This window comes from Pseudomonas sp. KH_050 (assembly GCF_057838875.1).
Window position 1 is genome coordinate 4,906,397 of sequence record NZ_CM174478.1, and the last position, 222,865, is coordinate 5,129,261.

Annotated in this window: 229 protein-coding genes, 7 tRNA genes, 3 rRNA genes and 6 pseudogenes (2 of these 245 cut by a window edge); 72 read left to right on the forward strand and 173 right to left on the reverse strand. The window is 59.1% G+C overall.

The window, feature by feature from the left end; genetic code table 11:
• Nucleotides 1-355, reverse strand: partial view of an MFS transporter gene (locus AC3IUA_RS22260; protein WP_489357052.1) — the 5' portion only. 818 nt of this gene lie to the left of the window's left edge; only the first 355 of its 1,173 coding nucleotides appear in the window; its start codon is at nt 353-355; its stop codon lies off the left edge, out of view.
• 272 nt (nt 356-627) lie between these two features.
• Between AC3IUA_RS22260 and AC3IUA_RS22265 the strand changes: the two genes are divergently transcribed.
• Nucleotides 628-780: a hypothetical protein gene (locus AC3IUA_RS22265; RefSeq protein ID WP_489357053.1), complete on the forward strand. Its 153-nt coding sequence runs from the start codon at nt 628-630 to the stop codon at nt 778-780.
• 67 nt (nt 781-847) lie between these two features.
• On the opposite strand, the gene AC3IUA_RS22270 is transcribed toward AC3IUA_RS22265, so the two are convergent.
• The 4 genes from AC3IUA_RS22270 to AC3IUA_RS22285 form a co-directional block, all read right to left on the reverse strand.
• On the reverse strand, nt 848-1,273 hold the full coding sequence (locus tag AC3IUA_RS22270; protein ID WP_489357054.1) for a hypothetical protein: 426 nt from the start codon (nt 1,271-1,273) through the stop codon (nt 848-850).
• A gap of 288 nt (nt 1,274-1,561) precedes the next feature.
• Nucleotides 1,562-1,798: a hypothetical protein gene (locus AC3IUA_RS22275; protein WP_489357055.1), complete on the reverse strand. Its 237-nt coding sequence runs from the start codon at nt 1,796-1,798 to the stop codon at nt 1,562-1,564.
• 72 nt (nt 1,799-1,870) lie between these two features.
• Complete coding sequence (locus AC3IUA_RS22280) at nt 1,871-2,173, reverse strand: hypothetical protein (RefSeq protein WP_150805412.1); 303 nt, start codon at nt 2,171-2,173, stop codon at nt 1,871-1,873.
• 107 nt (nt 2,174-2,280) lie between these two features.
• Nucleotides 2,281-2,652, reverse strand: coding sequence for a cupin domain-containing protein (locus AC3IUA_RS22285; RefSeq protein ID WP_489357056.1), 372 nt, complete (start codon nt 2,650-2,652; stop codon nt 2,281-2,283).
• 273 nt (nt 2,653-2,925) lie between these two features.
• Here AC3IUA_RS22285 and AC3IUA_RS22290 point away from each other — a divergent pair, with 273 nt between their 5' ends.
• Nucleotides 2,926-3,285, forward strand: coding sequence for a hypothetical protein (locus AC3IUA_RS22290; protein ID WP_489357057.1), 360 nt, complete (start codon nt 2,926-2,928; stop codon nt 3,283-3,285).
• Between the two features lie 577 nt (nt 3,286-3,862).
• Here AC3IUA_RS22290 and AC3IUA_RS22295 read toward each other — a convergent pair.
• Nucleotides 3,863-3,952, reverse strand: a tRNA-Ser gene (locus AC3IUA_RS22295).
• Nucleotides 3,953-4,270: 318 nt separating this feature from the next.
• Here AC3IUA_RS22295 and AC3IUA_RS22300 point away from each other — a divergent pair.
• From AC3IUA_RS22300 to AC3IUA_RS22310, 3 genes are all read left to right on the forward strand, one after another.
• On the forward strand, nt 4,271-4,960 hold the full coding sequence (locus tag AC3IUA_RS22300) for a crotonase/enoyl-CoA hydratase family protein (RefSeq protein WP_489357058.1): 690 nt from the start codon (nt 4,271-4,273) through the stop codon (nt 4,958-4,960).
• Nucleotides 4,961-5,165: 205 nt separating this feature from the next.
• Entirely contained in the window at nt 5,166-5,888 is a 723-nt protein-coding gene (locus tag AC3IUA_RS22305) for a lysophospholipid acyltransferase family protein (protein WP_489357059.1), read from the forward strand.
• Nucleotides 5,889-6,021: 133 nt separating this feature from the next.
• The gene (locus AC3IUA_RS22310) at nt 6,022-6,993 is read left to right on the forward strand and encodes a magnesium and cobalt transport protein CorA (RefSeq protein WP_489357060.1); all 972 of its coding nucleotides are present in this window, start codon (nt 6,022-6,024) and stop codon (nt 6,991-6,993) included.
• Nucleotides 6,994-7,219: 226 nt separating this feature from the next.
• On the opposite strand, the gene AC3IUA_RS22315 is transcribed toward AC3IUA_RS22310, so the two are convergent.
• From AC3IUA_RS22315 to AC3IUA_RS22325, 3 genes are all read right to left on the reverse strand, one after another.
• On the reverse strand, nt 7,220-7,954 hold the full coding sequence (locus tag AC3IUA_RS22315; protein WP_489357061.1) for an amidotransferase: 735 nt from the start codon (nt 7,952-7,954) through the stop codon (nt 7,220-7,222).
• Nucleotides 7,955-8,047: 93 nt separating this feature from the next.
• Complete coding sequence (locus tag AC3IUA_RS22320) at nt 8,048-10,192, reverse strand: 3-hydroxyacyl-CoA dehydrogenase NAD-binding domain-containing protein (RefSeq protein ID WP_489357062.1); 2,145 nt, start codon at nt 10,190-10,192, stop codon at nt 8,048-8,050.
• A gap of 25 nt (nt 10,193-10,217) precedes the next feature.
• On the reverse strand, nt 10,218-11,423 hold the full coding sequence (locus tag AC3IUA_RS22325) for an acetyl-CoA C-acetyltransferase (protein ID WP_489357063.1): 1,206 nt from the start codon (nt 11,421-11,423) through the stop codon (nt 10,218-10,220).
• Between the two features lie 663 nt (nt 11,424-12,086).
• On the opposite strand from AC3IUA_RS22325, the gene AC3IUA_RS22330 reads away from it, so the two are divergent.
• Nucleotides 12,087-12,893: a c-type cytochrome gene (locus AC3IUA_RS22330; RefSeq protein ID WP_489357064.1), complete on the forward strand. Its 807-nt coding sequence runs from the start codon at nt 12,087-12,089 to the stop codon at nt 12,891-12,893.
• A gap of 51 nt (nt 12,894-12,944) precedes the next feature.
• On the opposite strand, the gene AC3IUA_RS22335 is transcribed toward AC3IUA_RS22330, so the two are convergent.
• The 5 genes from AC3IUA_RS22335 to AC3IUA_RS22355 form a co-directional block, all read right to left on the reverse strand.
• On the reverse strand, nt 12,945-13,748 hold the full coding sequence (locus AC3IUA_RS22335; RefSeq protein ID WP_489357065.1) for a transglutaminase family protein: 804 nt from the start codon (nt 13,746-13,748) through the stop codon (nt 12,945-12,947).
• Nucleotides 13,745-14,695: an alpha-E domain-containing protein gene (locus AC3IUA_RS22340; protein ID WP_489357066.1), complete on the reverse strand. Its 951-nt coding sequence runs from the start codon at nt 14,693-14,695 to the stop codon at nt 13,745-13,747. The genes AC3IUA_RS22335 and AC3IUA_RS22340 overlap by 4 nt, the downstream gene beginning before the upstream one ends.
• A gap of 12 nt (nt 14,696-14,707) precedes the next feature.
• Nucleotides 14,708-16,117, reverse strand: a complete 1,410-nt coding sequence (locus tag AC3IUA_RS22345; RefSeq protein WP_489357067.1) for a circularly permuted type 2 ATP-grasp protein — start codon at nt 16,115-16,117, stop codon at nt 14,708-14,710.
• A gap of 346 nt (nt 16,118-16,463) precedes the next feature.
• Nucleotides 16,464-16,805 (reverse strand): ribonuclease E inhibitor RraB, encoded by a 342-nt coding sequence (locus AC3IUA_RS22350; protein WP_019689386.1) that lies wholly within the window; start codon nt 16,803-16,805, stop codon nt 16,464-16,466.
• Nucleotides 16,806-17,022: 217 nt separating this feature from the next.
• Nucleotides 17,023-17,259, reverse strand: a complete 237-nt coding sequence (locus AC3IUA_RS22355; RefSeq protein WP_489357068.1) for a hypothetical protein — start codon at nt 17,257-17,259, stop codon at nt 17,023-17,025.
• A gap of 794 nt (nt 17,260-18,053) precedes the next feature.
• On the opposite strand from AC3IUA_RS22355, the gene AC3IUA_RS22360 reads away from it, so the two are divergent.
• On the forward strand, nt 18,054-18,344 hold the full coding sequence (locus AC3IUA_RS22360; protein WP_489357069.1) for a hypothetical protein: 291 nt from the start codon (nt 18,054-18,056) through the stop codon (nt 18,342-18,344).
• A 68-nt stretch (nt 18,345-18,412) separates the two neighbouring features.
• Here the strand turns inward: AC3IUA_RS22360 and AC3IUA_RS22365 are convergent, their stop codons facing one another.
• The 9 genes from AC3IUA_RS22365 to AC3IUA_RS22405 all read right to left on the reverse strand — a co-directional run bounded on the left by AC3IUA_RS22365 (nt 18,413) and on the right by AC3IUA_RS22405 (nt 25,636).
• Nucleotides 18,413-19,018, reverse strand: coding sequence for an START domain-containing protein (locus AC3IUA_RS22365; RefSeq protein ID WP_489357070.1), 606 nt, complete (start codon nt 19,016-19,018; stop codon nt 18,413-18,415).
• 41 nt (nt 19,019-19,059) lie between these two features.
• Complete coding sequence (locus AC3IUA_RS22370) at nt 19,060-19,314, reverse strand: YkgJ family cysteine cluster protein (protein ID WP_489357071.1); 255 nt, start codon at nt 19,312-19,314, stop codon at nt 19,060-19,062.
• A 166-nt stretch (nt 19,315-19,480) separates the two neighbouring features.
• Complete coding sequence (locus tag AC3IUA_RS22375; RefSeq protein WP_489357072.1) at nt 19,481-19,981, reverse strand: translation initiation factor 2; 501 nt, start codon at nt 19,979-19,981, stop codon at nt 19,481-19,483.
• 102 nt (nt 19,982-20,083) lie between these two features.
• Nucleotides 20,084-21,523, reverse strand: a complete 1,440-nt coding sequence (locus AC3IUA_RS22380) for an aminotransferase-like domain-containing protein (RefSeq protein ID WP_150645079.1) — start codon at nt 21,521-21,523, stop codon at nt 20,084-20,086.
• Nucleotides 21,524-21,858: 335 nt separating this feature from the next.
• Nucleotides 21,859-22,674: an OmpA family protein gene (locus tag AC3IUA_RS22385; RefSeq protein WP_489357073.1), complete on the reverse strand. Its 816-nt coding sequence runs from the start codon at nt 22,672-22,674 to the stop codon at nt 21,859-21,861.
• Nucleotides 22,671-23,027: a DUF4398 domain-containing protein gene (locus tag AC3IUA_RS22390; RefSeq protein ID WP_489357074.1), complete on the reverse strand. Its 357-nt coding sequence runs from the start codon at nt 23,025-23,027 to the stop codon at nt 22,671-22,673. The genes AC3IUA_RS22385 and AC3IUA_RS22390 overlap by 4 nt, the downstream gene beginning before the upstream one ends.
• Nucleotides 23,028-23,036: 9 nt before the next feature.
• Nucleotides 23,037-23,861 carry a substrate-binding periplasmic protein gene (locus AC3IUA_RS22395; protein WP_489357075.1) on the reverse strand — a complete coding sequence of 275 codons (825 nt, stop codon included), beginning with the start codon at nt 23,859-23,861 and terminating at the stop codon, nt 23,037-23,039.
• A gap of 80 nt (nt 23,862-23,941) precedes the next feature.
• Nucleotides 23,942-24,871: an electron transfer flavoprotein subunit alpha/FixB family protein gene (locus AC3IUA_RS22400; protein WP_489357076.1), complete on the reverse strand. Its 930-nt coding sequence runs from the start codon at nt 24,869-24,871 to the stop codon at nt 23,942-23,944.
• Between the two features lie 15 nt (nt 24,872-24,886).
• A complete protein-coding gene (locus tag AC3IUA_RS22405; RefSeq protein ID WP_489357077.1) occupies nt 24,887-25,636 on the reverse strand; it encodes an electron transfer flavoprotein subunit beta/FixA family protein in 750 nt (249 codons plus the stop codon).
• Between AC3IUA_RS22405 and AC3IUA_RS22410 the strand changes: the two genes are divergently transcribed.
• The gene (locus AC3IUA_RS22410) at nt 25,635-25,784 is read left to right on the forward strand and encodes a hypothetical protein (protein WP_489357078.1); all 150 of its coding nucleotides are present in this window, start codon (nt 25,635-25,637) and stop codon (nt 25,782-25,784) included. The genes AC3IUA_RS22405 and AC3IUA_RS22410 overlap by 2 nt on opposite strands.
• A 398-nt stretch (nt 25,785-26,182) precedes the next feature.
• Nucleotides 26,183-27,847, forward strand: coding sequence for an electron transfer flavoprotein-ubiquinone oxidoreductase (locus tag AC3IUA_RS22415; protein ID WP_489357079.1), 1,665 nt, complete (start codon nt 26,183-26,185; stop codon nt 27,845-27,847).
• Between the two features lie 151 nt (nt 27,848-27,998).
• Here the strand turns inward: AC3IUA_RS22415 and AC3IUA_RS22420 are convergent, their stop codons facing one another.
• Nucleotides 27,999-28,478 (reverse strand): GNAT family N-acetyltransferase, encoded by a 480-nt coding sequence (locus AC3IUA_RS22420; protein WP_489357080.1) that lies wholly within the window; start codon nt 28,476-28,478, stop codon nt 27,999-28,001.
• Nucleotides 28,479-28,699: 221 nt separating this feature from the next.
• On the opposite strand from AC3IUA_RS22420, the gene AC3IUA_RS22425 reads away from it, so the two are divergent.
• Both AC3IUA_RS22425 and AC3IUA_RS22430 read left to right on the forward strand, forming a co-directional pair.
• Nucleotides 28,700-28,957: a hypothetical protein gene (locus AC3IUA_RS22425; RefSeq protein ID WP_489357081.1), complete on the forward strand. Its 258-nt coding sequence runs from the start codon at nt 28,700-28,702 to the stop codon at nt 28,955-28,957.
• 114 nt (nt 28,958-29,071) lie between these two features.
• Nucleotides 29,072-29,335, forward strand: a pseudogene (locus AC3IUA_RS22430) (termination factor Rho); the annotation flags it as partial.
• A 49-nt stretch (nt 29,336-29,384) separates the two neighbouring features.
• Here the strand turns inward: AC3IUA_RS22430 and AC3IUA_RS22435 are convergent.
• From AC3IUA_RS22435 to AC3IUA_RS22450, 4 genes are all read right to left on the reverse strand, one after another.
• A complete protein-coding gene (locus tag AC3IUA_RS22435; RefSeq protein ID WP_489357082.1) occupies nt 29,385-29,945 on the reverse strand; it encodes a DUF1285 domain-containing protein in 561 nt (186 codons plus the stop codon).
• Between the two features lie 21 nt (nt 29,946-29,966).
• On the reverse strand, nt 29,967-30,569 hold the full coding sequence (locus AC3IUA_RS22440) for a DUF4823 domain-containing protein (RefSeq protein ID WP_489357083.1): 603 nt from the start codon (nt 30,567-30,569) through the stop codon (nt 29,967-29,969).
• Between the two features lie 229 nt (nt 30,570-30,798).
• Nucleotides 30,799-31,767: a GTP 3',8-cyclase MoaA gene (locus AC3IUA_RS22445; protein WP_489357084.1), complete on the reverse strand. Its 969-nt coding sequence runs from the start codon at nt 31,765-31,767 to the stop codon at nt 30,799-30,801.
• Nucleotides 31,768-31,905: 138 nt separating this feature from the next.
• Nucleotides 31,906-32,544, reverse strand: a complete 639-nt coding sequence (locus tag AC3IUA_RS22450; protein WP_489357085.1) for a TetR/AcrR family transcriptional regulator — start codon at nt 32,542-32,544, stop codon at nt 31,906-31,908.
• A 78-nt stretch (nt 32,545-32,622) separates the two neighbouring features.
• Here AC3IUA_RS22450 and AC3IUA_RS22455 point away from each other — a divergent pair, with 78 nt between their 5' ends.
• Nucleotides 32,623-33,756 carry an aminotransferase class V-fold PLP-dependent enzyme gene (locus AC3IUA_RS22455; protein WP_489357086.1) on the forward strand — a complete coding sequence of 378 codons (1,134 nt, stop codon included), beginning with the start codon at nt 32,623-32,625 and terminating at the stop codon, nt 33,754-33,756.
• A 298-nt stretch (nt 33,757-34,054) separates the two neighbouring features.
• On the opposite strand, the gene AC3IUA_RS22460 is transcribed toward AC3IUA_RS22455, so the two are convergent.
• The 12 genes from AC3IUA_RS22460 to AC3IUA_RS22515 all read right to left on the reverse strand — a co-directional run bounded on the left by AC3IUA_RS22460 (nt 34,055) and on the right by AC3IUA_RS22515 (nt 43,968).
• The gene (locus AC3IUA_RS22460) at nt 34,055-34,846 is read right to left on the reverse strand and encodes a TatD family hydrolase (protein WP_489357087.1); all 792 of its coding nucleotides are present in this window, start codon (nt 34,844-34,846) and stop codon (nt 34,055-34,057) included.
• 76 nt (nt 34,847-34,922) lie between these two features.
• Entirely contained in the window at nt 34,923-35,909 is a 987-nt protein-coding gene (locus AC3IUA_RS22465) for a DNA polymerase III subunit delta' (RefSeq protein WP_489357088.1), read from the reverse strand.
• A complete protein-coding gene (gene tmk / locus AC3IUA_RS22470; RefSeq protein WP_489357089.1) occupies nt 35,902-36,534 on the reverse strand; it encodes a dTMP kinase in 633 nt (210 codons plus the stop codon). The genes AC3IUA_RS22465 and tmk overlap by 8 nt, the downstream gene beginning before the upstream one ends.
• 19 nt (nt 36,535-36,553) lie before the next feature.
• A complete protein-coding gene (mltG, locus tag AC3IUA_RS22475; protein ID WP_489357090.1) occupies nt 36,554-37,804 on the reverse strand; it encodes an endolytic transglycosylase MltG in 1,251 nt (416 codons plus the stop codon).
• A 3-nt stretch (nt 37,805-37,807) separates the two neighbouring features.
• The gene (pabC, locus tag AC3IUA_RS22480; RefSeq protein ID WP_489357091.1) at nt 37,808-38,623 is read right to left on the reverse strand and encodes an aminodeoxychorismate lyase; all 816 of its coding nucleotides are present in this window, start codon (nt 38,621-38,623) and stop codon (nt 37,808-37,810) included.
• On the reverse strand, nt 38,623-39,867 hold the full coding sequence (fabF, locus tag AC3IUA_RS22485) for a beta-ketoacyl-ACP synthase II (protein ID WP_489357092.1): 1,245 nt from the start codon (nt 39,865-39,867) through the stop codon (nt 38,623-38,625). Before fabF ends, pabC begins: the two co-directional genes overlap by 1 nt.
• A gap of 109 nt (nt 39,868-39,976) precedes the next feature.
• On the reverse strand, nt 39,977-40,213 hold the full coding sequence (gene acpP, locus AC3IUA_RS22490; RefSeq protein ID WP_004371293.1) for an acyl carrier protein: 237 nt from the start codon (nt 40,211-40,213) through the stop codon (nt 39,977-39,979).
• Between the two features lie 193 nt (nt 40,214-40,406).
• Nucleotides 40,407-41,150 carry a 3-oxoacyl-ACP reductase FabG gene (gene fabG / locus AC3IUA_RS22495; RefSeq protein WP_489357093.1) on the reverse strand — a complete coding sequence of 248 codons (744 nt, stop codon included), beginning with the start codon at nt 41,148-41,150 and terminating at the stop codon, nt 40,407-40,409.
• Between the two features lie 16 nt (nt 41,151-41,166).
• Complete coding sequence (fabD, locus tag AC3IUA_RS22500; RefSeq protein WP_489357094.1) at nt 41,167-42,105, reverse strand: ACP S-malonyltransferase; 939 nt, start codon at nt 42,103-42,105, stop codon at nt 41,167-41,169.
• A gap of 125 nt (nt 42,106-42,230) precedes the next feature.
• Entirely contained in the window at nt 42,231-43,241 is a 1,011-nt protein-coding gene (gene plsX / locus AC3IUA_RS22505) for a phosphate acyltransferase PlsX (RefSeq protein WP_489357095.1), read from the reverse strand.
• A 3-nt stretch (nt 43,242-43,244) separates the two neighbouring features.
• On the reverse strand, nt 43,245-43,427 hold the full coding sequence (rpmF, locus tag AC3IUA_RS22510) for a 50S ribosomal protein L32 (protein ID WP_150806424.1): 183 nt from the start codon (nt 43,425-43,427) through the stop codon (nt 43,245-43,247).
• A gap of 13 nt (nt 43,428-43,440) precedes the next feature.
• Nucleotides 43,441-43,968 carry a YceD family protein gene (locus tag AC3IUA_RS22515; RefSeq protein ID WP_008152342.1) on the reverse strand — a complete coding sequence of 176 codons (528 nt, stop codon included), beginning with the start codon at nt 43,966-43,968 and terminating at the stop codon, nt 43,441-43,443.
• 105 nt (nt 43,969-44,073) lie between these two features.
• Here AC3IUA_RS22515 and AC3IUA_RS22520 point away from each other — a divergent pair, with 105 nt between their 5' ends.
• The gene (locus AC3IUA_RS22520) at nt 44,074-44,652 is read left to right on the forward strand and encodes a Maf family protein (protein WP_489357096.1); all 579 of its coding nucleotides are present in this window, start codon (nt 44,074-44,076) and stop codon (nt 44,650-44,652) included.
• A gap of 138 nt (nt 44,653-44,790) precedes the next feature.
• Here the strand turns inward: AC3IUA_RS22520 and sppA are convergent, their stop codons facing one another.
• Genes sppA through rluC form a run of 3 tightly spaced genes read right to left on the reverse strand, consistent with a single transcriptional unit; the run spans nt 44,791 to nt 47,412 of the window.
• Entirely contained in the window at nt 44,791-45,780 is a 990-nt protein-coding gene (gene sppA / locus AC3IUA_RS22525) for a signal peptide peptidase SppA (RefSeq protein ID WP_489357097.1), read from the reverse strand.
• Between the two features lie 5 nt (nt 45,781-45,785).
• Nucleotides 45,786-46,466 carry an HAD-IA family hydrolase gene (locus AC3IUA_RS22530; RefSeq protein ID WP_489357098.1) on the reverse strand — a complete coding sequence of 227 codons (681 nt, stop codon included), beginning with the start codon at nt 46,464-46,466 and terminating at the stop codon, nt 45,786-45,788.
• Entirely contained in the window at nt 46,453-47,412 is a 960-nt protein-coding gene (gene rluC, locus AC3IUA_RS22535) for a 23S rRNA pseudouridine(955/2504/2580) synthase RluC (protein ID WP_489357099.1), read from the reverse strand. The genes AC3IUA_RS22530 and rluC overlap by 14 nt, the downstream gene beginning before the upstream one ends.
• A 701-nt stretch (nt 47,413-48,113) precedes the next feature.
• Here rluC and rne point away from each other — a divergent pair.
• The gene (gene rne, locus AC3IUA_RS22540; protein ID WP_489357100.1) at nt 48,114-51,308 is read left to right on the forward strand and encodes a ribonuclease E; all 3,195 of its coding nucleotides are present in this window, start codon (nt 48,114-48,116) and stop codon (nt 51,306-51,308) included.
• Between the two features lie 90 nt (nt 51,309-51,398).
• Here the strand turns inward: rne and AC3IUA_RS22545 are convergent, their stop codons facing one another.
• The 11 genes and pseudogenes from AC3IUA_RS22545 to AC3IUA_RS22595 form a co-directional block, all read right to left on the reverse strand.
• Entirely contained in the window at nt 51,399-51,857 is a 459-nt protein-coding gene (locus AC3IUA_RS22545) for a cupin domain-containing protein (protein WP_489357101.1), read from the reverse strand.
• 153 nt (nt 51,858-52,010) lie between these two features.
• Nucleotides 52,011-52,601: a nucleotidyltransferase family protein gene (locus AC3IUA_RS22550; RefSeq protein ID WP_489357102.1), complete on the reverse strand. Its 591-nt coding sequence runs from the start codon at nt 52,599-52,601 to the stop codon at nt 52,011-52,013.
• Nucleotides 52,598-53,502 (reverse strand): annotated as a pseudogene (locus AC3IUA_RS22555) (XdhC family protein); the annotation flags it as partial. The gene AC3IUA_RS22550 and the pseudogene AC3IUA_RS22555, both read right to left, overlap by 4 nt.
• Nucleotides 53,503-53,627: 125 nt before the next feature.
• Nucleotides 53,628-54,647, reverse strand: a complete 1,020-nt coding sequence (gene murB / locus AC3IUA_RS22560; protein ID WP_489357103.1) for a UDP-N-acetylmuramate dehydrogenase — start codon at nt 54,645-54,647, stop codon at nt 53,628-53,630.
• A complete protein-coding gene (locus AC3IUA_RS22565; RefSeq protein WP_489357104.1) occupies nt 54,644-55,108 on the reverse strand; it encodes a low molecular weight protein-tyrosine-phosphatase in 465 nt (154 codons plus the stop codon). The genes murB and AC3IUA_RS22565 overlap by 4 nt, the downstream gene beginning before the upstream one ends.
• Nucleotides 55,108-55,872, reverse strand: coding sequence for a 3-deoxy-manno-octulosonate cytidylyltransferase (gene kdsB / locus AC3IUA_RS22570; RefSeq protein WP_489357105.1), 765 nt, complete (start codon nt 55,870-55,872; stop codon nt 55,108-55,110). Before kdsB ends, AC3IUA_RS22565 begins: the two co-directional genes overlap by 1 nt.
• Nucleotides 55,869-56,054 (reverse strand): Trm112 family protein, encoded by a 186-nt coding sequence (locus AC3IUA_RS22575; RefSeq protein ID WP_042728811.1) that lies wholly within the window; start codon nt 56,052-56,054, stop codon nt 55,869-55,871. The genes kdsB and AC3IUA_RS22575 overlap by 4 nt, the downstream gene beginning before the upstream one ends.
• 22 nt (nt 56,055-56,076) lie before the next feature.
• Complete coding sequence (lpxK, locus tag AC3IUA_RS22580) at nt 56,077-57,087, reverse strand: tetraacyldisaccharide 4'-kinase (protein WP_489357106.1); 1,011 nt, start codon at nt 57,085-57,087, stop codon at nt 56,077-56,079.
• The gene (locus tag AC3IUA_RS22585) at nt 57,087-57,515 is read right to left on the reverse strand and encodes an ExbD/TolR family protein (RefSeq protein ID WP_489357107.1); all 429 of its coding nucleotides are present in this window, start codon (nt 57,513-57,515) and stop codon (nt 57,087-57,089) included. Before AC3IUA_RS22585 ends, lpxK begins: the two co-directional genes overlap by 1 nt.
• Nucleotides 57,512-58,150 (reverse strand): MotA/TolQ/ExbB proton channel family protein, encoded by a 639-nt coding sequence (locus tag AC3IUA_RS22590; RefSeq protein ID WP_191636266.1) that lies wholly within the window; start codon nt 58,148-58,150, stop codon nt 57,512-57,514. The genes AC3IUA_RS22585 and AC3IUA_RS22590 overlap by 4 nt, the downstream gene beginning before the upstream one ends.
• A gap of 87 nt (nt 58,151-58,237) precedes the next feature.
• Nucleotides 58,238-60,472, reverse strand: coding sequence for a DNA internalization-related competence protein ComEC/Rec2 (locus AC3IUA_RS22595; RefSeq protein ID WP_489357108.1), 2,235 nt, complete (start codon nt 60,470-60,472; stop codon nt 58,238-58,240).
• Nucleotides 60,473-60,607: 135 nt separating this feature from the next.
• Here AC3IUA_RS22595 and AC3IUA_RS22600 point away from each other — a divergent pair, with 135 nt between their 5' ends.
• Nucleotides 60,608-61,123 (forward strand): DUF2062 domain-containing protein, encoded by a 516-nt coding sequence (locus AC3IUA_RS22600; RefSeq protein WP_489357109.1) that lies wholly within the window; start codon nt 60,608-60,610, stop codon nt 61,121-61,123.
• Between the two features lie 107 nt (nt 61,124-61,230).
• Here the strand turns inward: AC3IUA_RS22600 and AC3IUA_RS22605 are convergent, their stop codons facing one another.
• The 4 genes from AC3IUA_RS22605 to AC3IUA_RS22620 form a co-directional block, all read right to left on the reverse strand.
• Nucleotides 61,231-62,010, reverse strand: a complete 780-nt coding sequence (locus tag AC3IUA_RS22605; RefSeq protein ID WP_489357110.1) for an ABC transporter permease — start codon at nt 62,008-62,010, stop codon at nt 61,231-61,233.
• Nucleotides 62,007-62,939, reverse strand: a complete 933-nt coding sequence (locus tag AC3IUA_RS22610; RefSeq protein WP_489357111.1) for an ABC transporter ATP-binding protein — start codon at nt 62,937-62,939, stop codon at nt 62,007-62,009. Before AC3IUA_RS22610 ends, AC3IUA_RS22605 begins: the two co-directional genes overlap by 4 nt.
• Before the next feature lie 134 nt (nt 62,940-63,073).
• The gene (locus tag AC3IUA_RS22615) at nt 63,074-63,697 is read right to left on the reverse strand and encodes a glutathione S-transferase family protein (RefSeq protein ID WP_489357112.1); all 624 of its coding nucleotides are present in this window, start codon (nt 63,695-63,697) and stop codon (nt 63,074-63,076) included.
• A gap of 44 nt (nt 63,698-63,741) precedes the next feature.
• Nucleotides 63,742-64,401: a transglutaminase-like domain-containing protein gene (locus AC3IUA_RS22620; RefSeq protein WP_489357113.1), complete on the reverse strand. Its 660-nt coding sequence runs from the start codon at nt 64,399-64,401 to the stop codon at nt 63,742-63,744.
• 247 nt (nt 64,402-64,648) lie between these two features.
• Between AC3IUA_RS22620 and AC3IUA_RS22625 the strand changes: the two genes are divergently transcribed.
• Nucleotides 64,649-67,096 carry an acyl-CoA dehydrogenase gene (locus AC3IUA_RS22625; protein WP_489357114.1) on the forward strand — a complete coding sequence of 816 codons (2,448 nt, stop codon included), beginning with the start codon at nt 64,649-64,651 and terminating at the stop codon, nt 67,094-67,096.
• Between the two features lie 92 nt (nt 67,097-67,188).
• Nucleotides 67,189-67,587, forward strand: coding sequence for a PA2817 family protein (locus AC3IUA_RS22630; protein WP_489357115.1), 399 nt, complete (start codon nt 67,189-67,191; stop codon nt 67,585-67,587).
• A gap of 239 nt (nt 67,588-67,826) precedes the next feature.
• Here the strand turns inward: AC3IUA_RS22630 and AC3IUA_RS22635 are convergent, their stop codons facing one another.
• A complete protein-coding gene (locus AC3IUA_RS22635; RefSeq protein WP_489357116.1) occupies nt 67,827-68,822 on the reverse strand; it encodes a LysR family transcriptional regulator in 996 nt (331 codons plus the stop codon).
• Between the two features lie 92 nt (nt 68,823-68,914).
• Here AC3IUA_RS22635 and AC3IUA_RS22640 point away from each other — a divergent pair, with 92 nt between their 5' ends.
• The 3 genes from AC3IUA_RS22640 (at nt 68,915) to AC3IUA_RS22650 (ending at nt 71,045) form a co-directional block, all read left to right on the forward strand.
• A complete protein-coding gene (locus AC3IUA_RS22640) occupies nt 68,915-69,541 on the forward strand; it encodes an alanyl-tRNA editing protein (RefSeq protein ID WP_489357117.1) in 627 nt (208 codons plus the stop codon).
• Nucleotides 69,542-69,634: 93 nt separating this feature from the next.
• Nucleotides 69,635-70,405, forward strand: coding sequence for a 2OG-Fe(II) oxygenase (locus AC3IUA_RS22645; RefSeq protein ID WP_489357118.1), 771 nt, complete (start codon nt 69,635-69,637; stop codon nt 70,403-70,405).
• Nucleotide 70,406: 1 nt separating this feature from the next.
• A complete protein-coding gene (locus AC3IUA_RS22650) occupies nt 70,407-71,045 on the forward strand; it encodes a LysE family translocator (protein ID WP_489357119.1) in 639 nt (212 codons plus the stop codon).
• Nucleotides 71,046-71,068: 23 nt separating this feature from the next.
• Here AC3IUA_RS22650 and AC3IUA_RS22655 read toward each other — a convergent pair whose 3' ends face one another.
• From AC3IUA_RS22655 to AC3IUA_RS22665, 3 genes are read right to left on the reverse strand one after another with little or no spacing between them, the layout of a single operon-like run.
• Nucleotides 71,069-71,989 (reverse strand): DMT family transporter, encoded by a 921-nt coding sequence (locus AC3IUA_RS22655; protein ID WP_489357120.1) that lies wholly within the window; start codon nt 71,987-71,989, stop codon nt 71,069-71,071.
• A 2-nt stretch (nt 71,990-71,991) separates the two neighbouring features.
• On the reverse strand, nt 71,992-72,987 hold the full coding sequence (locus AC3IUA_RS22660; protein WP_489357121.1) for a 2OG-Fe(II) oxygenase: 996 nt from the start codon (nt 72,985-72,987) through the stop codon (nt 71,992-71,994).
• Nucleotides 72,988-73,017: 30 nt separating this feature from the next.
• Nucleotides 73,018-73,995, reverse strand: a complete 978-nt coding sequence (locus AC3IUA_RS22665) for a hypothetical protein (RefSeq protein ID WP_489357122.1) — start codon at nt 73,993-73,995, stop codon at nt 73,018-73,020.
• A 114-nt stretch (nt 73,996-74,109) separates the two neighbouring features.
• On the opposite strand from AC3IUA_RS22665, the gene AC3IUA_RS22670 reads away from it, so the two are divergent.
• Nucleotides 74,110-74,958 (forward strand): LysR family transcriptional regulator, encoded by an 849-nt coding sequence (locus AC3IUA_RS22670; protein WP_489357123.1) that lies wholly within the window; start codon nt 74,110-74,112, stop codon nt 74,956-74,958.
• 143 nt (nt 74,959-75,101) lie between these two features.
• On the opposite strand, the gene AC3IUA_RS22675 is transcribed toward AC3IUA_RS22670, so the two are convergent.
• The 4 genes from AC3IUA_RS22675 to AC3IUA_RS22690 form a co-directional block, all read right to left on the reverse strand.
• Nucleotides 75,102-75,177 (reverse strand) — tRNA-Gly (locus AC3IUA_RS22675).
• A 3-nt stretch (nt 75,178-75,180) separates the two neighbouring features.
• Nucleotides 75,181-75,256, reverse strand: a tRNA-Glu gene (locus AC3IUA_RS22680).
• A gap of 104 nt (nt 75,257-75,360) precedes the next feature.
• Nucleotides 75,361-75,436: transfer RNA gene (locus tag AC3IUA_RS22685), tRNA-Gly, on the reverse strand.
• Nucleotides 75,437-75,438: 2 nt separating this feature from the next.
• A tRNA-Glu gene (locus AC3IUA_RS22690) sits at nt 75,439-75,514 on the reverse strand.
• A 363-nt stretch (nt 75,515-75,877) separates the two neighbouring features.
• Here AC3IUA_RS22690 and AC3IUA_RS22695 point away from each other — a divergent pair.
• Nucleotides 75,878-76,648, forward strand: coding sequence for a hypothetical protein (locus AC3IUA_RS22695; protein ID WP_489357124.1), 771 nt, complete (start codon nt 75,878-75,880; stop codon nt 76,646-76,648).
• A gap of 266 nt (nt 76,649-76,914) precedes the next feature.
• On the opposite strand, the gene AC3IUA_RS22700 is transcribed toward AC3IUA_RS22695, so the two are convergent.
• The 3 genes and pseudogenes from AC3IUA_RS22700 to AC3IUA_RS22710 all read right to left on the reverse strand — a co-directional run bounded on the left by AC3IUA_RS22700 (nt 76,915) and on the right by AC3IUA_RS22710 (nt 79,565).
• A complete protein-coding gene (locus tag AC3IUA_RS22700; RefSeq protein WP_489362436.1) occupies nt 76,915-77,796 on the reverse strand; it encodes a methyl-accepting chemotaxis protein in 882 nt (293 codons plus the stop codon).
• Nucleotides 77,776-78,924: pseudogene (locus tag AC3IUA_RS22705) on the reverse strand (HAMP domain-containing protein); the annotation flags it as partial. The pseudogene AC3IUA_RS22705 and the gene AC3IUA_RS22700, both read right to left, overlap by 21 nt.
• Before the next feature lie 359 nt (nt 78,925-79,283).
• Entirely contained in the window at nt 79,284-79,565 is a 282-nt protein-coding gene (locus AC3IUA_RS22710) for a GNAT family N-acetyltransferase (RefSeq protein WP_150806396.1), read from the reverse strand.
• Nucleotides 79,566-80,207: 642 nt separating this feature from the next.
• On the opposite strand from AC3IUA_RS22710, the gene oprI reads away from it, so the two are divergent.
• Complete coding sequence (oprI, locus tag AC3IUA_RS22715) at nt 80,208-80,459, forward strand: outer membrane lipoprotei OprI (protein WP_003172710.1); 252 nt, start codon at nt 80,208-80,210, stop codon at nt 80,457-80,459.
• Nucleotides 80,460-80,583: 124 nt separating this feature from the next.
• On the opposite strand, the gene AC3IUA_RS22720 is transcribed toward oprI, so the two are convergent.
• The 3 genes from AC3IUA_RS22720 to AC3IUA_RS22730 all read right to left on the reverse strand — a co-directional run bounded on the left by AC3IUA_RS22720 (nt 80,584) and on the right by AC3IUA_RS22730 (nt 82,636).
• Nucleotides 80,584-81,552 carry a L,D-transpeptidase family protein gene (locus AC3IUA_RS22720; protein WP_489357125.1) on the reverse strand — a complete coding sequence of 323 codons (969 nt, stop codon included), beginning with the start codon at nt 81,550-81,552 and terminating at the stop codon, nt 80,584-80,586.
• A 129-nt stretch (nt 81,553-81,681) separates the two neighbouring features.
• Nucleotides 81,682-81,975, reverse strand: coding sequence for a hypothetical protein (locus tag AC3IUA_RS22725; RefSeq protein ID WP_489357126.1), 294 nt, complete (start codon nt 81,973-81,975; stop codon nt 81,682-81,684).
• Between the two features lie 55 nt (nt 81,976-82,030).
• A complete protein-coding gene (locus tag AC3IUA_RS22730; RefSeq protein ID WP_489357127.1) occupies nt 82,031-82,636 on the reverse strand; it encodes an arylesterase in 606 nt (201 codons plus the stop codon).
• Between the two features lie 10 nt (nt 82,637-82,646).
• Between AC3IUA_RS22730 and AC3IUA_RS22735 the strand changes: the two genes are divergently transcribed.
• On the forward strand, nt 82,647-83,330 hold the full coding sequence (locus AC3IUA_RS22735; RefSeq protein WP_489357128.1) for an ABC transporter ATP-binding protein: 684 nt from the start codon (nt 82,647-82,649) through the stop codon (nt 83,328-83,330).
• Nucleotides 83,330-85,834 (forward strand): ABC transporter permease, encoded by a 2,505-nt coding sequence (locus AC3IUA_RS22740; protein ID WP_489357129.1) that lies wholly within the window; start codon nt 83,330-83,332, stop codon nt 85,832-85,834. The genes AC3IUA_RS22735 and AC3IUA_RS22740 overlap by 1 nt, the downstream gene beginning before the upstream one ends.
• Nucleotides 85,835-85,876: 42 nt before the next feature.
• On the opposite strand, the gene greB is transcribed toward AC3IUA_RS22740, so the two are convergent.
• The 6 genes from greB to AC3IUA_RS22770 all read right to left on the reverse strand — a co-directional run bounded on the left by greB (nt 85,877) and on the right by AC3IUA_RS22770 (nt 92,293).
• A complete protein-coding gene (gene greB / locus AC3IUA_RS22745; protein WP_150806390.1) occupies nt 85,877-86,350 on the reverse strand; it encodes a transcription elongation factor GreB in 474 nt (157 codons plus the stop codon).
• 97 nt (nt 86,351-86,447) lie between these two features.
• Complete coding sequence (locus AC3IUA_RS22750) at nt 86,448-87,158, reverse strand: NAD(P)H-dependent oxidoreductase (RefSeq protein WP_489357130.1); 711 nt, start codon at nt 87,156-87,158, stop codon at nt 86,448-86,450.
• A 9-nt stretch (nt 87,159-87,167) separates the two neighbouring features.
• Nucleotides 87,168-88,829, reverse strand: coding sequence for an ABC transporter ATP-binding protein (locus AC3IUA_RS22755; RefSeq protein WP_489357131.1), 1,662 nt, complete (start codon nt 88,827-88,829; stop codon nt 87,168-87,170).
• A gap of 2 nt (nt 88,830-88,831) precedes the next feature.
• Nucleotides 88,832-89,659, reverse strand: coding sequence for an ABC transporter permease (locus tag AC3IUA_RS22760; protein ID WP_489357132.1), 828 nt, complete (start codon nt 89,657-89,659; stop codon nt 88,832-88,834).
• Nucleotides 89,660-89,662: 3 nt separating this feature from the next.
• A complete protein-coding gene (locus AC3IUA_RS22765; RefSeq protein ID WP_489357133.1) occupies nt 89,663-90,622 on the reverse strand; it encodes an ABC transporter permease in 960 nt (319 codons plus the stop codon).
• A gap of 69 nt (nt 90,623-90,691) precedes the next feature.
• Nucleotides 90,692-92,293 (reverse strand): ABC transporter substrate-binding protein, encoded by a 1,602-nt coding sequence (locus AC3IUA_RS22770; protein ID WP_489357134.1) that lies wholly within the window; start codon nt 92,291-92,293, stop codon nt 90,692-90,694.
• A 176-nt stretch (nt 92,294-92,469) separates the two neighbouring features.
• On the opposite strand from AC3IUA_RS22770, the gene AC3IUA_RS22775 reads away from it, so the two are divergent.
• Complete coding sequence (locus AC3IUA_RS22775) at nt 92,470-92,910, forward strand: Rrf2 family transcriptional regulator (protein WP_458511861.1); 441 nt, start codon at nt 92,470-92,472, stop codon at nt 92,908-92,910.
• A gap of 572 nt (nt 92,911-93,482) precedes the next feature.
• On the opposite strand, the gene AC3IUA_RS22780 is transcribed toward AC3IUA_RS22775, so the two are convergent.
• The 13 genes from AC3IUA_RS22780 to AC3IUA_RS22840 form a co-directional block, all read right to left on the reverse strand.
• Entirely contained in the window at nt 93,483-94,643 is a 1,161-nt protein-coding gene (locus AC3IUA_RS22780) for an MFS transporter (RefSeq protein ID WP_489357135.1), read from the reverse strand.
• A 7-nt stretch (nt 94,644-94,650) separates the two neighbouring features.
• Entirely contained in the window at nt 94,651-96,066 is a 1,416-nt protein-coding gene (locus AC3IUA_RS22785; protein ID WP_489357136.1) for an aldehyde dehydrogenase family protein, read from the reverse strand.
• Nucleotides 96,059-97,249 (reverse strand): pyridoxal phosphate-dependent aminotransferase, encoded by a 1,191-nt coding sequence (locus AC3IUA_RS22790; protein WP_489357137.1) that lies wholly within the window; start codon nt 97,247-97,249, stop codon nt 96,059-96,061. Before AC3IUA_RS22790 ends, AC3IUA_RS22785 begins: the two co-directional genes overlap by 8 nt.
• A 24-nt stretch (nt 97,250-97,273) precedes the next feature.
• The gene (locus AC3IUA_RS22795) at nt 97,274-98,887 is read right to left on the reverse strand and encodes a 5-guanidino-2-oxopentanoate decarboxylase (protein WP_489357138.1); all 1,614 of its coding nucleotides are present in this window, start codon (nt 98,885-98,887) and stop codon (nt 97,274-97,276) included.
• A gap of 10 nt (nt 98,888-98,897) precedes the next feature.
• Nucleotides 98,898-100,997: an acetate--CoA ligase family protein gene (locus AC3IUA_RS22800; protein WP_489357139.1), complete on the reverse strand. Its 2,100-nt coding sequence runs from the start codon at nt 100,995-100,997 to the stop codon at nt 98,898-98,900.
• A 19-nt stretch (nt 100,998-101,016) separates the two neighbouring features.
• The gene (locus AC3IUA_RS22805; protein WP_489357140.1) at nt 101,017-102,177 is read right to left on the reverse strand and encodes an acyl-CoA dehydrogenase family protein; all 1,161 of its coding nucleotides are present in this window, start codon (nt 102,175-102,177) and stop codon (nt 101,017-101,019) included.
• 52 nt (nt 102,178-102,229) lie between these two features.
• The gene (locus AC3IUA_RS22810; RefSeq protein ID WP_489357141.1) at nt 102,230-103,021 is read right to left on the reverse strand and encodes an enoyl-CoA hydratase/isomerase family protein; all 792 of its coding nucleotides are present in this window, start codon (nt 103,019-103,021) and stop codon (nt 102,230-102,232) included.
• Between the two features lie 293 nt (nt 103,022-103,314).
• Nucleotides 103,315-104,727, reverse strand: coding sequence for an amino acid permease (locus AC3IUA_RS22815; protein ID WP_489357142.1), 1,413 nt, complete (start codon nt 104,725-104,727; stop codon nt 103,315-103,317).
• 211 nt (nt 104,728-104,938) lie between these two features.
• Complete coding sequence (locus tag AC3IUA_RS22820) at nt 104,939-107,215, reverse strand: ATP-binding protein (protein ID WP_489357143.1); 2,277 nt, start codon at nt 107,213-107,215, stop codon at nt 104,939-104,941.
• Nucleotides 107,212-107,985 (reverse strand): substrate-binding periplasmic protein, encoded by a 774-nt coding sequence (locus AC3IUA_RS22825; protein ID WP_489357144.1) that lies wholly within the window; start codon nt 107,983-107,985, stop codon nt 107,212-107,214. The genes AC3IUA_RS22820 and AC3IUA_RS22825 overlap by 4 nt, the downstream gene beginning before the upstream one ends.
• A gap of 4 nt (nt 107,986-107,989) precedes the next feature.
• Nucleotides 107,990-108,703, reverse strand: a complete 714-nt coding sequence (locus tag AC3IUA_RS22830) for a response regulator (protein WP_489357145.1) — start codon at nt 108,701-108,703, stop codon at nt 107,990-107,992.
• 92 nt (nt 108,704-108,795) lie between these two features.
• On the reverse strand, nt 108,796-109,443 hold the full coding sequence (locus AC3IUA_RS22835) for a TetR family transcriptional regulator C-terminal domain-containing protein (protein WP_489357146.1): 648 nt from the start codon (nt 109,441-109,443) through the stop codon (nt 108,796-108,798).
• 225 nt (nt 109,444-109,668) lie between these two features.
• Nucleotides 109,669-110,463: a class II aldolase/adducin family protein gene (locus tag AC3IUA_RS22840; protein WP_489357147.1), complete on the reverse strand. Its 795-nt coding sequence runs from the start codon at nt 110,461-110,463 to the stop codon at nt 109,669-109,671.
• 170 nt (nt 110,464-110,633) lie between these two features.
• On the opposite strand from AC3IUA_RS22840, the gene AC3IUA_RS22845 reads away from it, so the two are divergent.
• From AC3IUA_RS22845 to AC3IUA_RS22855, 3 genes are all read left to right on the forward strand, one after another.
• Nucleotides 110,634-112,595, forward strand: coding sequence for an oxidoreductase (locus AC3IUA_RS22845; protein WP_489357148.1), 1,962 nt, complete (start codon nt 110,634-110,636; stop codon nt 112,593-112,595).
• A 100-nt stretch (nt 112,596-112,695) separates the two neighbouring features.
• Nucleotides 112,696-113,310 (forward strand): cupin domain-containing protein, encoded by a 615-nt coding sequence (locus AC3IUA_RS22850; RefSeq protein WP_489357149.1) that lies wholly within the window; start codon nt 112,696-112,698, stop codon nt 113,308-113,310.
• Nucleotides 113,311-113,380: 70 nt separating this feature from the next.
• On the forward strand, nt 113,381-114,148 hold the full coding sequence (locus tag AC3IUA_RS22855; RefSeq protein WP_489357150.1) for an enoyl-CoA hydratase: 768 nt from the start codon (nt 113,381-113,383) through the stop codon (nt 114,146-114,148).
• Between the two features lie 14 nt (nt 114,149-114,162).
• Here AC3IUA_RS22855 and AC3IUA_RS22860 read toward each other — a convergent pair whose 3' ends face one another.
• Nucleotides 114,163-114,471, reverse strand: coding sequence for a class I SAM-dependent methyltransferase (locus tag AC3IUA_RS22860; protein ID WP_150807603.1), 309 nt, complete (start codon nt 114,469-114,471; stop codon nt 114,163-114,165).
• Nucleotides 114,472-114,779: 308 nt separating this feature from the next.
• On the opposite strand from AC3IUA_RS22860, the pseudogene AC3IUA_RS22865 reads away from it, so the two are divergent.
• A pseudogene (locus tag AC3IUA_RS22865) lies at nt 114,780-115,065 on the forward strand (alpha/beta fold hydrolase); the annotation flags it as partial.
• A gap of 6 nt (nt 115,066-115,071) precedes the next feature.
• On the opposite strand, the gene AC3IUA_RS22870 reads toward AC3IUA_RS22865, so the two are convergent.
• On the reverse strand, nt 115,072-116,067 hold the full coding sequence (locus tag AC3IUA_RS22870) for a GlxA family transcriptional regulator (RefSeq protein ID WP_489357151.1): 996 nt from the start codon (nt 116,065-116,067) through the stop codon (nt 115,072-115,074).
• A 112-nt stretch (nt 116,068-116,179) separates the two neighbouring features.
• Here AC3IUA_RS22870 and inhA point away from each other — a divergent pair, with 112 nt between their 5' ends.
• Both inhA and AC3IUA_RS22880 read left to right on the forward strand, forming a co-directional pair.
• On the forward strand, nt 116,180-116,869 hold the full coding sequence (gene inhA, locus AC3IUA_RS22875; RefSeq protein ID WP_489357152.1) for an isonitrile hydratase: 690 nt from the start codon (nt 116,180-116,182) through the stop codon (nt 116,867-116,869).
• A 440-nt stretch (nt 116,870-117,309) separates the two neighbouring features.
• Entirely contained in the window at nt 117,310-117,714 is a 405-nt protein-coding gene (locus AC3IUA_RS22880) for a GFA family protein (RefSeq protein WP_489357153.1), read from the forward strand.
• 324 nt (nt 117,715-118,038) lie between these two features.
• Here the strand turns inward: AC3IUA_RS22880 and AC3IUA_RS22885 are convergent, their stop codons facing one another.
• The 5 genes from AC3IUA_RS22885 to peaA form a co-directional block, all read right to left on the reverse strand.
• On the reverse strand, nt 118,039-118,497 hold the full coding sequence (locus AC3IUA_RS22885; protein WP_489357154.1) for an SRPBCC family protein: 459 nt from the start codon (nt 118,495-118,497) through the stop codon (nt 118,039-118,041).
• A 1,013-nt stretch (nt 118,498-119,510) separates the two neighbouring features.
• Nucleotides 119,511-120,629 carry a quinohemoprotein amine dehydrogenase subunit beta gene (peaD, locus tag AC3IUA_RS22890; RefSeq protein ID WP_489357155.1) on the reverse strand — a complete coding sequence of 373 codons (1,119 nt, stop codon included), beginning with the start codon at nt 120,627-120,629 and terminating at the stop codon, nt 119,511-119,513.
• A gap of 20 nt (nt 120,630-120,649) precedes the next feature.
• On the reverse strand, nt 120,650-120,973 hold the full coding sequence (gene qhpC / locus AC3IUA_RS22895) for a quinohemoprotein amine dehydrogenase subunit gamma (protein ID WP_489357156.1): 324 nt from the start codon (nt 120,971-120,973) through the stop codon (nt 120,650-120,652).
• Nucleotide 120,974: 1 nt separating this feature from the next.
• Complete coding sequence (gene peaB, locus AC3IUA_RS22900) at nt 120,975-122,405, reverse strand: quinohemoprotein amine dehydrogenase maturation protein (RefSeq protein ID WP_489357157.1); 1,431 nt, start codon at nt 122,403-122,405, stop codon at nt 120,975-120,977.
• 82 nt (nt 122,406-122,487) lie between these two features.
• Complete coding sequence (peaA, locus tag AC3IUA_RS22905) at nt 122,488-124,083, reverse strand: quinohemoprotein amine dehydrogenase subunit alpha (protein WP_489357158.1); 1,596 nt, start codon at nt 124,081-124,083, stop codon at nt 122,488-122,490.
• A gap of 516 nt (nt 124,084-124,599) precedes the next feature.
• Between peaA and AC3IUA_RS22910 the strand changes: the two genes are divergently transcribed.
• Nucleotides 124,600-126,090, forward strand: coding sequence for an aldehyde dehydrogenase family protein (locus AC3IUA_RS22910; protein WP_489357159.1), 1,491 nt, complete (start codon nt 124,600-124,602; stop codon nt 126,088-126,090).
• 174 nt (nt 126,091-126,264) lie between these two features.
• Here the strand turns inward: AC3IUA_RS22910 and qhpG are convergent, their stop codons facing one another.
• The 13 genes from qhpG to AC3IUA_RS22975 form a co-directional block, all read right to left on the reverse strand.
• Nucleotides 126,265-127,560 (reverse strand): flavin-dependent monooxygenase QhpG, encoded by a 1,296-nt coding sequence (qhpG, locus tag AC3IUA_RS22915; RefSeq protein ID WP_489357160.1) that lies wholly within the window; start codon nt 127,558-127,560, stop codon nt 126,265-126,267.
• Nucleotides 127,557-128,234: a subtilisin-like serine protease QhpE gene (qhpE, locus tag AC3IUA_RS22920; protein WP_489357161.1), complete on the reverse strand. Its 678-nt coding sequence runs from the start codon at nt 128,232-128,234 to the stop codon at nt 127,557-127,559. The genes qhpG and qhpE overlap by 4 nt, the downstream gene beginning before the upstream one ends.
• A complete protein-coding gene (locus AC3IUA_RS22925) occupies nt 128,224-129,942 on the reverse strand; it encodes an ABC transporter ATP-binding protein (protein ID WP_489357162.1) in 1,719 nt (572 codons plus the stop codon). The genes qhpE and AC3IUA_RS22925 overlap by 11 nt, the downstream gene beginning before the upstream one ends.
• On the reverse strand, nt 129,942-131,846 hold the full coding sequence (locus AC3IUA_RS22930; RefSeq protein ID WP_489357163.1) for a sigma-54-dependent Fis family transcriptional regulator: 1,905 nt from the start codon (nt 131,844-131,846) through the stop codon (nt 129,942-129,944). The genes AC3IUA_RS22925 and AC3IUA_RS22930 overlap by 1 nt, the downstream gene beginning before the upstream one ends.
• A gap of 326 nt (nt 131,847-132,172) precedes the next feature.
• Complete coding sequence (locus AC3IUA_RS22935) at nt 132,173-133,198, reverse strand: histone deacetylase family protein (protein ID WP_489357164.1); 1,026 nt, start codon at nt 133,196-133,198, stop codon at nt 132,173-132,175.
• 13 nt (nt 133,199-133,211) lie between these two features.
• On the reverse strand, nt 133,212-134,438 hold the full coding sequence (locus AC3IUA_RS22940) for a Zn-dependent hydrolase (protein WP_489357165.1): 1,227 nt from the start codon (nt 134,436-134,438) through the stop codon (nt 133,212-133,214).
• 58 nt (nt 134,439-134,496) lie between these two features.
• Nucleotides 134,497-135,807, reverse strand: a complete 1,311-nt coding sequence (locus tag AC3IUA_RS22945) for an OprD family porin (RefSeq protein ID WP_489357166.1) — start codon at nt 135,805-135,807, stop codon at nt 134,497-134,499.
• A 49-nt stretch (nt 135,808-135,856) separates the two neighbouring features.
• Entirely contained in the window at nt 135,857-136,474 is a 618-nt protein-coding gene (locus AC3IUA_RS22950) for an RraA family protein (protein WP_489357167.1), read from the reverse strand.
• On the reverse strand, nt 136,467-136,859 hold the full coding sequence (locus AC3IUA_RS22955; RefSeq protein ID WP_489357168.1) for a RidA family protein: 393 nt from the start codon (nt 136,857-136,859) through the stop codon (nt 136,467-136,469). Before AC3IUA_RS22955 ends, AC3IUA_RS22950 begins: the two co-directional genes overlap by 8 nt.
• Nucleotides 136,860-136,880: 21 nt before the next feature.
• Nucleotides 136,881-138,251, reverse strand: coding sequence for an MFS transporter (locus AC3IUA_RS22960; protein ID WP_489357169.1), 1,371 nt, complete (start codon nt 138,249-138,251; stop codon nt 136,881-136,883).
• A gap of 156 nt (nt 138,252-138,407) precedes the next feature.
• Nucleotides 138,408-139,337, reverse strand: coding sequence for a 2-hydroxyacid dehydrogenase (locus AC3IUA_RS22965; protein ID WP_489357170.1), 930 nt, complete (start codon nt 139,335-139,337; stop codon nt 138,408-138,410).
• Nucleotides 139,334-140,089, reverse strand: coding sequence for a class II aldolase/adducin family protein (locus AC3IUA_RS22970; RefSeq protein ID WP_489357171.1), 756 nt, complete (start codon nt 140,087-140,089; stop codon nt 139,334-139,336). Before AC3IUA_RS22970 ends, AC3IUA_RS22965 begins: the two co-directional genes overlap by 4 nt.
• Nucleotides 140,086-141,387, reverse strand: a complete 1,302-nt coding sequence (locus AC3IUA_RS22975; RefSeq protein WP_489357172.1) for an MFS transporter — start codon at nt 141,385-141,387, stop codon at nt 140,086-140,088. Before AC3IUA_RS22975 ends, AC3IUA_RS22970 begins: the two co-directional genes overlap by 4 nt.
• Before the next feature lie 155 nt (nt 141,388-141,542).
• Here AC3IUA_RS22975 and AC3IUA_RS22980 point away from each other — a divergent pair, with 155 nt between their 5' ends.
• Nucleotides 141,543-142,511, forward strand: coding sequence for a LysR family transcriptional regulator (locus AC3IUA_RS22980; protein ID WP_489357173.1), 969 nt, complete (start codon nt 141,543-141,545; stop codon nt 142,509-142,511).
• A 125-nt stretch (nt 142,512-142,636) separates the two neighbouring features.
• On the opposite strand, the pseudogene AC3IUA_RS22985 reads toward AC3IUA_RS22980, so the two are convergent.
• The 6 genes and pseudogenes from AC3IUA_RS22985 to AC3IUA_RS23010 form a co-directional block, all read right to left on the reverse strand.
• Nucleotides 142,637-142,902: pseudogene (locus AC3IUA_RS22985) on the reverse strand (penicillin-binding protein 2); the annotation flags it as partial.
• Nucleotides 142,903-143,039: 137 nt separating this feature from the next.
• Nucleotides 143,040-143,155: ribosomal RNA gene (gene rrf / locus AC3IUA_RS22990) — 5S ribosomal RNA — on the reverse strand.
• Between the two features lie 178 nt (nt 143,156-143,333).
• Nucleotides 143,334-146,225: ribosomal RNA gene (locus AC3IUA_RS22995) — 23S ribosomal RNA — on the reverse strand.
• 251 nt (nt 146,226-146,476) lie between these two features.
• Nucleotides 146,477-146,552: transfer RNA gene (locus tag AC3IUA_RS23000), tRNA-Ala, on the reverse strand.
• Nucleotides 146,553-146,582: 30 nt separating this feature from the next.
• Nucleotides 146,583-146,659: transfer RNA gene (locus tag AC3IUA_RS23005), tRNA-Ile, on the reverse strand.
• 122 nt (nt 146,660-146,781) lie between these two features.
• Nucleotides 146,782-148,320, reverse strand: a 16S ribosomal RNA gene (locus AC3IUA_RS23010).
• The 16S, 23S and 5S rRNA genes sit together here with 2 tRNA genes alongside, the layout of an rRNA operon.
• Before the next feature lie 701 nt (nt 148,321-149,021).
• Between AC3IUA_RS23010 and rhtA the strand changes: the two genes are divergently transcribed.
• On the forward strand, nt 149,022-149,909 hold the full coding sequence (gene rhtA, locus AC3IUA_RS23015; RefSeq protein ID WP_489357174.1) for a threonine/homoserine exporter RhtA: 888 nt from the start codon (nt 149,022-149,024) through the stop codon (nt 149,907-149,909).
• A 167-nt stretch (nt 149,910-150,076) separates the two neighbouring features.
• A complete protein-coding gene (locus AC3IUA_RS23020) occupies nt 150,077-150,358 on the forward strand; it encodes a hypothetical protein (protein WP_489357175.1) in 282 nt (93 codons plus the stop codon).
• A gap of 12 nt (nt 150,359-150,370) precedes the next feature.
• Here AC3IUA_RS23020 and AC3IUA_RS23025 read toward each other — a convergent pair whose 3' ends face one another.
• Nucleotides 150,371-150,940 carry a TetR/AcrR family transcriptional regulator gene (locus tag AC3IUA_RS23025; RefSeq protein WP_489357176.1) on the reverse strand — a complete coding sequence of 190 codons (570 nt, stop codon included), beginning with the start codon at nt 150,938-150,940 and terminating at the stop codon, nt 150,371-150,373.
• Nucleotides 150,941-151,032: 92 nt separating this feature from the next.
• Between AC3IUA_RS23025 and AC3IUA_RS23030 the strand changes: the two genes are divergently transcribed.
• The gene (locus tag AC3IUA_RS23030; RefSeq protein WP_489357177.1) at nt 151,033-151,773 is read left to right on the forward strand and encodes an SDR family oxidoreductase; all 741 of its coding nucleotides are present in this window, start codon (nt 151,033-151,035) and stop codon (nt 151,771-151,773) included.
• 36 nt (nt 151,774-151,809) lie between these two features.
• Nucleotides 151,810-152,400: a 2-hydroxychromene-2-carboxylate isomerase gene (locus AC3IUA_RS23035; RefSeq protein WP_489357178.1), complete on the forward strand. Its 591-nt coding sequence runs from the start codon at nt 151,810-151,812 to the stop codon at nt 152,398-152,400.
• A gap of 132 nt (nt 152,401-152,532) precedes the next feature.
• Here AC3IUA_RS23035 and AC3IUA_RS23040 read toward each other — a convergent pair whose 3' ends face one another.
• The 6 genes from AC3IUA_RS23040 to AC3IUA_RS23065 form a co-directional block, all read right to left on the reverse strand.
• A complete protein-coding gene (locus AC3IUA_RS23040; RefSeq protein WP_489357179.1) occupies nt 152,533-154,341 on the reverse strand; it encodes an aminopeptidase P family protein in 1,809 nt (602 codons plus the stop codon).
• Nucleotides 154,342-154,396: 55 nt separating this feature from the next.
• Nucleotides 154,397-155,566, reverse strand: coding sequence for a cysteine desulfurase family protein (locus AC3IUA_RS23045; protein WP_489357180.1), 1,170 nt, complete (start codon nt 155,564-155,566; stop codon nt 154,397-154,399).
• Nucleotides 155,567-155,866: 300 nt separating this feature from the next.
• Nucleotides 155,867-157,231, reverse strand: coding sequence for a DUF1552 domain-containing protein (locus tag AC3IUA_RS23050; RefSeq protein ID WP_489357181.1), 1,365 nt, complete (start codon nt 157,229-157,231; stop codon nt 155,867-155,869).
• 2 nt (nt 157,232-157,233) lie between these two features.
• Nucleotides 157,234-161,397, reverse strand: coding sequence for a DUF1592 domain-containing protein (locus tag AC3IUA_RS23055; RefSeq protein ID WP_489357182.1), 4,164 nt, complete (start codon nt 161,395-161,397; stop codon nt 157,234-157,236).
• 305 nt (nt 161,398-161,702) lie between these two features.
• The gene (locus tag AC3IUA_RS23060) at nt 161,703-162,320 is read right to left on the reverse strand and encodes a LysE family translocator (RefSeq protein WP_489357183.1); all 618 of its coding nucleotides are present in this window, start codon (nt 162,318-162,320) and stop codon (nt 161,703-161,705) included.
• A 97-nt stretch (nt 162,321-162,417) separates the two neighbouring features.
• Nucleotides 162,418-162,687, reverse strand: a complete 270-nt coding sequence (locus AC3IUA_RS23065; RefSeq protein ID WP_489357184.1) for a hypothetical protein — start codon at nt 162,685-162,687, stop codon at nt 162,418-162,420.
• 298 nt (nt 162,688-162,985) lie between these two features.
• Here AC3IUA_RS23065 and ssuD point away from each other — a divergent pair, with 298 nt between their 5' ends.
• A complete protein-coding gene (gene ssuD, locus AC3IUA_RS23070) occupies nt 162,986-164,131 on the forward strand; it encodes an FMNH2-dependent alkanesulfonate monooxygenase (protein WP_489357185.1) in 1,146 nt (381 codons plus the stop codon).
• Between the two features lie 14 nt (nt 164,132-164,145).
• A pseudogene (locus tag AC3IUA_RS23075) lies at nt 164,146-164,308 on the forward strand (sigma-54-dependent Fis family transcriptional regulator); the annotation flags it as partial.
• A 9-nt stretch (nt 164,309-164,317) separates the two neighbouring features.
• Here AC3IUA_RS23075 and AC3IUA_RS23080 read toward each other — a convergent pair.
• Nucleotides 164,318-164,683 (reverse strand): antibiotic biosynthesis monooxygenase, encoded by a 366-nt coding sequence (locus AC3IUA_RS23080; protein ID WP_489357186.1) that lies wholly within the window; start codon nt 164,681-164,683, stop codon nt 164,318-164,320.
• A gap of 93 nt (nt 164,684-164,776) precedes the next feature.
• On the opposite strand from AC3IUA_RS23080, the gene soxR reads away from it, so the two are divergent.
• Together soxR and AC3IUA_RS23090 are read left to right on the forward strand one after the other, a co-directional pair.
• Nucleotides 164,777-165,244, forward strand: coding sequence for a redox-sensitive transcriptional activator SoxR (gene soxR, locus AC3IUA_RS23085; protein ID WP_489357187.1), 468 nt, complete (start codon nt 164,777-164,779; stop codon nt 165,242-165,244).
• 160 nt (nt 165,245-165,404) lie between these two features.
• Nucleotides 165,405-165,869 carry a VOC family protein gene (locus AC3IUA_RS23090; protein ID WP_489357188.1) on the forward strand — a complete coding sequence of 155 codons (465 nt, stop codon included), beginning with the start codon at nt 165,405-165,407 and terminating at the stop codon, nt 165,867-165,869.
• Nucleotides 165,870-166,254: 385 nt separating this feature from the next.
• Here the strand turns inward: AC3IUA_RS23090 and AC3IUA_RS23095 are convergent, their stop codons facing one another.
• Nucleotides 166,255-166,551: a hypothetical protein gene (locus tag AC3IUA_RS23095; protein WP_489357189.1), complete on the reverse strand. Its 297-nt coding sequence runs from the start codon at nt 166,549-166,551 to the stop codon at nt 166,255-166,257.
• A 136-nt stretch (nt 166,552-166,687) separates the two neighbouring features.
• Between AC3IUA_RS23095 and AC3IUA_RS23100 the strand changes: the two genes are divergently transcribed.
• Nucleotides 166,688-167,368, forward strand: coding sequence for an SOS response-associated peptidase family protein (locus AC3IUA_RS23100; RefSeq protein WP_489362438.1), 681 nt, complete (start codon nt 166,688-166,690; stop codon nt 167,366-167,368).
• On the opposite strand, the gene AC3IUA_RS23105 is transcribed toward AC3IUA_RS23100, so the two are convergent.
• From AC3IUA_RS23105 to AC3IUA_RS23290, 38 genes are all read right to left on the reverse strand, one after another.
• Entirely contained in the window at nt 167,362-167,565 is a 204-nt protein-coding gene (locus AC3IUA_RS23105; protein WP_489357190.1) for a hypothetical protein, read from the reverse strand. The genes AC3IUA_RS23100 and AC3IUA_RS23105 overlap by 7 nt on opposite strands.
• A 56-nt stretch (nt 167,566-167,621) precedes the next feature.
• Complete coding sequence (locus tag AC3IUA_RS23110; RefSeq protein WP_489357191.1) at nt 167,622-168,047, reverse strand: cell wall hydrolase; 426 nt, start codon at nt 168,045-168,047, stop codon at nt 167,622-167,624.
• 107 nt (nt 168,048-168,154) lie between these two features.
• Nucleotides 168,155-170,743: a hypothetical protein gene (locus tag AC3IUA_RS23115; protein WP_489357192.1), complete on the reverse strand. Its 2,589-nt coding sequence runs from the start codon at nt 170,741-170,743 to the stop codon at nt 168,155-168,157.
• Between the two features lie 85 nt (nt 170,744-170,828).
• Nucleotides 170,829-171,284, reverse strand: a complete 456-nt coding sequence (locus tag AC3IUA_RS23120; protein WP_489357193.1) for a hypothetical protein — start codon at nt 171,282-171,284, stop codon at nt 170,829-170,831.
• A gap of 9 nt (nt 171,285-171,293) precedes the next feature.
• Complete coding sequence (locus AC3IUA_RS23125) at nt 171,294-174,296, reverse strand: host specificity factor TipJ family phage tail protein (RefSeq protein WP_489357194.1); 3,003 nt, start codon at nt 174,294-174,296, stop codon at nt 171,294-171,296.
• On the reverse strand, nt 174,293-174,673 hold the full coding sequence (locus AC3IUA_RS23130) for a nitrite transporter (RefSeq protein ID WP_489357195.1): 381 nt from the start codon (nt 174,671-174,673) through the stop codon (nt 174,293-174,295). Before AC3IUA_RS23130 ends, AC3IUA_RS23125 begins: the two co-directional genes overlap by 4 nt.
• On the reverse strand, nt 174,670-175,149 hold the full coding sequence (locus AC3IUA_RS23135; protein ID WP_489357196.1) for a DUF1833 family protein: 480 nt from the start codon (nt 175,147-175,149) through the stop codon (nt 174,670-174,672). Before AC3IUA_RS23135 ends, AC3IUA_RS23130 begins: the two co-directional genes overlap by 4 nt.
• The gene (locus AC3IUA_RS23140; RefSeq protein WP_489357197.1) at nt 175,146-177,620 is read right to left on the reverse strand and encodes a phage tail tape measure C-terminal domain-containing protein; all 2,475 of its coding nucleotides are present in this window, start codon (nt 177,618-177,620) and stop codon (nt 175,146-175,148) included. The genes AC3IUA_RS23135 and AC3IUA_RS23140 overlap by 4 nt, the downstream gene beginning before the upstream one ends.
• A 57-nt stretch (nt 177,621-177,677) precedes the next feature.
• Entirely contained in the window at nt 177,678-177,869 is a 192-nt protein-coding gene (locus AC3IUA_RS23145) for a hypothetical protein (RefSeq protein ID WP_489357198.1), read from the reverse strand.
• Nucleotides 177,870-177,903: 34 nt separating this feature from the next.
• On the reverse strand, nt 177,904-178,137 hold the full coding sequence (locus tag AC3IUA_RS23150) for a phage tail assembly protein T (protein WP_489362439.1): 234 nt from the start codon (nt 178,135-178,137) through the stop codon (nt 177,904-177,906).
• The gene (locus AC3IUA_RS23155) at nt 178,113-178,544 is read right to left on the reverse strand and encodes a phage tail assembly chaperone family protein, TAC (RefSeq protein WP_489357199.1); all 432 of its coding nucleotides are present in this window, start codon (nt 178,542-178,544) and stop codon (nt 178,113-178,115) included. Before AC3IUA_RS23155 ends, AC3IUA_RS23150 begins: the two co-directional genes overlap by 25 nt.
• Before the next feature lie 8 nt (nt 178,545-178,552).
• Nucleotides 178,553-179,053 carry a phage tail tube protein gene (locus AC3IUA_RS23160; protein WP_489357200.1) on the reverse strand — a complete coding sequence of 167 codons (501 nt, stop codon included), beginning with the start codon at nt 179,051-179,053 and terminating at the stop codon, nt 178,553-178,555.
• Between the two features lie 63 nt (nt 179,054-179,116).
• On the reverse strand, nt 179,117-179,485 hold the full coding sequence (gene gp17 / locus AC3IUA_RS23165; RefSeq protein WP_489357201.1) for a tail completion protein gp17: 369 nt from the start codon (nt 179,483-179,485) through the stop codon (nt 179,117-179,119).
• The gene (locus tag AC3IUA_RS23170; protein WP_489362441.1) at nt 179,485-180,024 is read right to left on the reverse strand and encodes an HK97-gp10 family putative phage morphogenesis protein; all 540 of its coding nucleotides are present in this window, start codon (nt 180,022-180,024) and stop codon (nt 179,485-179,487) included. The genes gp17 and AC3IUA_RS23170 overlap by 1 nt, the downstream gene beginning before the upstream one ends.
• Nucleotides 180,017-180,349, reverse strand: coding sequence for a phage head closure protein (locus AC3IUA_RS23175; protein WP_489357202.1), 333 nt, complete (start codon nt 180,347-180,349; stop codon nt 180,017-180,019). Before AC3IUA_RS23175 ends, AC3IUA_RS23170 begins: the two co-directional genes overlap by 8 nt.
• On the reverse strand, nt 180,346-180,660 hold the full coding sequence (locus tag AC3IUA_RS23180) for a head-tail connector protein (RefSeq protein WP_489357203.1): 315 nt from the start codon (nt 180,658-180,660) through the stop codon (nt 180,346-180,348). The genes AC3IUA_RS23175 and AC3IUA_RS23180 overlap by 4 nt, the downstream gene beginning before the upstream one ends.
• A 171-nt stretch (nt 180,661-180,831) precedes the next feature.
• Nucleotides 180,832-181,983: a phage major capsid protein gene (locus tag AC3IUA_RS23185; RefSeq protein WP_489357204.1), complete on the reverse strand. Its 1,152-nt coding sequence runs from the start codon at nt 181,981-181,983 to the stop codon at nt 180,832-180,834.
• 16 nt (nt 181,984-181,999) lie between these two features.
• Nucleotides 182,000-182,641: an HK97 family phage prohead protease gene (locus AC3IUA_RS23190; RefSeq protein ID WP_489357205.1), complete on the reverse strand. Its 642-nt coding sequence runs from the start codon at nt 182,639-182,641 to the stop codon at nt 182,000-182,002.
• On the reverse strand, nt 182,616-183,854 hold the full coding sequence (locus AC3IUA_RS23195) for a phage portal protein (protein WP_489357206.1): 1,239 nt from the start codon (nt 183,852-183,854) through the stop codon (nt 182,616-182,618). The genes AC3IUA_RS23190 and AC3IUA_RS23195 overlap by 26 nt, the downstream gene beginning before the upstream one ends.
• The gene (locus AC3IUA_RS23200; RefSeq protein ID WP_489357207.1) at nt 183,854-185,554 is read right to left on the reverse strand and encodes a terminase large subunit; all 1,701 of its coding nucleotides are present in this window, start codon (nt 185,552-185,554) and stop codon (nt 183,854-183,856) included. The genes AC3IUA_RS23195 and AC3IUA_RS23200 overlap by 1 nt, the downstream gene beginning before the upstream one ends.
• Nucleotides 185,554-185,907, reverse strand: coding sequence for a hypothetical protein (locus tag AC3IUA_RS23205; protein WP_489357208.1), 354 nt, complete (start codon nt 185,905-185,907; stop codon nt 185,554-185,556). The genes AC3IUA_RS23200 and AC3IUA_RS23205 overlap by 1 nt, the downstream gene beginning before the upstream one ends.
• A gap of 202 nt (nt 185,908-186,109) precedes the next feature.
• Nucleotides 186,110-186,490, reverse strand: a complete 381-nt coding sequence (locus tag AC3IUA_RS23210) for an HNH endonuclease (RefSeq protein WP_489357209.1) — start codon at nt 186,488-186,490, stop codon at nt 186,110-186,112.
• Nucleotides 186,490-186,678 (reverse strand): hypothetical protein, encoded by a 189-nt coding sequence (locus AC3IUA_RS23215; RefSeq protein WP_489357210.1) that lies wholly within the window; start codon nt 186,676-186,678, stop codon nt 186,490-186,492. The genes AC3IUA_RS23210 and AC3IUA_RS23215 overlap by 1 nt, the downstream gene beginning before the upstream one ends.
• 208 nt (nt 186,679-186,886) lie before the next feature.
• A complete protein-coding gene (locus AC3IUA_RS23220; RefSeq protein WP_489357211.1) occupies nt 186,887-187,081 on the reverse strand; it encodes a DUF7940 domain-containing protein in 195 nt (64 codons plus the stop codon).
• A gap of 2 nt (nt 187,082-187,083) precedes the next feature.
• Nucleotides 187,084-187,413: a phage holin, lambda family gene (locus AC3IUA_RS23225; protein ID WP_489357212.1), complete on the reverse strand. Its 330-nt coding sequence runs from the start codon at nt 187,411-187,413 to the stop codon at nt 187,084-187,086.
• 326 nt (nt 187,414-187,739) lie between these two features.
• Nucleotides 187,740-188,303 carry a hypothetical protein gene (locus AC3IUA_RS23230; protein ID WP_489357213.1) on the reverse strand — a complete coding sequence of 188 codons (564 nt, stop codon included), beginning with the start codon at nt 188,301-188,303 and terminating at the stop codon, nt 187,740-187,742.
• Between the two features lie 9 nt (nt 188,304-188,312).
• Nucleotides 188,313-188,636, reverse strand: coding sequence for a hypothetical protein (locus AC3IUA_RS23235; protein ID WP_489362443.1), 324 nt, complete (start codon nt 188,634-188,636; stop codon nt 188,313-188,315).
• A gap of 5 nt (nt 188,637-188,641) precedes the next feature.
• Nucleotides 188,642-189,928, reverse strand: a complete 1,287-nt coding sequence (locus AC3IUA_RS23240; RefSeq protein WP_489357214.1) for a tyrosine-type recombinase/integrase — start codon at nt 189,926-189,928, stop codon at nt 188,642-188,644.
• Complete coding sequence (locus AC3IUA_RS23245; protein ID WP_489357215.1) at nt 189,929-190,288, reverse strand: RusA family crossover junction endodeoxyribonuclease; 360 nt, start codon at nt 190,286-190,288, stop codon at nt 189,929-189,931.
• A complete protein-coding gene (locus tag AC3IUA_RS23250) occupies nt 190,285-190,587 on the reverse strand; it encodes a nuclease domain-containing protein (RefSeq protein ID WP_489357216.1) in 303 nt (100 codons plus the stop codon). Before AC3IUA_RS23250 ends, AC3IUA_RS23245 begins: the two co-directional genes overlap by 4 nt.
• Nucleotides 190,584-190,802 (reverse strand): DUF3310 domain-containing protein, encoded by a 219-nt coding sequence (locus tag AC3IUA_RS23255; protein WP_489357217.1) that lies wholly within the window; start codon nt 190,800-190,802, stop codon nt 190,584-190,586. The genes AC3IUA_RS23250 and AC3IUA_RS23255 overlap by 4 nt, the downstream gene beginning before the upstream one ends.
• Nucleotides 190,799-191,488: a replication protein P gene (locus AC3IUA_RS23260; RefSeq protein ID WP_489357218.1), complete on the reverse strand. Its 690-nt coding sequence runs from the start codon at nt 191,486-191,488 to the stop codon at nt 190,799-190,801. Before AC3IUA_RS23260 ends, AC3IUA_RS23255 begins: the two co-directional genes overlap by 4 nt.
• Entirely contained in the window at nt 191,485-192,267 is a 783-nt protein-coding gene (locus AC3IUA_RS23265; protein WP_489362444.1) for a helix-turn-helix domain-containing protein, read from the reverse strand. The genes AC3IUA_RS23260 and AC3IUA_RS23265 overlap by 4 nt, the downstream gene beginning before the upstream one ends.
• An 11-nt stretch (nt 192,268-192,278) precedes the next feature.
• Entirely contained in the window at nt 192,279-192,980 is a 702-nt protein-coding gene (locus AC3IUA_RS23270; protein WP_489357219.1) for a phage antirepressor KilAC domain-containing protein, read from the reverse strand.
• Nucleotides 192,981-193,049: 69 nt separating this feature from the next.
• Entirely contained in the window at nt 193,050-193,472 is a 423-nt protein-coding gene (locus AC3IUA_RS23275) for a phage regulatory CII family protein (protein WP_489357220.1), read from the reverse strand.
• A gap of 171 nt (nt 193,473-193,643) precedes the next feature.
• Nucleotides 193,644-193,895, reverse strand: a complete 252-nt coding sequence (locus tag AC3IUA_RS23280) for a hypothetical protein (RefSeq protein ID WP_489357221.1) — start codon at nt 193,893-193,895, stop codon at nt 193,644-193,646.
• Nucleotides 193,896-193,917: 22 nt separating this feature from the next.
• The gene (locus AC3IUA_RS23285; RefSeq protein WP_489357222.1) at nt 193,918-194,262 is read right to left on the reverse strand and encodes a hypothetical protein; all 345 of its coding nucleotides are present in this window, start codon (nt 194,260-194,262) and stop codon (nt 193,918-193,920) included.
• Nucleotides 194,263-194,297: 35 nt separating this feature from the next.
• Nucleotides 194,298-194,504, reverse strand: coding sequence for a Cro/CI family transcriptional regulator (locus tag AC3IUA_RS23290; protein ID WP_489357223.1), 207 nt, complete (start codon nt 194,502-194,504; stop codon nt 194,298-194,300).
• Nucleotides 194,505-194,611: 107 nt separating this feature from the next.
• Between AC3IUA_RS23290 and AC3IUA_RS23295 the strand changes: the two genes are divergently transcribed.
• The 26 genes from AC3IUA_RS23295 to AC3IUA_RS23420 all read left to right on the forward strand — a co-directional run bounded on the left by AC3IUA_RS23295 (nt 194,612) and on the right by AC3IUA_RS23420 (nt 212,503).
• Nucleotides 194,612-195,349, forward strand: a complete 738-nt coding sequence (locus AC3IUA_RS23295) for a LexA family transcriptional regulator (protein WP_489357224.1) — start codon at nt 194,612-194,614, stop codon at nt 195,347-195,349.
• A 64-nt stretch (nt 195,350-195,413) separates the two neighbouring features.
• A complete protein-coding gene (locus tag AC3IUA_RS23300) occupies nt 195,414-196,391 on the forward strand; it encodes a hypothetical protein (protein ID WP_489357225.1) in 978 nt (325 codons plus the stop codon).
• 695 nt (nt 196,392-197,086) lie between these two features.
• Nucleotides 197,087-197,248 carry a hypothetical protein gene (locus AC3IUA_RS23305; RefSeq protein ID WP_489357226.1) on the forward strand — a complete coding sequence of 54 codons (162 nt, stop codon included), beginning with the start codon at nt 197,087-197,089 and terminating at the stop codon, nt 197,246-197,248.
• A gap of 63 nt (nt 197,249-197,311) precedes the next feature.
• Entirely contained in the window at nt 197,312-197,749 is a 438-nt protein-coding gene (locus tag AC3IUA_RS23310) for a tellurite resistance TerB family protein (RefSeq protein WP_489357227.1), read from the forward strand.
• 2 nt (nt 197,750-197,751) lie between these two features.
• Nucleotides 197,752-197,922 (forward strand): DUF3927 family protein, encoded by a 171-nt coding sequence (locus tag AC3IUA_RS23315; RefSeq protein ID WP_489357228.1) that lies wholly within the window; start codon nt 197,752-197,754, stop codon nt 197,920-197,922.
• A gap of 118 nt (nt 197,923-198,040) precedes the next feature.
• Nucleotides 198,041-198,556 (forward strand): hypothetical protein, encoded by a 516-nt coding sequence (locus tag AC3IUA_RS23320; RefSeq protein WP_489357229.1) that lies wholly within the window; start codon nt 198,041-198,043, stop codon nt 198,554-198,556.
• 440 nt (nt 198,557-198,996) lie between these two features.
• Entirely contained in the window at nt 198,997-199,278 is a 282-nt protein-coding gene (locus tag AC3IUA_RS23325; RefSeq protein WP_489357230.1) for a hypothetical protein, read from the forward strand.
• Nucleotides 199,275-199,508 carry a hypothetical protein gene (locus AC3IUA_RS23330; RefSeq protein WP_489357231.1) on the forward strand — a complete coding sequence of 78 codons (234 nt, stop codon included), beginning with the start codon at nt 199,275-199,277 and terminating at the stop codon, nt 199,506-199,508. The genes AC3IUA_RS23325 and AC3IUA_RS23330 overlap by 4 nt, the downstream gene beginning before the upstream one ends.
• Complete coding sequence (locus AC3IUA_RS23335) at nt 199,505-199,966, forward strand: hypothetical protein (protein ID WP_489357232.1); 462 nt, start codon at nt 199,505-199,507, stop codon at nt 199,964-199,966. The genes AC3IUA_RS23330 and AC3IUA_RS23335 overlap by 4 nt, the downstream gene beginning before the upstream one ends.
• An 81-nt stretch (nt 199,967-200,047) precedes the next feature.
• The gene (locus AC3IUA_RS23340) at nt 200,048-200,296 is read left to right on the forward strand and encodes a hypothetical protein (RefSeq protein ID WP_489357233.1); all 249 of its coding nucleotides are present in this window, start codon (nt 200,048-200,050) and stop codon (nt 200,294-200,296) included.
• A gap of 90 nt (nt 200,297-200,386) precedes the next feature.
• Entirely contained in the window at nt 200,387-200,695 is a 309-nt protein-coding gene (locus AC3IUA_RS23345) for a hypothetical protein (RefSeq protein ID WP_489357234.1), read from the forward strand.
• Nucleotides 200,696-200,699: 4 nt separating this feature from the next.
• A complete protein-coding gene (locus tag AC3IUA_RS23350; protein ID WP_489357235.1) occupies nt 200,700-201,092 on the forward strand; it encodes a hypothetical protein in 393 nt (130 codons plus the stop codon).
• A gap of 75 nt (nt 201,093-201,167) precedes the next feature.
• Nucleotides 201,168-201,413, forward strand: a complete 246-nt coding sequence (locus AC3IUA_RS23355) for a hypothetical protein (RefSeq protein ID WP_489357236.1) — start codon at nt 201,168-201,170, stop codon at nt 201,411-201,413.
• On the forward strand, nt 201,410-202,156 hold the full coding sequence (locus AC3IUA_RS23360; RefSeq protein ID WP_489357237.1) for a hypothetical protein: 747 nt from the start codon (nt 201,410-201,412) through the stop codon (nt 202,154-202,156). Before AC3IUA_RS23355 ends, AC3IUA_RS23360 begins: the two co-directional genes overlap by 4 nt.
• A 44-nt stretch (nt 202,157-202,200) precedes the next feature.
• Entirely contained in the window at nt 202,201-202,788 is a 588-nt protein-coding gene (locus tag AC3IUA_RS23365) for a hypothetical protein (protein ID WP_489357238.1), read from the forward strand.
• Nucleotides 202,785-203,102: a DUF4406 domain-containing protein gene (locus AC3IUA_RS23370; protein WP_489357239.1), complete on the forward strand. Its 318-nt coding sequence runs from the start codon at nt 202,785-202,787 to the stop codon at nt 203,100-203,102. Before AC3IUA_RS23365 ends, AC3IUA_RS23370 begins: the two co-directional genes overlap by 4 nt.
• A gap of 247 nt (nt 203,103-203,349) precedes the next feature.
• The gene (locus AC3IUA_RS23375) at nt 203,350-203,775 is read left to right on the forward strand and encodes a hypothetical protein (protein WP_489357240.1); all 426 of its coding nucleotides are present in this window, start codon (nt 203,350-203,352) and stop codon (nt 203,773-203,775) included.
• A 79-nt stretch (nt 203,776-203,854) separates the two neighbouring features.
• On the forward strand, nt 203,855-204,178 hold the full coding sequence (locus AC3IUA_RS23380; RefSeq protein ID WP_489357241.1) for a hypothetical protein: 324 nt from the start codon (nt 203,855-203,857) through the stop codon (nt 204,176-204,178).
• A complete protein-coding gene (locus tag AC3IUA_RS23385; protein WP_489357242.1) occupies nt 204,175-204,906 on the forward strand; it encodes a hypothetical protein in 732 nt (243 codons plus the stop codon). Before AC3IUA_RS23380 ends, AC3IUA_RS23385 begins: the two co-directional genes overlap by 4 nt.
• Before the next feature lie 52 nt (nt 204,907-204,958).
• Nucleotides 204,959-205,177, forward strand: a complete 219-nt coding sequence (locus AC3IUA_RS23390) for a hypothetical protein (RefSeq protein ID WP_489357243.1) — start codon at nt 204,959-204,961, stop codon at nt 205,175-205,177.
• 51 nt (nt 205,178-205,228) lie between these two features.
• Nucleotides 205,229-205,705 carry a hypothetical protein gene (locus AC3IUA_RS23395; RefSeq protein ID WP_489357244.1) on the forward strand — a complete coding sequence of 159 codons (477 nt, stop codon included), beginning with the start codon at nt 205,229-205,231 and terminating at the stop codon, nt 205,703-205,705.
• A gap of 255 nt (nt 205,706-205,960) precedes the next feature.
• The gene (locus AC3IUA_RS23400) at nt 205,961-207,145 is read left to right on the forward strand and encodes a tyrosine-type recombinase/integrase (protein ID WP_489357245.1); all 1,185 of its coding nucleotides are present in this window, start codon (nt 205,961-205,963) and stop codon (nt 207,143-207,145) included.
• 35 nt (nt 207,146-207,180) lie between these two features.
• Nucleotides 207,181-208,953 carry an N-acetylglutaminylglutamine amidotransferase gene (locus AC3IUA_RS23405; RefSeq protein ID WP_489357246.1) on the forward strand — a complete coding sequence of 591 codons (1,773 nt, stop codon included), beginning with the start codon at nt 207,181-207,183 and terminating at the stop codon, nt 208,951-208,953.
• Between the two features lie 3 nt (nt 208,954-208,956).
• Entirely contained in the window at nt 208,957-210,702 is a 1,746-nt protein-coding gene (gene ngg / locus AC3IUA_RS23410; protein ID WP_489357247.1) for an N-acetylglutaminylglutamine synthetase, read from the forward strand.
• A 229-nt stretch (nt 210,703-210,931) separates the two neighbouring features.
• Entirely contained in the window at nt 210,932-212,119 is a 1,188-nt protein-coding gene (locus AC3IUA_RS23415) for an osmoprotectant NAGGN system M42 family peptidase (protein ID WP_489357248.1), read from the forward strand.
• Nucleotides 212,120-212,275: 156 nt separating this feature from the next.
• A complete protein-coding gene (locus tag AC3IUA_RS23420) occupies nt 212,276-212,503 on the forward strand; it encodes a YheU family protein (protein ID WP_150807080.1) in 228 nt (75 codons plus the stop codon).
• 4 nt (nt 212,504-212,507) lie between these two features.
• Here AC3IUA_RS23420 and csrA read toward each other — a convergent pair whose 3' ends face one another.
• The 3 genes from csrA to AC3IUA_RS23435 all read right to left on the reverse strand — a co-directional run bounded on the left by csrA (nt 212,508) and on the right by AC3IUA_RS23435 (nt 214,127).
• Nucleotides 212,508-212,693, reverse strand: coding sequence for a carbon storage regulator CsrA (gene csrA / locus AC3IUA_RS23425; RefSeq protein WP_489357249.1), 186 nt, complete (start codon nt 212,691-212,693; stop codon nt 212,508-212,510).
• Nucleotides 212,694-212,914: 221 nt separating this feature from the next.
• Nucleotides 212,915-213,247, reverse strand: a complete 333-nt coding sequence (locus tag AC3IUA_RS23430; RefSeq protein WP_489357250.1) for a YnfA family protein — start codon at nt 213,245-213,247, stop codon at nt 212,915-212,917.
• 64 nt (nt 213,248-213,311) lie between these two features.
• Nucleotides 213,312-214,127 (reverse strand): SDR family oxidoreductase, encoded by an 816-nt coding sequence (locus tag AC3IUA_RS23435; protein WP_489357251.1) that lies wholly within the window; start codon nt 214,125-214,127, stop codon nt 213,312-213,314.
• Nucleotides 214,128-214,475: 348 nt separating this feature from the next.
• Here AC3IUA_RS23435 and AC3IUA_RS23440 point away from each other — a divergent pair, with 348 nt between their 5' ends.
• Nucleotides 214,476-214,628 carry a DUF3309 family protein gene (locus AC3IUA_RS23440; RefSeq protein WP_489357252.1) on the forward strand — a complete coding sequence of 51 codons (153 nt, stop codon included), beginning with the start codon at nt 214,476-214,478 and terminating at the stop codon, nt 214,626-214,628.
• A gap of 57 nt (nt 214,629-214,685) precedes the next feature.
• On the opposite strand, the gene AC3IUA_RS23445 is transcribed toward AC3IUA_RS23440, so the two are convergent.
• Nucleotides 214,686-216,773, reverse strand: a complete 2,088-nt coding sequence (locus AC3IUA_RS23445; protein ID WP_489357253.1) for an LTA synthase family protein — start codon at nt 216,771-216,773, stop codon at nt 214,686-214,688.
• A gap of 298 nt (nt 216,774-217,071) precedes the next feature.
• Complete coding sequence (gene speE / locus AC3IUA_RS23450) at nt 217,072-217,947, reverse strand: polyamine aminopropyltransferase (RefSeq protein ID WP_489357254.1); 876 nt, start codon at nt 217,945-217,947, stop codon at nt 217,072-217,074.
• Nucleotides 217,948-218,125: 178 nt separating this feature from the next.
• Here speE and AC3IUA_RS23455 point away from each other — a divergent pair, with 178 nt between their 5' ends.
• Entirely contained in the window at nt 218,126-218,599 is a 474-nt protein-coding gene (locus AC3IUA_RS23455) for a methylated-DNA--[protein]-cysteine S-methyltransferase (RefSeq protein WP_489357255.1), read from the forward strand.
• 51 nt (nt 218,600-218,650) lie between these two features.
• Here the strand turns inward: AC3IUA_RS23455 and AC3IUA_RS23460 are convergent, their stop codons facing one another.
• The 4 genes from AC3IUA_RS23460 to AC3IUA_RS23475 all read right to left on the reverse strand — a co-directional run bounded on the left by AC3IUA_RS23460 (nt 218,651) and on the right by AC3IUA_RS23475 (nt 222,146).
• Nucleotides 218,651-218,842, reverse strand: coding sequence for a PLDc N-terminal domain-containing protein (locus tag AC3IUA_RS23460; protein ID WP_489357256.1), 192 nt, complete (start codon nt 218,840-218,842; stop codon nt 218,651-218,653).
• Between the two features lie 70 nt (nt 218,843-218,912).
• Nucleotides 218,913-219,443: a hypothetical protein gene (locus AC3IUA_RS23465; RefSeq protein WP_489357257.1), complete on the reverse strand. Its 531-nt coding sequence runs from the start codon at nt 219,441-219,443 to the stop codon at nt 218,913-218,915.
• A 252-nt stretch (nt 219,444-219,695) separates the two neighbouring features.
• Entirely contained in the window at nt 219,696-220,214 is a 519-nt protein-coding gene (locus AC3IUA_RS23470; protein ID WP_489357258.1) for an ankyrin repeat domain-containing protein, read from the reverse strand.
• Nucleotides 220,215-220,307: 93 nt separating this feature from the next.
• On the reverse strand, nt 220,308-222,146 hold the full coding sequence (locus AC3IUA_RS23475; RefSeq protein WP_489357259.1) for a long-chain-acyl-CoA synthetase: 1,839 nt from the start codon (nt 222,144-222,146) through the stop codon (nt 220,308-220,310).
• Between the two features lie 576 nt (nt 222,147-222,722).
• On the opposite strand from AC3IUA_RS23475, the gene AC3IUA_RS23480 reads away from it, so the two are divergent.
• On the forward strand, nt 222,723-222,865 hold the 5' portion of the coding sequence (locus AC3IUA_RS23480; protein ID WP_489357260.1) for a DUF3509 domain-containing protein. Its footprint extends 133 nt past the window's final position; 143 of the gene's 276 nt are visible here — the first part of the coding sequence; it begins with the start codon at nt 222,723-222,725; its stop codon lies off the right edge, out of view.

Below are 222,865 nucleotides of genomic sequence, written 5' to 3' on the forward strand. Positions count from 1 at the left end.
TCGGCATGCATCCGGCCAGCGCAGCGAAAATGAACAACGTCCAGTTCGGCGCCTGCAAGCGGGTGCAGAGCAATACCATCAACAACGCCCCACCACCGACCAGCGCCGACACGGGCAGCACCCGGCCCTGGCCGAAACGATCGACCATGCGCGACACCTGTGGCGCACACAGCGCCGTGGCCAAGGCAAAGGTTGCCGCCACCGCCCCCGCCAGCGCGTAACCGCCCTGCAATTGCGCAAGCATGGTGATCAGCCCGATGCCGGTCATGGAGATCGGCATCCGCGCGATCATCCCCGCCAGCACAAAGGCTCTGGCGCCGGGGGCGTTGAATAACTCGCGATAGGGATTTGCCATCTGGTTGCAGCCTCATCAGGGGACTGCAACTTGCCACAAACCGTGATTGCGCAGAAGCAAAGATCAAAAGATCGCAGCCTGCGGCAGCTCCTACGAGGGATTGGCGTTTACTCGCGACATTGCAGGTGGACGCAATCGGCGGTAGGAGCTGCCGCAGGCTGCGATCTTTTCGGCTTCACGCGCACCGTCAGGTCAAATCACCATCGGGTTCTGAACTCTACCCTCCACCCATCAGTCAGCTAATCAGGCCCTCTATCCGGAGTTCCAAGGCAATGGCTGCCCCTCAGGCTGCCCCTCATACGGAACGACAAAGCACCGAACGAAAGAGACCGATCGACGCCCACGGCATCATCGGCGACATGCGCAGCGCGGCGAGTTTTCTCGATCGCAAGTTGAGTCGGGAGAAAACCCTTTGGCAGCCGTAAAAGCCTGAACCAGAAACGAAAAGCCCGGCACTGGGCCGGGGCTTCAAGGACATCGACTGATCAGCAATCAGTCGTGTTTGTGGTGCTTATGCTTGTGGCCGTGCTTGTGTTTACGACCGCTGGAATGGCTATCGTTATCACTGGCCATATTGCTACCCAATGCACCACCCGCTGCGCCGCCAAGGCCGGCACCAATGGTGGATCCCGTCGATCCGCCGAGTTTGTTACCGATCACCGAACCACCCGCCGAGCCGATACCGCCGCCAATGGCGGCTTCAGTCCGGCTGCCCTTGCGAGCGCCCACGGCACTCCCCGCTGCACCGCCAACCCCGGCACCAATCACTGCCCCGGTGCTGCCACCGAGCTGCTGGCCCACCACGTTCCCTAACGCACCACCAAGACCGCCGCCAACCGCGGCTGTACCATCGCCTGCCGCCATTGCGCCCTGAGCGACCAAAAGCCCAAGAACCATTGTGGGCAATGTTAAACGCATGATGTGAACCTCAAAAAATGCTGGATATTGTAAGTGGGAGAATGCTGGATGATAGCAAGTTACGCACTTGAACCTGCCAAATCCCCGCGAGCTGCAGGGAGTTGGACATCTTTTAAGGAAAGAGTTTTCACACAGACAAAAAAAAGCCCGCTGGGGAACGGGCTTAATGGATTTGCTTTTTAACGGATGGTTTGAGCCTACGCAGCCGCTTGTGAATAATTCGTGAAAGGAATGTCGCGCAGATGAAAAAACCGCAGGCGCACAGATGGATCGGAACACATCTGACCGCTACAGCGTTCTTTGACCATTCCCTATGCTTCTGGCAATGCCTATCGCCAAATCCATGGCAGCCTCCATGTCCAGATTATGCAGCTCCGGGGCGTAGTCCTCGACGATGGCCTTTCCGTTCGGCGCATAAACATTCACCAGCAGCAGCAGGGAACCATCTTTCAATATCTGCGCTTTCACTTCGATCCTGCAACCATTGGAGAGCGTTTCCCGGTGATCCACATGGCGTTCAGTCATTACCGCAGCCCTCTGAAGTTCAAGTCTCGGCAAGGCACACCCAGTCCCTCTCGCTACTCGAGTGCACGTTCGTTAAAAGTCCGGTAGATCCTTGATGGATCTACCCGAGCCCCCATGCTCTTCAACTTCGACGGTCACGTGGCCATCCGGGAGCGCCTTGAGAACCAGCCGACCGCCATGGACCTGCTGGCCCTCGGCAATAAAGAGCGTATCGATGATGTCGCCGTCATCAATGGAAGCCACCACTACCGAAACTGGCACAACCTCTTCGCTGCCACTCTGGTGAGGTTCATCTCCGCTATAGGGAGCCCACTTGAGGTATTCGACAATCCCGGCCTCATTCCTGCGAACGCTAGTCACTACATATAGAGACATGGGCCCACCTTGAAAGCTTGCGCTTTCATCGACTGATCAATGACTCCAACCTACCCCCATTACGCACCACCAGCCATAGCGTAACGACGAGTTGCGCCCTCAGCATTTCAAGCCTTTCGGGCATAGTTACTGGCTCCAAACCAGTCGACCACCACCACTGCCTCGTCACCGACCACCCAGGCATCGTGGCCTGCCGGCAGTGAGGTGATGTCACCCGGCCCGGCGATGATTTCAGTGCCGTCATCCATCAGAATCGCCAGCCTGCCGGCGACGTGATACTGGAAGTGTGGCGCCTGACAAGTAGGTGTCTGGGCCAGCGGCTGAATGTCATTGGTCCAGCGCCACCCGGGTTTAAAGGTGAAACGCCCAACCTCTGAATGACCAATTCTCAGGATTTCAGCCTTCCCGTTAGAAAATTCACGCGTTTCGTCGGGTTCCGAGAAGGACTTATGCTCGATCACTTGCTCGTAAGTAGACATGAGACAGCCCTCGAATGAGTGGCTTAAAAGTCTGTAGCAACGCAAATGGCATCAGGCTGCCAGCAGACCATCGGCATCGCACTCCATTGATGCATCTAATAATTCTAGTCCCTTAATGGTGGAAACCCGAGGATTGGCAACTGAGCGCACAAAGAGCGCGATCCCCTAAAAAAGCACCTGGGGTGGCGTTGCATTTCATCGCCGCAATATTGACGTCCGCTCACAGTGAGCGCGCAATGATTGTTCACCGATTGCCACCAAGGGAAGATCAAAATGGCAAACATCACTGTCTTGGCGGGGGACTTTCTGCAGGGTGACGGGGAATATCAAAATGGCGTTTTCACCCTCAGGACATCTCTCAATCGATGGCCCGGCATTACCCTCCCCCTGACAGCGTTTAAAACGCTGGAAGTCGCCAATGAGGAATCCATAAACAACGTCAAGGACGCCATAGGTTTCGGCATAGCCGGTGCCATGTTGCTCGGCCCCATAGGGGCAATCGCCGGATTCATGCTGGCGGGCAAGGAAACCGAAGTGACTTTTATCGGGACACTCAAGGATGGCAGAAAGCTGCTGGCTGCCGTTGACAGCGCGACCTATGAAGAGATTTCCCGGCGAGTGCACCATAAGTAACGCTCAAGTACGCCGCACCACCCTGGTGGTGCGCCGTACATCGCGCCTGTAGTATTGAACGATCTTGCTCCTGGCAGTCCTGAATCCCTCTTTTTTGGGAGGCTCTTGTCATGTTCTCGTCACACCGGACTGGCACATTGAAGTCAGTCACAGGGAGGTGACCACTCATTACCTGAAGCCCGCCATGTGCGGGCTTTTTGTTTTCATTTTTAGGTGATCGTTCGGCGAGTGAACCCCAGCTCAACAGCCGCCGCCGATAATGAGAGATTGTTACTCAGCATCCAGCGTTTGAAATCACGGGTCGGCATAACCGCTCCAGATTGCTCCAGAGTCATGCGATGTAAAGGGCATGTTTGCCGGCAACTGGTTGCACAGCAGAAATGCGAAGCTTGCTGGTCATTAGTCAGTACCTCCGGTTTTGCTCACTCCATACACGCCAGAGATCTACTTCCGGTTTCGTTCGCTATGGAGGGAAGCCAGGGAAATTTTTTCCCTGGCACAACTGACTTTTTAAAGACGCAAAAACCACAAAACCCCTGGCTTCTTTCGAAACCAGGGGTTTTGTGTACATCGAATATGGCGGTGAAGGAGAGATTCGAACTCTCGATACAATTTCTTGTATACACACTTTCCAGGCGTGCTCCTTAAGCCACTCGGACACTTCACCGTATCTCGTCAAACATGTTCTGTCTGTCGAGGCGCGCTAATGTAGTCGAAAGCTTTTCCAATGGCAAATATTTTTTTCAGAATTTTCATGTGCTTAAGAGATTTATGTCGGTGGAGGTGGTTGGCCGCTGTGTCGGGCCATGGCAAACCCGCCAATCTCTGGCCTTGCCTGTGCGTCATATAGAGGGCAACGCGGCGCCAGCATGGCCGGCTACGCTTGTCGGGCGGGAAAAGGCTGACTCGTCAGTCAGTCACGGCGCTTTACCTGGCCTGTGGCGGTGGGTAACGTCTGCCTCACTTCATTACAAGGAATAGCGTCATGAGCGAGTTGATTTCTTACCACCTCGAAGACGGTATCGCGACCCTGACCTTGAGCAACGGCAAGGTCAATGCCATTTCCCCTGACGTGATTGCTGCTTTCAATGCTGCGCTGGATCAGGCGGTGACGGATCGCGCGGTGGTGATCATTACCGGTCAGCCGGGGATTCTGTCGGGCGGCTACGATTTGAAGGTGATGACCTCCGGCCCCAAGGAAGCGGTCAGCCTGGTGACCTCGGGATCGACCCTGGCCCGTCGCCTGTTGTCGCACCCGTTCCCGGTCGTCGTGGCTTGCCCTGGGCATGCGGTGGCAAAAGGTGCATTCCTGCTGTTGTCGGCGGATTACCGGATCGGCGTCGAAGGCCCGTTCAGTATCGGCCTGAACGAAGTGCAGATTGGCATGACCATGCACCACGCCGGTATCGAGTTGGCCCGTGATCGTCTGCGCAAGTCGGCGTTCCATCGTTCGGTGATCAACGCCGAGATGTTTGACCCGCAAGGTGCGGTGGATGCCGGATTCCTCGATAAGGTGGTTGCTCCCGAGGAGCTGCAAGGCGCTGCATTGGCTGCCGCGCGTCAGTTGAAGAAGATCAACATGACCGCCCACAAGAACACCAAGCTGAAAGTACGCAAGGCACTGCTGGAGACCCTGGACAACGCGATCATCCAGGACCAGGAGCATTTGGTTTAACAGCCCATACCGGGAAAAGCCCGACCATCGAGTCGGGCTTTTTCTTGAATGTTCTTTGAGAACCCTTACGGCCGCTCTGGATCGCATTGACACAGACCGGAAACATGCGCTCAAACATCGGCCATCTCCCGCGTTTATACAGGCAATTGCCGAAAACAATGCACATCCGTACACTGCGCCACCTTTTGTCCCGGCGGGCCTGTAAATGCTTTATCTGTTTCGCATGTTGTTGATGGGCTTGCACTTCATGGCAGCGGGTGTGCTGGGAGTAATGCTCGGACTGTGCCGACCGTTCAACCCGGACAACAGCCGTTTATGCGCTCGCCTCTACGCCTGGCCGGCGATGTGTATCTTGCGCCTGCGGGTGAAAGCCGAGGTCGGGCCGTTGATGGACAAAGCTCCAGGCTGCGTGATCATTGCCAACCACCAGTCCAACTACGATTTGTTCGTGCTGGGCAATGTGGTGCCGCGGCGCACGGTGTGCATCGGCAAGAAGAGCCTGAAATGGGTGCCGTTGTTCGGACAATTGTTCTGGCTCGCGGGCAACGTGTTGATCGACCGCGGCAACGCGCACAAGGCGCGCCAGGCGATGCTGACCACTACCCACACTTTGCGACACAAGGACACCTCGATCTGGGTCTTCCCGGAAGGCACGCGCAACCTCGGCGAAGAGTTGCTGCCGTTCAAGAAAGGCGCATTCCAGATGGCGATTGCCGCGGGTGTGCCGATTGTTCCGGTGTGCGTCAGCAGCTACATCAAGCAAATGCGCCTGAACCGTTGGCGCAGTGGCAGGATCCTGATCCGCTCGCTGCCGGCGATTCCCACCGCCGGATTGAGCCTGGACGATATGCCGATGCTGATCGCCCAGTGCCGCGAGCAGATGCGCGAGTGCATAGAATCGATGGATCGGCAGCTGCAACCGGCCTGAACCCAGCCCGCCTCGCGCGGGCATTTTTTTGTCGGTGAACTGCACCGATGTTGCTGACTCTGATCAGACAGAGCAGGCTAAGCATGCACCATGCCTGTCACTGCCATTGGCCACGAAGAAGCGAACAAGAATTATGGGTAGAGTCGTTGCTGCTGCGGTTTACAGCGCCGGTAAGAAAGTTACCAATATCACCCTCGATGAAGGCAGCGCCTGGGCGGCGAAGCCTGGGCATTTCGTCTGGATCGGTCTGGAAGAACCCAATGCCCAGGAGCTGACCAACCTGCAAAAACAGTTCAACCTGCATGAACTGGCCATCGAAGATGCCCTGGAAAAACACAGCCGCCCGAAACTGGAAACCTTCGGCGATGCGTTGTTCATCGTCACCTATTCACCGGTGCGCACGGCGGGCAGGCTGGAGTTCATCGAAACCCATATCTTTGCTGGCAATGGCTATATCATCACTGCCCGAAACGGTAAATCAAAGTCTTACGCCCATGTCCGACAGCGTTGTGAGGCGCGGCCGCTGTTGCTCGAGCACGGGGAAGATTTCGTACTCTATGCCCTGCTCGACTTCGTCATCGAAAACTATCAGCCGGTGGGCGAAGCGATCCATAACGAGATCGATGAGCTGGAGCGCAACGTGATGTGTAGCTCACTGAATGAGCGCGACATCCAGAAACTCCATAGCCTGCGTCGCGATGTGCTGCGTTTGCGTCGGTATGCGGCGCCGATGGTGGAGATCGGTGAGGAATTGCAGAAGCTGAGCTTTCCGTTCATTGACAAGAACATGCGGCCGTATTTCCGCGATGTGCAGATTCATGTCACCCGGCAGATGGAAGACCTGGCGACCCTGGCGGACATTGCCAGCCAGACCATTGAAGTCGGGGTGTTGCTGGAAGCTTCGCGGCAAAGTGTGGTGCAGCGCAAGTTCGCGGCCTGGGCGGCAATTCTGGCGTTCCCGACGGCAGTGGCGGGGATCTACGGGATGAACTTCCAGAACATGCCCGAGCTGGGCTGGCATTACGGTTACTTCGGGGTGCTGGGGTTTATTACGGTGGGGTGTGTCGGGTTGTGGGCCAGCTTCAAGCGGTCGGGGTGGTTGTAGGTTGCGGACTGTGTTTTCTGCAGATTAAACCGGTTGAGCCCATCGCGAGCAGGCTCGTTCCCACAGGGGAATTGCGGACACCCACGATATTGCAGGTGCATGCGGTCGGCGTAGGCGCTGGCGGAGCCTGCGATCTTTTCGGCGGACAGCACAATCGCCAAGATCAAAAGATCGCAGCCTGCGGCAGCTCCTACGGGGGCGGTGTTCCGACGATGCTTTTAGCGATTTAAACCGGCTCAGCGTCGGGCTTGTGCGCCACAAAGCGCATCATCCATTCCGCCACGGTGGCGCCATGGTGGTCGCGGTCGAGGCTGGCCACGCCTTTCTGGTAGATCTGTTCGCCAAGGGCCTGTTGACGAAGCTCCAGCAGCGCTCGCGAATAGTCATGGATGAACTCCGGGTGGCCCTGGAAGCACAGCACCTGGTCGTTGATGTGGTACGCGGCGAACGGGCAGAAGTCGCTGGAAGCGATCACCGTGGCATTTTCCGGCAAGGCGGTGACCTGGTCCTGGTGACTGATCAACAAGGTCAGCTCTTCGACCACCGGGCTCATCCACGGTGCTTTGGCGGCAGTGGCCATTGTGTAGTTGTGAGTCCCGACACCCCAACCTTGTGGCGCGCGCTCGCTCTTGCCGCCCAGCAGCAACGCCAGCAGTTGATGGCCAAAGCAGATGCCCAGCAGTTTGTCGCCGCGCTCGTAGCGCTCCAACAGGTAAGTCTTGAGGGTTTCAATCCACGGATCGGTGCCGAAGGAATCAGCTTTGCTACCGGTGACCAGATAGGCGTCGAAACTCAGCTCATCGCTGGGGTACTCGCCCTGCATCACGTTGTAGACGGTGAACTCGGCAGCAATCGGCTGCTGCGAGAACAGACGCTGGAACATCTGCCCGTAACCCTGATATTGATCGACCAGTTCTGGACGCAGGATATCGGTTTCCAGAATGCAGATGCGTAACGACATAAAAATTACCTGACACGATTAAGGCGATAGTGCACACCTCAGAGCCTGCCTTGAAATACCGGTTCAAGGCAAGCTCCGAACACCTTGAAAAGGTCAGAACAGCTTATCCTGGGCAGCCTTCTCCAACAGCAGCGCCGGTGGCGCAAAGCGTTCGCCATATTGCTCGGCCAGGTACTGGGCGCGGGCAATGAAGTCCTTCAAGCCATACTGGTTGATGAACTGCAGCGCGCCACCGGTCCAGGCCGCGAAGCCAATGCCGAAAATCGAGCCGATGTTGGCATCGGCCGTCGACTGCAGCACGCCCTCCTCCACACAGCGCACGGTTTCGATGGCCTGCACGAACAGCAGCCGGTCACGCACGTCCTGGGGCGAAATCTGCCCGTCGGCTGTTTCGAAGCGCTTTTTCAACTCCGGCCATAGGTGCTTTTGCCCACCGGCCGGATAGTCGTAGAACCCGCCACCGGCCGCCTTGCCAGGGCGTTTGTATTCATTGAGCAGCACATCGATCACCGCAAAGGCCGGATGCAGCGGCAGCGTTTTACCTTCGGCTTGCAGGTCCTTGGCGGTTTGCTGACGGATATGGCTCATCAGGCTCAGGGACACTTCGTCGGAAATCGCCAGCGGGCCAATAGGCATCCCGGCTTTGCGCGCTTCAGTTTCGATCATCGGTGCTGAAATGCCTTCGCCAAGCATGGCGATGCCTTCGTTGGTGAAGGTGCCGAACACCCGCGAAGTAAAAAAACCTCGGCTGTCGTTGACCACAATCGGGATTTTGCGGATTTGCAGGACGAAATCGAAACCGCGCGCCAGGGTTTCATCGCTGGTGCGAGCGCCCTTGATGATTTCCACCAGGGGCATTTTTTCCACCGGGCTGAAGAAGTGCAGACCAATGAATTTTTCCGGCTGCGGCACCGCAGTGGCCAGGCCGCTGATCGGCAGGGTCGAGGTGTTGGAGGCGATCACTGCCTCGCTGCCGACCACCTTTTGCGCGGCGCTGGTGACTCTGGCCTTGAGTTCACGATCCTCGAACACTGCTTCGATGATCAGGTCGCAACCGACCAGGTCGGCATCCTGCTCGGTGGTGCTGATTCGTGCGAGGGTGGCGTCGCGCTGCTCGGCGGTCAGTTGCCCGCGGGCGACTTTCTTGTCGAGCAAGGCTGCCGAATGCGCCTTGCCCTTTTCGGCGGCGGCGAGGTTGATGTCCTTGAGCACCACCTCGATCCCCGCCAGCGCACTGACATAGGCAATCCCGGCCCCCATCATGCCCGCGCCGAGCACCCCGACCTTACGTGTCACGCAGGGTGTAAAACCTTGCGGTCGTGAGCTGCCGGCATTGATTTCATTGAGCTGGAACCAAAAGGTGCCGATCATGTTCTTCGCCACCTGGCCGGTGGTCAGTTCCGTGAAGTAGCGGGTTTCAATCAACTGTGCGGTAGCGAAATCAACCTGGGCGCCCTCCACTGCCGCGCAGAGGATTTTCTCCGGCGCGGGCAGGCAACCATTGGTTTTTGCGCGCAGGATCGACGGTAAAATGGCCAGCACCTGCGCCACTTTCGGATGTGACGGGGCACCTCCTGGAATCTGATAGCCGCTCATGTCCCAAGGCTGTTTGACTGCCGGGTTGGCGACGATCCACGACCGAGCCTTGACCAGCAGCTCATCCGGGTCAGCCGCCAACTCATCGATCAAACCGGTTTGCAGCGCTTGCTGCGGGGTGACTTTCTTGCCTTCGAGCAGGTACGGCAGGGCTTTTTCCAACCCGAGCATGCGGACCATGCGCACCACCCCGCCGCCGCCCGGCAGCAGGCCGAGGGTGACTTCCGGCAAGCCGATCTGCAGCGATTTGTTGTCCAGCGCGATCCGGTGATGACAGGCCAGGCAAATCTCCCAACCGCCGCCCAGCGCCGCTCCGTTGATCGCGGCGACCACCGGCTTGCCCAGGGTCTCCAGCGTTCGCAGCTGGCCCTTGAGCGTCAGCACCATGTCGTAAAACGCCTTGGCCTGGGCTTTGCCGACGCTGATCAGCTCATTGAGGTCGCCGCCGGCAAAGAAGGTTTTCTTCGCCGAGGTAATGATGACCCCGGCGATCGACGCTTGCTCGGCAACCAGCCGGGCAACGCTGGCCGCCATGGCATCGCGGTAGACCGCGTTCATGGTATTGGCGCTCTGGCCGGGCATGTCGATGGTCAGGACAACGATCTGGTCCTGACCTTTTTCGTAACGGATGGCATCAGTCATGAAAGTGTTTCCTTGTAGTCAGGGCTCAAAGACGTTCGATGATGGTGGCAATACCCATGCCGCCGCCGACACAGAGGGTCGCCAGGCCGTAGCGCAGGCGTCGCGCTTCCAGCTCATCGAGCAAGGTCCCGAGGATCGCGCAGCCGGTAGCGCCCAGCGGGTGGCCCATGGCGATGGAGCCGCCATTGACGTTGACTTTGCCCGGATCGATAGCCATGTCCTTGATGAACTTCAGCACCACCGAAGCAAACGCTTCGTTGACCTCGAACAGGTCGATGTCTTCGACCCGCAGCCCGGCCTTGGCCAGGGCTTTACGGGTGGCCGGGGCAGGACCGGTGAGCATGATGGTCGGATCGGTGCTGGTGACCGCCGTGGCGACTATCCGCGCCCGCGCCTGCAGACCCAGCGCCCGGCCCTTGGCCTCGGAACCGACGAGCATCAAGGCTGCGCCGTCGACTATCCCCGAGCTGTTGCCCGGGGTGTGCACGTGGTTGATGCGCTCTACGTGGCTGTAGACCCGCAATGCCGTGGCGTCGAAGCCCATTTGCCCGATCATTTCAAAGCTCGGCTTGAGATTACCCAGGCCTTCAAGGGTGGAGCCCGCGCGAATGAATTCATCGTGATCGAGCAGCACGATGCCGTTCTGGTCCAGCACCGGCACCAACGATTTATTGAAAGAACCGTCCGCCCTCGCCCGTGCGGCCTTTTGCTGGGAGTGCAAGGCAAAACCATCGACCTCCTCGCGACTGAAGCCTTCCAGCGTGGCGATCAGGTCCGCGCTTATGCCTTGGGGGACGAAGTGGCTGTGCAAGTTGGTTTGCGGGTCGAGTGCCCACGGACCGCCGTCGCTGCCCATCGGCACCCGCGACATCGACTCGACGCCACCGACCACCACCAGGTCTTCGAACCCGGAGCGAACTTTCATGGCGCCCAGATTGACCGCTTCCAGGCCCGACGCGCAGAAGCGATTGATTTGCACACCGGCCACGCTGACGTCCCAATCGGCAACCAGCGCGGCAGTCTTGGCAATATCGGCGCCCTGGTCGCCGATCGGGGTCACGCAACCGAGCACGATGTCATCGACCTGGCTGGTATCGAGCGCCGTACGCTGTTGCAGAGCGCTCAGCAGCCCGGCCAGCAGATTGACCGGCTTGACGCTGTGCAAGGCACCATCGGGCTTGCCTTTGCCACGGGGAGTGCGTAACGCATCGAATATCAAAGCTTCAGTCATGACGTCCTCGAACCGCTGGGCAAGTGAGTAATACAGGCCTTCCACCTTAGGCTCGGCAGCAATGGATTCAATGACCGAAGCGCTCACTGGCCTTGACGGTCACGCTCAGACGAACGGTAGCGAGCTAATTGCTTGCACCGATAGAGCGACGGAACTGTCTAGCCAAAGGGCGGCCAAGAAGCTGGCAATAGGCCTCATAGCTTTTTGCACTACTTACTGGCCTTACTGATATGAAATGGATCTAAACCAACAGGGGCGCGGCCCCTAAGGTAAACCTGTACGAGGTTGTCGCCGGGTTTTGCCGGGGCCCTCGTCAGAAAGGAAGAACAGCGCTTTGCCGTCATGGAGAAATGCAGGCAAGCAATTTGACGTTCAACAAATAACAAAAAAGGCAGTCAGCCATGTTCAAACAATCGAAAGTACGTCAAGCCGGGCTCATTCTATTCGCCACCACGCTACTCCTGATTTTGCCAAACCTGACCAAAGTGATCGGCTAAAGGCGTGGCAGTTTCACAGCGCCGCATTCAAAGTGTGCCCCGGTTCACTACCGGGGCTGGCGCTTGTGTGCCAATCTTCGAGCAAGACTCGGCAGTTCGATGGCGCCCTGTCCGACTATGTCCCATAGTCTTGGGGCGATCTCACTGACGACATTACGGCGATCAATTGAAACCTTTTATTTTGTTCGGGACCTTGCTGCTCTGCTCGCCCCTGCATGCCGCGCAACTGGTCCTGGACCTGGGCGCTGGCAGCCGAACCTGGCAAACCGAGGAATTGCTCAGGCACCCTCAAGCTCAGGCGATCAGAATTACTGACGATGTGTCTTACAAGCGGGACATGAGTTATCGCGCCGTGCCGCTGTCGGCGTTGCTCACTGGCATCGCCGCCGATGACCACCTGCAAGCGGTGGCGCTCGACGGTTTTGCCGCCGAGCTGGCGGCTGGTCCGCTGCTGAATGACAGCGGCGCGCAAGCCTGGTTGGCGGTAGAAGATCCACAGCATCCCTGGCCGCCACTGGCGGCGGGCAAGCCGAGTGCCGGGCCGTTCTATCTGGTCTGGAGCGATCCCCAGGCCGGTCAGATCAGCCCGGAACAATGGCCATTCCAGGTCGCCAGTATCAAACGCCTGGCGCCGGTTACCGAGCGTTTCCCGGCCTTGCGCCCGGATCCGAAGCTGGCGGCAAATGACCCGGTGAACCAGGGTTTTGCGCTGTTCCAGAAGAACTGCCTGGCCTGCCATCGCCTGAATGGTGCGGGTGATGCGCAGATGGGGCCTGATCTGAATATCCCTTTCAGCCCTACCGAATACTTCGGTGCCGACTTCCTCAAGCGCTATATCCGCGACCCTCAGAGCCTGCGCCATTGGCCACAGGCGAAAATGCCCGGCTTCTCCGCAAGCGTGCTACCGGATGCGGAGCTGGAGTTGTTGGTAGGGTATTTGAAGCATATGGCGGGGCGAAAGCAGCAGCCTTGATGGTTTGACAATTTGTGTCTCGACCCATTCCCCGCGATGCGGTATCCCCGATTACTGCTGCTGCACCGAAAAAACCGGCGTCGGCGAGACGAAGACTTTGGCGTGCATCTGCTCGCAGCCACCGCCGCGGCGCATGCCGCGTACCGGGCAGGCATCCAGATAGTCGAGGCCGACCGCCAGTTTCAGGTGACGCTCGGGCCGGGCCAGTTGATTGGTCACATCGAAGCTGTACCAGGCGTCGTCCAGCCAGGCCTCGGCCCAGGCATGACTGGCCAGGTGTTCGCTGTTTTCGCTGAACAGATAACCCGAGACGTAACGCGCCGGAATGCCCAGGCTGCGGGCGCAGGCCAGAAATGCATGGGTATGGTCCTGGCAAACCCCGGCCCGCCCGGCGAAGGCTTCACCAGCACTGGTGTCAACTTCGGTGGCCCCCGGGGTGTAGGTCATGTGCTGGTTCAAACCGTGCATCAGATCGATCAACCCGGTGCGATCACGGCGCTTGAGGCATTGCCTGGCAGCAAAAGCACGCAAGGCTTCGTCTGCCTCGGTCAACCGGGTAAAACGCAGGAACGGCAGTGCCGACTGGCTCTCATGTTCGGCTTCGTGCTGTTCATCGATATCCACCTGCCCGCGGGCGCCGATGACAATCGCTTCATGGGGTTCATCCATGGTCAGCACGTGCAAGATATTGCCGAACGGATCCAGTTGCGCGCGCACCGGCCGCGGCAGGTCAAGCTGCCAGCTGAGTACGTGCTGACGCTCGCTGTCGTGGGGCGTCAGGCGTAAATACTGGATGCTCGCCCGCACCTGATCTTCGTAGTGATAGGTGGTTTCGTGGCTAATGGAAAGTCTCATGCAGCCTCCAGGTAGGAACTGTGAATGGCGTTGCCCAACTGGCGCACCAGCGGGATATATTCGGTCAGCCAGGCGTGCAAGCCTTCCTCGAGGATTTCGTTGATCCCGGTGTAGCGCAGACGCGCGTCTATCTCCGCGGCCAGGCGTTGCGCCGGGCGGCCGTTGGCGCCCGGCAGGCTGGCGAGGATCTGGTCGATCTCTTCAGTGCAGGCACGCAGGGAGCGCGGTACATCGGCGCGCAACAGCAACAGTTCGGCGACGTGTCGCGCTCCGGGAGCATCGCGGTAGATCTCGGTGTAGGCCTCGAACGAGGACAAAGCGCGCAGCAAGGCACTCCACTGGTAGTAGGCGTGGGCGGTGCCGTCGCTGACCGCTTCGGCCTGGTCACCGGCCATTTCGTAGCGGGCATCGAGCAGGCGCAGGGTGTTGTCGGCCCGTTCGATGAAGGTCCCTAGACGGATAAACCGAAACGCATCGTTGCGCATGATGGTGCCGTACGACGCGCCACGAAACAGGTGGGAACGCTCCTTGATCCACTCGCAGAAACGGCTCATGCCATAACGGCTGAGGCCTTGTTCGGCGATACCGCGAATCTCCAGCCAGGTGGCGTTGATGTTTTCCCACATGTCGGCGGTGATTCGCCCACGCACCGCATGGGCGCTGGCCCGGGCGGCACCGAGACAGCTGTAGATGCTCGCCGGGTTGGCCGCATCCAGGGCGAAGAAGTGCAGCAGCCGTTCGGCATGCAACGCACCGTGGCGCTCCAGATAGTCGTCCAGGGTGCCGGTGATCAACAGCGGCATCGCCAGTTCATGCAAACCGTCACCGCGGCCGTCCTGCGGCATCAATGACAGCGAATAACTGATGTCTAGCATCCGTGCGAGGTTTTCCGCCCGCTCCAGGTAACGCGACATCCAATACAAATCCGAGGCAGTTCTACTTAACATGGCAGGCTTCCTTCAATCCTCGACCACCCAGGTGTCCTTGGTTCCACCACCCTGGGACGAATTCACCACCAGGGATCCTTCTCGTAGAGCGACACGGGTCAGGCCGCCGGGTACGACCCGGGTTTCGCGACCAGACAGTACAAACGGGCGCAGGTCGATATGGCGCGGGGCAATACCGTTTTCGACAAAGGTCGGACACGTCGACAGGCACAGGGTCGGTTGGGCGATATAAGCGTGAGGCTTGGCTTTGATCCGCGCCCGGAAAGCTTCGATTTCCGCCGCCGTCGCCGCCGGCCCCACCAGCATTCCGTAACCACCGGAACCCTGGGTTTCCTTGACCACCAGATCCCCCAGGTTCGCCAGCACGTGGGACAGTTCCTCGGGCCTGCGGCACTGAAAGGTCGGCACGTTCTTGAGGATCGGCTCCTCGTCCAGATAGAAGCGGATCATGTCCGTGACGAACGGATAGACCGACTTGTCGTCCGCCACACCGGTACCGATGGCATTGGCCAACACCACATTGCCCGAACGATAGGACGACAGCAGGCCAGGCACGCCGAGCATCGAATCCGGATTGAACGCCAGCGGGTCAAGGAAGGCATCGTCGAGACGCCGATAGATCACATCGACTGCTTTCGGCCCGTCAGTGGTGCGCATGAATACCCGATCATCGCGGACAAACAGATCAGCTCCCTCGACCAGTTCGACGCCCATTTCCCGCGCCAGGAACGCGTGTTCGAAGAACGCGCTGTTGAAGCGCCCGGGCGTCAACACCACGACACTGGGATTATCCAGCGGGCTGGAGCTTTTCAGAGTATCGAGCAACAGATTGGGGTAATGATCGATCGGCGCGATGCGCTGGGCGGCGAACAATTCGGGGAACAACCGCATCATCATCTTGCGGTCTTCGAGCATGTAGCTGACGCCGCTGGGGGTACGCAGATTGTCTTCGAGCACGTAATAGGTGCCGTCGCCATCACGCACCAGATCGACGCCAGAGATGTGCGAATAGATATCGCGATGCAGATCCAGACCTTGCATGGCCAACTGGTACTGCTCGTTAGCCAGTACCTGCTCGGCCGGAATGATGCCGGCCTTGATGATGCGCTGCTCGTGATAGAGATCGGCGAGGAACATGTTCAACGCCTTGACCCGCTGGATGCAGCCGCGTTCGACGATCCGCCACTCACTGGCGGGGATGCTGCGGGGAATGGTGTCGAAGGGAATCAGGCGTTCTGTCCCCTGCTCATCACCATAGAGTGTGAAAGTAATCCCGGCGCGATGAAATAGCAGATCGGCCTCGCGTCGCCGTTGTGCCAATAGCTCGTCAGGCGTTTCGGCCAACCAACGGGCAAACTCCCGATAATGCGGGCGGACCTGGCCGCCGGCATCGTACATCTCATCAAAATAGGTGCGGATCATGCCGTACTCCTTGTCACCCGGACACCTAGGCTTCGCAAGCCCCGTGCCAGCGGCAGAAACGCTTTAAAATCAATCGGTTGGATAAACGCCCAAGAAACACCGCACCATTGCTGTGCAGCAAACGCCCCCACCCGACCGCCCCCCGCTTCATTGCGAAGCATAGCCAGAGTTGATTTCGTTGCACGGCAAAAAGATCGCAGCCTCGGCAGCCCACAATCTGGATCTGCACCCGGTCGGTGTAGGAGCTGCCGAAGGCTGCGATCTTTTGACTTTCTGTCCGCCACAAACGAAATCGGCCGACCCGAAGGTCAGCCGATATGCTGAGTGTTGATGCTGTTCATAGGTGCTATGCGAGTAACCCTCGTACCTCCTGCTTCACGCCCCAACCTTCGATAATCCCGCCCAGAGGCTCGACCACCGCCTCGAAATCCTGCTCGAAGTCACCGATGCCGCCGTAGGTGGCGTACATCACCTTGCTCAGCTCCAGATGCCAGGCGCCGTCATCACGCACGCTGACCTGAGCATTGAGTGACTCACCGCGAAAATGCCCTGCCGCCCTGCGTGCCCGTTCCTCGTCCGGGAAAATGGCGTAGAACTCGATGGGATGGAATCGTGAAAAGTCGAAACCGCCTTCTTTCATGCGGCGCAGTACGCTGCTGCTGATGTCTTCTTGATAGGCTGTGCTCATGAAAACGTCCTCCTAAAACCGAATGGATAGACTTTCCGTACTCCCCCCACGCTCGCAATCGAATGCTGAAAGCGCTACGGCACCAGGACTGCCGCGGGGAAACAAGCATGTAGCTGACAAGACCAGACCTTAGCGATTCATTCGCTGATCTCGATTGCAGAGTAGCGCGAAGCCAGTACCTGTGCCAGAGGGGCTGGACAAGGATAATGCGTGACGCTCATGGAGCCTGGGTGATGCTGAGGATTTCAATGCCGCACTGTTCCTTCAGGTTTTTGACCGTGGGGTCTTCGATGCGGCCTTCCAGATCATTGAGATCCAGCACGGCCGGGACCGGGAGAAGTTTTGCCCGAATCATTTGCGCAGCCTGCTCCATGCTGGGCTTTTGCTCGCAATCGAAATGTTCAACGGCTTGCACACCATGATCATCAACGAAGGTGACGTCCCACTTTTGCATCAGTGCCTCCTCGAAAACCCCACGAATGGGCTCACACCTATCTCGACCCCTGAGGCCGGGCAATCGTTCCCCTGAGTGCGAAGATTTACTGATAGTTCTGCAATAGGTTTACACCTGCTTCACCCTCACGCCCGATGCACCGCATTTAAGGACAGGAGGGTCACGTTGGTTTGTAGATCGCGATCTACTCTTGCTGCATGGTCTGTGCCAGATCTGTTGGTCGGTGTAGCAAGGCGTTCAGTTTTCAAGATTTCATTCATGTACTCTGCCTGTAGGAGCTGCCGCAGGCTGCGATCTTTTAGCGATCTCGATAACCCAAAATGCTGACGGATCAGTTTCCGACGTATCTCGGACAACACGAAACTTGACATCCATCAGTGCGCGCAGTTTCCGGCGGCCGCTGCAGCATTGGTGGTCGCGGATCAAGTCGAAACGAGTTGATATATAAAAAAGAGCAACAGTATTACGGAACTCAAGGTCGCTCGACAATTCTGTTTTGGCCATCAGCAGGGTCGGCAGAGATCTTGAAGAGCGGTTTTTTGTTGCAGTTACCCATTACCTTGCACAGGTACGGAAGACGCTGCGTAAATCGGTGTCGCTCTATAAAACCGATGCTCCAAGTCGTTGAAATATAAAACGCTCCAGGTGTTGAATCGGGTGATTCAGCGATGCATCCTATTACAACTTTAACACGCAGCAACCTCCTTACATAAGCTACTCTTCTACTCAGGGCAAAACGAACACAAAAAAAACAACCACTTTTTATTTACCAACAAACATCAAGGAAAGGAATAATGTTTGACACCGGAAAGGAATACGTCGCCACAGTATCAGGCGTGATAAAATATGGAGCTGTTCTAGTTACTTCTGCAGAAGGAGACAAGGGCGTATTAAGGTACGGAGAACTAAAGCGAAGCGGAGTTTTTCCAGAGCATGAAACCGAGGACACGCTTACCAAAGAACACATTCGCAACTACATAAAAGAGCTTGATATAATCAGAGTGAAAGTACTAAGAGCAAGTGCGCCTGGATGGCCAAATTTACCGTCTCCGGTGGCAGATTTAGAATTTTCAGGATGGTTCTAGTAGAAAATCAATATTCCATAACAGGGTTATTATCTATAACCCTGTTATTTTAGTAGCCCGATTACAGGCTACTTTTCAGCTCGTTCCTTGAGTGCTTTCAAGGTGTTGAACGGCGCATCGACCACAAATTTGTTGGCCAGCCACGACGGCACACTGCCACCTGGCTCGGTGTGGACCTGATAGGTCACTTCTACCTGATCAGCACCTTTTGGCACGAACTTCCAGAAACCTTGCACCTGAGCGACACGAACAAAGCCCTTCTCCTCAGGAACATAGGTCGGCACGCCTTCCAGTTTGCGGGTCAGGCTGCCATCGGCACCCTCAGTGGTCGTCACGTGCAGCACCGAATCGCGGGCAGTCACCGGCCAGGGAGTGCTGAACCGGGTGTAGGTCCAGGTTTGGTTGCCTTCGTGCTTGAGCAGCTTCTGTGACTTGCACTCATGGATCCAGGCGCAGGCACCGACAACGTCTTCCTGCAGGCCGCGTAGCTTGGCCATGGAGGTCTTCATGATCGTCACGCCGCGGTAGGCCTTGTATTCGGAGCCAGCCACTTCGCTCAAGGAGATCTTGATGCCGTCCGCCTCCTTGGCGGTTTTCCATTCCTCGGCCTCCGCCGTTGCAGCCAGCAAAACCGTCAAGCCATAGACCACAGCCATTCGATGCAGCGAACCCATTGTCTTTTTCCTTATTGTTGAAGTTCCGTTCATTGCCCCCCCTAAGCTGCCGTCATTTGCTCCCACCAGCCAATCAATTTGATGGCTTCTTCACGGCTGCTGCCGCAGACCTCGACATCCGCCTCAAACGCTCCGCAGACAGCCGGCCTTTCGGGCATCCCGAAAATTGCGCACAGGTGATCGACCGAAAGGTGCAGGCAACGTTCTCCCGCGGCTTTGCCATTGGGCATGCCAGGAATCGGAGAACTGATGGAAGGGGCAATGCAGCAGGCGCCACAGCCTTCACGGCATGTCATGACGACGGACTCCTCGCAATGGGCAAAGGGTTAATGAGGCAGGATAGAGTACCCGCTAAAACAGCTGTTTGAAATTACCGCGACCGTGGTTTTACCGCTCAAACAGCCATGACTGACCAGTCTCCGACAAATCGTCAAGGTCAGGGGTCACAGTCGGGGTTGGTATTTACCGTTTGAACTCGAACTCAAGCGCTGCACCCTCGACATCCCGGCGCTCTTCATTACGCAGCTGCAACCCCATTTCATTGTTGATCAAGCGGCCGTTCAGCTGGAACGGGCCGCTTTCCGCGGGTTTATTGCCAAACAGCTGCGGCAGCAAAGGCGCATGCTGGGTCTGTACGAGAGTGCCTGGGGGCTGCAACTGGCTGACCATTTCCGGCGGCAGGCTCAGGTCCACTCTGGTCGAGGGCAATGGGGTCTTCACCACTTCACTGGCAGGCTTTGACTTGGAGGCGATGGGCGTGCGCTTTTTGACAGGCGTTGGCTTTTTCGCAGTAACCGCCTTTTTTACGGGCGCGACTTTCTTTACTGCCGCAGGCTTCTGCGATTTCACTGCGGAAGTAGACGCAGCAGGCTTATCCGGGCTGGAAGCTGCCATCACTGCCCCACAGTTGAACGCGTTCAATAGACAGACTAAAAACCAGCCACCAACAAAAGTCGCTTTCATAGACACTACAGCCTTAACGGCAGGGGGCCGTATGCTCGCTTGTTGGACAGCTCATGACAAGCGTGCCGACCAGCCGATCATCCGACGGGGCCTGCGCCCCTTTCAAAAACCGCCCGCCGCCTCCTGACACAGTTGATTGGCGAGCATGCCCAGGGTCATCAACGTGCGCTCCGCTTCGCGATTCCAGGGGGTGCCGCAGTTCAATCGAATGCAGTGATTGAACTGCTCGGTATTACTGAAAATCAGCCCCGGCGCGATACTGATGCCCTGCTGCAAGGCACGCACATGCAGCTCCTGGGTGTTGACTCGCCCAGGCAGACTGACCCAGAGGATGAAGCCGCCCGTGGGCCGGGTCATTTGCGTTCCTTCCGGGAAATACTGCTGCACCGCCAGCTGAAAGGCGCTGAGGTTCTTGCGGTACTCCTGACGGATATAGCGCAGATGACGGTCATAACCGCCATTCTCCAGATAAGCCGCGATGCCCATCTGCGTGACGCTGCACGCCGAATGAGTGCTGAAGGTCTGCAGGCGCTGGATTTCCTGCTGGTACTTGCCGGCAATCATCCAGCCGATCCGCACACCGGGCGACAAGGTCTTGGAAAAGCTCGAACAGTAGATTACCCGGTCCAGCCGATCGTAGGCCTTCAATGCCTTGGTACGGCCCTGCTCGAACATCAGTTCGCCGTAGATATCGTCCTCGACGATCTGGATATCGAAATCCGAGGCCAGACGCAGCAACTGCTTTTGTCGCTCTTCGGGCATGGTGCCGCCCAACGGGTTGCTCAGACGCGTGGTCAATACCAGCGCCTTGATCGACCACTGGTTCGCCGCCAGCTGCAGGGCTTCGAGGCTCATGCCGGTGGCCGGGTCGCTGGGGATCTCGATGACTTTCAGGCCCAGCAGATCGGCCAGTTGCAGCAAGCCGTAATAGGTCGGTGATTCGGCCGCGATCAGATCGCCTGGACGGGTCAGCACCCGCAACGACATCTGCAGGGCATCGACACAACCGTGGGTGATCACCACTTCCGATGGATCGACCACCACACCGGCATCGCGCATGCGGATCGCCACTTGGCGGCGCAAGGGTTCAAAACCGGGGCTGAACATGTAACTGAAGGCCCGTGGGCTATGAAAGCGCGTGACCTTGGCCAATTGCTGATGCAGCGCGCGCACCGGCAGATAGTCGACGCTTGGCACGGCGGCTCCCAGCGGAAACACACCTTCGCGCCGCGACTCGACCAGTACTTGCTGAATGATGCTGCTGCGAGTGACCAGCCCGGGCCGCTCGACCCGGGCGATATCCGGGGTCGGCGCAGTCAGGGCCGGCGTCTGGTGCACGTAATAGCCGGACTGTGGCCGCGCGCGGATCAGTCCCTGATCCTCGAGATTGGCATAAGCCTGAAGCACCGTCGCATGGCTGACGTTGAGCTGCGAGCTCATCTTGCGCACCGAAGGCACGCGCTCACCCGGCTGGTACACACCACGACGGATATCCTCAGCCAACTGCTGAGCGATACGTTGATAGAGCAAGAGATTGGTCATGACGCAGCACTCGATTTCACGGGCATTTTATTTTTGTGTGGAACAATACCGGAACAGTTTAGAAGTGTACGGGGACAGTTGCCACAATAGTCGACCGTACAGTGCAGTGTCAGCAAAAACTGTACTGCTTTTATTGGCATGGCGCGAGGCAATTGGCAGGCATAAAAAAACCCGGCACCACATGAGGGCCGGGTTGCAGGAGCTACGTAGGGAGCTGTCGTAGGAGCTGCCGAGTGAAACGAGGCTGCGATCTTTCTTTCCAAGTCCACTTAAGTCGTCCCAAGCGAAAGATCAAAAGATCGCAGGCTTCGCCAGCTCCTACAGGATTTCTGGCGTCACCCGCGGGCAGCGCCGAGCTGGCCTTTTTCGTCGGAGAACACAATTTCCACCCGGCGGTTTTGTGCCCGTCCGCGTTCGGAAGCATTGACCTCGACCGGATACTCATCGCCGTAGCCTTCGACCTGGATTCGCTTGTCCTCGACCCCCAGATCCATCAGCACGTTGGCCACCGCTTGAGCGCGGTCGCGCGACAACTTGAGGTTCTCCTGCTTGCCGCCGGTGCTGTCGGTATAGCCTTCGATACGCACCACGCGCTTGGGATTGAGCTGGAGGAACTGGACGATTTTCAGCACGGTGCGGTTGGCCGAGCTTTTCAAGTCCGCCTCACCGGTATCGAACAACACATCGCCCAGGGTCATGACCAGACCGCGATCGGTCTGGGTCGTCGCCAGGCTGATGATCTGTTCTTCCAGCCATTTGCCCTGCTGCTGCACGCTGAGCAACTTGGCTTCACGCAAGGCCAATTGCAGGCGCTGACGCTCCAGCTCGAGCTTCGCAGCGCGCTCCTGATTGAGGATCTGTTCGCTGTGTTCGCGAGCGATTTCGCTGTAGCGCTGGCTCAGGTAGGCGTAATGCTTTACATCCGAGCCACTGCCCCAGTAACTGGTCAGGCGATCGGCGCGGGCCAGGGACTCACCGGCACGGATCACATCCTTGGGCGCGATGCGCAGCACGTTGGAGTCTTCCTTGACCTTCTGGAAGTCGGCGCTGGCTTGTTGCACAGCGTCCTCGCCTTGCTGACCGGCACAACCGTAAAGGCTCACGCAACCGGCCACCAGCAATCCACCGAGTACTCTGGTCTTCAGGCTCATTGGGCATCCCCCAGTTGCTTGCGCAGGCGAGTGATGCGGGTATTGAGCACGTTCAGTTGCTCCTGGCTTTTCAGGGTCAGGACCCGTGCCTCGGCCAGACGGGCATCCAGCTCGGCCTGTTCAGCCCGCATGCGTGCGTGCTTGAACGACAGGTCGGCCATGTCGCCCTGAGCCCGGGTGTATTTGCTTTCCGCGAGCTTCAACTCCGGCACGTCTTCAGCCGTTGCACCCACTGCCCTGGCTTGTTCCAGGGCTTGTTCGGTCAAACGCATTTGTTCATTCGGCGCCGGATCGGCTGCACAACCCGCCAGAGCCAGAACGGCCAGGGCAGCGAAAAGAGGTCGAATAGTCACTAGAAATCCCTACTGTTTTTGGGTGCTGACGGGTGTTTGCAACTGTGCTTTCCAACGCTCGAGATTGCGTTGCAGCACAGCTTCCGTCAGACCGGACGCGGGCAATTCTGTCATCTTTTTGGCCAACTGTCCGCGCAACCATGGGTCGTTGCAGGCGGAGTTATGGGAAACGGCAAGGAACAGCCCCGGTTTATCGATCGGTTGTGGATGGGCCAGCAGATCATTGGCCATGCCCAGGGTCTCGACCATGGTCATCCCCGCATAACGCCCCGCCAGTACGTACTCCACTTCGCCCAAGAGCAATTTCTGAAAGGCCTGCGTCAGGTTGGGCGTCGGCACGAGGCTCAATTGCTGCTCGGCAAAGGTTCTGAACGGCTGGCTCAAACGGGCTTTTTCCGACATCGCACCAGGATGGCCGTGCAGGTCCTGCGCCTGGTTATAGACCAGCGGCGAGTCCTTGCGAGTCCAGACCAGATAGTCGTTTTCCATCAGCGGCGGATGAATGTAGTCCAGCGCTTGCAGCTCACTCACCGCCAAGGGGGCATCGGCGAGGATGTCCATACGCCCGCTGCGCACTTCATCCAGGGCCTGCGAGCGCTTGCCGGCATACAGCAATTCGACCTTGAGCCCCAGCTCACCAGCGATCTGTTGCAACAGATCGGCGCTGGCACCGATCAAGTGTTTCGGGTCTTGCGGGTCGCGCCACAGATAAGGCGGTGCATCCGGGCTGCCGGTCACTACCAGGTGTTCGCACTTGCCCGCCGCGCCAGACAGCGAAGGCAACATCGACAGCCCCAGCAGCCAACACAAGCCGATCCAGCGACGCAGTTCCATGGCGAAATTCTCCCGTTCAAATCAAAAACAAAAAAAAGCCCGGCCAGAAGGCCGGGCTCTTTATAAGTCAAGCCGCTGGTTTAGACCAGCTTCTCAAACTCGGGTATGGCTTCGAACAAGTCCGCTACCAGGCCGTAATCGGCCACCTGGAAGATTGGCGCTTCTTCGTCCTTGTTGATCGCCACGATCACCTTGGAGTCTTTCATACCGGCCAGATGCTGGATCGCGCCGGAGATACCGACGGCGATGTACAGCTGTGGAGCGACGATCTTGCCGGTCTGGCCAACCTGCATGTCGTTCGGTACGAAACCTGCGTCGACTGCGGCGCGGGAAGCGCCGACCGCCGCGCCGAGCTTGTCGGCCAGGGCGTACAGGTGCTTGAAGTTGTCGCCGTTCTGCATGCCACGACCGCCGGAAACGACGATCTTGGCAGCGGTCAGTTCCGGACGATCGGACTTGGCCAGTTCTTCGCCAACGAAGCTGGAGGTACCAGCGTCATGGACGGCAGCAATGGCTTCGACAGCCGCCGAACCACCTTCAGCGGCTACCGGGTCGAAACCGGTGGCCCGCACGGTGATCACTTTCACGGCAGCCGAAGATTGCACGGTAGCGATAGCGTTACCGGCATAGATCGGACGCTTGAAGGTGTCAGCGCTTTCCACCGAGATGATCTCGGAGATCTGGTCAACGTCCAGCTGCGCTGCGACGCGCGGCAGGATGTTTTTGCCGTTGGAGGTAGCAGCAGCCAGGATGTGGCTGTAGCCAGCGCCCAACCCGGCAACCAATGGCGCCACGTTTTCCGGCAACTGGTGAGCATAGGCAGCGTTGTCGGCTACCAGCACTTTGGCCACGCCAGCGATTTTCGCAGCGGCTTCAGCCACGGCGCCAGCGCCAAGACCTGCAACCAGCACGTGAATGTCGCCACCGATCTTCGCGGCGGCAGCAACGGTGTTCAGCGTGGCCGGAGCCAGCACTTTGTTGTCGTGTTCTGCAATAACCAAGATAGTCATTTCTGGCTCCTTAACTCAAAGCACCTTCGCTTCGTTTTTCAGTTTCTCGACCAGTTCAGCCACCGACTTGACCTTGATACCCGCGCTGCGTGCAGCCGGCGCTTCGACTTTCAGGGTCTTGTTGGTGGAGGCGGTGGAAACGCCCAAAGCTTCCGGAGTCAGCACTTCGAGAGGCTTCTTCTTGGCTTTCATGATGTTTGGCAGGGACGCGTAGCGCGGCTCGTTCAAACGCAGGTCGGTGGTGACGATGGCTGGCAGTTTCAGGGAAACTGTCTGCCCGCCGCCGTCGATTTCGCGGGTCACGGCAACGCTGTCGCCGCTGACTTCGACTTTCGAGGCGAAGGTGCCCTGACCGTAGCCGGTCAGTGCAGCCAGCATCTGGCCGGTCTGGTTGTTGTCGCTGTCGATGGCTTGTTTGCCAAGGATCACCAGCGAAGGCTGTTCCTTGTCGACAACAGCTTTCAACAGTTTGGCAACGGCCAGGGAAGTCAGATCTTCGGCAGATTCGACGAGGATGGCACGATCGGCACCCAGCGCCAGGGCGGTACGCAGCTGCTCTTGAGCAGTAGACGGACCAATGGAGACGACGACGATTTCAGTCGCAACACCTTTCTCTTTCAGGCGTACGGCTTCTTCCACTGCGATTTCGCAGAACGGGTTCATCGACATCTTGACGTTAGCGAGGTCGACGCCGGAGTTGTCCGCTTTGACGCGAACCTTGACGTTATAGTCGACCACTCGTTTGACAGCTACAAGAACCTTCATGGATTCCTCGTTACTCTCCGGTGAAAAGAAAGTCGCCCGGGCGAACCTGGCGAATGATGCTCATCGGCGCAAGGGCACCTCTAAAAACGCTGGCAATTCAATAAAAATGACCCTGTTCACAAGCGAAATGACCGTTCTTCAGTGGTGACTGACGAGTCATTCTTTTTCATGGCGTGTAAACTGCGCGCCAAAGCTGCGCAAAGCGTCACCTTGTACTGCCTTCGCCCTGTCTTTAGAGGTGCTCTTGAAACCAACAGTCAGCCTACGGCGAGCGCAAAACCGACCGTATCTTGACCGGAACGCCTATTCGGGTCAATACGGCAAAATGGCCAGTTATAAGCCGCGCTTCTTTGATTTATCTGGGCTGCAGCAAATTCAAACAAACGTTTGTATTGGACGCTGAGAGTGGTGTAGATATAATGCGCCGCCTAGAGAGAAAGATGTCTCATTCTTTGATTCCCTCCCCCAATGCGGTGCAGGAACAATAGATGAAGTGCCAAACCTCCAATTAGAAAAAAACTGTGAGCCTTGAGTAGGAGATAGCCTGTGGAACGCGAATACATGGAATTCGACGTGGTCATCGTCGGTGCCGGCCCCGCTGGCCTGTCCGCCGCCTGCCGACTGAAGCAGAAGGCCGCCGAAGCCGGTAAGGAAATCAGCGTCTGCGTGGTCGAGAAAGGCTCCGAAGTCGGTGCTCACATTTTGTCCGGTGCGGTGTTCGAACCACGCGCCCTGAACGAACTGTTCCCGGACTGGAAGGAACTCGGCGCTCCGCTGAACACGCCGGTCACCCGTGATGACATCTTCGTCCTGAAAAACGCTGACAGCGCGACCAAGATTCCCGACCTCTTTGTGCCCAAGACCATGCACAACGAAGGCAACTACATCATCTCCCTGGGCAACCTGTGCCGCTGGCTAGCCCAGCAGGCCGAGAACCTGGGCGTGGAAATCTACCCAGGCTTCGCTGCTCAGGAAGCGCTGTTCGACGAAAACGGCGTAGTCCGCGGGATCATCACCGGTGACCTGGGCGTCGACCGCGAAGGCAATCCCAAGGAAGGCCTGTACACCCCGGGCATGGAACTGCGCGGCAAGTACACGCTGTTCGCCGAAGGCTGCCGCGGCCATATCGGCAAGCAACTGATCAAACGCTTCAAACTCGACACTGACGCTGATAGCCAGCACTACGGCATCGGCCTGAAAGAAATCTGGGACATCGACCCGGCCAAGCACCAACCGGGCCTGGTAGTCCATACCGCCGGCTGGCCGCTGGACATCATGGGCACCGAGAACACTGGCGGCTCGTTCCTTTATCACCTGGAAAACAACCAGGTGGTGGTCGGTCTGATCGTCGACCTGTCCTACAGCAACACCTACCTGTCGCCATTCGACGAATTCCAGCGGCTCAAGCATCACCCGGTGCTCAAGCAATATCTGGAGGGCGGCAAGCGCGTCAGCTATGGCGCTCGCGCCATCAGCAAAGGCGGCCTGAACTCGCTGCCGAAAATGGTCTTCAAGGGCGGCGCGCTGATCGGTTGCGATCTCGGCACCCTGAACTTCGCCAAGATCAAGGGCAGCCACACCGCGATGAAGTCCGGCATGCTCGCCGCCGAGTCCGTGGCTGACGCGCTGTTCGCTGATCTGGACGGCACGCAAGAGCTGACCACTTACGTCGACGCGTTCAAGAAGAGCTGGCTCTACGACGAACTGTTCGCCAGCCGCAATTTCGGCCCGGCGATCCACAAGTTCGGCGCCATCGTCGGCGGTGGTTTCAACTGGCTCGATCAGAACATCTTCGGCGGCAAACTGCCGTTCACCCTGCACGACACCAAGCCGGACTACGCTTGCTTGAAGCTGGCGGCCGACTGCAAGAAGATCGATTACCCGAAACCGGACGGCAAAATCAGCTTCGACAAACTCAGCTCGGTGTTCATCTCTGGTACCAACCATGAAGAAGAACAGCCCTGCCACCTGAAGCTGGCCGATGCGAACATCCCGATCGCCAAGAACCTGCCGCTGTACGACGAACCGGCGCAGCGCTACTGCCCGGCCGGCGTGTATGAAGTGGTCACCAAGGAAGACGGCGAGAAGCGCTTCCAGATCAACGCCCAGAACTGTGTGCACTGCAAGACCTGTGACATCAAGGACCCTGCGCAGAACATCACCTGGGTGGCACCGGAAGGCTCCGGCGGCCCGACTTACCCGAACATGTAAGTCGAATCGCTAAACATCAAGGCTCCCAGGATGGGGGCCTTTTTGTTGCCCGTATCCATTGCACCTTCCTGAAAAGAAGCCAGAAGGTGCAAACCTTATTCAGGACGGGACAACGCCGACCGTCTATGCCGATAAATGAATGAGCGCTGGTTCAGCCTTGGGCAAACTCTCGTAATTTCTCCCCTTCCATGCGATAGCGCACCCACTCGTCTTGCGGCACCGCACCGATGGACTGGTAAAACTGGATCGCCGGTTTATTCCAGTCCAGCACGCTCCACTCGAAGCGCCCGCAATCGTTGGCGCAGGCGATTTGCGCGAGATGGCGCAGGAGTTTCTTGCCCGCCCCGCCACCGCGTTGCTCGGGGTTGATGTACAGGTCTTCAAGGTAGAGGCAGTTGCTCCCCAGCCAGGTGGAATAGCTGAAGAAGAACACCGCGAATCCGATCGGCTGCCCGTCCCGCAGGCAGATCAGACCATGGGCGGTTGCGCCTTCGCTGAACAGGCTGCGCTCGATATCGGCGACGCTGGCAATGACCTCATGCCTGGCGCGCTCGTAGTCGGCCAGTTCGGTGATGAACGCGAGGATTTGCGAGGCATCGCTGGGCACGGCCGGGCGGATTTCGATGGTCATTGACTTGCCTTGTGCAAAAGTGAAAACGCCATACTAAGACGACTCCGAGCGCTCGTCACATTTCAAATGAAAACCTGGTTGATGGATTACCTGTGGCGATGGAGTCTGCAACGCCACACATTCTTGCGCAACAGCCTCAGACCACTCGTCGAAATTCAGGCACTAATCGAAATCGGGAGCAGACTTATACGGGTAACGACTCTAGAAGTGGAGGCGACGCCATGAACATGTCAAAACTGCCTGCCCTCGTCCTTGCCGGGTTGCTGTCTTCAGCAGCCATCGCCGGATCATCAGCCCCGACCCAACCTGTCTACGGGCCTCCTTCGGCCACCGCGACCGACCCACGCATTGATCGCAACGACACCCAAAGGCCCGACGGCATAGGCCCCAACGTTCCGGACAACGCCGGATTGGGTACCAGCTCTAAAACCACCACCGGTGGCTCGGGTTCCGACCGGGACGGCAGCGCCCGCAATTAAATTGAACGCAACCTTTCCAGACTGATCCTGCGCACCAGGATCAGAAGGAGTAATCCCATGCCTCGTGGAAGCAAAGCCAAATACACGGCAGAACAGAAACGCTAGGCGGCCCATATCGAAGCCAGCTACGAAGACAAAGGTGTCTCTAAAGATGAAGCCGAAGCGCGCGCCTGGGCGACGGTGAACAAACAGTCCGGCCGCGGAGAACGCGCCGGTGGCTCCGGGCGGCGCAAACCTGCAAGCGAAAAAGCCAGTGATCGCAAGGAATCGGCCAAACGCGCTGTGGCCAGTCGTAAAGGCCACTCACGCGACAGCCAAGCGTCTTTGGGAACGCAAACCAGGGACAGTCTGATGAAAGAAGCCCGAGCGAAAAACATCCGCGTTATCGTTAACGTCCATCGCGAGCAAGCTCGGCTCCTACAGGTTTCTACGGCTCAAGCCCGATCGGAAAGAATTCGCCGCCACTCCAGACGCCCAACCAGCGCTGCCCGTCGATTTCCCGGGTCACGGCCAGTTCGACCAACTGATAGAACACATTGCGATGGATCAGGGCTTCAAGATTGGTCCGCACATGCACGTAGGGCGCGGGCTCCTGGGTGTCTGGATCGATTACTACCCGCATCGGGTGATCAGGGCCGGCTTCGGTCTGCTCTTCGACGTTGGTGGTGAAGCGCAGTACCTGAGACTCTCCCTCACCTTCGACCTCCAGGCTGACCGCGACAAACGGCGCGTCGTCGACTTTGATGCCGACTTTTTCCACTGGGGTGATCAGGAAATAATCATCGCCATCGCGGCGCATGATGGTGGAGAACAACTTGACCATCGGCTTGCGCCCGATGGGTGAACCCAGGTAGTACCAGGTCCCGTCACGGGCGATGCGCATGTCGATATCGCCGCAGAAATCGGGATTCCACAGGTGGACCGGCGGCAAGCCTTTGGATTTGGGAATTTGCCCCAACAGATCATTAGCTTTTTGCGGACCACTCATGTTGTTCTCCTCGTGAAGTGCCTAGTCGCTCATGCCCAGCAGGCTGCGAGCGTATTGCTGCAGCGGCGGGCCAAGCAGATCTTCTGGCTGGGTGTCGTGGAACGTCAGTAAACCGCCACGACTGCGAATACGTGCAGTATCGATCAAATACTGGGTGCTGGTCTCGATCAACATGAGCTGAATGACGCCAGTGTCGATCCCCAGGCGATCCACGGCTTCCTGATCGGTCCATTCATCGGAGTTGCCGATCCGGTTGTCAGCCTTGGCGAAACGGGTATAGAGCAAGTAATGCGCACCGACCGCGCGGGCTTCACTCATCGCTGCGTCCAGCCCTTCCGGGGCGCGGGCACGTCGGACCATGGGGAAGTATTCGACAAAGCCGTTGAAGGCTTCTTCGGCGACCACATTCGGCCGCGGATAGGCATCGCCCGGTGGCGCGAATGCACCTTGGGCGATGTAGATGAAAGAATCGGGTTGTATGCGCATCGAGTTAGAGCGGCGGGTATCGCTGTGATCGAGCAGCCCGGCATCGCTCATGTGATAACGAGCGCCCTCGCCCAGATCGCTGACGTTCATGCAGCCACCAAGCGCCAAAAAGGCCAGCAGCAAAACCAGGCTACGCATCCTACCCTCCAGAGGCCGGTGACGGAAAACCGGCGGATAGTCGCAGGATGCAGCTTCCGCGCCAGCTAAAGGTTGCGCACATCCCGTAGCAGCTGCCGCCAGGCTGCGTCCGATTGCGGAGCAGTCGTGAAACCTGAGGACGCGGTCTTCTTGATGGAGTGAGGTTGCTTGATTTTGCGAGGGGTACCCCCTCGAACGCAGCCTTCGGCAGCTGCTACAAGAGCTGTGATCAGCCGCCGATGATTTTCATGATGGTTGCACCACCGGAGAACGCCACTTCCTGCTTGTCGCCCAGGGCTTTCACCAGCAGCCGCTGCAACGCCGGCAGCGCCTCGTGGCGCGGCTTGTCCAGCAGATCCCCGACATAGTGCCGGTTACTCGACGACAGGCAGCCATGCAGCCAACCGGTAGACGACAGACGCAGGCGCGAGCAGGTCCGGCAGAACGGCACGCTTTCATTGGCGATCACCCCGAAGAAACCCCGGCCGGGAATCTCGTAGCGGACTGCGGTGGCATCCACTGGCGCGTCAGCCTGCAGGTATTCGTAACAGTCGCCAATCAGGCTCAACAGCTGCTGAAGGCTGACGAACTGCTGCAAGAAAGCATTCGAGTCACTGGCCAGATGGCCCATGCGCATCAGTTCGATAAAGCGCAGCTCGTAACCCCGTTCAAGGCAGTAATCGAGCAGCGGCATCACCTGATCCAGGTTCTGCCCGCGCAACGGCACCATGTTGACCTTGATCTTCATGCCTGCGGCCTTGGCCCGGTCCATGCCATCGAGCACGGTCGCCAGATCACCACCGCGAGCGATGCTGCGGAAGGCTTCAGGGTCGAGGGTATCGAGGGATACGTTGATCCGGCGGATGCCGGCAGCCACCAGCAAGGGTAGCTTGCGCGCCAGAAGCTGGCCGTTGGTGGTCAGGCTGATGTCCGCCAGGCCCATCGACCCTACGGCAGCCATGAAGGCTTCCAGCTTGGGACTGACCAACGGCTCACCACCGGTGATACGCAGCCGTTCGATGCCGGCAGCCTCGATCAGATAGGCCACCCCCCGGGCCATGGCCTCGGCCGACAACTCATCCTGCGCAGCCACCAGCCGCTTGCCGTTCGGCACGCAGTAGGTACAGGCGTAATTGCAGGCTGAAGTCAGGCTGATCCGCAAATTGCGAAAACGCCTGCCTTGACGGTCAACGATCATGGATCACTCCGGCGAAAGAAGATTCGGACGGCTAAAACTTGACTCAAAAATCAAGTTTTAGCAAGGCCTATGCCTGAGTATATTCCTGAGGTACTGCGTCATGTGGAGAAACATGGCGCAATAAAGCAACTGAATGACTCAGCTGCCGGGGGTGTCGGTATCGCGCTTGCGCTTGTTGCCCATGCGCACGCCGATGTCCATCAGGAACTGGAAGAATCCTTCCTGATCTTCCAGCACATTGCTCCAGAACGGCGAGTGATACAGCGCAACGGCGCCGTGTACCAGCGCCCAGGATGCGCAGTAGTGGAAGTACGGCGGGACGTCTTCGAGCTTGCCTTCGCTAATGCGCCCCTTGATCAACACGGTCAGGCGTTCGAAGTTGGAGGCGCGGATCTTGTGCAGTTCCTCGACCATCTCCGGCACCTGATTACCCTTGACCACCTTCTCTTCCAGGCGGTCGAACAGCCGGTACCGCTGCGGATCACGCATCCGGAATTCAAAGTAGGCCCGGGACAAGGCTTCCTTATCCTTGTCGACATCGGCAGAGTGCAACAGCTCGTTCAGGTCACGCTCATAGTCGAGCATCAGGCGCAGATAAATCTCCGCCTTGGACTTGAAGTGCTTGTAAATGGTCCCTTTGCCGATACCTACGGCATCAGCGATCATCTCGACGGTGACGCTGTCTTCACCTTGTTCGAGGAACAGCTTTAGCGCGGTATCGAGAATTTCTTGCTCGCGGCGACGAAACTCACGGACCTTACGAGGTTCTTTCTGCATAAGAAAAGGTCTGTAGGGGTCAAAATCGAAGCCGCGTATTATGCCTAACTTGCGCCAAATTGCACGGATCATCCGACCATGTCTACGTTTCTTGATGAATTTGTACAGGCTCCTGGCCTGCGTTATTTGAATCATGCGGCCGTCGCTCCGTGGCCAAATAGGGCCAGCGAAGCGGTCGCGCGTTTCGCCCGGGAGAACGTTTTGCTGGGCGCGCGTGACTATTCGGACTGGATGGCCCTCGAGCAGCGCCTGCGCGAACGCCTGATGCGCCTGCTTAACGCGCCGTCGACGGATGACGTCGCGCTGGTCAAAAACACTTCGGAAGCGCTGTCTTTTGTCGCCTTCGGACTGGAATGGCAAAGCGGCGATCAGATTGTCATTAGTGACGAAGAATTCCCGTCTAACCGCATCGTCTGGGAAGCGCTGGCACCACAGGGCGTGGAAGTGCTCCAGGTCAGCCTCAAGGGCGATGACCCCGAAGGCGCCCTGCTAACCGCCTGCGGCCCACGCACCCGCCTGATGTCAGTCAGTGCCGTGCAGTTTGCCAGCGGCCTGCGCCTGGACCTGCAGCGCTTGGGTGCTGGCTGCAAGCAGCAGAACGTGCTGTTCTGCATCGATGCGATCCAGCAACTGGGCGCCCTGCCTTTCGATACCCAGGCTTATCAATGCGATTTCGCCATGGCTGATGGCCATAAATGGCTCCTGGGGCCTGAAGGCCTGGGGGTTTTCTATTGCCGCAGTGAGCTGCGCGAGCAGCTGAAGTTGCACGAATTTGGCTGGCACATGCTCGAACACATGGGCGACTACAATCGCACTGAGTGGGAACCGGCCAAAAGCGCGCGGCGTTTCGAGTGTGGCAGTCCGAACATGCTCGGGGCCATGGCGCTGGAAGCCAGCCTGTCGTTGCTCGAAGAAGTCGGCATGGAAAAGGTCGCCGCGCTGATTGCCGAACGCATGCAATGGCTACAGGACGGCTTGAACGCGATTCCCGGTGTGCAACTGCACAGCCCGCTGAACCCCGCCCGGCGCGGCGGAATTTTCTCGTTCAGTATCGATGGCATTGATAATCAGCAAGTCTACGAACACCTCAAGCGGCAACAGGTTGTGTGCATCCAACGCGGTCCCGGCATTCGATTTTCCCCGCACTTCTATACAGAAAAGCGCGTTATCGACGAAACTCTGCAAATAGTCAGAGCCATTGCCCAGCAATGAGAACCCAACCGAAGCGCCCGTATTCCAAATCTGTTTAAAAAACACAGGGGCCAGACTGGACTAGTAGCAATAGTGATCAATACTTGAACTGTCGGCGCGACATCTCCCCCAAGTGGCGCGTCGATGAAGGTACCAACGGACGGCGTATCTTTGTTTTACTCCTAATGGTCTTAACCCGGATTCACCCCCCAGAACCCGGGTTTTTTTTGCCTGGGATTTGACCCAAAACCTCCGCAGCGTACGAGCTCCTGTAGGAGCTGCCGCAGGCTGCGATCTTTTCGTGCGATCTTTTCGGGTTCTACACCGATTTCCTGACATGCGCCAACGGAAACAACCGCTTGAAGTTCTCGGTCGTCTGTTCGGCAAATCGCTCGTACGACTCTCCGCGTAGCATCGCCAGAAACTCCGCGACATCACGCACGTATTGCGGCAGGTTCGGCTTGCCCCGATGGGGAATCGGCGCCAGGTACGGTGAGTCGGTTTCCACCAGCAGGCGATCGGCCGGTACTTGCCTGGCCACATCCCGCAAGGCATCGGCATTGCGGAAAGTGACAATACCGGACAGGGAAATATAGAACCCCAGATCCAGTGCGGCCCTGGCCATCTCCCAGTCTTCGGTGAAGCAGTGCAGTACGCCAGCCTGGGGCAACGCCGCTTCACGCAACAGCGTCAAGGTATCGGCGCGCGCGCCACGGGTATGCACGATAACCGGCTTACCCGTCTGCTGCGCGGCTTGCAGATGCAGGCGAAAGGACTCCTGCTGCAGCTCGGCTGCTTCCGGTTCGTAATGGTAGTCCAGACCGGTTTCACCAATGGCCACGACCCGCGGATGGTTGAGCTCCTGCAACAGCCAGTCCAGCGCCGGGGCGGCACCCGGCTCCACGTCGAGCGGATGGACGCCGACCGAGCAGTCAACATCGGCATAACGTTCGGCCAGCGCCTTGACGTCAGCCGCATTCTCGACGCTCACGCCGATACACAGAAAGTGCCCCACCCCACGCTGGCGAGCCGCGTCGAGGGCAGCATCGAGGGAGCCGGCATGTTCGGCGAGGTCGAGGCGATCAAGGTGACAATGGGAATCTACAAGCATATAAGGCTGCAACTACATCGTATGAGTGGGACGGTCGGACTTCAGCGCTCCGGCCAATGATTCTAGGCTCGGCCGGTCAATTGCGGATAGGTAAACCTGCCCACTGCACCAGCAACGCTTCGAGCAACAGCACACGATTGAGGTTGGCCTTGCTCAGCACTTTCTGCCGCTGGGCAAGAATCCAGTCCTGGATATCCAGGACTTTTTTCTGAGAAGACTTCTGCGCCAGGTACTGCACGACCTTGCGCATATCGGCCAAACCCAGGCCTGCTTCATCCTGAGTGAGCTGGTAACGCAGAATCAGGCTCGACCAGTCGCAGAACCAGTCGAACAGCAACAGCAACGGAATGGTATTCCAGCCCTCAGCCAACTGAGTCGGCGATTGCTGCTGCTTGAGCAGTTTCTTCACTCCGTCGACCACCAGCGCGCGTTGCTCGCGCACACCCTGAGCCTGCAAGGTGACCGCGGCCAGCGGCGAACCGGCGGCCAGCGTCAGCAACTCCATGCGCTCTTCTTCAGTGCAATCGGGCAACGCCTTGACCAGCCACTCCAGGCTCATCACTTCGCTCGGCAGCGGACATGCCTGCTGCACACAACGGCTTTTGACCGTCGGCAACAGACGGCTTGGCTGATGACTGACCAACAGCAATACGGTATCGCCGGAGGGTTCTTCGAGGCTTTTCAGCAAGGCGTTGGCGGCGTTGTTGTTCATCGATTCGACCGGCTCGATCAACACCACTTTGCGCCCACCCATCTGCGCGGTCTGCACCACGAAGCTGACCAGCTCACGGACCTGGTCGACCTTGATCGCCTTGTCTGCCTCTTCCGGCTCCAGCACGTAGTTATCCGGATGACTGCCGGCCTTGAGCAGCAGGCAGGACTTGCATTGCCCACAGGCGTCCAGTCCTTGCGGTTTCTGGCAGAGCAATCGGGCCATCAAGCGCTCGGCCAGCGCTCGCTTGCCGATCCCGACCGGGCCGTGCAACAGGTAAGCGTGGGCATGCTGGACACGCCCGGCCAATTGCTGCCAAAGGCTGTCCTGCCAAGGGTAGGCCTCAGCCACGGTACAGCTCCAGCAATTGCGGGAGCAAGGCATCCAGCGACTGCTGGACCTGCGCCAGCGGCTGCGCGGCGTCCACCAGACGATAACGTGCCGGATCGGCCTCGGCACGCTTCAGGTAGGCGCTGCGGACTGCGTCGAAGAACCGCCGCCCTTCCAGCTCGAAACGGTCGAGCCGACCGCGCGCACTGGCGCGAGCCAGGCCGACCTCGACCGGCAGGTCGAACACCAGGGTCAAGTGCGGACGCAAATCACCCTGGACGAAGGTCTCCAGGGCGGCGATGCGCTCCAGCGACAACCCTCGACCACCACCCTGGTAGGCATAAGTGGAATCGGTAAAACGATCGCACAGGACCACCATGCCCTTGGCCAACGCCGGACGAATCACCTCGGCCAGATGCTGGGCCCGCGCGGCGAACACCAGCAACAGTTCGGTGTCGGCACACATGACTTCTTCGCCGGGGGTCAGCAGTACTTCACGAATCCGCTCGGCCAAAGGGGTGCCACCCGGCTCGCGGGTCAGCAAAACCTCGATACCTTCGGTGCGCAAACGCTCGGCCAGGTATTCGCGGTTAGTACTTTTGCCGGCGCCTTCCGGTCCTTCCAGGGTAATAAACAGGCCAGTCACAGGCAGTCCTTAGTCAGATTCATTGCGGGCTTGGCGGCTGGATCGCGTCTGGCGCGGAATCCGTGGCCGGTTGTTCCGGAGTTGCTTCGGGAACCGGCTCCGAGGCTGGCTCCGGACTCGTTTCGGGAGTCAGCTCCGGTGTCGGCTCCGGACTGGTTTCGGGAGTCGACTCTGGAACGCTCTCAGCCGGCGCTTCAGTGGTCGGGCTCGAAACCTCGGGTATCGCCGGAGCGGTTGTCGGCGCCGGGCTGGATCGATAATCCGCGCGGCGATTGAGCTGGAACTCACGCACCGCATTATTGTGCGCATCCAGGTCATCGGAGAATACGTGGCTGCCATCACCGCGAGCGACAAAATACAAACTGCTGCCCGGCACCGGATTCAGCGCCGCATGGATCGCCTCACGTCCCACCATGGCAATCGGTGTCGGTGGCAACCCGGCAATCATGTAGGTGTTGTAGGGCGTTTCTTCGCGCAGATGGGCACGGGTCAGTTTGCCATTGTAGCGCTCGCCGAGACCGTAGATCACCGTCGGATCGGTCTGCAGCAACATGCCGATCTGCATTCGCCGCACAAAGACCCCGGCAATCTGCCCGCGCTCTTGCGGCACGCCGGTTTCCTTTTCCACCAACGAGGCCATGATCAGCGCCTGATAGGGCTGAGTGTAGGGTACGTCGGCGGCACGCTTGCTCCACTCTTTGGCGAGGACATCGTCCAGGCGGGCGTAGGCTTTTGCCAGCAGCTCGGCGTCGGTCATGCCGCGGACGAAACGATAGGTGTCTGGAAAGAACCGTCCTTCCGGGAATACGCCGGCATGACCGAGCTTGTCCATCACTTCGCTGTCGCTCAAGCCGTTCAGGGTCTGCTCAAGTTTTTCCTGTTTGGCCAGGGCGGCTCGCACCTGACGGAAATTCCAGCCTTCGACCAGGGTCACACTGTACTGCACCACTTCGCCGCGCTGCCAAACACCGATCAGCCCCTGGGCAGTCATGCCCGGCAACATGCGGTATTCTCCACTGTGCAGGGGTTGTCCGGCCAGATTGAAGCGCCAATACACGCGCAACCAGAAAGCGTCCTCCAGGACCCCGTCAGCCTCCAGCCGATTGAAAGTACCGCTCGGCGTCGCACCGGCGGGCACTTCAAGCAATTCCTCTTGCTTCAGGTTGAGCGGCTGGTCCAGCGCCGAGTTCACTTTCCAGGCCGAAGCGCCCAGCAGCAGCCCCGCCAGAACCAGTCCGGTTTCCAGCAGCAGCAAGAATTTACGTCTCACGAATCAAGCATCCAATAGCGCGCGGGCAATGCCTTGCAGTTTACGGGTGAGCGGCCCAACCGGCCAGCTCAGTGCTGAATAGCCGCATACCGGCCAGACGCCATACACGCTGTTGCAGACGAAGACTTCATCGGCCTGTTGCAGTTGATCGAGACTGATGTCGGCAACTTCCGTGGGAATGCCCAGTGACGCGGCTTGAAACAATAATTCAGCGCGCATCACCCCGGCGACGCCGCAGCGACTCAAGTCAGCGGTGCGCAACACGCCATCGCGGAGCAGAAACAGATTGCTGAAAACCCCCTCGATCACTCGCCCGGAAACGTCCAGCATCAAGCCTTCGGCATGCTCGCCATCCTGCCATTCGGAGCGGGCGATCACCTGCTCCAGACGGTTCAGATGCTTGAGCCCCGCGAGCAAGGGCTGCTCGCTCAGACGTGTCGTACAGGGGAACAGGCGAATACCTTGCTGCCCATGGGCAGCCGGGTATAGGGCAGGCGGATTTCCCTGCAGTATCCGTCGAGCCTGGGCAGCCGGATCGGCGGCATAGCCACGCAGGCTGTCGCCACGGGTGAGGATCAACTTGAGCACCCCCTCACCCATCGCAGCGGCATAGGCCAACAGCTCACTGCGGACCAGAGACTGGTCCGCGGCAATCGCCAGCCGCGAACACCCTTCAGCCAGGCGCTGCAGGTGCCGCTCCAGCAGCAACGGCTGCCCGCCCCTGACCGCGAGGGTCTCGAACAGACCGTCGCCATAGGCCAGGCCCCGGTCCTTTAGCGACAGAACGTCAGCCGGTTGACCGTCGACCCAGCCGTGCATCACTCGGCGAACCGGCGGAACACCAGCGAGCCGTTGGTGCCACCAAAGCCGAACGAATTGGACAGCACCACATCAATGGCCATGTTGCGCGCCTCATGGGGTACGAAGTCGAGGTCGCAACCTTCGTCCGGCTCATCCAGGTTGATGGTCGGCGGAGCCACCTGGCTGTTGATCGCCAGCACGCTGAAGATCGCCTCGATCGCACCGGCCGCACCCAGCAGGTGACCGGTCATGGACTTGGTCGAACTGACCGCCAGTTTGTAGGCATGCTCGCCAAACACCGACTTGATCGCCTGGACTTCCGCCAAGTCACCGGCCGAAGTCGAGGTGCCATGGGCGTTGATGTACTGCACGTCTTCGAGGTTCAGCTGCGCATCACGCATCGCATTGGTGATGCAACGGGCCGCGCCTGCGCCATCGGCTGGCGGCGAGGTCATGTGGTAAGCGTCACCACTCATGCCGAAGCCGATCAGCTCGGCATAAATCGTCGCGCCGCGTGCCTTGGCGTGCTCCAGCTCTTCGAGCACCAGGGCTCCGGCACCGTCGGAGAGGACGAAGCCGTCACGGCCCTTGTCCCATGGACGGCTGGCACGGGCTGGCTCGTCATTGCGCGTCGATAGAGCCCGAGCAGCACCAAAGCCGCCCATACCGAGGCCACAGGCGGCCATTTCGGCACCGCCGGCAATCATCACATCGGCTTCGCCGTAGGCAATGTTGCGGGCCGCCATGCCGATGCAGTGCGTACCCGTGGTACAGGCAGTCGAAATGGCGTAGTTAGGTCCCTGGGTACCCAGATGGATAGACAGGAAACCGGAAATCATATTGATGATCGAGCCTGGCACGAAGAACGGCGAAATCCGTCGCGGGCCGGAATCATGCAGCGTGCGGCTGGTTTCTTCGATATTGGTCAGTCCGCCAATACCCGACCCCATGGCCACCCCGATGCGCTCACGGTTGGCGTCAGTGACTTCCAGACCGGAGTTACGAACTGCCTGAAAACCTGCGGCCAGACCGTACTGAATGAACAGGTCGAGCTTGCGAGCTTCCTTGACCGACAGGTATTCCTCGACATTGAAGCCTTTTACCGAGCCGCCAAAGCGGGTGGAATAAGCAGAAAGGTCGGTGTGCTCGATCAGACCAATGCCACTGCGGCCAGCCAGAATGCCCTGCCAGCTGCTCGGTACATCCGTACCCAGTGGCGACAACATACCCATACCGGTGACTACGACGCGTCTACGCGACACAGCACTCTCCTTTTTTCTAATGACGACTTTGCATCAGGCCTAAAGAAAAAACCGCACGCCATGAAGGCAGTGCGGTTTTTCCATGACAGCAAGCAACGACTACAAACTATTACGCCTGATGGCTGGTAACGTAGTCGATTGCAGCTTGTACAGTAGTGATCTTCTCAGCTTCTTCGTCAGGGATTTCGGTCTCGAATTCCTCTTCCAGAGCCATCACCAGCTCAACGGTGTCAAGGGAGTCGGCACCCAGGTCTTCTACGAAGGAAGCGCTGTTGGTCACTTCTTCTTCTTTAACGCCCAGTTGCTCAGCAACGATTTTCTTGACGCGCTCTTCGATGGTGCTCATACCTTGTTTTCACTCCTAATGGACAAATTCAGGCAGCTGGCCAGTGGGTAAGTGTATAGAAAGGCTTTTCAGCTTTTCAACTGAAAGCTTCACTTTCTCGAACCCTATCGACCCTCTGCCTATAAATAGATTGCAGCTTTATAACGGATTTTAGACAGCTCGTATGACATTTTTTTGAATCGATCCGTCACATTTAACTCATGTACATCCCGCCGTTCACCGGGATTGTAGCCCCGGTAACGTAAGCCGCACCGTCCGAAGCCAAAAAAGCGACCACTTGCGCGATCTCTTGAGCTTGTCCCAGACGGCCCAGCGGAATCTGTGTCACCAGGGATTCACGCTGCGCCTCAGGCAACTCGCGGGTCATATCAGTATCGATGAACCCAGGGGCCACCGAGTTTACAGTAATCGACCGCGAGCCGACCTCACGAGCCAGAGCGCGACTGAAACCCTCCAGTCCTGCCTTGGCGGCTGCGTAGTTTACTTGGCCTGCGTTGCCCATGGCACCCACAACCGAGCCAATACTGATAATTCGACCCCAGCGAGCCTTGGTCATGCCGCGCAGAACGCCCTTGGACAGGCGAAACAGACTGTTCAAATTGGTGTCGATGACATCATGCCATTCGTCGCCTTTCATGCGCATCATCAGATTATCGCGGGTGATACCGGCATTATTGACCAGGATCGCCGGCGCACCGAACTGTGCCTGAATGCTCGCCAATACTGCGGCGACGGATTCGTCGCTGGTGACATCGAGTTCCAGACCGGTACCTTTAATACCGTTTTCCTTCAGGACAGCGGCGATGTTCTCGGCGCCCGAAGCGGAAGTCGCGGTGCCGATGACCACGGCGCCCAGACGACCCAATTCAAGGGCAATGGCCTGGCCGATACCACGGCTGGCACCGGTAACCAGTGCAACTTTACCTTGCATGCTCATGCAGGCTTCTCCTAATTCAAACCAGCGCTGCACGAGCGGCAGCGAAAGCTTCTGGGGTATTGAGGTTAGCGGTCGACACGCCTTCGGCGCAGCGTTTGTTCAGGCCTGCAAGGACTTTGCCAGGGCCGCACTCGACCAGCGCAGTGGCGCCGTTGACTGCCAGGCACTGGACAGACTCGACCCAACGCACCGGCTTGTAGAGCTGCTCGAGCAGATCACGGGTGAGGGTCTCCAGATCGCTCGCAACACTGGCGCTGACATTCTGCACCAACGGGATTTGCGGCGCCTGCCAGTCGATCGCAGCGATCGACTCGGCGAAACGCTCGGCAGCCGGACGCATCAACTCGCAATGGGATGGCACGCTGACCGGCAACGGCATGGCGCGTTTGGCGCCCCGCGCCTTGCAACCTTCGATGGCGCGCTCGACAGCCGCCTTCGCACCGGCGATCACCACCTGGCCCGGCGAGTTGAAGTTGACCGCACTGACCACTTCGCCTTGCGCCGCTTCGGCACAGGCTGCCAACACATCAGCATCGTCCAGCCCCAGGATAGCGGCCATGCCGCCCTGCCCGGCCGGAACGGCTTCCTGCATCAATTGACCGCGACGTTCTACCAGCTTCACCGCGTCACCCAGGCTCAGACTGCCCGCAGCCACCAAGGCGCTGTATTCGCCCAGGCTATGACCGGCAACGTAGGCCGGACGCGCGCCGCCTTCAGCCAGCCACAGACGCCAGAGGGCGATCGAGGCGGTCAGAATCGCCGGCTGGGTCTTGTCGGTTTGATTGAGTTGCTCTTCCGGCCCCTGCTGGGTCAGCGCCCACAGGTCATAACCCAGAGCATCGGAAGCTTCTTTGAATGTTTCAAGGATCAACGGGTATTGCGCGCCCAACTCGGCCAACATGCCGAGGGACTGCGAGCCCTGCCCTGGAAAGACGAATGCGAGGGATGCAGACATGTAACAAGCCCCTAATGATCTTGTCGTCGGAGAGTTGACGTCCCCAATAAGGGACACAAGAAACTGACAGTTGGATGACTGATTAAACTGAGCGGTCACATTTAAGCATTGTCGAACGAAAACGCCTAAAGCAACAGGTCTTCGAGACGACCGTGCAAGCGCTCCGGCAGGTTTTCCTGGATCTCGATCAGAGCCCGCTGGATGGCACTCTGAAAACCCTGCACCCCGGCCGAGCCGTGGCTTTTCACGACAATACCCTGCAAGCCGAGAAAACTCGCACCGTTATGCCGCGCCGGCGCCAACTCGGCCCGCAAGCGGCGCATCAACGGCAACGCCAGGGCGCCGACCATTCGCGACGCCAGGCTTTGCCTGAACAGCGCCTCGATCCGCGCGGTAATCATGGTCGCCAGGCCTTCGCTGGATTTGAGCAAGATGTTACCGACGAAACCATCGCACACCACGACATCAGCTTCGCCCCGGTACAACCCGTCGCCCTCGACAAAGCCGATGTAGTTCAGGCCACGGGCATTCTGCAGCAGCGTGGCCGCGAGCTTGACCTGCTGATTACCCTTGATGTCTTCGGTGCCGATATTCAGCAAGGCCACGCGCGGACGAACAACACCCAGCGCCTCCGCCGCCACCGAACCCATGACGGCAAACTGCAGAAGGTGTTCGGCACTGCAGTCGACGTTCGCCCCCAGGTCGAGTAACTGACAGAAGCCTCGCTGGGTCGGGATAGCCGCCACCATCGCCGGCCGATCAATACCCGGCAAGGTCTTCAGCAAATAGCGCGACAACGCCATCAGCGCACCGGTATTGCCGGCACTGACGCACGCCTGGACCGTGCCATCGCGCAGCAACCCCAGGGCCACACGCATCGACGAGTCGGGCTTTCCACGCAACGCCTGCGAAGGCTTTTCGTCCATGCCAATGACTTCGGTGGCCGGCACGATATTCAGACGCGCACGATCCACAGCCGGCTGACTGGCAATCAATTCTTCTAAAAGGGAGGGTTGACCGACAAGGGCCAGATGCAGCGAGGGCGTAGCGGACAGGCAAGCAAGACTGGCCTGAACAATGCTGCGGGGACCGAAGTCCCCGCCCATTGCGTCAATCGCGATGACTTGAGCGGACAAGGATTACTCGTCAGCGCCCTGTTCGATCACTTTACGGCCACGGTATACGCCTTCTGGCGATACGTGGTGACGCAGGTGAACTTCACCGGTGGTTTTTTCTACAGACAGGGTGCTAGCCGAGAGAGCATCGTGCGAACGACGCATGTCACGGGCAGAGCGGGATTTTTTGTTCTGCTGAACAGCCATAATTGATTAACTCCTAAACGTTTGGGTCACGCTTTAACTGCGCCAATACACTGAACGGGTTGGACCGCGTTACCTCGTCCTCGCTCGGTTCGGGCTCATCGAGACCCGCCGGCTGCTGGCATTCTTCCGGATGATGAGCAGGCACAATGGGCAAGGCGAGCAAAAGCTCCTCCTCGATCAGTGACTGCAGATCCAAAGGATCTTCGCCCAGTTCCAGCACGTCATAACCTTTCGGCAACGACTGGGTATTCGCACCCTCTTTCACCACAGCATAACTGCATTCGCTGTGGATCGGCAGGGTGACCAGCTCAAGACAACGCTGGCAAACCATTTTGACCTCGGTGTCGATAAAACTGTGGATTACCACAGATTTACGTTCATCTCGTTCAAAAACAAATTTAGCCTGCACCGTACCGACGGTGTCGGAAAGCGGGTCGCAGAGTCTCTCCAAATCGGCCAGCAGCATTTCACCTTGAAGGGTGGTGCCACGATCAGCCAATTTGCGCGGGTCAACGTGAGGTGGAATCGGGTCATTCAACATAGGCGCAGCATTATAGGGATGCCCCCAGCCATGTCAAAGGAAATTCAGCCCTGTCCGTCACTTGCAAGCCTCGCTAGAATTTACAGCCAACCTCAGGAGAGCTGCATGCTGCCTTTATTACTCGCTTCAAGCTCGGTCTATCGCCGTGAATTGCTGGCCCGCTTGCAGCTTGCGTTCACCTGCAGCTCACCGGACATCGATGAAAGCCACCGCCCCGGCGAGCAGGCCATCGACCTGGTCAAGCGCCTGGCCAAAGAGAAAGCCCAGGCCCTGGCCGGCAGTCACCCGGCGCACCTGATCATCGGCTCCGACCAGGTTGCCGTGCTCGACGGCCAGATCATCGGCAAACCCCACACCTTCGAGAAGGCCCGCGAGCAGCTGCTGGCGGCCAGCGGCGCCAGTGTGACCTTCCTGACCGGCCTGGCACTGCTCAACAGCCAGAGCGGCCACTGCCAGGTCGACTGCATCCCTTTCACCGTGCACATGCGTGCGCTCGAACCCACTCGCATCGAACGCTACCTGCGCACTGAACAACCCTACGACTGCGCTGGCAGCTTCAAAGCCGAAGGCTTGGGGGTGAGCCTGTTTCAAAGCACCGAAGGCCCGGACGCCACCAGCCTGGTCGGCCTGCCACTGATTCGCCTGGTGGACATGCTGCTCGCCGAGGGCGTGCAGATCCCCTGAAGATCAAAAGATCGCAGGCTGCGGCAACTCCTACAAAAGCACGTACGCAAATCCCCCCGGTAGGAGCTGCCGAAGGCTGCGATCTTTTGATCTTAAAAAACCGGCCACGAAGGCCGGTTCTTTTGTGCGAAGAGAAGATCAACGCAGTGCCGGCCCTTGAAAGCCCATCCACATTGCCATTTGCTGGGCAATGCTGGCCCCGAGTTTTTTCGAGAAACGATCGAACGGCGACTCCTCAATAGTGAAGTCAACCAGCTCTTTCTCGCCGATCACATCCCGCGCCACCGAACTGGCACTGCCCAGGCCATCGATCAGGCCGAGTTGCAGCGCCTGCTCACCGGACCACACCAGACCCGAGAACAGCTCGGGATGCTCTTTGTCCTTGAGCCGCTCGCCACGGCCTTGCTTGACGCTGGCAATGAACTGGCGATGGGTGGTATCCAGCACGCTCTGCCAGAATTGGGTTTCTTCAGGCTTTTGCGGCTGGAACGGATCGAGGAACGATTTGTGCTCGCCCGAGGTATAGGTCCGCCGCTCGACACCGAGCTTTTCCATGGTGCCAACAAACCCATAACCGGCCGCCGTCACGCCGATGGACCCGACCAGACTCGCCTTGTCCGCATAAATCTGGTCCGCCGCGCTGGCGATGTAATACGCACCGGAAGCCCCCAGATCGGAGATTACCGCGTACACCTTGGTCTCCGGATGCAGGGCGCGCAAACGACGGATCTCGCCATAAACATAACCCGACTGCACCGGACTGCCGCCCGGGCTGTTGATCCGCAGCACCACGCCCTTGACCTTGGTGTCCTCGAACGCCGCTCGCAGGCTGCCAACGATGTTGTCGGCGCTGGCCGGCTCCTTGTCGGCGATCATCCCCTTCACGTCAATCAATGCGGTATAGCCCGGACCGCGCGTCGCAGTCTTTTCGATATCCATCAGCGGGGTGAACAGCAACAACGCGATAAACAGGTAAACAAACGTCAGCAGCTTGAAGAAAATCCCCCAGCGCCGTGACCGCCGCTGCTCCTGCACCCCAGCCAGCAGGGTCTTTTCCAGCAGCTTCCAGCTTTTATCGTCAGCACCGTCAGCGCTAGCCTTGCTCGGCGCTTTCCACTCATCGGCCATACCATCTACCCCAGCAAATCTTGATTGGCCGGCTGATTCAGCCAGGCGTGCAATTCAGAAAAATGATCGATGGCCAGCCGCGGCCCGAACGCGCGCAAGGCCTCTATTGATTGAGCACCATAGCTGACCGCCACCGAACCCATCCCGGCATTGCGCGCCATCAACAGATCGAACGAAGAATCACCGACCATCAACGCCTGCTCGGGACGGACTTCGCAATGGGCGAGAATCTGCTCCAGCATCAGCGGGTGCGGCTTGCTGGCGGTCTCATCGGCGGCACGGGTAATATCGAAATACCCTTCCCAGCCATGGGATTTGAGCACCCTATCCAGCCCGCGACGGGCTTTGCCGGTGGCCACGGCCAGGTGATAGCCCTCGGCACGAAAAGCCTCCAGCGACTCCACCACACCGGCGAACAGCGGCGATGGCTCAGCCTCCAGTGCAATGTAGTGATCCGCGTAGCACTGACGAAATGCCACCAACTCGGCGTCTCCGATCTCCGGGTACAGGGTGCGAATCGCCTCCGGCAAGCCCAGGCCGATGATGCCCTTGACGGCAAAATCATCCCGCTGCGCAAAGCCCGATCGTACCGCTGCGACGTGCATCGCCTCGACAATCCGACCGATGGAATCGGCCAGGGTGCCGTCCCAATCGAAAATCAGCAATTTGTAATCAGAGGGGTGCACTCAAGCGCTCCACAGTCTTGGCCCACATATCATCCACCGGTGCCTGCAGCTTCAATTCACCACCATCCGGCAGTGGCACGGTCAGCATGTAGGCGTGAAGGAACAGGCGCTTGCCACCCAAGTCGCGAATTTCCTTGCTGAAGTCTTCATCACCGTACTTGCTGTCGCCAGCGATGCAGTGTCCGGCATGCAAGGTGTGCACGCGGATCTGGTGAGTCCGGCCGGTGACCGGCTTGGCCTCGACCATCGTGGCGAAGTCACCGAAGCGGCGCAGCACCTTGAAGACCGTCAGCGCCTCCTTGCCTTCCTCATTGACCTCGACCATGCGCTCGCCGGAGCGCAGGTTGCTCTTGAGCAACGGCGCACGAACCTGCTTGATCGACGCCGCCCAGTTACCGCGAACCAGCGCCATATAGCGCTTGTCGACGCCATCGCCACGCAAGGCGGTGTGCAGGTGGCGCAACATACTGCGTTTCTTGGCGATCATCAGTAGCCCGGAAGTGTCCCGATCCAGGCGATGGACCAGTTCCAGCTCCTTGGCATCGGGCCGCAACTGACGGAAGGCTTCGATCACCCCGTAGTTCAGGCCGCTGCCGCCATGCACGGCGATCCCGGCCGGCTTGTTGATCACGATCAGCGCCTTGTCCTCAAAGACAATCGACGCTTCAAGGCGCTGCAACAAACCCTGGGCCAAAGGCACCGGCTCGTCGCGCTCAGGCACGCGCACAGGTGGAACACGGACAATATCACCCGCCTGCAGCTTGTATTCGGGCTTGATCCGACCCTTGTTCACCCGCACTTCGCCTTTGCGCAAAATGCGGTAAATCAAGGTCTTGGGCACGCCTTTGAGCCGAGCAAGAAGGAAGTTGTCGATGCGTTGGCCGGCATATTCCGGCGAGACCTCAAGCAGCTGGACGCTGGGGGTCGGGGGGGCAGTAGTCGTCATGCCGCGAATGATAACAATTTTTTATGGATTTGAAGCACTTAATGATTGCTGCTATAGTCGCGAACGCCGCCAAAAGCGGCTGGACAGCGGACCAACGGTCATCGACCGGCCCTGACCAACGCAATTCATCAGGACGCGAGGCCGTCCTACGGGGCTTTCGCTACAATTATGGAAAGTTCGCGATTGTAACAAGCGCAGGTGACATGAGGCCTGAAGCGAGCGCAAGAAGCAGAGTAATTACTCGCCTTTTACGCCGATATTCACGGCCAGTTCACAAAGTGCAGTCGATCTCGAATGAGCCTGAGCGAAGGCTTCGGAAACAACGCCTAAATTAGCCATGATGCGTGACTTCCCCTTTCGGAGCTCACGGTAAATGCCAACCCGCTGCGGATTCTGCGCGCGGCAGCACCCGAATTATCAGGGATACGTGTAGGGTGGAGATGCACAACCGTCGGACTGTGTAGCACTAGGCTTATATTTAGACGCTTCATCTCGTCCACAGTCGATGGCTGATTCCTCCTCCTGACTGAGTGCTTAAGTAGCCACAGCAAGCAGGACGCGTAAGTCGCGACTTCGCCCCCTTTGGTCGAACCTCGCTAGACACTGGAGTGGCCAACCACTCCTGACGCACCTGACACCGACCGTGAGAAGTCGTGTGTGCCGAACGCCGTTTCCGGCAGCCCGGAAACCGACGGTACTACATGAAAAGAATGCTGATTAACGCAACCCAACCCGAAGAGTTGCGTGTTGCACTGGTAGATGGCCAGCGCCTCTACGACCTGGATATCGAATCCGGTGCACGCGAGCAGAAAAAGGCCAACATCTATAAAGGCCGGATTACTCGCATCGAACCAAGTCTTGAGGCTGCCTTTGTCGATTTCGGCTCCGAGCGCCACGGCTTCCTGCCCCTCAAAGAAATCTCCCGCGAATACTTCAAGAAAGCCCCTGAAGGCCGCGTCAACATCAAGGACGTCCTGAGCGAAGGCCAGGAAGTCATCGTTCAGGTCGAAAAAGAAGAACGTGGCAACAAGGGTGCAGCCCTGACCACCTTCATCAGCCTGGCCGGTCGTTACCTGGTACTGATGCCGAACAACCCGCGTGCCGGCGGTATTTCCCGTCGCATCGAAGGTGAAGAGCGCAATGAATTGCGCGAAGCCCTGAACGGCCTGGTAGCTCCAGCCGACATGGGTCTGATCGTGCGCACTGCCGGCCTTGGCCGCAGCAGCGAAGAAATGCAGTGGGACCTCGATTACCTGCTGCAACTCTGGACCGCCATCAAAGAAGCCTCGCTGGATCGTTCCGCGCCGTTCCTGATCTATCAGGAAAGCAACGTGATCATCCGCGCGATCCGCGACTACCTGCGCCAGGACATTGGCGAAGTGCTGATCGACAGCGTCGAAGCCCAGGACGAAGCCCTGACCTTCATTCGCCAGGTGATGCCGCAGTACGCCAGCAAGATCAAGCTGTACGAAGACAGCGTTCCGCTGTTCAACCGTTTCCAGATCGAAAGCCAGATCGAGACCGCTTTCCAGCGCGTCGTTGAACTGCCTTCCGGCGGCTCCATCGTCATCGATCCGACCGAAGCCCTGGTGTCCATCGACATCAACTCGGCGCGCGCCACCAAAGGCAGCGACATCGAAGAAACCGCCCTGCAGACCAACCTTGAAGCCGCCGAAGAAATCGCCCGTCAGTTGCGCCTGCGTGACATCGGCGGCCTGATCGTCATCGACTTCATCGACATGACCCCGGCCAAGAACCAGCGCGCCGTGGAAGAAAAAGTCCGCGAATGCCTGGAAGCCGACCGTGCCCGGGTACAAGTCGGTCGCATCTCACGCTTCGGCCTGCTGGAAATGTCTCGCCAGCGCCTGCGTCCATCCCTGGGCGAAAGCAGCGGCATCGTCTGCCCGCGCTGCAACGGCACCGGCATCATCCGTGATGTTGAATCGCTGTCGCTGGCGATCTTGCGCCTGATCGAAGAAGAAGCCCTGAAAGACCGCACCGCCGAAGTTCGCGCACAAGTGCCGATCCCGGTCGCTGCGTTCCTGCTCAACGAAAAACGCAACTCGATCACCAAGATCGAACTGCGCACCCGCGCGCGCATCGTCATCCTGCCGAACGATCACCTCGAAACGCCGCACTTCGAAGTTCAGCGCCTGCGTGATGACAGCCCGGAAGCCAGCATCAATCAGTCCAGCTACGAAATCGCTGCCGCCGCCGCTGAAGTGGAAGAAGTCCAGCCGGCCGCCGCGACCCGCACCCTGGTTCGTCAGGAAGCCGCAGTGAAAACCGCTCCGGTACGCGCCAATGCTCCGGTTCCGGTTGAGGCCGCCGCGCCTGCTCCGGCTCCCGTCCACGTTCCCGAGCCAAGCCTGTTCAAAGGCCTGGTGAAGACGCTGGTCAGCCTGTTCGCGACAAAGGAAGAACCTGCGGCACCGGTGGTGGTTGAAAAACCAGTCACCGAACGCCCGCCGCGCAACGAAGAGCGCCGCACCGGTCGTCAGCAGAGCCGCACCCGTAACGGTCGCCGTGACGAAGAGCGCAAGCCGCGCGAAGAACGTGCCCCTCGTGAAGAGCGCGCTCCTCGCGAAGAACGTGCGCCTCGTGAAGAACGTGCTCCGCGCGAAGTCCGCGAAGAAGTAGCAGCCGTAGCCCCTCGCGAAGAACGCGCGCCGCGTGCTCCGCGTGAAGAACGTGCCCCACGCGCTCCACGTGAAGATCGCAAACCGCGCGAAGGTCGTGAAGAGCGTCCGGTTCGTGAACTGCGCGAGCCTCTGGATGCCGCACCAGCCGTTGTCGCTGAAGAGCGCCCGGCCCGTGCGCCACGCGAAGAGCGTCAACCGCGTCCACCGCGTGAAGAGCGTCAGCCTCGTGCCGAGCAGGCGGTTGCTGCCGTCAGCGAAGAAGAACTGCTGCCAAACGAAGAGCAACTGCTGGATGACGGTCAGGACAGCGCCGAAGGCGATCGCCCACGCCGTCGCTCCCGTGGCCAGCGTCGTCGCAGCAACCGTCGTGAGCGTCAACGTGATGCCAACGGCAATGTGATCGAAGGCTCGGAAGAATCCGAAACCGGCGAAGCCAGCGAACCAGGCAGTGCCGATCTGGCTGCCGGCCTGGCCGTTACCGCGGCTGTTGCCAGCTCTGTGATCAGCGCTCCTGCTGAAGCCCAGGCCAATCAGCAAGCAGAACGCGCCACTGCCGCCACTCTGGAAACAGCTTCGGTTGAAGCACCAGTGGTCGAAGCCACTACTGCGATTGAAGCGCCTGCCGCTCCTGCCGTTGAAGTAGCCCCGGTTCGTGAAGCCTATGTTGCCGAGCAAGCCGTTGTCGCTGAACAGCCAGTCGTCGCCGCGGAACCTGCGTTCGAAGCTCCGGTTTTCGAAGCTCCGGTTGCTGAAAAAGCCTTTGAACCGACTTACGACGCTCCAACTGCATTCGATCGCATCGCTGAATCGGTCGTCGTCGAAGCTCCAGCCCCTGTCGCTGAAGTGGTTGTCGCCGAGCCAGAGGTTGCTGCACCGGTTGAAGCGCCAGTGGTTGCCGAGGCGGCAGTCGAGCCGGTAGTCGAAGCCGCCCCTGCAAGCGCCCTGACCGCCAGCGGTCGCGCGCCGAACGATCCACGTGAAGTGCGTCGTCGCAAGCGTGAAGCCGAGCGTCTGCAGAAAGAAGCCGAACTGGCCGCTGCTGCAACTCCGGTTGAAGCGGTCGTTGCTGCCGAGCCGGTTGTGGCTGAAGTGGTTGAGCAAGCTGCACCTGCTCCAGTCGCTGAAAGCGCGCCTGAGCAAGCAGCCGTTGAATCTGCCCCAACCATCGACGAAAACCTGCGTTCCGTCGAAGAAGTGGTAGAGCACCACCCTGAAGCCCTGGAAAAAGAGCACGAGCCTAAACCCCTCGCCTGATTCCAACGGCTGTTAAAAAGCCCCGCCTGCCGATGCAGGCGGGGCTTTTTTTGGTTCTCGTCTTTGATTACGCCTATGCAATAACGACTGTCATCCTTTGCTGTTTTTCTCAGTCACAGGTACCAGGTCGAAGTGATCATTCTGATACTGGAATAGCAAACAGTCCTTACCGGGTTCACAGCCGCTAAAATGTGGAATGTTTGCAGGCAGGTTGTAATAGGAGCCGGCCGGATAGCTAATCCGCTCACCGTTGATGACCGCATAAAACGTCCCGTGGAGCACGACCGTGGGCAAAGCCTGAGTATGGGTGTGATAAGGGTTGTCCATACCGGCAGGGAATTTTACGAATGCTTCGTAGGGGCCCTCTCCCAAGATCTTGCCATTGACGTTGGCATACAGAATGCCATTGCCATCAGGAACTGCTTTCCATTGAAGGTTGGAGGCAGGTAACGAGATCAGCTCCTTTGGATTTGTTTCTTTGGCTACGTTGGCGCAACCGACTATTGAAAGGAACGCAATTGAAACCATCAATTTTTTCAGATTTTTCATGGACAAACTCATGCGGGGGCTTAACAAGCGGCACTCAGGCGTTGGATACCACTAATGGTTTAGCCAATTGGCTGAAGCGACCACTTTAGGTGGGATTACCTGAAACCCGAACCAATAAAGTCAAACAAAATTTGTGCAGAAAACATTGGGTGACTACTTGAAGACCAACCTCTCAGGCACATCCACATCCCACAACACCCCGAGATCATCCACCGCCACTTCAACCACCCTCGCCTGCGCAAACAACGACTTGGCCCCCTGATCACCGGACAACCCCATCAACCCCGGCCCATAACTCCGTCCAAATCCCACCGGATGCCCAAACTTGCCCTCGTGCACTGGCACACTGACACAGCCATCAGCAATCCCCGCCACGACCCGTTCAATACTCGAAGGCAGGATGAACGGCATATCCCCCAGCACAATCAGCCAGCCACCGAGCTGCGGACACGCCGCCACCCCGGCCGCAATGCTGTCACCCATCCCGATGGATTCGATCAATACAATGTCGCAGCCGTAGGCCTGAGCCATACGACTCACCTGCGGGCGATCTCCGGTGGTCACCAATACGCGTTTCTCAAGCGTTGCAGGCAAATTCACCAACACGTGCTCGATTACCGAATGAACGGCGCCATCACGACCGGTGCAGTCGGCCAGTAGCTTGTCCTTCTCGGCACCCGCCACTTCTCGGAAACGACTGCCCTGCCCCGCCGCCAGAATGATGACCCCGATGGGTTCGCTCATACGCCCTCCTGCAACAACTTCTTCTGTTTCAGCTCGACACCGTTCTTGATCGCGACAATTTCCGCCAGCAGCGACAAGGCAATTTCCGCCGGAGTATGGCTGCCGATGTGCAACCCGATCGGACCGTGCAGCCGATCGATTGCCCGTTGTGACAAGCCTAGCTGAGCCAGGTCATCCCGCCGCTTCTGGCTGTTGACCCGCGAGCCCAGCGCTCCAACATAAAACGCCCTGGAGTCCAGCGCCGTGAGCAGCGCCATGTCGTCCCAGGCGCGGATCGTGAGTCAGGGCAACGATGGCCGTGCGCTCGTCGGTCTGGATGGGCAGCACCGCTTCGTCGGGCATGCCCGAGACAAAACGGCCGTGCTGCTCTTCCCAACCATAGGCGAACTCGGTACTGCGGATCGCAGATCACTTCGAAATCCAGCAGCCGGGCCATTTCCGCCACATACCGCGACAACTGCCCGGCGCCGATCAGCAATAGGCGTCAGCGCGGACCGTAAATAGCACGCAATGTGCTGCCATCGAAACTCAGCACATCGGCCTTGTCCGTCGCTTGCAAAACAACTTCGCCAGTCTCGAGATCTAGCGAGCGGGCCACGATTTCATTTGCCTCGCAGCGCGCCAGCAACTCGGCGACCCAACCCCGATCGCCGACGCGCTCCTCGGTCAGGCGCAACGTGCCGCCACAGGGCAAACCGAAGCGTGCGGCGTCCTCATGGGTGATGCCGTAGGTGATCAACTGCACCGGCGGTCCGTCGGCCGGAATGCGACCATCGTGCAGGCGGGCAATCAAATCATCCTCGACACAACCACCGGACACCGAGCCAATCACCACGCCCTCTTCACGCAAGGCCAGCATGGCGCCAGGCGCACGAGGCGCGGTGCCCCACGTCTGAGCGACCTATCGTTAGGAGGCGGAGTTAAAGCAGCATTAACAAAAAAAACACTGCAACCACGAAAGGTTTGCAGGGCTCTGTATTGCTGTTTTCGGCTTTCGGCCTGTAGCTCAAGGCTTGCAGCCTGGCTTCAATACTGATTGGGCTCCATTTCCAACTGGACCTTGAAACGTTCGGCAATGTCTTTCTGGATTCGTTGCGCCAGGTGCAACAACTCCAGCCCGGTCGCCGCGCCATAATTGACCAGCACCAACGCCTGTAGTCGATGCACTCCGGCATCCGCTTCACGAAAGCCCTTCCAGCCTGCGCGCTCGATCAACCAGCCGGCAGCCAGCTTCATTTTTCCGTCAGCCTGTGGATAAGCCACCAGATCGGGGTACTCGGTTTTTAGCTCGGCAACCAACGCCGCCGCTACCAACGGGTTCTTGAAAAAGCTGCCGGCATTGCCGAGCACTGCCGGATCAGGCAGTTTTTCGTTGCGAATGCTGCAAATGGCCTGGCTGACATCACTGGCAGTCGGATGACTGATGCCTTGCTCAGTCAAGCGTTGACGAACCGGGCCGTATTCCAGGTGCAGATGCTCGGCGCGACTCAAGGCAAAACGCACCCGCAGAATCAACCAACGCCCGGCCTCATGCTTGAACAGACTGTCACGGTAGGCAAAGTTGCACTCTTGCAGGCTGAAATCCCGCAACTCGCCAGTCTCACGGTCCAGCGCGGTCAAACCGGCGAACACGTCCTTGATTTCGACACCGTAGGCACCGATGTTCTGCATCGGCGCAGCGCCCACGGTGCCGGGGATCAGGCTGAGATTCTCCAGACCCGAAAGCCCCTGCTCCAGGGTCCATTGCACGAACGGGTGCCAGGTTTCCCCGGCTTCGGCCTCAACCACCACCTGGCTACCGTCGTCACTCAACAGACGGATGCCTCGGGTGGCCATGCGCAGCACCAACGCCGGGATATCAGCGGTGAGCAACAGGTTGCTGCCACCGCCAATCACCAGCAGCGGCAATCCCTGCTCAGTTGCATACGCCAGCGCTTCGCGCACATCAGCGTCGCTGTGCGCCTGGGCAAACAGCTGCGCACGGACATCAACGCCAAAGGTGTTGAACGGTTTGAGAGAAACCTGGGATTGCAGTTGCAAGCTCATAACCGTCCCTTCAATTCGAGCACCAGCAAATCGCTGGCGCGCTCGATCAAGTCGAGCACCTGCTCGAAACCCTGATCGCCGTCGTAATAAGGATCGGGCACTTCATCCACCACTGACTCGTAGCGACGCAGGAACAGGTCCAGCTCAGCCTTGCCCTTGGCCGGTTGCAGGGCCTGGAGGTTGCGCAGGTTGCTCTGGTCCATCGCCAGCACCAGGTCGTAGGTGGCGAAGTCGGCGCGGTTTACTTGCCGGGCACGCTGGGCGGATAAATCGTAGCCACGCAACCTGGCGGCGGCCTGACTGCGCTTGTCCGGCGCCTTGCCGACATGCCAATCGCCGGTGCCGGCGGAGGCGACTTCCACCTGATCCGCCAGCCCCGCCTCACGCAATTTGTGGCGCAACACGCCTTCTGCCGTGGGTGACCGACAAATGTTGCCCAGGCAGACAAACAGAACCCGCATCAAGCCTCCAGCAGGCGCCGAACGCGCTCGAGGTCTTCAGCCGTATCGACACCCGCCGGCGGCGCTTCCACCGCATCACCGACGTGAATCCGCACGCCGTGCCAGAGCGCGCGCAACTGTTCCAGGCACTCGGTGTTTTCCAGCCAGCACGGCCCCCAACTGACGAAGTCATGCAGGAAACCGGCGCGGTAGGCGTAGATCCCGATGTGTCGGCGATAAGGCACGCCAGCCGGCAATTGCTCGCGACTCCTGGCGAAGTCGTCCCGGGCCCAGGGCAACGTGGAGCGACTGAAAGTCAGCGCCAGGCCATTGAGGTCGCTGACCACTTTGACCACATTGGTGTTGAACAGGGTTTCAACGTCTTCGATCGGCTCGGCAAGAGTCGACATGCGCGCTTCGGGGTGCGCTGCCAGATTGGCTGCGACCTGATCGATCACCGCCGGTGGAATCATCGGCTCGTCACCCTGCACGTTGACCACGATGGCATCGGCGGCCAGGCCCAATTGCGTGGCGACTTCGGCCAGACGATCAGTACCGGAGTTGTGATCCTCGCGGGTCAGCACCACTTCGGCGCCGAACACCTTGCAGGCTTCGACAATGCGCGCATCATCGGTGGCCACCACGACTCGCTGGGCACTGCTTTTACAGGCTTGCTCCCAGACATGCTGGATCATCGGCTTGCCGGCGATCATCTGCAGCGGCTTGCCCGGCAGGCGGGTGGAGGCGAAACGGGACGGGATGACAACGGTGAAGGCTGCGCTCATTTGTCCAGTCGCTCATCGGTGCTGAGGGTGCGGGCTTCGCTTTCGAGCATCACTGGAATGCCGTCACGAATCGGGTAAGCCAGACCGGCACCCTTGCTGATCAGCTCGGTTTTATCGGCACTGAGCTTCAGCGGACCTTTACAGACCGGGCAGGCAAGGATGTCGAGCAATTTGGTGTCCATGAAAACTCCCTGGATAAAAGCGTTAAGGCAAAAGACGAGCCGGCAACAAGCGCATCAACTGCGTATCGAACCAGGCCACAAAGGCCGCGGACGGCACTGCGTCGACTGCCAGATACCACCATTCGGCTGCCGCGAACCCACGGCACTTGACCGCATCTTTCTCGGTCATGACCAGCGGCAATGGCGGCATGAAATTCAAGGCTTGCACACTGTACTCGGCGTGGTCGGCAAAAGCATGCGGGACTGGCCGCCAGTGTAGCGTTTCAAGCGTGTCGAAGAAACGTTGCGGGTTGCCGATGCCGGCCACCGCGTGCATGAATTGCCCGGGGGGAAAGTGCTCCAGCGGGAGCCGTTCGCCGGTCAGTAGATTGACCAGGGCTGTCGGTTTGAGCCGGAAGGCAAAGCCATCGTCGCGATCGGCCGGGGCGCCGTTATAGAGCACCGCATCGACGCTCTGCAGGCGCTCGATCGGTTCGCGCAACGGTCCCGCCGGCAGACAGCGCTGGTTGCCCAGGCCACGTGCCGCATCAATCAGCACCAGCTCAAGGTCCCGGGCCATGCGGTAATGCTGCATGCCGTCATCAGAGAGGATCAGGTCCAGCGGTTCGCTGGCCAGCAGCGCCTGCACGGCGCGGCTGCGATCCGGGTCGATCATCAGCGGCACGCCGCTGCGCTGGACAATCAGCAGCGGTTCGTCACCGGCGACTTCAGCTGCTTGCTCGGCCTCGACCCGCCACGGCAGGTGCGGTGGCTTGGCGCCATAACCGCGGCTGACCACGCCCACCCGCAGACCACTGCGCTGGCAGTGCTCGATCAACCAGAGAATCAGCGGAGTCTTGCCAGTACCGCCCACGGTGATATTGCCAACCACCACCAACGGCACCGGCGGCTGGTAGATCTCGCCCGTACCTGCCAGAAAGCGTGCACGTTTGCGCATCACCACGCGTCGATACAGCCATTCCAGCGGCTGCAAAACCTTCAATGCAGGATGGCCGGCATACCAGGCGGCGAGCAAACGATCGGAAAGTGCCATCAGGGAGTCGGCGCCGCCTCGACGGTGGTCATGCGCAGGTGACTGAAACCGAGCTTGCCAGCCGCATCCATCGCTATGATTACGGCCTGGTGCCGGGCTTTGCCGTCGGCACTGATCGACAGTGGCAACGTGGTGTCGCCAGCGGACTCCTTCTGCAAGGCCTCCATCAGGCTGGCCAGGTCACTTTTCGGTAGCAGCTGATTGTTCAGGCTGAACACCCCGTCGGCGCTGATGGCGATGTCCAGGTGCCTGGCTTGCTGATCCTCGGCCGGCGAGCCGCTGACCGCTTCCGGCAGTTCGACACGCAACTGGGTTTCACGGGTAAAGGTGGTGGTGACGACAAAAAACAGCAGCAGGATAAACACCACGTCGATCAGCGACGCGAGGTTGATATCGATCGTCTCCCGCGGTTTGCGGCGGAATTTCACGCTTTTTTGCCCTCGACCAGATCCACGTCACGGTCGCCTTGTATCACCTCGACCAGTTTGATCGCTTCCTGCTCCATGCCCACTACCAGCTCATCGACCCGGCGCTGCAGGAAACGGTGGAAAAACACCGCTGGAATACCCACCATCAAGCCTGCGGCCGTGGTGATCAGCGCCTTGGAGATACCACCGGCCAGGACCGCGGCATTGGTGCTCATCCCCGAGCCCATGAATGCGCTGAAGATATCGATCATGCCCAATACCGTACCCAGCAGCCCCAGCAGCGGCGCCATGGCGGCGATAGTGCCCAGTGCGCTGAGGTAGCGTTCGAGTTCATGAATCACCCGCGCGGCGGCTTCTTCGATGCACTCCTTCATGATCTCGCGGCCATGTTTGGAGTTCGCCAGGCCCGCGGCCATGATCTCGCCCAATGGGGAGTTGGCGCGCAGTTCCTTGAGTTTGTCCTTATTGAGTTGCTTGTCCTTGATCCAGACCCAGACCTGTCCGAGCAAATGATCCGGGGTGACGCGGCTGGCCCGCAGGGTCCACAGGCGCTCGGCAATGATGGCCAGGGCCGCGATGGAACTCAGAATGATCGGCAACATCATCCAGCCGCCGGATTTGACCAATTCCCACACAGTGACAGTCCCCTCGAAAAAGTGCGTCACTCTACCATAGGGGGTCGACTCACCGAAGTACGGTATGTCGCATGCACCCTGCCCCCTTTACCCGTTCCAGGGCGGTGCCGCACGCCAGAAGCGCCGTTGGTCGCGTAATCCCCGGGGCCCCTCGAAGGCCCCGAGTTGCAAACGCAGCGCGCCTTGTTCGACGCTGTCATAGGTCTGAATGCCCAATTCCCGGTAACGTTGCAGCACCTCGGGGTGCGGATGGCCGAAACTGTTGCCCAGCCCCCGGGAAATCAACGAAGCCTTGGGCCGCAATGCCGCCAGAAACTCCCGGGACGACGAGCTGCGACTGCCGTGATGAGGCGCCTGCAACCAGTCCACCGGTTGCGCCATGGGACTCTTGAGCAGCGCCCGCTCGGCGCGGGCGTCGATGTCTCCTGCCAACAACAGGCGTTCGCCCTTGGCCTCGACCCGTAGCACACAGGAATGCTGGTTGCTGTCTCCGGCGGCCGACCACTGCCAGAGGGAAAACTTCACCCCGTCCCATTCCCAGTTCTCGCCAGTCACACAGGGCTCGGCCAGCAGTACTTCAGACAGCTCACCCGGTTCACCACTGAGCACCCGTTTGACCGGCAACCCACGCTGCACCGCCACGGCGCCACCAGCATGGTCGGCATGGGCATGGCTGATCAGCATCAGGTCCAGCTCGCGGATACCCAGCTTGCGCAAGGTTGGCAATACCACTCGCGCCCCAAGGTCATACTCGGCAACACGCGGACCGGCGTCGTAAAGCATCGCGTGGTGCCTGGTTCGCAGGATGTAGGCAAGGCCCTGGCCAACATCCAGTTGCCAGACCTCCACCTCGCCCGCCGGCACCTTCTCCCCCGGGGCGAAAACTGCCAGCAACAGCATCGGCCAACCCGGCAGTCGCAGTGGTACGCCTTTGGGCAATAGCAGCAGTACCGCCCCCAACGCACTCAGCCCCCAGGCCCAGACCGGCAACGCCTGCGGGACCCAGGCCGGCAGACCTGCGGCTATCAGACCCAGAATCTGGAACAAACCGTCGAGCAGGCCACCGGCTACCCACAACAACCCTTCCCCTAGATACGGCACCGGTAGCAATGCGCTGCCGAGCAAGGCCAAAGGTAATACCCCTAGACTGATCCAGGGCACTGCCAGCAGATTGACCAACGGCCCGCTGAGGCTTACGGGCAGTCCGAGCACCAGCAGCATCGGCAACAAACCGATAGCGATCAGCCACTGGGCACGACTCCAGGCCTGCCACCACTGCCACGCACCCAGTCGACCACTGAAGGTAAAAATCAGTACCGCCACCGCGGCGAAGGACAGCCAGAACCCCGGCTGCAGGCTGGCCAGGGGCTCCAGAATCAACACCCCGTTCAGTGCCAGCAGCAGCGGCCACCAAGCCCCCAGGTGGCGAAAGCGCAACCGCCAGATCAATACCAGGCCGAGCATCACACAGGCCCGTTGCACCGGCACTTGAAAACCGGCCAGGAGGCCGTATCCGAGCGCCGCGGCAAATGCCAGGCCGCACGCCCAGGGTAGCCAGGGCCTGTTACCAGGCCAGCAACCGTAACGTGCCAGAGCGGCAACCACGGCGTAGATCAACCCGGCCAGCAAACCGATGTGCTGACCGGAAATCACCAGCAAGTGCACCGTACCGGTGTCCTGCAACACCTGCCAGTCCTGCACTGTCAGGCCGGAGCCATCGCCCAGCACCAGTGCGGCCAAGGCACCGGCGCGGCCATTGGCGTCGACATTCAGCAAGCGCTGGCGGATTCGATCCCGCCACGCCCACTGCGCCGGAACCAGCAATTGACCGTCCTTGACCGATCCCGTGGCACCGATCCGCCTGGCCAGCAACCCGGCCTCATCATCGTTGCCATGAGGATTGAGCAAACCATGGGGCCGCTTGAGTTTGACCGCCAGGCGCCAGCGTTCGCCACTGTTCACCGGTGGCCCGCCATGCCAGCTCAGGCGCATCCGCCGGGGCAGCGCACCCCGCCGTGACTGACCGTCCAGCAATTCGAAGCGCACAGACTGGCCGCTGTTCTGTGGCAAACCCGTCACCCGCCCTTCAAGCCACAGGGTTTTGCCATCGAGACTGGCCGACAGACGATCATCGAGTGCCCATTGTGCCGAGAGACAGGCCCAAGCCAGGCCGAGCAGGAAAAAAGCCAATGGATAAGTGCGAAACGGTAACAACATCAGCGCCACTATCGGCAGCATCAGCAACAACCCGACCGGCGGCAACCACGGCAAAAACCGCAAAGCCAGCAGACCCAGCGCGAGCGCGAACATCCCTGTGCGCATACAACCATCCTTGAGCGATCCCCCTCTTGGATTAGCTGACCCGCAGGCAAGCGCTTTTATTAATTGTCACAAAGTCTGAATTTGTCCTCGGTAGAATCAGGGCATACTGGCCGCCTGAACCGACCGAGAAGCCCTATGCCCCGGCGCTTATTCAAACGTTACATGCCAGACCCGACCAGCATCAGGGAACACAAGTCCTTACGCTTTCTCGGCACGCTACTGCATGACCCGAACCTCTGGCACCTCAATCGCCACTCGGTAGCACGGGCGATGGCCGTCGGGCTGTTTGCCGCGTTCATGCCGATTCCATTGCAAATGCTGTTGGCGGCCTTTCTGGCCATTGCGGTGCGCGGCAACCTGCCGATTGCCGTGAGCCTGGTCTGGCTGACCAACCCCATCACCATGCCGCCGGTGTTCTTTTGCACCTATCAGATCGGCACCTGGCTGATGAACGCGCCCGCCAGAACCCTCCCTGACGAGTTGACCTGGGAGTGGATCAGCGGGCAGTTGTCGACCCTGTGGCAACCCTTCCTGCTCGGCTCGGTAGTCGCTGGCCTGGCGCTGGGTGCCCTCGCCTATTGCCTGACCATGGTCTATTGGCGTTGGTGGGTCGGCCGGCAATGGACGAAGCGCAAGAAAAAACGCCTGTAGGAGCTGCCGCAGGCTGCGATCTTTTTATCTTCGGCGCCTATGCGACTGTTGAAGGTGCCGGGGGAAGCCGAAGAGCAAGATCAAAAGATCGCAGGCTTCGCCAGCTCCTACGTGCGCATCCCGCGGCCGCTGACCAGCAGCCGGGCACAACCGACGTACAGCACTATCGTAGCGACCAGCATGAAGGTAATGGCCACGCTGATCCTGATATCCGAGACCCCGAGGATGCCGTAGCGGAAGGCGTTGACCATATGCAGCACCGGGTTGGCCAGCGACACCGTCTGCCAGAACGGCGGCAACAGGCTGATCGAGTAGAACACCCCGCCCAGATAGGTCAGCGGCGTCAGCACGAAGGTCGGGATAATCGAGATGTCATCGAAGTTGCGCGCGAACACCGCGTTGATGAAACCCAGCAGCGAGAAGATCGTCGCCGTCAGTACCACCACCAGAATGGTCACGCCCAGGTGATGCACCTGCAGGTCGGTAAAGAACAGCGACAGCAGCGTCACGATCACCCCAACCATCAGCCCGCGCAACACGCCACCCAGTGTGTAGCCAATCAGAATGGTGTGCGGCGAAACCGGTGAGACCATCAGTTCTTCGATGGAGCGCTGGAACTTGCTGCCGAAAAAACTCGAGACCACGTTGCCGTAGGAGTTGGTGATCACCGACATCATGATCAGTCCGGGCACGATGTATTCCATATAGGTGAAGCCACCCATATCACCGATCTGCCGACCGATCAGATTACCGAAGATCACAAAATACAGCACCATGGTGATCGCCGGCGGCAGCAGGGTTTGCGGCCAGATCCGGGTAAAGCGCCGGACTTCACGATAGACGATGGTATTGAGTGCAACGAGGTTGGGTTGCAGCTCGGAACTCATACCGCCACCTTCGCCAGATTTTTCTCCACCAGGGACACGAACAACTCCTCAAGGCGATTGGTTTTATTACGCAGGCTCAGCACTTCGATGTTCTGTGCCGCCAGTTGGCCGAACAGCGCGGTGATGCCCACCGCTTTATCGACCTGGACTTCCAGGGTGTGGCCGTCGACCAGGCGATTCGGATAGCCGATCAGCTGCGGTGCAACCTTCATGTCGTGTTTCAGGTCGAGCAGGAAGGTCTCGACATGCAGCTGGCTGAGCAACTGGCGCATGCTGGTGTTCTCGACGATGGTGCCGTGGTCGATGATGCCGATGTTGCGGCACAGCTGCTCAGCCTCCTCCAGATAATGGGTGGTGAGGATGATGGTGATGCCTTTCTGATTCAGCTCGGTGAGGAAGGTCCACATCGAGCGGCGCAGTTCGATATCCACCCCGGCAGTGGGTTCGTCGAGGATCAGCAGACGCGGCTCATGCACCAGCGCCCGGGCGATCATCAACCGTCGCTTCATGCCGCCGGACAACGAACGCGACGGCACGTCGCGCTTGTCCCACAGGCCGAGCTGGGTCAGGTACTGCTCGGCCCGCTCCTTGGCAACTTTGGGCGGGATACCGTAGTAGCCGGCCTGAGTCACGACGATGTCGAAGGTCTTTTCGAACTGGTTGAAGTTGAATTCTTGCGGCACTACGCCAATGCAACGCTTGAGCGCAGCGGGCTCGCGGTCGAGGTCATGACCAAAGATATTCACCGTGCCGCTGGTCTTGTTCACCAGGGTCGAGAGAATGCCGATGGTGGTGGATTTGCCTGCACCGTTAGGGCCAAGCAAGGCGAAAAAGTCACCTTCGGCGACATCCAGATCGATACCACTCAGGGCCTGGAAACCGTTGCCGTAGGTTTTGGTTAGCTGCCGGATGGACAGAGCGGAACTCATATCGGATTTACGCACCAGGAGAGGGAAGAAAGTTACAAATATGGGCGGACCGCACGGAATACAACGGCGGCGCGCGAGACTAATGGTGCTTGTCGACGCCGCACAAGTACAGTCAGCTGTATTAATAGTCAGTATTAAGTCAACGCGGTCATGACCGCTTTGCGATAGGCCGGGCGTTGCTGAAGGCGCTCATACCAGGCTTGCAGATGGGACATCTGCGGGCGCTCGATGGGCATCTCGAACCAGGCATAAATGAAGCTGCCCAAGGGAATGTCACCCAAGCCAACCTCGTCGCCGGACAGGTACGCCTGCTCTGCCAACGCCTGATCGACCATCCATAGCAATTCGACACAGGTGTCGCGGGCAGCAAGAATCTTGCCCCAATCCTGCTGATCCGCCGGGGTGCGCAATACGCCCCAGAACACCTGACGGAAGGGATCGGCAAAGGTTGAAGTGGTCCAGTCCATCCATTTTTCGGCAGCGGCACGTGCCTGCAGATCCGCCGGATACCAGGCCGAGTCAGCGGCATGTCGGGCGCACAGATAACGCACAATGGTGTTGGACTCCCAGAGTACGAACCCGTCATCTTCAATGACCGGGACTCGGCCGTTGGGGTTCATCGCCCGGTACTCGGGGGTATCGACCACCCCGAAAGCGCCGCCCGCATCCACCGCCTCGTAGGTCAGGCCGAGCTCTTCGGCGCACCAGAGTACTTTTCTGACATTCGACGAATTTTTCCGACCCCAGATCTTCAGCATGACCACTCCTTAGATAGATGAATGCCGGGGCAGTCTACGCCGGATCAGGCGCAGCTTGAATCGGTCTGCATATCACCGAGCAAAGCCGGCAATTGATCGCTGAACAAATGTGGATAGCATTTTTCCAGGTGTTCGAAGAAAAAGGTTTCAGGCACATCGGCGAACTGCCCGTGATCCACCAGGTACTCCATCAGCTGTTCGCCCTGGCGATTGAACGGATGGAACACGCTGTCGTTGACCCCGTCGAACTCAAGTGGCGCCACATCGAACAGCTCGCACAACTGGTGGTTGAACGCCGGCGTGGCCTTGACCCAACGGCTCTGCAAATACAGCTCGGTGTAGCCGTGCATGGCGAACACATCGCTTCTGAGCAACGCCAGCAAGCGTGGCGTCGACAGGTGATTACGCACATCCGCCAGGCCGATCCTTGCGGCGATCCCACAATGTCGGGCACAGCCGGCGAGCAAGGTGGCCTTGGGCACGCAATAGCTTTCACCGCTCGCCAGTGCGTAACTGCCACGCAAGGTCTGCGGGTCGCGACTGAAGGTGTAGGGGTTGTAGCGCACACTCTCGCGCACCGCGTAATAAAGCTTGATGGCCTGTTCGAGCGGATCACGACTGCTGCCGCGATGGGTTTCGGCGAACTCCACCACCGCTGGGTGGTCACTATCGATGAAGCGACCGGGACGCAGATACTCGTGCATGAGAACAATCTCCTGGGGAAGCCATGAGTCTAGCGATGCACCCAGCACAGAGATAACGACGTTTCGGCCAAATATCAGAGTTTGCCGCTCTGTTTGCGGACGATTTCTACAGTCCGCCATCGCGATAATCGTCAAATTTCAGCCAATGTTTCCTACAAATTCAAACACATCGCTCTTACCACCCTTTTCGCGGATGCCGTCTAAGCTCTGAGGGTGGTTTTGCCCCTGGTTTCATGGAGGATTGAATATGCTGCTGTTGTGGATACTGGTTCTGGTGGTCGGCATTGCCTGGTTGGCACATCGTCGCATCGCGCCTCTGCCCGCGTTGGGCGTGGTCGCTGTCTACCTGCTGGCGATGGGCGCCTTCAGCCATGCACCAGGTTGGCTGTTACTGATTTTCTGGGTACTGCTGGCGGCGGTGGCCGCCCCCCTGTTGCTGCCGGACCTGCGCCGCAAATACTTCACGGCGCCGATGTTCAGCTGGTTTCAGAAAACCTTGCCGCCCATGTCGCAAACCGAGCGCGACGCGATTGATGCCGGTACAGTCTGGTGGGATGGCGAGCTGTTCAGCGGTCGTCCGGACTGGAACAAACTACTGGCTTATCCGAAAGCGCAACTGAGCGAAGAGGAACAGGCGTTCATCGATGGCCCGACCGAAGAGCTCTGCGCGATGGTCAACGACTGGCAGATCGGCCAGTCCATGGACCTAGCGCCAGAAGCCTGGAATCACATCAAACAGCATGGTTTTTTTGCCCTGATCATTCCCCGGGAATTCGGCGGTAAAGGGTTTTCGGCCTACGCCCATTCCCAGGTAGCGATGAAGCTGGCGACCCGCAGCGGCGACCTTGCCTCAACCGTGATGGTGCCCAATTCCCTCGGCCCGGCCGAACTGTTGCTGCATTACGGCACCGACGAACAACGCAACCATTACCTGCCCCGGCTGGCCCGCGGCGACGACATTCCGTGCTTTGCACTGACGGGTCCGCTGGCTGGCTCCGACGCTGGGGCGATGCCGGACACCGGGGTGATCTGCAAAGGTGAATGGGAAGGCCAGGAAACCCTCGGCCTGCGCCTGAACTGGGAAAAGCGCTACATCACCCTCGGCCCGATTGCCACCTTGCTCGGCCTGGCCTTCAAGGCCTATGACCCCGAACACTTGCTGGGTGAGGAAGAAGACCTGGGCATCAGCCTCGCGCTGATTCCGACTGACCTCCCCGGGGTGGACATTGGTCGCCGGCACCTGCCGCTGGGTGCCTCGTTCATGAACGGCCCGAACTCCGGCAAGGATGTCTTCGTCCCGCTGGAGTTCCTCATCGGTGGCCAGGAGATGCTCGGCAAAGGCTGGATGATGCTGATGAACTGCCTGTCGGTCGGGCGCTCGATTTCACTGCCCGCGGTCGGCACCGGCGCAGCCAAGTTCACCAGCCTGGTGAGCGGTCAATATGCCCAGGTGCGCGAGCAATTCAACGTCCCGCTGGCAGCCTTCGAAGGGATTCAGGAAGCACTCGCGCGAATCGGCGGCAATGCCTGGCTGATGGACAGTGCGCGGATGCTCACCGCCAACGCGGTCGACCTGGGCGAAAAACCTTCGGTACTCTCGGCGATTCTCAAATATCACCTCACCGAACGCGGGCGCGAGTGCATCAGCCATGCGATGGATGTCCATGGCGGCAAGGCCATCATCATGGGCCCGAACAACTATCTGGGCCGTAGCTGGCAAAGTGCGCCGATCTGCATCACCGTGGAAGGCGCGAACATCCTCTCGCGCAACCTGATGATCTTCGGCCAGGGGGCAATTCGCTGCCACCCGTTCGTACTCAAGGAAATGGCCCTCGCCGAACGCGAAGACAAACATCAGGCGCTGATCGAATTCGATGGCTTGCTGCTCAAGCACATCGGTTTTGCCGTGAGCAACGCCGCCAGCACCCTGGTGTTGAACCTGGGCCTCGGGCACTTCGACCGCGCACCGGGGGACAAGCTTAGCCAGGGTTACTTCCGTGCCCTCAACCGGCAGGCCGCCGCCTTCGCCATGCTCGCCGACCTCAGCATGATGCTGCTGGGCGGCGAACTGAAACGTCGCGAACGCCTGTCCGCACGCCTGGGTGATGTGCTGAGCAACATGTACCTAGCCTCCGCCGCGCTCAAGCGTTATCACGACCTCGACTCGCCGGAGCATATGTATCCGCTATTCGCCTGGGCCATGGAAGAAAGCCTTGGCCAATCCGAACGGGCGCTGGACGAACTGCTGAGCAACTTCCCGAACAAGGTACTTGGCTGTCTGCTGCGGGTAGTGGTGTTCCCGTTCGGCCGTCGGCACAAAGGTCCGTCGGACAAACTGGGGGCCGACGTGGCCGCGGTAATCGGTCGCGCCAAAGGCGATCCGACACTCGAAGAGCTGCTCGGCGGCTGTTATCGCCCGCAATCGGTGGAAGATCCAGTCGGTGCCCTGCAACACGCCTGCACTCTGCTGAGCGCCGCGCAACCGCTGCAGAAAAAACTGCAAATAGCCCTCAAGAGCGGCCAACTCAAACCGGTCGCCGGAGAACCTGTGATCGATGCCGCACTGGAGGCCGGCGTCTTGCAACCGGTCGAAGCCCAGACATTACGTGAGGCAGAAGCGGCGCGGCGCAAAGTCATCGACGTCGATGACTTTACCCAGGAGCAACTGACACTCAGCGAGGGGAAAATTCGCTAAGCCAATCCGTACAGCTGTTCAATTATGAAAAGCGGGCGCCGGAGTTATATACTCTGGCGCCCGTTTTGCTTAAGTTCTAGAGGACTCCCGTTATGCTCGACCACACTCTCGCCCTGCTCGCACACCTGCGCAGCATCCTGGTCGCCTTGGGTGAAGCCGAACAGGTTCCGGAAGAAAGCCACGAGCTGTTCCTCGAGCGCTTCGACGAACTGATGCTGCAACTGCCGGTCGATCCGATCGAAAGCCAATACCTGGGCCAGGACATTCTCTGCCAGGTCATCGCCCGTTATCCGCAGATTGCCCACCTGGTGCCACGAGACCTGCTGTGGTACTTCGCTGGCGACTGCCTGCACTTCATGCCCGACGACGAGATCGACCTGTACCAGGCCCTTGAAGATCGTCGTTATGAAGCCGAACAAAACGACGAACCCTTCGACTGGAATCAGGAAAAGCAGCTGCTGTCGATGTCGAATCAGGCCAGCAAGCACTGATCCCCGATCGATAACTGTCTAGTCCTGAAATAGGTTTACACCTATTTCAGGACTAGACACGTGAAGATCAAAAGATCGCAGCCTGCGGCAGCTCCCACGCCGACCGCGTCCATCCGCCATTTGGCGGATGTAGACAAATCCCCTCGACCGCGTCGCCATTTGGCGGGCGTACGCCAATCCCACTGCAGGAGCTGCCGAAGGTTCGGGCCGCGTTCGGACGATCTTTTGATTTTGTGTTTTCAAGGCCCCCCATCCCTTTCCGGCAACTCGTACGCTCGCGGGTCTTTGCTGCCAGCCGCCTTTCCAGGTTTGCTCAGGGTCGGTTCCTTCTCCAGGCACTCCACCAGATAGTCGATGAGCACCCGCAGCTTCGGCGGCATATAGCGCGTCGGTGAATGCAACAACCAGGCTCCGCCATGATACGAGGCGAGGAAATTCCAGTCCGGCAGCACCTGCACGATCAGTCCCTGCTCCAGCGCATGGCGCGCCGTGAAGTACGGCAAACTGCCAATCCCGAGATGCTCAAGCACCGCCCCCAACCGCACGCCCGTGTGATTGGCCGCATAGCGTCCGCGCACGCCCACGGTTACCGCCTTGGTGCCCTTCTTGAATTTCCAGCGCGCGTCGTTCGGGGTTTCGCCCAGATAAATGCAGCTGTGGTCAAGCAGGTCATGGGGATGAGTCGGCGTGCCATGTTCCGCCAGGTACTGCGGCGTGGCACAGAGCAAATGGTCGATAGTCAGCAACTGGCGTCCGACCAACCCGGCTGGAGGTCGATCGGTGATGCGGATGGCCAGATCGACGTTGTCATCGATCAAGTCGACCTGGCGATCCTCGAGCAGCAGCTCGACATCGACTTTGGGATATCGACGCAAAAACTCCGGCATATGCGGATGAATCACAAACCGCCCCACTGCCTTGGGCACACTCACCCGCACCAGGCCCTCGGCCTCATCGGTGTACTGGCCGCTGATCTCCATCACGGACCTGGCCGCACTGACCATCTCCTGGCAGCGCTTGAACACCTCTTCGCCGCCATCGCTCAGCCGCAACTTGCGGGTGGTGCGCTGCAGCAGTCGAGTGGCCAGGGCCTTCTCCAGCCGCGAGATGCTGCGACTCACCGCAGACGATGACGAGCCCATTTGCCGAGCCGCTTCCGAGAAGCTGCCCGTCTCGACAACCTTGACGAAAATCGCCATTTCACCCAACAAGGGCAGCGGTAGATTTATGCTCACGACGCAAAAGTCCATTGATGTTTGAATGGATTATCACGCAATTCCTCCCTCCCTATAATAAAAAACAGAAATTCTATGAAGGCATGGAAAATATGACGCTTCGCCTTTTTTTCCATAGCGATGACCTCAACGCGAATGTGGAAGTCCTGGAATGCACGCCCCACGAGAATGAATTTGCGCTGATTCTGCGCGCGACGCTCTTTCACCCCCAAGGCGGCGGGCAGCCCTGTGATACCGGCTGGATCGGCGAAAGCCAAGTGCTGCGAGTCAGCCAGGACCCGGAGCGGATCGTCCATTACGTCAGCCAACCGGTAAACCCGGGAATGGTCCAGATTCGAGTGGATGAACAGCGCCGTCAGTTCAACAGCCGAATGCATTCGGCTGGCCATCTGATCGGTCACTTCGCCGAAGCCCTCGGCTGGACCCCGATCAAAGCCCACCACTGGCCCGGCGAGGGACGGGTGTCCTTCAAGCCAGGAGAAAATCCGCAGGACTTTGACGTCGAGACCATCGAGAACGGCGTGAATCAATGGATTGTCGATGACTTGCCACGCTTGATTTCCTTGCGCGAGGGCTCCCGCGAAATCGGCTTCGGCGAACTGCCCGCCTACGGCTGCGGCGGCACCCATGTACGGCGCCTGCAGGAACTGGGCACCGTCAGGATCGCATCCCTTTCGCAGAAGAAAGGAACGCTAACCGTTTACTACAGCGTGGACTGAACCCTCGGACGATGCCGCGCAACTGATCGCCTGGAGCAGGGATAGCCCCCGGGGCGCGGGATCGATCATCAAACCGATAGATGGACCTTGAACATGATGCTTGACGTCGAGCGTCTCGATGAGACGTGCATAAAAAAACTTGCCCGCCAAGAAGTGCTCGCCATTCGCCTCAAAGGCTTTCTGACAAAACCGCAGGCGATCCGGATCGGCGACAAGATTCTCGCTCCCGGTTTCGAGGGTTACCTCAATGCCCCCAGCATTGGCCGCATCGGCATGGCTTTTTACGAAGCGCAAAACCAGCCGTTGCTGATCGAAGATTACTTTCAACGCGCGGCGTCAAACATCGCAGAACTGCGCACGCGCTGCGCACCTTACGCCTCACCCGTCGACACTTTGCGCTGCATGCTCGATGAGTGCTGGCCGGTCGGGGCGCACCTGGAGAATATTGACGGACGCAAGATGTATGTCGGCCTGTCGCGGGTGGTGCAACCTGGGGTGTGCTTCCTGGCCCACCACGACATTTTCGCCAAAGACGCCCCCGACAGCATTCAGGCCCACAGCCTGGAGGCGCAACTGGCCTGCAACGTCTATCTGAATATGCCGCCCGAAGGCGGTGCCCTGCAAATCTGGGAAGACGACATTTCAGCGGATCGATTCGATGAAATGCGCGGCGACAGCTACGGCATCGACCCTGCGCTGCTCGGCCCTCCCTCGCTGGAAATTCGCCCGGAGCCGGGCGACTTCATCATGTTCAATTCGCGGCGCATGCACTCGGTTACCCCGGGTGTGGCCGACTCGCGCTTGAGCCTGTCTTTTTTTGTCGGCTATCGGGGCAACGCTTCGCCCCTTACTTACTGGAGTTGAAATGCTTTCGAATTACCTGGGCGAGTTTCTCGCATTGGCGACGATCCACTTTCTGGCGGTGGTTGCCCCCGGGCCGGACTTCGCGGTCACCATCCGCCAGAGCGTGCGTTACGGTCGAGTAGTCGGACTGTGCACGGCCATCGGGATCGGCGCCGGCATTTCGGTGCATGTGCTTTACACCTTGCTCGGGGTTGGCGCGCTGATGCATACCACACCCTGGCTGCTGAGCGTCGCCAAGGTGGTGGGTGGCGCCTATATCCTCTATCTCGGCATCAGCCTGCTGCGCAGTAAAGCGAAAACCGCGGTTGAAGGCGGCAATGCCCTGCCGGAACAACTGGAACACCAGACCTTGCCCAAAGCCTTCATGACCGGCTTTTTGACCAATGCCACCAACCCCAAGGCCACGCTGTTTTTCCTGGCGATTTTCACCACGGTGATCAGCGCTTCGACTCCGCTGAAGATCCAGGCGCTTTACGGAGTCTGGATGTGTTTTGTGAACGCCCTGTGGTTCGTCATCGTCGCGCTGTTTTTTTCCAGCACTCGGGTGCGGCTACTGTTCATGCGCATGGGCCACTGGTTCGAACGGACCATGGGCGTGATTCTGATTCTGTTCGCCGGGCGCTTGATCCTGTCGATGTGATTGTTTTTGGACTGCACAGAATTTCAAGTAGTACATCCAATAGCCGGCTGCTTGAGCCGCACCAGAATCAGTCCCGCTACCACCACAGCTATTCCCACATAGGTGGATGCGTAGATGACATCGCCAAATACCAGGGCCGCCCAGACCAGGGTCACAGGTGGTTCCAGATAAACCAATACCGCCACATGAGTGGCGGTCATCTCACGCAACAGCATCCACAGGCTCAGGTAGGCGACAAAGGTAGAGAACACGGTCAACCAGACTACCGAGATCAGCACCTCCGGCTCGCTGGGAATCCGCAGGGAGTCGGTATAGAACACCGCAATGCCGAAGCCCAGCAATGTGAAAAGCGACTGGATAAACAGCGATACGCTCAGATCACTGCGCCGGGATTGAACCAGTGTGGATCGGCGCTCATACAGGGTCGCCATTGTCAGTCCCAAGGCCGAGACCAAGGGCAGCAAATACATGACCAGGCCGACTTCGGCGCCAGTATTCACGTACTGCCCGGAGATAACGATCGACACCCCGACAAAGCCGATCATCAATCCCAGCCACTGCCATCCACCGCTTTTCTCCGTGACACTGGCCGAAGACAGCGCCGCCGTCATCAACGGTTGCAGGGCGGCAATGATCGCAGCGATGCCCGGCGGCAATCCATTCTGGATGGCGACATAGACGCAACTCAGGTACAGAAATTGCGAAAGAAAGCCGATTACGGCGTGATGTTTGATTTCAGACCAGGTGATCTTTATCAGCCTGACATTCAGGAACAACGCCAAACAGACAGACACCAGCAAAAAGCGCCAGAACAGCAGATTGAACGCTCCAGCAGTTTGCGCCCCCAGTTTGGCGCCGATAAACCCAGAGCTCCACGACAGTACAAACACAGCCTGCAACAACAACAGTTTCACCGGTCTGGCGCTCAATTTTTTGTCGGCCACCTTTACTTGCATCCCTTGAGGTTGTGGTGCTTGCGGCCGGCGGCGACCTCGGCAAATGTAATCGGCTCGATTCCTAGCTGACGAAACTGCTCCGACGCTGGCACAAACAGATCCCGCTTAAGTCTCATCCACGGTCTGACGGTGGCCAGAACTCCATCATCGGATGCCAGATGCCAGAACTTGTTCACGTCTTCGGCGGTGTAAGGACAGTGGAACGACAACACCAGCGACATGCGCCGCCCCGATATCACTGGCCGCACACCGTGAAACACTCGACTTCCATGGATGTACACCGCATCACCACACGCCTTGACCTTACTTTTGCGCAGCCGGCCACCCAAATCATGGGGATCGAATTGTTCGCTAGGTCCTTCGAAGTAGACAAACTCCCCACCTTCGTACTCGTTTGGATCAGACAACAAAATATTGAGTACGAAGCTCGTACCATCGGTGTGCCACATGCCGATCTGGGCCTGGTCGCCTGGTGTCTCTGGTGGATAGAAGTAGTTGACCTGCGAACGAGCATTCAGCAACGGATGCGGAACCAACGGCACACCTGCAATCCTGGAAACCGCCAGCAAGAATGCTCGACTATTCATCATTCCGCGGATCAACGTTGAAGACCGGGTCGCTGCCCGCGCTCGATTGGAGATGATCCAGTTGCTGGTGGTGGAAGCAGCCTCCAACTGGTAGCAGGCCCGCCGCAACTCCATCCTCCCCTGCTCGGAAAACAACCCTCCAACCTCCGCGACTGCCGTCAATTGGTCAGGTGAGGCAACATGGATGGGGGAAGTGCCATAGCCAAACTCGGCAAGACTTCTGGCATAGCCTGCCATCGGTGAAGTGCTGTTCAAATAGTTGTCATCCCAATCCTTCAGGGTGTCCAGGAACGCCTCCGGCCGCTTGCGCTTCGATGCTGGCAAACAGGATGCCCGCAACGCCAGTTTGATGCGCTCCACGCCTTGCGCGAATACAGGAAGATCGCCCTCTCTAGCCATGTTCTTAGCCTCACTTCGGTACGGGGATCATCACGCCAGATAGCATTCTGATAGCTGGTAAATCACGCTCCCATCGCCACTGCAATACTCGCCGATGACCTTATAGCCCCCGTATTCCTGCCTGACTCGCATGAACTGTTCGCGTGTGTATTTGAGACAAACATTGGTCAACAGATACCCCTCCTCACGACCATCGCTGACCGGCAGAAGAGTCGAGGCCACTCGGTACCGATCATCGTCATGTTCAATTTCGGAAACGACAATCCGATGCTTGTCACGCTTCTCGAAGCCCATTTTCAAACCGATCAAATCGGAAAATCGGCTCATGCAAGCATGCTCATAAAAACGGTGGATATGATCGTCGCCCCCAGGCGTTGACAGCTGCATCTCGGACAGCACATAGGTCCGCTTGCCACCCATGCTTCGAATGATGTCGCCGATGGTGCCCGGCAACTCGTTACCTTCCTGAAACCCCAGCATCGTAATCAGGGTCACGTCCTGCCCACGCTCAATATGCTGGCGCTCCAGATTACGGAAGTCCTTCGCGAGATAGCTGAAGCCTTGCGCGGTGGGGAGTAACGGCTCTAGCGCATCACGCATCACGGCTTGCGATGCATGGTTGATATCAATCGCCGTGTAGTCCTGCGCCTCCACGCCATTCTCGAGCAGGTAGCCTATGAGCACCGAGGTCTTTACCGGCTCTGGCCCCAACTCCACATAGTGCAATCGGTCTTGCCCCACCAGAGCGACAAGGTCACCGGCAACCGCTCGGAGCGTCTGGTTCAGAGAACCGTAACCATTGGGCGTCGCACACATATCTGCACGTGTCATACCTTCGGTATTGAGCGAGGTCATCAGTGAGAAGATTTCTTCGCTGATCCGCTGATGGGAGTTCGACACATTCACAGACAAGGTTGAATATTTTTCAGCGTTTTCAATCGTCCATATGCGACCAGACAGACCGTGCGCACTTTTCAAAGTCTCGACAACCAGATCGTTGATTTCCATGACGCTCCCTTTTTGTTCGAAATGTCGTACGTCCTTGGTTGACCGAAGACTAGGTCGAGAGCATTCTTTTGTAAATTTGAATAATATGTACAAGTACTTCACTAAAGCGAAACCATGAGCCAACGACTGAATATCGATTTGTTGCGCACCTTTCACGCGGTGGCACGTTTCAGGAGTTTTAAAGAGGCGGCGAACCATGTTCATCGCAGCGCCTCAACCATCACCACTCAGATCCACAAACTTGAGGCGCTGGTTGGGCAAAAGCTCTTCAGCCGCAATAACCAGGGCGTCGAATTGACCATGTACGGGAAGAAGCTACTGACGGAGACGACGGACTTCCTCAAGAGCCACGACCGGTTGCTGGCTTCACTGACACCGCAACGCATGCAAGGCAGGATTCGTCTTGGCTTGCCCGACTCCTATGCGGCGGCATTCATGCGCGACTTTCTACCCATGCTGATCGCCGACAATCCGCTGCTGGAACTGGAAGTCGACGCCAGATCCAGCGGTGAACTCTTTGCGATGTTCAGCCGCAAGCAAGTGGATCTGGCCTTGGTGGTGAGTGCTCAGCCTCTGGAGCAAGGCGAACGACTGGGTGATATCCAGCCGGTTTGGGTGGTCGCTGAACATTTCAAGGCCCCCGAGCAATCGCCCTTGCCGATTGCTGTGCAACTGACCGGCTGCCCCTATCGCGAATCGGCCGTTCGCGCACTGAAAGAACACGGCATCTACTATCGGATCATGCTCGAAAGCGCCAGCTCGCCTGCCGTCGAAGCCTGCGTCTTGAGTGGATTGGCAGTGGGGATGATCGAAGAAAGCCGGATGACGGCTGGTTTGACCCGGGCAATCCCCGGGGCGGTGCTGCCTGATCTTGCCGTTCATCACCTCTACCTGCTTTCCGATAGCAGCAACCATCTGGCGCTGCACCTGCACGAACAGGTAAAGGCTGGTTTCAGCATCTGAAGTTGAAACCGGCGCTCGCCACGCTTACAACGCAAAAGGCCCACTCAGCATGCCTGGCGGGCCTTTTTTATCGTGTCGCGTCAGCGGGTGACAAATAACGCACAAACAAAAACGCCGCTCAGTGAGCGGCGTTTTTGTAAAAATGGAGCGGGAAACGAGACTCGAACTCGCGACCCCGACCTTGGCAAGGTCGTGCTCTACCAACTGAGCTATTCCCGCAAATGGCGTCCCCTAGGGGACTCGAACCCCTGTTACCGCCGTGAAAGGGCGGTGTCCTAGGCCACTAGACGAAGGGGACACGCTGCCCGGAACACATGGTGTGTGTTCCAGTGCCCAGCCCCGCATCCGAAGACTTGGTTCTGGTTTCACTCAGCCCTGCCCGAAAGCAACGCTGTTTAAAATTGGAGCGGGAAACGAGACTCGAACTCGCGACCCCGACCTTGGCAAGGTCGTGCTCTACCAACTGAGCTATTCCCGCATTGGCGTCCCCTAGGGGACTCGAACCCCTGTTACCGCCGTGAAAGGGCGGTGTCCTAGGCCACTAGACGAAGGGGACACACGTACAACATTCACTACTTACTGCGTTTCGCTGTGTGCTTTACGCTGTAAGTGGCGCGCATTCTATGGATGGATTGGGAGGTCGTCAACCCCCAGATATAAATTTATTTAAATCAATGACTTCGCTGTCCTTTAGAGCGCCGTTTCAGGCATTGCGGCGCCCAGGATCTGGCGCCTGTATTCCGACACCCGACAAGACGCTATAGTCCATGCCCAGGGATGATGGCAATCTGTACCCCATGCATGACTAAACCCCCAAACCCGCGCAAGGCTCGGCTCAACTCGTCGCACGAACCTATGCGCTTATATACATAGCCACTACACTCGACTTGCACGCGAACCCCATAAAGAGGTCTTAACGGTGACACCACTCATGATCACCCTGCTCGTAATAGCCGGGATCGTAATACTGATCGCCATTGGCTACATGAACCATGTGGTGGAAAACAACAAACTGCAAAAGGCCCGCACCAAGGTCGAACTCAATGATCGCCTGCGCCGCTGCGGGGAAATCACCGAGACCTTCCCCGGTCAGTTCATGACGCCGGCGCTCAAGCTGCTGCTGACCCGCCTGGAACTCAATGTCACTCAACGTTTGCTGCACTTGAACAAATCCGACGCCTCTGCAAAGGCGCGGGTAGCCGAACTCAATGCGCTGATTGCCCAGGGCGAGTCGATCCCGGTCAACAACCCGCCGGCGCCGATCCAGACCGAAGCCAAGGCCAAGGATGTACGCTTTCTATTGGAGGCCATGCACGGCCAGGTAACTCGGGCGGCGCAGGATGGATTTCTGCCGACCAACGAGGCCAAGCACTGGATCAGAGAGATTCGTCATATCCTGGTACTGCTGCATATCGAATTCTTCAACAACCTGGGACAACACGCCCTGCAACAGGAACAGCCTGGCCAGGCACGCCTGGCATTCGAACGTGGCGTGCAGTACCTGCGCAAACAGCCGGATCCGGTGGTTTACTCCGAGCAACTCAAGTACCTGGAGAAACTGCTGGCGCGAGCCAACTCGATGGTACTGACCAACATCCAGCCGGCGGAAGATGAAGTCAACGAGCTGACTGAAGGCCTGAAAACCGTCGAAGCCGATGCTGACTGGAAGAAAAAAGCGATATACGACTGAGTGGTGCCCTCGCCGCGCGAGCCATTCGTGTGGCTAGCGGCGACTGCGTGACCGGACGTTTTCGCGGGCAAACTCCGATGTCGTAGCAGCTGCCGAAGGCTGCGTTCGGCTGCGCAGCAGTCGTAAATCCTGTTTCCACGGTTTGTCTGGAACACCGCAGTGCCTGATTTTACGGCTGCTTTGCAGCCGAACGCAGCCTTCGGCAGCTGCTACGGTTCGCGTAATGTCTTAAATGGCTGCTCCTACCCTAATCCAAAGCTCGCACCCTACAGCCGGAAATGCCCGACCATCCCCTTCAGCTCTGCCCCCAACTGCGCCAGTTCGACACTGGACGCGGCGTTGCCCTGCATAGCCAGGGACGACTGATCGGCACTGGCGCGGATGCTGGTCACGCTGCGGTTGATCTCTTCGGCGACTGAGCTTTGCTCTTCGGCAGCCGCCGCGATTTGCTGGTTCATCTGCTGGATCAACGACACTGCCGCGGCAATGCTGCCCAGCGCGCTTTCGGTCTGCAAGGCATCGCTGACCGCCAGTTTGACCAGCTCGCCGCTGCTCTGGATTTGCTGCACAGAAGCTTGCGCCGCCGAACGCAAGGCGCTTACCAGCCGTTCTATTTCCTCGGTCGATTGCTGGGTACGCTTGGCCAGCGCCCGGACTTCGTCAGCCACCACCGCAAAGCCCCTGCCCTGCTCACCCGCACGCGCCGCTTCGATGGCCGCGTTGAGCGCCAGCAGGTTGGTTTGCTCGGCCACGCTCTTGATGACCCCAAGCACGGTGCCGATGTTTTGTATTTCCGCACTGAGGCTTTCGATGCTGGTGCTGGCCGAGGTAGCCGAGTCTGCCAGCTGCTCTATACGCTGCATACTCTGGCGGACCACCTGCTGACCACTCTCAACCTTGTCGTCGGCCTTCTGTGCAGCCTGCGCGGCCTCTTCGGCGTTGCGTGCCACATCATGCACCGTGGCAGTCATCTGGTTCATCGCAGTAGCGACCTGGTCGGTTTCTTCTTTCTGGCTGCTGACTTCGAGATTGGTTTGTTCGGTTACCGCCGACAGCGACTTGGCCGAACTCGCCAACTGCTCGATGCCAGCCTGCAAGCCACTGACAATGCTGCTGAGGCCCGCGCCCATCTGCTGCATCGCCAGCATCAGTTGGCCGATTTCGTCACGTCGGCTGACCTCGACCCTCGCGCTGAGATCCCCCGCCGCTATTTGTTGCGCGACATGAATGACGCTACGCAGCGGCGCAACGATCAACCGGGTGATCACCCAGGCGGCGATCAATCCGACCAGCAGTGCCAAAGCCGACGAGCCGACAATCAGCATCGAATTGTTTTTAAGCTCCACCTGCATCGACAGGTCTTGCGCCGCATACGCCTGGTCGACCCGCTCGACCACTTGTGCGGCACGCTCATGCAGTTGCAGGTAGACCTGTTTCTCTTGCGCCAGCAAGCCGGTGTATTCGTCCAGCTTTTCGCTGAATCCGGCGATATGCCCGGCCACTTCGTTGAGGACCGTCTGATACCCCGCATCCTTGACCGCCGTCTTGAGCTGCTCGGCCTGAGTCAGCGCCTGCTCGGCCTGTTCAATCTTGCCTTGCCCTGCGCTCTCGTCTTCGCCCTTGCGGCTCTGGTCCAGACGCACCCTGGCTTCATTCATAGCCTGCAGCATCAGCCGGGAGACCTGACTGACCTGATTGGCCTGTTCGATAAACTCAGCGCCCTCCTTGCCCTCGGATTGCTTCAGCGTGTAGGCGCCATCATCGGCCAGACCGGCCTGGAGCACATCGAGATTGTTGGCGACACTGGAAACCGACCAACTGGCCATTTCCAGCGCCAGGTCCTTGGCCTGGGCCAGCTCGACGAACTCATCAAAACTTTTTCGATAGGCGCCAAGCGCCTGTTCGACATCGTTCATTACTGGCACATTGGTGGTCGACTGCGCCTTGAGTTGCGTCGCCAGCGCGATCAGGCCATCGACACCTTCGTGCAAGGCATCGACGGTTTTCGGATCGCCATGCAAGGCATAGTCCTGCTCCAGCAAGCGCACTTTAAGCAGGCTGCTATTGAGCGCTGACATTTGCTTGAGACCATCGAAGCGCTGACTGATGGTTTGTAGGGACCATACACCAATGGCCGCCACCACTGCCGTCAACAGCAACACCAGTACAAACCCGACACCCAGTTTTTTCGCCATACCGAGGTTGGCAAAACGTCCTTGCACGGCCGAAATCATTGCGCTCAGTCCCCATCCAATGCCCAATGGCGCAAAGGCCATTTTCTAATCATGCAGAGTCGCAATGGGCTGCCCTTGAGCACAAGTCTCTGGCGTCGCAATAATGGCAAAAAGCTACGCCCAGGTCGTTTTCAGGACGGTCGAGGTCGATCCGGCAGCGCCGTGGCGCGAAAAATCGCCCAGACTCTCAGGAGATGGGTGCAGGCCACTTTTGCCGACCTGCCGGGTGGTTAGCTACGCCCTGATTCAAACGCTGGCGAGGACGAGGCATTTTTTCATGACAAAACGCCCCGGGCCAACAAGGCTCGGGGCGCTTTAGAGATTAATGACCCTGGATCAGCTGCCGTAACGCTCAGATAAACCGCATTGCCCGACAGGCCCGGGATTACCGGCGTGCCGGATCAGAGTTTCGCGGCATGCCGCTGGTGACGCTCCATGTAGCGCTCCACATAGGAGCACGACGGAATCACTGTGTAGCCCATTTGCTCTGCGTACTCGAGAGCCTGCTCAGTCAGCGCAGCCGCTATTCCGCGACCACGCAGGGCGTTGGGCACGAACGTCCGGTAGATGTCCAGGGTCTGCTTACCCAGGTCCATATAGGTCAGGTAGGCACGATGACCGTCCACGCTGGTCTCGAACTGATGACCGGCCTGGTCATGGTGGATGGACAACGCCTCGCTCATCACTACTCCTCGCGGGTCTTGAATTCTGACCCCTACCTTACCGATGTTTTTCCGGCGAAGGAACATCTACGCCACCCCGTGCCTGTCTGGACACCGAGAAGAGCTTGCCGATCTCGCACAGCCGAGCACGTTTCAAATAGTAGGCACTATTGCTGAAATTGCTCAAGGCACGCTCGTCATCGAGTAGCTCCCGCGGTTTAGCCTGGTATCGCGTAGAGGCGGCCGGACCCGGGATTGCCTGGTCGATAGCCTGTATTGCCGGATGTTGAGTCTTAAGACGAACGCCCCTTCTTAAAGTCACCTCTACAGGAACAAAGATACGTGAAGCGCCCCGCAGATTCCGAACAAAAGTGTAGACCGATCAATAAAGACTGACTTTCACCAACAATCTGAAACAACCTCGGACAGCGGCGCCAGCTTATGCTAGACAATGTAGCGGCTCACCCAGCGCGGGCCTCGAAGCTGCATAATTTTTATACAGCTTCATGAATAGTTGCTCGAAAAAGAATCAGGGCTTAGAATTTTTACTGCTTCTTGCTTCAACTCAGTTTACTTACTACAAGTAATGGGTAGTATGTACGCCGGCTATTTCCTCACTCTGAGGAGATAGCTATTAATAGAAAGTCCTTGAAGGGGAACACGATGAACAACGTTCTGAAATTCTCTGCTCTGGCTCTGGCCGCAGTTCTGGCTACCGGTTGCAGCAGCGTCTCCAAAGAAACCGAAGCACGTCTGACTGCTACTGAAGACGCAGCAGCTCGCTCCCAGGCCCGTGCAGACGAAGCCTATCGTAAAGCTGATGAAGCTCTGGCTGCTGCTCAAAAAGCACAACAGACTGCTGACGAAGCTAACGAGCGTGCTCTGCGCATGCTGGAAAAAGCTAGCCGCAAGTAATAGTCCCTCGGGATTGTTATCAAGCCGATCCATTCTTGGGTCGGCTTTTTTATTGCCCGGCATTTCTGCCGACAATAAAAAACCCGCCGTAGCTGTGAAGCTGCGGCGGGCTGTTTTCAAGCCGTTAGTATTGCAGATCGATCGGCGCGCTGGTGACCATGGGCGCAGCGCCAGGTACGGCAATCTCTACTGGAAGACCGTCTTCAGCGGCCACAACATCACGCACCACATCCCAGTTCATGCGCACGTTATTGGCCAGGTCTTCGCGCTTGAGCAAGGCATTGATCACCGCCGTGTGCTTGTCGACGACCGACGGATTGCCGCTGTCATCCAGCGGCGTATGCGCTTCCAGGTAAACCTTTCCACCACTGATACCGAATTTGTACGGATCGCTGACGATGCGCACCGAAGTGCCTACTGGCACCATGCTAGCCATTTCCAGCACGTTATTGTTGAACATGCGGAAGCAGCCATGGCTGGTACGCATGCCGATGCCGAACTTCTTGTTCGAACCGTGGATCAGGTAACCCGGAGTGCCCAGGGTGAACTTGAACGGCCCCAGGGGATTGTCCGGGCCGGCCGGCACGACGTTTGGCAACGGATCGCCATCGGCAAGGTGCTCGGCCTTGATCGAGGCCGGAGGGGTCCAGGTCGGGTTCGGGGTTTTCGCGACGATACTGGTGTGAGCAATCGGCGAGCCCCAGCCCTCACGACCGATGCCCAGCGGAAAGGTGTAAACCACGTCCCGGCCTTTGGGGTAGTAGTACAGGCGGTATTCAGCCAGGTTGATCACGATGCCTTCACGCGGGCCCGACGGCAGGATGAAGCGCGTCGGCAGCACCACTTCGGTGCCCGCGCCCGGCAACCATGGATCGACACCCGGGTTGGCCGCAACCATTTCCAGATAGCCCAGATCGTAGGTCGTGCCCAGATCGGCGAAGGTATCTTCGTACTTGGCCTTGATCACTTGCACCTGACCGACGATATCTTCGCCCGGTGGCGGTAAAGGCAGCTCCAGGGCTGCAACGGGGCCGGCAACACACAGTGCGGCAAGAGACAGGCAGCGGGTGACGGCAGGAAAACGCGGCAACATCCGGAAAATCCTTCGCATGATCAACGGGTAAAAGAAAGATTGTACACCGCCAACCGCCGCTTCGGGAGCCGAGGCGACGAGGTCCGGGTTGCGCACAGTCGGTGCAGGCTGCGCTTTGTAAGCGCCTGGTTACAGCTCGAAACGCAATTCTGGCCAGATCGGCGAAGTGCCGCGCTTCTGCGACTCGAGGATCGCCCGACACAGCGAACACAGGCGCTGGTCCTGGAAAACCGTGCGGTCGACGGCCGACCAGCGCGGCTGGGCCGGCAACAAGGTGCCGCACAGCGTACGGTCGGCCGAGCCGCCCAGTTCCAGTTGACGCGTCACCAGATGCACCCGGACTTCCTGGCAGGCGAACAGATCCAGCTGCTCATCAGGCTCGATCAGTTGGTAGGCAAACAGGGACCAGGCAGGACGCGGCATCGGGGGCTCCAAATCGGGGCGCCACCTTAGCCGAAAGATTGCCTGTAGAAAAGTGTCAAAGCAGCGGTTTTAGCGTCGGCCAGACATTTTCCAGCAACTTGCCCTGAGCCCCCGCCGCCGGGTGAATGCCATCGGCCTGCATCAGCTCGGGATTGCCGCCCACACCCTCGAGAAAGAACGGTACCAGCGGGATGTTTTTCTCTTCGGCCAGCTTGCGGTAGACCTCGGCAAAAGCCTGGGTGTAACGCTCGCCATAATTAGGCGGCAACTGCATGCCGAGCAGCAGCACTTTGGCGCCGCTGGCCCGGGAGCTGTCGATCATCGACGCAAGATTTTGTTGCAATTGCGTTGGCAGCTGACCACGCAGGCCATCATTGCCACCCAGCTCGAGGATAACCAACTGCGGCTTATGCTCTGCAAGCAGCGCCGGCAGGCGCGCCTGGCCACCGGCACTGGTGTCACCGCTGATGGAGGCATTGACCACTTTATCGGTGAAACCTTCGCTCCTGAGCCTCTGCTCGAGCAGGGATACCCAGCCCAAGCGGGTATCCAGGCCGAAAGCCGCGCTGATACTATCGCCAACGATCAGGACAGTACCCGCCGCTGCGTTCTGGGCCATGCACATCAAGGCCAGGCCAGCACTCAAAAACCACACACGCATCGGACTCTCCATGGGCGCAAGCATTCTCACAGCGCGCAACCTTAGCAAAGTGGTTCCCAGCGCGGAAGGTGAACTGACCATCCTGCACGAACTAAGCCTGGAACTGAACCAGGGTGACAGCCTGGCCATCGTCGGCGCCTCCGGTTCCGGTAAATCCACGCTGCTCGGCCTGCTGGCCGGTCTCGACCTGCCCAGCAGCGGCGAAGTGGTGCTTGCCGGTCGCGCCCTGAGCACCCTCGACGAAGATCAGCGTGCGCGGATCAGGGCCGAGCATGTCGGCTTTGTGTTCCAGTCCTTCCAGCTGCTAGACAGCCTCAATGCCCTGGAAAACGTCATGCTGCCAATGGAACTGGATGGCCGCACGGACGCTCGCGAGCGCGCCAGCGAGCTGCTTGAACGGGTTGGCCTGGGGCAACGCCTGAGCCACTCGCCACGCCAGCTCTCCGGTGGTGAACAGCAACGGGTGGCGATTGCCCGTGCGTTTGCCGCGCAACCTACCGTGCTGTTTGCCGATGAACCGACCGGCAACCTCGACAGCCACACAGGCGAGCGCATCAGCGACTTGCTCTTCGACCTCAACAAAGAAAGCGGCACGACCCTGGTGCTGGTGACTCACGATGAACGCCTGGCCCATCGCTGCCGGCGCCTGATTCGCCTTGAAGCCGGCCTGCTGGTCGTCCCACTGGAGCCTTGATGGCACGTTTGCCGCTGTTGCGTCTGTTCAGCCTCGCCATCCGCCAATTGCTGCGCGATGCCCGCGCCGGCGAACTGCGGGTGCTGTTCTTCGCCTTGCTGGTCGCGGTGGCGGCGAGTACCGCCATCGGCTATTTCGGCGCTCGCCTGAACGGCGCCATGCTGTTGCGCGCGACCGAGTTTCTCGGCGCCGACCTGCTGCTCGAAGGCAGCTCGCCAGCGCGGCCGGAACAGATACAACGCGGCATCGAGCTGGGCCTGGAACATGCCAAGGTGGTCGAGTTCTCCAGCGTCATCGCCACGGATAACGGCATCCAGCTTTCCAGTGTCAAAGCCGCCGACGACGCCTACCCGCTACGCGGCGAGCTCAAAAGTGCCGATGCCCCCTACGCTCCGGAAGCAGTCGGCGGCGGCCCGAAACCCGGTGAAGCCTGGGCCGAGGCCCGGCTGTTGCCGGCGCTGAATCTGAAGATCGGTGACAGCATTGATGTCGGCGTGAAAACCCTGCGCCTGACCCGGGTGCTGACCTACGAACCGGATCGCGCCGGCAACTTCTACAGCCTGACGCCGAGGGTGCTGATCAATCTGGCCGACCTCCAGGCCACTGGCGTGGTGCAACCCGGAAGTCGGGTCAGCTACCGAGAACTCTGGCGCGGCGCGGCACCCGAGCTGGAGTCCTATCGCAAATCGATCGAGCCCGGCCTGGCCGCCAACCAGCGATTGCAGGACGCCCGCGACGGCAATCGGCAAATCGGCGGAGCCCTGGGCAAGGCCGAACGTTACTTGAACATGGCCAGCCTGGTGGCGGTGTTACTCGCAGGCGTGGCGGTCGCGCTGTCGGCCACGCGCTTCGCTACCCGACGCTTCGACGCCAGCGCCCTGCTGCGCTGCCTGGGATTGTCGCGCCGGGAAACCATGCTGTTGTTCAGTGTGCAGTTGACCGTGCTCGGGCTGCTGGCCAGCCTCTGCGGTGCCCTGCTCGGCTGGCTGGCACAGCACGGTTTGTTCTACCTGCTGCATGACCTGTTGCCGAACGATGTCCCGCCCGGCGGGCTGCTGCCGGCATTCGCCGGGATCGGCACCGGACTGGTGGCCCTGGCCGGGTTTGCCCTGCCGCCATTGGCCGCCTTGGGGCGTGTACCACCATTGCGGGTATTGCGCCGGGACTTACTGCCTATCCCCTCGAGCACCTGGATGGTCTATGGCGCGGCATTGGCGGCGCTGGCGCTGATCATGTGGCGGCTGAGCCTGGACCTGCTGCTGACTTTCGCCCTGCTCGGCGGCGGGGTCGTTGCCGCGCTGCTGCTCGGCGGCCTGTTGCTGCTGTTGTTGCAAAGCCTGCGCCGATTGCTCGCGGGCGCGCCGCTGCCGTGGCGCCTGGGGCTGGGCCAGTTGCTGCGCCATCCGCTGGCGGCAGCCGGTCAATCCTTGGCATTCGGTCTGATTCTACTGTCGATGGGCTTGATCGCCCTGCTACGCGGCGAGCTGCTGGACACCTGGCAGAACCAGTTGCCGAAAAACGCCCCCAACTATTTCGCGCTGAATATCCTGCCGGCCGATAAAGAAGCCTTCACCACCCGATTGGTAGAGCTGTCCGCCAACTCGGCGCCGCTTTATCCCGTGGTGCCAGGGCGGCTGATCAGCATCAATGGCGAACCGGTGCAGCAAATCGTCAGCAAGGAATCCAGCGGCGACCGCGCCATTCAGCGCGACCTGAGCCTGACCTGGGCGGCCGAGCTGCCAGCGGGCAACGCCATCACCGAAGGCGCCTGGTGGTCGCAACAGCCTTCGGGCGAGATACCGGGGGTTTCGGTCGAAGCCCAAGTGGCCGAAAGCCTCAAGCTGAAACTCGGCGATCACATGATCTTCACCGTTGGCGGGGTCAATCGCGAAGCCGTGGTCAGCAGTCTGCGCACGGTCAACTGGGACAACTTCCAGCCCAACTTCTTCATGATCTTTCAGCCGGGGACCTTGAAGGACCTGCCTGCGACCTACCTGACCAGCTTCTATCTGGCGGCCGGACACGACCAACAGATCATCGACCTGTCGCGGGCGTTCCCGGCGGTGACCATTCTTCAGGTCGAGGCCTTGCTCGCGCAGCTGCGCAGCATCCTCGCCCAGGTCACCCTGGCCGTGGAATATGTGCTGCTGTTCGTGCTCGCGGCGGGGATGGCGGTGCTGTTTTCCGGCTTGCAGGCGACCCTGGATGAACGCATTCGCCAAGGCGCCCTGCTGCGGGCCCTGGGCGCGGAGCGGCAACTGCTGGTCAAGGCACGGCGTATCGAGTTCGGTCTGCTGGGTGCGGTCAGCGGCCTGCTGGCAGCCCTCGGTTCGGAGCTGGTGAGCCTGGTGCTTTATCGCTTTGCGTTCGATCTGCCCTGGCACCCGCATCCGTGGTTGCTGCTGTTGCCGCTGATCGGTGCGCTGCTGGTGGGCGGTGCAGGGGTGTTCGGCACGCGACGGGCCTTGAACGCCAGCCCGCTGACCGTCCTGCGCGAGGGTTGACTGTTCGGGCCGGGCTCCCTGAGCACCGGCCCGAGCGGCAATCTATTTGATGTATTCGATTTTGTTCACCCACCACTCCATGTCGCCATGGGGTGTCGGCACCACGAAGTCGTCCCCGACCTCTTTCTTCAGCAATGCGCGAGCCATGGGCGAATCGATGGAGATGTAATCCATGCGCTCATAAATCTCGTCGTAGCCGACTATGCGAAACCGCTTGGTTTCACCGGCTTCGTTTTCAATCTCGACCCAGGCGCCAAAGAACACCCGCCCCTCCTGCTCGGGTGAGTACTCCACCACGCGCATGTCTTCCAGGCGCTTGCGGATGTAACGGACGCGGCGGTCGATCTCCCTGAGCAGTTTCTTGTTGTACTGATAGTCGGCGTTCTCGCTTCGATCGCCCAGGGAAGCCGCCCAGGTGACCTTGCGGGTGGTGTCGGGGCGTTTCTCTCGCCAAAGGTAATCCAGCTCCTTCTTCAGGGCCTCGTGGCCCTCCTTCGTGATGATTTTCGTGCTCAATGGATTGCTCGCTGTTCCTGGTGCGCAGGCCAGCTTACCACCCGAAAGTTTGCTGCAAACCTGGGGCTCGCAGCATTTTCTTCATCCTGGTGACCGCTCAAGCCTTCTCGACCAGTGGATAAAGCGCCTCATCGAACTGCGACAGGCGCGGGAACTCGATGGGCTGCTCATCGGAGATGTTTTCCAGGCGCTGCCGATAGCTCTGCAGGAAGTCCTTGCGCGCCTCGTCGCTGATGTAGGGCACATGCCAGGCCACGAACGGTTCCAGGACCTCGAAACCGACGTAGGCCAGCGTGCCGCGCAGGATCGGGCGCAGCATGTCTTCCAGCGGGCCATGAATCGCGCCGTCGCCGAACATGTGTTCGCGGCCGCCCAGGGTCACTGTCACCAGCGCCTGCTTGCCGCTGAGCCCGCCCTGATCGTAGAAGCGTTTGCCGCCGTAGCAGACCCCCGATACCAGTACCCGGTCGATCCAGCCCTTGAGTATCGCCGGCGCCGAGAACCAGAAGATCGGGAAGTTGAGGATCAGCAGGTCGGCCCACAGCAGCTTGTCCAGTTCTTGCTGGATGTCCGCCGCCAGCGACTGGCTTTTAACGCCCAGACGCTGCTCCAGGGCATAGACCAGATAGTCCGGATTGTCCCGTGAGGAGAAGTCCTCGGCGCTGGCCACCGGATTCCAGTTCATCGCATACAGGTCACTGACCTGCACTTCATGCCCCTGGGCCTTCAAGGTTTCTACCGCTTGATCGCGCAGGGCGGCGGTGAAAGAGTTTGGCTCGGGATGGGCGTGGACGATCAGTACTTTCATGGCAATTCCTTAGACAATTTCAAGCTTGGAAGGCGCTGGTTGGCCGGCGCGCTGCGCGAGCAGGTGATCCAGCCAGTCCGGGTCCATCTCCGGTTCGGAGGAAAACAGCAGGCCGGTATAGTCCTGGTGCGGCGGAGTGAAAATCGCACTGCGGGAGCCGTGGTCGACCACCCTCCCGCGCTGCATCACCACCACTTCATCGGCAATCGCTCGCACGGTGGCGACATCGTGGGTAATGAACAGATAAGCGACACCGAGCTGCTGCTGAATACGATTGAGTAACTTCAGAACGCCTTCGGCCACCAGCTGATCGAGTGCCGAGGTCACTTCGTCGCAAATGATCAACTGCGGATCGGCCGCCAGCGCCCGGGCAATGCAGATGCGCTGCTTTTGCCCGCCGGACAACTCACGGGGCTGACGCTCCATGAACGTCGCCGGATCCAGCTCGATCATTTCCAGCAACTCGGCGACCCGCGCACGCAGGGCCTTGCCCTTCAGACCGAGGTAAAACGTCAGCGGTCGACCGATGATGTCGACAATCCGCTGACGAGGATTCAAGGCGGTGTCCGGGATCTGGTAGATCATCTGGACTCGTCGCAACTGCTCCTTGCGGCGCTGACGGAAGTCCGCCGGCAGGGGTTCGCCGCCATACAGCACCTGACCGGAAGTCGGCGGCAGCAGGCCGGTAATCAACCGCGCAGTAGAGCTCTTGCCGCTGCCGGACTCGCCGATCACAGCCAGGGTCTGGCCGCGATACAGGCTCAGCGAGACATCGTGCAGCACCGGCTGATGACCGTAGCTGGCGCAGGCCTGGCGCAGTTCCAGCAATGGCACTTCCTGTTGCGGGCATGGCTTGGGTTCGGTGCGAAAACTGCGCACTGCCCACAGTGACTTGGTGTAGTCCTCCTGCGGGTCGCGGAGCATTTGGCGGGTCTCGGCTTCCTCCACCAGCTTGCCGTGGCGCAGGACCATGATGCGGTCGGCCATTTGCGCGACGACGGCCAGGTCATGGCTGATATAGATCGCCGCACTGCCGAATTGCGCCACCGCGTCGCGAATCGCCGCCAGCACTTCGATCTGGGTGGTGACGTCGAGGGCCGTGGTGGGTTCGTCGAAGATGATCAGGTCCGGATGGCAAGCCATGGCCATGGCGGTCATGACCCGTTGCAGTTGCCCGCCCGACACCTGGTGTGGATAACGCTGGCCGATCTGCTCGGGATTCGGCAGGCGCAGCACGCGATACAGCTCCACCGCCTCTGCTTCGGCCTGAGCACGACTGATGCCACCATTGTTGACCGCCGTTTCCACGTGCTGATCGATCAGCCGATGCGCCGGGTTGAACGATGCCGCGGCACTTTGCGCCACATAGGCAATGCGCAGGCCACGCAGTTTGCGCAGGGTTTCGGGCTTGGCCTGCAGCAGTTCCATACCGTCGAAGCGCACCGAGCCGCCAGTAATTTTGCAGCCGTCGCGAGCATAGCCCATGGCTGCCAGGCCCAGGGTCGATTTGCCGGCACCCGACTCGCCGATCAGGCCCAGCACCTCGCCGCGTTGCAGCGTCAGGTCGATGCCTTTGATCAGCGGATGCCAGGCGTCTTCGTAATGACCTTCGATATGCAGGTCGCGGATTTCCAGCAGCGGCTGGTCGTTGTTGCGCGATGGTTTTTGCATGTTCAGCACTCCTTGAGGCCGCTGGATTTGTGCAACATCCAGTCGACGACGAAGTTGACGCTTACCGTAATCAACGCCACCGCCAGAGCCGGTAGCAGCGGGCTGATGTCGCCGAAGGTGATCAGCACCGCGTTGTCACGGACCATGCTGCCCCAGTCGGCAGTCGGCGGTTGAATGCCCAGACCGAGAAATGACAACGCACTGATAAACAGAAAGACGAAACAGAAACGCAGGCCGAATTCGGCAATCAATGGCGCCGCGGCGTTGGGCAACACTTCACGGGTCACCAGCCACCACAAGCCCTCGCCCCGCAGCCGCGCCGCCTCGACGAAGTCCTGAACCACCACGTTCATCGCCACCGCCCGTGACAGACGAAACACCCGGGTGGCATCCAGCAGCGCAATCACCAGCACCAGGGAGGTGGCCGTGGTGCCCACCACACTGAGAATCAGCAAGGCGAAGATCAGTTGCGGAATGGCCATCAGAATGTCGACTACTCGCGACAAGCCTTGATCGACCCAACCGCCCTTGATCGCTGCGATCAAGCCACTCAAGCCACCGAGCAGAAACGCCAGCACAGTGGTGAGAAAGGCGATACCCAGGGTGTTGCGGGCGCCGTATACCAGCCGGCTGAACATGTCGCGACCGAGGTTATCGGTGCCCAGCAGGAACTGCCCGCTCCAGGGGGCAAAACCCTCGCCGACCACTTCGGTTTCGCCATAGGGCGCCAGTACCGGGGCGAACAGCGCCACCAGAATGTAAACAACGATGACCAGAATCCCGAACTTCGCACTCCGCGGTGCCCGGGCCAGTTCTTTGAGCAGGCTCATGTTCTACCCCTTCGGATGCATCAGGCGTGGGTTGCTGGCGATGGACAGCACATCGGCCGTGGTATTGAGCAGGATGTAGGTCGCGGCAAAGATCAGGCTGCAGGCCTGGACCACCGGAATGTCGCGTTTGGCCACCGAGTCCACCAGCAACTGACCAAGGCCCGGGTAGACAAACACCACTTCGACCACCACCACGCCGACCACCAGGTACGCGAGGTTCAGCGCCACCACGTTGACAATCGGCGCCAACGCGTTGGGCAAGGCATGCCGGAAGATGATCCGCGACTGGCTGATCCCCTTGAGCCGGGCCATTTCGATATAGGGACTGGCCAGCAGGTTAATCAAGGACGCGCGGGTCATGCGCATCATCTGCGCGATCACCACCAGGCTCAGGGTCGCTACTGGCAGCACCGAGCGTTCCAGCACCGTGCCGAAGGACGCATCCGGCGCCAGATTGGAAATGCTCGGGAACCAGTCGAGCTTCACCGCAAACAGCAGAATCAGCAGATAGGCAACGAAGAATTCCGGGAACGACACCGCACTCAGTGCCGAGGTATTGAGCAGGCGGTCGAACCAGCTGTTGCGATACAAGGCCGCGAGCATCCCCAATACCAGCGCCAACGGCACCGACACCAACGCTGCCAATGCTGCCAGACTGAGCGTGTTGCCCAACCGCGCGCCGATCAGCTCGGCGATCGGCCGCTGGTTGGCCAGCGAGACCCCAAGGTCACCTTGCAGCAGCTGCCAGATCCACTGCACAAAGCGGGTAAACGGTGGCAGATCCAGCCCCAATTGGGCACGGAAGGCCGCTACCGTTTCGGCCGTCGCCGACTGGCCGAGCATGGCCTGGGCGATATCGCCCGGCAGCATGCCGACCGCCAGAAAAATAATCACCGACACCGCAAACAGCGACAACAGGCCCAAGGCCAGACGCTGCAACAGCAGCTTGAAAATACTATTCACCGCAGGATCCTCCGAGATGGCGCAGGGATCGCCGACCTGCGCGCAGGTCGGCGATCAACGATCAGATGCTCAGGCTTGCCACCAGCGCTCGATGACCCGCAAGCCATCCAGTTCGCCGTAAGGCGCGGTGAGCTCGCCATGACTGACGCGCTTCGAACGGGCGGCCACGGAGCTGGCGAACAACGGCACAATCGCCCCGCCATCGTCACGGCACAGCGCCTGCATTTCGTTGTACATCTCGCGGCGCAGCGGATCGTTCATCTCGCCCCGGGCGGCATTCAGCAACTGGTTGAAGCGCCCGTTGTCCCAGTGGGTTTCGTTCCAGGCAGCGCCTTTGGCATAACCGATGCTGAACATGCGGTCGGCGGTCAGGCTGCTGTACCAGAACGAGGTGGTGAAGGGTTGCTTCATCCAGACGTTGGAGAAGAAGCCGTCCGCCGGTTCGCGCACCACATCGATATCGATCCCGGCCTGCCGCGCCTGCTCCTTGAACAAGACCGAGGCGTCCACCGCGCCGGTATAAGCAGCGTCGGACGCTTGCAGGCGGACCTTGAGCGACTCGACGCCGGCCTTGCGCAGATGGAAACGCGACTTGTCCGGGTCATAGCTGCGCTGCTCCAGCGCGGTATTGATGAAGCGGCTGCCGGGCTGGATCGGATGATCGTTACCGACCACGCCATAGCCGTGCAGCACCGAGGCCAACAGGGTTTCACGGTTGATGGCGTGCTTCATCGCCAGGCGGATATCGTTGTTCTTGAAGTCCTGGCTGTCGCACAGCATCGGGAAGGTGTAGTGCTGCGCGCCCTTGGTTTCTTCGATCACCATGTTCGGATTGCGCTTGAGCAGCGCCACGGTTTTCAGGTCGACCTTGTTGATCACATCGACCTGCCCGGTGACCAGCGCATTGATCCGCGCCGCGCCGTCGGCAATGCCGATCAACTCGGCGCTGGCGAAATGCGCCCGGCCCGGTTTCCAGTAATCGGGGCTGCGTTCCAGTGCCATGCGCACCCCTGGATCGAACGCCTTGAGGCGATAACCGCCGGTGCCGACCCCCGCTCGCCAATCGGCCACACCGTCCTTGCTCGGCATGATCACCAAATGGTAATCGGCCACCACATAGGAGAAGTCGGCGTTACCCGAATGCAGCTCGAAGACCACCGCATCGGCGCCCTGTGCGCGCACCTGGGCGACATCCCCGAGGACGGTCTTGGCCGCCGAGGTGGATTTCTCGCCCAGGTGGTGATTGATCGACGCGACGACGTCTTCGACGGTCAGGCTCTTGCCGTTGTGGAAGGTCACGCCCTGGCGCAGTTTGAAGGTCCAGATCCGCGCATCCGGCGACGACTCCCAGCTCTCGGCGAGTTCGGGAATCGCCGTGCCATCCACGGCAATTTCGCTCAGGGTGTTGTACACCGCCGAGAAGCCGACGAAGGTGAACGTATCGCTCCAGGAACCCGGGTCCAGCGAGTCGGTGGTGCTGCCACCCGCCAGGCCAAGGCGCAGCACACCGCCCGGCTTGGGCGAAGCTTGCTGGGCAAAGGCCCCGAACGGCAGGCCCATGGAAAACGCAGCGGCCACCAGGCCGGCGGCGGCGCTGCCTTTGAGAAAATCCCGACGAGGAAGATTGCAGTCATGAATTGCTTGAGTAATCTTGTTTTTGTTATCGCTCATTGCATTGCCCCTGATCAGTTGCAGAGAAAATGATTCGAAGGTCCTACCGAAGCTGCTAGTATTCATAATTGTTACCGTAACAAATACATTAACGACTTCACAACGTAATTTCCACGCCCTGACGGGTATTTTTCATCGATGGAATAATCCGGTTTTTACAGGGAGCCTTTCGCCTCATGAGCCAGTCGACCCGATTGATCACCGCTTCTTACATCCTGTCGTTCGTTGCTGCCAACGCACCGCAAAAGCTGCGCACCGAAACCATTGCCAAGTGGGTAAAGACCCATCCGACACGGGTGCGCAACCTGGTTTCGCAGATGGTCAAGGCCGACATTCTCAAGTCCTGGCGCGGTGCCAAAGGCGGGCTGACCCTGGCCAGACCCGCGAATGAAATCACCTTGCGCGAGGTCTATGACGCGGTGCAGGAAAGCTCGCTGATTGCCGAGAAAATCGACAACCCGTTCTCCGGCATGGAAGACCATTGCAAGGTGTTCGAAGTGTTCACCCGCCTCTTCGCCATGCTGGAAAACAACATGCGTCTGGACCTGGGAAACATCACCGCCGACCAGTTGTTCGTGGCCTTCGATACCCCGCTGGAAAACCGCGATAGAGCCTGATATTGGCCCTTGTAGGCGCTGGCGAAGCCTGCGATCTTTTCGGCGAACAGCACAATTGCCAGGATCAAAAGATCGCAGCCACGGGGGAATGGCGGACATCCACGATATTGCGGGGGCATGCGGTCGGCGTAGGAGCTGGCGAAGCCTGCGATCTTTTCGGCGGACAGCACAATCGCCAGGATCAAAAGATCGCAGCCACGGGGGAATGGCGGACACCCACGACATTGCAGGTGCATGCGGTCGGCGTAGGCGCTGGCGAAGCCTGCGATCTTTTCGGCGAACAGCACAATCGCCAGGATCAAAAGATCGCAGCCACGGGGGAATGGCGGACACCCACGACATTGCAGGTGCATGCGGTCGGCGTAGGAGCTGGCGAAGCCTGCGATCTTTTTGGCGGACAGCACAATCGCCAGGATCAAAAGATCGCAGCCTGCGGCAGCTCCTACGGGGGAATGGCGGACATCCACGATATTGCGGGGGCATGCGGTCGGCGTAGGAGCTGGCGAAGCCTGCGATCTTTTCGGCGGACAGCACAATCGCCAGGATCAAAAGATCGCAGCCTGCGGCAGCTCCTACGGGATCACTGTTTCAACACAGGATTGCGTCCGGGCCTCGCGCACCAGCCAACCGAGCAACACCGCGCACAGCGCACAAAAGCCATACAGTGCCCGCCCGCCGAACAACTCCATCGCCGCCCCGGCAAACAACGGCCCGATACTGGAGCCCAAGCCGAAAGCCACCAGCATGGTCGCCGCCAGCGACACCCGTTCATGGCTTTCAACCCGGTCATTGGCCAGCCCCAGCGCCAGCGGGTACAGCGAAAACTGCACCAGCCCGATCGCAAAACCACAGCCCAGCAACAACGGCAGGCTGACCGGGGTCCACAGCAACGGCAAGCAACTCAACGCCAGAATCAGCGCAAACAGGCGAATCAGTCGCGGCCGGGGAAAGCGGTCGGACAACAGCCCCAACGGGAACTGCGCCAACAATCCGGCCGCCAGGCAGGTCGCCATAAACAGCCCGACCGACCCCGGATCCAGCCCCTGCTGACTGGCGTAAACCGGCGCCAGGCCATGGAAGGCACCGGAAAGCAGCCCGGTCAGCAGGATCGTCAACAGCGCCTGGGGAATCCGCCGCACAAACCCCAGCGGTCGCAGCCGGGCCTTTGGCGTAACGCTGGCCGGCGGCAGGCGCTGGGTAAAACTGACGGGCACCAGACACAAGGCGAAGCAGATCACCACCAGGTCGAGCAACGCCCGACTGGCCGCGCCATCCAGGCTCAGACCCAGCTGACCACCGATCAGTCCGAGGAAGGAGGCGGTCATGTACCAGGCCAGCACCCTGCCCCGCTGCCCATTGGGTGCCTGTTCGTTGAGCCAGCTTTCCAGCACGATGTACATGGTCATCAGCGCCAGCCCGACCAGAAACCGCAGCAGCAACCAGAGCGGCAACCAGCTGCTGAAGTCATGGCCCAGGCTTGCCGCGATCGCCAGCGCGCCGCATAAGGCAAAGGCCCGCACATGACCCAGGCGGGCCACCAGCCAGTAGCCGCTAAGCCCACCGACCACCAGCCCGAACGCATTCACCGCCATCAGCGAGCCAATCACCAGGCCGCTATTGCCCAGCGCCACCATGCGCAAGGCGACCCAGGAATTGAGCAGCCCCGCCGCCACCTGCAGCAGCAAGGTGGCCAGGTACAACGCCATGAAGGCCTGCGGCCCGCGCGCGATCATGGCGATATCACAGCTGCATCGCCTTCACTTCGACAAACTCGGCCAGCCCTTCTTCACCCCACTCGCGACCATTGCCTGACTGTTTGTAACCACCAAACGGCGCCTGATAATTGAACGCCGCGCCGTTGATAAAGCACTGCCCGGCGCGCATCTGCCGCGCCAGCCCGAGTCCGCGCTCAGTGCTACCGGCCCATACGCCGCTGGACAGACCGAACGGCGAGTCATTGGCGATTTTTATGGCCTGGGCTTCATCCGCATAGGGAATCAGGCACAGCACCGGGCCGAAGATTTCTTCCTGGGCAATACGCATCCGATTGTCGACGTCGGCAAACAGCGTTGGCTTGAGGTAAAAACCGCGCTCGAACTCGTCGGCCGTTTCACCACCACACAGCAGCCGCGCGCCCTCTTGCTGACCGACTTGAATGTACTCGCGCACGGTCCAGCGCTGCGCTGCCGAGCACATCGGACCGAGGAAACTCTGCGGGTCGAGCGGATCGCCCATGCGCAGGCTTTGGGTCTCTGCCAGGGCCAGCTCCAGCGCCTCGGCATAGCGGCTGGCGGGCAGCAGCATGCGGGTCAAGGCGGTGCAGGTCTGCCCGGAGTTGATCATCACGTCTTGCACGCCGTAGCGCACCGCCGCGGCCAGATCGGCATCTTCGCCGATCAGCAACGGCGACTTGCCGCCCAGTTCCAGGCAGACCCGCTTGACCGAAGGCGCTGCCGCCTGCGCCACACGAACGCCGGCGCCGGTGGAGCCAGTGAACGACACCATGTCGACATCCGGGTGTCTGGCCAAGGCTTCACCGACCTTGGAACCGGGCCCGCTGACCAGGTTGAACACCCCGGCCGGCAGCCCGATGGCCTCGATCATTTCCGCCAGCAGGAAGGCATGCAGCGGGGTTTCCTGACTCGGCTTGACCACCACTGTGCAGCCGGCCGCCAACGCCGGCGCGAGTTTGCCGATCAACTGGTGCAGCGGGTAATTCCATGGATTGATGAAGGCGCAGACCCCCACCGGCTCGCGAACCACCAGGGAGTTGCCGACCTCGCGCACCTCATCCATCAGCGAGGCGATTTCGATGTATTGTTCCAACCCGGCGATTGGCCCCTCGACCTGCACCGAGCGGCACCATTGCACCGGCATGCCGAGTTCGGCGGTGATCACCGCCGCCATCTCGTCCGCCCGCGCTCGCAACTGCTCGACCAAGCCGCGGATATAAGCCGCACGCACGCTGGACGAAGTTCGCGACCATGCACCGAAGGCCCGTCGGGCCGCGGCCACGGCGCGTTCAACGTCATGTTCGTCGCCCAACGGCACTGAGCCCGCGACCTGCTCCGTTGCCGGATTGATCACCTCGGCCAGGCCCTGACCGTAAGGCCTCCGCCAGGCGCCATCAATAAACAGCCCGCGGTAATTACGCATCGACCTGTATCTCCATCAATTCATTGGCGCAGCGGGCAATCCGCTGGCAGGCATCGCGCAGGGGTTCAGTGCCCAGTACCAACCCCAGGCGAATATGCCCGGCGGCACTCGGGCCGAACGCTTCACCGGCCAGCACCGAGACGCCGTGTCGATCCAGCAGGCGGTCGGCGAAGGCCTGGGCGCTGAGCCCGGTTTCGCGGATGTCGACCATCACGAACATCCCGCCATCGGGCTTCAGCGCACGCACGCCAGGGCAGTCGGCCAGGCATTCGCAGACAAGGTCCCGACGTTGGCGATAGGCCTGGCGCATGGCTTCGAGTTCCGGCAGCTGGGTCTCCAGCGCGACCACCGCAGCATCCTGAATAAAATCCGGGGAGCCGTAGAGCATGCACAGCGCGAGGTTTTCCAGATGCCCGGCGAGCGACGGTGGCGCGACCACCCAGCCGACGCGCCAGCCGGTCATGGCGTGGGATTTCGACAGGCTGTTGAGGGTCGCGGTGCGCTCGGCCATGCCCGGCAGACTGGCCGGGCTGATGTGTTCGCCTTCGAACAACAGCTCGCTGTAGACCTCGTCGGAAATCAGCCACAGGTCATGGGCAATGCACAACTCGGCCAGCGCCTGCCAGGTGTTGCGCGGCAAGCTGGCGCCGGACGGGTTGTGCGGGCTGTTCAGCGCCAGCGCCCGAGTGCGCGGGGTAATGCGTGCGGCGACGTCTTCAGGCAACACCCGAAAGCCGTTCTCGGAGCGCACCGGCACCGGAATCACCACCGCGCCGCAGGCACCGAACACCGCTTCATAGGTGACGTACATCGGCTCGGCGACTATCACTTCATCGCCGGGATTGAGCACGCACTGGGCGACACTGAACAACGCACATTGCGCGCCGGCCAGCACCACCACCTGATCGGCATCGACCGGTTGGCCGCTGCGTTGCCGATGGCGTTTGGCAATGCTTTCACGCAAGGCACGCTTGCCGCGCACTTCGGCATAATGGGTATTGGCCGCCAGCAGGCTATCGATGGCTGCTTGCACGATCGGCACCGGAGTATCGAAATCCGGGTCGCCCACCGACAGCAGCAAAATGTCCTGGCCTTGTTCCTGAAGCGCCAGGGCGCGGTAATGAATTTCCCAGGCGGCGGCACCGTCACCGGCGATTCGTTGGGTCAGATCGGAAAAACGCATGAGGGTTTGTTCCTTGTTGGAGGTTTAACCGACCAGCGCACAGGCGTGCTTGAGTTCGATCAGGGTCACGCCGTTTCGGCTGAATCCGGCACGCAGGTCGGTTTGTAGTTCGTCCAGGCTCTGGGGTTGGGTAACGGTGCAACCAAAGGCCCGACCCAATGCGGCGAAATCCGGGTTACGCGGCAGCACGCCAATCGGCTCGATGTCGAGACCGAGCATGTCGTCGCGGATCTGCCCCAAGGCATCGTTGTTCCACAGCAGGACCACCAGTGGGCTGTCCAGCTCTTCCACTGCAGTCGCCAGTTCTTGCGCGGTATAGAGAAAGCCGCCATCACCGACCAGCACCAGCCCGGGCCGGTTCGGTGCGCCGAACTTGGCTCCGATACCCGCTGGCAAGCCATAACCCAAGGTGCCGTAACCGGTCGGGTGCAACCAACTGCGCGGCGCATGACTGTTGAAGGCGTAGTTGCCGGTGTAGGCCAGTTGGGTCATGTCGCTGCTGATAAAGGCGTTGTCCGGCAATTCGGCCGAGACCCGGTCGAGGATCGCCTGATGGATCGACTGCAAGGTGCCGTGGCCGGCCTTGACCGCTTTACGCAAAGCGTCGACTGCTTGAATGGCAGCACTCGCATCGCGTGTGGATTCCGGCAGACGCTCCAGCAAGGCAGTGACGGTTTGCTGCGCATCGCCCTGCAAGGCCACCGCGCACGGGTAGAAATCATTGAACTTGCGCGAGTCGATATCCACCCGCAGCAGCTCGGCATTCAGCGGCAGACGTTCGCGCCAGTAATCGGTGTCGGCCATTTCGGTACCGACCGCGAGCACCACATCGGCCTGGGCGATCAGCTCCCAGCCAGGCTCCACACACAGGGTCGACCCGGCATTCAGCGGCGCATCCGGCGGCAACAAACCCTTGCCGGCGACGCTGCTGAAAAACGGCGCGGCCAGCCGTGTGCTCAAAGCCTCGAGCGCTTGGGCGGCATTCAGCGCGCCGCCACCGGCGATGATCATCGGCCGGCGGGCCGCCTGCAGTTTTGCCACCGCCTGATCCAGCGCCTCGGCGGCCGGTACGCCGCGTCCCGAACGGCGCACCACCTCATTGCTCCAGTCACGCGTAACGGGCGCCGCCAGCACATCCAGCGGCACCGAAATATGCACCGGGCGCGGACGCTCGCTGTCGAACACCGCGTAAGCGCGGGCTATCAGCCCTGGCAAATCCTCGGCACTCAAGGCCACCGCCGAGAACGCGGTGATCGGCGCGGTCATGGCGCGCTGATCCTGGGTTTCGTGCAGGCAGCCCCAGCCTTTGCCGAGACTGGCCGTGTGGTTGACGCTGGAAATCACCAGCATCGGGATCGAGTCGGCGTAGGCCTGGCCGATCGCGGTCGCGGCATTGGTCACGCCGGGCCCGGTGATGATGAAGCACACCCCCGGCTTACCGCTGACCCGCGCATAGCCGTCGGCCATGAAACCGGCCCCTTGCTCGTGCCGGGTCAATACATGGCGAATGCCACTGCCGGGCAAGCCGCGATACAGCTCCAGGGTATGCACGCCGGGAATGCCGAACACGGTGTCGACGCCGTAATTGGCCAACAGGCGCACCAGGGTCTGGCCGCCGGTCAAGGTTTTGCTTTGCATGCTCAGATCCTCAAGCTTGGCCGAGGCGTATCAACGCGTCGACCGCAGTGGTGCCTTGGGCACCGACCAACAATGGGTTCACATCGAGTTCGAGCAACTGCCCGGCGTTCTCACAGGCGTAGTCCGCCACGGCACGGATCGCCGCCACCAGCGCATCCAGATCCGCCGCGTCGCGACCCCGAAACCCTTGCAGCAACGCGGCGCTGCGCAGACTCGACAATGCGTTGCGAATGGCCCCGTCAGTGGTTGGCAACAACAGGCTGCGGCTGTCCTTGAGCAGTTCCACCAGAATCCCGCCGGCACCGATAACCAGCGCCAGGCCGAACCCGGTTTCGCGCTTGATACCCACGATCAATTCGGCCAGGGGCGGGGTTGCCATGCGCTCCAGCAGTACCTGATCGAATGCCACCCCCGGTGCGTAGTCGGCAATTCGTCCGCGCATCTGTTCCAGGGCGTCGCTCAAGGCCTGCGGATCGCGCAGGTTCAGTGCCACGGCACCGGCTTCGGTCTTGTGCGGCAGCTTGGCGCTGACCGCCTTGAGCACCAGTGGATAACCCAAAGAATTCGCTGCGTTCAACGCTTCGCCCGGAGTGCTCAACACGCCTTGCGGTATCGGCAGGCCGAAGGCGCGCAATGCCTGTTTGGATTGCCATTCATCGAGCAGTTGCCCCTCGCCTTCCAGCGCCTGCGGACAAAGCGGCACCAGCGCCGACTCACCGAGAGCAATCAGGGCCAGACGCTTGCGCTGATAACCGGCGATCCGACCCCACGCCGCCAAGCCATCCTCGACGCCCTGCAATGCCGCCACACCACAAGCATGCAGACGCTCGCGGGCGCTGGCGGGCAAAAGCTCGGGAAAAGCCGAGGTCACAAAACCGGTCTTGCCGTGACGGCTCAACGCCGCGCAATACAGCTCCAGCAGCAGGTCACATTCCTTGCGTTCACCGGTAGCCTCCGAGGGATAATCAAGCACCAGCACCGCGGCGTCGGCGTCGGTGCGCAGGGCACTGTCGAGCATCTTGTCCAGCGCTTCGCGGTCACCCCAGATCGCCGTGGTGAAATCCAGCGGGTTGACCAGATTGGCGTAGCTCGGCAGCACTTGATCCAGCTCGACCCGCTGGCTGTCATCGAGCTTGGGCAGGCTCAAGTCATTGCGTTCGGCATAGTCGGCAATCAACCCGGCATCGCCACCGGAGCAGGCCAGTGCGATCAGGCTGTTGCCTGCCGGCAGGTTGCCGCAGGCAGCGGCTTTCAGGGTTTCGACAAAACTCACCGGACCACTGACGCGAATCACTCCGAGGCGCTCGAACAGGCTGTCGTACAACACATCGGAACCGGCCAGGGAGCTGGTGTGACTGAGGGCCAATTCGGCGCCGATCTGCGACACCCCGGTTTTCAGCGCGATGATCGGAATACCTTTTTCCAGCGCTTTGTGTGCCGCGCGGGCAAAGCCTGGAACGTTTTTCAGGCCTTCCAGATGCAAGCCGATCGCGGTGACGCGCGGCTCGTCGAGCAGCACATCCATCAGCTCGGCGATGCCCAGCTGCGCCTGATTGCCGACTGAAGCCATGTAGGCCACCGGCAACGAGCGATCACTCATGGACAGGTTGTAGGCAAAATTGCCGCTCTGGGTCAGCACCGCGACGCCCTTCTCCACTGTCTTGCCGCCATGGGCGACCGGCCACAGTGCCGAACTGTGCAGGTAATCGAGCAAGCCATAGCAGTTGGGGCCGAGCAAGGCCATGTCGCCGGCTGCCTTGAGCAACTGGTCTTGCATGGCCTGGCCTTGCGCGCCGGTCTCGGCGAAACCCGAGGCGTAGCAAATCGCCCCGCCTGCGCCCTTGGCCGCCAGTTCGGCGACACAGGTCAAGGTCAGCTCTCGGTTGGTAGCGATGAACACCGCGTCCGGGCCACATGGCAGTTCTGCGACACTGCGCACGCAGGGCACGCCTTCGAGACTGTCGTGCTGCGGGTTGACCAGCCACAGCTGGCCTTGATAACCGCCCTCGGCACAGCGCTTGAGGGCACGGGCCATGCTCCGGCCGCCGATGAATGCCAGGTGGCGCGGCGCGAGCAGGCGTTTGAGGTTGTCGCGAATCTGTTGGGACATATCCGTTTCTCCGATCCGATCAGCGCAGCAGTGGCCGCAGCAACTCGCGGGAAATGATGTGGCGCTGGATCTCCGAAGTGCCTTCCCAGATCCGTTCGATCCGGGCGTTGCGCCAGATGCGCTCGACCGGACCCTCGTCCATCAAGCCCATGCCGCCGAAAATCTGCACCGCTTCGTCGGCCACGCGACCGAGCACTTCACTGGCGAACAGCTTGGCCATGCCGGCTTCGCCGTCGGTCATGCTGCCCTGATCCATTTTCCAGGCGGTGTGCAGGGTCAAGAGTTCGGCTGCGCGGATTTGCGTGGCCATGTCGGCCAGCTTGAACGACACCCCTTGGTAGGTGCCGATGGGTTGGCCGAACTGTTTGCGGTCCGCCGCCCATTGCAGCGAAACGTCCAGCGCCCGCTGGGCCTGGCCGACGCAGTTGGCGGCAACCATCACCCGCCCGGCGGTCAGCCAGGCATTGGCCACTTCCCAGCCCTTGCCGACTTCGCCGAGTACTTTGGAAACCGGGACGCGGCAGTCGTCGAAGAACATTTCGTAGGTGTGATAACCGCGGTTGCTGACGCACTTGGGCCCGCGGCGGATAGTCATGCCCGGCGTGCCCCGGTCGACCAGGAACGAAGTCACGGCGTTGCGCTGGCGACCGTTGTGTTGGTAGGTGTCGGTCACGGCGAAGACAATCGCGAAATCGGCGTGCCCGGCATGGCTGATAAAGTGCTTGCTGCCGTTCAACACAAAATCGTCACCGTCGCGCACGGCGCGGGTCTTGATCGCGTTGGCGTCGGAGCCGGCGCCCGGTTCGGTGAGGGCGAAGCAGTCGATCTTTTCGCCCTGGATGCACGGCAGCAGGTAGTCCTTGATCTGCTGGCCGGTGCAGGCCATGAGGATTTTCGACGGGCGCGCGACGAACACATGCAGCGCCCACGACACTTTGGACAGTTCGCGTTCGATCAACGCCTGGGACAGGTAGTCGAGCCCGCCGCCGCCGACTTCTTCCGGCATGTTGAACGCATAGAAGCCTGCCGCCAGCGCCTTGCCGCGAATCTGTGCGGCGAGTTCCGGGGAAACTTCATCGGCGCGATCGACCGCTTCTTCATGGGGCAGCAGTTCCTTGGCGACAAAACTGCGAACCGCATCCACCAACATTTCTTGTTCTTGGGTCAGCTGGAAATTCATAACGCTACCTGTTCTTCGATAATCGTTTTATTCGTGGGCTGCGATGCCGCATTTATCGGCCAAGAAAGACCGGCGGGCGCTTTTCCATCGCCGCGCGCAAGGCTTCGGCACCGTCTGCGCTGCGACCACAAAGCAAACCGGCGGCGAGTTCCGCGCTCAGTTGTTCCGGCAGGCTGCGCTGGGCACCTTCACGCATCAGTTGCTTGGTCTGGGCAAAGGCGAAGGTCGGGCCGCTGGCCAGGCGCGCGGCCAGATCGCCAGCCACGCCCAGCAGTTGCTCATCGGCGCAGACTTCACTGACCAGGCCGGCCGCCAAGGCGCGATCGGCACTCCAGAGTTCATCGAGGAACAGCAGGCGCTTGGCCTGCTCGGTGCCGATCAGACGCGGCAGATGCCAGCTGGCACCGGCGTCCGGCGAGTAGGCCATGCTGGTGTAACCGGCCTTGAACCGGGCGGACTGCGCGGTAACGCGCAAATCACAGCACAGGGTCAAATCCATCCCGGCGCCGACGGCGGTGCCGTTGATCGCGGCGATGGTCGGTTTATCGAGGCTGTAAAGGCGACTCATCAGGGCGTGGGCAGTTTCTGTCCAGCCGTAGCTTTCCAGCGCACCACGAGCCTCGGCTTCGGCCCATTCGGCGAGGTCGGCGCCAGCGCAGAAACTGCGACCGGTTCCGGTCAGCACAATCACCCGTACAGCCGGATCGGCATTGAATTGATCGAGCAAGGCGTGAAGGCTTTTCAGCGTCGGAATGTCCAGCGCGTTACGTTGCGCGACACGGTTGAGGGTGATCCAGGCAACGCCCGCTTCGACCTGGCTGAGCAGAGAAGATTGAGTAGTCATACGAGTCCTCGAATTGTTGTGTTTGGCATGAGGTGGGACCGACATGGCACCAATACTAAACGAGTGTTCAGTAAGGCGGCAATCCTGCGACCGAGAGGCCTGTAACAGCCTTAAAAACTAAATAACTCATTGTTTTAAAAGGAAATAACTAGAGATTTCGAATAACCGTCGGAAAAGTTGTTACATCTTTGAACAACTGACTACGGAGGCTGCTTGCGAGGTCTTGAGGTCGAGGAGATCAAAATGTGGGAGCGAGCTTGCTCGCTCCCACATTTAGTTCTTCACTTGTTGGCTTAAACCGTCGGCAAGGTCTGCGCCAATGCCGCCTGGCGTTTACGGTTGGTCATGAAGTAAGCACCGTAGCAAATGGCGATAAAGCCAAAGCCCCAATACAGCGACGGACGCTGCGTTTCGTCCAGCGCCAGGAACACGAACAGCGAGCAGCACAAGGCGATGCACAGCAGCGGCAGGAACGGGAACCAGGGTGCCCGGTATTTCAGATCGCTGAGTTTGCCGCCTTCCCTGAGGTAGGCGCGACGGAATTTGTATTGCGCCAGGGCGATCACGATCCAGGTCACGGTACCGGCCATGCCGCTGACGGCCATCAGCACCATGAACAGGGTGTCGGCGGCAATGAAGCTGGTCAGCAGCGACACCAGGGCAAAGCACAGGGTGATGCTCAGTGCCCGTAACGGCACGCCACGAGAACTCAAGGGCGAGAGGCTTTTCGGGGCCATGCCGGTTTTCGACATCGCCCAGAGGATCCGCGTCGAGGCGTACAGGCCGGAGTTACCCACCGAGAGAATTGCGGTGAGGATCACGAAGTTCATCAGATCGGCGGCGTAAGGAATGCCGACCATGTCGAACACTTGCACAAACGGGCTTTCCATCAAGCCGGCCTGCTGCCATGGGACGATGGCCGACAGCACTACGATGGCCAGCACATAGAAGATCAGCACCCGGAACACCACGTTGCGCACGGCCTTGGGGATGCTCTTCTCCGGCTGGTCGGTTTCACCAGCGGCAACCCCCATGATTTCACAGCCCTGGAAGGCGTAGACCACGGTCATCATCACCGCGAACACCGCCGACAGACCATTGGGGAACAGCGAGTCGCCGATCAGGTTGCTCATCATCGGTGCCGGAGCGCCGCTGGTCAGCGGTATCGCGCCGAAAATCACCAGTACACCCACGATGATAAAACCGAGGATCGCCGCCACCTTGATTCCGGAGAACCAGTATTCCGCTTCACCGAAGGCGCGGGTGGCCAGGGCGTTCAGCCCGAACAGCACCACCACGAACAACGCCGACCAATACCAGATAGGGATGTCCGGGAACCAGCGCACCATCAACATGCCCGCCGCGGTGAATTCCAGGCCGACAGTGGTTGCCCAGCTCATCCAGTACACCCAGCCAATCATGAAACCGGTGGCCGGCCCGATGTACTTCGTGGCATGGGTCTGGAACGAGCCGGACACCGGCATCTGCACCGACAGTTCGCCGAGGCAGACCATCACCAGGTACATCAGAAAGCCGGCCACCAGGTAAGCCAGAATCGCCCCCATCGGACCGCCCTGGTTGATGGTGACGCCCGAGCCCATGAACAGCCCGGTGCCGATGACCCCGCCCAGCGACAGCATGAAAATGTGCCGGCTTTTCAAGGCTCGGGTCAGCTGTATGCCTTTACGTTCGATAGATTCGCTCATGACGGCACCTCTCAGGACTGGGCGAGGTGCGCAGCGGATGACAGGAGGTCATCGCGCGGGGAAAGATCAGCTTTACGGCAGTTCATTATTATTATCTCCAATAAGCTTCGAAGACCGCGTCCGGCGCGGTTGTGCCGATTATTGGAAAGCCATGTAAGTTCGCGTTGAACCTGAAGATCAAAGTTGTAAAAAGTCGTAACGAATTTGTACGTCAGGCGTTCAACACGTCCGCCAGCACTCCTTGCGACCCCTGCAACACCCCATGAAACCGTGGCACCAACGCTTGCACCGCCGCTGTGTCGTTGCCCAGTGCCGCCTCCTCCAGGGCTCGCAAGACCTCGGCCAGGGCGCGAAAACCCAGTGAATCGCTGCTCCCGGCCAAACGGTGGGCCAGATGCGCAACCTCGGTACAGTCACCGGCTTCAATGGCTTCCATAAGCGCCGCGCGGTGCTGGGCAATCGAGTCGCGCAGTACCCCTAGCAAGCCCTGAAGTTTCTGCTCGCCGAGCAAGCTGCGATGGGTGTGCAGCAACTGCCAGTCCATCAACTGCCAATCCATTTGATGAGTATCCGGCGCCGACTCGGGCATCGGTGATTCACCGGCCAATACCTGGCGCAGGTTTTCGAGCTTCAGCGGCTTGGCAAGAATGCCCTGCATCCCGGCATCCAGATAACCGCGAACCAGCGCCGGCTGCACACTGGCGGTCAGGGCGAAGATCCGGCTGTGCTGATTGGGCCCCGGTGTGCTGCGGATCAGCTTGCACAGTTCGACGCCACTCAGGCCCGGCAGATGCACATCGAGCAGCATCAACCCGAAGGACTGCCTGCGGCAGAGTTCCAGGGCTTGCTCGGCATCTTCCGCGAGGCTGACCCTATGCCCGTCGCGCTCAAGCAGGCCGCAGACCACCTCGCGGTTCAGCGCCACATCTTCGACGACCAGAATGCTCAGCGCCTGAACCGCTGAAGTGGCGCGCGGAACGTGGGCCGCGGCCAAGGCCGGTTGCAGGCTCAGCTCGAACCAGAAGCAACTGCCCTGCCCTTCCTTGCTGTCGACCCCGATGCGCCCGCCAAGCAATTGCACCAGATGTTTGCTGATGGCCAACCCCAGCCCGGTACCGCCATAACGCTGGGCCACGTCTTCGCTGGCCTGGGTAAAGCGCTCGAAAATCTTTTCCTGCACCGACGCCGCGATGCCGATGCCATTGTCGGTCACGCTGAACCGCAGGCGTTGCCCTGTGCGCTGGTCGCTCGCCGCCAGTAGCGCGACTTCGACGGTAATGTGGCCGGCGTCGGTGAACTTGATGGCGTTGGCCAGCAGATTGCTCAACACCTGACGTAAAAACTGCTCGGCACCATGACAACGATCGACGACCTGCGGATCGACCCGACAATGCAGTTGCGTGCCATTGCTCAGCCCTCGCGGTTCAAGCAACGTCAGCACCTCATCGAGCAGTTGCCTGAGAGAGAAGTCGACCCGCTCCGGATGGCTTTCGCCTTCCTCAAGCCGGGCGAAATACAGCACTTCGTTGAGAATCGTCAGCAGCCCTTCGCCGGCTTTGTACAACGCTTCCAGGCGTTTGCCATCGCGCTCGTCGAGGCTGGCGCCGCGCAGCAATTGGGCCATGCCGAGAATGCCGTTGAGTGGAGTGCGCAGTTCATGGCTCATGGTGGCGAGGAAGCGCGACTTGGCGAGGTTGGCCGCTTCGGCCTCCTCCTTGGCGCGCAGCAGACTGGCGGTGCGCCGCTCGACCATTTTCTGCAGTTCGTCGCGCTTGTCCTGCAGCGCCAGGCGGTCGACTTCGCGGCGGTGGATATCGCTGAGAATCGCCCGGCGCATGTCATCCAGGGCGTGGGCCACGGTATCGATTTCGTCTTCGCTGCCGGTGCTGCTTTTGTCCAGGCGCAACGGTTCGTGCCAGTCACCGGCGGCAATGCGCCGGGCAAAATCGGCCATGACCTGCAAGTGCCGGGTCACCAGCCGATGGAACAACCCCGACAGCGCCACCGCCAGACCGCAGAGGAACACGCTCATCCATAACAGGCTGGTCAGGCCGGTGGCGTACAGCCGGCGATACACCGCGTCCAGGTCGATACTGACTTCCAGCTCGCCCAGATGCCGCGAAGGGCCGGCCGGCGGCTGATAGTTCAGCTCGAAACGCTCGATGCGCAATGGGCCGACCGGCGCGGCGCTGCCTTGCAGCAGGTCGAAATCGGGACTGCGCAAATGCACCCGGGCCACATCGGAAAAATCCACCAGGCCGCGTAGTTGCACGTTCAACTGCTCCTGGTTGAGATCCCAGAGGCTGCGCTCCAGGCTTGCCAGGTAGCCGGCGCGGATCAGTTCCATGCGCGAATCGATATCGCGCATTTCACGGCGGTACTCGAAATACAGCTGCACAGTGCTGGCGAGGATGGTGAAGCACAGGCTGAACAGCAGGATGAACAGCAGCAGGCGTCGCAACAGGCCACCGGGACTGGCGCGGCTCATTGCGCGTCCGCCGGCAGTTTGATCATGTCGCGATAGGTGGCTTCACTTTCGTTCAACCAGCGTTCGATCTCGCCCGCGTCGACCATCCGCCGCAGTTCAGCGTCGATCGCCGGCATGCGCTCGGCCAGCGCGGAACGGCGCGAAACGGCGATCCGCAAATAGTCGACGCTCAATGAATTGGGCAAGGCCTGGATGTCTGCGGCGCCCGGCAGATTTTCCACGAACAGCTGTCCGGTGCGCCGCTCATGGGTGATGAAGTCGATCCTGCCGCGAATCAGCTTGCCGAAGTTCTGTCGACTGTCGGACACCCATTCGATATTGCCGTGCCGAGCGACGAAACGATCGAAGTCCAGGCCATAGCTTTCACCAAACAGCAGGCCGCCGCGGTAATTGCCGAGGTCTTCAAGCCGTTCGAACGTCACCGGGTGTTGGCGGTTGACGAACACCGCGACCTCTTCGCGCAATACCGGCACTGTCGAGAAACGCATGTTCTGTTCACGCTGCGCCGTGCTGTAGGCCAGGACTACGTCGACCCGGCCTTCGGCGGCGTCCAGCAGGCAGCGCTGCCAGTTGCCCAGCACGACGATCTCGACCTCGTACCCCAGGTTGCCAAACAGCTTCCTGACCACACTGGGCGCCAGGCCGCGCACCTGGTTGCCGTCGCTCCAGGAAATCGGCGGGTAGACCGGATAATCGCAGTAGCGAATTTTCTCGGTCGCCGCGGCTGATGTGCCCGTCAGTGCCAAGAACAGCCAAAGCAACCGCAACATAGGGTCAGGCTGCCACGCTGGCGGTGAACAGATAGCCGGCGCCATGGATGGTAATGATCAATTGCGGCTCGGCGGGATCGTCATGCAACTTGCGCCGCAAGCGCCCGACCAGCACGTCGATGGAGCGGTCGTTGGGTACCCATTCACGGTTGCGGATTTGATCCATCAACTGATCGCGGCTCAAGGTATGCCCGCTGTTGCGCAGAAACACACTGAGCAACTGGAATTCACCATGGGTCAGCAGGGTTTCGCCACCGGCATGATCGATCAACCGTCGGCGATCGGTGTCCAATCCCCAGGCCGCGAACTGTTTGACCTGACGCAACACCGGCGCCGGTTGCTGCAGCTGGGCATGGCGAACCCGGCGCACCAGGTTCTTCGCCCGCGACACCAGTTCACGTGGATTGAGGGGTTTGATCACGTAATCATCGGCGCCGCATTCGAGGCCGACGATGCGGTCGATTTCGTCATTGCGCCCGGTAATCAGGATGATGCCGACTTCCGAGCGCACGCGCAGTTCGCGGGTCAGGGTCAGGCCATCCTTGCCCGGAAGGCGGATGTCCAGCATCACCAGGTCGACAGTGTTGGTTGCCAGAAAGGTTTCGGCCAGCTCCGCCGTCGCGGCGCAGTGCACGTCGTAACCTTCCTGGGAAAGATAGGCGTGAAGGAGTTCGCGAATCAGCGGATCGTCGTCGACGATCAGTACCCGAGGAGTCATCGCTTGGTGTCCTGCATAGGCCCGAAGGGCATGTTTCTTATTAGAATTTGTCCCGCTTGAGCGGCAGAGAGTAGCTATTGCTGAACAATCGATCAACAGCCCTCTGTCTGCAGCCGAAAACGCTGGCGACCGCCAGCCTGCAAACCGTCGACCCAGGCTTCGCAGATCTGCACCCCCTGGCTCGGGGTGAAGGTGCCGGGGTTGAGCCCCGACTCCAGCCACAAGCCGTCGAGCAACGCGCTCAGGCTGATGGCGGCAAGGTCGGCATCGAAAGCCTCCCAGTCCTCTTGCCGAGCCAGATCGTTGAGCACCTTGCGCAATTCGCTGCGGTATTCACCATAGGAATGCTCATGGGCGAGGTTGATCGCTTCGGCGGTCTTTACCGCGCCCCAGAATGCCAGCCAGGCATCCAGCAGTTGCGGGTCCAGCAGTTCGGCCGAGAATGACGCGCGAAAAAACGCTGACAACCGCTCACGGGCATTGGGTGCCGCTTGCTCCATGGCGTCGCGTAACAGGCTCATGACTCGCCCGGTGACCGCCATATAGGCTTCGGCCACCAGTTCATCCTTGCCGGAGTAATGATGGCTGATCAACCCGACCGATACCCCCGCCTCAGCCGAGATCTTGCGGATCGAAGCACCCTGGAAGCCATGGCGCTTGAGGCACACCAGCGTCGCCTCGATCAGGTTGGCCTTGCGCAACTCCGGCTCCATTCGGGAAAAGCGGGCTTCCTGGGTCATGGGGATCAATCTCCTTGGAACAGTCGTTGGGCTGGTCTTTTGCAGCCACTGAGCTGAACGACTGTACAGCAGCAGCGCAGATCGTGGCGAGGGAGCTTGCTCCCGCTGGGCTGCGAAGCGGCCCCAAAATCAGCGATCCCGATCTGTCAGGCACACCGCATCCATCGGTTTTACGACTGCTTCGCAGCCGAGCGGGAGCAAGCTCCCTCGCCACACAGAGCGCACTCAATCCCGATAACCCGGCGCCACTCGATCCGCCAACCGCAGCAATGCCGCCCATGCCAGCTGAACTCCGTGCGGATCACTCAACTCGCCCTCCGCCAATGGCCGACCTGGCTCGTTGAACTGGCGCTCGGTGTGTTCGCATACGGCCGCTGGTGGCAGCACCAGTTCGCCGCAGGCCTGTGCAGCCAATTGAATCTCGCAGGCCTTTTCCAGGTAATACATACGCAAAAAAGCCTGGCCCACGCTTTCACCGACGGTCAACAAACCATGGTTGCGCAGCATCAACACCGTCTTGTCGCCCAGGTCGTGGACCAGTCGCTGCTGCTCGCCGAGATCCAGCGCCACGCCTTCATAGTCGTGATAAGCGACCCGTTCATAGAACTCCATGGAAATCTGATTCACCGGCAATAACCCGCACTTCAACGCCGCCACCGCGCAACCGGCCCTGGTGTGGGTGTGCAGCACGCACTGCGCATCTTCGCGGGCACCGTGGATGGCGCTATGAATCACGAAGCCCGCCGGGTTGACCGGATACGGCGACGCCTCCACCGCATGGCCATCAAGGTCGATCTTGACCAGGCTGGAGGCGGTGATTTCGTCGAACATCAGCCCGTAGGGATTGATCAGGAAGTGATGTTCAGGCCCCGGCAGACGCACCGAGATGTGGGTGAAAATCAGGTCACTCATGCGAAAGTGCGCGATCAATCGATAGCAGGCCGCCAGCTCCCGGCGCAGGCGTTGCTCGGTAGAAACCTGCTCGGCAGCGGCAGCCGTCGTGTGTGCAATCTCATTCATTGTTTCTGCTCCTTGGGCTGATCGTCTGCGCGAACAATTGGGCTCGACGCGTTAAAGCTACTTAGCCACTATTAAAAAAACAAGTTGATTTTTTACTGAGGGTAAATTTCTATAGCGCAATAATAACAACGCCGAACTTTTTGCCTTCGGCTCCCCTGGAGTACCGCACCATGCCGACTTCCATCCCAGCGTTCACGCACCTCTTCGAACCGCTGCAGATCCGTGGCAAGCGCCTCAAGAACCGCATCATGTCCAGCGGTCATGACACTTCAATGCCGACCGACAACCTGGTCAACGAGCAATTGATCGCCTATCACCGGGCGCGTGCCGAGGGCGGCGTCGGGCTGATCGTGCTGCAGGTTGCCGGGGTCCATGACAGTGCGCGCTACACCTCCCATGTGCTGATGGCCACCGATGATGCCTGCATCGAGGGTTATCGAAAACTGGCGCAAACCTGTCATGCCCATGGCACGGTGGTGCTCTCGCAGATTTTCCATCCAGGGCGGGAAATCATGGAGTCCAGCGATGGCCTGCTGGCCGTAGCCTACTCGCCTTCGGCAGTGCCCAACGAACGCTTTCGGGTCATGCCGCGCGCACTGGACCAAGCCATGATCGACGAGATCGTCGCCGGTTATGGCGCGGCGGCCCGCCGTTTATACCAGGCCGGGCTGGACGGCGTGGAAGTGGTCGCCAGCCATGGTTACCTGCCCGCGCAATTCATCAACCCGCGGGTCAACCGGCGCACCGACGGGTACAACGGCGACCTGCAACAGCGCCTGCGATTTTTGCGAGAGGTCATTGCAACGGTGCGCGCCAACACCGATGAGCAGTTCATCATCGGTTTGCGCATCAGCGCCAATGAGCGCGACCCCGCAGGCCTGACCGAAGACGAATCGCTGGCGGCGGTCCGCTCATTACAAGAGCAGCTGGATTACGTGCACATCGTCGCCGGCACTTCGGCGTCACTGGGCGGTGCGGTGCATATCGTGCCGCCGATGGCCATCGAAGCGGCCTATCTGGCCAAGGAGGCCGGGACATTCAAGGCCAGCCTGTCGATTCCGCTGTTCGTCACCGGTCGCATCAATCAGCCGCAGGAAGCCGAACTGATCATTGCCCGCGGTCAGGCCGATGTCTGCGGCATGACCCGCGCACTGATCTGCGACCCGCAAATGCCGAACAAGACCGATGCCGGGCGCAGCGAGGATGTACGAGCCTGTATCGCCTGCAATCAGGCGTGCATCGGGCACTTTCATAAAGGCTTGCCGATCTCCTGCATCCAGCATCCGGAAACCGGTCGGGAATTGATATTCGGCAAGCTGCAAGCGACGGCCAAACGCAAGCGCATCATGATCGCCGGCGGTGGCCCGGCTGGCATGAAAGCCGCCGCCGTGGCCGCCGAACGTGGCCATGAGGTCACGCTCTACGAATCCGGTTCACAACTCGGCGGCCAGGTACTGCTCGCGCAGCTACTGCCTCGGCGCAGCGAATTCGGCGGCGCCAGCACCAACCTGCAGCGGGAAATGGAACTGGCTGGCGTACGCGTGGTGCGCAATACTCGCGTCGACCGGGCGCTGGTCGAACGTGAACGGCCGGATCTGGTGATCGTTGCAACAGGCGCCGAACCCTACTGGCCGACCTTCGAACGTGGCGGTGAACTTCAGGTGGTGGATGCCTGGCAAGTGTTGCGCGACGAGGTCAAACTCGGGCGTTCGGTGCTGGTCGTCGACTGGCGGTGCGACTGGATCGGTCCTGGCATCGCCGAGCGCCTGGTGCGCGCCGGTCATCAGGTGCAACTGGCAGTCAACGGCACCCATTGCGGGGAAAACCTGCCGCTGTACGTGCGCGATCAATTGGCCGGAGAACTGCATAAGCTGGGCATACCCATTACGCCCTACGCTCGACTTTACGGTTGCGATGACAACACCGTGTACATGCAACACACCGCCAGCGCCGAGCCGATCATCTTCGAGAACATCGACACGTTGGTGCTGTGCCAGGGCCATCAGCCGGTGGATACCCTCGGCGCGGAACTGCAAGGGCTGGTGGAGTTCCGCCGGATCGGCGACTGCCTGGCGCCGCGCACGGCCGAAGAAGCGATTTATGACGGTTTGAGGGTTGCCTGGGACCTCTGAGGCTGCTTTATACTCCCGGCCTTTGTCAGCCTCCAGGCTGACTGGCCATCAGGCTCGAGGGTTTCAACCCGCTCGGGTACAGCCCGGTTCGGAGCACGCAATGAGCAACAGCAGCAACCTGCCGCCTGCCAGCGCGCCCACTAGTCAGTCCGCTGCCGCAGAGCCGCACTTCCTCGGCACGCGGATTCGCGGTCTGCGCAAACGCCGGGGCATGACCCTGGCGGCCCTGGCAGAAATGAGCGAGCTGACGGCGGGTTATATCAGCCAGCTGGAACGCAACCTGGCTTACCCGTCGATTCCGGCGTTGTTCAACATCGCCCGCAGCCTGGGCGTGACCATCCAGTGGTTCTTCGCCAGCGAAGCCAGCACGGCGCCCGAGGACAGTGGTTACGTGGTGCGCAAGCACAGCCGGATGAGTGTGCATTACGAAGACGGCATCGTTGACCAGTTGCTGACGCCGCAGCCCAATCGTCAGCTGGAGGTCCTGCATTCGCGCTTTCCGCCAGGCACTTACAGCCAGCAAAGCTATAGCCATGAAGGCGAGGAAGCCGGCTACCTGCTCAGCGGCAGTTTCGAGCTGTGGGTTGGCGAGCGCCATTTCCAGCTCAATGAAGGCGACAGTTTCAGTTTTTCCAGCCAGGAACCTCACAGGTACGGCAACCCCGGCGAGGTCGATGCGGTGGTGATCTGGGTGATCACCCCACCGACCTTCTGAAGCACAAAAACAACAAAAAACTGCCGGAACGCTTGTGGTCCGGACAGTGAACTCCAGCCAAGGCAGCCCCATGAACGATCTGATCAAGTGTACCCAAAGCGGCGGTCTGTTGACCCTGACCATCAACCGCCCGGACAAGCTCAATGCCCTGAGCAACAGTATGTACAACCGTCTGGCCGACTTGCTGTATGCCGCTGAGCAAGACCCCGAAACCGCAGTGATCATCATCACCGGCGGCGAACAGTGCTTCACCAGTGGCAATGATCTGCAGGACTTCCTCCAGGATCCACCGACCCACTTGAACAGCCCGGCGTTCCGCCTCATGGACGCAGTCATCCATCTGGAAAAGCCGTTGATCGCGGCCGTCTGTGGCGCTGCCATCGGTATCGGCAGCACTATCCTGCTGCATTGCGATCAGGTGCTGATCAGCCGTAACGCCAAACTGCGCATGCCCTTCGTCAACCTTGGATTGTGCCCCGAGTTCGGTGCCAGCCTGCTACTGCCACGGATGCTCGGTCACGCCAGGGCCGCCCGGCTGTTGCTCTGGGGTGACGGCCTGGACGCTACCCAGGCCGTGGCCTGGGGACTGGCCAATGAACTGCTGGATGACGGCGAACAATGCCTGGCCGCCGCCCGGCGAATGGCCGACCGGCTGCTGGCCCTTCCTCGCGAAGCGCTGCTGCAGAGCAAACGCCTGCTCAAACAGCCGCTGCTCAAGGAACTCGAGGAAACCATCCGCCGGGAAAACCTGCTGTTTATCGAACGCCTGAACAGCAGCGAAGCCAAGGACGCCTTGAACGCCATGCTGCAACGCAGTGCCGCAAAGGGCGGATCCTGACAGATCCTGGCATTTCAGCGGCGGGTAATCAGCCCTTGGCGGGAGATTCGCGTCAGGTGCCTGATGACTTCTGCCGCGTGCTCGGCGCTGGGCGCCTGGATCACTGCCAGATCGAAACTGTCGCTGGCAAAGCGCGCCAGCGACTCGCCGTCTTCGACAAACTGAATCAGAAAGGCCGAAGGACGACCGGTACGGCGTGGCCAGCCATCGAGATAGCGCAGCAGGGTGGGCTGGTGTTTACCGCCAAGAAGGATTTTTGGATTGCGCTGGACGAGGTCTGCCGTGATCGGCGCCAGACGTATAAGGGGGCGTAGTGCATTCATCGTGTCGTGTCTCTGCCTCAAAAGTCTGCATGGCAGGTGAGAGGCAACACCGAACCAGCGCTTTAGCGGTATTTCGAAGCCTGCTTCAAGCTCCTGTCGGTGATTTTTCGAGTCACCTGGCGCCCCGCAAGTAGCTGTTTAAATCGGCGCATGAGCAGCATCCTAGAGAAGCCGGTGGTGCAGTGTCAAGAATCTCGACAAGCGGCATTCCAGACATTCCTGCGGATCATCGGTGGCGAAGTCTTTTCAGCGCTTGATGGAAGCCAGGCTAAAGTTTCGGTAACCGCCCCTTTGATACCGGTGCCCGAATGCCTCAAAACCCGCTGATCAAGCATGTCCGTACCTCCATGCTCGACATTGCCTACAAAGAGCATGGTGATTCTGCTGCACGGTTTCCCGTACGATCCGCGTGGCTACGATGAAGTCGCACCGGCGCTCTGCGCCCACGGCTATCGAGTGATTGTGCCGTACTTGCGCGGCTACGGGCCGACCCGTTTCGTCAGCCCGCAGGTGATGCGTTCGGGTCAGCAAGCGGCACTGGCGCAAGACCTGCTCGAGTTGATGGATGGCTTGTCGATCCCCCACGCGCTGTTGGAGCTGCTAGCACACAGCTGAGTCAGCCTCTTCCCCGGAAAACCGTTCCCGATAAGCCTGCGGCGTCACCCCCATGGCCCGCAGGAAACTGCGCCGCAGGGTTTCCTCACTGCCAAATCCGCACTGCACTGCCAGCCGCTTGATCGGCACGCCGGTATCACTCAACAAGCGCCGTGCGGTCTCCACCCGGATCAGCTCAATCGCGCGAGCCGGGGTCTGGCCGGTCTCGGCCCGGTAATGCCGGACAAAGCTGCGCTCGCTCATCCCGGCTTGTAGCGCCAGGGTCGGGAGGCTGAGATCCATGCTCAGGTGTTCGGCAATCCAGGCGTGGAGCTCGTCGAAGCGGCCACCGTGTTTTTGCAACGCCAGGGTCACGCTGAACTGCGACTGCCCACCCGGGCGCTTGAGGAACACCACCAGTTGCCGTGCGACTTCCAGGGCCATGGCACGGCCCAGGTCGGCTTCGACCATCGCCAGCGCCAGGTCGATGCCGGCAGTCACCCCGGCCGAGGTCCAGACCGGGCCGTCATTGATGAAGATCGGATTGGGCTCGACCCGCAGCAGCGGATGTTGCTGTGCCAGTTGTTCGCAACGGGTCCAGTGAGTGACCACGCGCCTGCCGTCGAGCCAGCCACTGGCAGCCAACAGAAAAGCCCCGGTACAGACCGAAGCTACACGCCGGGATACCGAGGCCTGTTGACGGACCCAATCCACCAGGCCGGGGTCTTCGGCCGCCGCGTAAACACCCCAGCCGCCGGCGATGATCAGCGTGTCGCACGGCGCGTCCTTCCCTGGCAGCGGATCGGCCACCAGCGCCAGCCCGGCCGAAGACATTACCGGGCCGGTCTGCGCGGCAATCACCTTCGGCGCGTAGGGTGGCGGCACACCTTGCTGGCGGGCCAGGTCATTGGCCGACGCGAAGACCTGTAACGGCCCGGTCACATCGAGTACTTGCACCTGGGCAAAGGCCAGCACATAAACGGTTTTGGGTTGGCTTGGCATGACTGGCGTAAATCGTGGGCTTATTGGCGTATGCGCCAAATCCTACGTGGATAGAGTGAAGTCGTCCACCCGTGCCGGGTGCGTGCATTTGATCGACCAAGGGGATAACGCAATGACGCTGCAGATCGGTTTTCTGTTGTTTCCACAGGTTCAGCAACTGGACCTGACCGGGCCCTATGACGTGCTGGCCTCGCTGCCGGACGTCAGCGTGCATTTGATCTGGAAGGACCTCGAACCCGTTAAGTCGAGCACCGGTCTGGTGCTGCTCCCGACCACCCGCTTCGACGACTGCCCGCCACTGGACGTAATTTGCATTCCCGGTGGCAGCGGCGTCGGCCCCTTGATGGAGGACAGCGAAACCCTCGACTTCATCAAGCGCCAGGCCGCCAGCGCGCGCTATATCACTTCGGTTTGCACCGGCGCCTTGGTGCTGGGCGCCGCCGGCCTGTTACGCGGCAAACGCGCCACCACCCATTGGGCTTACCACGAACTGCTGGGGCCGTTGGGCGCCATTCCAGTATGCGAACGCGTGGTCCGCGACGGCAACCTGCTGACCGGCGGCGGCATTACCGCCGGGATTGATTTCGCCCTGACCCTGGCCAGCGAATTGTTCGGCGAGGACGCCGCGCAACTGGTGCAACTGCAACTCGAGTACGCCCCTGCACCACCATTCGAATCGGGCAGCCCGCAGACCGCTCCGCGTGTGGTGGTGGAGGAAGCCAACCGGCGTACGGCGCAATCGCTGAAGCTACGGGGAGAGATTGTCGATCGGGTCGCGTACCAGTTGAGTAAACACTGGTAAGTCATGTTGAGCTGAACACAACACCTGTGGCGAGGGAGCTTGCTCCCGCTGGGCTGCGAAGCAGCCCTGAAACCAGGCACCGCGGTTATTCAGATCGAACGCGTGTGCCGGCTTTACGACTGCTACGCAGCCGAGCGGAAGCAAGCTCCCTCGCCACAATTAAACTCGCCGGCAGGCCCTTCAGCCCCCATAAAAAAACCCGCCGAAGCGGGTTTCTCAAGACCATTACGACTCCCTGTCGGCTGCACTTCATGCAAATGGTCGATCATCCATGATCCTGAGCGCGTCCTGCGCTTCAGTTGATGGGACTAGATTAAGCTCAATGCGTAAGTGGGAATAGACGACATAGCATCGACCGCGTGTAAGCCATTGGCCATGATGCAAGGAGACAAAGAGACTTCTACACTGATTGGCTCTCTGACCAACCAGGATGAACCATCATGCTCAAGACCTATGGTGGAAGCTGCCATTGCGGCAGGGTTCGATTTGAAGCCGATATCGACCTGAGCCTTGGCACCGGCAAATGCAACTGCTCGATCTGCACCAAAACCCGCAACTGGGGCGTCATCATCAAACCCGGTGCGTTCCGACTGCTGTCCGGCGAGAGTGAATTGAGCGACTACCAATTCAATACCAGAAGCAGCCATCACCTATTCTGCCGCCACTGCGGCGTGCGCTCGTTCGGCCGCGGCCATGTTGAGGAAATAGGCGGTGATTACGTGTCGGTTCAGGTGGCCTCGCTCGATAACCTCGACTTGGCGGAACTGCTCGCTGCACCTGTTCGATATGCCGATGGCCGGCATGACAACTGGGGAGAGGTGCCCGCCGAGACCCGGCATCTGTAACCGGCTACAGACGCAGTTTTGCCCAGACGAAAAAAAACCCGCCGAAGCGGGTTTCTCAAGACCATTACGACTTCCTGTCGGCTGCACTCCATGCAAATGGTCGATCATCCATGATCCTGAGCGCATCCTGCACTTCAGTTGATGGAGCTAGATTAAGCGTAAAGCGCAAGCGACAACAGACGACATAGCATCGACCGCGTGTAAGCCATTGGCCATAGTTGTGTCGCCGTAAACCCTCTGTGTCCTCAAGCATCCAATGTCTGAGCGGTAACGAGCGGCTCGCCATCGGCCAGCACACTCCATAGTTTCAGATAAGGTCTGGATTCACTGTGCAGCAAGGTACGACTCGATGTTGTTCATCTGGTCATCCCAGCCCCTGCTGTTCATGCGAAAGGCTTTCAGACGACGTTCCGCGCGAATGCCATCGAAACCGGACTCCACGACCCGCAGCAAGGTGCCGCCATCCATGTCCTCGAGCTCAAACTTCACCAGCGTGGTGGGTTCCCCGGAATAGTCGACACCTGGCTCCACGGGATAAGGATGCCAGCTGAAGGAAAACACCCGTTCGGGTTCGACTTGTTCGACCAGTGCATTCCAGAGCAGATGTTCGTAGCCGGGATAGGTAATTTGCCCTTGAGTACGCTGGCCAGCAACGAAGCGCTGCCCTTTGAGCGCCACGCCGAACCACTCACCAAAGGCTTCGGCATCCGATAGCGCCGCCCAGACTTGCGAGCGTGGCGCCTTGAGCAAGACCTTTCTTTCAATGCGATCTGATGGGTTCATTGGCCACCTCCTGGATTTACATTAGGCCTGCTCGTGCGCTGGATCAACCTTCACGTTGTGTTATGTATGCTCGATCAAGCGCAAACACGCTAATGGCCAGCTGCGGCATTTCTGCTCGGTCTGCGGCTCTCATTTGGTCACGGAACGCTTGGCCTCGGGATCTGGCTGCCCGCCGAAAAGATCGCAGCCTATCGGCCCCTCCTACGCGGATCGTGTACACCTGTGAAATCCAGGATATACACCTCTCCCATCATCCGGGGAATCGTCGATGTACACCTCCCCGCGTAGGAGCTGCCGCAGGCTGCGATCTTTTGATCTTCGCCGCACCTCGGGATCTGGCTGCCCGCCGAAAAGATCGCAGCCTATCGGCAGCTCCTACGCGGATCGTGTACACCTGTGAAATCCAGGATATACACCTCTCCCATCATCCGGGGAATCGTCGATGTACACCTCCCCGCGTAGGAGCTGCCGCAGGCTGCGATCTTTTGATCTTCGCCGCACCTCGGGATCTGGCTGCCCGCCGAAAAGATCGCAGCCTATCGGCAGCTCCTACGCGGATCGTGTACACCTGTGAAATCCAGGATATACACCTCTCCCACCATCCGGGGAATCGTCGATGTACACCTCCCCGCGTAGGAGCTGCCGCAGGCTGCGATCTTTTGATCTTCGCCGCACCTCGGGATCTGGCTGCCCGCCGAAAAGATCGCAGCCTATCGGCCCCTCCTACGCGGATCGTGCACACCTGTGAAATCCAGGATATACACCTCTCCCATCATCCGGGGAATCGTCGATGTACACCTCCCCGCGTAGGAGCTGCCGCAGGCTGCGATCTTTTGATCTTCGCCGCACCTCGGGATCTGGCTGCCCGCCGAAAAGATCGCAGCCTATCGGCAGCTCCTACGCGGATCGTGTACACCTGTGAAATCCAGGATATACACCTCTCCCACCATCCGGGGAATCGTCGATGTACACCTCCCCGCGTAGGAGCTGCCGCAGGCTGCGATCTTTTGATTTCAGCGAATAAATATCTGCGCGGTAGTAATCGCCATATCGCCCCCCGGCAGTTTGATGCTGCCGATCTGCTTCAAACTGTCGGCATCAAAGATCGCCACGTCATTGAAGGTCCCCGCCAGGTAGATTTTGCTGCCGGCTTTGTTGAAGGAAATGCAGTAGTAGGAGTGATCCAGGGTCGCTGCCTGGAGCAGTTTTTTCTGTTTGATGTCGTACTTGGCCAAGCGGTTGAGGACACCGAACATCAGGTTCGGGTCTTTCGGTGAGCGCATGCCGCTGAAGTAGATTTCGGTCAGTGGGCCGAAATCGGTGGTTTCGGTTTTGCCGGTCTTCAGGTCGATGCTGAACAGCCCGTAAAGGTATTCGGCGGTTGCCGGATCTTGCTTTTTGTCCTTGAATTTCGCCGCGGTGTAGAGCAGCGAGAAGTCATGCCGATAAGTCTGCTGGTTCCACACGTAGAGCACATCCGGCGGGCTGTACAACGGGCGTTTCCAGTGGCGGCTGGCGATCAACACATCGAACTTGCCGGTTTTCACGTCGACCTTGTAGACATCCGCACCCGCCACATACAACGTGCCGTCATCACCGCTTTGCATGATGGTCAATTGGCGCGGTGCCGGGAAGCTGCGCACGGGCTTGGCGCTCAGACCGGCGTCAGTGGCGTAGACATCCAGCCGTGGAGCCTGCACTTCGTAGCGGTCATTGAGCATCCGCGTCGGGTTGGCGACGGTGTAGAGCTCCTTGCCATCGTGGCTGACGGTGAAGGCGAACATCGAGCGGGCTTTCTCGCCCGGTTGCTGGGTGATACTGGCGTGGAACACCTGCTTGCAACTGTCCAGTTCAATGCCGTACACATCCGCGTAATGATTGTTCAGCACGTAAGCGATCTTGCGGTCCGGTGCCAGCTGGATGCTGCCCGGGCCGAACGCGTCCGGCAGTTTGCAGGTCTTGTACAGGCTGTCGCTTGCAAGGTCGATGACATGCAGGTTGTTCGGGTAATTGGTGGTCACCATGTACTCATGACCGGTTTCAAGTGTCGGGTTTTCATCGGCCATGGCCGTGAATGAACACACAGACAGGAGGGCGAAAGCGGCCAGGCCGCAGGCATTGGTGCGAAGCATGCTGGAATCCTTCTGTCCGATTATTTGTCTTTGGGGAACACGGTGCCGAGATTGCGCCAGTTGTCGTTGGAGGCTTGCGCATCCTTGTTCCAGTCCGGATAGGTGCTCATCATGTCCGGCACCTGGGCCGGCCACCAGCAAGGGTCGGAGCAGCCATAGAGGTCGGCTTCCATCGGCTGGCACAGCGACGACACACCACCGAAGGCGTCGATCTCCCAACCCGGATCGGTGGTCGAGGCGCAGCCGGCGACGGAGGTCATCGCCACCACTTCTTCGATACGGTTTTCGGCGGCGGCCTGCTCAAGTTTTTGGGCTTTGTTATTGATTGCCTTGAGATGTTTCATGTCAGTGAGCCTTGCGCGGAGTGATGTAGCTGCTGATGAACGCAGGGTTATGGGCCATGATCCGGGTGTAGACCTCGATGCCGAAGTCGACCCAGTCACGCATCAACTCGCAGTAGTGATAGGTCGGGTGGGTCGGGTCGCCATAGCGGGCGTAGCTCTCGTGGTAGCAGCCGCCGGAGCACAGGTTACGAATATGGCAGTCTTCACAGCCGGTGTTGCTGCGGTCCAGGCGCAGGGACAGGAAGTCATTCAATTCGACCTGCTTCACGCCACTGTGGACGTTGCCGAAAGTCGGCAGACTCGAACCGGTAAAGCGATGGCACAGGTTCAGTTCGCCCTTGTGATCGACCGCCAGCATCTTCAGACCGGCGCCGCATGGCAGGGCTTTTTTGTGGCCTTCGTGGATGTCGGTAATCAACTGGTGCAGGTTGGAGAAACCGATATTGCGGTGCTCCAGTGCAGCCTCCAGGTAGCGCCGGCCGAGCTTTTTCATGTTGGCGAAGACTTCGATCAGTTCCTCGCTGGACAGGTTGAAGGTACTGATGTCACCGGAAGTCACCGGAGCAAAACCGACTTCGGCAAAACCCAGTTCATTGAACAGGTGATCCCAGATGGTTTCGACGTCGGTGACGCCAGTGGTCAGGGTCACCCGCGCGCCCACCGGACGGCTGTTGTAGCGTGACAGCAGCATCTCGGCCTTGCGCCGGACTACATCGTACGTGCCCTGCCCGCCCACGGTGATGCGATTGCGGTCATGCACGGTTTTCGGGCCGTCGATACTCACCGACAGACCGAAGCGGTGAGCATTCAGGTAGTCGACGGTTTCTTCGGTGAGCAGCGTGGCGTTGGTGGTCATCACGAACTCGACGAACTTCCCGACTTCGGCAAAACGCTTCTCGCAGTAGTCGACCATGTACTCGATCAGCTTGCGATTGCTCAGCGGTTCGCCGCCGAAGAACACTACGGTGAAGCGCTCTTCATCCGGGGATTCCCTGAGCAACATTTCCACCGAGGCGATCGCCGTGTCGACGTCCATTTTCTTGCCGGCCGACGGCTTGTCGAGGTCTTCCTTGTAACAGTAGGTGCAGCTCAGATTGCAGCCGGTGTTGACGTTCAGCACCACGGTATTGATTGCCGTGCGCTCGACTCGTTTGACACCGATGTCAGGGGTCAGCGGCGAGCCGTCGCTGACCAGTTCCAGGGCGATCAGCTCGCGCAGGGTCTCGGTGATTTCCTCGCCACCATAGCGCGCGGCAAGGCGTTCGATGAGGTCATCCGAAGTGCAACCGGGACCGCGCAAGGTGTCGATAATAGTGCCGGTCAATTCATCGCTGGCAAACAGCGAACTGCTCGGTATGTGGAACAACATGCGGTCGGCATCGACGTGCACTTCGTGCAGGTTCCGCTCGACCAGATTCAAAATAGCGCCCATCGCAACCTCCTGTGCAAACCCGGGTATTGCGGATTTGCGGTCATTCCTGAAAATGCCTGAACTGCTGGTTTAGCCAGACCGATCAGGGAATGGGTGGATTGTTCCAGCGTTGCACGGTGACGATCAGATGACCTTCTCCGGTCAGGGATTTCCCGGCGTCATCCACGGCGGCAATCACCTTGAGGTTACCGGCGTTATTGGTGGACATTTTGCGTTGTGGATTGGGTCCGGCATCGCCTGGAGTGAACACGCCGCTGTCGGCCTGCATGGTGCCTGCGAACTTGACGTCTTCGTCTTCCTTGGCGCGCTCGTCGAAGGCTTCGACTGTCCACTGCGCCGGGAATACGCCGATCCGATACGGCTTGCCATCGGCGCCCTTGCCCCAGGCCTCGGCGTCGAAGCGCCCCTGGACCTTGGGTGTCGAACCGCCGCCATCGCCGATCCGCGCTACCGAGAACTCCGGCACGACTTTGACTTCGGCGATCTTGCTGTAGACCGCCAGCGTGGCGCCTTTGAGGGTGCCTACCGTGACCTCGCGCAGGCCCGGTTTGGCATCGGCCGCAGCCTTGACTTTGACCCGCAACCGCTCAGGACTCTGCTCCAGCACCTCGGCCACCGAGACACCGTTACCGAAGCTCGGAGTGCCTTGCAGCCCGCTGCCGATCAGGGTGATTTCGGCCTCGCCACCGGCTTTCAAGTAGCCCGGTTGCACGGCCAGCAAGCGATTGGAACCTTGTTTGGCCGCGATAAAGTCCAGCCCGCGCTCGTCATGTTCGGCCTCGAACATCCGGCCCTGGAGTTCGCCGTCCTTGGCGGCGAACACCTGACGCATGACCACGCCATCGATGGTGACGTTGCCGCGCCATTCGTAGCCGGTATAAAGAATTGCGCTGCCTTCGCCATTGAACGGGTTGCCGTCGGCGTATTGGCCTTTGACACTGACCTTGAATTGATCGGCGCCATCGGCACTGACAGTCATCACCCCGGCCAGCTCGCCTTTACCCGGAAAGTGACCACTGAAACTCCAGTCGCCGGGTAGGAGCTGCCGCAGGCTGCGATCTTTTGATCTTGTGGTTTCAAGCCAGGTGTTCCAGGCCTGGTTCTCCAGCGGATAACGCTTGGCCAGCAGCGGCACCATGTCCTTGCGAGCCATGTCGAACCAGTCGCGGTCACGGGCCAGTGCCTGGTACTCCAGGGACGGCCATTGCCCGAGGTGGAAGTTCACCAGGTGCTCCCACTCCTCGGCCGGCCGCCGTTGCAAGGCGACCCGCGCGCCGGAGTGACAGCGGCCACACATCTGGCTGGTCTGGTCATCGAAGTGCTCGATGGTGTTGAGTCGACGCTCAAGTGCATAACGCACGCCATCGGTTTCGCTCGGCGCCAGGCCTTGGCTGTCCGCGAGGTATTTGACCAGCGTACGACGGTCCTCGTCGCTGATCTGCAGGCCATGCATGACTTGCATGCGGGCGATGCTCATCAGCCAGCCTTCCGGGGTTTTGCGCTGGTGGCTGATGCGGCTCAGGCCATTGTCGGCCTCGGGGGTATGACAACCCTGGCAGGTTTCCTTGAGGATGCTCTGGGCATCACGCGCCGCCATGCCTGGGGGGGAATGCAGGGCTACGCAAACGGCCATCGCCAGCAGACCGCCGCTCATGCCAGATCGCAATTTTCTCTTCATCAACGTCGAACCTCCCACGGTGCTTTCTTATTTTTCAGATATTGTTTTTATGGTTTCTGCCGTCGGCGGGGACAGCGCTGACGGAGGCAAGAGAAACGTCTGCAATGAGCAATACACGGAGCGTGCCAGCTTATAAATAGTGTTTTTAATCAATGTGTTGGCTGAAATTAAGGATCTCAGGCCAATGGGATCGGCGGTCGTCGGCGTCTAATTTCGCGACAACTGTTCCACTCTGAGACGAGCATAGGCGGTCTTGAGATCAAGAGATCGCAGCCTGCGGCAGCTCCTACGAACTCGTGGATGTACACGCCCTTGTAGGAGCTGCCGCAGGCTGCGATCTTTTCTGCGTCACCCCCGATCCATGTCTCAGACATTCTCAGTTTGCGACACTCAGGCTCCGGCAAACCCGGTATATCGAAGCTGGAACCCAGCTAAATCGGCCTCATGCCCGGCCCTGGCAAAACTGGCACACGCATTGCGAAAGACCTCACTTCACGAACAACAAGAGGTCTTGCCATGTCACTCCCTTCCCTGCTCCCCGCCACCACTGCCTTTATCCAACGCGCGCCGCGCATGCTGATCGGGGCTGAATGGGTCGAGGCCGCCGACGGTCAGACCATGCCGCTGCACAATCCGGCCACTGCTGAAGTCCTGTGTGTAGTGCCGCGAGCGACGCCGGAGGATGTCGATCGCGCGGTGCTGGCGGCGCGTCAGGCATTCGATGACTCCGCATGGACTCGCACCCGGCCTCGCGAGCGGCAAAATCTGTTGTGGAAACTCGCCGACCTAATGCAGCGCGACGCCGAAGTGCTGGCGCAGCTGGAGTGCCTGAACAACGGCAAAAGCGCGGCGGTGGCCCAGGTGATGGATGTGCAGTTGTCCATCGACTTCCTGCGCTACATGGCCGGCTGGGCGACCAAGATCGAAGGTTCGAGCGTCGAGGTTTCATTGCCGCTGATGCCGGATGATCAGTTCCACAGCTTTATCCGCCGTGAAGCGGTGGGCGTGGTCGGGGCCATCGTTGCCTGGAATTTCCCGCTGCTATTGGCCTGCTGGAAACTCGGTCCGGCGCTGGCCACCGGCTGCACCGTGGTGCTCAAGCCGGCAGACGAAACGCCGCTGACGGCGCTGAAACTCGCGGAGTTGGTGCTTGAAGCCGGCTACCCGAGCGGGGTCTTCAACGTCGTTACCGGCACTGGTATTACCGCAGGCTCGGCCCTGACCCACAACCCGTTGGTGGACAAGCTGACCTTCACCGGCTCCACCGCGGTGGGCAAGGAAATCGGCAAGATCGCCATGGACTCCATGACCCGCGTCACCCTGGAACTGGGCGGTAAATCGCCGACCATCGTCATGGCCGACGCCGATCTGAACAGCGCCGCGGCAGGCGCCGCCAGCGCGATCTTCTTCAATCAGGGCCAGGTCTGCTGTGCCGGTTCGCGGCTGTATGTGCAGCGCAAACACTTCGACAACGTGGTGGCCGATATCGCCGGTATCGCCAACGCCATGAAGCTCGGTAACGGCCTCGACCCGAGTGTGCAGATGGGCCCGCTGATCTCGGCCCGCCAGCAGCAAAGGGTATCGCGCTACATTGAAACGGGTCGCGAAAGCGGCGCGACCATCGCCTGTGGTGGCGAGCAGTTCGGACCGGGGTTTTTCGTCAAACCGACGGTGATAGTCGATGTCGACCAGCAGCATTCGCTGGTGCAGGAGGAAATCTTCGGCCCGGTGCTGGTGGCAATTCCCTTCGACGACGAAGCCGACGCCCTGCGCATGGCCAATGACAGCCCCTACGGTTTGGGCGCGAGCATCTGGTCCAACGACCTGGCGGCGGTGCACCGGATGATCCCGCGGATCAAATCCGGCTCGGTCTGGGTCAACTGCCATAGCGCCCTGGACCCGGCACTGCCGTTTGGCGGCTACAAGATGTCGGGCGTGGGTCGGGAAATGGGGTATGCGGCGATCGAGCATTACACCGAGTTGAAGTCGGTGTTGATAAAGCTGTGAAACAACGCCTACGGATTTGCGTACAACCTCGATTCCACGGGTATACCCGGTCGGCGTAGGAGCTGGCGCAGCCTGCGATCTTTTGGCTGTTCTGGAGATTGCCCAGGAGGAAGATCAAAAGATCGCAGCCTGCGGCAGCTCCTACGGGATGAGGCCAGAACGTTCAATGCACATTTACGGCCGATACCCCTGCCCCAACAACCACCCGCGAACCATTTTCCCCTGCTCCACCGTCAAACCCGCCAGCGCCTGTTCCGCTGGCTGGGTTTGCAGGCGGCGCAACAGCGGTGCCAGTTCAACGCCCTGCAGATGCCAGATCCCCAGCGGTTGATCCGCCGTGACCACCACCTCAGCCTCATCCACCAACCCATCGCGCAACACCGGCGCACGCTGGATCCACAGCGAGGCAAAGTCCGCCGGTTGGTGCGCCAGCTCAGTGTCCGGCCAGTGTCGACGGGATTGCCAGAATGGCTGCTCTTGCCAGCGCTGCTCATCGGCGTAGAAGTCCCGACCGATCCGCGCGAATCGCAGGAACAGCTGTTCGACCCGCTGCTGATGAAACTGCTGCGCCAGGGCCGAACGTTCGGGTGCGCGGAGTAATGTGTTGATCACCACCGGCGCCTGCAATGCCGAGGACAAGGACTGAAAGATGCCGTTACCCGACAGCGGATCGACCGCCATCGCCGCATCGCCGACCCGGATCCAGTTATCGCCACAGGCCTGCCGGCAAAGGATCGCCGTACTGCTGCGGGCATGCAGCTGCAGATCGACCTCAGGTGCAGCGCCGAAAAGCTCGAGCGCCAGCGCCGATGCCTGGCGCCTGCCCTGACAGTAATCGAGTAATTGAGTTTTGCCCGGCAACTCGGCGCTGGCCACGTCCACCGTCAGTTGCCAATAACATCGGCCATCGGCCTGACGCGCCATCCAGGCCCAGCCGTCTTCCAGGCTTTCGACCGCACTCGCCGTGGTACCCGACGCACCTTGCCAGCGATTGAGCAGGCTGACGGTTTCCGGCCCGCGCAGGCCTTTGCCCAACGCCGGAGCCTGACGTCCCCGTGCTTCCACCAGAAAGTCCGCCGCTATATCCTCGCGCCCTTCGACTTCCACTCGATGGCCCGACGCCTGGGAATGCACCGCCAGCACCCGCCCTTCGATCAGTTCGACCCCGGCCAACCGCAGATCCTCGCGCAGACCTCGATCAAAGCGCGGCCGATCCAGCAGGAACTCGATATTTTGCGCGTGCTGTCGAGCGTTCCACGACACCTGACGCTGGGAAGGCAGGGGCGCGCCTTCCAATGCATGGCTAAGCCCAGCGCCACGCAGCGCATCGATAACCCGCACAGATACACCTTCCAGGGCTGCAAACCGGCGCCAGTCACTGACCAGCATCACCTCATAGCCAAGCTGTCGCAGCCCCAATGCCACCGCCGCCCCGGCAGGCCCGGCACCAAGAATCAGGATCGCGCTCATGCCCGGACGCGCCGTTCAGGGCCGCGATAGCAGGCGTTCTCGCGCAGCCATTGGATGATTTGTGGATTGCTCGCCTCAGGGTGTTCGGCCAGGTAATGGCCAATATGTCCACTCAATGCGCCACAGCCCAGACTCGCGCCGGATTGCCCCGGATGAGTACCACGGACACAGGCGCCGAAGTCGGCCTGCTGGCTGTCGAGCCACGACCATTGCTGTTCGCCACAGCGCGCATCGCCGGTGACCCGCAGCACGCCCGGATAACTCGCCGGAAACACCGCCGCCCCCTGAGCCGGGCTGGACGCACACAACAGCACCCCACGCTCCAGCGCCATCGCACAGGCTTCGCGTAGCAAGCTGCGGTCCTGACGCAAGCCCAGGCTCAAGTTGATCAGCCGTACGTCCTGGGCGACCAGCCAATCAATCGCCGAGGCGATCTGCAACGCACTGGTCACCCCGCGTTGATCGAACACCTGCGCGACGCAAAACAATGCCGAGGGCACACGCCGGCTGATGGTATCGATTACCGCGCTGCCATGGCCCAGAGGGTCATCGCGCAACGGCTCCTCGGCCAGTTCCTGGTCCAGCAGATAGAAGCGTTGCCCGGCGATCACCTGCATTCGTTGCGCCAGCGAATGACCGCTGTCGACGACACCGATCCGCAGCTCAGACCTCATGCAACACCTTCGATGACGTGAGCACCCCGTCGACCAGTTCAAAGCGCAAGTCGGCATCCGCCAGGGTCGAGGGTCGATGGCTGATAAGGATCCGCGTACGCCCGGCGAACAGCCGGTCAATGGCCTCGATCACCTCGCGCTCGGTGGCTTCGTCGACAGCCGAAGTGGCTTCATCGAGGACCAGGATCAACGGATCCTGCAGCAGCGCGCGGGCGATGGCGATCCGTTGTTTCTGCCCGCCCGAGAGTTGCTGGCCGCGCTCGCCCAGGGGGCTGTCGAGGCCTTCGGGCAAGGATTCGATCAGGCTGTCGAGCTGTGCCAGGTGCGCCACTTCGGCAATCGCTTCACGGCTCGCATGGGGCACGCTGTACGCCAGGTTGTCGGCCAGGCTGCCGCGAAACAGCACGATGTCCTGACTGACCACCGCGATCCGTCGCCGCAGTTCGAACAGGTCGAGCTCGCGCAGATCGATGCCATCGAGCAATACCTGGCCGGACTGTGGATCGTGGTGGCGTTGCAGCAGATCGATCAGCGTCGACTTGCCGACGCCGGAGCCGCCGCTCAGCGCAACTTTCAAACCATAAGGAATGCGTGCTTCGATACCGCGCAAGGTCACCGGGCGCCCCGGATGGCTGAAGTGAACCGCCTGGAAACACAGCTCGCCGCAAGTTGGCATCGGCCGCGGATCGACTGGAGTAATGACACTCGGCGCTTCACCGCGCAGCTCCATGACCCGGCCCAGGCTGACGGTCATGCGCTGAATGGCCACGTACAATCCGAGCAGACTCTGCACCGGCCCCACCGCCATCCCCAGATAGGTGGAAAAGGCGATCAACGCACCCAGTTGCCAGGTGCCCTGCACCACCCAATACCCACCGATCAAAAACGCACAGGCACGGGACAACGAGGTCAGGGTGCCGGGCACCGCCTGGGTGAAAAACTCGGTCACCTGCAGGCGCAGCAACTGACTCATGTAGCCCTGCCCCAAGGTCTCCAGCCGACGGGCTTCGCGCTGCTGCTGGCCGGCGGACTGGATGAATTTCATCACCGGCAGGGTCTCGACCATGAACGACGACATGTCGGCCGAGCGCTCGCGCAATTGCCGCACATCGCGTTCGACCTTGCGTCGCATCCAGCGCAGCCAGAGCACGTCCAGCGGGATCAACACCAATGCCAGCAGTGAAAGTTCCCAGGACAAGGTCAGCAACATCGCCACTGCGCAGACCAGCCCGATGACGCTGGAGACCGCCGAGAACAGCGAATCGACGGCAAAGCGCTGGATCTCCGCGACGTCGCCGTCCAGCCGCGACATCAGGTCACCGATCCGCCGTTGCCCGTAAAAGCTCGGCGACAACGTCTGTAAGTGGCGATACAGGTCATCGCGCAAGGCGAACAGGATCCGCCCTGAAAGGCGCGTGTGCAGGTATCGATTGATCCCCGACAGCGCCGTGCCCAGCAACCCGGCGACGATCATCAAACCGGCGATCAGCACCAGCATGGGGAAATTGCGCGCCAGCAGGCCGTCGTCGATCAGCATCTTGGTCAACCAGGGTTGCACCAGCACCAACAGCGAGGCGCAGACCGATAATCCGAGCAGACCGCCGATGGCCAGACGATGGGGCCGGACGAAGCTGTACAGCCACTTCAGCGCGGTTTGCAGCGCTTGTGGATCCTGGCTGTCGATCAGCCTGACGATCAAGCGCTGCATCAACTGCGCAACTGTTTGAGCTTGCGATACAGCGTCGCCCGGCTGATGCCCAGCGCGTCGGCGGCCGCCGAAACATTGCCCTGATGGCTGTCCAGGGATTGGCGGATCAGCTCCAGTTCGTTCTCGCGGATGCTGCCGGTCTGTGGTCGGTCGCTGGTGTTGAGGTCGTCGAGCATGCTGTCGGGCAGATGTTCCAGACTCAACTCGGTCTCGCCGTCTTCGCGCATGGCCAAGGCCGTGCGCAGGACCATTTCCAGTTGGCGGATATTGCCCGGCCAGTGGTAGCCGGCCAGCAAGCTGTTCAAGTCTTCACGCAACTTGACCGAAGGCGCGCCCAGTTTGCCCAGCAGGTTGTCCACCAACCCACTGAAATCTTCGCGCTCGCGCAGGGCCGGCAACACCACGCTGATACCGTTGACCCGATAGAACAGGTCCTCGCGAAACTGCTTGTCCTCCACCAGACGCTTGAGGTCGCGGTGGGTGGCGCAGATCAGCGCAACGTCGATGTCCTGCTCCTCGCCGGCACCCAGCGGCGCGACCTTGCGGTCCTGCAGGACTCGCAACAAACGCGCCTGCAACGCCAGCGGCATGTCGCCGATTTCATCGAGAAACAGCGTGCCGCCATGGGCCTGTTGCAGACGGCCGATCATCCCGCCGCGACGGGAACCGGTGAACGCGCCTTCGCGATACCCAAACAGTTCCGACTCGATCAAGCCTTCCGGGATCGCCGCGCAGTTCACCGCGATAAAGGGTTTGTCGCAGCGGCTGCCAGCCAGGTGCAGCGCCCGGGCGATGACTTCCTTGCCGGTGCCGGTTTCGCCCAGCAGCAATACCGGCAGTTCATTGGCCAGGCCTTGCCGGGCCATGCGCAGGGCCCGCGAATAGCGGACATTATTGCCGGCCAGGGTTTCCAGATCCGCTTGGGGTTTTACCGGTTTGTTGGCGCTGCGCGCGGTGCTGGAGATATTGACCGAACGCTGTGGCGCACGCAGGGTTTTGTAGAAGAATTCGCCCTTGGCGGTTTGCAGGCTGCCGATGCCGCCTTGTTGCAGGCGCGCCAGCAGTTGCAGGCCATCAACCCCGAGAAACTCTTCGCAACGATGCCCCACCAGGGCCGGGCGCTCGGCGTGAAGCAACTGGCAGGCCTGGGCACTGGCCGCGAGAATCTGCCCACCCAGGCTCACCGCCAGCAGGCCTTGCCAGGGCGACTCGAGGTACTGTCGACGACTGTGGAAGGCCAGGACGATTTGGTCCGGATAGCTGGAGTTAAACACCCGGCTTTCAATCTGGCTGACCGCCATGGCCAGCAATGCGGTGCTGTCATGGACGCGCCCGAGCGGGCCTTCGCGGGTCAGGTCGAGCACACCGAGGATTTCGCCCTGGGGGCAATGAATCGGCACCGAAGTGCAGGAGTAATCGCTCAAGCGATCGAGGTAGTGCTCACCGCAGTCGATCAGGGTCGGCCGGGCTTCCACCAGTGCGGTGCCGAGGGCGTTGGTGCCTCGAGCGGCTTCGCTCCAGCAGGCACCGAGGGTGATGTCTTGCAGCCCACTGCCCTTGAGGCGGTCGGCGCGGCCTTCGACGGCCAGAATGGTCGCGTCGCAATTGGCCAGGATAATCAGGCCTTCCTTGCCTTGGCGCGCAGCCAGGTAATCGATCGCCGGCATCGCCGCATCGATCAACAGTCGATTGCTGGCCAGCAGCACTTCGAGGCTGGCGCTCGATTCCAGCGCCAGTTCATGCTTGGCGTTGAAATGCACCCCATGGCTGAGGCTGCGCCGCCATGATGCATCGATTTCGGCCCGCAACACCCCATCGGGGACTTCGCCTTCGAGGTGAAGTTTTTCCCGAGCCAACCGGGCTTCGTGTTGCAGCTCACTGTTAATTGTTTTTATTAGAGTCATCAAGCGCTCCGGATCGGTCCGCCCAGTAAAGCCTGCGCCAGGATACATCAGCGCCTGATGCAATCTTTACGTTAACGTCAAGGCGATGGCAAGTGCCGTATGGCGATTCACCACAACCTTGAGCTTTGTGATGTTCTGTAGGAGCTGCCGCAGGCTGCGATCTTTTCGGGGCCGCCGCAAAGCAAGATCAAAAGATCGCAGCCTGCGGCAGCTCCTACAGGGTGGTGCATTTATTCAGAAAGCACGCGTTATCGTTAACGTCCATCGAGCAATCGAGCGTCGACCGGCTGCTCCTACATTTAGGGCAAGCCCGCGAAGGAGACCTGTCAGATCTGCCACGCCTCAGGAGCCGCAAAAAACGCCCGTGCATTGTCCTCCAGACTTTCCAGGTGATACCCGCCCTCCTGCACGATCAAACAGGGCAAGCCAAGGCTACGAATACGCTCGCCCAATTTGGCGAAACCTTCGCGGGTCACCGCCACTTTGCTTTGCGGGTCCAACTCATAAATGTCGAAGCCCAGGGACAGCACCAGCACCTGCGCGCCAAAGTCCTTCACTGCCGACAACGCCACCTCGAGTTGAGCGAGGAAGTCCGCCTCACTGGCACCGTGGGCCATCGGCAGGTTGAGGTTGAAACCTTCCCCCGCACCGCTTCCGCGCTCGTCGGCAAAACCGGCAACTCCCGGGTAAAAGTTGGTCGGATCGCCATGCACCGAGACATACAGCACATCATCGCGATCGTAGAAAATCTCCTGAATACCCTGACCGTGATGCATGTCGGTATCCAGCACCGCGACCCGTTCAAAACCGCTGCGCAGTACCTGGGCGGCGATCGCCGCGTTGTTCAGGTAACAAAAGCCACCCGCCGCTTCTGCGCGCGCATGGTGCCCCGGTGGCCGGCACAGGGCATAGGCTGCCGACTCTCCATCGAGCAACGCCTGGGCACCGGCAATTGCGCTTTGCGCCGACCAATAGGCCGAACGCCAGGTCAGTTCACCCACCGGGCAACTGCCATCGGCCAGGTAACGCGCAGCCTGGGCGAGAATCCCGCGCAGGGCATTGGGTTCGCGAACGAAGATGTTCGACATCACCTCATCGCCCCAGTCTTCGGGGATTTCCTTCCAGCGCTCATGGGCCTCCCGGAGGAATTCCAGATAGGCCGCACCATGCACCGCCAGCAAAGGTTGCATGCCGGCATCCGCAGGTTGCACTACTTCAAAGCCCAGGGAGTAGGCCGCCTGCACAAGTCGCTCGGCCCGCTCGGGGACTTCCTGTGGCGTGCGCATCTGGCCACGGGAGTAGTAGCTGCGCGGATGGTGGAGCAACTGTTCGGGGTGGAAAAAACTGCGCATCAGCGCCTCCTTATTACGCCTGACCGGCGCGAGCCAGTACCGCGTTGAGCAACACATCAGTGCCCTGACGCACGTCTTCGGGCAACACGTCTTCGGCTTCGTTATGGCTCAAGCCGCCGACGCAAGGAATGAATACCATGGCCGTCGGGCAGAACCGCGCCAGATGAATCGCATCATGCCCGGCACCGCTGACAATCGTTTGCTGAGCGTAGCCCAGACCATCCACTGCCCGCTGCACTGCCGCCACGCAATCGGCATCGAACGGCGTCGCCGGACTGATCCAGTGCGGGCTGATGGTCACCTTCAAACCACGGCCCTCGGCGATGGTCTGCAAGTGTTCGCGGACCTGCTGCTCCATGGCCGCGATTGCTTCATCGCGGTGATGACGTAAATCCACCGTGAAGTTCACCAGGCCTGGAATGGTATTGCGCGAGGACTTGGCAATGCTCAGTTCGCCGACCGTGGTCAGCCCTTCGGGGACGAAATCAGTCGCCAGTGCTTCCACCGCCAGAATCATCTGAGCGGCGCCGTAGAGGGCGTCCTTGCGCAATGGCATAGGCGTAGTGCCGGCGTGGGCGGCCATGCCCTCGACCCGTACGTCGAGCCAACGAATGGCCTGGCCACCGCTGACCACGCCGATGCTCTTGGCGTTGTCTTCAAGGATCGGGCCCTGTTCGATGTGGGCTTCGAAATAAGCATCCACTGCCCCGCCCAATGGCCGCTCACCCGCGTAACCGGTGCGTTGCAGCGCCTCGGCCACACTGATGCCATCGATGTCACGCACGGCCAGTGCCGCATCCAGATCCATGATCCCGGTGAACACTGCCGAACCGAACATTGCCGGAGTGAAGCGCGCGCCTTCTTCGTTGGTCCAGACCGCCACTTCCAGCGGCTTGCGGGTCTTGATGCCGAAGTCATTCAGACGTCGCACCACTTCCAGGCCGGCGAGCACGCCGTATACACCGTCGAAACGCCCGCCTTCGGGCTGGGTGTCGAGGTGGCTGCCCATCATCACCGGAGCGGCATCCGGATCGGTCCCGGCGCGGCGGGCAAACAGGTTGCCGATCGGATCCACGCTCAAGGTCATCCCGGCCTCGCGACACCACTGGGCAAACAATTCGCGCCCGGCCTTGTCTTCATCGCTCAGGGCCAGACGGCAGCTGCCACCGCGCGCCGTTGTGCCGATTTCAGCCATGGCCATCAAGCTGGCCCACAGACGTTCGCCATTGATTTTCAACATCAGTCACTCTCCAAAAATAGGGGGCGCTCAAGCGCCAAAGGGCATTTCCGGGCGATCATCAGAACAGCGGCAAGCTGTAACTCACCACCAGGCGATTCTGATCCTGATCACGAGAGACTTCGCTGCGCGACGCAGCATTGCGCCAACCCATGGCCACGTTTTTGAGCGGACCGCTCTGGATCACGTAATCGAGGCTGAAGTCGCGCTCCCATTCCTTTTGATCCTTGCCTGATGCGGTCTGAATCCCCGTGCCAGACAAGTACATGGCCGAGGCTTTGAGCCCCGGTACGCCGAGGGCTGCAAAGTCATAGGTGTATTGAGCGAAACCGGTACGCTCGCCGGCGCGGGTGAAGTTCTGGATATAGCGATCGGTCAGCAGATATACACTGGAGCCCGAAGCGCCTTTGTCCGGCAAACCGCCCTGATTGAGCTGGACGAAGTTGCTGTCCCTGGACACCTGTTGATAACCCGCCATCAGCGCATGGGCGCCGATACTCCAAGTGAAGGCCAGGCTCCAGGTGTCGTTATCGATCTTGCCGTTGCCATCCTGAGTGAAGCCGCTGACCCGATAGCCTTCGCTACGCCCGGCAGTGGATGCGTTGGCCCCCTCGCTGGTGGTCTTGAAGTAGCGCAGGTCGGATTTCAGCGAGCCAAAGTCACCCAGTCTCAAGTCATGCACCAGCCCGCCGAAGTGTTGTTGGTAATAGTCCTCGAGGTTGGCGTAGTAATACTGAGCGAGCAGCGCGTCGGTGACCTTGTAATCGGCCCCGGCGAAATTGAACGAGTTGCTTTCCTGTGTCCCGCCCGCCACTGCCAATCCGGTGCGGTCACTGGAGCCCCGGCCGGTCGCATGTTCGATATGGCCGCCGGTCAGGGTCAAATGTTCGAAGTCCTTGGAGACGATCTGCCCGCCTTCGAAGGTCTGCGGCAACAGGCGACCATCGTTAGCCACCAGAATCGGCAGCTTGGGCGTCAATGTGCCGTAACGCATCTCTGTCCTGGCAAATCGCATCTTCGCCGTTGTGCCCAGACGTGCCCATTGCTCAGCGGCACCGTTACCGTCGTCCGGGATCATCGAGCTACCCACATGGCGACCGTCACCGCTGTCGAGGCGAACGCCCAGCAGTCCCAAAGCATCAACCCCGAACCCCAGAGGGCCTTCGGTAAAACCCGATTGATAATTGAGCATGAAGCCCTGGGCCCATTCCTCGGTTTTCGATGGGGCGGCCGTGCCGTCGCGGTTGTCGTTATTGTAATAAAAGTTTCGAACACCCAGTGTCGCGTGGCTGTCTTTAATAAAGTCCGCCATGCTCAACGGACTGAAAAGTGCACTACCCATTATGGCTAGCGCCAAGGGTTGTTTATTCATTAAATGGAATCCCATAAAGTAGCAGTTGCCCTTGAGGGGCAACTTTCTACTATTGATTAGTTACGATACTCAGTACTTGCGCCACGGGCTCGCCAGCGCACAACCGTACCAATAACTGCGGCTCGGCGAGATCTGAAGCCAGCGCCTGCTCAATCACTCCGGCTGCAGTTTGCAGGTCGAGAAACAGCACGCCGTTATCGTCGGCCAACACCAGATCGCCGGGGTGCACTACAACCCCCGCGCAGTGAATCGGCTGATTGATCGGGCTGTCACCACGGCCATGCAGCTTGGTGGTCAGCAGGCTGGTGCCGCGGGCGAACACCGGCAAGCCGGCCTCGCGCAACTCAAGCAGGTCGGTCACCACACCGTCGACCACTATCCCGACGGCGCCCGCGCAACGGGCCGCGCAACTGGTGACCGCACCCACCGGCGCATGCCGCAGGTCACCGCCGGTCTCGATGACCAGCACATCCCCGGGCTGCAACAGCGCCAGCGCCTGGTTCACGGCAATGGCGTCGGCGCCACGCAGGCTCAGGGTCACGGCACGACCGACCAGCCTGACGCCCGGAACCATGGCGCGCAGTTGCGAATCGGCAAAACCGTCTTCGAGAAAATGCCCCAGCGTGGGGAAACTCACTGTTTTGAACTGTTCGATCAACTTATCCACGTTCCGGGGCTCCCTTGATCAATTCGGCCACGCAGTCGATTTCCAGCGACACTCCCCAGAGCGCGACACACACAGTGGTTCGCGCCGGTGGTGCGTGACCGAGCAACTCGCGGTAAACCTCGTTGAACGGCTCCAGCTGCGCGGGGTCGGTCAGGTAGGCGTTGACCTTGACCAGATGACTGAAGTCGGACCCGGCTTCGATCAGGATCGCCTCCAGGTTGCGCAGGGTCTGACGCACCTGGTCGGGGAAACTCGCGGGCTGGTCGTCGAGCCCGCCCTGTGCCGGAATCTGCCCGGCGGTAAAGACCAGATGGCCGCTGACCACTGCTTGTGAATAAGGGCCCACCGGGCCGATGAAACCGGGTGCTGACTGGATTCTGCGCATGTTGTGTGAACTCCTACGGGATCAGGCCGCAGCCGATTTCAGGGAGGTGGCGGGCTGGCCATCGGCCGTGACCGGGATTTCGCTGATGTCTCTCTTGAAGGTTTCGGTCAGCAGCAACAGCGCCACCAACGAAATCAGCGACGCGCCGATCATGTACCAGGCCACGGACGAACCTTGACCGGTGGCCGCAAGCAAGGCGGTGGTGACAATCGGCGTCGCTGCGCTGCCCAGAAGACCGGACAGCATGTAGCTGATAGACAACCCCGAATAACGAACCCGGGTACCGAACAGCTCGGCGAGGAAGGTTGCAATTGGTCCGTAGTTGGCGGCGAACGCGGTCATCAACAGCAGGTAGCCGAAGATCACCATCGACAGTTCCTTGGTGTCCATCAACCAGAACATCGGGAACGCCACCAGCGCTTCAGCGACGATACCGGCAACGATGATCGGCTTGCGTCCGTAACGATCCGACAGCGCCCCGAACACCGGCAGCATGACGATGCACCAGGCACAGGACAGCAGCACCACGCCGAGCATCACGCTGCGGCTGAAACCGAGGTTCTGCGTGCCATAAGTCAGACCGAAAGCGACGATGATATTGAAGGAAGCGCCAGTCGACATGGTGGCAATACCGCCCAGCACCACTTGCTTCCAGTATTTGCGGAAGACTTCGGCCACCGGCATCTTGACCTGAACCTCAGCCTCCTTGACCTTGTTGAAGGCCGGGGTTTCGGCAATGTTCAGGCGGATATACAGGCCTACCGCAATCAACACCACGCTGCCCAGGAACGGAATCCGCCAGCCCCATGCCAACAGGTCTTCAGGCGACAACCAGGCGGCAATCACCAGGAATGCCAGGTTGGCGATCATGGTCCCGGCCGGCACCCCGATCTGTACCCACGAACCATAGAGTCCGCGTTTGTTGGCCGGCGCATGTTCCACCGCCATCAAAACCGCGCCACCCCACTCACCGCCCAGCGCCAGGCCTTGAATCACCCGCAGCAACAGCAAGAGAATGGGCGCCCAGATGCCGATGGCCGCGTAATTGGGTAACAGACCAATGGCGAAGGTCGCCGCGCCCATGGTCAACAGCGAAATCAACAGCATCGATTTGCGCCCGAGACGGTCGCCGTAATGTCCGAACAGTGCCGCACCGACAATCCGCGCCAGATAGGCCGACGCAAACGTACCAAATGCCAGCAAGGTGCCGATCAGCGGGTCAAAATCCGGGAAAAACACTTTGTTGAACACCAAGGCCGAAGCGGTGGCGAACACAAACAAGTCATACCACTCCACTGTGGTGCCGATCACGCTGGCGACTGCCACTTTCTTCATGCTTATTTCAACTTCTGGTGGTGCGACTGACTTTTCTACAGACGATACTTCGCTCATAACTGTCTCCAGAGAGTTCTCACGAACTCTTATTTAATTGTTCTAACTGGCAGTAAAACGTTTAAGGCGAGGATTGTTTTTTTATAACCGACTCGTCATAGCGAGCCGGTTCGCAAGGCACGTGTTATCTATAACTTCCAAGTTGTTCAGTGCTATTCAATAACCCAGCGTCATATCCACGGTATTCAACAACGGTTCACCGGCATTCAAGCGTCGAACATTTTCCGCTACCTGTTCGGCAATACAGTCATGGGACGCCGCCGAAGCCATATGCGGGGTAATAGTTACGCCCGGCATGTTCCACAGCTTATGTTCCAGGGGTAAGGGTTCACGTTCGAATACATCAAGCAATGCGCCACGCAACTGACCACTGGCCAGCGCCTGCTCGAGATCGTCGACCCGCAGATGAGCGCCCCGACCACAGTTGACCAGCGCCGCGCCCCTGGCCAGTCGGGCGAAAGTACTGCTACCAAGAATCCCGCGAGTTTCAGCGGTCAACGGCAGCAGGTTGATCAACAACTCCACACCCTCGAGAAAGGGTTCAAAACCTTCAGCCCCGGCGAATGTCTGCACACCCGGCAAGTCCTTGGCACCACGGGCCCAACCGCGCACCGCATAACCGGCGGCGGCCAGGTCACTGGCGATGGCACTGCCCAGCGAGCCAAGGCCCATGACCCCTACCCGAAACTGCCCGGCCGAACGCTGCAGCGGACGTTGCCAGATCTGTTCAGATTGCTGTTGCAGGACTTGATCGAAACCGCGGTGATAGTGAATCACTGCCCAACGCACGTACTCGGTCATCCCCTGGCGATGGCCGGGATCGACCACTCGGCACACCGGCAAATCGGGACACGAAGGGTCGTGTTCCAGATGATCGACCCCGGCGGCCACCGAGTGAATGACTTGAAGATGGCTCAAGGCGCCCAGGCTGCCTGGCAATGGAAACCAGCACGCCGCAACCTGCGCCTGAGCCGCCAATGGATCATCCATCAGCACCGCCTTTACCTGCGGAGCAGAACGGGCAAAAGCGCCTTGCAGTTGTTCGAGCAAGAGGCTGTCGCGTGACAGCAGGACGACGGTGTTCATGAGCAGTAAGACTCGCGCTGGGACTCAATCAGGGTCAGGGCGGCCTCCCAGGCCAGATTGATGATGTTGTCGGACTCATCCCGATCGAACTGCTCGGCCGTGTGCACGCAGACTTCCGGGGAAGGGAAATGCAGCGCCGAACCACCGGACAGCGCCTGGACCTGCGCCTGGCAGGCACGCTCCAGAAAATGAATTTCCTGGAAGGCTTGAGCCACGCTGATACCACCGACCAACAGCCCGTGATTACGCAGAATCATCGCCCTGTGCGGCCCCAGATCGGCAATCAAGCGCTCGCGCTCATCCAGCGACAAGGCGATGCCTTCATAGGTGTGATACGCCAGCTTGCCGTAGAACTTCAGTGCATGCTGGCTGATCGGCAACAACCCTTGCTTCTGGGCGGCGACCGCCATGCCAGCGGCGGTATGGGTATGGATCACGCAATTCAAGTCCGGGCGGGCCATGTGAATCGCCGAGTGAATGACAAACCCTGCCGTGTTGACCCGATGGTCGGCATAGGCCGGGTCGACGATCCGCCCCTGCTGGTCGATGCGCACCAGATCCGAGGCGCGCATCCGGTCGAAAATGACTCCGTAGCGATTGATCAGGAAATGATGTTCAGGCCCTGGAATGCGCAGGGTAATGTGGGTATCGATCAGGTCGGTCATGCGAAAGTGCGCGACCATCCGGTACAGCGCCGCCAAATCGCAACGGGCCTGCCATTCAACCGGATCAATGTGTTCAGGTTTGCTCACGAGTACACCTCTTTGGGAGCGTGGGAGACGACCGGGCTGGCCCGCAACCGGGCCAGACCGCAAACGCCGATCAGGGACAGGGTTGCCAGCAGCGAGAAGAACACCGCCAGCGGTAACCATTGTCCGGAAAACTTGCTTGCCAGCAGCGTGCCGATCAGCGGCGTGGTGCCACCGGCCAGGGCGCAGCTCAATTGGTAGGCGATAGAAATGCCCGAGTAGCGCAGGTGCACCGGGAAGGCTTGGGTCATGTAACCGGCGATGACCGCGTACAGCGCCGAGAGGATCACCACCGCCAGGGCGATGCCGATGATCATCAGCAGGATGTTTTGCGTGCCGACCAGCAGGAACATCGGATACGGTGTGACCACGCACAGCAAAGCGACGAGCTTGAGAAAGCGGCCTTCGCCGATGCGCTCGGCCAGCAGCGCGGAAAGCGGTTGGGACAGCAGCTGGATGATGGTCACCAGAAACAGACAGTCGAGAATCGTCGAGCGGGCGATGCCTTGATACTGGGTGACGTAAGTGATCATGAAGGTGTTGGTGAAGAAGAACCCGGCCGAACCGATGGTCACTGCCGCGGCGGCAAACAGAATCTGCCGCCAGCAGGTGCGGATCACTTCCATTACCGGGTATTTGGCGGTCTTGTTGTTGTCCCGGGCTGCGGCGAATTCCGGCGATTCGTGGACCCCGGAGCGGATCATCAAACCGACCATCATCAGCACGCCGCTGGCGAGGAATGGCAGACGCCAGCCCCAAGTGAGGAAGTCTTGCTGATCGAGGGAAGTCACTAGGCGAAAGGCGATCAATGCCAGCAGCAAACCCGCCGGGCTGCCGAGTTGAGCGAAGGACGCGTAGAACGTCTTGCGGTTGGCCGGTGCGTGCTCGCTGGCCATCAGCACCGCCCCGCCCCATTCGCCGCCGACCGAAATGCCCTGGATCAGTCGCAGCGCGATCAGACCGATCGGTGCCCAGATGCCGACGCTGGCGTAGCTGGGCAACAGGCCGATACCGGTGGTAGCCAGGCCCATCAGTGCCATGGTCACCAGCAGCATTTTCTTGCGGCCCAGGCGATCACCCAGATGACCGAACACCATGCCGGCCATAGGGCGGGCAATGAAGCCGACGGCAAAACTGCCGAACGCCGCCAGGGTGCTCATCACCGGGTCGCTGCTGGGGAAAAACACTTGCCCGAGCACCAACGCCGCCGCCGTCGCATAGATGTAGAAATCGTAGAACTCAATGGTGGTGCCAATAAAGGCGGCCGCCGCCGCTCGTCGCGGCTGAGGGGTGATGTGCATGCAAGGACCCTGTGTCTTTATTTTTGGGGCAGGTACTGAAGGCTGAATACGGTTGCGCTCTATGGCGCTTGTGGTCTTTATCGCTGCCGGGCTAGGATTAGTCAATTTTCATATTCTTATCTTTACTATTAGCTCTGCTACTACCAGGAAAAATCATGCCCTCACCGATCTCTACCGACAACCCCTGGGTCGGCCGCCGTTTCCTCAATGATCGCCTCGACTGGAACCTCTTGCGCACTTACCTGGTGATTGGTCAGGAGGGCAGCATGAGCCGCGCCGCTGCGCGTTTGCACATCACCCAGTCGGCCGTGAGCCAGGCGCTCAAACGTCTCGAAGAACAACTCGATTGCGTGCTGATTGCGCGCAGCGGACGACGCTTCGACCTGACCGGAACCGGGGAAGAAGTGCTGCGCATTGCTGCGGATATTTATGGAGATATTTCGCGGTTGGGGACGGTGGTGGAGAGTCGGCATGACGACCTGGTGGGCAAAATTCGCCTGCTCACCGTCAGCGGTGTCCAGTCGTCGCACTACGATGAGTTTCTGGCGGACTTCCATGTCACCCACCCGAACGTCGAGCTGGAAGTCGAAGTGATGGGCAGCTCGAACATCATCAGTTCGCTGCTGCAAAAAACCGCCACGGTGGGCGTAGGGTTGTGCCGGCTGGCACAGCCACGACTGGAGCAACGCGTGCTGTTTCGCGAGCGTTATGCGTACTTTTGCGGGCAACGCCATCGGCTGTTCGGCCAGGAGAATCTGACACTGGAACAGCTTGCCGCCGAGAACTTCGTCACCTTCACCAGCGATCAACTGGGCGGCAATCTTTCACCCCTGACGCTGTTTCGCGACCAGCAAGGGTTTACCGGCAAGATCGTCGCATCCTCTACCAGTTTCGAAGAAATTCACCGCTTGATCTGCGCAGGATTCGGCATCGGGGCTTTACCCACTCATCTGGTGCGCCGGGATGTCGAGCAGGGTCTGCTCTGGCGTCTACCGCCTGAAGACGGGGTGGTGGATTTCGATATCCAGCTGCTATGGAATCGCGAGCAACGAATGAGCCAGGCCGAGAGCGTGTTTCTGGAGAGCTTCCAGCACATGCTCAGCATTCGGGAGCAGGTGCTGTGAAGGACGAGTGGCCTGTGTGGCCAGCCTCAGACGTGGGGATCGCCTGGCGCTTTGCCCGGCGCGGCATAGTGCGGCTTCAGGTGGCCGTCCTGATCCAGTAACCAGGCGTCCATGATCTGTCGCACCACGGGACCGGACCGCCGATTACCCAGGGCCTCCTCAGTCGCTTCCTGGAGCTTGATGTCGAGATGCTTTTGCCCGGCGTCAGGTCGGTGTGCTTGAGCACCCGCAGCACGCGCCCCAGGGCATTGGTTTCGACTTCTTCATAGCCGACATGACCGTGCAACTCGGATTCGTAGAAACGCTCGATACCGGTCTTGCCGATCGACTGCGTACCGCGGTACTCCACTGAGTCCAGGACCTTGGATTCTTTCTCGTTGATCCGCCCGACATCGACTGTAGATCTCTGATGCCTGCTCTATTTTGAAGGCCGTTCCGGCCTTATCGCAGCCTGGCGGCAGCGCCTACGAATCGCGCGCAAAAACAAAACCCCTACCTGCAGATGCAGATAGGGGTTTTGGAATTTAATCTTGACGATGACCTACTCTCACATGGGGAAACCCCACACTACCATCGGCGATGCATCGTTTCACTGCTGAGTTCGGGATGGGATCAGGTGGTTCCAATGCTCTATGGTCGTCAAGAAATTCGGTAGCCGGGTCGTCTTCTCTTGCGAGATCACGCTCCAGCGAATGGGTATGTAATAGATTTGTGCTGCTTTTGTGAGTGGTGCAAACTTTCGACTGTTGCGTCTTCACACACCGCAATCTGGCGCCCCTTTTTGTTTCCAATTCAGGGATCAACAAATTGCTTGGGTGTTATATGGTCAAGCCTCACGGGCAATTAGTATTGGTTAGCTCAACGCCTCACAGCGCTTACACACCCAACCTATCAACGTCGTAGTCTTCGACGGCCCTTCAGGGGACTCAAGGTCCCAGTGAGATCTCATCTTGAGGCTAGTTTCCCGCTTAGATGCTTTCAGCGGTTATCTATTCCGAACATAGCTACCCGGCAATGCCACTGGCGTGACAACCGGAACACCAGAGGTTCGTCCACTCCGGTCCTCTCGTACTAGGAGCAGCCCCTCTCAAATCTCAAACGTCCACGGCAGATAGGGACCGAACTGTCTCACGACGTTCTAAACCCAGCTCGCGTACCACTTTAAATGGCGAACAGCCATACCCTTGGGACCGGCTTCAGCCCCAGGATGTGATGAGCCGACATCGAGGTGCCAAACACCGCCGTCGATATGAACTCTTGGGCGGTATCAGCCTGTTATCCCCGGAGTACCTTTTATCCGTTGAGCGATGGCCCTTCCATACAGAACCACCGGATCACTAAGACCTACTTTCGTACCTGCTCGACGTGTCTGTCTCGCAGTCAAGCGCGCTTTTGCCTTTATACTCTACGACCGATTTCCGACCGGTCTGAGCGCACCTTCGTACTCCTCCGTTACTCTTTAGGAGGAGACCGCCCCAGTCAAACTACCCACCATACACTGTCCTCGATCCGGATAACGGACCTGAGTTAGAACCTCAAAGTTGCCAGGGTGGTATTTCAAGGTTGGCTCCACGCAGACTGGCGTCCACGCTTCAAAGCCTCCCACCTATCCTACACAAGCAAATTCAAAGTCCAGTGCAAAGCTATAGTAAAGGTTCACGGGGTCTTTCCGTCTAGCCGCGGATACACTGCATCTTCACAGCGATTTCAATTTCACTGAGTCTCGGGTGGAGACAGCGCCGCCATCGTTACGCCATTCGTGCAGGTCGGAACTTACCCGACAAGGAATTTCGCTACCTTAGGACCGTTATAGTTACGGCCGCCGTTTACCGGGGCTTCGATCAAGAGCTTCGCGTTAGCTAACCCCATCAATTAACCTTCCGGCACCGGGCAGGCGTCACACCCTATACGTCCACTTTCGTGTTTGCAGAGTGCTGTGTTTTTAATAAACAGTCGCAGCGGCCTGGTATCTTCGACCGGCATGAGCTTACGGAGCAAGTCCTTCACCCTCACCGGCGCACCTTCTCCCGAAGTTACGGTGCCATTTTGCCTAGTTCCTTCACCCGAGTTCTCTCAAGCGCCTTGGTATTCTCTACCCAACCACCTGTGTCGGTTTGGGGTACGGTTCCTGGTTACCTGAAGCTTAGAAGCTTTTCTTGGAAGCATGGCATCAACCACTTCGCTAACTAAAAGTTAGCTCGTCATCAGCTCTCGGCCTTAAGATCCCGGATTTACCTAAGATCTCAGCCTACCACCTTAAACTTGGACAACCAACGCCAAGCTGGCCTAGCCTTCTCCGTCCCTCCATCGCAATAACCAGAAGTACAGGAATATTAACCTGTTTTCCATCGACTACGCTTTTCAGCCTCGCCTTAGGGACCGACTAACCCTGCGTCGATTAACGTTGCGCAGGAAACCTTGGTCTTTCGGCGTGGGTGTTTTTCACACCCATTATCGTTACTCATGTCAGCATTCGCACTTCTGATACCTCCAGCAAGCTTCTCAACTCACCTTCACAGGCTTACAGAACGCTCCTCTACCGCATCACCTAAGTGATACCCGTAGCTTCGGTGTATGGTTTGAGCCCCGTTACATCTTCCGCGCAGGCCGACTCGACTAGTGAGCTATTACGCTTTCTTTAAAGGGTGGCTGCTTCTAAGCCAACCTCCTAGCTGTCTAAGCCTTCCCACATCGTTTCCCACTTAACCATAACTTTGGGACCTTAGCTGACGGTCTGGGTTGTTTCCCTTTTCACGACGGACGTTAGCACCCGCCGTGTGTCTCCCATGCTCGGCACTTGTAGGTATTCGGAGTTTGCATCGGTTTGGTAAGTCGGGATGACCCCCTAGCCGAAACAGTGCTCTACCCCCTACAGTGATACATGAGGCGCTACCTAAATAGCTTTCGAGGAGAACCAGCTATCTCCGAGCTTGATTAGCCTTTCACTCCGATCCACAGGTCATCCGCTAACTTTTCAACGGTAGTCGGTTCGGTCCTCCAGTTAGTGTTACCCAACCTTCAACCTGCCCATGGATAGATCGCCCGGTTTCGGGTCTATTCCCAGCGACTAGACGCCCTATTAAGACTCGCTTTCGCTACGCCTCCCCTATTCGGTTAAGCTCGCCACTGAAAATAAGTCGCTGACCCATTATACAAAAGGTACGCAGTCACCCAACAAAGTGGGCTCCCACTGCTTGTACGCATACGGTTTCAGGATCTATTTCACTCCCCTCTCCGGGGTTCTTTTCGCCTTTCCCTCACGGTACTAGTTCACTATCGGTCAGTCAGTAGTATTTAGCCTTGGAGGATGGTCCCCCCATATTCAGACAAGGTTTCTCGTGCCCCGTCCTACTCGATTTCATGACCAAGAGATTTTCGCGTACAGGGCTATCACCCACTATGGCCGCACTTTCCAGAGCGTTCCGCTAATCTCAAAGCCACTTAAGGGCTAGTCCCCGTTCGCTCGCCACTACTAAGGGAATCTCGGTTGATTTCTTTTCCTCAGGGTACTTAGATGTTTCAGTTCCCCTGGTTCGCTTCTTACGCCTATGTATTCAGCGTAAGATACCTAACTTATGTTAGGTGGGTTCCCCCATTCAGACATCTCCGGATCACAGTCTGTTTGCCGACTCCCCGAAGCTTTTCGCAGGCTACCACGTCTTTCATCGCCTCTGACTGCCAAGGCATCCACCGTATGCGCTTCTTCACTTGACCATATAACCCCAAGCAATCTGGTTATACTGTGAAGACGACATTCGCCGAAAATTCGCATGCTTGCTCATAAAGAGCAACTCACAAATTTTACCTTAGCCTGATCCGTTACCAGTGAAAGTAACGTTCAGTCTATCTTTCTATCACATACCCAAATTTTTAAAGAACGATCTAATCAAAAAGATCAGAAATCAACATTCACCATCGCTTGATGGAATGCTCATTTCTAAGCTTTACAATTCAGAAGCAGTTAGTGGTGGAGCCAAACGGGATCGAACCGTTGACCTCCTGCGTGCAAGGCAGGCGCTCTCCCAGCTGAGCTATGGCCCCGTATTTCTACAGGCGTTTCCCACACAAAATTGGTGGGTCTGGGCAGATTCGAACTGCCGACCTCACCCTTATCAGGGGTGCGCTCTAACCAACTGAGCTACAGACCCAATTTCGAGCTTGTAACTGTTAGCGTGAGCTATCAGCCTGGAGCTTAAAGCTGCTTCTATCGTCTTCTTCAATGAATCAAGCAATTCGTGTGGGAACTTATGGAGCAGCTGATGTCGTCGATTAAGGAGGTGATCCAGCCGCAGGTTCCCCTACGGCTACCTTGTTACGACTTCACCCCAGTCATGAATCACACCGTGGTAACCGTCCTCCCGAAGGTTAGACTAGCTACTTCTGGTGCAACCCACTCCCATGGTGTGACGGGCGGTGTGTACAAGGCCCGGGAACGTATTCACCGCGACATTCTGATTCGCGATTACTAGCGATTCCGACTTCACGCAGTCGAGTTGCAGACTGCGATCCGGACTACGATCGGTTTTCTGGGATTAGCTCCACCTCGCGGCTTGGCAACCCTCTGTACCGACCATTGTAGCACGTGTGTAGCCCAGGCCGTAAGGGCCATGATGACTTGACGTCATCCCCACCTTCCTCCGGTTTGTCACCGGCAGTCTCCTTAGAGTGCCCACCATAACGTGCTGGTAACTAAGGACAAGGGTTGCGCTCGTTACGGGACTTAACCCAACATCTCACGACACGAGCTGACGACAGCCATGCAGCACCTGTCTCAATGCTCCCGAAGGCACTCCGCTATCTCTAGCAGATTCATTGGATGTCAAGGCCTGGTAAGGTTCTTCGCGTTGCTTCGAATTAAACCACATGCTCCACCGCTTGTGCGGGCCCCCGTCAATTCATTTGAGTTTTAACCTTGCGGCCGTACTCCCCAGGCGGTCAACTTAATGCGTTAGCTGCGCCACTAAGAGCTCAAGGCTCCCAACGGCTAGTTGACATCGTTTACGGCGTGGACTACCAGGGTATCTAATCCTGTTTGCTCCCCACGCTTTCGCACCTCAGTGTCAGTATCAGTCCAGGTGGTCGCCTTCGCCACTGGTGTTCCTTCCTATATCTACGCATTTCACCGCTACACAGGAAATTCCACCACCCTCTACCATACTCTAGCTTGTCAGTTTTGAATGCAGTTCCCAGGTTGAGCCCGGGGATTTCACATCCAACTTAACAAACCACCTACGCGCGCTTTACGCCCAGTAATTCCGATTAACGCTTGCACCCTCTGTATTACCGCGGCTGCTGGCACAGAGTTAGCCGGTGCTTATTCTGTCGGTAACGTCAAGACAATCACGTATTAGGTAACTGCCCTTCCTCCCAACTTAAAGTGCTTTACAATCCGAAGACCTTCTTCACACACGCGGCATGGCTGGATCAGGCTTTCGCCCATTGTCCAATATTCCCCACTGCTGCCTCCCGTAGGAGTCTGGACCGTGTCTCAGTTCCAGTGTGACTGATCATCCTCTCAGACCAGTTACGGATCGTCGCCTTGGTGAGCCATTACCTCACCAACTAGCTAATCCGACCTAGGCTCATCTGATAGCGCAAGGCCCGAAGGTCCCCTGCTTTCTCCCGTAGGACGTATGCGGTATTAGCGTCCGTTTCCGAACGTTATCCCCCACTACCAGGCAGATTCCTAGGCATTACTCACCCGTCCGCCGCTCGCCACCAGGTACAAGTACCCGTGCTGCCGCTCGACTTGCATGTGTTAGGCCTGCCGCCAGCGTTCAATCTGAGCCATGATCAAACTCTTCAGTTCAAACATCTTTGGGTTTTTAAGAAACCCTAAACTTGGCTCAGCAATCGTTGGTTACATCTTTGATTTCTCGCGGAGTAACTTGTGATGCTGATAATCTTGTTGACTATCAGTCTGACTCCACAAGCACCCACACGAATTGCTTGATTCAGTTGTTAAAGAGCGGTTGGTTAAGACCTTTCGTCTCAACCGAGGCGCGCATTTTACGCTTTCCTCTGCTGCTGTCAAGCGGTTATTTTCAGAAGTTTTCAAAGTTTCCTTTTTAACTTCAACCACTTGGCGCTTCCGATCACTCGTTGGCGGGAGGCGAATTCTACAGCGTTACTCGCTGCTGTCAACACCTGTTTTACACCGCTTTCGACCGAGTGGATCGAACCGTTACCAGGGCCAAACAAACCGACTCTAGCAACTCCTTCTGGGCTTCGATGAACTGAAGCAACTCGCTGCCGAAAACCGCGTAACTCTTTGTTTACCAAGGAGTTTTCCGTTTCGACTGCGCCGGAAGTGGGGCGAATTATAGACTTCCAGGATCTGCCGTCAACCCTTAATTACGTTTTTCTATCAACAACCGCCGAAAACCTGAAAACCTGCTTATATATAGAGGTGCATCAAACGGTGTGCGCACTATATTGCTCATTTGGCATTAGTTGAGCATCATGTGTACTGCACACCTCCCTGCCTACTATTGCGGATGACGCCTCGTAATGACTGACCAACCCCGCAGCCTTGCCTCGACTCTTATCCCGGTCGGCCTGCTGCTTATCGCCATGGCTTCCATCCAGTCCGGAGCGTCCCTTGCAAAAAGCATGTTCCCCGTAGTGGGAGCGCAAGGCACAACAACCCTGCGGCTGATTTTTGCCAGCATCATCATGCTGCTCCTGTTACGCCCCTGGCGTGCCAGGTTCACTGCCAGCACCCTGCGCACGGTCGTCGTTTACGGGATGGCGCTCGGCGGGATGAATCTGCTCTTCTATATGTCACTCAACACCGTTCCGCTAGGGATTGCGGTTGCCCTGGAGTTCACCGGCCCACTGGCGGTCGCTATCTATGCCTCCCGCCGGGCAATGGATTTCCTCTGGATCGGCCTGGCAGTCATCGGCTTGCTGCTGTTGATCCCCACCGGCGATACCCGTTCCGGGATTGATCTCGTCGGCGCTGGCTACGCGCTAGGTGCCGGGGTCTGCTGGGCGCTGTATATCCTGTTCGGGCAAAAGGCCGGGGCTGACAACGGCATTCAAACTGCCGCATTGGGGGTGATGATTGCCGCGTTGTTCGTCGCGCCAGTGGGCATCGTCCATGCTGGTGCGGCTTTACTGACGCCTTCACTGATCCCGATCGCCATTGGCGTGGCGATTTTGTCTACCGCCCTGCCCTACACCCTCGAGATGGTTGCCCTTACCAGGATTCCAGCCAGAACCTTTGGCACATTGATGAGTATCGAACCCGCTTTCGGTGCATTGTCAGGCCTGTTGTTCCTTCATGAACACCTGTTCCTGGCCCAATGGCTAGCCATCGCTTGCATCATCCTCGCCTCCGTCGGTGCCACCCTGACCATGCGTCGCGCCTCCAGCCCCATGCTCGCCACTGAGTGAGTTTGGTGTAACCTAGTTCTGGTATTTGTCTTTCAATTAGGCCATGTTTAGGCCGTAACCCAGTGTAAGTCCTGGGTATTTTCGAACGGACTGCACCAACGCGACACGCATGAGCGGATAAAGCCAGACTCGGGCGCCAGACTCGAGGCCAGCTATTAAGGAAGGGAATGAAACGAGTTTTGATACTTTTAGCCGTACTTGCCATTGCAGGCTGCGCTGCAACTTCGAAAACCGAGGTAAAGCGCGGAAAGAAGGGGCTGCATATCAACTGCTCGGGCCTCTCCTCTTCCTGGGACAAGTGCTACGCCAGCGCTGCCCATTCGTGCGGCGCCAAAGGCTACAAAGTGATCGCCAAATCCGGCGACTCGGTGGAAGATCCCGGCGATTACCCGTTTGGCCTCAACCCCGCCGGCTATACCAGCCGCAGCATGATCGTCATTTGCAAATAAACCGAAACCTCCTCATTCAACGCTCTGGCGCACCATCTGGTGGCCGATCTCGTCGCAGCTCGACTTCAGGACCTTGCGTTGAAGGTCCGGATTGACCAGCATCCGCGCCACGACCAGCGCACCCACGCACTGCGACAGAATCGCCCACGCGAGACTGTCGCTGCCCAGGGTGCGGGCCCAGCTTTCCTGCAATCGACAGATCCACTGCTCTGCCTGCTGCCGGACAGCAACGTCGGCACGAGCAATCTCCGCTCCCAACGCCGGCAACGCACAACCCGTCTCGGGGTGCTCTACATGGGCCATGCTCAAATAATGCTTGAGACAGCGTTCCAGCCGTTGCCGACTCTGCTCGCCATCCCCGCTTAACCGTTCAAGGCTCTGACGCAGCTCACGCTCGACGATCGAACCGAACAACTCGTCCTTTGAAGAAAAATGGCTATAAAAAGCCCCGCCGCTAAGCCCTATAGCTTTCATCAGGCCATCGACGCCAACCGTGGCAAAACCTGCTTGTTTAGCCGATGCAGCGCTGCTTTCCAGCAATCGCTCACGGGTTTCCTGCTTGTGGCTGGTTGAATAACGCATCACACCTCCCAAGGATCTATCGCCTTGACGCTTTGCAAATCGTAGCATAACGTTCGTTTAGTTAACGATCGTTTACTAATAGGGCGATATCCATGACTGCAGCTATCAATAACAATAAAGTCGTTTTGGTCGTCGGAGCGGGCGATGCCACAGGTGGAGCAATAGCCAAGCGCTTTGCCCTGGAGGGATTTATCGCCTGCGTCACTCGACGCAGCGCCGACAAATTGCAACCTTTGCTCGATAGCATTCAGGCTGCGGGCGGCCAGGCCCATGGCTTCGCGTGTGATGCTCGCAACGAAGAGGAAGTGATTGCGCTGGTCGAACAGATCGAAAGCCAGATCGGGCCGATCGAAGCCTTCGTTTTCAACATCGGCGCCAACGTGCCGTGCAGCATTCTTGAAGAAACCGCGCGCAAGTATTTCAAGATCTGGGAAATGGCCTGTTTCTCCGGTTTCCTCAACGCTCGTGAAGTCGCCAAACGCATGGCCACCCGCCAACGCGGCACCATCCTGTTCACCGGTGCCACCGCCGGGATGCGCGGTGCTGCCGGTTTCGCCGCGTTTGCCGGGGCCAAGCACGGGATCCGCGCGTTGGCGCAAAGCATGGCGCGCGAGCTGGGGCCAATGAATATCCACGTCGCCCATATTGTTGTCGACGGTGCCATCGATACCGACTTTATCCGCACCAGCTTCCCGGAAAAGTACGCGCTCAAGGATCAGGACGGCATCCTCAACCCGGAACACATCGCCGAGAACTACTGGTACCTGCACAGCCAGCCACGCGATGCCTGGACCTTCGAGTTGGACCTGCGGCCATGGAGCGAACGCTGGTAAGCCCTCCCCTATAACAATAATCAGAGAATCTCGATCATGAGTAAAACCCTGGAATTTTTCTTCGACCTCGGCAGCCCGAGCACTTACCTGGCCTATACACAGCTACCCAAGATCTGCGCCCAGACCCACTGCCGGCTTATCTATCAACCGATGCTGCTGGGGGGAATCTTCAAAGCCACCGGCAATGCCTCACCCATCACCATCCCGGCCAAGGGACGTTACATGCTGCATGACCTGGATCGTTACGCCAAACGCTATCAGGTCCCGCTCAATTTCAATCCGCACTTTCCGATCAACACACTTTTGCTGATGCGAGCGGTCACCGGCATGCAACTGCGGCACCCGCAACGCTTCCTCGACTTTATCGACTGTCTGTTCCGCGCATTGTGGGTCGATAAGCGCAACCTCAATGACCCGGAAACTATCGCTGCGGTGCTGGCGGAAAACGGCTTTGCCCCGACCGAAGTTCTGGCCCTGGCCAACGATGACGAAGTCAAGGCGGCCCTCAAGGACAAGACCGAACAGGCCTTGCAACGCGGTGTATTCGGCGCGCCGAGCATGTTTGTCGATAACCAGCTGTTCTTCGGCCAGGACCGTCTGGACTTTGTCCTCGAAGCCTTGAGTTAGTGGCCTGTGTAGCGGATTCGTTAGCTCAAATTCGGATGGCGCCGAAGTTGACTGACAGAACCAGCCACACAGCGAGGATCTGCGCCCTCGCTCAAGTGCCTGCGCTTGCGCCGCCCTCTTGATGAAATCGACTTAAATAGCCTCCGTCCGGGTGTTCAGCCACTCCAGAGCAGCGCCTTCAAGCAGCCGGCTCAATCGCTCACGGACCTGCGCGTGATAACCGTTGAACCACTCTTTCTCCTCCTGAGTCAGCAACCCCGGCTCCAGGCAACGGGTGTCGATCGGGCACAGGGTCAGGGTTTCGAACTTGAGGAATTCACCGAACTCGGTGCTACCGGCTTCGCGATTCAACACCAGGTTCTCGATCCGCACACCCCAGCGGCCAGGACGATAAGTGCCCGGTTCAATGGAGGTGATCATCCCCGGCTGCATCGCCGTTTGTGGCGCGGCCGCTGCTTGATAGGCAATCACCTGCGGACCTTCATGGACGTTGAGGAAATAACCGACGCCATGCCCGGTGCCGTGACCGTAGTCGACGCCTTCGGCCCAGATCGGCGCACGGGCGATCGAGTCCAGCAGCGGCGACAGGATGCCCCGCGGGAACTGTGCGCGGGACAACGCGATCACGCCCTTGAGTACCCGCGTGCAGTCACGCTTCTGCTCCTGGGTCGGGGTGCCGACAGGGACCATGCGGGTAATGTCGGTGGTGCCACCCAGGTACTGACCGCCGGAATCGATCAGCAACAGGCCATCGCCTTCGATCAGCGCATGCTCTTCTTCGGTGGCGTGATAGTGCGGCATTGCACCGTTGGCGTTGAACGCCGCGATGGTATTGAAGCTCAACGAGACATACCCCGGCCGACGGGTACGTGCCGCGGTCAGGTGCTCATCAATGGTCAGCTCGGTAATCCGCTCACAACCCAATGCGCTGTCCAGCCAGGCGAAAAACTCGCACAAGGCCGCACCGTCCTGCTCCATGGCCTGACGAATATGTTCGGCATCGTCGAGGCTTTTTTGCGACTTGGCCAAGGTGGTCGGGTTCAGCCCTTCCAGCAGTTTGACGCCACTGCCCAGATTATCCAGCAGCCCTGCCGTGACCCGTGCAGGATCGACCAACAGGCTCGAGCCGTCAGGTATCGCACTCAGTGCCGCGGCCACTTCACTGTAATCGCGCAAGGTCACGCCATCCTGTTCAAGGATCGCGCGCAATGGCGCATCGACTTTGCTTAACGCTACAAACAGTGTCGCCTGCTGCTGGCCGATCAGGGCGAAGGAAACGAACACCGGGTTGAACGACACATCTGCGCCACGCAGGTTGAACAGCCAGGCGATGTCATCGAGGGTCGCAATGAAGTGCCAATCGGCGCCACGGGCTTTCAGGTTCTCGCGCAGTTTGGCGAGTTTCTCGCCACGGCTGACAGTGGCCTGAGGCGGCAAGTGTTGGTAGATCGGTTGATCCGGCAGCGCTGGACGGTCTTGCCAGACCTGGTTCAACACATCGATATCGGTACGCAGTCGAGCGCCACGTTCCTGGAGCTTGCTGCCCAGGGTACGCGCTGAAGCCACCGCCATTACCGCGCCATCGACGGCAACCACGCCACCTTCGGGAGTTTGCTCGGCCAGCCAGTCCAGCGGGCCTGGTTGACCGGGTTGAAGTTTTACCAACTCGATACCGCTGCCCTTGAGTTCCTTGGTCGCCTGCTCCCAGTAGCGGCTGTCAGCCCAGACACCGGCGAAATCCGGGGTCACGATCAGCGTGCCGACCGAGCCGTGAAAGCCCGACAGCCATTGCCGTCCCTGCCAATAACCCGGCAGGTATTCCGAAAGGTGCGGATCGGCCGACGGCACCAGTAGGGCATGAATGCTCTCCCGGCTCATCAGCTCGCGGGTTTGTGCCAGACGCTGGGAAACCACTCCATGGGTCAAAGGTTGCGTGCTCATTGTGTCTCCTGCTAATCACTCATCATTTTTATTGGGTGCCGATGTGGATCAGCCCTTATGGCTGGGCAACGGCCCAGAACGCCGGTGCACTGGCGGATGAAGCCTTGATCAATTGTGCCGCCTGATCGACGTCCTGCTCGGTGGTGAAACGCCCAAGGCTCAGACGGATGGTGCGACCGGCCGCCCGAGCGTCATGCCCCAGGGCCAGCAATACATGGGACGGTGCGTTACTTGCCGAGTTGCAGGCCGAGGTCGCCGAAAACGCGATCGATGCACTCAACGCCACCGGATTGAACTCGCCCTCATTGAAGGTCAGGCTCAAGGTGTGGGGAATACGGCAGGTCGCGCTACCGTTCAAACGCACACCGGGAATACTCAAGAGTTGCCCAAGCAAACGCTCGCGCAACGCCACGATGGTGACAGCTTCTTCATCGAAAAATTCTGCCGCCAGGGCAAACGCCGCCCCCATGGCCGCAATCTGGTGAGTCGCAAGTGTCCCGGAACGCAAACCGCCTTCGTGCCCGCCACCGTGAATCTGTGCCTGCAGGCGCTGTTGCGCACGCGGGCCGACATACAACGCACCGATGCCCTTGGGGCCATAGATTTTGTGCGCGGAAAACGACATCAGATCCACCGGCCACTCACTCAGGTCAATCGCCACCTTGCCAGCGCCTTGCGCGGCATCGACGTGGAATAACGCGCCATGCTCTCGCACCCGTTGGCCAATGGCCGGGATGTCGTTGACGGTACCCAACTCGTTGTTGACCAGCATCAGCGACACCAGAAAGGTGTCCTCGCGCAGCGCTTCACTGACCGCCTGCGCGCTGATCAGACCCTCGGCATCCGGTACCAGCCAGGTCACGGCGACCCCGGCCTCCTGCAACTGCCGGGCGGTATCGAGAATAGCCTTGTGTTCGATCTGGCTGGTAATGATGTGCCCGCCCGACATACCGCGGGCCTGGGCGACGCCCTTGAGCGCGAGGTTGTTTGACTCAGTGGCGCCGGAGGTCCAGACGATCTGCGAAGGTTCGGCGCCGACCAGTTCGGCCACCTGCCGGCGGGCATGCTCAACCGTTTGCCGGGCCTGCCGGCCGAAGGCATGGGAGCTGGAGGCCGGGTTGCCGAAGTTACCACTGAAACCTAAACAGTCGACCATCACATGGATGACCCGCTCATCCACTGGCGTGGTGGCGGCGTAGTCGAAATACAAAGGGCGTTTATTCATAAAAGAAGACTCGCTGAGCGTGTTCCCGGATCAGGCGTGCTCGGTAATGAACGTTGACAGACGCCACCCCGAAAGCGGCGCAAAACGGCAGACCGTAAGCAATACCTGATCGGATGCAGTTAAAGAAGGACAACCTCTCTTAAAAGTGCGTAGGAACGCTCCTGAAATTCAGCTTAACAGGCTGCATAAGGAGCTAGCGAGAGCCGATCGGCCAATGGCCGCTCCCATCGGCGGATTAAACATACAAACCGGAAAGCCCGATACCAGGATTTTCCGGTTTTTTGAGTAGCCAGACTTCATTCAGACATTGGTGAATATACCGCTCACCGGAGTGATATTGCCTGCGTAAGGCACGCTGGTTCCCGCCGCTTTGGCGATGGTGGCCCAGATGCGTTGCATGTCGACGAAGTTCTTGCCGATGACCGGATTCCCCGAATGATGCGCTTGATCGAACTGTGAGGTGATATTGAAGTAGCGCCCGGCACCGTCGCCACTCTTCAATAATCCACCGGCCCCCCCCATAAGCACTACAGGCATGTCGATCATGTGTTCTGGTGCGCCGTCGGCCATTTCGCTGGTCACTACGACCAGCGTATGTTTCAGCAGATTATCACCCGGCACATCGGGGTCGGCATGTTTTGCCAGTTCGTCCATGAACAGTTTGACCTGCTTGACGTACCACTGACGCGTGCCCTTCCAGAAGGCTTCCCCGGAACGCCGGTGTGCGCATTCATGAGGGTTGCTGGTGGGACTGACGTCGATAATGTTCAACGATTCCGCTGAACGTCCGATCTGGATCGTGGCTACCCGACTGATTCCGCAACTCAAGGCGGTAGCGACGACCTGGTGATGACTGTTCTGTACACGATTCCGGTAATCCGCCGATTTGAACGGCAGAGGTTCCAGACTCAGGGGAGAGCACTCGCCAACCGGCGGCAGGGTCTCATCTATATCCTTGATGACCTGCTCCACCGAGTCCATATGGGTTTCCAGCTTCTGTCGCTGGGCGCCGGAAAGCTTGTCTTTGAGCTCCTGGATATCGATCCGCGCGGGGTCAAATACGCTGTTGTTCTTGAGTTGCCCTTCACGTACCGCACGGCTGGGAATGCTGAGTAGCGATTCATACATCAGCACCGGATCCTGATAGGGCGTGCGAATCGCATTACCCTTCCATGAAACATACCAGGGCGTATCATCAATGCCTGCATGAGGACCTGAAAACAGGCTGCGCTGGGATGGAACCGTGCCGGGTAGTGCCTGCCCCAGCAACACGTCGATGGACGACATGCTGGCTGCACGATCACGTAATACCCAAGTCCAGCCGTTATGACCGACATTTCCGGGGCCAAGAATGATACCGCGAAGGTACAGGGACTGGCTGCGATAGGCGGCCAACTCCTGGCTGACCTCATTCAACTCGAACACGGTGGTGTCCGTACTCTGCGTCTGCGGATGCCACAGGCCGAGTCCATCGCCAAAGCCACCGCCCCGGAAAGAATCCACCGCCAGGCCATCTGGCAAAACCACAAACACCACCTTCAATTTTGCCTGCTGGGTTTGCCCCGCCAGGGCCATCCGCGCAAGGCCGAACTGAGTCAGGGGACCATACACACCGGCTGCGGCCAGGCCAGCCAGAAAACGTCGACGGCTTTTCAGAATGCCCATGATCACTCCCTCTCGGTTTTGTACAGGAATGCATTGGAGGTGCCCAGGGCTCTCAGCATTTCACGCAGAGAGCCGGAGGCCTGCAAACCATCGGCGATAGCCTTGACGGTCCCGGAAGTTGCCTCATCGGATTTGTTGCCGAAGGCGAAACGGAAGTAGCTATCCGCCATGCAGAACAACGACGCAGGGTGACGCGGAATGAGTTTTGCAATATCGCGAACGTCATTGATATGTTCGGTCGGGGTAATGCTGAAGAAAGGACCGGAAGACTTGATCGGCAACATTTGCGGGTATTGCGCATAGTTGTAGGCCGATTCCTCACGGCGATAGCGCCCCGCCGCGTCGTAGTGCTCCATGGAGGCACCGGTGTCATTCATGTATTGATGACACTGCCAGCAACGTCCTCCGGACGCCTGTTCGCCGTTGACCAGATCCCAGTGCTCGCGGGTGGTGATCGCATGTGCGGGGTAGTCCGGCTCGGCAGGATCCGCTTCGACGGGTGCGCCAAACTCACGACAGAACATCTGCTCGCGAATCATGATGCCGCGCTTGACCAATGACGTGGCCTGGTAGTCCGAGGTGGCCGCCTGAGTGATTCCGAGATGGAGCAATCCTCCGCGCTTTTCATCGACCGGTACCTTTTGCAGGGTGTCACCACTGACGCCACTGATCCCGTAATGCGCTGCAAGAGGGGCATTGAGATAGGTATACCCAGGGTTGAACAGTTCATTAAGCGTTCCTTGCCCATCCAGCATCACATTGCGCGTTAACAGATACTGTTCCCGAGCCATTAACTGGATCATGGCCTCGTTCAAGTCCGGTTTTTCCTGCACACCGCGATTGGTCTTGATGTAATAGCTGACAAAACGGTTGAACTGCTCGACACCCCGATCGGAGCGCATCATCCGCTCGATCTCGGCCCCGATTTGTTGCGGGGTATCGAGCAATCCCTGCTCTGCCCTGCCTAAAAGTTCGATGCCCGGGGTGGTTCCCTCAAAAGCATAGGAGAGCGCCGTCGCCAACTCGGACGACGTAAGCTTGAACACGGTTGAGCGGCCCGCCACGGTCTGCCCGAGTTCCGAGCGATACAGGAAGTTAGGTGACAGCAGCATCCCGGCCACCAGGCCAGTCTGCCCATCCTTGTCCAGCAAAGACTTATAACGCCCATACTCCCCGTCACTCAAAGGCCGCCGAAACAACCGGTACCCCAGAGCAGTAACAAGGTCAGGCTGGCTGGCCGATTTGAGCAACGCCAATCGTTCAGGAACGACCTTATCCGCCACGAACAACGCCATGTCGTAGAACAGCTTTACATCTTCGGTCTGAAGAATGCCTTTATCCGCCTCGCCCGGGTATTTAAAGTCCTTCTGCGATTTGTCAGCCGGTAACTTCTCTGGATTGATCTCGACATCCAGTATGTCTTGAACGCTGGCGGCATACTCCGCAGGCGTCAGCAGTCGCAGTTGCCGCTCACCATAGGACTCGGCCGGGTTCAGGTAGGGCGCCCAGACCACATTAAACAGGTGCTTGCTGATTTGCGCGGCACAGGTGGTATCGCAATGTCCTGCTACCGGCATGCTCTTGATCTGTTTCACCAAGGCATCCTGGCCCGCCACACTCCAGGCAAGAGCCATGCGCAAGCTGTTGAAATACTCCACGGTGTGACATTTGGTGCAGGTCTCGGCCAGTACCACGGGGCCCAGTTCTTCTACCTTGCGGTACGCCATGGGCAGTACCTGCAGGTCTTCGCTTGACTCATCGATCACCACGGTTACCAGCTCAGGCTGCGGTTTTTCCCTGGCGTAATACGGATAAAGAATCTCGTACTGACCGTAGTTCAGCGTCTGCGTAATACTTCCCCCCCACGGCACCTTTACCGTACTGGGTTGCGCAGCAGGATCGGTCTTGTTCCTGATGGTGACAGACCATTGGTCATCGGTGACTGAGGCAGGTTTTTCCGGAGCAGGAACAGTGACCTTGACCTCAAGCTTTATCGGCCGCTCGCGGTACTGCAAGTTGATCGATTGGGTCTTGTTTGCTGCGGACAATGTGAAGTGGGTAGTGCGAACCTGCGGAATCCAGTTTTTTACGTCATTGAGCTTTAGCTGATAGTCCCCGTAGTCCAGGCCCTTGATGACTATTCCGGCCTCACTGTCAGAGGGATCCCATGAGACATGAAACAGTCGGCTATTGCCTCCCGGGGAGATCAAATAGCCGCTGATCATCTTGTCGCTCAACTCGGGGGCAGGCGCCAGCATCGGGCGTAATGCCAACTCGGTATCGAGTAGCGCGCTGGCGTCGTAACGCACCCGATAAATCATCCCGGCCACGTCATCGGAAATCAGCAGACTTTTATCTGCCAGTTCGAGGAAGTCAGTCGGACGCCCCGTTGAACCATTCAGCGCATACACATCGTTTTGATCGAGGTCCGGCCCAGAGCTATTGATCAGCGGGATCTGGTTGACCACCCGGGTCCCGCCCTGGATCGTCAGCATCCGCACATCCATCCCCGGCCTTTCGGCTGAGCCCGCGCCGTGTGCGGCTACCAGCAAACGCTGAGTGTCGCTCTGAGCCGGGTAACCCTCCCAGAATTTGACCCCCAATGGCGCGGTATTGGTGCCCAACTCGAACGCGGCAGACACGTAATCCCGTGGATTGACCTGCTCCAGTGACTTGTCTGAAACAATCGCACCCGGTACCAACGGCGGCTGAATCACCCCAGGGTTTTCAAATTCCTCTTGAGTGAACCCCGGTTGCCCCTTGCCAAACCGATAAGGAACCCCGAAATGCAGGTCGCGACCAGCGATCCGGTTGACCTCATCGGGATTGGGGAAGCCCTGTCTATTGTTATCGCTGAACCAGAGTTCCCGAGTCCTGGGATTCCAGTCAAACCCTACGGAGTTGCGAATACCTTTGGCCAGCACTTCAGCCTTGCCGGTCTCCAGGTCATAGCGCAGCAACGTGCCATAACGCCCGTCGGCGGGAATCATGCACAGGTTGCAGGGAACTCCGACCGCCGTGTACAGCCCCTTGTCCGCCGGATCGAGCGGGTTGAAATGCAGCGGATGCTTCATATGCCAGATACGTGTTGAAGAACCTGACGCCCGGGACGGCAAAGGAAATAGCTTGCCGTCTGCCGGAAAGTCCAGCACCCGCTCAGGCTTGGGGTCTTTGTAGTTCTCATCGGCATTGCGCAGGCGATAAAGCCCGCCGGTGGTCGAGTAGTACAAATCGCCATCGCGGTAAGCCACGCCATGGGGCTCCTCCAGACCGCTGGCAATTACATGGATTGCCGTCGGCTTGCCAGCGCCATCCAGAGGCAGCGCATAAATCATGTCGGCAATTTCCCCGTCATAGACGTAGGAGGGAATTGCACTGGAACCGACATAGAGTACGCCATTGCCCATGGCCATTTGCCGGGGCTGAAGCAGGCCCTGGGCAAACAACTCGATCTTGATTCCGGGCAAACCACTGAGTTTGCCGATGTCGACCGGCAGACGATACTTCACGGTCAACGTCTGTTCTTCTCCCTCATTCGCTTTGAAGGATACGATTCGCGGAGTGTTCAGCGGCGCGAAACCATCGGCAACATTCATCACCAGTTGATAGTCGCAGGCCTTGAGACCATCGATTTCCAACGTTTCATTGGCTTTGGCTCTGATGGGGATTTCCTGGGTCTTGCAGCGCAAGACTCCGGTAACGACCTGATCGGCCCGAGCCACGCCGATCACCGCCTGTTTCAGCGGCGCTTTACCGCTGAGGGTGGCGAAACTCAGGCTTAGACGGTTGCCCTCAAAACCACCGCAATCACCGAGATCTTTCCAGGCATCACGCCAGTGCTCTGAATCACCGGGGGCGTAGCCGATTTGTTTACACCACTTCCAGCTGTCATTTCCAAGCGGTGGCCCATCTTCATCTTTCCAGCATTCGAACTGCCGACCGACATTCTGAACCTGATTCCCTTGCTGATACTCCGTGCCCACAACATAAGGATCGGCGGTACACGCCGCACGTGGTTTTTGCGTGACCTTGGCAGGCGTTGCAAGTGTTTGGCCGGTGGGCGAGTCAGAAAAATAGGCCAGGGCAAACACCGTCTCCGGCAACAGCCCTGGCATGGCAAGACACGCAATCCATAAAAAACGGCGAAAGACGATAGGCGCACACATACGTAGCTTCTCCTTGCTAACCCAATACGCCCATGCCTGGCGAACAATGCGTTCGCTACCGCAAAGGAGTCACTGAAGCCGAGACTCAATGCTCGACACGGTTGAGCACTGATGTCGCTATTGGCAGGCAAGTCCAGACTTTTCCACTACGTCTACGACATGACAGGAACGTGCAAGTACTCGCACTCAATTGCGCGACAAATCGAGCGTTCGCTCACCGCGCTATCCGGGCTGATTTTAGTTCTATGGAGAGGTTAAAAAATACTGTCAGAAATACTGGAACTGCAGTCGGAATTCAAAAAAACCTAGTGTCCAGCGCTTTCCAGAAACAGCGGATACAGCGAAATCACCAGCAACAAGGCCATGCTCAGATTGAACACCCGCAGCCACCGCGGATCGCGCAGTACCTTGCGCAACAAGCTGCCACAAGCGACCCAGAGGCTGACGCTCGGCAGGTTGATCAAGGCAAAGACAGCGGCGATCACCACCACGTTGGTGAAGTAGCCCTGCAACGGGGTGTAGGTGCTGATGGCGCCGATCGCCATTATCCAGGCCTTGGGATTGACCCACTGAAACGCCGCCGCGCCCCAATAGCTGATTGGTTTGCCCTGGCCTTGCCCGGTTTCGGAAACGGGTCCGGAATGAGCGATTTTCCACGCCAGATAAAGCAGATAGGTCGCGCCGACATATCGCAACACGTTGTAGAGCAGCGGATAAGTCTGAAATACCGCCCCCAGGCCAAAGCCGACCGCCAGCACCAGGACGAAGAATCCACAGCTGATGCCGAGCATATGGGGTATGGAACGGTTGAAACCGAAATTGACACCCGAGGCCAGCAGCATGGTGTTGTTGGGGCCGGGGGTAACGGAGGTAACCAGCGCAAACAGGGCGAAGCCCAGCAGCAAATCCAGCGAGAGAGTCATGGGGCAATCCATCAGGGTCAGTCAGGAGTTGACCCTATCTCACGAACCCGGTGAAACCCACGGACAGTTGCGCAAAACTTTGAGCGGTACAGTCCGCTCAGCTTTGGCGCCCAGGCAGGATCACGCTGTGCTCGGCGTCCATTTCGCCTTGTGCATTGAAGCCAATGACTTTTTGCGGCTGGCCGAGCAACTCGGCTTTTTTCTGGTGGTACTCATCGAACGACAACCCGCGACGATTCAACGCCTCCAACGCCAGCTCACGACTTTCTTCTGCTGTGTACGGCCGCAACTCGGGGGAGTAATGAGTCCCACAGCCGGCGAGAACCGAAGCGGCAAGCAGCAAGGAAATGGCGAGAAAACGATTCATGGGAGTCTCCTGACAAGCTGGCGTTAGGCGATGAACACAGGCTACTCCCAGGCCCAGGCCGACAAAAATCAACACTCTCAATAGTCGCTATCGACTTCGGCATAAGCAGATCCATTTGCGACACATATTCCTAAATGATCTATCAATATCTTTTTACGATATTTTACGGAATAACAATGTGTCTTTATAACGAACCTGCATCGGGCGCAGTGGACGCCCGCATTCGTCTTGCTGCAGAACGCGCCGCTGTTAGGTGTGCACCCAAACCCTCTGCTGAAAATCGCTCAAGGATCTGTTCATGGATGTTTTCTGGTTTCTCCCCACTCACGGCGATGGCCATTACCTGGGCACCACCCAGGGCGCGCGCCCGGTCACGCTCAATTACTTGAAACAAGTGGCCCAGGCCGCAGACCACCTCGGTTACCACGGAGTGCTGATTCCCACCGGACGTTCGTGCGAAGACTCATGGGTCATTGCTTCGGCCCTGGTGCCATTGACCGAACGCCTGCGTTACCTGGTGGCGATTCGTCCAGGAATTATCTCGCCGACTGTTTCGGCGCGCATGGCAGCAACCCTGGACCGGCTGTCTAATGGCCGCTTGCTGATCAACGTGGTGACCGGTGGTGACCCTGATGAAAACCGTGGCGATGGCAGCTTCCTCGATCACCGCGAACGCTATGAAGTCACCAACGAATTCCTCAAGATCTGGCGCCGAGTACTGCAAGGCGAGTCGGTGGATTTCGAAGGCAAGCATCTGCGGGTGCAGAACGCCAAGGCGCTGTATCCACCCGTGCAGAAACCTTATCCACCGTTGTACTTCGGCGGTTCTTCCGAAGCGGCCCACGACCTGGCCGCCGAGCAGGTCGATGTCTACCTGACCTGGGGCGAACCACCGGCCGCTGTCGCCGCGAAGCTGGCCGATATCCGTGAACGCGCGGCGCGTCAGGGGCGCACGGTGAAGTTCGGGATACGCCTGCATGTGATCGTCCGCGAAACGGCCGAGCAAGCCTGGAAAGCTGCCGACAAACTCATCGAGCACATCAGCGACGAGACCATCGCCGCGGCACAAAAATCTTTCTCGCGCTTCGACTCAGAAGGCCAGCGACGCATGGCCGCGCTGCATGACGGCCGACGTGACAACCTGGAAATCGCCCCGAATCTCTGGGCCGGAGTCGGCCTGGTACGTGGCGGCGCCGGCACCGCGCTGGTCGGCGATCCGCAGCAAGTGGCGGCACGGATCAAGGAATACGCGGACCTGGGCATCGAGAGCTTTATTTTTTCTGGTTACCCGCACCTGGAAGAGGCTTACCGCTTCGCCGAACTGGTGTTCCCGCTGTTGCCGGAACCCTACGCCAGCCTCGCCGGTCGCGGCATCACCAACCTCACCGGGCCGTTTGGAGAAATGATCGCCAACGATGTTTTGCCTGCTAAAGCCAGCGCCTGATCGATTGCCTCGGGCTTCGGGCCGCTTACTGCTTCAGCCATTACAACCACCGCCAACCTGCTGGGCCTGAGCCGCAACGTCACCCGCAGCCGGCTGATCAAGATCGGCGAACTGGCAGTGAACAAACGCCGGGTAGTGGGTAACATTCAGGGTGAGCGGATCTTGCAGTTGTCGATCCAGTGGCCACTAGCACACAAGGTTGCAGTGCAACGCATCGTCATGGCTGCGCTCGATGCTGCGCAGCACCTGAAATGAGCCGAAGGTCACGGTCCTGGCCTGATAGGCGCGGATCAGCTTCCAGAAATCCTGTTCGCCATTCTCGAAACTCTGGAAGGCCGCTTCACCCGCCTCCCGCGATTGCCATTGCAGATAGTTGAGCACCCGCCGGCCGTCATGGCTGGCTTGCACGCTGGCACTGAGAAAACCGCTGTAGACCTGGGCCAGACGTTCAGTCTGTTCAGCCAAGGCCGAGACCAGCCCTGGTTGCTGATGAGGTTCGATCTCGAATTCGATCAGTTGCGTGAAGCTGCGATTTTTTTCAAGCGACTGCATGAATAGTCCCCACTGACAGGTAAGCAGAATCTTGCGATCCGAGGCCATGCAGGGTAAAACCTCTAGCTAACTAGAGGTCAAGTGGCAAATGCGATGATCAGAAAAGAAACCATCCACAAAGAACTGACTGTCGGCCAGTTGTCGGCTCGTAGCGGTGTCGCGGTTACTGCCCTGCACTTCTATGAATCCAAGGGGCTGATCAAAAGCAATCGCAACCAGGGCAACCAGCGCCGTTATCCGCGGGAAATCCTGCGGCGGGTGGCGATGATCAAGATTGCACAACGATTGGGCATTCCACTTGCAGAGATCGGCGATGCTCTGAAGTCACTGCCCAACCATCGCGCGCCGACCGCGGCGGACTGGAAGCGTCTGGCAGAGCAGTGGAGCAAAAATCTGGATGAGCGGATCAACCAGTTGATCATGCTGCGCGACAAGCTCAATGACTGCATTGGCTGCGGCTGTTTGTCGATGGAGGCCTGCCCGCTGCGCAACGATGGCGATGTGCTGGGTGAACTCGGGCCGGGGGCGCAGTTGTTGGAGTCGGCGGTCGATCCAGAATAGCGTCGCCCCTGTGGCGAGGGGGCAAGCCCCCGTGGGCCAAACAATGACTATGCTGCTGTCCGTCGGCCCCTCGGCTTCCCGGTTTTTCGTGACCTATAGTGAATCGACCGGAAAACGGTGAAGGATTACGTTTATCCCCTCAACAAAAAGGAGAATCGACATGAGCGTTAAACCGATACCCGAGGGCTTCCACAGCATCACGCCTTACCTGGGCATCAAAAAAGCCGCGCAAGCGATCGAGTTCTACAAAAAAGCGTTCGGCGCCACGGAAGTCATGCGTCTGGTTGCACCCAACGGCGACATCGGCCACGCCGAACTGCGCATCGGCGACTCGGCGATCATGCTCGCCACCCCCTGCGACGCTGCGTCGCTGGGCAGTCCTGAACAGACCGGCATCTCGGTGGGGCTGCATTTGTATGTCAACGATGTCGACAAACAGTACGCTCAGGCGATTGCCGCCGGAGGTGAGGTGGTTTCTGAAGTCAAAGACCAGTTCTACGGCGATCGTTCAGGCACGCTAAAAGACCCCTATGGTCATTTGTGGTTTCTCGCCACCCATAAGGAAGATTTGTCCCAGGAAGAAATCGCCAGGCGTGCTGCCGAGATGTTCAAGCAAGCCAAGTAAAACCCTGGGTCAGACCCAGAAGCCCTGCAGCTTTATGTATGCAGGGCTTTTTCTGGTTGTAGGCATCTCCTACATACCGTGACTGCTGCCCTCAAAGCCAACCCTGGCCACTTATAACTTATCGATCTAAAACTCCAGAGATTCAGCCGGGTCAGTTTCAGAGTACCCGCCATTTGGCGCGTGTATCGATTGCCCCCTCCCCAACGGACAAACCGGTAAGGAATTTATGTGCGGATTAGCTGGAGTATGAGCAATGCAGTAAACAGGGGGCTTTAGCGCCATTCAAAGACCCTGAATACCCCTGTTGGGAACTGCATATGGTACGAAAAGTGGTACGAGAAACATCCCTCCCCGGCATCCTGCCGACCGAACACAATCCCCTCCTTTATACAGGCCTGCACCACCACGACTGCGCATAGAGGCAGCCGTCGACCTCCTCGATACCACTCAGCGTGAAAGCACCGGTCGCCATTCCCGAGAGGATCGCATCGAACAGTGGCGGCAACGGTTCCGGATCAAGCGGCATGCCCGACTTGACCCTGGCAACGTCGCTCGTCCTGTTCAGCTGCTCGCACATCTCATTGCGCACATTGATGTCGCCACGAAGCGGTACCGCAAAGCGTATTTCTTTCTGGGGCCTGGCTACGCCCTTCTCTCTCATTCGGGTGATCAGGAAGTACATGGCTTGCTCAATACTGTATATAAAAACAGTATTCTACGAGTTGGCTTCTAGATTGAAACCATCAGTTCGTCGGTTCGTAATCATCCATCGTAATGCCAGACGAGCTAAGCTGATGTTTCAAGTGGAGGACTCGCCAATGTGCGGAAGACTTTCCCAGTACCGTGGTATCCACGACTTCGTGGCGGCGCTGAGCATGCCCAATGCTCTGGTCAACACCGTCGGCGACCAGCCGCTCGAGCAGTACAACGTCGCACCTACAACAAGGGTCGCCCTCTTTCGCCAGGAAGGCGACACGCTGCGCGCCGACCTGGTCAGGTGGTGTTGGCGACCGCATTGGGCAACTGACCAGCCAGCGAAACCGAACGGCAGAGTCGAAAAGGTCGCGCATAGCCCATTCTACCGAGCGATCTGGCCACACCGCGCCATTACGCCAATCGACGGGTGGTATGAGTGGGTCGATGAAGGTGGCCCCAAGAAACAGCCCTACCTTATCCGGCGCCGAGATGGTGCCCCTGCCTTCTGCGCCTCAATCGGCCAGTTTCCGACCGGCGACCACGCGCCCAGCGAGTATGACGGTTTCGTGATCATCACTGCCGATTCGGCCGGCGGCATGGTGGACATTCACGATCGACGCCCGGTAATACTGGCGGCGGAGCTGGCCCGGGAATGGCTTGACCCGGCCACGCCCAAGGAGCGCGCCGAGCATATGATGATTCAACAGGGAGAGCCGTCCGAGACCTTCGAGTGGTTCAGGGTCGATGTGGCCGTGGGCAATGTTCGGAACCAAGGGCAAAGCCTGATCCGTCCAGCTCAGTGAAGTAATGGCACCCGCCCACCCAGCGCCCAAAGCTGATACTTCGATACCGCCGTCATGAGTGTCTCCACTTTCAGGCGCAGACGTTCGACCTCCTCGGCCGGCTTCACGCCTTTTGCTTCGTTATACCGCCGCAATGCCTGCAGAGCCTGCTGCATTAGTGGATCCCCTGCAGCTATCTTCTCGTCAAGATCTCCCATGCCGGCCTCCGTTCCCGATCACTTGATCAGGGCAGTATAGGCAGGCTCGCTCACGCTCACGGCACATCCCTAAAGAAGACGTGATGCCCAAGCCTCAGCGTCTGCTTGGCGCCGGCAGCCCAGCCCGGAGCTTTGGGCATGGTGGTCGCGTAGTAGTGAGTGGCCCCGCCGGTTGGATCTGGAGCGGTACCGGCGATCACCTGGTCAGCGGCAGCCTTCGCCTGGGCGAACTGCCCGGCGGGGATCGGCTTGGCGCCACTCAAGTAACCGAAATTCGGATCGTTCTTGTTCCAGCAGCTGAACTGCCATGCCTTCAGACACACGCCGGCATAGCCTTCGCCCCACCAGGACTTGGCCTTGCCGTCGAACACGCGATTGCGGATCGTCCAAGCGACGGCGATCTGTCCCGCCAAGCCTTCCCCGCGGGCCTCGCCCCAAAGCGTGCGCGCAAGGATGTCCCGGTCTTTCTCTGTGGCTGTCATACTTTTCTCCTGGCGTAAAAAAGCCCGCGCTGGGCGGGCTATCAAATTGCGAGCACAAAAAAACCGCTCAAGGCGGATTAATCATTTCGCTTAGTTGCCAGTGTTTTTCAGGCGGCGATTCGATCCTCCAGCGCCGCAAGGCGATCCTCAAGCGCTGCAAACCTCTGGTCCATCGACAGCTTAACGTCCTGCAGAGCCTTGATGATCGGCGGGATGAACTCGTCATAGCCAAGGCTCAGCACGTCGCAGCCGCCTTGAATGCTGTGGTCCTGGTAACCACCAAAGTCTACGCCGAGCGAATCGCACAGTTCTTTGACTTCCTGCGCCAAGAACCACTGATGGAAACGAGTTCGCTTTTTAGAGCCGTCCTTTGGAATCGGACGGCGCTCGATCTGCGTTTCTCGTACCTGACGGGTGGCCACTAAAGGAGAGGCGTCAAGACCCAAAATTGCCGTGGGGTACTCTTCATCGATTAGCACTTCTACTTCAACTTCCTCGAAGTAGTCCTCGCGCATGTCCCAGCGACCTTCTACGGGACGCAGCCCCATGACAAAATCAAGCCCAAGATTTGTATCCTGAACATCGGCCTTATCATTGGCATCCGAGCGGTTCTGTACAGTGCCATATACATAAGTTGTGGTCGAACTGTTGCCGATTTGGTTTTGATTGCTACCGGAAACTGCCGATGTAGTGCCGAGACACATGCTGTTGGTGAACAGGACAGCGTTCGTTCCGTCCTGCGCAAGACGACCAGCATTAGCTCCAATGTTCGTGTTGTCAGACCCGGTAAGGAACTGACCAGTTTGGTGCCCGATATTCGTGCTTCCGCTGCTGGCTGTCCGCGAAGATCCAGCGCTGCGCCCGATATCTACGTTATTCGAACCAACGGTGTTTGATTGACCGGCAAACACCCCGACATGAATATTGGCACTCCCGGTAGTGGTCTTCTCGCCAGCAGCAAAACCAAGTGCGGTGTTGTCGTTGCCAGTGCTTAGCGCCAATGCCAGGTTACCAACGGCAGTGGATCGGATTGCGCTACCGTTTGCTCGTAGCGCCTGATAGCCAACCGCAACAATGTTGGAAGATATGACTGTGTTGCCAGCCTCATAGCCGACCAGAGTGTTGTAACTTCCGCCAGCCACCGAAAGACCAGCCGATGTGCCTAAGAGGGCGTTGCCTGTGCCGGTAGTGATGTCGCGACCAGCAAAGAAACCAACGGCCGTGTTAGCTAAACCGCCTGTTTGGTCGGCGATTCCGTTCAGGCACCGATACCCAACTGCCGTGTTTTGCGAGCCGCGCATGTAGCGGTTGGCATAAGCACCAATCGAAGTACATTCGCTAGGACCTGTTGCCGTGCTGTTATTGCCTTGAGCCGAAAAACCAATGGCGGTGTTGTAGTCGCCGGCACGCTGATCACTTAATGCCCCTAGCCCAAATGCGGAGTTGTGATTACCGGTTTCTAGGCGCCCCATTACCCCGCCACCAACACCAGTGTTGTTTACCCCGGTTTTGAGCCACTCCAGCGCAGTGGACCCAACCGCCGTATTACTTCCGCTATATGCGGTAGCTCGATACAGCGCCTGAAACCCCATCGCAGTGTTGTTGATTGAGTCAGTGATAGATGCGAGGGCTCTAGAGCCGTGAGCGGTGTTGTTGGTGCCGGTAGTGAGATTCAGCAGGGCTCGCGAGCCATGGGAGGTGTTGTTGTAACCTAGTGGCGTACCTGTTGGTACGTCGAGCGATGAGGTGACCTTACTCCCAACCAGCATGTTGAAAGAGCGCGGCAATTCTGGGGCGTTAGACAGCCGCAGACGACCGTTGTAAACCCCGTATTTGATGCTGACTGACGAGGTAGATGTTGGCGCCAGAAAAGTAAACGCCCCTTCCCAGCTAAGAATGGTCTGCGGCACCTCGTCGAACAGAATATAAGCATCCGACTGGCTATCGAACTCGTAAAGGATCGTGTAGCGCTCAGGGTCGGTCCCGCCCGCCGAGCCACCACGACGCCACCATTCGGCGCGATCGAACTTCAATACCCCGGGTCCGTAGTAGCTGGCGTTCTCACCAAGGGCCTGGGGGGTCGAAAGACGCCAATCCCCATCAGGCACAAAGATAGGCCCGGCATTTTCATTTTCGGCAGCAACAAACACGGAATCCTGCAACGCCACGCCTGTCGGGTCAGCACCAGCAAAATCCGAAACGCTGATTTTGATCTTGTTGATGTCGTACTGGGTCTGGTCCTTTGCGCCAACGAACGGCTTTTTAGCGCCGAGAAGAGTAGCGCCGTCGTCCGCGGCCAGTTCCTGCCGCAACGAGTTGTCCCCGTTAGAAATCCATTTCGCCTCATCAGCAGCGAAGGTGGTCGTGGTGAACGGAATTGCGTCATCCTTCGGTCGGTACAGTTCGCCGAGGTACCGGACCTGCTGGGTTGTGCGAGTGATGCTGATCCCTGGCGCGTAATCTACGGGCGTTTCATACCCGCTACTGGCGAGCTGGTGATTGAACTCGACGACCCTCTGCGCCTGATCTACCTCGAACTCGGCATTCATTCCCTGAATCGACTTTCTCTGTCCGCCGAATCGGTCCGGGTAGCTGGCCGCTGGGCCGTTGGCGAACTTATCGAAATTTTCCGCGTTGTCTTTCAGGTCCTTCGGGTTGGTCGATCCAAGCGGATTGCCAGTGGCGTAAGTGGTCATGCCAAACTCCAAGCATAAAAAAGCCCGCACTTGGCGGGCAGGGTTTAAGAGGTGTTGCGCCAGGAGGCGCCTTGCTGATTTCTGCTTAGAGTTCGGGCCAATCCTTGTTCACGGCCCTGTCGAAGATGCTGGACATGAGGATGTACTCGGGCGCAATCAGCACCCACTCGGCATCCACGACCGGCCGCTGGAACAACTCGAGTACTGCTGTAAATCGCCAATGACTCACACCGACAAGAGTCGGGCCGACGTAAATATCTTTGAAGCGGGCCTCGTAGGTTTCCAGCCCGAGCGGAGTCTTGAGACGGCACTCGAACCACAAGGAGCCTGAGAGGAGAACGTGATCGAACCACCCCTCAAACAGCTGCGTCTGTTCATCACTGAACAGCCAGGACACAGGCGCTTCGGTAGGTACGCTGCGGTATAAGCGCCGCTGTACGGCCCGACCGCTCATTTTTGGCGACCGAAGTAGCGGGCTGACCGGCTCAAAGCCGTACCCGTCCCGCAGCGGCAGGGGCAATCCCTCCGGATATGCAATCATGTGCAGTCCTTAATTGGGGGCGAAGCCGTTGTCGTCGGCGTAGTAGTCGTCGCGATACTCGATCGCTGTGAAGCTGCATGTGCCATCGCTATCGGGGGCAATCTCGCTGAGCATTGCGCTGTAGCCAACTTGCGTCGAGGCTGCGAACAGCAGGCGCGCCGGCTCGATAGACAAGTCGGTGATCAGGTCAAAATCCAGCGCAGCGGCCGGGATGCTCATGGTGTATTCCGACAGCTTAGTGGGCGCGATCAGCGGCGTGGCCGTGCCATCGTGCCGGCGAATCAGGATGCGAGGATTTGCCACATTCCAATCCAGCGGCTCGGTCACCGTCAGAATGACCAGGCCTCCCACCTCTTCGGCATCGATGATCAGCGCTGATTGACTGGTGCCTGGTATGTCGTCGGCCAGCACGACGTGATCCAGACGCTCGTAGCACAGCGCTTCCAAGTCCGTGTTGCCCGAGTAGGCCCAGCGCTGGTAAAGGTGCTTGCGCAACTTGCGCATGCCGATAACCCAAGCGCGATCGCGGTCAAGCACACCGTCGAGGTCCAGTGTCTCGACTTTGAGGCCGAGGCTTCCTGGCATCCGGCACTGAACCGTTTCGATTGACCAGGTCTGCGGATCCATATACTTCACGTCCACACCATCGAAGTCATCTGGGCCCGGCGCCGTGAAGCTGGAATTTAGCTCGGTGCTCATCTCATGGTTGGTGATCGTGCCCCGGAACGGCTGAACGCCCTCGCGAATTGAGCTGATCAGGCCGTCGGTCAAAGTCAGATGGCTCATGCCGGCGGCGAAGATGGTCTGCAACACTTCACGCACCGTCGACTGCTCGGTGAAGTCGAAGTCGAATGTCTCACCGCGCGGCGTCCAATAGGTCGCCTCCAGTTCATTGAGCCGTGCCACATCGATTTCGCTGCGGTCAATGCCTAGGCTATCGAGCACATGAAGCGCCGCGTGGCTGATTGAGCGCCCGGCGCCGCCATCGTACAGGCGCTCGGCCACCATGCTGATGCGTCGGTCGGACTGCGCACCCAGTCTGTCGCCGGTGCGGATGTCCGCCGTAAAGATCATCACACCATCATAGGATGCCGGAGTCTCCAGTTTGGCGCGCAGCCCGTACCAGTAGACGGTGTCGCGAGTGTTTCCGCCAGATTGAGGCTTTGCTCGGCGCATACGCACTTGTGGTCGCATCTGGTACGGCAGGTTTAGCGAAAACGTGAAGCCGAGGGCGTCCTCTGTGCTCTCGGTTATGGTTCGCAAAATGCTTGTCCATCCTCCGCCCAGCGCGGCGTCCCGCCACTCGATATAGATGTTGACCGTTTTCGCGCGGCGATGGCCGTTGCTTTTGTACTTGGCCAGACCCGAAGGAATGTAAATGTCGTACTCAAGCGTGCCGGTCAGTTCCTGCTCGGGCGTTGCCATGAACGGCCCAAGCCAATTAAGCGAGCCGGTATCGTCAGAGCTCAGTGCGAAATCCAGAAGCGTACGAGCTGTAAAGCCTGCCCAGCCAGAGTCAACCACCCCGGTATCAGTCAGGCGAAGCGCCGTCATAGTCAGCGCGTTCAGGCTGGTGATCTGATAGCGGTGGTCTCGATAGCCGATTGATAATCGCTGCGCCCCATCATCCAGCCCAGCAAATGGCTCCCCACTTTCGTACTGCAGGGTGATGTAAGCGGCCTGCTCCGGAACACCACCAGCAGAGGCAGACCCCACCGAATAGGCAGGGCCTACGCCGAACAGCGCAACCGGGGCGTTCGACTGCGACAGCACCCCGCCCTTATATGGACTGGTCGGCTCCGCGATGAGCAGTCGCCCAGAGTTGTCCTGTGCGCTGAGGCCAATACCGGCCAGCTGCGAAGTGATCGCAGACACCACTCCGCTCATGTTCACGTAGTTGGAAGCCAGCGAGATGGTGCGGTTATCACCCTGATAGCTGAGGGTCCAGACAATCGGCGCTGTGCTGAAGTCGTAAGTGGTCGGAGATGCTGCGGCCTGGACCGACGAGGGGCTACCACCCGATCCAGCCACTGGCGGGACGTACGGGGAATAGCTGGCAACCGTGAGGTCGTAGTCCGCATCGGTGGACAGCGTGACCTTCATCCCAACAAAGGGCGCCAGATCATCCAGCGGCCCAGCAATCTGATCGTAGGCACCGACACTGGACACCACAAAGGTGTTAGGCGTCTTCAGCGTCACGGTGACACCAACGGCCCATGTCTCTGGAAACTCAGGGGCGTCACCAGCCAGGCTCACACTCAGACCGCCCAACACCAGCGCATCCGCGCTTACCGCCGAACCGCCTGACGCCGTTGAAGCAGTGTCCAAGCCAGAAGTCCCGGCATCGGTACCGCCCACCTCACCGACCGAATACCAGTTCTCGGCACGGCGATCCCCCGACAGATCGGTGCCGGGTGGATAAAACGCGTAGGACACGTCCGAGCCGAAGGCGGCCAGCGGTGTATCTCCGATCTTGATACTGCTGGCCAGGATCGAATTCTGGCCCGCGCCCACGCACAGACAAAGACTGGTATGCATCTCGCGCTTGTTGACGAAGCGCGACACCGGCTGCACCACATAATCTGGATAGACCTTGCTGCGACCGAGGATTTCTCGCACCGGCTCATTCACCTTGGCCCGGTTGGCCTTGGCCGGATTGGCGTCGATCGACTCGCCCTGCCCGGGCTGCGAGGTGTTCGGCGTCGACATGGTCAGGACCAGCACCAGCGCCACTGCCGCAATAGCCACCGCAGCCCAGGCAGCAATCGCGACGGCTCCAGCCCCGCGCGCCTCCGGATAAATACGCAAGTCAGTTTCGGGCAATACTAAAAAACTGCCCCACTGATTCACGGGCAGCGTCACCCCATCCACTTCGACGCAGATCGGGTGTTCGCGGGCCAGGTCGAATTCGGGCGCCTGGCTTTTCATCCAATCGACGAACTGAATCGGATCGCGGATGACATGACTTTCCAGCGGCTCGCCTTCCAAACGACTTGGGTAGATGCGGATCATCGGTAGTACTCCACGCGGACGAACCGGCGCTCGAAACGACGAACAGGGGTAAAGCTGACGTTGCGGCGCAGGTTGATTTCCAGCACCTCAAGCGCACCATTGACCTCAACGACGATGCCGACGTGATCCTGCACACTCCCTCGATAGGCGGCGGCAACAGCGCCATGCCCCGGCTCGCAGGGGGTTACCGAGTTCTGGATCATGTCATCGCAGGCCCGCACAAAGCCGCCATCCGCCTTGCGCATCTCGGCCCACTCCGGCCAATCCGGCAGGCCTAAGTCCCGCCGCACCTCCAGCACTAGCCCATAACAGTCAACCTGCGGCCACAGTCGACCGCCCTCGACGTACTGGCCGAGGGTGTATTTTTCTAGGTTCATAGGTAGCGAAGCCCTGGGAATTTGTTCAGGTTGTAGGTGTTGCGTGGCCAGCCGGTATCGAGGAGATCGAAATACCCCGCCGTGATCGACGCCTGGGTAGCGGTGACCGTCCCGGACTTGATCTTGAAACGGTTCGGGGCATGAGCCGGGGCACCAAGATCATCGGAGGTGTACACCCGATAGACCAACTGCATGCTTCGCCCAGCGGCCAAGGCTGAACGGATAAAGGCAGATGCCACGCCGTCGATGTTGCTCAGGGCGAAATTCAGATCCTGCGTGCCGTCGTCATTGCGCGCTGGGATGGCCAGGTCCATGCCGCACGGCGTACAGCTGACGATTGCGCCGTTCTCCAGCATCACAACCAGAGTGTCCCAGCCCCTGGTCAGGTAGTACGTCGTGATCCCATCGGTGATCTGCAGCACTTCATGGATGATTTCAGGGCCAGCACTGGCATACAGCCTTTTCAGGATGCTCATCGCGCCGCCCTCCTCAACCCATAACCACTGGTGAGCGCTCGCGTGACTTCTCCATTACCCTGCGCCAGATCCCGGGCGATTTCGCGCTTGGCCTGCTTGATGATTATCTTCATCTGGTCGCCGTCCCTCTGTGTTTCCACCTGGGCGCCGGCGTAGTTGTGGACAGCGACGTCCATGTTCCCGCCACTACCTTCCCGCGAGAATCGATCAAGCGTCCGGTCGAGCTTTGCGCTCGTCTCGGCGGTGGTTACGCGCTCGCCTTTCTTCAGGTTCCAGGTGCCGTCAGCCGGCACGGAATCGATACCGTCATGCGCCTGGCCATCAAGGGATGCGCCTACTGCGGTCATCAGCACGCCTGCCGCCGCCGTTGCTGCGATAGCCGCTCCGGGCGCGACTGCCGGGCCAACAAACGGAATACCGATCATCGCGGTGAATGCACTGAGGCCGGCCATGGCCACCTGCGCAGCCGCATAGGAAAGCAGTGCGTGGCCTACGGACTGTATGAAGCTCGCGGCCAAACCCTGGGCATCCAACTTCCCGGTCTCGGCCCATTCGGTCATGGCATCCGTGAGGCTGGAGAACGTATCAGCGCCCACTGCTTTCATGTTTCCGTAAAGGTCCATGCTGGCCGAAGCCTGGGTAGCAAATCCGCTGATGAAGCCGGCAGTGCCGTTCTGCTGAAGCTTGTCGAGCCTCTGGTAGTACTTCTCTTGCATTTCCTTCCGGGCTTTCAGCGCCTCTTCCAACGCAGCAGTCTCTTTCTCATAAACCGAGTCAGAAATGTCTTTGTCTTCGTGACGCGCCCGCAAATCCTCGAGCTGATCCTGATAGTCCTGCTCGATACCGAGCATTTCTAATGCACGCTGCTTTACCGTGTCGGTGTCGTAAGCGTTGAGGAATGGCGTGTCCAGGGCGCGCTGATCAATTGTGAGCTGATGGTCTACGCTGCCCTGAAACTCCCGAACAGTCTTGTCGTCTTCATTTGCCTGCTTCAGCAATTTTCGCTTGTCCAGCTCTTCAGCAAGCCCCTTCAGGCGTTCTTTCTGCTGATCGTTCAGTCCTGCCAATTTCCCTGACTCGAACTCAAACTGGATCTGGGCCGCCTCAGTGGCGTCCTTTCGAGCGTCTGTCGAAGTGTTGATCAGGTCTATTTGACGCTTGAGATCAGTCTCTGTGGATTCAAACGAGTCTTGGATCTTCTTCGCCGCCGAGACCGCTGCACTGGCGGCTTTTTTCGCCGCCTCCTCACGCGCCTTGATTGCTGCAGGGTCGACGCCGGTCCCTGCACCACCTGCGGTGCTGTCAATCAGCTTAATTTCCGCAGCGGCACTCTTCGCGGCAGCTACGTACGCCTCGAAGCGATCGCCAGCCAGTGGCGCGGTCATGTTTTCGTTGATGGCTGCTGCGGCCTGCGCAGCAATCCCGAACTGCAACTGCGCTTCGTTGGCCATGTACCGCGCGTTGGCTTCGAACTCGCGCGCAGTGTCGCCAAAGGTCAGCTTTGACAGTAACTTTTGACCCTGTGCGTCCAGATTCTGGATGTGGCCAACAGCGGTGGAAAACATACCGACAAGGGTGTTCGCGATGATGTCGAACACCCGAACCACACCGTCGCCCGCGTTGACGATGAATGCGGTAGATTTGACGATAATGTCAGCTGTTTGCTTGACGATGTCGCCAAGACCGCCTGCCTTTTCAGTCGCGTCGTTCGTATCTTTCGCGAATTGCAAAAGCACGGGCAGAAATTCATTGGCCATGCCGTTTTTGGCGCCAATCAATGACTGCTGTAGCGTCGTAAGCTCGGCGGAAAACTCTTTGGATACGGCAATAGTGCTAAGGCTCAAAATCGAACCGGCAGCTTCAGCAGCGTCGCCGAGTTGCGTAAAGGCCGCACCGCCGTTTTTCAGCAGTGGCAGAAGCGCTGTAGAGTCGCCAGCAATAGCCTCAAGGTAAAAAGTCATCTCCTTCTGACTTGCGTTAGCCTTTTCCAAGCTGCTTACGTACAGCTGCAACGCATCTGCAGCGTTTAGCTTTTTAAAGTTTTCGGCCGTGAGCCCGACTTTCGGGGCAATATTGGTAAAGAAGTCGGCAAGCGGACCTGCGCCAGTGTTCAGGAAGTCGCCAAACTTATCATTCACATCTTTAAAGATGTCCGATAGTTTTTCCTGGTTGATACCTACAGTCGCGGCGCCGGCCGCATAACGTTGAAATGCAGTCGTGCCAAGACCGGCTATAGCCGATAGGTTGCTAATTTCTTTCGCTGAACTGACGGTCGTCGCGACAAAAGCCGTCAGCGTTGCAGGAATACTACCAATCGCTACCCCAACACCTTTTGCAAGGTTGTCGAACGATTGAGTCATCTCAGCGCTGCGCTTCTTAGCGGCCTGACTGGCTTTGTCGAGCGGCCCTGTAAATGCACCAATTTTGGCAATCAGATCAAGAGTTAGCGTGCCCAGTGATTTCGAGGCCATTAATATTCTCCGGGCGAAAAAAAACCCGCCGAAGCGGGCCTTTAAACCTGATGCCAGTTAACCGTGATTCCACCAGGCGGAAAATCTGGCAGATAGATAAATAACCAAACCAGCGAAAATCATCGCTATGCCCGGCAGCGGATTTTCCGAACCAATCAATGCGACAACGCCGATGCAGCAGAGCAAACCACCAATCAACATACGTCCCTTGTAGCGTTTTGCTGTTTGCTCCGTTACTACTGGCTTCATGGTTCCATCCTCAAAAAACCAGACTCTATCAGCGTCATGCCCACGATTCCATCGCCTGCTCAAGACTGATAGCCTTTTCAGAATCGTGCTGCATGAAGTCATAAATCCTGTACCCGCCTTCCTTGGAGTGGGAATTGGCATAGAGAGTGGCGAGCAAGGCAGCGCCCCGCTCGACCCGCATGCCGACATTCAGCGACCCACGAAGAACTCGGTACTTAGCCCAAGACCTGAACTCATTCAGGCTCAGATTTTCCCTCGCTTCCGCGATTGTTTTTCCGCCGACGCCGGAGAGGACGAGTTCATGCCAGAGCTCGTCGACGTCAGAGAGCTCATCGTCTTTCCCATGTTGTTGACCTCGGCAATGACCATCATCAGAGCGACGGTGAGGTTTCCGTCCAAGGCGCCCCGCTCCGGATCAGCGTCGCCGGTGATGTCTGCCACGGTGAAGACCGGGCGACCTTCTTCATTGCAGATGCTGGCGGCGATCCGGCCGGCGTAGGTTTCAACCCGCCCAGTCGCTGAGAGCACGTCGTTGACGGCAGTTTGGTAGCCCAGCGGTCGTACAAACACGGTCGCGACAATCTGCTTGCCATCTTGCAACCACTTGATTTCCCGCTCCACCGGACGCCCCGTGAAGGCACCAACACTGGTAAGGGTTTCTAAGTTGAGTTTCATAGTTCCCCTTAAACGCCGGTGGTTTTACGGATCCAGGCGGAGCCGCCCGAACGCTGGATTGTGGCCGCCGTGGTGACGACGGCATTGGCTGCGAAGTCGAACGGGAAGTCCGAAACGTAGCCCTCGAAGATGAACCAGGTGCGCGTGGCTGGCAGCTCGAAGTCGTCGCCCTCGGTGTTGAGGGTCGGAACAATGTCTTTGCCGTCAGACCAGCCAACAGCCCAAGACACGGTCTCGATGCTGTCGTCTTCCGAGAGTTGATGTAGGCGAACATGGGAAGCATTGCGTGGATCAGCGTTAAGAGCCAAAGATGCTTGACCCGGAGTACGCAAGCCGCGCATGTAACGCCGCACCTTGTCGCTGAGGCAGGTAACCTCGATCTGATCCGCTGGGTTGCCGCCCGGGCTGAAAGCAGTAGCACATTCGATCTCGATGATTTCGAGAATTGCAGGGTTTGCAACGGAGGGCACCAGTGCATATACCTGGGTACCCTGGGTAAGAATCGACATGGCGTTCTCCAAATGTCGGGCATAAAAAAACCCGCACTTGGCGGGCTTGGGATTAGGGTTTTGCTATCTGGGTACAAGCCAGTCGATGTCGAAGCTCGAACGGTAGAGATTTGTTGCGGTGTCTTTGTTCTCGCCACCCCAGCGGACAACATTGGCGCTCAGTTCAATGGCATACGCGATCGCGTCGGTTACCGCTCCGGCGGAGGTGGCCGTGACGGCGTACACGTCAACCTGCAACGTGAAGCCATCAATGTCTGGGCGGCCGGCAAGGTAGTTCTCTGGGCTCCCGGTGACCAACTGCCATACGGCATACGGCCTGACCACACCTTCCGGCGCCTCGCCGAATGGGTAGAGCCTGTGGGGTGTTACCCCGAGCAGCGTGCGAACGCCGGCGTCAGCAGCGCACACGGCGAAGATTGGTGCTGCTGGCATCAGACACTCCCTGCAGCCTTGGCCGCGCGCTTGATCGCACGATCAATGGCTTTCTCGTACTCGGTTAAAAACACGTTGGTGGCTTCGCTGATGCTCTCCGACATTGCTGGCCGCATGAACGGGCGTGCGGCAACTTTCGAAGTACCGAATTCCACAAATCGCCAATACCAGGTATCTCCGCCTGGATTCTCTTTGCTGCCCAGCGTCTTGTAGGTCTTCCCGGCCTTGCCGGAGCGAACGTTGTCGTGGGTGTTCGCGTATTGCCGAGCACCGCCGAGCACGCCGACCCGAAAACCAAGATCACCAGACTTCTTGAAGATCCGACCATTCCATCGGAGGGTGATGTTTTTGCTAATATCCTCGGGTGTGGCAGCGTCGTTAACTCGAGCCGCCCCATCCTGAACCTTCTGCAAAATCACCGCTGCCGCCTTCCTCAGCGCGGCACGTCCTCCCTTTCGCTTCATGTCATAGTTGATGGCCTCAAGCTTGCCCACCAGCGAATCAATTCCCGCAAGACCGAATTCGACGCTATTAGCCATCATTCACCCCCTCGCTCACTGGAAGCGTCAAATACTCCAATCCGCTCTTGGAGTCAGCCAGTACACCTTGGATGTCGTACACCTTGCCGCGAAACAGGGCGCGCATGGTGGCTTCGATACCGGCTCGGTAGCGGATCACGATGCGAGCAACTACCTCGGACTGTCCGGCCTGGGCAGCGACAAAGTCGCGAGCAGACAGCGGCTCGACCGACGCCCAGACCGTCGCCACATCCGCCCAGCCCGACAGCATTTCGCCGGACTCGGGATCCTGGGTCAGGCCGAGGCGCTGGATGATCACCTTGTGCCGAAGCTTGCCGGATCTCATATGCCAAGCCCTGCGCGATGAAAGTGCAGCAAGCGTTCGACGGCCCCAATTCGAGCCACGCTGGCTCCCACCACGGTATCTTCGCGATTCTCGTACAGATCGGCGATGGTCAGCAGCAATGCCGCCTTCACCGAGAACGGCACGGCCACATCAGCGCCTTGGTCGTCCTGCCACGGCAGCGACCTACCGAGATACTGGACGGCATAGTCTTCAGCGGCACTACTCAGCAGCGTTAGGTGCGCGTCCTGGCTTGCGTCTTCCCGATCGAGGCGTAGGTGCTCCTTGATCTCGTCCAGCGTCAACACTGCCATTAGGCACCTCGATCAGTTCAACGAATCGCAGGACTCCAGAGAGCTGCGCTTCGGTTGCTTCGAATTCTTGACCCTTCGCTACCCGACCCAGCTGGTCGTGCAGGAATGCCTTGATTGCTCTTGCCTTCATGCTCACCTCGAAGGAGGCCGGGCGAACCCGGCTCCACTCAATTACGCCGCGGTGATGGCGCCGTACATGATGGCCGCCGGGCGATCTACGGCCAGACCGAGACGCTCTTCGGCGCGGATGGTCACCAAGTTTTTGGTGAAGTCATCAGCAACGAACCCCATCTCTACCACTGCGCCCTGGCGCTGGTAGATGGTGGCTGCGCCGCGCAGGGAACCGACAAGGAAGCTGCCGGCTGGCATGTTGGCCGACAGAACGATCTGTACGCCGAACGGGCTCATGTTGCCCGCAGTGCCTGGAGCACCGAACAGGTACGCGCCGGTACCAGCGCCTTCACGCAGGATCTCCAGTGCCGCCCAGTCGGCCGGGTTCACGACCGCAGTGTCCACAACCTCGCCAACAGCCCAGCGGTTGTACTTGGCTTTGTTGATGGACTCGGCCAGGTTCGCGCCGCTGGTGGCGGTGAACGCGGTGAAGTTGCCGGCATCGGTCAGGCCCGACAGGTTCGGGCTGGTGCCATTACCGAGCAGCAGTTGCTTGTCGATGCGCTGAGCCAGACCATCACGCAGACGGGTGTCGATGTACGCGGCAACGGCCGGGGCATCAGCGAGCAGCTGGTTGCTGACCTTGATCCAGTGAGCCACGGTTTCGATCACCACGTTGTACGGGGCGAAAGTAATGTCCGACTCAGGCTTGGCGGCAGCCTGCGCAACCTCGGCCGCGTCGTTGGTCCACGCCAGTTCGCGCAGCGAGTTGACCGCGTTACTGGTGACGGCGATGGTTGGGATCAACTGACGCAGGGTCAGCGGGGCAAAGCTGCCGGCGATGATGCCGATGCGCTGATCGGCGAACGTGGTGGTGCCGTCAGCCACGACAGTGTTCTTCACCTCGAAGCGGACCTTCTCACGCTGACGATCGACCAGCGACTTGAAGTCATCGGACTTGATGAACTCCTGACCTGCCGACAATGCGGAGCCGGCGACAGATGGGGCGGCCTGCTTCTGTGCGAGGTCAGCCAATTCGTTCTGCAGGCCCTTGAAGCTTTCGGACAGCTTCTCGATTTCGCTAGTCAGATCGGTGCGGACCTGGCCGGTGGACTTGGCCAACTCAGCGTTATATTCGCCCATCTTGACCTGCATCTGGTCCTGGACTGCCTTCAGGCCAGTCTCAATGGTTTTCTTGAGTTCTTCGCTCATGGGTAAAGCCTCTAAATTACGGGAGTTTGAATTGCTGGAAGAGTCCCGCAATCTCTGCGGTTTTCTGTTCTGGCTCACGCTCGCCGTGAACCAAGGACTTGATGCGCGATACCAGCGCAGTTGCATCAGCCCGACTGAATCCGCCAGCATCACGCAGGCAGGCTTCAACTTCTTTCAGGGACTCGGCCTGGTCGATGGCGCACTTCACATCGCCGATCTGAGCATTAAGGTCTGCCGGGGTCTCGACGATTGAGATTTCCACCAGCTCGATCTCTTTGAGTTCGCGCCTTCCATCGCCCAGCTCCCGGGTCTGGATTGGGCGATAGCCGATAGAAAGGCCGGAGATAGCGCCGTGCTTCATCGAGGCGTACACGTCACCAGCCACGCTGTGGCCAGGGGTAAGCTCGCCCTCGACGTACAGGCCCTGCTCGGTTTCTTCCATCTTGAGCCACTTGCCAATGATTGGGCCGTAGTGGTTCCAGCGCAGCGCCACAGGTCGATCACGCTTCTTGATCGTCTTCTTGTATGCGCCCGGCAGGATGGTGTCGCCGTAACTGTCTATGCCTCCGAACATGGACGCGAACCCGGAGAAGGTGCCGGGTTTATCGTCCTCGAATTTGAACTCTATCGAGTCAAAGCTCAGGCTCTTGCGTTCCACTCGGAACCTCCGTGACCGGCTTCTGCCCGGCGTTTTGAATTGGGATCATTGCGCCCTGGATCAGCAATTGGTCGCCTCCGGGCAACGCCTGGCGCCCTTCGCTGATACGGGCTTCGTTAGGCGTGAGCTGGCCGGTGTTGATCGCCTCACGGTTGGCCTGATAGCGGCCCATGGTGTCGGCGCGCAGCAAGCTGTCGAAATTGAATTCAGCCTCGAAGCGTTGCGCCTCGTCCTCGGTCATCAGCCAGCGAAGAATCGATTCCTCGATCTTCTCCAGGTAGGGCCGCAGGTTCAGCTTGTAGAACGCCGACAGGATCTCGTAGACGTTGGAGCCGAGAGACGACTGACCAAATGTCTGGTTGAGCAGGATCGATGGCACACCGAAAAAGCGGCCGATGTCCTCGATCTGGAACCGACGCGACTCCAGCAGCTCGACATCCTTGGGCAGCATGCTGACTTGCTGGTACTGCATACCGGCCTCAAGGACAAATAGACGGTCCTCGTTGCCCTCTTCCAGCTCGGAGAAGCTGGCGCGAACCTGGGCGCGCTGCTCTTTGGTCAGGGTCTTATCGATGGTCAGCACGCCGGATGGTTTGGCGCCGTTACTGAAAATCTTGGTCACGCGGTTGTCGGCAGCAATGGCGATGCCAATGCTGTTGCGGGCGTAGGCCATCGGCGACAGGCCAATGATCCCATTACCGAACAGCTTGATATGCCACATGCTCAACTCGCCGTAGACCTTGACATTCATGCCATCGGTGTACGCATGAGCCACACTGCCATCGGCCAGCAAGGTCGTTTCGACTTGGCTGGATGACAGCGGCAGCAGGCCAATAATGCGATCCCCTGAGCGCTGAATGATGGCGTAGGCGTTGCCGCTGATCGCCAGATTGAGCGCCATGCTTTCCCAGAATTCCACGCGCGTTTGATAGCGGTTCGGTCGACGAGTCAGCACGCGGTGTAAAGAGTGGTCGGTGGCGATCTTCCGCCCGCCAGCGCCTACCTGGTACAAGTTGAATGGCAGGCTGCCAATGGTCTCGGCAATGATCCGGGTCGCGCCGAACACCGCGCTGATCTGCATGGCGCTATCGAAGTTGACGATGGCAGCAGACGCCGACGAATGCCCGAGCGGTACGGACGACTGAAGCCCGGCGTTGCGAGTTGGGCCGCCAGGCGAACCGAACCAGCCGCGCAGGGTTTGGAATAGGGCCATCAGAGAACCACCGGGTCAGATAGGAAGGAATCGATGTCAGGGCCGTACTCGCCAGCGATGGCGCGGCTCAGCGACATAATCAGTGCCACAATCCCGTCGATCTTGTTTTCGGGACGCTCTTTGTTCGGGTAGATGTTGTCCTTCACGTCCAGCTTGGCCAGGACGTTGCTCGCCATCCACGTCAGGACCGGACAGTCACCGTGGGCCAGCAGGCGGCGCAGGACCAGCGCCTCCAGTTCTTTCATCGGCTCGCTGATGTTCTGCACGGTCTGGCGGATCTCCACCATCGGCAAACCCTCGGCCACCATTTCCTGTGCAAGCTGCGTGGCCTGCCAGGGGTCATAGGCGACGGCCTCAATGTCAAAGCGCCCGGCGAATTCACGCAGGTCATCCTTGATCACTTCGAAGTCGATCACTTCGCCATCGGTCAGAGTCAGCAGACCGAGTGCGTCGAACTCGCGGTAGCGGCTGGTGTTGCTATCCAGTTCCTCGATCACCCTGGCTTCGGGCAAGTAGTACCGCCCATGGACATGCCAGAACGGATCACCCTCGGCCGGAGGAAACAGCAGGATGTTGCCCGCGATGTCGATCTTGCTGGCCAAGTCGAGGCCGATAATGCAGCGACGGCCTTCCAGTTCTTGCAGGCTCTTACGGGCCGGGGCTTCCTTCCAGCGCAGCATGTTCAGCCAGGCATTCTTGGCGCCGACCCATTCATTGAGGTGCTTGGTACGGAACGTCGCCTGCTTGCTGGCTGACTGCATGGCGTCACGTTGGCGAGCCAGCAGGAAGTCACCGTTGATGGAAATGCCATGGTTCGGATTGGCCTTGATCAGCGCCGCTTCCGAGGTCCAGTCATCGCCAGGGTCGATCGTATAAAGCATCGCCCAAAGGTCTGGCCGTTCGATTACGCCTTCCAGCATCCGCTCGGAGTCGCGCACCAGCTGGTGGCAAGGGCCGCCGATGCTGGAGCCGGCGGTGGTGATAACCAAAATCACCGGCTGCTCCCGTGCGCCCATGCCGGTCTCCATGGTGTCGAACAGGGTTGAATCCTGGTGTTCGTGATACTCATCGACGATGGCGCAGGATGGGCTTGAACCGTCACCCGGCTTGCCAATCACTGGCTCGAAGCGGCTGCCATCTTCCAGGCGGCACATGTTCGAGGCATTCACCTCAACGCCGTAGTGGTCGCGCAGCTCAGGAGTGCGCTCGATCATCAGCTTCGCCGGACGGAAAACTTCCCAGGCTTGCTTCTCGGTGGTAGCACCGCTGTAGACCTCGGCACCGAACTCACCGTCAGCGGTGAACATGTAGGCCCCGATACCGCCACCGATGATCGACTTGCCGTTCTTGCGCGGCACGAATATCAGAATGGTTCGGTAACGCCGGGTGCCGTCCTTCTTGCGCAGCCAGCCGAACGGGATGCAGACCGAGAACAGTTGCCAGCCTTCCAGCTTGATCAGTTCGCGCTTGCTGGCCCATTTGCCCTTGGTGTGAGGCAATAGCTGCAGGAACTTGCCGACCTTCTCGGCCTTGGCCGGGTCGAACTTGTACGGATAGTCGGCAGCCTTCGAGGCTTTCAGGTCATCGAGGTGGCGCTTGCAGGCGAGCTTGATCCACTTACAGCACGGGATCTTCCCGGATACCACCCGCCGAGCGTATGCCTCAGCTGCCTTGACCAGCGGATATTTGGGAGCGGCCATTACAGATCAGCAAAAGGGTTTCCCTTCGGCGCCTCTTTCTTGCCGCCGACTTTTGCACGGTCAGCCGGTGTCATGCCGAACTTGCCGAGCAGCGCTTCGAGGCGCACCAGCTTTGCGGCAGTGAATTCAATGGGGTCTTTGCGGAACTGCGCCAGCAGATTGGCGGCAATCTCTAAGCTGATACGGTCGGAGTTGGTCAGCACATCGAGCGGCGCGCTGCCGGCGATCTCATTCCAGGCGTGGAGTACTGCGCCATTGATATGGTCGGGCGCAGCATCCAGTGGACCAGACACTTCAGCGTCTTCGCGCTTGCGTTCTGGGTGTTTTTTGAACGACCCGCGAGCGTCGAGCACGTTGGTCGGCGTCCTCGGTCGGGCCATTTTTCAAAACCTGTATTTTGGAGAAACGTAAGAAGACTTTTGGGCGCGGTCTAGAAGTAAAAAGCTCCGAACTTTTTACCCTCCCCCTCCCCACCGTGCTCAATTTTTTTTGCGAGTACTTTTCACGTGTTTTTTTTAGTAGCGCTACTAAAACGCACCAAGTCGGTGCGACAGTTCATCGAACCGCGTTGCCCCATCCGCCGTCCTCGGCAGCGGTCTTGCGGCTGTGACACGGATGACACAGGCCTTGCCAGTTGGATCGGACCCAGAAGGCGTCCTTGTCACCCTTGTGCGGGATGATGTGGTCGAGGTCAGTGGCTGCGGCGATCCGGCCTTCCCGCTCACACTCAGCGCAGAGCGGGTGCTTGGCGAGGTAGCCCTTACGTGCCTGCTGCCACTTGTAGCTGTAGCCTCGCTGGGTGCTGCTCTCGCGCCTATCGTCGTGCTCTCTGGCGACTACCTTGGTCAGATGCTCATGCTTGGGGCAGTACCTGACGCCACGTACCAGAGCGCCGCATGCGGGAGCGCCGCAAGGCTTCATGGGCTTGAGTGCCATCAGATCACCTTGCTTCCATCCATGTACGTGCGAGGCTCGAAATCTGGATCCTCAGGTTCATCCTCGCCCAGCGCTGCGATCAACTGGGTCTGCTGGGCCGCTATCCGCTCGAGGATCGCTGTCTGCTTGATCTGTTCGGCCAGCACCTGGCTTAGCAGGCCAGCCAAGGAGCTCTGCTGCTCGCTCATATGCAATCACCTTCCACTTGTTGAGTCGTTCGCGCCGGGCGGCACACCCACTGCATGCCATCACCAGCCTCCTGACATCACTCGACTGTACATAGCGGCCAGATCGACCGGGCCCAGGCCAACGCCTCAGCGTGATCGAGCGCTTGATCCAGCGCTAGCATCGGGAACGGGGCGTAGCCCGGGGTTGAGACTGACCAGTTCTTCTTGGTCACTTACCCAGCTTCGGCTGCAGCACGACCCGGGCAATCATCACCAGAACGCCCAGCACGCCATACGCCAAAGGAGGCAGCACGGCCTGGAGCGACGGCATCAGCTGCTCAGCGATACCCAGCGCAGCGATAGCGCCGCCAGCCTGAACGCTGGTCATGCTCAACGCTTGTTTCCAGTTGTCGATCAGCTTCATGGTCACTCCTGTCGCTTGGGGAATTTGATGTCAGTGAATCGGTCAGCCAGGGAAGCGACCTTCTTCACGCCCAGAGTGCCAATGCAGGCGCCGACGGCAGCCGCGAGACTTGAGGGAAGGCTGAAGTACTCCAGTAGCGGGAACGCCCCGGCTGTGATCGCGCCACACAGGCAAGACTCAAGGAGCGCCTGTCGCCGCCCGCCGCCGCCATAGATAACCCGCAAGAAAGCGATCCAGCACGACAGCGCTGCGGCATAGAACATTGGGGCGTTCTGGCTGAGCCAGGCCATCGCGATGAGCCAGGTATCTGGTTTGTCTGGCATATGTTTCATCCGCTGTCCTCCCTTGCGGGGAGCGTAATAGGTTCGGCCCCAGCAGCACTCCCAGCTCGGAGCAATGGGTGTGGTGGAGCCGAAAATGAAAAAGCCCCGCACAGATGGCGAGGCTTGATATGGGTGCAGATGGCCGGTGCTGGTCTCCGGCTGCTTTCATTCCCCGGTCCCGGGCTTACGAGCGGCCTTCGGTTGTAGCGCTTCAGCCTGCGCATTCATCTGCATAAAGCAAAAAGCCCAGCAAGGGGCTGGGCTTTGTGTGTCGTCTCTCATAACGCGCAAGATCGACATGATGGGGCTAATTTACGATCAAAGCGCCACTACGGTCAAGCGGCATCTATGAAGATTTCTTCCCTATCGAATATTTCGGTCGCGTGCACCACTGCCTGCTCCTCGAGGCGCTCAAGACACCGCGCGACACCCGTCTTCCAGCGGCGGCGCGTCGACTCCGGCTTACCCTCAAGGTCCCAGGTGTTCATGTCGTAGAACTCGGCCGGCAGCACGATCATATCAGTGGATCGTTTGCCCGACTGTTCACCGCGAAGCTTTGGGATTGCCCAGGCCGTGACCGCCTTATAGATGAAGAGCTGCGGGGCCGGCGAACTGATGCGGCTGATTAGGCGACCGATTGCAGCCACCTTGTTGGCCTTGTGGGTCGAGTATTTGGCGATCAACACATCCCACTGGGCCGGGGCCAGTTCGTGGTGCAGCAGCGCATGGAGGCAGCAGTCATAGTCGAACTTGTCGCGAACCGAGATGGAGCTGCCCGTGCCACCCTGGCGCAGATCGGCATCAATCAGCTTCTGCCAGCTCTGCTTGGTGCTGTTGTCGATGTTGTCGGCGGCCAATACCCGAACCAGTGTGCCCATCACGTCTTTATAGATGCCCATGGTTTTCCCTTAATCCCCGGTGTAGTTGGTGCCGCCGGCGCCGCGGCGGTTGTTCTTTTCGTATTGCTGCTGAGCCCCTGACGGCTGATTTACCAGATGACCAAAGGCAATGATGCGCTGCTGATAGATGTTCAGCATGAGCCCGAGATGGGTAACCAGCACCTCGACCGGTAGCGCCTCCCCCGTCTCCGCCGAAACCCAACCGGAGGCGTGACACTCAGTGCAAGGCAGCTCATGAAATATGCCTTTGACGACCGCCTTGCCCTTGCATGCTGCGCACCATTTCAACGGCATCGGCGAAGCATTGAAGGCGGGTCCATGCTGCTTTTTCATCATTTTTAAACCTCGCCTATGGTTGTGTTGGGAGTGGCACTCAAAGCCACGTCAGCCGTGGGCTGTAGGCAAATGCTGGAAACTTTGTTTTCGACGCCCTCCAACCCATGAATGACGGAAAATCCCTTGCTGTCTAAATGGGCGTGCCACAACTCCAAGGCTGCGCGCTTACGTTCTTCCACCGTGGTGTGGATGTAAGCCTGAACGTTGTGGCCCATGGCGTGGTTGATCAGCATCTCGCCAATCAGGAAGTCGATCCCCAGATCAGCCCAGCCGGTACGTGCAAGTTTGCGAAGGTCATGGCTGGTCCACTCGCCCTGCCCCAACTGTGTGAATATCCCGCTGGCTTGACCCTCGGTCATGCCCTTGCCGTTGCGGGCCGGGAAGATGTATTGCCCGACGTACCCGCCGCTGGCTTGGCGGTCGCGGTAGCGAACCAGCAGAGCGCATACCTGATCAGTCAGCGGCAGGGTGTGCTCCGCCCTGGTCTTGGTGTGGGCAGCCGGCAGATGCCACGTCCGATCAGCAAGACTGATATGCGACCACTGCGCCATCCGGGTTTCGCCTACGCGCGCGCCATGGCAGAGCATCATCAGGGCCAGCATGCCGTGAGCTGGGCGCCTCTCGAACGCTTCAGCCAGCTGTTCGAGCAAGCCCTCAATCTGTACGCCGCGCAGCCGGGCCGCTTTGGCCTTGATCTTGGTCTTGGAGAAATCGCTGAACTTGATGCCGGCCATTGGGTTGGTGGGGATCATGCCCAAGATGTGCGCCTGGCGGCACGCCAACACCAGCAGCGCGAATATCAGGCGCACGAACTCAAGCGACAGGGTTTCCTGCAATGGCCACATCAGTTTGGTGTCGAGGGTGCTGCGGTTCACCTCAGCGAAGCCCAGGCCGCCAACACGCGGAATCAGGTGGCAGGCAATGGCAGACTTGGCAGTGCCCTTGCGTTTGGCTGACAGGTGCCGATCACGACTCATCCTGTCGGTGTACCACTGCAGCAATTCACCCAAGGTTGCCCAAGGAGAAACAGCTGCGCCCGATTCCGGGTCAGTGCCGAGGCGCATCCGAAGATCAGGCAAAGCCGCCAGCACGGCCTTGGCAGACAGATCAGGGTATGCGCCGATCTTGTTCCACTTCTTGCGGACCACCAGTGACCAGGTGCCGCGCGGACGAGCTTCGGTGAACCGGAAGTACAGCCCCGGGTGACGAATGTCTCGCATCAGCACGACATCAGGATCATCGGCGCGCCGACGAATCTCGGCGTCAGAGAAGGCAACCACCATGGTCATTCAGGCTTCCTCGCCATAATCGGAAATGCGGACCCGCACGGCGCCGCCCTTGATGGTCTCGGCACTGATCTGCAGCAGGGTGACGAAGGTGCTGTCGTCGATGCCCAGGGCTTCAGCGATGCCATCGCGGCCAGCCTTGAACGAGGCCAGGCAGTTGTCATCATCGCGGCGGCGCTTGTCCGGGGGAATGAACTTCAGCGACAGCAGCGCCCTACCCGCTGGTGGCTTGATCCCGGCTTGGCGACAAAGGAGGTGGCAGGCGGCTCGGTACGACCTCGCGGCCCTGCTCTTCTTCGACCAGTGCACTCGGGCGTTTGGGTTCAGCTCTTTCGGCGGCCATGGAAGCGTTAGATCGGTCATGCTGCGCCCTTCACGGTGAGTATTCCGGCCCGGATCAAGGCCTCATGTGTTTCGGCCACGGCGCGGAGCATGTCCTGCCAATCAACGTCGCCGGCGCCACGGCCGTCGATGGCGTCATGGCAGGCGCTGCAGGCGTACACCGCGACAGTGTCGAAGCCCTTCATGCCCATGCCCTTCTGGCCGCATGGCAGGTGGGCTAGGACAGTCGTGGTCGAGTTGAAGTTGCAGATACCCGGCAAGCGCACGGTGCACTCCTGTCCATTGGCTGAGGCGCGCAGTTTCTTTGAGGTCACCTTCATTCGGACGCCCTCGCCTGCTCAAGCTCGATCAACAGCTCGAGGAAGTGCTTTGCCTTTTCCAGATCGGCAATGCCGCCCTTGTCGCGCCACCGCGTCACGTACTTGATGACACTGCCCTCAGCGAAAGGAATGCTGTTCGCATGGATGTATTCAATCGGCTGGATCTTCAGTGATTTGTAATGACCACCTGCGACCTGTGTGTTCAATGCGCTCATACGGATGCTCCGGCGCGGCGAGCGCGCAGTTCGGCCAAGGCCTTATTTCCAACGTCAGGGGTTCGTTGCGCTTGCGGGGCCGGCAGTTCGGCCAAAGGAACCGGGTTCAATTCCAGGCCCTGCCAGACCTTGCGGACCTGGTCCATGTAGCGCTTCTCAAAGCTGATCAATGCCAGTTCGCGGCTGAGCAATGGCAGGCTGTGAAACCCGGCCGCTGCGGTGGCGTGGTACACCGCCGGATGAAACCACTTTGCAACGGCGTGCATGGCTGGGTGGCAGTTGCGCATCGCCTGATCGAATGCGGCGTCGACGCTCGGCAGCCCGATCATCTCCGGGGTTGGCACACAGCCTTGGATGAACTTGCCCACGCTCGGGATGAAGTCGGACGGCTCGGCCCGGCACCGGATCAGGCCGATATCGATCTGCTCTTGGGTGCAGATACCGTTCTCGATAAACGCCTGCAGCCAGGTCGCTTTCGATTCCTTGTACGCCTTGGCATCCGGCCACGCCTGACGCCACGCTGTTCGAATTGAACGTAGCTGACGGAACAGTTGGTTGATCACCTTGCCCGTTTCGTGGGCCTGATCCTTCTGGGCCTGAACCAACACCTCGGTGTCCGCCTCGATGAATTCGCCGTGCCGAACCTTGGTCATGGCCTGGGCCGCTACCGTGGAGACCGTTCTCATTTCGTGCCCTCTTTCATCCAGTCAGTGCCTTCGTCGTCAAACTCTTCTGAACCGGCGGTAGACGCGGCGCCTGCGGCCTTGACGCGCTCACGCTTGACCCAGGCTGTCAGTCGGAAGCACCAGCCCGCCGCGCTGTCGACGGTCGATGGCTTGGCGACGAAGAACCCCTTGAAACCTGCGAGCAGGTCATCAGTGACCGAGTCGGCAGGAAGACCTGCGATTTTCAGTTGGGTGGCCATGCAGCTCTCAGGCAGGTCCCACTCGGCGAACATGGCGAAGCGTTGGCGGTCATCGACGACGATGGCCTGGCGATCCTGCTCGGCGATGACTTCGGAAATCTCGCGCTGCTGCTGCTCTTCGGTTACTTGATGGTTAAGTGATGTATTGGGTGCAGCTGCTGCACCCCGTTCTGTCTCAGGCTGCACCCCGTTCTGTTGCTGGTTGCACCCCGCTGCATCATCTGCACCCCGATTTGCACGGGGTGCAGGAATTGCACCCCGCGATAGTTGAAGGTCGTAAACCACTGGGCGGCGGTCATGCCGATCAATGTGAACAGCTGCGATAGCCTGGTTGCCCTGTTTGATCAGGCCTGACTGCTCGAGGTGATCCAGCTTGTAGCGAACGGTGCGCTCGGAAAGCCCGGTGTCTTTAGCGAGGGTCGATGCCGAAGGGAAAGCCCCACAGCCGTTCGAGCCGGCATAGTTGGCAAGGCACAGCAGTACATGTCGAGCGCTTGAATCTTTGAGGGATTGAGGGGGCAAAGAGAGCGCCCAGGACATTGCTTGAACGCTCACAACGAGTTTCCTTGAAGTTGTTCGGCCAGGGTGGTGATGCCGCGGCGAGTGACCATGACTTGCTCGACGACTTTGAGTTCTTCCGGATCGCCGCCGACCTTCACCAGCTTGTGCTCGAGCAGACCGCTGGATAACCGAGGCTGGAAAGCGGACCAACTGGAGTGACTGGTCCGGCGATAGATCCACCGGTTGTCGCTCAGCCACGTGAACAGTCGCAGAGGCGCCACCCCAAGCTGCTTGGCGGCGTTGGTGATGCAGACGGAGCCATGGGTATTGGCAAGGCGATTCAACGCCTCGACCTTCGGCGCCTGCTTCTGGATGACAGCTTGAAGCTGAAGGTTGTGCTCGGCTTGGTCGGCTGCGAGGCGGAGGGCTTCAGGAAGAGTTTGCGGAACCGTGACGACCTGTCGTGACACGTTTTCAAGTTCGCTCAAACGTGTCACGACACGATAACGAAGTGGGATGCTGTAGCCGGTCAGGAGTGTTTCAGTCAGCAGGCGATCAAGACGAAACTCAGCGGTGTAATCCCGGCCGTCCTTGATCTCGTGGAGATGGCGCAGATCTGCGCCATCAGACTCCAGCGCTTTCCGCATGGCGCGAACGTCACGGATCACGTCCTTGTGCTGCTTGCCAGTGAGCTCGGCGATTTCCCGACTCGACATGGTGACTGTATTGCCTGGAGAGACGATCGTGTTCATAATGACCCCCGAAGTGTTGTGTGTTGTTGAAAAAGCCGGTCTAGCCACCGGCTTTTTTGTGTCTGGAATTCAGGCAGCCTTCAGCGACTCGCGCAGAACATGCAGCGCGTCGATGGCTTCTTGGATGGCTTTTTCGCCCTGGGCTTTTTCGTGCTGGCTGATGTGGTTGTCGGCAGTGGCGTCGAAGATCAGGCGACCCACGTCACCGCATTCGGCGGTCAAGTGGCACAGCGCAACCATGAGCGGCTTCGGTGCAGGACGTTCACGCTCCACCAGGTCAAAGCCGAACTCATTGGCCAGTGCGGTCAGCGGCCCTTTGTCACCGGTGTGCAACAAGATCCCGTACAGATGCTCGATAGTCAGGTGGTGAGCGTCGTTGTCCGGGTTTGCGCGCTGGAGCAGGCTCACATGCGGAACACCCATCTTGGCGCTCAGCGACTTCGCTTCGTTGTCCTTGACCGCGTCGTGGCATGCCCGCAAGAACTTGTCCATTCGTAAAACCTCATTTCTGTTTCCGTGGTGGCGTAATGCCAACAAGGCGATCATTCGTTCATCAACTGATCAGGGATGAACCCATGACCTTCTTTTCTTCTTGGCCCCTTATTAGGTGCCAGCCCCGCTTGGCTCAATCCCTGTTGCGGCCCCTTATTAGGGGCCGGACCGTTACCTACCAGGGAAAATCGAAACTACGTTTTCTGCCTGCGCCCCTTGTGCACAGTGCGCAGCGAGGTGGCTTCGCAAGGCTGCTTTATCTGCTGCGAGGCGAGCAGCACTGCGGCGCTCGACCGCACGCTCTGTCATCTGCAAGATTCGGTCGGCCAACTGATCCATGCCGATACCGACCTCGTCAGCCCACCGCTCAAGCTCGTCTTTCTCGTCCTGCGTGTACTGCCCTACTTCCGGTATTGCAGGCATTGGTGCCTCCTCCATGGCCTAATCAGGCGCTGAGTTTCTTGTCGTTGACCTGGGGAATAGCGTCCTGCTCTCGCTTGGCTTTCAAGGCCGCACGAATGAGGTCGCGAACTAGTGCGTTTGGCTGAATTTTCATTTCGCGGGCCAGCTCGCCCAGCGCCGGAAAGCCGTCCAGCTCGTTGTCATCGATCAATGGGAAGTAGCCGTAATCCTCCTTGAATCGCAAAGCCGCCAAAGTGAGATCGCGAACCAAGGCGCCCGGCTGAATCTCACGCGCCAGCGCTTCCGCCTTGATAGCGGCGTAGGCGTCGTCATTCAGGCGCGACTTCAACTGGTGGGTGTTGCGATGCGTCTTGTTGTCGTAGGCCATTGGTTCACTTCCGGGGTCGGTGTGACGGGACTGGGTCAGGCGGCAGATTTTTTAAATTGGGCCTGACTGGGAAAGGGGCGGACCTCTTCGGCAAAGAAAGAACCGTCAGGGGTCTCGGTGACATAAATGTCACGACCTACACGCAGCGCTTTGTTGAGGGCGCCCTGAGTAAGCCCGAGCAGCTCTGCTGCTTTGGTTTGGCCGCGCTTTCTCGCGAATTCTTTGATGTGGACTCTGCTCATGGCTCTTCTCCATGGTTGCTCATAAGCAGAATATTACCTTTGGCATTTGCCATATGCAATACCAATGGCATTTGTTTGAATATTACCGATGGGAATAAGATCGCGGCATGAGCAAGAAGCCCCTACCGCAAGACAAAAAAGACGAATGCCTTCGATTGAAGGCGATCTTTAACTCAAAGAAATCCGATCTCGGATTGACCCAGGAAAAACTGGCGCACGCGCTGGATATGAACCAAAGCTCGGTCAGCCACTACCTCAATGGAGTAAACCCATTGAATGCGTCTGTGGCCGCCTCTTTTGCCAAAATTCTTCAGGTCGATGTCTCTGAATTCAGTGAGCGCCTGGCAGAAGAAATGGAAAAAATTGCTCAAGCCGTAGACAGAGAGCCTCGCGACCTCAGCTCGCCTAGCGAAAAAGATTACGCCCTCATTCCCCAGTTCAGAGCCAAAGGCTCCTGTGGCGACGGCTACCTAAACGAACACGTCCAACTGACCGAAGGCCTGGTGTTTAAGCGCGACTGGCTGAAACGCATGAATGCGAAGCCTGAGAACCTGTTCGTCATGTACGCGCATGGCGACAGCATGGAGCCCTACATTTTTGAAGGTGACGTCGTGCTGTTTGACACGTCAGAGACCGAGCCAAGAGACAAGCAGGTATATGTGATCCGCCGCCCGGATGGCGGGAACAGCATTAAGCGGCTCATTCAGCAACTCTCCGGGACATGGGTGATTAGGAGCGACAGCCCTGACAAGGCCGCGAACCCGGACGAGCCAGTTTCCGATAGCTCAATTCACGCGATGCCCATTCTCGGACGCGTGATCTGGCGCGGCGGTGGCGTCGGATAACGGGCGCGGCGGGGATTTGTAGCAAGACAAACGTTCAAGTAACCACTCGAAAGGAATATCGAAATTGTCTGATGAATCCAATCAACGCCCATACCAGCATATTTTTGGAAGTATCAGAACACCTAAAGATTTAATGGCTATTCCAGGATACAACCCAAAAGTTGATTTTTCGAAAGATTCAGGCAGGCGACTTGATGAGATGCTTGATGGGTATGAGTTTTCCAAAGCGGATGAGTATCCGTGCGGAATCAAAGCATGCGCCACCAAGCACCAGTTCGGCTACGTTGTGAAAACATCCGACGGTATATTCACGAACATTGGCAATAGATGTGGAAAAAAACACCTAGACCTCGACTATGACAGAGTCAAAAAAGAGTACAAATCCAAAAGAAAAGCTTTTGATAACCTTGCGTCTCTGACTGTTATACGAGAAAGCTTTCAGAAGTACTCTTCAAAAATAGATTGGCTAACAAATGCTGCTTCAATCTTGGCTGGATGCAGGTCTAAACTTTTTAAGGCGGCTCCAGACCAGCTTTCGGAAGCTATACAGCTTGGTCGAAAGGGGTACAAGGACGTGCTGCGCGCGCGGAGGATGAGTAAAAAAGAGGCCGCCGTTCACTATGAACTTACAAAGACATCAAGCAAGGACTATGAGGGCCGCAGACCAACCACCCAAGACGTTGTATGTCGAATCGCCGGCGGCGATATATTCAAGGAAGACATCAACTGTATTATATCCACGCAAATCGCAGCCCCATTGAAAGCTCTTACGGATATTAGCGACTTTAGCTTTTCTCTGCTGAGTGACAGGGCGCTTGAAAAACTTTCACTAGATTCAAATAAGGCTATACGATCCATCTCTACTGCAGAACAGTATATAAGCAATGGTGTTTCTTTCTATAGTCCTGAAAATCTCGCCAACATGGTAGTAATGGGAGCAAATAAAAATAGTATTGCGTTGCTTATTTCTGAAATTTCCACGGAGATGGAAAAGCTCATGTTGTTACCTGCAACACCTCAACCCGAAGCACCTTTGAGCTGAACAATCCATTCTCATCAACCTCAAATATATCAGGGAGTTCCATCCATAGGAGTGCCAGTTTCGGGCTTAGGGTTTGTTCCCTCACCATGAAGCAGCTACCAGGCGCATACCACTCGGCAATTCGATAGCCGTCGCAAGCGTTGAACACTAGGCATTCCTGCCCATCGCATGGCTCTACCAGTTCCGTTCGCTTGAAGTTAAAGGTAACGCGCTGATCCATGATGAATTCCTTTAAGGAATGGCATTTTTAAAATTTGATCCTATCTAGAATACAGCAGATGCATGACGAAGAAGAGAGCATGAGCCCGCCACTGAGCGGGCTTTTTTGTGGCTGCGCAAAATAATATTACCGTTGGTATTGACGACTAATAATGCCATTGGTATTGTTACCCCATCGCAACCGGCACCCAATCAGGGGCCAGCTGCGAAGGGTCGAGAGGCCCGCTGCTCTTTAACAGTCAGCGCAACAAACAACAGACCGCATTGCCTCTACCGGCGACCGGCGAGCAGACAGGCCCGAAAGCCTGCCAACGACAGGAACAACCTGGACGGCTGCTCGATGGTGAAACGCCTAACCGTGTGAATGACCCGGCAAGCAATGCGCCCCGCTCCTCCGGCGGCAACAGGACGGACAGCATCACTGAGCAGCCTTCTCGCGAGGGCTGCTTGGGATGACAACCGACAGGTAACAAACCATGAATCACTCATCTGCAGTGTCCCTACTCGAAAGCTGCGCCACCAACTACGAATGCAACGCTGCCATCCAAGAGAAGGAGGGCCGGTACGAAGACGCGGCCAACAGCCGAACGATCGCCGCTGACTACCGGCAGGCGATCGAAGCGCTCCAGGCGGAATGAGCATCACTGCTGCACCTTGGCGACAGGGTGCAGCGGGATGCAACCCACCCCAGAGGAATCACCATGTTCGGCAAACTGTTTGGCAAGAAATCCGGCGAAGCCCGTCAGGCCCTGGCCGTGATGACCAACCGCGACCTGATGCAGGCTTCGGTGTACGGCGTGTTCTACGTCGCTTCCGCTGACGGCGATATCGAAAAGGAAGAGCTGGAGAAGGTCGAAAAGCTGATCAACAACTCTGCCGCCCTCAAGGGCTTCGGCGCGGAACTCAGCAACACGATCGACCGGGCCAAGGCTGACTTCAACGACGGCGGCCCACGCATCATCCGCCAGAACGCCGAGAAGGAACTGAAAGACCTGGCCCACAGCGTGGACGACGCGGCCACCGTGCTGAACTTCATGCTCACCGTTGCTGAAGCTGACGGCGAGATCGAACCGGCCGAAATGGCAGTGCTGGAAAAGGCCGCCAAGATCATGAACCTCAACCTCAAAGACTACCTGTAGTCATGTTCGGCAGGTTCGGCAACAAAGCGCGCTCGTTGGCAGCCTACGGGCTCGCTGGCGGGGTCGTATTCGTCGACTCGGCCAGTCGCATCCTTTCAATGGTTGGTGACCTGGTACTGGTCGCCCTGCTGTTGGTGGTGCTCATGGCTGGCAAGTCCAAAGACAAACCGTAGGCATCACTTCTGCCCATTCACTGAGTGGGCAGCGGGATGCAACCACAAACGATCCGCGGGCAGTTGTTCGGAATAGCCGAACCACTGCCCGTCACCAAGGGATAGCGAGGAAGTCGAGATGGGATTGGACATTACGGCATACAGCAAGCTGGTTCTTGCTCCAGATGCAGAGCGAGACGAGGACGGGGATTTTGTCGATTACGACAATCACGTCAGCTTCTACGAGAACAAAGACTTCCCCGGCCGCATTGAAGGGATCACCCCAAGAGCGGCCTACAAGACCGATGGCGATTGCTCTGGTCTCAGCGCTGGCTACGGCAGCTACAACGCATGGCGTGATCAGCTTGCAGAACTCGCCGGCTATCCGGTGGGCCAGTACGAACAGTACGGTCGACCGGCCGAAAGCCACTGCGTCGCTTGCTGGAATGGTGCCCAGGGGCCATTTGCAGAGCAGATCAACTTCTCTGACTGCGACGGCACCATTGGCCCAGTAGTCAGCGCGAAGCTTGCCAAGGACTATGCCGAATTCGCCGAGAAGGCCGAGCAAGTCGGAGGCCGATTCTGGGAGAAGTATCAGGAATGGAAGGCCGCTTTTGATTGTGCCGCTGATGGCGGTGCAGTCCGGTTTCACTGAACAACCAGCGCCACGTCAGCCTGACGATAACTGCCCGAGCACCTGGTACTCCCCATCACCAGGCCGCATCGGCCTGCCATCTGATTCACTGGGTAGGACCTTCGGTAGCGCTGCCGAAGCCCGAAGAGGCCGCACTTGCACTGCGGCACTGCCCAGAGATGGCAGACCGATGCGGACGAAACCCCGGATTATACCGGCCACCTGCATTTCAACTCACCCAGCACGGAGGATTGGCAATGAAATAGCCCAGACAAAGCCCTTCCAATGAAGGCGCCAGCGCTCACATAGAGAGGTCTTGTTGAGCGAGACAAAAGCCCGGTTCCGATCGGGCTTTTTTACGCCTGCCTTTATTCGTCAGCACTCACCCCTGCGCCCAACGGCAACCAGCCAGGAAGGCCGAGTGCTGACGAATACACGCAACCCACACCGAGGAATCAGCCATGCAAACAATCCTGCAGCAGCGCTTCGCCGGTCTTCAGGCCCTGCGCCTCCGTTCAATCATCGCGACTTCCGAGTTCTACTCCATGATCGGCAAGGAGCAGCCTGTGCAAGAGATTCGCTTCCAGGTCGTCACCAAGGGCAACGCCTATCACATCGTTGAGCGCTCCACCGGCTTGACCAAAGGCTTTCGCTGGACGTGGAAAGAAGCCATCAACTATGCCCAGGTACTGGAAGCGCGGGCCGACGGCATTAAGGTCTCGCTGTCAGGTGAGCGGAAATGATCGGCGGTCCGATCCCAGATGCTCGGGCCGCGGTGATGGCCGAGATTGATCGCAAGATTGCCAACTTCTTCGGGGCCGGCGGCGCGGCCACTAAAGCCCCTTGCTTCGAGCCCAAGCCCCCGCCGCCCCGGACCGAAGAGATCGACCCGGAAACCATCCTTAAGCGCCGACGGCCTTCGCCCACACGGGCAGAACGCATCGCGCTGCGGCGGATCACGGAGGCGCTATGAGTAAGCGCAAGGCCAACAACGGCTTCGCCCGCGCCGAACGAAGCTGCCGGGCATTGCTCAGAACCAATCATGTCGCGGTCGTGAACATCGACCCAAGTGGTGCGCAGATCATGGCGAACTGGAAGAGCTGCCGGCAGATCCGGAGCTTGGCGATTGCCAACGCTCTGTTCGACTTCTCCTACCGCTGGACGATCTACATCAGCGCCATGTGTCGAGACGAGCGCGGCGTTGAGTACGTCAAGTCGGTGGAGATATCGCCGGAGGGCATCTACAAAGTGGAGCGCCTCACGGATGCCATCGAGCATTACTACCTGGAGCTGCGAAACAGCTGCAACCAGAACCATCTGGTTGCGTCTGGATGGATCGCCGTTCCCGCAGAGGTATCGCTTGAAGAGGCGCAGGCCGCGAAGTTGTTTTATGCGGCCGGTGCCTGGCATCAGGTGAAGGTCGCGGCATGAGACGCCTCAGCAAACAGGTGCGACAGCGCCGGCGGCAGACATGGCTGGATATACCGGCCCACGGAATTGAAGAGGCAGGCCATGGCCATGACTGCGCTGCAGCGCAAACAGGAAGAGCGGAAGCGCAACAAGATGACCGAGGAGCAGCGGCTGGAAAAGCTGCTGTCTCGACGGATAACGACCGACCTGTTCCACAACACCGATGCCGCGCTCAAGCGGTCGATGCAACGCACCGGCATTGAGGAAGATCAGGACCTGGTGACCCGACTCATCCACGCCGCTGACCGAATGACCGACGAACAACTCGCCGAGCTCGTTCGCATTTCGTGACGTCAGCCCATGACGTCACGCCGACATGTCACACACACCTAAATATGTCGCATCCGGTCACGGAGGGCGGCACCTGACTGGAGATAACCGATGAGCATTCCCGCAAATGCTTTGAGCGATGAAGAGTGCTTGCACTACGCCGCGCTTGATCCGGCGGCCGCCGCCGAACTGACCCGCCGCCTGACTTCGCAGAGCATCGACCCTAGCGCAGAGCGCGAAGAGTTGCGCGAAGACATTCGCCGGCTCGAGAGCCAGGCGAGCGATGACGAAGACGAACTGGATAATTTGCGTGATGGCGCGGGAGCAGCCTGCGAGTGGATCAAGCGAGCCATGGACCCGGAAGATCGGGAGTTTTCACTTAATGCGCTGCTGCAGAAAGCGCTCGATTGCCTGGAGTGACGCCATGAGCACATTTGCAGTGTTTGGCATGACCCGAGACGTGGCCATGGCCGAGGCCAGGAGGACGGTCAAAACAACCCGCCCTGACCCAAAGCGCACCGGCCACAACATCGAGCTGACCCTCGATGAGTGGATGTACAAAGTAGGGATGCGTGCTGACCAGATCATGGGCGGTGCCCGGGTGAAGCAGATCAGCCCTTTGTTTGATGCCCCTCAGTACGCCGAACAGTTCATCGAGCTGGCCCGCAAGTCCGGCAAGTGCCGAGACATGCGAATCCGGGCGAAGCGCACGCTGGTCGACGCTCAAGGCGAGCCGATCATCAATCCAAAGACCAAAGCGCCAAAGGTGGGATACACCGACTGGCCGCCGAAGCCGGAAGCTCAAGCGGCCGCCTGACCCGCCCTCATCTATTGCGCCGAACTCCGGCGCCCTCCCACTTCAACGAATCACGCCAGCCGGCGAGGATCCCCCATGAATATTTACCGGCACACGTTCGCAGCCACCTGCCCAAACGACGGAGACTTGATCGTTTATCGGCTCGAAATACGCAGCATCTGCATGATCTGGGTCGAGCACATCAAGGCTGCCACAGCAATCATAAAGTCAGGTATTCAGGAGCAGATCGCAGACCAGCTGCACGATCGCCTTGGTGGGGATTTGACGCTGGTCGGAAATCATCAGGGCGTCGAAATTGAATCGATAAGGCTCAAAGAATGATCCATTACCACGGGCTGCCGATCACGCCAGAGACAGCGGCAGCCGCGGCGATTGGTGGCGGGCATGCCTTTGTGAGTTTCAGTGATCCCCGGCAACTCGCACTGGCCGCGCAAGTTTGCCAGTCATTTGCCATTGATAACGGGGCGTTCTCTGCATGGAAGCAAGGCAGGCCCGTCACCGACTGGCAGCCGTACTACCGCTGGGCAGCCGACGCGAAGCTGATCCCTGCATGTGACTTCGCCGTGATACCCGACGTGATTGATGGTGACGAGAAGGCGAACGATGCATTGCTTGAAGAGTGGCCGCTGCCTCGATGGTTTGGCGCGCCGGTTTGGCACATGCACGAGAGTCTTGAACGGCTGGAGCGCCTGGCCAGTGGATGGCCAAGAGTCTGCATCGGCAGTTCGGGCGACTACTCGCAGCCAGGCAGTGCTGCTTGGTGGGTGCAAATGGGGAAGGCCATGCGGATAGTTTGCGACGATGACGGGCGCCCCATGTGCAAGCTTCACGGCTTGCGGATGCTTGACCCTGAGATCTTTGGCCACCTGCCACTCTCCAGCGCCGACAGCACGAACATCGGTCGGAACATTGGCATCGATCAGGCTTGGCGCGGTACATACAGCCCGCCAACCAAGGAAGCGCGAGCGTCAGTGATGCGCAGCCGCATCGAGTCGCACAATTCGCCGCCACGCTGGACCTACAACATTCCTGAAGTGGCGCCAACTCAAGGTGCTCTCCTGTAACCCACCCCTCCACTGCCCGGGCATGACCCGGCATAGGACGCCCCATGCCCACAGAAAACAAAATCGCTGAGCCGGCACCAAGCCTGGCAACCGGCGCGAACCTCAACGCAGCAACGTGGGCTGATTTCGTTCAGCGCCTGCGTCACGACTGCGTCGGCCAGGGTGTTCGTTCCCACTGCACAGCCGCTGCCCTCTTCACCGTCCAGACCAAACGCATCGACTACGGCTTCGAGATCGACTACGCAGAGGGCAGGGTCGTGACTCTGGAGGATCGGTCGTGGTTTAGCCCCAAGAAATACTGGGCCGACCTGGACGACGACGAGCGTGCAGAGATTGACGAAACCCTGATGGCCGACCGCGAGTGCGGGTTCATGGATCTGGATGAGGACGGTCAGTGGGAATACCTCGCCGAGTGCGACAGCCACACCGTCACAGGCTGGAACAAGCGCTGGGAGATCGTGAACAGCCACTTCACCAAAGACGCGGCCGAGGCGTTCATCCGCCGCAAGCAGCATGACTACGGCGAAATGCGTGTCTACGTCGAATCTCAGTACTACGCCTGGGAGTTCGAAGCGATCAAAGCAGCGATCCTCAACGGCACGCTGACCTACACACCGAAGGAGTCAGCATGAAGCGCCTCTACCTCAGCGGCCCCATGAGCAACCTGCCCGACCTGAACTTCCCGGCCTTCCACTCAATGGCCGCCCGCCTCCGCGCCGCTGGCCACCAGGTGGTAAACCCCGCCGAGATCAACCCGGAAGGCGGTACGTGGGACGAATGCATGCGCCGCGACATCGTTGCCCTGATGGACTGCGACACGGTGGCCATGCTCCCCGGCTGGCTCAACTCCGAAGGCGCCTTTCTGGAAGTGACGATCGCGCAACGCCTCGGGATGAAGGTTGTTAATGCACAAGATCTGGTGATGGAGATTGCAGGATGTACGTGAACGAAGACGAATGCGAAGCGGCTGGCCTTGACCCAAGAGTGGTTGAACGACTGCGATCCCGGCAGGAGAGATTGCTGAAGGACATGAGAACGGCAGGAGTGTCCTTGTTTTGTGGATCCACGAGCAGCTTGCGCCCCATCAATGGAGACCGGTTGCTCATTCTCGCCAGCATCAGCGCCAGCAATACCGACGGAGGCTGCGGCGCGATAACCACCTGCGATGATGGTCTCAACCGTGGAGAAGACGCATGAGCAATTTGAAACAATCGATAGAAGAGCTGGACGCGGTGCTCCATTGGCGCGGCAAACATGCCATAGCGATCAAAGAGCGTGACGCCCTGCAGCTGCGCCTGACCGCAACGGATGAGAGAGCCGACACCCTGGAATCGCTGCTGGAACGTGTGCTGACCAATGCAAACAGGGCTATGCCGTCGGATCTGTGCAAGGCGATCAGGGCGTTGCTACCCGCTACGGCCGGAAGCGCGCCGGCAAACGAAGCCGAGCGCGAGCCTTTCGAGAGTTGGCACCGCAGCAAGTTTGCCACCAAGCACACCACGGGCCAGCCAACACGGGACATGCACAACGGCGTTTACGACCTGAACTACGGCCCGCCAGACCAGCAGAACATGTGGGACGCCTGGCAAGCCCGAGCCGCGCTGGATCGTGAATTCTGAGAGGAGTACATCTGTACTCCTCCCCTCTGTAACTCCCTCCCCCTTCAAAGTCAGCCGCTATAGCGGTAAAGGATTTCTCATGCCTGAAGAAACTGTTTTGATTCAGCCAGCCCCTGTCGTCCGCGATGAAAACGGCATGTTCTGGCATCCAGACCTGCCATCGCTTGAGGAAGGCGACGAAGAAAAGAGCAAGCAGTGGATCGCAGCGCAGGGCCTGACCGTTGGAATGGTCAGCCTCGAATATGCCGACGAGGCCATTGCAGACCGCTACTTCGAATCCGGCGACCCAGATTGCAGTTACTGGGAGCCGGCCAAGCCAGAAGGCGAAGACTGGTTTTGCTTGTCCATCAATGACACCGATGACGGGCCGGTTTGCTGGTGGGCGCGGAGGGTGGCGGCATGACCGACATCAAAGAACGCCCGATCCTGTTCTCGGCGCCGATGGTTCGCGCCATTCTGGAAGACCGGAAGACGGTCACGCGGATGGCGATCAATCCACAGCCGACATTTGATGACCGCTCCGGCTTCAGCTGGAAAGGCTGGGCATACGGGATCGGCTCCGATGATCGCGAAACCGCCCATAACTTCTCGAAAAGCGCCTGCCCGCAGGGTAAACCCGGCGACCGGTTATGGGTGCGCGAGACCTTCGCGACACTAAGCGCCGGCGAGTACGAGCCGGTCAAGCCGGCAAAGGGATATGGTCAAGACATACGCTTCGCTGCTACTGATCCGCTGGCAGACCTCTGCGCCGAAACTCGCGGCTACAAGTGGCGGCCGTGCATCCACATGCCCCGCTGGACCAGCCGCATCCTGCTGGAAATCACCGCCATCAGAGTCGAGCGCTTGCAGTCGATTACCGAGGCGCAAGCGATGTCCGAAGGCTGCTTCTTCACAGACTATGGCCGTAAGTGCGGGCATGGTGGCCTCGGCTGGAAAAGCCCGGATGGATGCGAATATCCAGACACGCACCACCCTCAGCGTGAAGGCTGGATGTGGGACAAGACAGCCAGCCATGAGCAGTGTCTCGGCTCTGCGCGCCATGCCTTCGGTAATCTCTGGGAGAAAGTCGGCGGTGACTGGGACGCCAACCCCTGGGTCTGGGTCATCGAGTTCAAGCAGGTGACGCCATGATCCTCCCTGCCCTCGCCTTCATGGCATGGCACATCTACACGGGGCCTTGGCGATGACCTGCATTCGGTTTGGCGGCGCGATTGTATGCGTCAGCCCCTTCTACCGCCTGCCTCTGCGTGACGGAACCCACGTCTTCATGGAGTGGCACCACTACTGCGGTCCGACCTTTTACCGAGACCGCGACTGCAATCGAATCATCGAGGACTGGTACGACGATCCTCGGATGGTTGAAGCCTGCCAGTGGTTCACCGGTCTCGGCCAGAAAGCCTAACCCCTATCCCACCTACCAGCCTGCCGGTGAACGGCGGGCGAAGGAATCCCTATGGCCGACCAAAAGCACCACCTCCGCGAAGCGGCAATTGAATTGCTCTCGGATGTCGCCCAGCACCTGCCGCTCGATTGTGAAATGTTTCTCGTCGCCTGCCGGCCCGGGAAAAAAGATTTCGACCTGGTGCTGCCGTCGCCTGAGGCGAACCTGAATAACGCGCTTGATGCGCTGCGCCGCCAAGGTCTGAGCATCGACGGCGACAACGCCTATAAGCGCGACCTGTGCGACTTGATTGCTGGGGCCCTGGCCTTCGGCAAGCAGAACCACAATCCACCGCCAGCCGAACACTGGGGGCAACGCTTCTGGGACATCGGCCAGGCCGAGGGTGAGCTGCAGGCCGAACTCCTGAAGGCCCTACAGCAAGTAACCGACTGCCTGAGCAAAGCCCTCACCGGTGGCGAAGTTTCTGCCCGCGCAGCTGGGCGCGCCCTGGCCAATGCCGGAGATCTGATCGAGCGGCTCAGCGCTTAACCCCTCCTCACCTTCTGCCGCCACGCGCGGCATGGAACATTTTCGCCCGCTACGGGCAGAGGTAGCCAACATGGCAGCAGCCGCAGCTCTGTCCGATGAATCCGGACACGACAAAGTAACCGAGAAGAGAATGGCCGAACTGCTGGGCACCACAGCGAAGGCCCTGCAGCGCAAGCGTGAACGGAACATCATACCGGTCGACGTCTGGTCAAAGATCGATGGCCGAATCATGTATAGCAAGTGGAGATATGACGAATGGCTAGAGAGCCTATGGAGCTCCCCGCGGGTGTTGAACTTGTCGGGAAATCAATCCGAATTCGATTCTCCTGGAACAAAAAGCGCTGTTGCGAAACGCTCCCCTTCCCTCAGACCCAGAAAGGTATCGCAGCCGCAGCGGGTCTTCGTTCTCAGGTAAGGCAACTGGACAAGCTCGGCGCGCTGACAGCAGACAAATACGCCGAGTTGTTCCCGGGCTCTCGCAGCACCTCTCCGCAGAAAACCCCGATCTTCTTTGACTATGCCCAGGAATGGCTGGACGGCCTTCAGATCGTCGAGGGGACCCGGAAAAACTACCGGTCTGCCCTGCAGATCTACTGGGTGCCCTACCTGGCCACTCTGCCGATGGACAAGATAACGCCAATGCTGATGCGCAAAATTGCCCAGGAGATCCAGTGGTCGTCACCGGTGCGGCGCAAGGGCGCCGTGCGGCTGGTGACCAGCATCTTCAAGCAGGCGGTGAGCGACGAACTGATCCTGAGAAACCCGGCAATCTCAATCCCGCCGAGCCGGGTGACCAAGCGAGACTTGGATCCGTTCACGCGGGAAGAAGCCGACCTGCTGATCGCCAAGCTGTATGAGGTGACGAGCGGTTTGCAGTCCATTTATGCGGCGTTTTTTGAGTTTTCTTTCTATACAGGAATGCGCCCGGGAGAGGCGATGGCGCTGCGCTGGAGCGAAGTGGACACACGCATGCGGACAGCCAGGGTGTGCCGCATTCGCATCTACGGGGAGATCAAGGAAAGGACGAAAACGAAGGTGGTGCGCGAAGTTTTATTGAACGATCGCGCCTTGCATGCACTCGACAAAGCACGGCTTTTGACGGCGGCGCGTTCGGATTACGTGTTTGCGCCGGCAGGAACGGGCAAGAGGGAAGACCTCTATATCCGTTCTGAGACAGGGGCCAAGCGTTACTGGAGAAGCGCGATGCGCAAGCTTGGAGTGAGGGAGCGCCGGATGTACGACACGCGCCACACCTACGCGACGATGTGTCTTATGTCTGGCATGAACCCGGCGTTCATCGCCGCTCAGCTTGGGCATAGCGTGCAGGTTCTGCTTTCCACTTACGCAAAGTGGATCAGCTCACCGAGTGATTGGTCTGAGCTTGATAAGCTGAATTTGTCTGAAGTTGGTACAAATTTGGTACGCGCAAAACTCCAGTAGCGACACACGTGCGAAACACAAAGGGTTTAAGCCACATGTGCGGATTAGCTGGAGAACTACGTTTCGATCACCAACCTGCCGACCTGGCAGCGGTGGAACGGATCACCCATCACCTGGCACCTCGCGGTCCTGACGCGTGGGGCTTTCATAGCCAGGGACCGATTGCCCTGGGCCATCGTCGGTTGAAGATCATGGACCTGTCGGACGGCTCGGCGCAGCCGATGGTCGACGCTCAACTGGGCCTGTCCCTGGCTTTCAACGGTGCGATCTACAACTTCCCGGAATTGCGGACCGAGCTGGAAAGCCTTGGATATGCTTTCTATTCCGGCGGCGACACCGAAGTGTTGCTCAAGGGTTACCACGCCTGGGGCGAAGATTTGCTGCCCAAGCTCAACGGCATGTTCGCTTTCGCCATCTGGGAACATGACAACGAACGACTGTTCATCGCCCGCGACCGTCTGGGCGTCAAGCCTTTGTACCTGTCGCGCACCGGCCAGCGCCTGCGGTTTGCCTCGGCGTTACCGGCGCTGCTCAAAGGCGGCGATATCAACCCGGTCCTCGACCCGGTGGCGCTCAATCACTACCTGAATTTCCACGCGGTGGTTCCGGCGCCACGCACTTTGCTGGCAGGCATCGAAAAGCTGCCGCCAGCCACCTGGATGCTCATTGATGCCAATGGCACCACCCAACAGAAAACCTGGTGGACCCTGCCCTACGGCCCTCATGCCGATGAAATGAATCTGACCCTGGAAGACTGGCGCGACCGTGTACTCGACAGCACCCGTGAAGCAGTGGCTATTCGTCAGCGGGCAGCAGTGGACGTTGGTGTATTACTTTCGGGCGGTGTCGATTCGAGTCTGTTGGTAGGACTGCTGCGCGAAGTGGGCGTGGAAGACCTGTCGACCTTCTCCATCGGTTTTCAGGATGCCGGCGGCGAACGCGGCGACGAGTTCCAGTATTCGGACCTGATCGCCAGGCACTACGGCACCCATCACCACCAACTGCGTATTGAAGAGAAAGAAATCATCGAGCAACTGCCGGCGGCGTTCCGTGCCATGAGCGAGCCGATGGTCAGTCATGACTGCATCGCCTTCTACCTGTTGTCACGGGAAGTGGCCAAGCATTGCAAAGTGGTGCAGAGCGGCCAGGGCGCGGATGAATTGTTCGCCGGTTATCACTGGTACCCGCAAGTCGATGGCGCAAGCGACCCCTACGCAGCCTACCGCGATGCGTTCTTCGACCGCAGCTACGACGACTACGCCGCCACCGTGCAACCGAAATGGCTGACGGCCAATGACGCCGCTGGCGACTTCGTCCGTGAACATTTCGCCCAACCCGGTGCCGATGCCGCGGTGGACAAAGCACTGCGTCTGGACAGCACGGTGATGCTGGTGGATGACCCGGTCAAACGCGTCGACAACATGACCATGGCCTGGGGCCTGGAAGCGCGCACGCCGTTTCTCGACTATCGCCTGGTGGAGCTGTCGGCCCGCGTTCCAGGCAAATTCAAACTGCCGGACGGTGGCAAGCAAGTGCTCAAGGAAGCCGCTCGGCTGGTGATCCCCAGCGAAGTGATCGACCGCAAGAAAGGTTACTTCCCTGTGCCAGGCCTCAAGCATTTGCAGGGCGACACACTGAACTGGGTTCGCGAACTGCTGCTTGATCCAAGCCAGGATCGTGGCGTGTTCAACCCGGCGATGCTCGATCGCCTGCTGACCGACCCACAAGGCCAGCTGACGCCTTTGCGCGGCTCCAAATTGTGGCAACTGGCAGCGCTGAACCTGTGGCTCAGCGAACAAGGAATCTGAGCGATGAAGCCCCACGCTACGGCCTATAGCCAACGCTTGCTGCGCGGTCAGGCGCCATCCTATGAACGCCTGCAAGCGCGCTTCGCCGAAGACGGCAAAGAACCTGGTCCCGAGCCCATCGCGGTGCATTGCGGCTGGGGCCGGCTACTGATCGGCCATACCTTTGCAGATGCGGCGAGCCTTGCCCGGGAGCTGCTTGATGAGCACCCCGGCGAACGCGACATCGCGCTGTACGTTGCCGCGCCCCAGCAAGTGCTGGGGCTGGAACCGGCGCAGCTGTTTCTCGACCCGTCCGACACCTTGCACCTGTGGTTCAGCGACTATCGCCCGGCCACTCGGGTGTTTCGCGGCTTTCGCATCCGCCGGGCACAGAACGAAGCGGACTGGCAGGCCATCAATCAGCTTTACCTGGCCCGCAGCATGCTGCCCATCAATCCGGCCCTGCTGACGCCCCGCCATGAGGGCGGCCCGGTGTACTGGCTCGCCGAGGACGAAGACAGCGGCGCGATCATCGGTAGCGTGATGGGCCTCGATCATCACAAAGCCTTTCACGACCCGGAGCACGGCTGCAGCCTCTGGTGCCTGGCGGTCGATCCGCAGTGCACGCGGCCAGGAGTCGGCGAAGTGCTGGTGCGCCATCTCATCGAGCATTTCATGAGCCGCAGCCTGAGCTACCTCGACCTTTCGGTATTGCACGACAACAGTCAGGCGAAAAGTCTTTACGCCAAGCTGGGGTTTCGCACCCTCTCGACCTTCGCCATCAAATGCAAAAACGGTATCAATCAACCGCTGTTTCTCGGGCCGGGACCGCAGGCGGAGTTCAATCCCTACGCGCGGATCATCGTCGAAGAAGCCCATCGTCGTGGCATTGATGTCCAGGTCGATGACGCCGACGCCGGGATGTTTACCTTGAGCCATGGCGGGCGCCGGGTGCGCTGCCGTGAATCGCTGAGCGATCTGACCAGCGCCATCAGCATGAGCCTGTGCCAGGACAAAAGCCTGACCCACAAAGTACTGAAGGCTGCCGGTTTGAATTTGCCGGCGCAACAACGGGCGGGTAATGCCGACGACAATCTGGCGTTTCTCGATGAGCACCAGCGAGTGGTGGTCAAACCCCTGGATGGTGAGCAGGGCCAAGGCGTGGCCGTGGACCTGCAAACGATCGAAGAGGTGCAGCAGGCCATTGAGGCTGCTCGTCAGTTCGATAACCGTGTACTGCTGGAAAGCTTCCACGAAGGCCTCGATCTGCGCATCGTCGTGATCGGTTTTGAAGTGGTGGCCGCCGCCATTCGCCGCCCGGCGCAAGTCGTCGGTGATGGCCAGCACTCGGTTGGCGAGCTGATCGAAGCACAGAGTCGCCGACGCCAGGCCGCCACCAGCGGTGAAAGCAAAATCCCGCTGGACCACGAAACCCGACGCACCTTGCGGGCCGCTGGTTACGACGATGACAGCATCCTGCCAGCGGGCGAACATCTGCTCGTGCGCCGCACCGCCAACCTGCACACCGGCGGTACGCTGGAAGATGTCACGGCGATACTGCATCCCACTCTGATCGATGCCGCGGTGCGAGCCGCGCGGGCGCTGGATATCCCGATGGTCGGGCTCGACCTGATGGTGCCGGCGGCCGATCAGCCGGAGTATGTGTTTATCGAAGCCAACGAGCGCGCCGGGCTGGCCAACCACGAACCGCAACCGACTGCCGAGCGTTTTGTGGATTTGTTGTTTCCCCATAGTCAGCCGACGGTTTAGCCAGTCGTTCGCTTAAGTACAAACCCTGTGGCGAGGGCCCTTGCTCCCGCCGGCCGGTCCGCGCTCGGGCGCAGCAGTCGTAAAACCTGCGAATGCGGTATGCCTGACGAAATGTGATTGCAGGTTTTAGGGCCGCTTCGCGACCCAGCGGGGGCAAGCTCCCTCACCACAAAAAGCAGCTACTCGCCTCGGAATCCCTCTACTCCCCCTTCCACAATCAGGAGTGTCCATGACCAGCAAAATTCCCGAACCGGATCTCAACTACCTACAGAAAGTCCTGCTGGAAATGCTCGCGATTCCCAGCCCCACCGGGTTCACCGACACCATAGTGCGCTACGTCGCCGAGCGCCTTGAAGAGCTGGGCATTCCCTTCGAACTGACTCGTCGCGGCACCATTCGCGCCACCCTCAAGGGCCAGCAGAACAGCCCGGACCGTGCCGTGTCGGCGCACCTGGACACCATCGGAGCCGCCGTGCGCGCAATCAAAGACAACGGTCGCCTGACCCTGGCACCCGTCGGATGCTGGTCCAGTCGTTTTGCCGAAGGCAGTCGCGTCAGCCTGTTCACCGACAGCGGTGTAGTGCGTGGCAGTGTCTTGCCGCTGATGGCCTCAGGGCACGCGTTCAACACTGCGGTGGATGAAATGCCCATCAGTTGGGACCACATCGAACTGCGCCTGGACGCCTACTGCACCACCAAAGCCGATTGTGATTCGCTGGGCATCGGCATTGGTGACTTTGTCGCCTTCGACCCGCTGCCGGAGTTCACGGAAAGCGGCCACATCAGCGCTCGCCACCTGGACGACAAGGCCGGGGTTGCCGCCTTGTTGGCGGCGCTCAAAGCTATCGTCGACAGCAGCGAGCCGTTGATGATCGACTGCCATCCACTGTTCACCATCACCGAAGAAACCGGCAGTGGCGCGGCGGCGGCCTTGCCATGGGATGTCAGCGAATTCGTCGGCATCGACATTGCCCCGGTCGCACCGGGCCAGCACTCCAGCGAACACGCGGTGAGCGTGGCCATGCAGGATTCCGGCGGGCCGTACGACTATCACCTGTCACGGCACCTGCTGCGACTGGCCAGCGACAACGAACTGCCAGTGCGTCGCGACCTGTTTCGCTATTACTTCAGCGATGCCCATTCGGCGGTGACTGCCGGTCACGACATCCGCACCGCCCTGCTCGCCTTCGGCTGCGATGCCACCCATGGCTATGAACGCACCCATATCGACAGCCTCGCCGCACTCAGTCGCCTGCTCGGCGCCTACATCCTCAGCCCTCCGGTATTCGCCAGCGACGCACAACCGGCCAAAGGCTCGCTGGACCGGTTCAGTCACCAGCTGGAACATGACGCGCAGATGGAAAGCGATACCCGGGTGCCGTCGGTGGACAGCCTGGTCGGGCAGCGGTCGGTGTAGGGGCTGGCGAAGGTTCGAGCCGTGATCGGGCGATGTTTTGGGGGTTATGGGGATGGCCCGGGAGCAAGATCAAAAGATCGCAGCCTGCGGCAGCTCCTACTGGCCCTGCTGCCCCAAGCCCAGTAGCATCGCCGGGATTGTTTACCCGAGGTACTTATGCTGATCCCTTACGACCAACTTGAAGTCGATACCCTGACCCGTCTGATAGAAGACTTCGTTACCCGTGACGGCACCGACAATGGTGACGAAACTCCGCTGGAAACCCGCGTGCTGCGGGTTCGCCAGGCGTTGACCAAAGGTCAGGCGCTGATTGTTTTCGATCCTGAAAGCCAGCAATGCCAATTGATGCTCAAGCACGACGTGCCCAAAGAGCTGTTTGATTGATTCATCAGCCTCGTCTGGTTTTTCCCGTTCGCGACTGGATGCGTTCGTAGATTTCCGCCCGGTGGACCTCGACTTCCTTGGGCGCCTCGACGCCGAAGCGAACGCTGTTGCCGTTCACCGAGAGTATGCGTACGGAGATGGTGTCACCAATGGAAATCAACTCGCCCACAACGCGGCTTAATACAAGCATGGCACTCGTCCTTTAGGGTTACCGGACTCTGAAGATGCCCGCAGAGCCGACTGCCTTCAATGCACCATCACTAAATCAGTCTCGCCCTACGCCGCACGCAGACGCGCCTGACAGAAAGCCCTTTCAAGCCTCGCTTTTCGCGGCTGTTTAAACCGCCCTTCGTTTGAGCAAGCCATTTCCTACACTCATACAGATACTTCGTTTGTGGTCGAGGAAAGAATTCAGACACTGGAAAAACGTGGACCCAACAGGATGATGCTCGCGCCGAGCACACAGAACGCGACACCCAGCCAATCGGAACTCAAGGGACGAATCCGCTCGACCATGCCCAGCCAGCCGATGGACGCAATAATGTAAATGCCACCATACGCTGCATAGGCGCGGCCGGCATAGCTCGCTTCGACCTTGGTCAGCAGTACCGCGAAGAGGGTCAGGCTGAGCAGCGCCGGAGCGATCCACCAGGCACTTTTACCCTGGCGCAACCACATCCAGAACGCATAACAACCGGCAATTTCAAACAGCGCCGCGAGAAAAAACCACAGGTAATTGAGCATGCAACTGTCTCGTCAAGGCTGCCGGAATCGGCAACCCTAACGATGCAGGTTCGCGCGAGCAAGTTCAGCCGGCAGTTTGTTTAGCCTTGGCGCGCATCTTGTCGGCCATCTGGGTCATTTCGTTGTAGAGCAATTGCGGGTTCTTCTGCTTCAGCGCCCAGGCCATGCGACCTTGTTCGTGAGGCAGAATCATGAACTCACCTTTGGCGACATGCTGGTAGATGTAGTCGGCGATGTCGCTGGCGCTGATCGGCGAGCTTTCCAGCAATTTTCCGACCTGGGCTTTCATGGCTGGGGTCGGGCCACGGAAGGAATCCAGCAGGTTGGTCTGGAAGAATGACGGGCAGACCACGTGCACCGCGATGTCCTGGTGCGCCAGTTCAATCAACAGGCTCTCGGACAATGCCACCACACCGGCCTTGGCCACGTTGTAGTTGCTCATGGCCGGGCCTTGCATCAAGGCTGCCATCGAGGCGATGTTGATGATCTTGCCTCTGCTTTTTTCCAGCAACGGCAAGAAAGCCTTGCAGCCTTTGACCACGCCCATAAGGTTGATCGCGATCTGCCAGTCCCAGTCTTCGAGGGACAGTTCATTGAAGAAACCGCCCGAAGCCACGCCGGCGTTATTGACGATCACATCGATGCCGTCAAGCCTCTCTTCGCAGGCCTGGGCAAACGCGGTCAGCTGGCTGTAGTCACGCACGTCGCAACGCTGCACAAAACCGTCACCACCGGCTTCGCGTACCCGTTTCAGGGTTTCTTGCAAACCGGGCTCACTGACATCCGACAAGGCCAACTGCCAGCCTTCACGGGCCCAGCGCAGAGCGATTTCGCGACCCAGGCCAGACCCGGCGCCGGTGATCATCATGCGATTTTGCATAGGGGTTGCCTTGTTGTTCCGGGGAAGATAATTCGCAGTGTAGCGAAGGTCTTTCCTGCACCCACGCTCCATCAGAGTGCTGAATGACCCAGGCAAACCAAGACGCTGTACAGCAGCCGGGTTGCGTTGCAATCAATAACGTAATCGCGGTCGACTGAATGAATGCGAAAGTAAATTAAACGAAATAAGCCAAGTACCAAAAAACACTAAAAAACACTAAAAAACATCCGGAATTATCCGCCACTCTCCAGAGTCGGAGATTATAAGCGGCTCGGGTTTATTGCATCTCGAGCTGGTTCTGAAAAGCGCTACGGTCTTTCCAAGAACTAACCAATAAAGGAAGTCGACATGGGCACAATTCTTATCGTTATCCTGATCCTCTTGCTAATAGGTGGCCTGCCGGTCTTTCCTTACTCCAGCGGTTGGGGTTATGGCCCATCGGGCATCATTGGCGTGGTGCTGGTAGTGCTGCTGATCCTGCTGCTACTTGGCAAGATATAGAGATCGCAACAGCAATAAAAAAGAGGCCCGGGGGCCTCTTTTTTAATGGGTCAAACGTTAATCCGGCATGCCGTTGACAACGCCTGCGGTGTTATCGAGCAAACTTTTGGTTGCCGTCTGCAGGAAGGACTCGAGCTTTTTCTTCAGCTCGGCCGTTTCCGGTGCATCCGGGATCACCGCGGAAGTCGGCTTGGCGCCCAGTTCGTACTGGTACATTTTCGGCTCCATCCCCTTGGGCAGAACCAGAATGCGGTCAGCGGTGACGATCGCCACCGTCTGCTCGCTGCCCGAAGGTTTGATCACGCCAAAACCAGTATCGCCTTGCGGCAGGTTGAGCATGTCGCGACCCCAGCACTGATGACGCACTTCACCACCGAGCCGGCCCATGATGGTCGGCACGATATCGATCTGATTGCCCACGGTGTGGTCGAGCTTGCCGAACTTCTCCTGGATGCCCGGACCGATCAACAACAGCGGTACGTTGAAGCGCCCCAGGTCCATTTCGGTGATCTGGCGCTCGTCGCCGAAACCGTGGTCACCCACTACGACGAACAGGGTTTCCTTGAAGTAAGGCTCTTTGCGCGCTTTCTCAAAGAATTGACCCAGCGCCCAGTCGGAGTAACGCATGGCCGTCAAATGCTCATTCAAACTACCGCGCCCCGTGACCGGATCGACCGGCAGTGGGTTTGGCAAGGCATAAGGCGTGTGGTTGGACAGGGTTTGCAACAACGCATAGAACGGTTTTTTGTCTTCGCGGGCTTTCAGTTCTTCCAGGCCACGGTTGAACATGTCCTGGTCGGACACGCCCCAGGTCGGGTCGGAGAACACTGGATTGACGTAGTCATTACGGCCAATGAAGGTGGTCATGCCCTGGTTGCTGAAAAAGCCTGCCTGGTTGTCCCAGGCAAAATCGCCGTTGTAGACATAGACGTCGTCGAAGTCACGCGCGCTGAGCAACTGCGGCAGGCCGGACAGCTTGTGGCTGCCTTCCGGGGTCTGCATCAGGTATTCGAAGCCCGGCAGGTTCGGGAAGCAGGCCATGGTGGCGAACATACCCTGGTGGGTATGGGTGCCATTGGAGAAGAAACGGTCGAACAGCAGGCCTTCTTTCGCCAGTTTGTCGAAGTACGGCGTGATGTTGCTGTCTGCCCCCAGAGCGCCCACCGAGTGACCGGCGAAGCTTTCCATGAGGATGATCACGACGTTCTTGATCGGCAGGGTCTTCTCGGCCGGTGGTGTGTAGTCGCGGCGTACGGCCGCAATGTCGGCGTCGACCAGTTTTTCGTCGGGTGTCACCAGCATGTCGCGCACGGTCTGCTGAGCTTCCGGCTGCGGCAGAGTGGCCTTCCATACATTGTCACGGTGTTCGGAAAATCGGCTTTTGGCCGCTTCGACCAACGACAGCGAACCGTTCAGGCCCAACTGGTTGGCGAAGTTCGAATCGGTGGTATAGACGTCACCCCAACGCAGTGGCGGGCCTTGGCGCAAGGTGCCACGGGCAGCCACGACGCAAATCAGCAGGCACACCACGAAGACGCCGACGCGGGCGTACCACGGGGCGATCTGCCGAGTACCGATGCTGCCACCACTGAACGGACCACGAGGTCGGGTCGCACGGTCAGCGCCCTTGAAACCCAGGCTCAACAGCCAGGTACCCACGGCCCAGGCCAGCAGATAGCGGACCACCGGAAAACCATACCAGAGCATGCTCATCACGGTTTTCGGGTCTTCCTTCACGTACTGGAAGACCAGCCCGTTGAGCCGCTGATGGAACTCGCGATAGAAGTCCATCTCCATCAGGCCGAGGAACAGCGCGATGCTGGAGACGAGGGTCAGCCAGAAACGGAAGAATCCACGGGCGGCCATGGCGCGGGCACTGAACAATGCCAGCACCAGCGGGATACTGAGGTAGATCACCAGGCGCAGGTCAAAGCGCAGGCCGTTGGCAAAGGCTTCGAGGAAGGTCGAGGCCGGGGTGTCGAGGATCATCTCCCGGTTATAAACCAGCAACGCCACGCGCAGCAGGGAGAGCATTGCCATCATGACCAAGGCACAGAGCAACGTGTAAGCCAAATGCGATTTGACGGTCGGTTGCAGCAGGCGACTTGAAGCTCGCTGCTGACTCAGGGCGTCCGGGATTGACATGTCGTTTTAGGACCCATTGGAAGTTGAAGTTTCAAAAGTACAGCTGCGCCTGCCCTCTCATTGCCGATGACGGCAGCGGGGATTGCGCGGTGCGCAAATGTTGCACGATCACTCACGGCATTGCCATTGATTACTGGCATGCCCTCAACCCGGCCCTGGGCCTGGAATAGGAGACTGCCGGGATTGAAGGCAAGAAACAGCGAGGCCGAATTGTCTTGGAGCCGTTGTGAAAATTTCGTTTAACGCATATTTAGACACATAAAAAAGGGCCTTATGGCCCTTTCAACAACATGACTGCTTAGTCATTGCTCGGCTTGTTGACCGCCTGCAATACATATTGCGGCAAGGCAAACGCGCCAATATGAATTTCAGGATTGTAGTAACGGGTGAGGATGCCGCTGCCGGCGAAACGCTGACGCAGGGTCTCGAGGGGCAACTTGCGGTACGCGGTATTGGTCGCGCCCCAGGCAAAGGTCATCGCGCCGCCGATGTAGGTCGGCACGGCCGCCTGATAGAAGTGCCAGTCCGGGAACAGGCTACGCATACGGCCGGCAGTGGTTTGCACTTCGCTCAGTTGCATGAACGGCGTGCCGTTCTGGGTCACCAGAATACCGCCTTCGTTCAGGCAACGACGGCATGCCTCATAGAAGTTTTCCGAGAACAGCACTTCGCCCGGACCGATCGGATCGGTGGAGTCGGAAATGATCACGTCGAACTTCTCTTCGGTGGTCGCGACGAAACGCATGCCGTCGTCGATCACCAGGTTCAGACGTGGATCGTCGAACGCACCCTTGGAGTGGTTCGGCAGAAATTCCTTGCACATCTCGACCACAGTGCCATCGATCTCGACCATGGTGATATGTTCGATACTGCGGTGCTTGGCCACTTCACGCAGCATGCCGCCATCACCGCCGCCGATGATCAGCACGCGCTTGGCGGTACCGTGGGCGAAGATCGGTACGTGGGTGAGCATCTCATGGTAGATGAACTCGTCGGCTTCGGTGGTCTGGATGACCCCGTCCAGCGCCATCACGCGCCCCATGCGCGGGTTCTCGAAAATCACCAGGTGCTGATGTTCGGTGCGCACTTCGTGCAGCAGTTTTTCCATGCGAAAACGCTGGCCATAGCCTTCGTAGAGGGTTTCCAGGTATTCGCTGTTCTGGGCAGTGCTCATGGGTAAGTCCCCCGGTGAATGCTGGTGGCAACGGACGGCTACCCGCCCATGATGGGCAATCGACAACACACGGTGTTCTCGAATGGCCAAGGAAGGCGCGCATTCTACGTCGCAGAACATGACAGGTCGAACCTTCTGGCTCTATCTTTGTGTCTGATGATGCCGGGGAGCCAAGCAGATGTTTTATCGTTATCTACCAAGCCCGATCGGGCCGCTGCTGCTGGCCGGTGATGAACAGGGGCTGCGCCAGCTGTACATGGACAACCACCCGTACTGGACGCCGCCGGAGCAATGGTTCGAAGCCGGCAATCAACTTGATACCGTCTGTCGGCAACTGGATGAGTACTTCGAGGGCAAGCGAGAGTGTTTCGATGTACGCCTGGCGCCCCAGGGCACGGCATTCCAGCAAAGGGTCTGGCAAGCGTTGCAGCTAATCCCTTTTGGCCACACCTGGAGCTACGCCCAATTGGCCGAGCACATCGGCAACCCGAAAGCGGTACGAGCGGTCGGTACTGCCAATGGTGCCAACCCGATATCGATCATCATCCCGTGCCACCGAGTGATCGGCAGCAACGGTACGCTTACCGGTTATGGCGGCGGACTGGAACGCAAGCAGGCACTGCTGCAGCTTGAGGGTGCGTGGTTGATTTAACGCAGCAAAGTCCAGCGGGGAGAACAACAGATTGCAACCTTCGTCACCCCGTTATATCCGCACATTGCCCCGCGGCCCGGCAATCGCCCAGATGATCAGGCCCAGTACTGGCAGCAAGAAAATCACCAGCACCCAGATGATTTTCATCCCGGTTTCAGTGCCGCTCTTAAGAACGTTGATGATCGCCCAGATATCCAGGGCGAGGATGATCAGCCCGACCAGACTATTGAAGGTAGAACCCATGGTGTCGCTCCCAAGTGATGGTTTGCATCATTAGGATAGTCGGGCTTGAGAAGGGAACGCTTTATTACACTCAGACGTGAATCGCCACCCGCAATGCTTCCAGCGAAGGCGCGGCGTTGATACCGGCTTCAGCGCACAACTCCAATACCCGTGGCACGTCGTTGCCATACACCAGCACTGCCTGAATCTCGTCATCGAGCAGTTGGCTGAAATTCATCAGCACATAACCGCCCTTTTCCGGATTCATGCTGCTCAGCTGGATCTGGATCCGGTTCAGCGCGGTCAGGGCTTCGACCTTGGCCAGTTGCTTGGGCTTGATGTTGAAGGTGACGTCCGGGCCGAACGAGGCGACGATCTGAGCGAACAGGTCCATATAGGTGTCGGCCTGGAACAACACGGTTTCCGGCAGGCTACCGACCACGATCCACTCACCCAGCGGGATCGGAAAGGTTTCGTCGTAATTGATGTCCGGATTGGCCGCCAGGAAAGCATCCGCGTCGGCGTAGGCTTGCGCAGCTTCATCGGCGATCCGCGCTACGTCATCCTCGTCCATGCACCCGGAGCTGATTTTACCGATGAGTTCAACGAGCGTGGTTTTCATGGAGGGATCCTGTAGCGAGGGAAATTTGAGGGCGCGAAGGATAGCGCATCCAGAGGTAATTCCGAATGCCAGTCAGGTAGATGGTATGCGATTCAACACATTCCCGTAGCAGCTGCCGCAGGCTGCGTTCGGCCGCGCAGCGGTCGTAAAACCTGCCTCTGCGGTTAACCTGCAAAACCGCGATGCCTGACTTCACAACCGCTACGCGGTCGGACGCAGGCTTCGCCAGCTGCTACGGACAATCTGTAGACTTCAGCCCAGCAGTTTTTCCAACTGCGCCGTGGTATCTACCGCGCCCATGGTCTTGGCCGCGTCCAGCGCGGTCACCCCATTGGCGTCTCGGGCCTTCGGATCGGCGCCTTTACTGATCAGGTACTCGACGATTGCCGTGCGATTGAACATTGCCGCCATCATCAACGCGGTGCGACCGTCAAAGGATGAACCTTCGACCTGGGCGCCGCCTTCGACCAGCACCTTGACCACCGGCAGGTCACCTTTGAACGCGGCACCGGCAATCGGACTTTGGCCGTTGTCGTTGCGGATCTCCGGGTCGGCCTTGTGCTCGAGCAGGACCTTAACGGCCTCGGCATGCCCGTGATAGCTGGCGAGCATCAGCAAGGTATCGCCCTTGTGATTACGCAGGTTGACCGGCAAGCCCTTGCTCAGCAATGCGGCGAGCATGGGCGCATCGCCCTGACGCGCCACATTGAATACCTGCTCGGCAAACTCCGCAGCTTCTTCTTCGGTCATCTGGCGGCTTTTGTCTGACATTCGGGACTCCACATTCACTTCACAAAGCCGTCAGTTTCCCGAGCCGTCTTGAGCCTGTCATCCCTTTTTTCTCAAATCGGGCAATAGCCAGAATCAATAGCGGAACTTGCCACCGTGAATATCCGCCAGTACCTGCTCGGTCACTCGCACGTAAGTATCCGATCCCGGCAACCAGGCGTAGATCGGGTCGTCACCGGTTTTTGCCGGGTCGAAGGCCTCGTCCTTGAGCCGGACTTTCTGATATTTGAAGGTGCCGGTGGTCTCCATTTTCAGTTTCACCCGTAAAAACAACGGCACTGCATAGGCCGGCATTTGCTGCCTGGCGAATTGCAGCAGTTCGCTGAAATCCAGGGTGGCCAGAGATTCGGCCGGGGTGATCGCGGCCATCCCGGCACGCCCGTTGGTGTTGCTGATCTCGACGCCGTAGGCCACTGCCTCGGCGATATGCGGATACTGCAGGAGAATGTTCTCGACCTCGGTAGTCGATACGTTCTCGCCCTTCCAGCGGTAGGTATCGCCCAGACGGTCAACGAACTGTGCGTGACCAAAACCGATATTCCTCAGCAAGTCTCCGGTGTTGAAGTAACGATCACCCTTCTCGAACACATCATGGAGGATGACCTTTTGGGTTTTTTCCGGATCGGTATAACCATCGAGCGGGGCCTTGTCGTCGATTTTCGCCAGCAGCAGGCCCTGCCCGCCCTTGGCGACTTTTTGCATGAAGCCGGCCTTGTTGCGAATCGGCGCACAGCTGTCATGGGCATATTCCACCAGCTCCCAGGACATCAAGGAAAAGCCGATGGTGTTATCGAAGTTGAGGATGTTGCTGAAACCGATGTTGCCGTCACTGGCGGCGTACAGTTCGCAGACGTGATTGACCTCGAAGCGCTTCTTGAACTCGCTCCACACCCCTGGACGCAAGCCGTTGCCGATCATTTTCAGCACGCCGTTGTGACGGTCGTCGTCGCTCGGTGGCTGGTCGATCAGGTAACGACACAATTCACCGACGTAACCGATGGTGGTGGCGTTGAACTTGCGCACGTCCTTCCAGAACTGACTGGCGCTGAATTTGCGGCGGATGGCAAACCCCGACGCCCCACAGATAGCGGAGCCCCAGCAGACGCAGAGGCCGGTGGTGTGGTACAGCGGCAAGGTGCAGTAAAGGACATCCGCCGGGCCCATATTCAGGGCGATCATGCCGAAGCTGACAGAAGTCCTCATCCAGCGTCCGTGCTTGAAAACCCCGGCCTTGGGCAAGCCGGTGGTGCCTGATGTGTAGATATAGAAGCAAGGATCATCGAAGTAGATCCGCTGACTGCTGAGCGGGTTGTCTGTCACGCATCCGGCACTGGCGGTCATCAGGTTGATATAGCCTGCGGGCACCTCGCCGGGCTCGCGAGAAGTGTCCTGATCCGCAACACACCAGATTCTGCCCTGATCGATGGCAACCTGCTCTCGGACTGCCGAAAAAGCTCCCGTCAACTCTGCCCCTACCACGATCGCCAGCGGCTTTACCAGGTTCAGGCTATGGACCAGCACATGCTGGGTCTGCGAGGTGTTGAGCATGGCGCAGATAGCCCCCACCTTGGCGACGGCCAAGACCGTGACCAACAGTTCGGGCCGGTTCTCGATGAATATCCCGACGACGTCACCTTTGCCGATGCCTTGGGCAATCAGGTGATGGGCAATGCGGTTGGCCCACTGGTTGACCTGGGCATAGCTTAACGAAACGTTGCCGTAGAGCAGCGCCGAGCCTTGGGGATTGCGCAACGTGGCTTGCTCGAAGCTTGTGCCCAGGCCGCAGGGATGATTGGGCTTATTGGCATTGGCGACCTTGAGCCCCTTGACCATTCGCGGGATGGTTTTGGCAATGGCGGGCAACTTTCGGAGCATCATGCCCCAGCTAATCATGTCGTTTGAGTTACTGCTCATGGTTGCTCCTGTTCGACATAAAACGCCGCCGCGCCGGCTAGTAGCCAGGACAGTGTCGATAACGATGAAGTGATTTACCGAGGGGATAACGGTGGCTGGCATCAGGCAGGCCAGGGAATGGCGCGATGCTCGCTCGCCGTTAAACGTCAAAAGACACTCGTGGGTGTTCAACTAAAAACATCTAACAGAACCGTTGAAACAGGATGAAAAATACGTCAGCCGTTCTTCGGCTGTACATGGAGGATTTGAAAAGTTTTGTATCTATCTGCAGTAGCGCCCGCTTTCTAGCTGAATCATGCAGGTTCTCTACAAAGCGGCATTCGGTCCGCGGGATGGAATTTTTCCTGCCGGCCGAGGGTCCGACCTTTACCGGAGGCTGCAGGGCTCTCGAAAAATCCGGAAAACCACGCAAAATGCAGGATGCACGATGGCCATTCATGCAAGTTGCACGAAAGCGAACTTTTAATAAAACTATAAGCCATTGATTTATATAATTATTTAACAAAACACCATACTGGCACAATCACTGCACCTATCACTCCACGCTTGCCATTCAAGTTAACGGAGCTGATAGACATGAGCCTCATTCAAGAAAAATTCGCGTCTTTGTTCCCCAACTTCGAAGTCACCATCCAGGCACGGCCTGACGGCGGTATCTTGCTGACACTGCGTAATAGCGAAAAACAGCTCAAACGATCGATTTCCTATGCACAACTGCA

Excerpts from the sequence above, each read along its gene's own strand:
- AC3IUA_RS22265 (WP_489357053.1), top strand. The coding sequence starts at position 628 with ATGGCTGCCCCTCAGGCTGCCCCTCATACGGAACGACAAAGCACCGAA.
- AC3IUA_RS22270 (WP_489357054.1), bottom strand. The coding sequence starts at position 1,273 with ATGCGTTTAACATTGCCCACAATGGTTCTTGGGCTTTTGGTCGCTCAG.
- AC3IUA_RS22275 (WP_489357055.1), bottom strand. The coding sequence starts at position 1,798 with ATGACTGAACGCCATGTGGATCACCGGGAAACGCTCTCCAATGGTTGC.
- AC3IUA_RS22280 (WP_150805412.1), bottom strand. The coding sequence starts at position 2,173 with ATGTCTCTATATGTAGTGACTAGCGTTCGCAGGAATGAGGCCGGGATT.
- AC3IUA_RS22285 (WP_489357056.1), bottom strand. The coding sequence starts at position 2,652 with ATGTCTACTTACGAGCAAGTGATCGAGCATAAGTCCTTCTCGGAACCC.
- AC3IUA_RS22290 (WP_489357057.1), top strand. The coding sequence starts at position 2,926 with ATGGCAAACATCACTGTCTTGGCGGGGGACTTTCTGCAGGGTGACGGG.
- AC3IUA_RS22300 (WP_489357058.1), top strand. The coding sequence starts at position 4,271 with ATGAGCGAGTTGATTTCTTACCACCTCGAAGACGGTATCGCGACCCTG.
- AC3IUA_RS22305 (WP_489357059.1), top strand. The coding sequence starts at position 5,166 with ATGCTTTATCTGTTTCGCATGTTGTTGATGGGCTTGCACTTCATGGCA.
- AC3IUA_RS22310 (WP_489357060.1), top strand. The coding sequence starts at position 6,022 with ATGGGTAGAGTCGTTGCTGCTGCGGTTTACAGCGCCGGTAAGAAAGTT.
- AC3IUA_RS22315 (WP_489357061.1), bottom strand. The coding sequence starts at position 7,954 with ATGTCGTTACGCATCTGCATTCTGGAAACCGATATCCTGCGTCCAGAA.
- AC3IUA_RS22320 (WP_489357062.1), bottom strand. The coding sequence starts at position 10,192 with ATGACTGATGCCATCCGTTACGAAAAAGGTCAGGACCAGATCGTTGTC.
- AC3IUA_RS22325 (WP_489357063.1), bottom strand. The coding sequence starts at position 11,423 with ATGACTGAAGCTTTGATATTCGATGCGTTACGCACTCCCCGTGGCAAA.
- AC3IUA_RS22335 (WP_489357065.1), bottom strand. The coding sequence starts at position 13,748 with ATGAGACTTTCCATTAGCCACGAAACCACCTATCACTACGAAGATCAG.
- AC3IUA_RS22340 (WP_489357066.1), bottom strand. The coding sequence starts at position 14,695 with ATGTTAAGTAGAACTGCCTCGGATTTGTATTGGATGTCGCGTTACCTG.
- AC3IUA_RS22345 (WP_489357067.1), bottom strand. The coding sequence starts at position 16,117 with ATGATCCGCACCTATTTTGATGAGATGTACGATGCCGGCGGCCAGGTC.
- AC3IUA_RS22350 (WP_019689386.1), bottom strand. The coding sequence starts at position 16,805 with ATGAGCACAGCCTATCAAGAAGACATCAGCAGCAGCGTACTGCGCCGC.
- AC3IUA_RS22355 (WP_489357068.1), bottom strand. The coding sequence starts at position 17,259 with ATGCAAAAGTGGGACGTCACCTTCGTTGATGATCATGGTGTGCAAGCC.
- AC3IUA_RS22360 (WP_489357069.1), top strand. The coding sequence starts at position 18,054 with ATGTTTGACACCGGAAAGGAATACGTCGCCACAGTATCAGGCGTGATA.
- AC3IUA_RS22365 (WP_489357070.1), bottom strand. The coding sequence starts at position 19,018 with ATGGGTTCGCTGCATCGAATGGCTGTGGTCTATGGCTTGACGGTTTTG.
- AC3IUA_RS22370 (WP_489357071.1), bottom strand. The coding sequence starts at position 19,314 with ATGACATGCCGTGAAGGCTGTGGCGCCTGCTGCATTGCCCCTTCCATC.
- AC3IUA_RS22375 (WP_489357072.1), bottom strand. The coding sequence starts at position 19,981 with ATGAAAGCGACTTTTGTTGGTGGCTGGTTTTTAGTCTGTCTATTGAAC.
- AC3IUA_RS22380 (WP_150645079.1), bottom strand. The coding sequence starts at position 21,523 with ATGACCAATCTCTTGCTCTATCAACGTATCGCTCAGCAGTTGGCTGAG.
- AC3IUA_RS22385 (WP_489357073.1), bottom strand. The coding sequence starts at position 22,674 with ATGAGCCTGAAGACCAGAGTACTCGGTGGATTGCTGGTGGCCGGTTGC.
- AC3IUA_RS22395 (WP_489357075.1), bottom strand. The coding sequence starts at position 23,861 with ATGGAACTGCGTCGCTGGATCGGCTTGTGTTGGCTGCTGGGGCTGTCG.
- AC3IUA_RS22400 (WP_489357076.1), bottom strand. The coding sequence starts at position 24,871 with ATGACTATCTTGGTTATTGCAGAACACGACAACAAAGTGCTGGCTCCG.
- AC3IUA_RS22410 (WP_489357078.1), top strand. The coding sequence starts at position 25,635 with ATGGATTCCTCGTTACTCTCCGGTGAAAAGAAAGTCGCCCGGGCGAAC.
- AC3IUA_RS22405 (WP_489357077.1), bottom strand. The coding sequence starts at position 25,636 with ATGAAGGTTCTTGTAGCTGTCAAACGAGTGGTCGACTATAACGTCAAG.
- AC3IUA_RS22420 (WP_489357080.1), bottom strand. The coding sequence starts at position 28,478 with ATGACCATCGAAATCCGCCCGGCCGTGCCCAGCGATGCCTCGCAAATC.
- AC3IUA_RS22425 (WP_489357081.1), top strand. The coding sequence starts at position 28,700 with ATGAACATGTCAAAACTGCCTGCCCTCGTCCTTGCCGGGTTGCTGTCT.
- AC3IUA_RS22435 (WP_489357082.1), bottom strand. The coding sequence starts at position 29,945 with ATGAGTGGTCCGCAAAAAGCTAATGATCTGTTGGGGCAAATTCCCAAA.
- AC3IUA_RS22440 (WP_489357083.1), bottom strand. The coding sequence starts at position 30,569 with ATGCGTAGCCTGGTTTTGCTGCTGGCCTTTTTGGCGCTTGGTGGCTGC.
- AC3IUA_RS22445 (WP_489357084.1), bottom strand. The coding sequence starts at position 31,767 with ATGATCGTTGACCGTCAAGGCAGGCGTTTTCGCAATTTGCGGATCAGC.
- AC3IUA_RS22450 (WP_489357085.1), bottom strand. The coding sequence starts at position 32,544 with ATGCAGAAAGAACCTCGTAAGGTCCGTGAGTTTCGTCGCCGCGAGCAA.
- AC3IUA_RS22455 (WP_489357086.1), top strand. The coding sequence starts at position 32,623 with ATGTCTACGTTTCTTGATGAATTTGTACAGGCTCCTGGCCTGCGTTAT.
- AC3IUA_RS22460 (WP_489357087.1), bottom strand. The coding sequence starts at position 34,846 with ATGCTTGTAGATTCCCATTGTCACCTTGATCGCCTCGACCTCGCCGAA.
- pabC (WP_489357091.1), bottom strand. The coding sequence starts at position 38,623 with ATGCACGGCTGGGTCGACGGTCAACCGGCTGACGTTCTGTCGCTAAAG.
- acpP (WP_004371293.1), bottom strand. The coding sequence starts at position 40,213 with ATGAGCACCATCGAAGAGCGCGTCAAGAAAATCGTTGCTGAGCAACTG.
- fabG (WP_489357093.1), bottom strand. The coding sequence starts at position 41,150 with ATGAGCATGCAAGGTAAAGTTGCACTGGTTACCGGTGCCAGCCGTGGT.
- fabD (WP_489357094.1), bottom strand. The coding sequence starts at position 42,105 with ATGTCTGCATCCCTCGCATTCGTCTTTCCAGGGCAGGGCTCGCAGTCC.
- rpmF (WP_150806424.1), bottom strand. The coding sequence starts at position 43,427 with ATGGCTGTTCAGCAGAACAAAAAATCCCGCTCTGCCCGTGACATGCGT.
- AC3IUA_RS22515 (WP_008152342.1), bottom strand. The coding sequence starts at position 43,968 with ATGTTGAATGACCCGATTCCACCTCACGTTGACCCGCGCAAATTGGCT.
- AC3IUA_RS22520 (WP_489357096.1), top strand. The coding sequence starts at position 44,074 with ATGCTGCCTTTATTACTCGCTTCAAGCTCGGTCTATCGCCGTGAATTG.
- sppA (WP_489357097.1), bottom strand. The coding sequence starts at position 45,780 with ATGGCCGATGAGTGGAAAGCGCCGAGCAAGGCTAGCGCTGACGGTGCT.
- rluC (WP_489357099.1), bottom strand. The coding sequence starts at position 47,412 with ATGACGACTACTGCCCCCCCGACCCCCAGCGTCCAGCTGCTTGAGGTC.
- rne (WP_489357100.1), top strand. The coding sequence starts at position 48,114 with ATGAAAAGAATGCTGATTAACGCAACCCAACCCGAAGAGTTGCGTGTT.
- AC3IUA_RS22545 (WP_489357101.1), bottom strand. The coding sequence starts at position 51,857 with ATGAAAAATCTGAAAAAATTGATGGTTTCAATTGCGTTCCTTTCAATA.
- AC3IUA_RS22550 (WP_489357102.1), bottom strand. The coding sequence starts at position 52,601 with ATGAGCGAACCCATCGGGGTCATCATTCTGGCGGCGGGGCAGGGCAGT.
- murB (WP_489357103.1), bottom strand. The coding sequence starts at position 54,647 with ATGAGCTTGCAACTGCAATCCCAGGTTTCTCTCAAACCGTTCAACACC.
- AC3IUA_RS22565 (WP_489357104.1), bottom strand. The coding sequence starts at position 55,108 with ATGCGGGTTCTGTTTGTCTGCCTGGGCAACATTTGTCGGTCACCCACG.
- kdsB (WP_489357105.1), bottom strand. The coding sequence starts at position 55,872 with ATGAGCGCAGCCTTCACCGTTGTCATCCCGTCCCGTTTCGCCTCCACC.
- AC3IUA_RS22575 (WP_042728811.1), bottom strand. The coding sequence starts at position 56,054 with ATGGACACCAAATTGCTCGACATCCTTGCCTGCCCGGTCTGTAAAGGT.
- lpxK (WP_489357106.1), bottom strand. The coding sequence starts at position 57,087 with ATGGCACTTTCCGATCGTTTGCTCGCCGCCTGGTATGCCGGCCATCCT.
- AC3IUA_RS22595 (WP_489357108.1), bottom strand. The coding sequence starts at position 60,472 with ATGCGCACAGGGATGTTCGCGCTCGCGCTGGGTCTGCTGGCTTTGCGG.
- AC3IUA_RS22600 (WP_489357109.1), top strand. The coding sequence starts at position 60,608 with ATGCCCCGGCGCTTATTCAAACGTTACATGCCAGACCCGACCAGCATC.
- AC3IUA_RS22605 (WP_489357110.1), bottom strand. The coding sequence starts at position 62,010 with ATGAGTTCCGAGCTGCAACCCAACCTCGTTGCACTCAATACCATCGTC.
- AC3IUA_RS22610 (WP_489357111.1), bottom strand. The coding sequence starts at position 62,939 with ATGAGTTCCGCTCTGTCCATCCGGCAGCTAACCAAAACCTACGGCAAC.
- AC3IUA_RS22615 (WP_489357112.1), bottom strand. The coding sequence starts at position 63,697 with ATGCTGAAGATCTGGGGTCGGAAAAATTCGTCGAATGTCAGAAAAGTA.
- AC3IUA_RS22620 (WP_489357113.1), bottom strand. The coding sequence starts at position 64,401 with ATGCACGAGTATCTGCGTCCCGGTCGCTTCATCGATAGTGACCACCCA.
- AC3IUA_RS22625 (WP_489357114.1), top strand. The coding sequence starts at position 64,649 with ATGCTGCTGTTGTGGATACTGGTTCTGGTGGTCGGCATTGCCTGGTTG.
- AC3IUA_RS22630 (WP_489357115.1), top strand. The coding sequence starts at position 67,189 with ATGCTCGACCACACTCTCGCCCTGCTCGCACACCTGCGCAGCATCCTG.
- AC3IUA_RS22640 (WP_489357117.1), top strand. The coding sequence starts at position 68,915 with ATGACGCTTCGCCTTTTTTTCCATAGCGATGACCTCAACGCGAATGTG.
- AC3IUA_RS22645 (WP_489357118.1), top strand. The coding sequence starts at position 69,635 with ATGATGCTTGACGTCGAGCGTCTCGATGAGACGTGCATAAAAAAACTT.
- AC3IUA_RS22650 (WP_489357119.1), top strand. The coding sequence starts at position 70,407 with ATGCTTTCGAATTACCTGGGCGAGTTTCTCGCATTGGCGACGATCCAC.
- AC3IUA_RS22660 (WP_489357121.1), bottom strand. The coding sequence starts at position 72,987 with ATGGCTAGAGAGGGCGATCTTCCTGTATTCGCGCAAGGCGTGGAGCGC.
- AC3IUA_RS22665 (WP_489357122.1), bottom strand. The coding sequence starts at position 73,995 with ATGGAAATCAACGATCTGGTTGTCGAGACTTTGAAAAGTGCGCACGGT.
- AC3IUA_RS22670 (WP_489357123.1), top strand. The coding sequence starts at position 74,110 with ATGAGCCAACGACTGAATATCGATTTGTTGCGCACCTTTCACGCGGTG.
- AC3IUA_RS22700 (WP_489362436.1), bottom strand. The coding sequence starts at position 77,796 with ATGCTGGCGATGCAGCAGATGGGCGCGGGCCTCAGCAGCATTGTCAGT.
- AC3IUA_RS22710 (WP_150806396.1), bottom strand. The coding sequence starts at position 79,565 with ATGAGCGAGGCGTTGTCCATCCACCATGACCAGGCCGGTCATCAGTTC.
- oprI (WP_003172710.1), top strand. The coding sequence starts at position 80,208 with ATGAACAACGTTCTGAAATTCTCTGCTCTGGCTCTGGCCGCAGTTCTG.
- AC3IUA_RS22720 (WP_489357125.1), bottom strand. The coding sequence starts at position 81,552 with ATGTTGCCGCGTTTTCCTGCCGTCACCCGCTGCCTGTCTCTTGCCGCA.
- AC3IUA_RS22725 (WP_489357126.1), bottom strand. The coding sequence starts at position 81,975 with ATGCCGCGTCCTGCCTGGTCCCTGTTTGCCTACCAACTGATCGAGCCT.
- AC3IUA_RS22730 (WP_489357127.1), bottom strand. The coding sequence starts at position 82,636 with ATGCGTGTGTGGTTTTTGAGTGCTGGCCTGGCCTTGATGTGCATGGCC.
- AC3IUA_RS22735 (WP_489357128.1), top strand. The coding sequence starts at position 82,647 with ATGGGCGCAAGCATTCTCACAGCGCGCAACCTTAGCAAAGTGGTTCCC.
- AC3IUA_RS22740 (WP_489357129.1), top strand. The coding sequence starts at position 83,330 with ATGGCACGTTTGCCGCTGTTGCGTCTGTTCAGCCTCGCCATCCGCCAA.
- AC3IUA_RS22750 (WP_489357130.1), bottom strand. The coding sequence starts at position 87,158 with ATGAAAGTACTGATCGTCCACGCCCATCCCGAGCCAAACTCTTTCACC.
- AC3IUA_RS22755 (WP_489357131.1), bottom strand. The coding sequence starts at position 88,829 with ATGCAAAAACCATCGCGCAACAACGACCAGCCGCTGCTGGAAATCCGC.
- AC3IUA_RS22760 (WP_489357132.1), bottom strand. The coding sequence starts at position 89,659 with ATGAGCCTGCTCAAAGAACTGGCCCGGGCACCGCGGAGTGCGAAGTTC.
- AC3IUA_RS22770 (WP_489357134.1), bottom strand. The coding sequence starts at position 92,293 with ATGAGCGATAACAAAAACAAGATTACTCAAGCAATTCATGACTGCAAT.
- AC3IUA_RS22775 (WP_458511861.1), top strand. The coding sequence starts at position 92,470 with ATGAGCCAGTCGACCCGATTGATCACCGCTTCTTACATCCTGTCGTTC.
- AC3IUA_RS22780 (WP_489357135.1), bottom strand. The coding sequence starts at position 94,643 with ATGATCGCGCGCGGGCCGCAGGCCTTCATGGCGTTGTACCTGGCCACC.
- AC3IUA_RS22785 (WP_489357136.1), bottom strand. The coding sequence starts at position 96,066 with ATGCGTAATTACCGCGGGCTGTTTATTGATGGCGCCTGGCGGAGGCCT.
- AC3IUA_RS22790 (WP_489357137.1), bottom strand. The coding sequence starts at position 97,249 with ATGCGTTTTTCCGATCTGACCCAACGAATCGCCGGTGACGGTGCCGCC.
- AC3IUA_RS22795 (WP_489357138.1), bottom strand. The coding sequence starts at position 98,887 with ATGCAAAGCAAAACCTTGACCGGCGGCCAGACCCTGGTGCGCCTGTTG.
- AC3IUA_RS22800 (WP_489357139.1), bottom strand. The coding sequence starts at position 100,997 with ATGTCCCAACAGATTCGCGACAACCTCAAACGCCTGCTCGCGCCGCGC.
- AC3IUA_RS22805 (WP_489357140.1), bottom strand. The coding sequence starts at position 102,177 with ATGAATTTCCAGCTGACCCAAGAACAAGAAATGTTGGTGGATGCGGTT.
- AC3IUA_RS22810 (WP_489357141.1), bottom strand. The coding sequence starts at position 103,021 with ATGACTACTCAATCTTCTCTGCTCAGCCAGGTCGAAGCGGGCGTTGCC.
- AC3IUA_RS22815 (WP_489357142.1), bottom strand. The coding sequence starts at position 104,727 with ATGAGCGAATCTATCGAACGTAAAGGCATACAGCTGACCCGAGCCTTG.
- AC3IUA_RS22820 (WP_489357143.1), bottom strand. The coding sequence starts at position 107,215 with ATGAGCCGCGCCAGTCCCGGTGGCCTGTTGCGACGCCTGCTGCTGTTC.
- AC3IUA_RS22825 (WP_489357144.1), bottom strand. The coding sequence starts at position 107,985 with ATGTTGCGGTTGCTTTGGCTGTTCTTGGCACTGACGGGCACATCAGCC.
- AC3IUA_RS22830 (WP_489357145.1), bottom strand. The coding sequence starts at position 108,703 with ATGACTCCTCGGGTACTGATCGTCGACGACGATCCGCTGATTCGCGAA.
- AC3IUA_RS22835 (WP_489357146.1), bottom strand. The coding sequence starts at position 109,443 with ATGACCCAGGAAGCCCGCTTTTCCCGAATGGAGCCGGAGTTGCGCAAG.
- AC3IUA_RS22840 (WP_489357147.1), bottom strand. The coding sequence starts at position 110,463 with ATGAATGAGATTGCACACACGACGGCTGCCGCTGCCGAGCAGGTTTCT.
- AC3IUA_RS22845 (WP_489357148.1), top strand. The coding sequence starts at position 110,634 with ATGCCGACTTCCATCCCAGCGTTCACGCACCTCTTCGAACCGCTGCAG.
- AC3IUA_RS22850 (WP_489357149.1), top strand. The coding sequence starts at position 112,696 with ATGAGCAACAGCAGCAACCTGCCGCCTGCCAGCGCGCCCACTAGTCAG.
- AC3IUA_RS22855 (WP_489357150.1), top strand. The coding sequence starts at position 113,381 with ATGAACGATCTGATCAAGTGTACCCAAAGCGGCGGTCTGTTGACCCTG.
- AC3IUA_RS22860 (WP_150807603.1), bottom strand. The coding sequence starts at position 114,471 with ATGAATGCACTACGCCCCCTTATACGTCTGGCGCCGATCACGGCAGAC.
- AC3IUA_RS22870 (WP_489357151.1), bottom strand. The coding sequence starts at position 116,067 with ATGCCAAGCCAACCCAAAACCGTTTATGTGCTGGCCTTTGCCCAGGTG.
- inhA (WP_489357152.1), top strand. The coding sequence starts at position 116,180 with ATGACGCTGCAGATCGGTTTTCTGTTGTTTCCACAGGTTCAGCAACTG.
- AC3IUA_RS22880 (WP_489357153.1), top strand. The coding sequence starts at position 117,310 with ATGCTCAAGACCTATGGTGGAAGCTGCCATTGCGGCAGGGTTCGATTT.
- AC3IUA_RS22885 (WP_489357154.1), bottom strand. The coding sequence starts at position 118,497 with ATGAACCCATCAGATCGCATTGAAAGAAAGGTCTTGCTCAAGGCGCCA.
- peaD (WP_489357155.1), bottom strand. The coding sequence starts at position 120,629 with ATGCTTCGCACCAATGCCTGCGGCCTGGCCGCTTTCGCCCTCCTGTCT.
- qhpC (WP_489357156.1), bottom strand. The coding sequence starts at position 120,973 with ATGAAACATCTCAAGGCAATCAATAACAAAGCCCAAAAACTTGAGCAG.
- peaB (WP_489357157.1), bottom strand. The coding sequence starts at position 122,405 with ATGGGCGCTATTTTGAATCTGGTCGAGCGGAACCTGCACGAAGTGCAC.
- peaA (WP_489357158.1), bottom strand. The coding sequence starts at position 124,083 with ATGAAGAGAAAATTGCGATCTGGCATGAGCGGCGGTCTGCTGGCGATG.
- AC3IUA_RS22910 (WP_489357159.1), top strand. The coding sequence starts at position 124,600 with ATGTCACTCCCTTCCCTGCTCCCCGCCACCACTGCCTTTATCCAACGC.
- qhpG (WP_489357160.1), bottom strand. The coding sequence starts at position 127,560 with ATGAGCGCGATCCTGATTCTTGGTGCCGGGCCTGCCGGGGCGGCGGTG.
- qhpE (WP_489357161.1), bottom strand. The coding sequence starts at position 128,234 with ATGAGGTCTGAGCTGCGGATCGGTGTCGTCGACAGCGGTCATTCGCTG.
- AC3IUA_RS22925 (WP_489357162.1), bottom strand. The coding sequence starts at position 129,942 with ATGCAGCGCTTGATCGTCAGGCTGATCGACAGCCAGGATCCACAAGCG.
- AC3IUA_RS22930 (WP_489357163.1), bottom strand. The coding sequence starts at position 131,846 with ATGACTCTAATAAAAACAATTAACAGTGAGCTGCAACACGAAGCCCGG.
- AC3IUA_RS22935 (WP_489357164.1), bottom strand. The coding sequence starts at position 133,198 with ATGCGCAGTTTTTTCCACCCCGAACAGTTGCTCCACCATCCGCGCAGC.
- AC3IUA_RS22940 (WP_489357165.1), bottom strand. The coding sequence starts at position 134,438 with ATGTTGAAAATCAATGGCGAACGTCTGTGGGCCAGCTTGATGGCCATG.
- AC3IUA_RS22945 (WP_489357166.1), bottom strand. The coding sequence starts at position 135,807 with ATGAATAAACAACCCTTGGCGCTAGCCATAATGGGTAGTGCACTTTTC.
- AC3IUA_RS22955 (WP_489357168.1), bottom strand. The coding sequence starts at position 136,859 with ATGCGCAGAATCCAGTCAGCACCCGGTTTCATCGGCCCGGTGGGCCCT.
- AC3IUA_RS22960 (WP_489357169.1), bottom strand. The coding sequence starts at position 138,251 with ATGAGCGAAGTATCGTCTGTAGAAAAGTCAGTCGCACCACCAGAAGTT.
- AC3IUA_RS22965 (WP_489357170.1), bottom strand. The coding sequence starts at position 139,337 with ATGAACACCGTCGTCCTGCTGTCACGCGACAGCCTCTTGCTCGAACAA.
- AC3IUA_RS22975 (WP_489357172.1), bottom strand. The coding sequence starts at position 141,387 with ATGCACATCACCCCTCAGCCGCGACGAGCGGCGGCGGCCGCCTTTATT.
- AC3IUA_RS22980 (WP_489357173.1), top strand. The coding sequence starts at position 141,543 with ATGCCCTCACCGATCTCTACCGACAACCCCTGGGTCGGCCGCCGTTTC.
- rhtA (WP_489357174.1), top strand. The coding sequence starts at position 149,022 with ATGACTGACCAACCCCGCAGCCTTGCCTCGACTCTTATCCCGGTCGGC.
- AC3IUA_RS23020 (WP_489357175.1), top strand. The coding sequence starts at position 150,077 with ATGAAACGAGTTTTGATACTTTTAGCCGTACTTGCCATTGCAGGCTGC.
- AC3IUA_RS23025 (WP_489357176.1), bottom strand. The coding sequence starts at position 150,940 with ATGCGTTATTCAACCAGCCACAAGCAGGAAACCCGTGAGCGATTGCTG.
- AC3IUA_RS23030 (WP_489357177.1), top strand. The coding sequence starts at position 151,033 with ATGACTGCAGCTATCAATAACAATAAAGTCGTTTTGGTCGTCGGAGCG.
- AC3IUA_RS23035 (WP_489357178.1), top strand. The coding sequence starts at position 151,810 with ATGAGTAAAACCCTGGAATTTTTCTTCGACCTCGGCAGCCCGAGCACT.
- AC3IUA_RS23040 (WP_489357179.1), bottom strand. The coding sequence starts at position 154,341 with ATGAGCACGCAACCTTTGACCCATGGAGTGGTTTCCCAGCGTCTGGCA.
- AC3IUA_RS23045 (WP_489357180.1), bottom strand. The coding sequence starts at position 155,566 with ATGAATAAACGCCCTTTGTATTTCGACTACGCCGCCACCACGCCAGTG.
- AC3IUA_RS23050 (WP_489357181.1), bottom strand. The coding sequence starts at position 157,231 with ATGGGCATTCTGAAAAGCCGTCGACGTTTTCTGGCTGGCCTGGCCGCA.
- AC3IUA_RS23055 (WP_489357182.1), bottom strand. The coding sequence starts at position 161,397 with ATGTGTGCGCCTATCGTCTTTCGCCGTTTTTTATGGATTGCGTGTCTT.
- AC3IUA_RS23060 (WP_489357183.1), bottom strand. The coding sequence starts at position 162,320 with ATGACTCTCTCGCTGGATTTGCTGCTGGGCTTCGCCCTGTTTGCGCTG.
- AC3IUA_RS23065 (WP_489357184.1), bottom strand. The coding sequence starts at position 162,687 with ATGAATCGTTTTCTCGCCATTTCCTTGCTGCTTGCCGCTTCGGTTCTC.
- ssuD (WP_489357185.1), top strand. The coding sequence starts at position 162,986 with ATGGATGTTTTCTGGTTTCTCCCCACTCACGGCGATGGCCATTACCTG.
- AC3IUA_RS23080 (WP_489357186.1), bottom strand. The coding sequence starts at position 164,683 with ATGCAGTCGCTTGAAAAAAATCGCAGCTTCACGCAACTGATCGAATTC.
- soxR (WP_489357187.1), top strand. The coding sequence starts at position 164,777 with ATGATCAGAAAAGAAACCATCCACAAAGAACTGACTGTCGGCCAGTTG.
- AC3IUA_RS23090 (WP_489357188.1), top strand. The coding sequence starts at position 165,405 with ATGAGCGTTAAACCGATACCCGAGGGCTTCCACAGCATCACGCCTTAC.
- AC3IUA_RS23095 (WP_489357189.1), bottom strand. The coding sequence starts at position 166,551 with ATGTACTTCCTGATCACCCGAATGAGAGAGAAGGGCGTAGCCAGGCCC.
- AC3IUA_RS23100 (WP_489362438.1), top strand. The coding sequence starts at position 166,688 with ATGTGCGGAAGACTTTCCCAGTACCGTGGTATCCACGACTTCGTGGCG.
- AC3IUA_RS23105 (WP_489357190.1), bottom strand. The coding sequence starts at position 167,565 with ATGGGAGATCTTGACGAGAAGATAGCTGCAGGGGATCCACTAATGCAG.
- AC3IUA_RS23110 (WP_489357191.1), bottom strand. The coding sequence starts at position 168,047 with ATGACAGCCACAGAGAAAGACCGGGACATCCTTGCGCGCACGCTTTGG.
- AC3IUA_RS23115 (WP_489357192.1), bottom strand. The coding sequence starts at position 170,743 with ATGACCACTTACGCCACTGGCAATCCGCTTGGATCGACCAACCCGAAG.
- AC3IUA_RS23120 (WP_489357193.1), bottom strand. The coding sequence starts at position 171,284 with ATGATTGCATATCCGGAGGGATTGCCCCTGCCGCTGCGGGACGGGTAC.
- AC3IUA_RS23125 (WP_489357194.1), bottom strand. The coding sequence starts at position 174,296 with ATGATCCGCATCTACCCAAGTCGTTTGGAAGGCGAGCCGCTGGAAAGT.
- AC3IUA_RS23130 (WP_489357195.1), bottom strand. The coding sequence starts at position 174,673 with ATGAACCTAGAAAAATACACCCTCGGCCAGTACGTCGAGGGCGGTCGA.
- AC3IUA_RS23135 (WP_489357196.1), bottom strand. The coding sequence starts at position 175,149 with ATGAGCATCCTGAAAAGGCTGTATGCCAGTGCTGGCCCTGAAATCATC.
- AC3IUA_RS23140 (WP_489357197.1), bottom strand. The coding sequence starts at position 177,620 with ATGGCCTCGAAATCACTGGGCACGCTAACTCTTGATCTGATTGCCAAA.
- AC3IUA_RS23145 (WP_489357198.1), bottom strand. The coding sequence starts at position 177,869 with ATGAAGCCAGTAGTAACGGAGCAAACAGCAAAACGCTACAAGGGACGT.
- AC3IUA_RS23155 (WP_489357199.1), bottom strand. The coding sequence starts at position 178,544 with ATGAAACTCAACTTAGAAACCCTTACCAGTGTTGGTGCCTTCACGGGG.
- AC3IUA_RS23160 (WP_489357200.1), bottom strand. The coding sequence starts at position 179,053 with ATGTCGATTCTTACCCAGGGTACCCAGGTATATGCACTGGTGCCCTCC.
- gp17 (WP_489357201.1), bottom strand. The coding sequence starts at position 179,485 with ATGCCAGCAGCACCAATCTTCGCCGTGTGCGCTGCTGACGCCGGCGTT.
- AC3IUA_RS23170 (WP_489362441.1), bottom strand. The coding sequence starts at position 180,024 with ATGGCTAATAGCGTCGAATTCGGTCTTGCGGGAATTGATTCGCTGGTG.
- AC3IUA_RS23175 (WP_489357202.1), bottom strand. The coding sequence starts at position 180,349 with ATGAGATCCGGCAAGCTTCGGCACAAGGTGATCATCCAGCGCCTCGGC.
- AC3IUA_RS23180 (WP_489357203.1), bottom strand. The coding sequence starts at position 180,660 with ATGGCAGTGTTGACGCTGGACGAGATCAAGGAGCACCTACGCCTCGAT.
- AC3IUA_RS23185 (WP_489357204.1), bottom strand. The coding sequence starts at position 181,983 with ATGAGCGAAGAACTCAAGAAAACCATTGAGACTGGCCTGAAGGCAGTC.
- AC3IUA_RS23195 (WP_489357206.1), bottom strand. The coding sequence starts at position 183,854 with ATGGCCCTATTCCAAACCCTGCGCGGCTGGTTCGGTTCGCCTGGCGGC.
- AC3IUA_RS23200 (WP_489357207.1), bottom strand. The coding sequence starts at position 185,554 with ATGGCCGCTCCCAAATATCCGCTGGTCAAGGCAGCTGAGGCATACGCT.
- AC3IUA_RS23210 (WP_489357209.1), bottom strand. The coding sequence starts at position 186,490 with ATGGCACTCAAGCCCATGAAGCCTTGCGGCGCTCCCGCATGCGGCGCT.
- AC3IUA_RS23215 (WP_489357210.1), bottom strand. The coding sequence starts at position 186,678 with ATGAGCGAGCAGCAGAGCTCCTTGGCTGGCCTGCTAAGCCAGGTGCTG.
- AC3IUA_RS23220 (WP_489357211.1), bottom strand. The coding sequence starts at position 187,081 with ATGAAGCTGATCGACAACTGGAAACAAGCGTTGAGCATGACCAGCGTT.
- AC3IUA_RS23225 (WP_489357212.1), bottom strand. The coding sequence starts at position 187,413 with ATGAAACATATGCCAGACAAACCAGATACCTGGCTCATCGCGATGGCC.
- AC3IUA_RS23230 (WP_489357213.1), bottom strand. The coding sequence starts at position 188,303 with ATGGGCATCTATAAAGACGTGATGGGCACACTGGTTCGGGTATTGGCC.
- AC3IUA_RS23235 (WP_489362443.1), bottom strand. The coding sequence starts at position 188,636 with ATGAAAAAGCAGCATGGACCCGCCTTCAATGCTTCGCCGATGCCGTTG.
- AC3IUA_RS23240 (WP_489357214.1), bottom strand. The coding sequence starts at position 189,928 with ATGACCATGGTGGTTGCCTTCTCTGACGCCGAGATTCGTCGGCGCGCC.
- AC3IUA_RS23245 (WP_489357215.1), bottom strand. The coding sequence starts at position 190,288 with ATGACCGATCTAACGCTTCCATGGCCGCCGAAAGAGCTGAACCCAAAC.
- AC3IUA_RS23250 (WP_489357216.1), bottom strand. The coding sequence starts at position 190,587 with ATGAAGGTGACCTCAAAGAAACTGCGCGCCTCAGCCAATGGACAGGAG.
- AC3IUA_RS23255 (WP_489357217.1), bottom strand. The coding sequence starts at position 190,802 with ATGAGCGCATTGAACACACAGGTCGCAGGTGGTCATTACAAATCACTG.
- AC3IUA_RS23260 (WP_489357218.1), bottom strand. The coding sequence starts at position 191,488 with ATGAGAACGGTCTCCACGGTAGCGGCCCAGGCCATGACCAAGGTTCGG.
- AC3IUA_RS23265 (WP_489362444.1), bottom strand. The coding sequence starts at position 192,267 with ATGTCCTGGGCGCTCTCTTTGCCCCCTCAATCCCTCAAAGATTCAAGC.
- AC3IUA_RS23270 (WP_489357219.1), bottom strand. The coding sequence starts at position 192,980 with ATGAACACGATCGTCTCTCCAGGCAATACAGTCACCATGTCGAGTCGG.
- AC3IUA_RS23275 (WP_489357220.1), bottom strand. The coding sequence starts at position 193,472 with ATGGACAAGTTCTTGCGGGCATGCCACGACGCGGTCAAGGACAACGAA.
- AC3IUA_RS23280 (WP_489357221.1), bottom strand. The coding sequence starts at position 193,895 with ATGCCTGCAATACCGGAAGTAGGGCAGTACACGCAGGACGAGAAAGAC.
- AC3IUA_RS23285 (WP_489357222.1), bottom strand. The coding sequence starts at position 194,262 with ATGGCCTACGACAACAAGACGCATCGCAACACCCACCAGTTGAAGTCG.
- AC3IUA_RS23290 (WP_489357223.1), bottom strand. The coding sequence starts at position 194,504 with ATGAGCAGAGTCCACATCAAAGAATTCGCGAGAAAGCGCGGCCAAACC.
- AC3IUA_RS23295 (WP_489357224.1), top strand. The coding sequence starts at position 194,612 with ATGAGCAAGAAGCCCCTACCGCAAGACAAAAAAGACGAATGCCTTCGA.
- AC3IUA_RS23305 (WP_489357226.1), top strand. The coding sequence starts at position 197,087 with ATGAATCACTCATCTGCAGTGTCCCTACTCGAAAGCTGCGCCACCAAC.
- AC3IUA_RS23310 (WP_489357227.1), top strand. The coding sequence starts at position 197,312 with ATGTTCGGCAAACTGTTTGGCAAGAAATCCGGCGAAGCCCGTCAGGCC.
- AC3IUA_RS23315 (WP_489357228.1), top strand. The coding sequence starts at position 197,752 with ATGTTCGGCAGGTTCGGCAACAAAGCGCGCTCGTTGGCAGCCTACGGG.
- AC3IUA_RS23320 (WP_489357229.1), top strand. The coding sequence starts at position 198,041 with ATGGGATTGGACATTACGGCATACAGCAAGCTGGTTCTTGCTCCAGAT.
- AC3IUA_RS23325 (WP_489357230.1), top strand. The coding sequence starts at position 198,997 with ATGCAAACAATCCTGCAGCAGCGCTTCGCCGGTCTTCAGGCCCTGCGC.
- AC3IUA_RS23330 (WP_489357231.1), top strand. The coding sequence starts at position 199,275 with ATGATCGGCGGTCCGATCCCAGATGCTCGGGCCGCGGTGATGGCCGAG.
- AC3IUA_RS23335 (WP_489357232.1), top strand. The coding sequence starts at position 199,505 with ATGAGTAAGCGCAAGGCCAACAACGGCTTCGCCCGCGCCGAACGAAGC.
- AC3IUA_RS23340 (WP_489357233.1), top strand. The coding sequence starts at position 200,048 with ATGGCCATGACTGCGCTGCAGCGCAAACAGGAAGAGCGGAAGCGCAAC.
- AC3IUA_RS23345 (WP_489357234.1), top strand. The coding sequence starts at position 200,387 with ATGAGCATTCCCGCAAATGCTTTGAGCGATGAAGAGTGCTTGCACTAC.
- AC3IUA_RS23350 (WP_489357235.1), top strand. The coding sequence starts at position 200,700 with ATGAGCACATTTGCAGTGTTTGGCATGACCCGAGACGTGGCCATGGCC.
- AC3IUA_RS23355 (WP_489357236.1), top strand. The coding sequence starts at position 201,168 with ATGAATATTTACCGGCACACGTTCGCAGCCACCTGCCCAAACGACGGA.
- AC3IUA_RS23360 (WP_489357237.1), top strand. The coding sequence starts at position 201,410 with ATGATCCATTACCACGGGCTGCCGATCACGCCAGAGACAGCGGCAGCC.
- AC3IUA_RS23365 (WP_489357238.1), top strand. The coding sequence starts at position 202,201 with ATGCCCACAGAAAACAAAATCGCTGAGCCGGCACCAAGCCTGGCAACC.
- AC3IUA_RS23370 (WP_489357239.1), top strand. The coding sequence starts at position 202,785 with ATGAAGCGCCTCTACCTCAGCGGCCCCATGAGCAACCTGCCCGACCTG.
- AC3IUA_RS23375 (WP_489357240.1), top strand. The coding sequence starts at position 203,350 with ATGAGCAATTTGAAACAATCGATAGAAGAGCTGGACGCGGTGCTCCAT.
- AC3IUA_RS23380 (WP_489357241.1), top strand. The coding sequence starts at position 203,855 with ATGCCTGAAGAAACTGTTTTGATTCAGCCAGCCCCTGTCGTCCGCGAT.
- AC3IUA_RS23385 (WP_489357242.1), top strand. The coding sequence starts at position 204,175 with ATGACCGACATCAAAGAACGCCCGATCCTGTTCTCGGCGCCGATGGTT.
- AC3IUA_RS23390 (WP_489357243.1), top strand. The coding sequence starts at position 204,959 with ATGACCTGCATTCGGTTTGGCGGCGCGATTGTATGCGTCAGCCCCTTC.
- AC3IUA_RS23395 (WP_489357244.1), top strand. The coding sequence starts at position 205,229 with ATGGCCGACCAAAAGCACCACCTCCGCGAAGCGGCAATTGAATTGCTC.
- AC3IUA_RS23400 (WP_489357245.1), top strand. The coding sequence starts at position 205,961 with ATGGCTAGAGAGCCTATGGAGCTCCCCGCGGGTGTTGAACTTGTCGGG.
- AC3IUA_RS23405 (WP_489357246.1), top strand. The coding sequence starts at position 207,181 with ATGTGCGGATTAGCTGGAGAACTACGTTTCGATCACCAACCTGCCGAC.
- ngg (WP_489357247.1), top strand. The coding sequence starts at position 208,957 with ATGAAGCCCCACGCTACGGCCTATAGCCAACGCTTGCTGCGCGGTCAG.
- AC3IUA_RS23415 (WP_489357248.1), top strand. The coding sequence starts at position 210,932 with ATGACCAGCAAAATTCCCGAACCGGATCTCAACTACCTACAGAAAGTC.
- AC3IUA_RS23420 (WP_150807080.1), top strand. The coding sequence starts at position 212,276 with ATGCTGATCCCTTACGACCAACTTGAAGTCGATACCCTGACCCGTCTG.
- csrA (WP_489357249.1), bottom strand. The coding sequence starts at position 212,693 with ATGCTTGTATTAAGCCGCGTTGTGGGCGAGTTGATTTCCATTGGTGAC.
- AC3IUA_RS23430 (WP_489357250.1), bottom strand. The coding sequence starts at position 213,247 with ATGCTCAATTACCTGTGGTTTTTTCTCGCGGCGCTGTTTGAAATTGCC.
- AC3IUA_RS23435 (WP_489357251.1), bottom strand. The coding sequence starts at position 214,127 with ATGCAAAATCGCATGATGATCACCGGCGCCGGGTCTGGCCTGGGTCGC.
- AC3IUA_RS23440 (WP_489357252.1), top strand. The coding sequence starts at position 214,476 with ATGGGCACAATTCTTATCGTTATCCTGATCCTCTTGCTAATAGGTGGC.
- AC3IUA_RS23445 (WP_489357253.1), bottom strand. The coding sequence starts at position 216,773 with ATGTCAATCCCGGACGCCCTGAGTCAGCAGCGAGCTTCAAGTCGCCTG.
- speE (WP_489357254.1), bottom strand. The coding sequence starts at position 217,947 with ATGAGCACTGCCCAGAACAGCGAATACCTGGAAACCCTCTACGAAGGC.
- AC3IUA_RS23455 (WP_489357255.1), top strand. The coding sequence starts at position 218,126 with ATGTTTTATCGTTATCTACCAAGCCCGATCGGGCCGCTGCTGCTGGCC.
- AC3IUA_RS23460 (WP_489357256.1), bottom strand. The coding sequence starts at position 218,842 with ATGGGTTCTACCTTCAATAGTCTGGTCGGGCTGATCATCCTCGCCCTG.
- AC3IUA_RS23465 (WP_489357257.1), bottom strand. The coding sequence starts at position 219,443 with ATGAAAACCACGCTCGTTGAACTCATCGGTAAAATCAGCTCCGGGTGC.
- AC3IUA_RS23470 (WP_489357258.1), bottom strand. The coding sequence starts at position 220,214 with ATGTCAGACAAAAGCCGCCAGATGACCGAAGAAGAAGCTGCGGAGTTT.
- AC3IUA_RS23475 (WP_489357259.1), bottom strand. The coding sequence starts at position 222,146 with ATGAGCAGTAACTCAAACGACATGATTAGCTGGGGCATGATGCTCCGA.